At 70.7% G+C, this 230686-nt stretch carries 197 protein-coding genes and 11 pseudogenes (2 of these 208 cut by a window edge); 88 read left to right on the top strand and 120 right to left on the bottom strand.

Features of this window, described 5'->3' with window-relative positions; genetic code table 11:
* The 5 genes from OG622_RS24175 to OG622_RS24155 all read left to right on the top strand — a co-directional run.
* Positions 1-2744 carry the 3' portion of a hypothetical protein gene (locus OG622_RS24175; protein ID WP_371578723.1) on the top strand. The gene continues 1132 nt to the left of window position 1, outside the view, so the window shows 2744 of its 3876 coding nt (coding positions 1133-3876); its start codon lies off the left edge, out of view; the stop codon is at positions 2742-2744.
* Between the two features lie 125 nt (positions 2745-2869).
* A complete protein-coding gene (locus tag OG622_RS24170; RefSeq protein WP_371578722.1) occupies positions 2870-3424 on the top strand; it encodes a SigE family RNA polymerase sigma factor in 555 nt (184 codons plus the stop codon).
* Positions 3421-4794, top strand: a complete 1374-nt coding sequence (locus OG622_RS24165; RefSeq protein WP_371578721.1) for a PQQ-binding-like beta-propeller repeat protein — start codon at positions 3421-3423, stop codon at positions 4792-4794. Before OG622_RS24170 ends, OG622_RS24165 begins: the two co-directional genes overlap by 4 nt.
* A gap of 531 nt (positions 4795-5325) precedes the next feature.
* Positions 5326-5982: a Uma2 family endonuclease gene (locus OG622_RS24160; RefSeq protein ID WP_371578720.1), complete on the top strand. Its 657-nt coding sequence runs from the start codon at positions 5326-5328 to the stop codon at positions 5980-5982.
* Positions 5983-6343: 361 nt separating this feature from the next.
* Positions 6344-7696 (top strand): tetratricopeptide repeat protein, encoded by a 1353-nt coding sequence (locus OG622_RS24155; protein ID WP_371578719.1) that lies wholly within the window; start codon positions 6344-6346, stop codon positions 7694-7696.
* Between the two features lie 57 nt (positions 7697-7753).
* On the opposite strand, the gene OG622_RS24150 is transcribed toward OG622_RS24155, so the two are convergent.
* The 4 genes from OG622_RS24150 to OG622_RS24135 form a co-directional block, all read right to left on the bottom strand.
* Complete coding sequence (locus OG622_RS24150; protein ID WP_371578717.1) at positions 7754-8521, bottom strand: hypothetical protein; 768 nt, start codon at positions 8519-8521, stop codon at positions 7754-7756.
* A gap of 71 nt (positions 8522-8592) precedes the next feature.
* Positions 8593-9225: a SigE family RNA polymerase sigma factor gene (locus OG622_RS24145; protein WP_371578716.1), complete on the bottom strand. Its 633-nt coding sequence runs from the start codon at positions 9223-9225 to the stop codon at positions 8593-8595.
* Positions 9226-9368: 143 nt separating this feature from the next.
* Positions 9369-9938: a hypothetical protein gene (locus OG622_RS24140; RefSeq protein WP_371578715.1), complete on the bottom strand. Its 570-nt coding sequence runs from the start codon at positions 9936-9938 to the stop codon at positions 9369-9371.
* A gap of 174 nt (positions 9939-10112) precedes the next feature.
* Positions 10113-11153, bottom strand: coding sequence for an Ig-like domain-containing protein (locus OG622_RS24135; protein WP_371578714.1), 1041 nt, complete (start codon positions 11151-11153; stop codon positions 10113-10115).
* Between the two features lie 139 nt (positions 11154-11292).
* Here OG622_RS24135 and OG622_RS24130 point away from each other — a divergent pair, with 139 nt between their 5' ends.
* The 3 genes from OG622_RS24130 to OG622_RS24120 all read left to right on the top strand — a co-directional run bounded on the left by OG622_RS24130 (position 11293) and on the right by OG622_RS24120 (position 13731).
* Complete coding sequence (locus OG622_RS24130) at positions 11293-11796, top strand: SigE family RNA polymerase sigma factor (protein ID WP_371578713.1); 504 nt, start codon at positions 11293-11295, stop codon at positions 11794-11796.
* Complete coding sequence (locus OG622_RS24125; protein WP_371578712.1) at positions 11786-12694, top strand: L,D-transpeptidase; 909 nt, start codon at positions 11786-11788, stop codon at positions 12692-12694. The genes OG622_RS24130 and OG622_RS24125 overlap by 11 nt, the downstream gene beginning before the upstream one ends.
* Before the next feature lie 131 nt (positions 12695-12825).
* On the top strand, positions 12826-13731 hold the full coding sequence (locus tag OG622_RS24120; RefSeq protein ID WP_371578711.1) for a hypothetical protein: 906 nt from the start codon (positions 12826-12828) through the stop codon (positions 13729-13731).
* Positions 13732-14065: 334 nt separating this feature from the next.
* On the opposite strand, the gene OG622_RS24115 is transcribed toward OG622_RS24120, so the two are convergent.
* The 3 genes from OG622_RS24115 to OG622_RS24105 all read right to left on the bottom strand — a co-directional run bounded on the left by OG622_RS24115 (position 14066) and on the right by OG622_RS24105 (position 21897).
* Positions 14066-16732, bottom strand: coding sequence for an SdrD B-like domain-containing protein (locus OG622_RS24115; RefSeq protein ID WP_371578710.1), 2667 nt, complete (start codon positions 16730-16732; stop codon positions 14066-14068).
* Positions 16733-17053: 321 nt separating this feature from the next.
* Positions 17054-20395 carry a SpoIIE family protein phosphatase gene (locus OG622_RS24110; protein ID WP_371578709.1) on the bottom strand — a complete coding sequence of 1114 codons (3342 nt, stop codon included), beginning with the start codon at positions 20393-20395 and terminating at the stop codon, positions 17054-17056.
* Between the two features lie 506 nt (positions 20396-20901).
* Positions 20902-21897, bottom strand: coding sequence for an adenylyl-sulfate kinase (locus OG622_RS24105; protein ID WP_371578708.1), 996 nt, complete (start codon positions 21895-21897; stop codon positions 20902-20904).
* 496 nt (positions 21898-22393) lie between these two features.
* On the opposite strand from OG622_RS24105, the gene OG622_RS24100 reads away from it, so the two are divergent.
* The gene (locus OG622_RS24100) at positions 22394-23368 is read left to right on the top strand and encodes a hypothetical protein (protein ID WP_371578707.1); all 975 of its coding nucleotides are present in this window, start codon (positions 22394-22396) and stop codon (positions 23366-23368) included.
* A gap of 86 nt (positions 23369-23454) precedes the next feature.
* On the opposite strand, the gene OG622_RS24095 is transcribed toward OG622_RS24100, so the two are convergent.
* The 5 genes from OG622_RS24095 to OG622_RS24075 form a co-directional block, all read right to left on the bottom strand.
* Positions 23455-24204 (bottom strand): calcium-binding protein, encoded by a 750-nt coding sequence (locus OG622_RS24095; protein WP_371578706.1) that lies wholly within the window; start codon positions 24202-24204, stop codon positions 23455-23457.
* A gap of 132 nt (positions 24205-24336) precedes the next feature.
* On the bottom strand, positions 24337-24720 hold the full coding sequence (locus OG622_RS24090; protein WP_371578704.1) for a hypothetical protein: 384 nt from the start codon (positions 24718-24720) through the stop codon (positions 24337-24339).
* 74 nt (positions 24721-24794) lie between these two features.
* Positions 24795-25970: a hypothetical protein gene (locus tag OG622_RS24085; protein ID WP_371578703.1), complete on the bottom strand. Its 1176-nt coding sequence runs from the start codon at positions 25968-25970 to the stop codon at positions 24795-24797.
* A gap of 160 nt (positions 25971-26130) precedes the next feature.
* Complete coding sequence (locus tag OG622_RS24080) at positions 26131-26430, bottom strand: hypothetical protein (protein WP_371578702.1); 300 nt, start codon at positions 26428-26430, stop codon at positions 26131-26133.
* On the bottom strand, positions 26430-26744 hold the full coding sequence (locus OG622_RS24075; protein WP_371578701.1) for a hypothetical protein: 315 nt from the start codon (positions 26742-26744) through the stop codon (positions 26430-26432). The genes OG622_RS24080 and OG622_RS24075 overlap by 1 nt, the downstream gene beginning before the upstream one ends.
* Positions 26745-26909: 165 nt before the next feature.
* Between OG622_RS24075 and OG622_RS24070 the strand changes: the two genes are divergently transcribed.
* Complete coding sequence (locus OG622_RS24070; protein ID WP_371578700.1) at positions 26910-27167, top strand: GntR family transcriptional regulator; 258 nt, start codon at positions 26910-26912, stop codon at positions 27165-27167.
* A 68-nt stretch (positions 27168-27235) separates the two neighbouring features.
* Here OG622_RS24070 and OG622_RS24065 read toward each other — a convergent pair.
* The 4 genes and pseudogenes from OG622_RS24065 to OG622_RS24050 all read right to left on the bottom strand — a co-directional run.
* Positions 27236-27412 (bottom strand): annotated as a pseudogene (locus OG622_RS24065) (protein kinase); the annotation flags it as partial.
* 119 nt (positions 27413-27531) lie between these two features.
* Positions 27532-28065 carry an NUDIX hydrolase gene (locus tag OG622_RS24060; RefSeq protein WP_371578699.1) on the bottom strand — a complete coding sequence of 178 codons (534 nt, stop codon included), beginning with the start codon at positions 28063-28065 and terminating at the stop codon, positions 27532-27534.
* Positions 28066-28520: 455 nt separating this feature from the next.
* On the bottom strand, positions 28521-29027 hold the full coding sequence (locus OG622_RS24055; RefSeq protein WP_371578698.1) for a GNAT family N-acetyltransferase: 507 nt from the start codon (positions 29025-29027) through the stop codon (positions 28521-28523).
* 336 nt (positions 29028-29363) lie between these two features.
* Positions 29364-29885: an HNH endonuclease family protein gene (locus OG622_RS24050; RefSeq protein WP_371578697.1), complete on the bottom strand. Its 522-nt coding sequence runs from the start codon at positions 29883-29885 to the stop codon at positions 29364-29366.
* Between the two features lie 475 nt (positions 29886-30360).
* Between OG622_RS24050 and OG622_RS24045 the strand changes: the two genes are divergently transcribed.
* Positions 30361-30777, top strand: a complete 417-nt coding sequence (locus OG622_RS24045) for a hypothetical protein (protein ID WP_371578696.1) — start codon at positions 30361-30363, stop codon at positions 30775-30777.
* On the opposite strand, the gene OG622_RS24040 is transcribed toward OG622_RS24045, so the two are convergent.
* From OG622_RS24040 to OG622_RS24005, 8 genes are all read right to left on the bottom strand, one after another.
* A complete protein-coding gene (locus OG622_RS24040; protein ID WP_371578695.1) occupies positions 30759-31226 on the bottom strand; it encodes a DUF6174 domain-containing protein in 468 nt (155 codons plus the stop codon). The genes OG622_RS24045 and OG622_RS24040 overlap by 19 nt on opposite strands.
* A gap of 68 nt (positions 31227-31294) precedes the next feature.
* Positions 31295-32716, bottom strand: a complete 1422-nt coding sequence (locus tag OG622_RS24035) for an ATP-binding protein (RefSeq protein WP_371578694.1) — start codon at positions 32714-32716, stop codon at positions 31295-31297.
* Positions 32717-33062: 346 nt separating this feature from the next.
* Positions 33063-33677 carry a hypothetical protein gene (locus tag OG622_RS24030; protein WP_371578693.1) on the bottom strand — a complete coding sequence of 205 codons (615 nt, stop codon included), beginning with the start codon at positions 33675-33677 and terminating at the stop codon, positions 33063-33065.
* Positions 33678-34056: 379 nt separating this feature from the next.
* Positions 34057-34887 (bottom strand): hypothetical protein, encoded by an 831-nt coding sequence (locus tag OG622_RS24025; RefSeq protein WP_371578692.1) that lies wholly within the window; start codon positions 34885-34887, stop codon positions 34057-34059.
* A gap of 146 nt (positions 34888-35033) precedes the next feature.
* Positions 35034-36380, bottom strand: a complete 1347-nt coding sequence (locus OG622_RS24020; protein WP_371584195.1) for a glycoside hydrolase family 43 protein — start codon at positions 36378-36380, stop codon at positions 35034-35036.
* Between the two features lie 56 nt (positions 36381-36436).
* Positions 36437-38446 carry an RICIN domain-containing protein gene (locus tag OG622_RS24015; RefSeq protein WP_371578691.1) on the bottom strand — a complete coding sequence of 670 codons (2010 nt, stop codon included), beginning with the start codon at positions 38444-38446 and terminating at the stop codon, positions 36437-36439.
* A 327-nt stretch (positions 38447-38773) separates the two neighbouring features.
* Entirely contained in the window at positions 38774-40366 is a 1593-nt protein-coding gene (locus tag OG622_RS24010; RefSeq protein ID WP_371584194.1) for a subtype B tannase, read from the bottom strand.
* A 183-nt stretch (positions 40367-40549) separates the two neighbouring features.
* Positions 40550-40888 carry a winged helix-turn-helix transcriptional regulator gene (locus tag OG622_RS24005; protein WP_371578690.1) on the bottom strand — a complete coding sequence of 113 codons (339 nt, stop codon included), beginning with the start codon at positions 40886-40888 and terminating at the stop codon, positions 40550-40552.
* 96 nt (positions 40889-40984) lie between these two features.
* On the opposite strand from OG622_RS24005, the gene OG622_RS24000 reads away from it, so the two are divergent.
* Entirely contained in the window at positions 40985-41866 is an 882-nt protein-coding gene (locus OG622_RS24000; RefSeq protein ID WP_371578689.1) for an NAD(P)-dependent oxidoreductase, read from the top strand.
* 104 nt (positions 41867-41970) lie between these two features.
* Here OG622_RS24000 and OG622_RS23995 read toward each other — a convergent pair whose 3' ends face one another.
* The 3 genes from OG622_RS23995 to OG622_RS23985 are packed head-to-tail and all read right to left on the bottom strand — an operon-like array spanning position 41971 to position 42802.
* Positions 41971-42231, bottom strand: a complete 261-nt coding sequence (locus OG622_RS23995) for a hypothetical protein (protein WP_371578688.1) — start codon at positions 42229-42231, stop codon at positions 41971-41973.
* Positions 42228-42431 (bottom strand): hypothetical protein, encoded by a 204-nt coding sequence (locus tag OG622_RS23990; RefSeq protein ID WP_371578687.1) that lies wholly within the window; start codon positions 42429-42431, stop codon positions 42228-42230. The genes OG622_RS23995 and OG622_RS23990 overlap by 4 nt, the downstream gene beginning before the upstream one ends.
* A complete protein-coding gene (locus OG622_RS23985) occupies positions 42431-42802 on the bottom strand; it encodes a hypothetical protein (RefSeq protein WP_371578686.1) in 372 nt (123 codons plus the stop codon). The genes OG622_RS23990 and OG622_RS23985 overlap by 1 nt, the downstream gene beginning before the upstream one ends.
* 325 nt (positions 42803-43127) lie before the next feature.
* Between OG622_RS23985 and OG622_RS23980 the strand changes: the two genes are divergently transcribed.
* Both OG622_RS23980 and OG622_RS23975 read left to right on the top strand, forming a co-directional pair.
* Entirely contained in the window at positions 43128-44255 is a 1128-nt protein-coding gene (locus OG622_RS23980; RefSeq protein ID WP_371584193.1) for a helix-turn-helix domain-containing protein, read from the top strand.
* A 12-nt stretch (positions 44256-44267) separates the two neighbouring features.
* On the top strand, positions 44268-44849 hold the full coding sequence (locus tag OG622_RS23975) for an HD family hydrolase (protein WP_371578685.1): 582 nt from the start codon (positions 44268-44270) through the stop codon (positions 44847-44849).
* 105 nt (positions 44850-44954) lie between these two features.
* Here OG622_RS23975 and OG622_RS23970 read toward each other — a convergent pair whose 3' ends face one another.
* Positions 44955-48887, bottom strand: coding sequence for a glycoside hydrolase family 2 TIM barrel-domain containing protein (locus OG622_RS23970; RefSeq protein WP_371578684.1), 3933 nt, complete (start codon positions 48885-48887; stop codon positions 44955-44957).
* Positions 48888-49142: 255 nt separating this feature from the next.
* Between OG622_RS23970 and OG622_RS23965 the strand changes: the two genes are divergently transcribed.
* The 5 genes from OG622_RS23965 to OG622_RS23945 all read left to right on the top strand — a co-directional run bounded on the left by OG622_RS23965 (position 49143) and on the right by OG622_RS23945 (position 54341).
* Positions 49143-50075, top strand: coding sequence for a hypothetical protein (locus tag OG622_RS23965; RefSeq protein WP_371578683.1), 933 nt, complete (start codon positions 49143-49145; stop codon positions 50073-50075).
* Between the two features lie 28 nt (positions 50076-50103).
* A complete protein-coding gene (locus OG622_RS23960; RefSeq protein WP_371578682.1) occupies positions 50104-51042 on the top strand; it encodes a phosphotransferase in 939 nt (312 codons plus the stop codon).
* 130 nt (positions 51043-51172) lie between these two features.
* Positions 51173-52105: a hypothetical protein gene (locus OG622_RS23955; protein ID WP_371578681.1), complete on the top strand. Its 933-nt coding sequence runs from the start codon at positions 51173-51175 to the stop codon at positions 52103-52105.
* A gap of 176 nt (positions 52106-52281) precedes the next feature.
* A complete protein-coding gene (locus OG622_RS23950) occupies positions 52282-53655 on the top strand; it encodes a serine hydrolase domain-containing protein (protein WP_371578680.1) in 1374 nt (457 codons plus the stop codon).
* Between the two features lie 74 nt (positions 53656-53729).
* Positions 53730-54341, top strand: coding sequence for a 3'-5' exonuclease (locus tag OG622_RS23945; protein WP_371578679.1), 612 nt, complete (start codon positions 53730-53732; stop codon positions 54339-54341).
* Positions 54342-54423: 82 nt separating this feature from the next.
* Here the strand turns inward: OG622_RS23945 and OG622_RS23940 are convergent.
* Positions 54424-54891: pseudogene (locus OG622_RS23940) on the bottom strand (HIT family protein); the annotation flags it as partial.
* A 59-nt stretch (positions 54892-54950) separates the two neighbouring features.
* On the opposite strand from OG622_RS23940, the gene OG622_RS23935 reads away from it, so the two are divergent.
* Together OG622_RS23935 and argG are read left to right on the top strand one after the other, a co-directional pair.
* Entirely contained in the window at positions 54951-55370 is a 420-nt protein-coding gene (locus OG622_RS23935; RefSeq protein ID WP_371578678.1) for a VOC family protein, read from the top strand.
* A 164-nt stretch (positions 55371-55534) separates the two neighbouring features.
* Positions 55535-56986 carry an argininosuccinate synthase gene (gene argG, locus OG622_RS23930; protein ID WP_371578677.1) on the top strand — a complete coding sequence of 484 codons (1452 nt, stop codon included), beginning with the start codon at positions 55535-55537 and terminating at the stop codon, positions 56984-56986.
* Between the two features lie 391 nt (positions 56987-57377).
* On the opposite strand, the gene OG622_RS23925 is transcribed toward argG, so the two are convergent.
* Positions 57378-57572, bottom strand: coding sequence for a hypothetical protein (locus OG622_RS23925; RefSeq protein ID WP_371578676.1), 195 nt, complete (start codon positions 57570-57572; stop codon positions 57378-57380).
* The gene (locus OG622_RS23920) at positions 57569-57718 is read right to left on the bottom strand and encodes a hypothetical protein (RefSeq protein ID WP_371578675.1); all 150 of its coding nucleotides are present in this window, start codon (positions 57716-57718) and stop codon (positions 57569-57571) included. Before OG622_RS23920 ends, OG622_RS23925 begins: the two co-directional genes overlap by 4 nt.
* Before the next feature lie 146 nt (positions 57719-57864).
* Here OG622_RS23920 and OG622_RS23915 point away from each other — a divergent pair, with 146 nt between their 5' ends.
* A complete protein-coding gene (locus OG622_RS23915) occupies positions 57865-58464 on the top strand; it encodes a hypothetical protein (protein ID WP_371578674.1) in 600 nt (199 codons plus the stop codon).
* Between the two features lie 336 nt (positions 58465-58800).
* Here OG622_RS23915 and OG622_RS23910 read toward each other — a convergent pair whose 3' ends face one another.
* The 3 genes from OG622_RS23910 to OG622_RS23900 all read right to left on the bottom strand — a co-directional run bounded on the left by OG622_RS23910 (position 58801) and on the right by OG622_RS23900 (position 62833).
* A complete protein-coding gene (locus OG622_RS23910; protein ID WP_371578673.1) occupies positions 58801-60249 on the bottom strand; it encodes an alpha/beta hydrolase in 1449 nt (482 codons plus the stop codon).
* Positions 60250-60494: 245 nt separating this feature from the next.
* Positions 60495-61673 (bottom strand): cytochrome P450, encoded by a 1179-nt coding sequence (locus tag OG622_RS23905; RefSeq protein ID WP_371578672.1) that lies wholly within the window; start codon positions 61671-61673, stop codon positions 60495-60497.
* A gap of 161 nt (positions 61674-61834) precedes the next feature.
* Positions 61835-62833: a patatin-like phospholipase family protein gene (locus tag OG622_RS23900; RefSeq protein WP_371578671.1), complete on the bottom strand. Its 999-nt coding sequence runs from the start codon at positions 62831-62833 to the stop codon at positions 61835-61837.
* Between the two features lie 127 nt (positions 62834-62960).
* Here OG622_RS23900 and OG622_RS23895 point away from each other — a divergent pair, with 127 nt between their 5' ends.
* A complete protein-coding gene (locus OG622_RS23895; protein ID WP_371578670.1) occupies positions 62961-63656 on the top strand; it encodes a TetR/AcrR family transcriptional regulator in 696 nt (231 codons plus the stop codon).
* Between the two features lie 196 nt (positions 63657-63852).
* Here OG622_RS23895 and OG622_RS23890 read toward each other — a convergent pair whose 3' ends face one another.
* A complete protein-coding gene (locus tag OG622_RS23890) occupies positions 63853-64053 on the bottom strand; it encodes a ferredoxin (protein WP_371578669.1) in 201 nt (66 codons plus the stop codon).
* 99 nt (positions 64054-64152) lie between these two features.
* The gene (locus tag OG622_RS23885; RefSeq protein ID WP_371584192.1) at positions 64153-65352 is read right to left on the bottom strand and encodes a cytochrome P450; all 1200 of its coding nucleotides are present in this window, start codon (positions 65350-65352) and stop codon (positions 64153-64155) included.
* Between the two features lie 311 nt (positions 65353-65663).
* Between OG622_RS23885 and OG622_RS23880 the strand changes: the two genes are divergently transcribed.
* A complete protein-coding gene (locus tag OG622_RS23880) occupies positions 65664-66140 on the top strand; it encodes a MarR family winged helix-turn-helix transcriptional regulator (RefSeq protein WP_371578668.1) in 477 nt (158 codons plus the stop codon).
* A 149-nt stretch (positions 66141-66289) separates the two neighbouring features.
* Here the strand turns inward: OG622_RS23880 and OG622_RS23875 are convergent, their stop codons facing one another.
* Positions 66290-67351, bottom strand: a complete 1062-nt coding sequence (locus OG622_RS23875) for a hypothetical protein (RefSeq protein WP_371578667.1) — start codon at positions 67349-67351, stop codon at positions 66290-66292.
* Between the two features lie 431 nt (positions 67352-67782).
* Here OG622_RS23875 and OG622_RS23870 point away from each other — a divergent pair, with 431 nt between their 5' ends.
* A complete protein-coding gene (locus OG622_RS23870) occupies positions 67783-69609 on the top strand; it encodes a lysyl oxidase family protein (RefSeq protein ID WP_371578666.1) in 1827 nt (608 codons plus the stop codon).
* A 127-nt stretch (positions 69610-69736) separates the two neighbouring features.
* Here the strand turns inward: OG622_RS23870 and OG622_RS23865 are convergent, their stop codons facing one another.
* Entirely contained in the window at positions 69737-71254 is a 1518-nt protein-coding gene (locus OG622_RS23865; protein ID WP_371578665.1) for an MFS transporter, read from the bottom strand.
* 178 nt (positions 71255-71432) lie between these two features.
* Entirely contained in the window at positions 71433-72404 is a 972-nt protein-coding gene (locus tag OG622_RS23860; RefSeq protein ID WP_371578664.1) for a PhzF family phenazine biosynthesis isomerase, read from the bottom strand.
* Between the two features lie 92 nt (positions 72405-72496).
* Between OG622_RS23860 and OG622_RS23855 the strand changes: the two genes are divergently transcribed.
* Positions 72497-73387 carry a LysR family transcriptional regulator gene (locus OG622_RS23855; RefSeq protein ID WP_371578662.1) on the top strand — a complete coding sequence of 297 codons (891 nt, stop codon included), beginning with the start codon at positions 72497-72499 and terminating at the stop codon, positions 73385-73387.
* Between the two features lie 121 nt (positions 73388-73508).
* Here the strand turns inward: OG622_RS23855 and OG622_RS23850 are convergent, their stop codons facing one another.
* The gene (locus OG622_RS23850; RefSeq protein ID WP_371578661.1) at positions 73509-86312 is read right to left on the bottom strand and encodes an amino acid adenylation domain-containing protein; all 12804 of its coding nucleotides are present in this window, start codon (positions 86310-86312) and stop codon (positions 73509-73511) included.
* A gap of 171 nt (positions 86313-86483) precedes the next feature.
* On the opposite strand from OG622_RS23850, the gene OG622_RS23845 reads away from it, so the two are divergent.
* Complete coding sequence (locus OG622_RS23845; RefSeq protein ID WP_371578660.1) at positions 86484-87356, top strand: HEAT repeat domain-containing protein; 873 nt, start codon at positions 86484-86486, stop codon at positions 87354-87356.
* A gap of 94 nt (positions 87357-87450) precedes the next feature.
* On the opposite strand, the gene OG622_RS23840 is transcribed toward OG622_RS23845, so the two are convergent.
* Positions 87451-88023, bottom strand: a complete 573-nt coding sequence (locus tag OG622_RS23840) for a hypothetical protein (protein ID WP_371578659.1) — start codon at positions 88021-88023, stop codon at positions 87451-87453.
* A gap of 484 nt (positions 88024-88507) precedes the next feature.
* On the opposite strand from OG622_RS23840, the gene OG622_RS23835 reads away from it, so the two are divergent.
* Positions 88508-89311 (top strand): hypothetical protein, encoded by an 804-nt coding sequence (locus OG622_RS23835; RefSeq protein WP_371578658.1) that lies wholly within the window; start codon positions 88508-88510, stop codon positions 89309-89311.
* A 121-nt stretch (positions 89312-89432) separates the two neighbouring features.
* On the opposite strand, the gene OG622_RS23830 is transcribed toward OG622_RS23835, so the two are convergent.
* Complete coding sequence (locus OG622_RS23830; RefSeq protein WP_371578657.1) at positions 89433-90200, bottom strand: hypothetical protein; 768 nt, start codon at positions 90198-90200, stop codon at positions 89433-89435.
* A gap of 359 nt (positions 90201-90559) precedes the next feature.
* Between OG622_RS23830 and OG622_RS23825 the strand changes: the two genes are divergently transcribed.
* Positions 90560-93553 (top strand): SpoIIE family protein phosphatase, encoded by a 2994-nt coding sequence (locus OG622_RS23825; protein ID WP_371578656.1) that lies wholly within the window; start codon positions 90560-90562, stop codon positions 93551-93553.
* Between the two features lie 75 nt (positions 93554-93628).
* On the opposite strand, the gene OG622_RS23820 is transcribed toward OG622_RS23825, so the two are convergent.
* Positions 93629-95287, bottom strand: coding sequence for an alpha/beta hydrolase (locus tag OG622_RS23820; protein ID WP_371578655.1), 1659 nt, complete (start codon positions 95285-95287; stop codon positions 93629-93631).
* Between the two features lie 352 nt (positions 95288-95639).
* Here OG622_RS23820 and OG622_RS23815 point away from each other — a divergent pair, with 352 nt between their 5' ends.
* Together OG622_RS23815 and OG622_RS23810 are read left to right on the top strand one after the other, a co-directional pair.
* A complete protein-coding gene (locus tag OG622_RS23815) occupies positions 95640-96152 on the top strand; it encodes a signal peptide protein (protein ID WP_371584191.1) in 513 nt (170 codons plus the stop codon).
* 223 nt (positions 96153-96375) lie between these two features.
* Entirely contained in the window at positions 96376-96849 is a 474-nt protein-coding gene (locus tag OG622_RS23810; protein ID WP_371578654.1) for a carboxymuconolactone decarboxylase family protein, read from the top strand.
* Positions 96850-96929: 80 nt separating this feature from the next.
* Here the strand turns inward: OG622_RS23810 and OG622_RS23805 are convergent, their stop codons facing one another.
* The 7 genes from OG622_RS23805 to OG622_RS23775 form a co-directional block, all read right to left on the bottom strand.
* Entirely contained in the window at positions 96930-97280 is a 351-nt protein-coding gene (locus OG622_RS23805) for a hypothetical protein (protein ID WP_371578653.1), read from the bottom strand.
* 96 nt (positions 97281-97376) lie between these two features.
* Positions 97377-98471, bottom strand: coding sequence for a Rieske 2Fe-2S domain-containing protein (locus tag OG622_RS23800; RefSeq protein ID WP_371578652.1), 1095 nt, complete (start codon positions 98469-98471; stop codon positions 97377-97379).
* Between the two features lie 94 nt (positions 98472-98565).
* Positions 98566-99786, bottom strand: a complete 1221-nt coding sequence (locus OG622_RS23795; RefSeq protein WP_371578651.1) for a serine hydrolase domain-containing protein — start codon at positions 99784-99786, stop codon at positions 98566-98568.
* Between the two features lie 125 nt (positions 99787-99911).
* A complete protein-coding gene (locus tag OG622_RS23790; RefSeq protein ID WP_371578650.1) occupies positions 99912-100748 on the bottom strand; it encodes a response regulator in 837 nt (278 codons plus the stop codon).
* A complete protein-coding gene (locus tag OG622_RS23785; protein WP_371584190.1) occupies positions 100745-101974 on the bottom strand; it encodes a sensor histidine kinase in 1230 nt (409 codons plus the stop codon). The genes OG622_RS23790 and OG622_RS23785 overlap by 4 nt, the downstream gene beginning before the upstream one ends.
* A gap of 99 nt (positions 101975-102073) precedes the next feature.
* Entirely contained in the window at positions 102074-102850 is a 777-nt protein-coding gene (locus OG622_RS23780; RefSeq protein WP_371578649.1) for a hypothetical protein, read from the bottom strand.
* Positions 102851-102886: 36 nt separating this feature from the next.
* Positions 102887-103909 (bottom strand): LacI family DNA-binding transcriptional regulator, encoded by a 1023-nt coding sequence (locus tag OG622_RS23775; RefSeq protein ID WP_371578648.1) that lies wholly within the window; start codon positions 103907-103909, stop codon positions 102887-102889.
* A 494-nt stretch (positions 103910-104403) separates the two neighbouring features.
* Here OG622_RS23775 and OG622_RS23770 point away from each other — a divergent pair, with 494 nt between their 5' ends.
* On the top strand, positions 104404-106461 hold the full coding sequence (locus OG622_RS23770; RefSeq protein ID WP_371578647.1) for an RICIN domain-containing protein: 2058 nt from the start codon (positions 104404-104406) through the stop codon (positions 106459-106461).
* A gap of 427 nt (positions 106462-106888) precedes the next feature.
* Entirely contained in the window at positions 106889-107548 is a 660-nt protein-coding gene (locus tag OG622_RS23765) for a hypothetical protein (protein WP_371578646.1), read from the top strand.
* A gap of 143 nt (positions 107549-107691) precedes the next feature.
* Here OG622_RS23765 and OG622_RS23760 read toward each other — a convergent pair whose 3' ends face one another.
* Positions 107692-108126, bottom strand: coding sequence for a pentapeptide repeat-containing protein (locus tag OG622_RS23760; RefSeq protein ID WP_371578645.1), 435 nt, complete (start codon positions 108124-108126; stop codon positions 107692-107694).
* 187 nt (positions 108127-108313) lie between these two features.
* Here OG622_RS23760 and OG622_RS23755 point away from each other — a divergent pair, with 187 nt between their 5' ends.
* The gene (locus OG622_RS23755; RefSeq protein WP_371578644.1) at positions 108314-108775 is read left to right on the top strand and encodes a pyridoxamine 5'-phosphate oxidase family protein; all 462 of its coding nucleotides are present in this window, start codon (positions 108314-108316) and stop codon (positions 108773-108775) included.
* A 63-nt stretch (positions 108776-108838) separates the two neighbouring features.
* On the opposite strand, the gene OG622_RS23750 is transcribed toward OG622_RS23755, so the two are convergent.
* Entirely contained in the window at positions 108839-110332 is a 1494-nt protein-coding gene (locus tag OG622_RS23750; RefSeq protein WP_371578643.1) for a DHA2 family efflux MFS transporter permease subunit, read from the bottom strand.
* Between the two features lie 99 nt (positions 110333-110431).
* On the bottom strand, positions 110432-110917 hold the full coding sequence (locus OG622_RS23745) for a MarR family winged helix-turn-helix transcriptional regulator (protein ID WP_371578642.1): 486 nt from the start codon (positions 110915-110917) through the stop codon (positions 110432-110434).
* Positions 110918-111060: 143 nt separating this feature from the next.
* Between OG622_RS23745 and OG622_RS23740 the strand changes: the two genes are divergently transcribed.
* Positions 111061-111768, top strand: coding sequence for a hypothetical protein (locus OG622_RS23740; RefSeq protein WP_371578641.1), 708 nt, complete (start codon positions 111061-111063; stop codon positions 111766-111768).
* 106 nt (positions 111769-111874) lie between these two features.
* On the opposite strand, the gene gap is transcribed toward OG622_RS23740, so the two are convergent.
* Together gap and OG622_RS23730 are read right to left on the bottom strand one after the other, a co-directional pair.
* Complete coding sequence (gene gap / locus OG622_RS23735; RefSeq protein ID WP_371578640.1) at positions 111875-112873, bottom strand: type I glyceraldehyde-3-phosphate dehydrogenase; 999 nt, start codon at positions 112871-112873, stop codon at positions 111875-111877.
* A gap of 117 nt (positions 112874-112990) precedes the next feature.
* A complete protein-coding gene (locus OG622_RS23730) occupies positions 112991-113947 on the bottom strand; it encodes a GlxA family transcriptional regulator (protein WP_371578639.1) in 957 nt (318 codons plus the stop codon).
* Between the two features lie 134 nt (positions 113948-114081).
* Between OG622_RS23730 and OG622_RS23725 the strand changes: the two genes are divergently transcribed.
* The gene (locus OG622_RS23725) at positions 114082-114411 is read left to right on the top strand and encodes a hypothetical protein (protein ID WP_371578638.1); all 330 of its coding nucleotides are present in this window, start codon (positions 114082-114084) and stop codon (positions 114409-114411) included.
* 149 nt (positions 114412-114560) lie between these two features.
* On the opposite strand, the gene OG622_RS23720 is transcribed toward OG622_RS23725, so the two are convergent.
* Entirely contained in the window at positions 114561-114776 is a 216-nt protein-coding gene (locus OG622_RS23720) for a DUF6243 family protein (RefSeq protein WP_371578637.1), read from the bottom strand.
* A 58-nt stretch (positions 114777-114834) separates the two neighbouring features.
* Positions 114835-115230 (bottom strand): annotated as a pseudogene (locus tag OG622_RS23715) (zinc ribbon domain-containing protein); the annotation flags it as partial.
* A 1126-nt stretch (positions 115231-116356) separates the two neighbouring features.
* Here OG622_RS23715 and OG622_RS23710 point away from each other — a divergent pair.
* A complete protein-coding gene (locus OG622_RS23710) occupies positions 116357-116842 on the top strand; it encodes a hypothetical protein (protein WP_371578636.1) in 486 nt (161 codons plus the stop codon).
* A gap of 60 nt (positions 116843-116902) precedes the next feature.
* On the opposite strand, the gene OG622_RS23705 is transcribed toward OG622_RS23710, so the two are convergent.
* Positions 116903-117391, bottom strand: a complete 489-nt coding sequence (locus OG622_RS23705; protein ID WP_371578635.1) for a hypothetical protein — start codon at positions 117389-117391, stop codon at positions 116903-116905.
* Between the two features lie 54 nt (positions 117392-117445).
* Positions 117446-117922: a hypothetical protein gene (locus OG622_RS23700; RefSeq protein WP_371578634.1), complete on the bottom strand. Its 477-nt coding sequence runs from the start codon at positions 117920-117922 to the stop codon at positions 117446-117448.
* 206 nt (positions 117923-118128) lie between these two features.
* On the opposite strand from OG622_RS23700, the gene OG622_RS23695 reads away from it, so the two are divergent.
* Together OG622_RS23695 and OG622_RS23690 are read left to right on the top strand one after the other, a co-directional pair.
* Positions 118129-118620, top strand: coding sequence for a hypothetical protein (locus OG622_RS23695; RefSeq protein ID WP_371578633.1), 492 nt, complete (start codon positions 118129-118131; stop codon positions 118618-118620).
* Between the two features lie 150 nt (positions 118621-118770).
* Positions 118771-119031, top strand: coding sequence for a hypothetical protein (locus tag OG622_RS23690; protein WP_371578632.1), 261 nt, complete (start codon positions 118771-118773; stop codon positions 119029-119031).
* 128 nt (positions 119032-119159) lie between these two features.
* Here OG622_RS23690 and helR read toward each other — a convergent pair whose 3' ends face one another.
* Positions 119160-121478 carry an RNA polymerase recycling motor ATPase HelR gene (gene helR / locus OG622_RS23685; RefSeq protein ID WP_371578631.1) on the bottom strand — a complete coding sequence of 773 codons (2319 nt, stop codon included), beginning with the start codon at positions 121476-121478 and terminating at the stop codon, positions 119160-119162.
* A 367-nt stretch (positions 121479-121845) separates the two neighbouring features.
* Between helR and OG622_RS23680 the strand changes: the two genes are divergently transcribed.
* Entirely contained in the window at positions 121846-122106 is a 261-nt protein-coding gene (locus OG622_RS23680) for a hypothetical protein (protein ID WP_371578630.1), read from the top strand.
* A 207-nt stretch (positions 122107-122313) separates the two neighbouring features.
* Here the strand turns inward: OG622_RS23680 and OG622_RS23675 are convergent, their stop codons facing one another.
* Together OG622_RS23675 and OG622_RS23670 are read right to left on the bottom strand one after the other, a co-directional pair.
* A complete protein-coding gene (locus OG622_RS23675; protein WP_371578629.1) occupies positions 122314-122697 on the bottom strand; it encodes a hypothetical protein in 384 nt (127 codons plus the stop codon).
* The gene (locus tag OG622_RS23670; protein WP_371578628.1) at positions 122697-123053 is read right to left on the bottom strand and encodes a hypothetical protein; all 357 of its coding nucleotides are present in this window, start codon (positions 123051-123053) and stop codon (positions 122697-122699) included. The genes OG622_RS23675 and OG622_RS23670 overlap by 1 nt, the downstream gene beginning before the upstream one ends.
* Positions 123054-123209: 156 nt before the next feature.
* Here OG622_RS23670 and OG622_RS23665 point away from each other — a divergent pair, with 156 nt between their 5' ends.
* The 3 genes from OG622_RS23665 (at position 123210) to OG622_RS23655 (ending at position 125720) form a co-directional block, all read left to right on the top strand.
* A complete protein-coding gene (locus OG622_RS23665) occupies positions 123210-123506 on the top strand; it encodes a GntR family transcriptional regulator (RefSeq protein WP_371578627.1) in 297 nt (98 codons plus the stop codon).
* A gap of 147 nt (positions 123507-123653) precedes the next feature.
* Positions 123654-123887, top strand: coding sequence for a hypothetical protein (locus OG622_RS23660; RefSeq protein ID WP_371578626.1), 234 nt, complete (start codon positions 123654-123656; stop codon positions 123885-123887).
* Positions 123888-124142: 255 nt separating this feature from the next.
* Complete coding sequence (locus tag OG622_RS23655; protein WP_371578625.1) at positions 124143-125720, top strand: carbohydrate-binding protein; 1578 nt, start codon at positions 124143-124145, stop codon at positions 125718-125720.
* Between the two features lie 180 nt (positions 125721-125900).
* Here OG622_RS23655 and OG622_RS23650 read toward each other — a convergent pair whose 3' ends face one another.
* Positions 125901-126314, bottom strand: a complete 414-nt coding sequence (locus tag OG622_RS23650) for a VOC family protein (protein ID WP_371578624.1) — start codon at positions 126312-126314, stop codon at positions 125901-125903.
* Between the two features lie 199 nt (positions 126315-126513).
* Between OG622_RS23650 and dacB the strand changes: the two genes are divergently transcribed.
* Entirely contained in the window at positions 126514-127848 is a 1335-nt protein-coding gene (gene dacB, locus OG622_RS23645) for a D-alanyl-D-alanine carboxypeptidase/D-alanyl-D-alanine-endopeptidase (RefSeq protein ID WP_371578623.1), read from the top strand.
* Between the two features lie 99 nt (positions 127849-127947).
* On the opposite strand, the gene OG622_RS23640 is transcribed toward dacB, so the two are convergent.
* From OG622_RS23640 to OG622_RS23625, 4 genes are all read right to left on the bottom strand, one after another.
* The gene (locus OG622_RS23640; protein ID WP_371578622.1) at positions 127948-128532 is read right to left on the bottom strand and encodes a tellurite resistance TerB family protein; all 585 of its coding nucleotides are present in this window, start codon (positions 128530-128532) and stop codon (positions 127948-127950) included.
* Between the two features lie 16 nt (positions 128533-128548).
* Entirely contained in the window at positions 128549-128920 is a 372-nt protein-coding gene (locus OG622_RS23635) for a helix-turn-helix transcriptional regulator (protein ID WP_371578621.1), read from the bottom strand.
* A gap of 69 nt (positions 128921-128989) precedes the next feature.
* Positions 128990-129946: a hypothetical protein gene (locus tag OG622_RS23630; protein ID WP_371578620.1), complete on the bottom strand. Its 957-nt coding sequence runs from the start codon at positions 129944-129946 to the stop codon at positions 128990-128992.
* Between the two features lie 10 nt (positions 129947-129956).
* Positions 129957-130385, bottom strand: a complete 429-nt coding sequence (locus tag OG622_RS23625; protein ID WP_371578619.1) for a hypothetical protein — start codon at positions 130383-130385, stop codon at positions 129957-129959.
* 157 nt (positions 130386-130542) lie between these two features.
* Between OG622_RS23625 and OG622_RS23620 the strand changes: the two genes are divergently transcribed.
* The 4 genes from OG622_RS23620 (at position 130543) to OG622_RS23605 (ending at position 134702) form a co-directional block, all read left to right on the top strand.
* Positions 130543-131067, top strand: a complete 525-nt coding sequence (locus tag OG622_RS23620) for a hypothetical protein (protein WP_371578618.1) — start codon at positions 130543-130545, stop codon at positions 131065-131067.
* Positions 131068-131107: 40 nt separating this feature from the next.
* Positions 131108-132619, top strand: coding sequence for a peptidoglycan-binding protein (locus OG622_RS23615; RefSeq protein WP_371578617.1), 1512 nt, complete (start codon positions 131108-131110; stop codon positions 132617-132619).
* Positions 132620-132741: 122 nt separating this feature from the next.
* Positions 132742-133425 (top strand): ABC transporter ATP-binding protein, encoded by a 684-nt coding sequence (locus OG622_RS23610; RefSeq protein ID WP_371584189.1) that lies wholly within the window; start codon positions 132742-132744, stop codon positions 133423-133425.
* 20 nt (positions 133426-133445) lie between these two features.
* Complete coding sequence (locus OG622_RS23605; protein WP_371584188.1) at positions 133446-134702, top strand: ABC transporter permease; 1257 nt, start codon at positions 133446-133448, stop codon at positions 134700-134702.
* A gap of 24 nt (positions 134703-134726) precedes the next feature.
* On the opposite strand, the gene OG622_RS23600 is transcribed toward OG622_RS23605, so the two are convergent.
* The 3 genes from OG622_RS23600 to OG622_RS23590 form a co-directional block, all read right to left on the bottom strand.
* Positions 134727-136388: a DEAD/DEAH box helicase gene (locus OG622_RS23600; protein ID WP_371578616.1), complete on the bottom strand. Its 1662-nt coding sequence runs from the start codon at positions 136386-136388 to the stop codon at positions 134727-134729.
* A 93-nt stretch (positions 136389-136481) separates the two neighbouring features.
* Complete coding sequence (locus OG622_RS23595) at positions 136482-136685, bottom strand: cold-shock protein (RefSeq protein ID WP_005483357.1); 204 nt, start codon at positions 136683-136685, stop codon at positions 136482-136484.
* Between the two features lie 352 nt (positions 136686-137037).
* The gene (locus OG622_RS23590) at positions 137038-137871 is read right to left on the bottom strand and encodes a hypothetical protein (protein WP_371578615.1); all 834 of its coding nucleotides are present in this window, start codon (positions 137869-137871) and stop codon (positions 137038-137040) included.
* 164 nt (positions 137872-138035) lie between these two features.
* Between OG622_RS23590 and OG622_RS23585 the strand changes: the two genes are divergently transcribed.
* On the top strand, positions 138036-138983 hold the full coding sequence (locus tag OG622_RS23585) for a hypothetical protein (RefSeq protein ID WP_371578614.1): 948 nt from the start codon (positions 138036-138038) through the stop codon (positions 138981-138983).
* Between the two features lie 54 nt (positions 138984-139037).
* Here the strand turns inward: OG622_RS23585 and OG622_RS23580 are convergent, their stop codons facing one another.
* Positions 139038-140495: an APC family permease gene (locus OG622_RS23580; protein ID WP_371578613.1), complete on the bottom strand. Its 1458-nt coding sequence runs from the start codon at positions 140493-140495 to the stop codon at positions 139038-139040.
* Positions 140496-140688: 193 nt separating this feature from the next.
* Positions 140689-140937, bottom strand: a pseudogene (locus OG622_RS23575) (TetR family transcriptional regulator); the annotation flags it as partial.
* 195 nt (positions 140938-141132) lie between these two features.
* On the opposite strand from OG622_RS23575, the gene OG622_RS23570 reads away from it, so the two are divergent.
* Complete coding sequence (locus tag OG622_RS23570; protein ID WP_371578612.1) at positions 141133-143724, top strand: SpoIIE family protein phosphatase; 2592 nt, start codon at positions 141133-141135, stop codon at positions 143722-143724.
* A 47-nt stretch (positions 143725-143771) separates the two neighbouring features.
* On the opposite strand, the gene OG622_RS23565 is transcribed toward OG622_RS23570, so the two are convergent.
* Entirely contained in the window at positions 143772-144317 is a 546-nt protein-coding gene (locus tag OG622_RS23565; protein ID WP_371584187.1) for a DUF2637 domain-containing protein, read from the bottom strand.
* A 398-nt stretch (positions 144318-144715) separates the two neighbouring features.
* On the opposite strand from OG622_RS23565, the pseudogene OG622_RS23560 reads away from it, so the two are divergent.
* The 5 genes and pseudogenes from OG622_RS23560 to OG622_RS23540 all read left to right on the top strand — a co-directional run bounded on the left by OG622_RS23560 (position 144716) and on the right by OG622_RS23540 (position 149434).
* Positions 144716-145670: pseudogene (locus tag OG622_RS23560) on the top strand (serine hydrolase domain-containing protein).
* Between the two features lie 54 nt (positions 145671-145724).
* Positions 145725-146777 (top strand): YihY/virulence factor BrkB family protein, encoded by a 1053-nt coding sequence (locus OG622_RS23555; RefSeq protein WP_371584186.1) that lies wholly within the window; start codon positions 145725-145727, stop codon positions 146775-146777.
* A 48-nt stretch (positions 146778-146825) separates the two neighbouring features.
* Positions 146826-147092 (top strand): DUF4235 domain-containing protein, encoded by a 267-nt coding sequence (locus tag OG622_RS23550; RefSeq protein ID WP_371578611.1) that lies wholly within the window; start codon positions 146826-146828, stop codon positions 147090-147092.
* Positions 147093-147223: 131 nt separating this feature from the next.
* On the top strand, positions 147224-148285 hold the full coding sequence (locus tag OG622_RS23545) for a nitrous oxide reductase family maturation protein NosD (protein WP_371578610.1): 1062 nt from the start codon (positions 147224-147226) through the stop codon (positions 148283-148285).
* Between the two features lie 153 nt (positions 148286-148438).
* Positions 148439-149434, top strand: a complete 996-nt coding sequence (locus tag OG622_RS23540; protein ID WP_371584185.1) for a methyltransferase — start codon at positions 148439-148441, stop codon at positions 149432-149434.
* A gap of 58 nt (positions 149435-149492) precedes the next feature.
* Here the strand turns inward: OG622_RS23540 and OG622_RS23535 are convergent, their stop codons facing one another.
* The 9 genes from OG622_RS23535 to OG622_RS23495 form a co-directional block, all read right to left on the bottom strand.
* The gene (locus OG622_RS23535; RefSeq protein WP_371578609.1) at positions 149493-149825 is read right to left on the bottom strand and encodes a TcmI family type II polyketide cyclase; all 333 of its coding nucleotides are present in this window, start codon (positions 149823-149825) and stop codon (positions 149493-149495) included.
* A gap of 49 nt (positions 149826-149874) precedes the next feature.
* Positions 149875-150354, bottom strand: a complete 480-nt coding sequence (locus OG622_RS23530; RefSeq protein ID WP_371578608.1) for an SRPBCC family protein — start codon at positions 150352-150354, stop codon at positions 149875-149877.
* A gap of 1 nt (position 150355) precedes the next feature.
* A complete protein-coding gene (locus tag OG622_RS23525; RefSeq protein WP_371578607.1) occupies positions 150356-150613 on the bottom strand; it encodes a phosphopantetheine-binding protein in 258 nt (85 codons plus the stop codon).
* A 56-nt stretch (positions 150614-150669) separates the two neighbouring features.
* Positions 150670-151920: a beta-ketoacyl synthase N-terminal-like domain-containing protein gene (locus OG622_RS23520; RefSeq protein ID WP_371578606.1), complete on the bottom strand. Its 1251-nt coding sequence runs from the start codon at positions 151918-151920 to the stop codon at positions 150670-150672.
* Positions 151917-153185 carry a beta-ketoacyl synthase gene (locus OG622_RS23515; protein WP_371578605.1) on the bottom strand — a complete coding sequence of 423 codons (1269 nt, stop codon included), beginning with the start codon at positions 153183-153185 and terminating at the stop codon, positions 151917-151919. The genes OG622_RS23520 and OG622_RS23515 overlap by 4 nt, the downstream gene beginning before the upstream one ends.
* Complete coding sequence (locus OG622_RS23510; protein ID WP_371578604.1) at positions 153182-153643, bottom strand: cupin domain-containing protein; 462 nt, start codon at positions 153641-153643, stop codon at positions 153182-153184. The genes OG622_RS23515 and OG622_RS23510 overlap by 4 nt, the downstream gene beginning before the upstream one ends.
* Positions 153644-153752: 109 nt before the next feature.
* A complete protein-coding gene (locus OG622_RS23505; protein ID WP_371578603.1) occupies positions 153753-154907 on the bottom strand; it encodes a SchA/CurD-like domain-containing protein in 1155 nt (384 codons plus the stop codon).
* A gap of 207 nt (positions 154908-155114) precedes the next feature.
* Positions 155115-155555 carry a hypothetical protein gene (locus OG622_RS23500; RefSeq protein WP_371578602.1) on the bottom strand — a complete coding sequence of 147 codons (441 nt, stop codon included), beginning with the start codon at positions 155553-155555 and terminating at the stop codon, positions 155115-155117.
* A 311-nt stretch (positions 155556-155866) separates the two neighbouring features.
* Positions 155867-157624 carry an FAD-dependent oxidoreductase gene (locus OG622_RS23495; RefSeq protein ID WP_371578601.1) on the bottom strand — a complete coding sequence of 586 codons (1758 nt, stop codon included), beginning with the start codon at positions 157622-157624 and terminating at the stop codon, positions 155867-155869.
* A 191-nt stretch (positions 157625-157815) separates the two neighbouring features.
* On the opposite strand from OG622_RS23495, the gene OG622_RS23490 reads away from it, so the two are divergent.
* The gene (locus OG622_RS23490; protein ID WP_371578600.1) at positions 157816-158229 is read left to right on the top strand and encodes a hypothetical protein; all 414 of its coding nucleotides are present in this window, start codon (positions 157816-157818) and stop codon (positions 158227-158229) included.
* Here the strand turns inward: OG622_RS23490 and OG622_RS23485 are convergent.
* Together OG622_RS23485 and OG622_RS23480 are read right to left on the bottom strand one after the other, a co-directional pair.
* Positions 158202-159767: a flavin-containing monooxygenase gene (locus tag OG622_RS23485; RefSeq protein ID WP_371578599.1), complete on the bottom strand. Its 1566-nt coding sequence runs from the start codon at positions 159765-159767 to the stop codon at positions 158202-158204. The genes OG622_RS23490 and OG622_RS23485 overlap by 28 nt on opposite strands.
* 1 nt (position 159768) lies before the next feature.
* Positions 159769-160767, bottom strand: a complete 999-nt coding sequence (locus OG622_RS23480; RefSeq protein WP_371578598.1) for a patatin-like phospholipase family protein — start codon at positions 160765-160767, stop codon at positions 159769-159771.
* A gap of 164 nt (positions 160768-160931) precedes the next feature.
* Here OG622_RS23480 and OG622_RS23475 point away from each other — a divergent pair, with 164 nt between their 5' ends.
* On the top strand, positions 160932-161540 hold the full coding sequence (locus OG622_RS23475; RefSeq protein WP_371578597.1) for a TetR/AcrR family transcriptional regulator: 609 nt from the start codon (positions 160932-160934) through the stop codon (positions 161538-161540).
* 19 nt (positions 161541-161559) lie between these two features.
* Here OG622_RS23475 and OG622_RS23470 read toward each other — a convergent pair whose 3' ends face one another.
* The 4 genes from OG622_RS23470 to OG622_RS23455 form a co-directional block, all read right to left on the bottom strand.
* Positions 161560-162384, bottom strand: coding sequence for a DUF899 domain-containing protein (locus tag OG622_RS23470; protein ID WP_371578596.1), 825 nt, complete (start codon positions 162382-162384; stop codon positions 161560-161562).
* Positions 162385-162548: 164 nt separating this feature from the next.
* Complete coding sequence (locus tag OG622_RS23465; RefSeq protein ID WP_371578595.1) at positions 162549-163853, bottom strand: sugar ABC transporter permease; 1305 nt, start codon at positions 163851-163853, stop codon at positions 162549-162551.
* Entirely contained in the window at positions 163844-164620 is a 777-nt protein-coding gene (locus OG622_RS23460) for an ATP-binding cassette domain-containing protein (protein WP_371578594.1), read from the bottom strand. Before OG622_RS23460 ends, OG622_RS23465 begins: the two co-directional genes overlap by 10 nt.
* An 80-nt stretch (positions 164621-164700) precedes the next feature.
* Positions 164701-165843 carry a sugar ABC transporter substrate-binding protein gene (locus OG622_RS23455; protein ID WP_371578593.1) on the bottom strand — a complete coding sequence of 381 codons (1143 nt, stop codon included), beginning with the start codon at positions 165841-165843 and terminating at the stop codon, positions 164701-164703.
* Positions 165844-165977: 134 nt separating this feature from the next.
* On the opposite strand from OG622_RS23455, the gene OG622_RS23450 reads away from it, so the two are divergent.
* The 3 genes from OG622_RS23450 to OG622_RS23440 all read left to right on the top strand — a co-directional run bounded on the left by OG622_RS23450 (position 165978) and on the right by OG622_RS23440 (position 169470).
* Positions 165978-166163, top strand: a complete 186-nt coding sequence (locus OG622_RS23450; RefSeq protein ID WP_371578592.1) for a hypothetical protein — start codon at positions 165978-165980, stop codon at positions 166161-166163.
* A gap of 426 nt (positions 166164-166589) precedes the next feature.
* Complete coding sequence (locus tag OG622_RS23445) at positions 166590-168548, top strand: glycoside hydrolase family 5 protein (protein ID WP_371578591.1); 1959 nt, start codon at positions 166590-166592, stop codon at positions 168546-168548.
* Between the two features lie 205 nt (positions 168549-168753).
* Complete coding sequence (locus OG622_RS23440; protein WP_371578590.1) at positions 168754-169470, top strand: polysaccharide deacetylase family protein; 717 nt, start codon at positions 168754-168756, stop codon at positions 169468-169470.
* A gap of 3 nt (positions 169471-169473) precedes the next feature.
* Here OG622_RS23440 and OG622_RS23435 read toward each other — a convergent pair whose 3' ends face one another.
* From OG622_RS23435 to OG622_RS23420, 4 genes are all read right to left on the bottom strand, one after another.
* Positions 169474-169827 carry a MerR family transcriptional regulator gene (locus tag OG622_RS23435; RefSeq protein ID WP_371578589.1) on the bottom strand — a complete coding sequence of 118 codons (354 nt, stop codon included), beginning with the start codon at positions 169825-169827 and terminating at the stop codon, positions 169474-169476.
* 780 nt (positions 169828-170607) lie between these two features.
* Positions 170608-170811: a cold-shock protein gene (locus OG622_RS23430; protein WP_030600152.1), complete on the bottom strand. Its 204-nt coding sequence runs from the start codon at positions 170809-170811 to the stop codon at positions 170608-170610.
* A 267-nt stretch (positions 170812-171078) separates the two neighbouring features.
* Positions 171079-171555, bottom strand: coding sequence for a DUF5990 family protein (locus OG622_RS23425; RefSeq protein WP_371578588.1), 477 nt, complete (start codon positions 171553-171555; stop codon positions 171079-171081).
* A gap of 125 nt (positions 171556-171680) precedes the next feature.
* Positions 171681-172496: a hypothetical protein gene (locus tag OG622_RS23420; RefSeq protein ID WP_371578587.1), complete on the bottom strand. Its 816-nt coding sequence runs from the start codon at positions 172494-172496 to the stop codon at positions 171681-171683.
* Positions 172497-173374: 878 nt separating this feature from the next.
* Here OG622_RS23420 and chvE point away from each other — a divergent pair.
* From chvE to OG622_RS23405, 3 genes are all read left to right on the top strand, one after another.
* A complete protein-coding gene (chvE, locus tag OG622_RS23415) occupies positions 173375-174463 on the top strand; it encodes a multiple monosaccharide ABC transporter substrate-binding protein (RefSeq protein WP_371578586.1) in 1089 nt (362 codons plus the stop codon).
* A gap of 208 nt (positions 174464-174671) precedes the next feature.
* The gene (locus OG622_RS23410; RefSeq protein WP_371578585.1) at positions 174672-174884 is read left to right on the top strand and encodes a DUF4287 domain-containing protein; all 213 of its coding nucleotides are present in this window, start codon (positions 174672-174674) and stop codon (positions 174882-174884) included.
* Between the two features lie 176 nt (positions 174885-175060).
* A complete protein-coding gene (locus tag OG622_RS23405; RefSeq protein ID WP_371578584.1) occupies positions 175061-175537 on the top strand; it encodes an MSMEG_6728 family protein in 477 nt (158 codons plus the stop codon).
* 47 nt (positions 175538-175584) lie between these two features.
* On the opposite strand, the gene OG622_RS23400 is transcribed toward OG622_RS23405, so the two are convergent.
* Positions 175585-175809 carry a DUF2945 domain-containing protein gene (locus tag OG622_RS23400; protein ID WP_371578583.1) on the bottom strand — a complete coding sequence of 75 codons (225 nt, stop codon included), beginning with the start codon at positions 175807-175809 and terminating at the stop codon, positions 175585-175587.
* A 329-nt stretch (positions 175810-176138) separates the two neighbouring features.
* Between OG622_RS23400 and OG622_RS23395 the strand changes: the two genes are divergently transcribed.
* Positions 176139-177788, top strand: a complete 1650-nt coding sequence (locus OG622_RS23395) for a serine/threonine-protein kinase (protein ID WP_371578582.1) — start codon at positions 176139-176141, stop codon at positions 177786-177788.
* Positions 177785-178954 carry a hypothetical protein gene (locus OG622_RS23390; protein ID WP_371578581.1) on the top strand — a complete coding sequence of 390 codons (1170 nt, stop codon included), beginning with the start codon at positions 177785-177787 and terminating at the stop codon, positions 178952-178954. The genes OG622_RS23395 and OG622_RS23390 overlap by 4 nt, the downstream gene beginning before the upstream one ends.
* A 228-nt stretch (positions 178955-179182) precedes the next feature.
* Here the strand turns inward: OG622_RS23390 and OG622_RS23385 are convergent, their stop codons facing one another.
* Together OG622_RS23385 and OG622_RS23380 are read right to left on the bottom strand one after the other, a co-directional pair.
* Positions 179183-181009: a sensor histidine kinase gene (locus OG622_RS23385; RefSeq protein WP_371578580.1), complete on the bottom strand. Its 1827-nt coding sequence runs from the start codon at positions 181007-181009 to the stop codon at positions 179183-179185.
* The gene (locus tag OG622_RS23380; protein WP_371578579.1) at positions 181006-181695 is read right to left on the bottom strand and encodes a response regulator; all 690 of its coding nucleotides are present in this window, start codon (positions 181693-181695) and stop codon (positions 181006-181008) included. The genes OG622_RS23385 and OG622_RS23380 overlap by 4 nt, the downstream gene beginning before the upstream one ends.
* 416 nt (positions 181696-182111) lie before the next feature.
* Here OG622_RS23380 and OG622_RS23375 point away from each other — a divergent pair, with 416 nt between their 5' ends.
* Together OG622_RS23375 and OG622_RS23370 are read left to right on the top strand one after the other, a co-directional pair.
* Positions 182112-183014 (top strand): hypothetical protein, encoded by a 903-nt coding sequence (locus tag OG622_RS23375; RefSeq protein ID WP_371578578.1) that lies wholly within the window; start codon positions 182112-182114, stop codon positions 183012-183014.
* Positions 183015-183164: 150 nt separating this feature from the next.
* Positions 183165-185951, top strand: coding sequence for a hypothetical protein (locus OG622_RS23370; protein ID WP_371578577.1), 2787 nt, complete (start codon positions 183165-183167; stop codon positions 185949-185951).
* Positions 185952-186198: 247 nt separating this feature from the next.
* Here the strand turns inward: OG622_RS23370 and OG622_RS23365 are convergent, their stop codons facing one another.
* Complete coding sequence (locus tag OG622_RS23365; protein WP_371578576.1) at positions 186199-186804, bottom strand: DUF4232 domain-containing protein; 606 nt, start codon at positions 186802-186804, stop codon at positions 186199-186201.
* A gap of 909 nt (positions 186805-187713) precedes the next feature.
* Between OG622_RS23365 and OG622_RS23360 the strand changes: the two genes are divergently transcribed.
* Positions 187714-189147 carry a helix-turn-helix domain-containing protein gene (locus OG622_RS23360; protein WP_371578575.1) on the top strand — a complete coding sequence of 478 codons (1434 nt, stop codon included), beginning with the start codon at positions 187714-187716 and terminating at the stop codon, positions 189145-189147.
* 232 nt (positions 189148-189379) lie between these two features.
* On the opposite strand, the gene OG622_RS23355 is transcribed toward OG622_RS23360, so the two are convergent.
* Positions 189380-191731, bottom strand: a complete 2352-nt coding sequence (locus tag OG622_RS23355) for an arylsulfatase (protein ID WP_371578574.1) — start codon at positions 191729-191731, stop codon at positions 189380-189382.
* Positions 191732-192330: 599 nt separating this feature from the next.
* Between OG622_RS23355 and OG622_RS23350 the strand changes: the two genes are divergently transcribed.
* Positions 192331-192657, top strand: coding sequence for a hypothetical protein (locus tag OG622_RS23350; protein ID WP_371584474.1), 327 nt, complete (start codon positions 192331-192333; stop codon positions 192655-192657).
* Positions 192658-192721: 64 nt separating this feature from the next.
* Here the strand turns inward: OG622_RS23350 and OG622_RS23345 are convergent.
* The 4 genes and pseudogenes from OG622_RS23345 to OG622_RS23330 form a co-directional block, all read right to left on the bottom strand.
* A pseudogene (locus OG622_RS23345) lies at positions 192722-192811 on the bottom strand (TetR/AcrR family transcriptional regulator); the annotation flags it as partial.
* Positions 192812-192941: 130 nt separating this feature from the next.
* Complete coding sequence (locus OG622_RS23340; RefSeq protein ID WP_371578573.1) at positions 192942-194255, bottom strand: SNG1 family protein; 1314 nt, start codon at positions 194253-194255, stop codon at positions 192942-192944.
* On the bottom strand, positions 194252-195406 hold the full coding sequence (locus OG622_RS23335) for a 4Fe-4S binding protein (protein ID WP_371578572.1): 1155 nt from the start codon (positions 195404-195406) through the stop codon (positions 194252-194254). Before OG622_RS23335 ends, OG622_RS23340 begins: the two co-directional genes overlap by 4 nt.
* 322 nt (positions 195407-195728) lie before the next feature.
* Positions 195729-196373 (bottom strand): TetR/AcrR family transcriptional regulator, encoded by a 645-nt coding sequence (locus OG622_RS23330; protein WP_371578571.1) that lies wholly within the window; start codon positions 196371-196373, stop codon positions 195729-195731.
* A gap of 160 nt (positions 196374-196533) precedes the next feature.
* Between OG622_RS23330 and OG622_RS23325 the strand changes: the two genes are divergently transcribed.
* The 7 genes from OG622_RS23325 (at position 196534) to OG622_RS23295 (ending at position 204081) form a co-directional block, all read left to right on the top strand.
* A complete protein-coding gene (locus tag OG622_RS23325) occupies positions 196534-197481 on the top strand; it encodes an SDR family oxidoreductase (RefSeq protein WP_371578570.1) in 948 nt (315 codons plus the stop codon).
* A 4-nt stretch (positions 197482-197485) separates the two neighbouring features.
* Positions 197486-198649 carry a hypothetical protein gene (locus tag OG622_RS23320; protein WP_371578569.1) on the top strand — a complete coding sequence of 388 codons (1164 nt, stop codon included), beginning with the start codon at positions 197486-197488 and terminating at the stop codon, positions 198647-198649.
* Entirely contained in the window at positions 198646-199587 is a 942-nt protein-coding gene (locus tag OG622_RS23315; RefSeq protein WP_371578568.1) for an alpha/beta fold hydrolase, read from the top strand. The genes OG622_RS23320 and OG622_RS23315 overlap by 4 nt, the downstream gene beginning before the upstream one ends.
* 85 nt (positions 199588-199672) lie before the next feature.
* Positions 199673-200584, top strand: coding sequence for a metal-dependent hydrolase (locus OG622_RS23310; RefSeq protein ID WP_371578567.1), 912 nt, complete (start codon positions 199673-199675; stop codon positions 200582-200584).
* A gap of 23 nt (positions 200585-200607) precedes the next feature.
* Positions 200608-201711 carry a 2Fe-2S iron-sulfur cluster-binding protein gene (locus tag OG622_RS23305; protein WP_371578566.1) on the top strand — a complete coding sequence of 368 codons (1104 nt, stop codon included), beginning with the start codon at positions 200608-200610 and terminating at the stop codon, positions 201709-201711.
* 734 nt (positions 201712-202445) lie between these two features.
* The gene (locus tag OG622_RS23300) at positions 202446-203099 is read left to right on the top strand and encodes a hypothetical protein (protein WP_371578565.1); all 654 of its coding nucleotides are present in this window, start codon (positions 202446-202448) and stop codon (positions 203097-203099) included.
* A gap of 217 nt (positions 203100-203316) precedes the next feature.
* Entirely contained in the window at positions 203317-204081 is a 765-nt protein-coding gene (locus tag OG622_RS23295; protein ID WP_371578564.1) for an alpha/beta fold hydrolase, read from the top strand.
* 21 nt (positions 204082-204102) lie between these two features.
* Here OG622_RS23295 and OG622_RS23290 read toward each other — a convergent pair.
* Together OG622_RS23290 and OG622_RS23285 are read right to left on the bottom strand one after the other, a co-directional pair.
* A pseudogene (locus tag OG622_RS23290) lies at positions 204103-204473 on the bottom strand (transposase); the annotation flags it as partial.
* A 177-nt stretch (positions 204474-204650) separates the two neighbouring features.
* Positions 204651-205109: a hypothetical protein gene (locus OG622_RS23285; protein ID WP_371578563.1), complete on the bottom strand. Its 459-nt coding sequence runs from the start codon at positions 205107-205109 to the stop codon at positions 204651-204653.
* 603 nt (positions 205110-205712) lie between these two features.
* Here OG622_RS23285 and OG622_RS23280 point away from each other — a divergent pair.
* A complete protein-coding gene (locus OG622_RS23280) occupies positions 205713-206111 on the top strand; it encodes a PIN domain-containing protein (protein ID WP_371578562.1) in 399 nt (132 codons plus the stop codon).
* A 137-nt stretch (positions 206112-206248) separates the two neighbouring features.
* Here the strand turns inward: OG622_RS23280 and OG622_RS23275 are convergent, their stop codons facing one another.
* Genes OG622_RS23275 through OG622_RS23260 form a run of 4 tightly spaced genes read right to left on the bottom strand, consistent with a single transcriptional unit; the run spans position 206249 to position 207325 of the window.
* Complete coding sequence (locus OG622_RS23275; protein WP_371578561.1) at positions 206249-206509, bottom strand: hypothetical protein; 261 nt, start codon at positions 206507-206509, stop codon at positions 206249-206251.
* Positions 206506-206703, bottom strand: coding sequence for a hypothetical protein (locus OG622_RS23270; RefSeq protein ID WP_371578560.1), 198 nt, complete (start codon positions 206701-206703; stop codon positions 206506-206508). Before OG622_RS23270 ends, OG622_RS23275 begins: the two co-directional genes overlap by 4 nt.
* Positions 206703-207032, bottom strand: a complete 330-nt coding sequence (locus tag OG622_RS23265) for a hypothetical protein (RefSeq protein WP_371578559.1) — start codon at positions 207030-207032, stop codon at positions 206703-206705. Before OG622_RS23265 ends, OG622_RS23270 begins: the two co-directional genes overlap by 1 nt.
* Positions 207033-207073: 41 nt before the next feature.
* Positions 207074-207325 carry a hypothetical protein gene (locus OG622_RS23260; protein ID WP_371578558.1) on the bottom strand — a complete coding sequence of 84 codons (252 nt, stop codon included), beginning with the start codon at positions 207323-207325 and terminating at the stop codon, positions 207074-207076.
* Positions 207326-207458: 133 nt separating this feature from the next.
* On the opposite strand from OG622_RS23260, the gene OG622_RS23255 reads away from it, so the two are divergent.
* A complete protein-coding gene (locus OG622_RS23255; protein ID WP_371578557.1) occupies positions 207459-208211 on the top strand; it encodes a GntR family transcriptional regulator in 753 nt (250 codons plus the stop codon).
* Positions 208212-208370: 159 nt separating this feature from the next.
* Here the strand turns inward: OG622_RS23255 and OG622_RS23250 are convergent, their stop codons facing one another.
* Positions 208371-208913 (bottom strand): transposase, encoded by a 543-nt coding sequence (locus tag OG622_RS23250; protein ID WP_371578556.1) that lies wholly within the window; start codon positions 208911-208913, stop codon positions 208371-208373.
* A complete protein-coding gene (locus tag OG622_RS23245) occupies positions 208910-209449 on the bottom strand; it encodes a transposase (protein ID WP_371578555.1) in 540 nt (179 codons plus the stop codon). Before OG622_RS23245 ends, OG622_RS23250 begins: the two co-directional genes overlap by 4 nt.
* 965 nt (positions 209450-210414) lie before the next feature.
* On the opposite strand from OG622_RS23245, the gene OG622_RS23240 reads away from it, so the two are divergent.
* The gene (locus OG622_RS23240) at positions 210415-211290 is read left to right on the top strand and encodes a bile acid:sodium symporter family protein (protein ID WP_371578554.1); all 876 of its coding nucleotides are present in this window, start codon (positions 210415-210417) and stop codon (positions 211288-211290) included.
* A gap of 42 nt (positions 211291-211332) precedes the next feature.
* A pseudogene (locus OG622_RS23235) lies at positions 211333-211778 on the top strand (hypothetical protein).
* Positions 211779-212183: 405 nt separating this feature from the next.
* Here OG622_RS23235 and OG622_RS23230 read toward each other — a convergent pair.
* Together OG622_RS23230 and OG622_RS23225 are read right to left on the bottom strand one after the other, a co-directional pair.
* Positions 212184-213539 (bottom strand): diacylglycerol kinase family protein, encoded by a 1356-nt coding sequence (locus OG622_RS23230; protein ID WP_371578553.1) that lies wholly within the window; start codon positions 213537-213539, stop codon positions 212184-212186.
* An 89-nt stretch (positions 213540-213628) separates the two neighbouring features.
* Positions 213629-213724 (bottom strand): annotated as a pseudogene (locus OG622_RS23225) (SHOCT domain-containing protein); the annotation flags it as partial.
* Between the two features lie 114 nt (positions 213725-213838).
* Here OG622_RS23225 and OG622_RS23220 point away from each other — a divergent pair.
* Complete coding sequence (locus OG622_RS23220; protein WP_371578552.1) at positions 213839-215176, top strand: hypothetical protein; 1338 nt, start codon at positions 213839-213841, stop codon at positions 215174-215176.
* A gap of 368 nt (positions 215177-215544) precedes the next feature.
* Here OG622_RS23220 and OG622_RS23215 read toward each other — a convergent pair whose 3' ends face one another.
* The 5 genes from OG622_RS23215 to OG622_RS23195 all read right to left on the bottom strand — a co-directional run bounded on the left by OG622_RS23215 (position 215545) and on the right by OG622_RS23195 (position 218410).
* Positions 215545-216033, bottom strand: coding sequence for a hypothetical protein (locus OG622_RS23215; RefSeq protein ID WP_371578551.1), 489 nt, complete (start codon positions 216031-216033; stop codon positions 215545-215547).
* A 30-nt stretch (positions 216034-216063) separates the two neighbouring features.
* Entirely contained in the window at positions 216064-216531 is a 468-nt protein-coding gene (locus OG622_RS23210; protein WP_371578550.1) for an SHOCT domain-containing protein, read from the bottom strand.
* A gap of 158 nt (positions 216532-216689) precedes the next feature.
* Complete coding sequence (locus OG622_RS23205) at positions 216690-217490, bottom strand: YhjD/YihY/BrkB family envelope integrity protein (protein ID WP_371578549.1); 801 nt, start codon at positions 217488-217490, stop codon at positions 216690-216692.
* 51 nt (positions 217491-217541) lie between these two features.
* A complete protein-coding gene (locus tag OG622_RS23200; RefSeq protein ID WP_371578548.1) occupies positions 217542-218024 on the bottom strand; it encodes a hypothetical protein in 483 nt (160 codons plus the stop codon).
* A 188-nt stretch (positions 218025-218212) separates the two neighbouring features.
* Complete coding sequence (locus OG622_RS23195) at positions 218213-218410, bottom strand: hypothetical protein (protein WP_371584184.1); 198 nt, start codon at positions 218408-218410, stop codon at positions 218213-218215.
* A gap of 307 nt (positions 218411-218717) precedes the next feature.
* Between OG622_RS23195 and OG622_RS23190 the strand changes: the two genes are divergently transcribed.
* Positions 218718-219038 (top strand): carboxymuconolactone decarboxylase family protein, encoded by a 321-nt coding sequence (locus OG622_RS23190; RefSeq protein WP_371578547.1) that lies wholly within the window; start codon positions 218718-218720, stop codon positions 219036-219038.
* A gap of 199 nt (positions 219039-219237) precedes the next feature.
* Here OG622_RS23190 and OG622_RS23185 read toward each other — a convergent pair whose 3' ends face one another.
* Both OG622_RS23185 and OG622_RS23180 read right to left on the bottom strand, forming a co-directional pair.
* Complete coding sequence (locus OG622_RS23185; protein WP_371578546.1) at positions 219238-220032, bottom strand: calcium-binding protein; 795 nt, start codon at positions 220030-220032, stop codon at positions 219238-219240.
* Between the two features lie 263 nt (positions 220033-220295).
* Positions 220296-221741: an MFS transporter gene (locus tag OG622_RS23180; protein WP_371578545.1), complete on the bottom strand. Its 1446-nt coding sequence runs from the start codon at positions 221739-221741 to the stop codon at positions 220296-220298.
* Positions 221742-221982: 241 nt separating this feature from the next.
* Here OG622_RS23180 and OG622_RS23175 point away from each other — a divergent pair, with 241 nt between their 5' ends.
* The 3 genes from OG622_RS23175 to OG622_RS23165 all read left to right on the top strand — a co-directional run bounded on the left by OG622_RS23175 (position 221983) and on the right by OG622_RS23165 (position 225439).
* Positions 221983-222867 (top strand): helix-turn-helix transcriptional regulator, encoded by an 885-nt coding sequence (locus tag OG622_RS23175; protein ID WP_371584183.1) that lies wholly within the window; start codon positions 221983-221985, stop codon positions 222865-222867.
* A 1383-nt stretch (positions 222868-224250) separates the two neighbouring features.
* Positions 224251-224583 carry a helix-turn-helix domain-containing protein gene (locus OG622_RS23170; RefSeq protein WP_371578544.1) on the top strand — a complete coding sequence of 111 codons (333 nt, stop codon included), beginning with the start codon at positions 224251-224253 and terminating at the stop codon, positions 224581-224583.
* Between the two features lie 61 nt (positions 224584-224644).
* Positions 224645-225439, top strand: coding sequence for a hemolysin III family protein (locus OG622_RS23165; protein WP_371578543.1), 795 nt, complete (start codon positions 224645-224647; stop codon positions 225437-225439).
* A gap of 431 nt (positions 225440-225870) precedes the next feature.
* Here the strand turns inward: OG622_RS23165 and OG622_RS23160 are convergent, their stop codons facing one another.
* On the bottom strand, positions 225871-227112 hold the full coding sequence (locus tag OG622_RS23160; protein WP_371578542.1) for a PP2C family protein-serine/threonine phosphatase: 1242 nt from the start codon (positions 227110-227112) through the stop codon (positions 225871-225873).
* 928 nt (positions 227113-228040) lie between these two features.
* Between OG622_RS23160 and OG622_RS23155 the strand changes: the two are divergent.
* Positions 228041-228235 (top strand): annotated as a pseudogene (locus tag OG622_RS23155) (site-specific integrase); the annotation flags it as partial.
* Positions 228221-228467: pseudogene (locus OG622_RS23150) on the top strand (hypothetical protein); the annotation flags it as partial. The pseudogenes OG622_RS23155 and OG622_RS23150, both read left to right, overlap by 15 nt.
* 173 nt (positions 228468-228640) lie before the next feature.
* Here the strand turns inward: OG622_RS23150 and OG622_RS23145 are convergent.
* Positions 228641-230398 (bottom strand): SpoIIE family protein phosphatase, encoded by a 1758-nt coding sequence (locus OG622_RS23145; RefSeq protein WP_371578541.1) that lies wholly within the window; start codon positions 230396-230398, stop codon positions 228641-228643.
* A gap of 258 nt (positions 230399-230656) precedes the next feature.
* Here OG622_RS23145 and OG622_RS23140 point away from each other — a divergent pair, with 258 nt between their 5' ends.
* Positions 230657-230686 carry the 5' end (the start) of a hypothetical protein gene (locus tag OG622_RS23140; protein WP_371578540.1) on the top strand. The gene runs 351 nt beyond the window's last position, so only the first 30 of its 381 coding nucleotides appear in the window; its start codon is at positions 230657-230659; its stop codon lies beyond the right edge, outside the window.

The raw sequence follows: 230686 nt of genomic DNA, 5'->3' as shown, positions 1-230686 counted from the left end.
ACACCGGGCGTCCCCTGAGCCGGGACGAACTCCTGGAGTGCGTCCACCCCGACATTCCCGCGGTGGCGGAACGGCTCGCCCGCGCCCGGCTGCTGACCGTCGACGAGGAGGGCGTACGCCTCGCCCACGAGTCGCTGATCGGCTGCTGGCCCCGGCTGCACGGCTGGATCGACCGGAACCGCGAACGGCTGCGGCACCACCGGCAGCTCACCGAGGCCGCCCGCGCCTGGCTGGAGCACGACCGCGACCCCGGCACCCTCTACCGGGGTACCCGGCTGGCCCGTGCGGAGGAGATGTTCCCCGGCCACGGCTCCGACCTCGCGCTCTCCGAGGCGGAACGGGCCTTCCTCACCTCCGCGTTCGACGCCCGCGAGGCGGAGCGCCGGGCCGCCGCCGGCGCCACGCGCCGTGCTCGGACCCTGGTGGGCGCGCTCTCGGCGGTCCTGGCGGTGGCGCTCGTCGCGGGCATCGCGGCCTGGCGACAGCACGACGACAACCTGCTCCAGCAACAGCAGAACACCGCGCGCCGGGTCGCCGCCGTCGCCGACGGGCTGCGCACCACCGACCCCCGGGCCGCCCTCCTCCTCGGCGTCGCCGCCTGGCACATGGCCCCGCTCCCGGAGACCCGCCGCGCCCTCCTGGGCTCCCTCGCCCAGCCGGAGGTGGACGCCTTCTCCGACCCCGCGTCCGGCTACCGCTCCCAGCGCTTCCTCGCCGACTCCGGCCGCACCCTCCTCAGCGTCGACGACCGCACCTGGCAGACCTGGGACCTCGGCACCCGCAGCACCACCGCCTCCGGCCGCCTCCCCGAGGGCGAGGTCCTGGCCGCCGGCCCGGACGCCCGGGTCCTGGCGATCTCGGAGGCGGCCGGGGAGGGGAACGGGGGTGGCGACGGAGGAGTACGGCTGTGGGACGTGCGGGTCGGGCGCTGGACCGGGGGGCCGCCGTTGTCGGCGGGCGGGCAGGGCATCGCTTTCGGGGCGAGCGGGCGGAGCTTTGTGGTGGGGGACGCCGGTACCGGTGGCGCGGCAGGCGCCGGCCGCGTACAGCTCCGGTCCGTCGTGGACGGCTCGGTGTTGTTCGAGACACGGGGGGTCACGCCCGCGAACGTGGCGCCCGGTGCCGACGACCGGCGGGTGGCCGTGTGTCCCGCCGGGAAGGCGCCGCGGGTTCTGGAAGTCGACGGGCGACGGGTGCTGCGGGGCTCCTGGGAGCGGGAGCGGGGGGTGTGCGGCGCCGACTCGGCGGTGGTGTTCGGGGCGGACGGCCGGTTCGCCGTCCTGGCCCGCGGCATGGTGCGCGTGTGGGACATACGCACCGGTGGCCGGGTCGCCGACCTCCGAGACCCGGGGGTGCGGTACGCCTCGTTCAGCCGGGACGGCGGGTTCCTGGCGACGGCCGGTTCCGCCGACGAGATCCGCGTGTGGCGGCTGTCGGCCCCGGCCGCCCCCGTCCTGCGACACCCCCTCAACAACCAGCACCTGCGCGGCGGCCTCGCCTGGGACCCCGGCCCGCCCGTCCTGCGCTACCTGGAGGGCGGCACCGCCCACACCCTCGACCTGACGACCACCGTCACGGCCGCCTGGAGCGACCGCCCCACGCACGCGGTACTGCTCAGCCCCGACGGCCGCCTCTTCGCCACCGCCGAGCGCACGGGCCCCGGCCCCGGCAGCGACACCGGCTTCGGCTTCGGCTTCGAACTCCGCGCCACCGACAACGGCCGCTTGGTCCGCACGCTGCCGCCCCCGTCCCCGTCCCCTTCCCCAGCCCTGTCCGCGTCGCCGCCCCCGTACGCCTTGCCGCCCGTCGGCGGCGAGGCCCGTCACGACTCCGCCGCCGACGTGCCGCTCGCCCCGGACGTCGTACCCCAGATGGCGTTCAGCCCCGACGGCAGCAGGTTCGTCTACGGGGTCACCGCGCCCGGCAGGCCGGCCGCGCCCCAGCGGTTCACCGTCTGGGACCTGGCCCGGGACCGCGAACAGAGCGTGCTGGACCTGGGACGCACCCAGTCCGGTACGGAGGTGACGGCCCTGGCCCTGACCTCCGACGGCCGCACCCTCTTCACCACCCGGACCCCGGCCGACGGCGAACCGAGCAACGAGCGGTGGGACACCGTCACCCGCACCCGTACGGACTCCCGCACCGGGCCGGGCCTCGCGAGCGTCCGTCTGGTGCTCAGCCCCCGTGGCGAACTGGTCGTCGGCGACAACCGGGTCGCCCGCGACAGCACCGGGCGGAGTGCCGCGCTGGACCTCGTCCAGGGCGACCACGTCAGCGCGCTGGCGTTCAGCCCCGACGGGAGCCGCGTGGCGGCGGGCGACCGCACCGGCCGGGTCGCCCTGTGGGACGGGGACCTGCGCCGCCGGGCCGGAGTCCTGCGCAACGTCTTCCCGGCGCCGCTGGGCGAGACCCCGGAGGCGGTCAGCGCGCTCGCGCTCAGCCCCGACGGCCACACCCTCGCCGTCGGCGGCGACGCCGGCACCATCCAGCTCTGGGACACCACCACCCAACAGCCCCTCGGCGGCCCGCTCCCCTCCCCCGGCGAACGCATCGCGTCCCTCGCCTTCAGCCCCGACAACACCACCCTCTTCGCCGGCGGCACCCACGTCTCCCTGCACCACCACACCGTCGCCCCCACCCGCACCGTCAACCGCGTCTGCGCCCGCGCCGGGAACGAGGACCTGACCAGAGCCGAGTGGGACACGTACGTACCGGACGCGCCGTACCGCAGGGTGTGCGACTAGCGGCTCAGCGCCCGCGTACCTCTCTCCCCGGGGTGCCCCCGGGGCGGACGCACAATCTCACTCGATGAGGGATAGCCGTGCGCGGCTCATCACGTCGTGATGGTTGCCGAGAAGGGGGAGGGTTGATGAAGGCGTCGAGTCACGACGAGTTCCGGGAGTTCGTAGCGATGCGCTCCACCGCGCTGCTGCGGCTCGCGGTGCTGCTCACCGGCGGGGACCGCCACGGAGCGGAGGATCTGCTGCAGATCGCGTTGATGAAAGTCTATGGACGCTGGTCGAGCATCGAGCAGCCCGAGGCGTACGTACGTCAGGTCCTGTACCGCCAGCAGGTCAACCGCTGGCGGCTGCGCAGACACCGTGCGGAGACGACGGTGCCCGTACTGCCCGAGTCGGGCACCGACGCCGACGCCGGGGCGGAGTCCGAGCTGCGGATCGCGCTGTGGGCGGCGCTCGGCCGGCTGACGAAGCGCCAGCGGGCCGTGGTCGTCCTGCGCTACTTCGAGGACCTGCCGGAGGCCGAGGTCGCGGCGCTGCTGAGGTGTCCGGTCGGCACCGTGCGCAGCACGGCACACAGGTCGCTCGCCAAACTCCGGGTCCTCGTACCGGAACTGGGGCCCGCCGGGCTCGCGGAAGAACAGGCACGGCAGCTCAGTCTTACGCCGAAGGGGGCCCGGGGATGACGACGGAGCAGGTGGAACAGAAGGTCCGGGAGACTCTGCACGCCGTCGACCTGGACCGCGTACGGGCGCCCGGCGACCTGGTCGAGAAGGTGGTGCGGCGGCGCGCCCGACGCCGTTTCTCGCAGGTGGCGGGGACGGCGGCGGCTGTGGCCGCGATCACCGCGGGGGCGGTCCTCGGCTTCGGGGGCGGCGGCGTGACCGACCAGGACAGGCCGACGCGGACGGCGGCGTCGCCGGAGGGCTGGAAGCCGTGGCGGATCAGCGCCCCGGGCGCCACCGAGCGGGGCTGCCTGGTGGACGGCGCCGCGCTGTACTGCGCCGGGTACAAGTACGACGCCGCGAAGTTCGACGCGAACACCGGCGAGCGCCTGTGGACGGTCAAGGTCAACGGCGACGGCGACGGGCGCGACCATCCGTTCGCCGTGCGCGACGGCGTGCTCTACGGCTACCGCAACCACACCGCCGACAAGCAGCCGAACGGCGACTACGCGGGCGGCACCGACCTGATGGCGTTGAACACCGACACCGGCAAGGTGCTGTGGACGGTGGAGCTGGCGAGCGACAACCGCGACGACCAGGCCGCCCTGCTCATCGACGGCGCGGTACTGGCCAACGCCCCGACCGACCGGACGCTGTCGGCCGTCGATCCGCGGACCGGTGAGGTGAAGTGGCGCCACACCTGGGACAAGGGCATCTGGTGCGACCGGACGGTGTTGAACGGTGTCCCCTACCTCCTGTGCGCGCCGGACACCAAGAATCCGCCTGGCTACACCGACGTATTCCGTCTCGACCCTGTCACCGGACGGACCGAGAAGGTCACGGACCTCCCCGGAAGGCAGGGAATCATCGGGATCTCGGGGGACCGGATGGCCCTGGTCACGGTGCCGCCCATGGAAAGCAAGACCCTCACGGAGGAGGCCCGTAGAGCAAAGACCCTGGTGCTGACCCTCGTCGACAGCTCGGGGAAGCAGACCTCACGGTCCTATCGGGTCGAGGGGGGGACGGCCACCCAGCAACTCGTCGGTGATCGTCTGGTCTCCGTGTCCTTGGAGGGCAAGGCCTCCTCCTACTCGCTCACGACCGGAAAGACCCTGTGGACCGCCCCGGTCGGCGTCAAGATGCCCGAGGGGGAGGCGATCTGGGACGGCATCGCGTCTCCCGTGGTGGCGCCGAGCCAGAACGTCGTGTACTTCCTCGGCACGGCCGGCGATCTGTCCGGCCTCGATGTGCGCACGGGCGAGCAGCTCTGGCGCGGTCACGTCGACCTCGGCAAGTACGGGTACATGCCCCAGGTCCTGCTCTACGAGGACGTACTGATCGCCCGTTACGGCAGCAAGATGGTCTCCCTCCTGCCACGCGTGGGCGACTGACCAAAGGCCCCGGGCCGGGGCGGAAAGCCTCGTCCTGGCCCGGGGTGCTCAGATCTGGATTCCGGGCATGAGAGCGTCCGTGGTCGCTCGGTGGCGGTCGCTACCTGTCGCATGTGCGCCGACCGGACCCCGCGGCCTCCCCGTCGAACCGGTACGGCTGCGGGCGCGCCGCCGTATCCTCCGCCGAGCCTGGTGGTGCTCGACGAGGCGGTGCCGCACCGCCCGATCGCCAGGCCCCGAGGCCGTGCGGCGGCGACCGCCGCCCGCGGCACCCGCCCCCACCATGCGCGAGCTGCTGCTCGACCCGAAGATCCCCCCACGTACCTCCACCCCGAGGCCGACGGCCCGCTCAACGTCATGCTCGACAACCCGGAGGCCTTCGTGGTCCGCCGGCGGCGGCGTCGGCGGACTGACGGGCGCAGGCCCGCACAGAGACGTAACAGCACGCTCGTCCGAGTGAATGACTCCGGATTCGCAGGGCGCGCTTCAGGTCTACCCTGGGAGCGTCGCGCTGAGCGGAGGAGGTCTGTCATGCCGATGGCGGAGCCGATCATCAGGCCGGGGTACCAGGGTGAGTACATTTACGGCCCTTTCGATGACCCTGACGGCGACAGCGATGCGGACAGTGGCGTGCCTGACCACACAGGTGCGAGCGTCGAGCAGGTCTTCCAGCTCTTCAGTGCGACGGCTCCCAGGGGCTGGCGCGTGGAGCTGATCGAAGGGGAGATCTGCGTGAGGCCTCCGGCCAACGGGGAGCATGAGGAGATTGTGTCGGAGCTGACGGAGCAGGTCGTCGACCGCCGCCGAGACCGGTCCCTGCGCAATTACACCGGCATCGGGTTGAACGTCCCCGGCGCCTCCATGACAGGGCACGTCGTCCCTGACCTCGCCATCGCTCCCAAGGGCACCTTTGATGACAAGCAGGAGTGGCACGACCCCTCCGCCGTCCTTCTCGTAGCCGAAATCACCTCGACCAGCACCGGGGACCGTGACCGCGAAACGAAGATCCTCGGATACGCCCGCGCCGGTATCCCCCTCTACTTGCTGATCGACCGGGAGGAAGCCGAGGTCACGGTGTTCTCGGAGCCGTCCGGGGAGAGGTACGCAAAGGCGGCAAAGTGCAAGCTGGGCCTGGTCGTGCCGCTGCCCGCCCCTCTTGGCTTCGACCTGGACACCGCCGAGTTCTGAGCCGGAGCGGTCGACCGGGACCCGGTCAGCGAGGTACCGCGTTGGCCACCGTCATCAGGGCCGTGATCGCGAGGAGCGCGGCGGCGACGGAGCGGGCGTGGCGGGTGAGCAGGTCTCGGATCACGGGGACCTCCCGGCGGCGACGCCGAAGCGATGGCGATGTGACAACGACGATGATGCGGCAGCGGCAGCGACGGTGACGTGGCAGTGGGTGCGGCTGCGAACCGAGTGGTTGAGCAGGTGACGTAAGCGCGCTCAACGTGTCGTTCAACGTAAGGCTTTGGTCTGCCAACGGCAAGAGCGTGCTGGGGAGTTGGGGCAAAGCGGCCGGTGCGACCGGGGGTACTGGCATGCTTACGTCATGGCAGGTACGGCCGAGCGTGACGATCCCGAGGTCATCGGGCGCAGAGTGCAGCGACTGCGGACGGAACAGGGCCTCACACAGCGTCAGTTGGCGGAACCGGCATACACCCCGGCGTACATCTCGACCCTGGAGGCCGGCCGGGTCCGGGCCTCCGAACCGGCCCTGCGGCACATCGCCGAACGGCTCGGCGTGGGGTTCGAGGAACTGGCCACCGGCCGGCCCGCCGGGTTCGCCACCGAGCTGCGGCTGCGCCTGACCGGCGCCCAGCGCACCCTCGCCAACGGCGCCACGGAGGCCGCCACCGAGGGGTTCACGGTCGTCCTCGCGGAGGCGGAGGAGTACGGGCTGGTCGCCGAGCAGGCCGACGCGCTGCTCGGACTCGGTGAGTGCGCCCTGGAGACCGGCGACCTGGAGACAGCCCAGCAGCGGTTCGAACAGGCCGAGCAGCGGCTCGGCGACGCCCCGCTGCCGGCCCGCGTCCCCGCCCTGCGCGGCCGCGCGACCGCGCACTACCTCGCCGGTGAACTCCGCTACTCGTGCTACCTGTACGAGTCCACCCTCGACGAGCTGAACCGCAACGGGATGCACGACCCGGACGCGCTGCTCCTCCTCTACACCGGGGTCATCGCCCCCTACATGGACATGGGCGCCCACGCCCGCGCCGCCCAGGCCGCCGAGCTGGCCCTCGCGCTCGCCCCGCAGTCCGGCGACCCCGCCCTCGTCGCCCGTATGCACCGCTCGGTCGCCCGGACGATGATCGCCGAGGGGCGGATCGCCGAGGCCGACGCGTCGCTCGCCAAGGCCTCCGAGCTGTACCGGCAGCTCCAGATCCGCACCGAGCTGGCCAACTGCCACTGGATGCGCGGCTACCTCCACGCCCAGAACGGCGACTACGCCCGTGCCGAGGAGGAGCTGCGCGAGGCCCGGTGCATGCTCTCCGCCAAGCGGGCCGCCCTCTACACCAGCCAGGTCGCCGTCGAACTCGCCGACGTCCTGCACCGGCGCGGCAAGTCCGAGGAGGCCGCCGAACTGCTCCGCGAGGTCCTCAGCGACCTCAGCTCCGAACGCGGCGCCCTGCACTCCGCCGCCGCCCACCGCCTCCTCGGCATCATCGCCGAGGACGCCCGGGACGCGGACGCGGCCGAGGAGCACTATGTACGGGCGCTGAGCCTGCTGGAGCGGGCGGGCGCCGCCGGTGACCTGGCCGACCTGTGCCGGCTACTCGGGGACCTGTACCGCCGCACCGGCCGCGTCGAGGCCGCCCTCGACGCCTACCGCACCGGCCTCGGCCACCGCACCGCCCCCGGCACGACCACCCTCGGCCCGGCCCCCGCACAGCCCCCACTCTGACAAGAAACAGGTGAAGACCGAGGAGCAGCGGAGGAGTTGCGGTGATCCGCGCGGGACTCAGTCGGCGAACTCCCGCGACACGAGCACGGTGCCCTCCTTGTCGTACACCGTGACCTTGCGGGTGAGGCTCCGCAGACGCTCGTCGTGGGGGGCACCCTCCTTGCGGCTCGTGAGCACGTACCAGGCCCCCCACTCGTTGTTGCCGGACAGCCGCAGGATCGTGCCGTCGAGCGTGCGGCCGTCGCGGAGTTCGAGCCGTACTCCGGCCGCCAGGGTCCGGGTGCCGAAGTAGAGGCCGGAGAGGAGCGCGTAGTCGGTGCCCGACGCCGCCTCCTGCATCGCTGCGCCGGGGCGGCTGGTGTCGATGTCCTTGTCGAGCAGGTTCTGGAACTCGGTCAGGTCGGACATCACCGGCTCGTACGCGTGCTTGCCCTCCTTCGTCAGCCAGATCTGCGTGCCTTTGCCGACGTCCACGCGCTCGCCCGGCTCGACGACCCGCATCCGCCCCGCGAGCGGGCCGGAGATCCGGGTGGGTGTGGGCGAGGCGCTGGCGGTCGGGGCCGTAGGAGCCATGGGCTGGACGGTGGCGGGAGGGCCGCCGGGGCGGAGGGTCAGCACCGCGACGAGCGGGAGCAGCAGCAGTCCGCAGCCCGTGCTCAGCGCGGCGGCCCGGCGCCGCCGCCGATGACCGCGGCCGTCCCGTTCGATCGCCTGCAGCGGCACGGGCGGCGGTGTGACGTCGTACGCGGCATCGGCGAACGCCTCGCGCAGCATCCGCCCGGTGTCGGTGTCGGTGTCGTACTCGCCGTCCGCGACCGTACCCAAGTCGATTCCTCCTCCTCTTCCTGTGCGTCTTCCTGCGGTGGTCTCCGGGCCGGTCCCGGAAGTGGGGTGGTTCATGGGCGGGCTCCGGAAACGGGCGACGGGGACGCCGGGGCGAACGGGTGGGAGGAAGGGACGGAGGTGGCGGAGGTGGTGGAGGTGGCCGAGCCGTGGGCGCGGTGGGCCGTGTGGGCCGCATCGGCGAACTCGGGGTGGGCGCGCAGGGCCTGCAGGCCGCGTCGTACATGGGTCTTGACCGTGCCGAGCGAGCAGCCGAGCAGCTGGGCTATCTCGTTCTCGCTGAGGTCCTCCCAGAAGCGGAGCACCAGCACGGACCGCTGCCGGGCCGAAAGGGCCGCCAACGCCTGCGTGACGGCGGCCCGTTGGGCGATCGAGTCGGCGTGCCCGGCGTGCCGTTCGTGCACCCGTTCCGGCAGGAACGGCGTGAGCAGATGGGCCACGCGTCTCTTTCTCACGCGGCTGATGTTGTTGTTCACCAGCGAGCGCCGTACGTAGAAGTCGACGTCGTCGCGCGGTATGCGCCGCCAGCGGGCGTACACCTTCGCCAGGGTGGTCTGCACGAGATCCTCGGCCTCGTGGAAATCGCCGGTCAGCATGTGTGCGGTACGCACCAGACGGGGCCAGGCCGCGGTGGCGTACACGGCGAAGTCACCGGCCTCTGGTGATCCGGGTTTCTGTTGCGGCACGGACGACGGTCCTCGGGATCGGGAACGGGGGAGCATGCCGTGCGGGAGCGGAGCGGTCAAGTCCCGCTCCCGCACGGTCACTTCGGCACGGATGTGCCGGGGCGGGCCGGGGCGTCCCACGGGGAGGGCCACCCCGGACCGGGTCAGCTCAGGCGCAACCGGGAGTAGACGCCGCCCTTGGTGTCGAGGACGGTGACACGGCGCAGGAACTCCTGCCCGTCGTCCACCGGGGGCAGGTCCGCGATGGCGTACCAGACGCCCCATCCCGGCTTCCCGGGCAGCTCGATCAGCTTGCCGTGGACCGTGCCCGTGCTCGTGCCGACCTCCACGCGGGAGGCGGTCCCCGCGCCGCCGTAGTAGAGGCCCGAGAGGTAGTAGCGCCCCTCGAAGGCGGACGCCTGGATCCCCACGCCGGGCCGGGACAGGTCGAGGTTGCCGTCGACGACGCTCCGGAACTGCGGGTCGCCGGGCAGGTCCGGCTCCAGCCAGTGCTTGCCCTCCGCCGTCATCCAGAGCTCGAATCCCGGCGCGGCGACGACGTGTTCACCGGGCTGGACGATGCGCGGAGTCGGCGCCTTCCTGGCCGCCGCCTCCACCACCGCCACCGCCGTGCCGGCACCGTGCGCCGTCTCCCCCCGCGAGACGGCGTACGACGTCGTCGATGCCCCCGCCAGCAGCGTGGTCAGCGCTGCGACGGCGACGAATGTGTGCATCCGTGCCATGGTCATGAACGGACGACCCCCAAAGGTGTGTTGGTCCAGGTGCGTTGGTCTGACACTCCTGAAACCCGGGAGTCGTACGGGACGGATGACACCGGCGGAACATTTTTCCCAGCCCCTTCCAAGCCCCCTTCTCAGCCCCTTTCCCCGGCGCCGTCCACCGGGCGCTCAGCTCAGCTCGCTGCCGGCCTTCCACCGCTCCCAGCTCAGGTTCCAGTCGCCGTACCCGTTCCCGACGGCCACGGTCTCCTTCGAGCCGGTCACCTTCACCACGTCCCCGGGGATGACCTGGTCGTAGAACCGTTTCGCCGTCCCGTCGTCCGCGAGGCCCACGCAGCCGTGGGTGACGTTCTGCCGGCCTGCGTACGTGTTGGCCTTCGGGTTCTCGTGGAGGTAGGTGCCGGAGGCGGTGAGGTGGACCGCGTACCCGTACCAGCCGGCGTACGAGTCGCCGTAGCCGACCGAGCGGGAGTCCATGAACACCCGGCGCTGCTTGTCGGAGACGACCATCGTGCCGTTCCAGGTCTCCATGCCGGGCGCGCCCGCGGTGACCGGGATGCGCTGGGTCGAGCCGTCCTTCTCGACGGTCATGGTGTGGCGGAGTACGTCGACCGTGGCGATCAGTGAGCGGCCGATGGTGAAGTGCCGGGTGAGGTTCGCGCCGCCGATCCGGACGGTGACCTTCGTGCCGGGCTTCCAGTAGGTGCGGGGCCGGTAGTCGACGCGTTGCCCGTCGGCGAGGTCGCGGTCCTTGACCCAGCTCCAGGAGCCCTCGGTGGCGGTGTCCGTCTCGATCTTCAACTGCCGTTCCACGGCGGCGCGTTCGGACTCCGGGACCGGACTGTCGAAGGTGACGGATATCGGCATGCCGACCCCCACGGTCTGCCCGTCGGCGATGTTCACGCGCGCGCCGTCGAAGGCCTTCAGCGGGGTGGGACTCGGCTTCACGTTCACGGCCTCGGTGCCGGCCTCGCCCCCGCTGCCCGCCCCCGAGCCCGTCTCCGCGTCCGCCCGGGCATGGGCCTCCGGTATCGCGCTCGGCCCTTCGACCCGCACCCCCTCCCCGATCCCCGCACAGCCCGTGAGCGTCAGCGCGGCCGCGCACGCGGCCGTCGCGGCGAGCACGCGGACGAGGCGCCGGGCCCGCCCCGTCCTCGTGGTCCTGCCTCTCGTGGCACTCTTCCCCGAGGTGCTGCTCCTCGTGGTCATGGTGTTCCCCCCAGTTGTCTTTCGAGCGGTCTGTTTCCGTGATGTGTTTCGATGTGCGGCGTACGTACGGAACCTGTACGCACGACGGGGGCGACCGGGTTGCACGGCGACACAGGTGACTTCGGACAACGGCGGGGGCATGACCGAGGAAGAGTTCGACGCGTTCTACGCCACCGCGTTCCCCCGGCTGACCGGCCAGCTCTACGCCTTCACCGGGGACCACGGTGAGGCGCAGGACGTGGTGCAGGAGGCATTCGTACGGGCCTGGGACCGGCGGCGGGACTTCCTCGCGGAGGGGGCGCCCGAGGCGTGGATCCGCACCGTGGCGATGCGGCTCGCGGTGAGCCGGTGGCGGCGGGCGCGCCGCTGGCTGGAGCTGGTGGGCCGCAATCCGCCCCAGGAACACGCGCCGGGACCCGATCCCGAGCGCGCGGTACTGGTCGACGCGTTGCGCAGGATTCCGGAGGCACAGCGGATGGCGGTGGTTCTGCACCATCTGTGCGACTTGAGTGTCGAGCAGGTAGCCTCCGAGACCGGCGCCCCCGTGGGCACCGTCAAGGCCCGGCTGTCCCGCGGCCGGGCGGCGCTGGCGCGCGAACTGGCCCCCGGCGAGGGTGAGAAGGAGGACGGACGTGTCCGATGAACTCACCGTCCGGCTGCGCGAGCTGGCCGAGACCGCCGAGGCCCTGCCGCCCGGGTCCGGCGCCGAGGTCCGCGCCACCGCCGGCCGCCGTCGACGCCGCCGCCGTACGACCGCCGCCGTCGCGGGCGGCTGCGCGGCGGCGGGCCTCGCCGCCGTCCTCACCCTGAACGTCGCCTCCCACGGCACCGAACAGCGCCCGTCCACGGCCGCGGCCTCCCCGCCCAGTGCGTCGGTGGCTCCCCACGCCACCGTGGACCTCTCCCGCCGCGTCCTCACCTTCGCCGGCCGCGAACTGCCCATCTCCGCCGGCGCAACCAAGACCCCGACCCCGACCGGCCTGATGACCGTCACCGTCAAGAGGAGTGCCATGGTCGTCCATGGGCAGACGGTCGGCTACGGATCCGGGTACGACCTGAAGTTGACATGGGTCCTGGAACTGTCCCCGATCGAGGCGAGCGCCACGGGCAGTACCACGGGCGGTACACGCGTCCCCACCGAGGCGCCCGACGGGACCGAGGCAACCGCCCCCACCGAGGCGAGCGACACCGGCGACAGCGGCAACACAGGCGACTCCGGCGACTCCGGCGAAGGGGTCGACACGGACGGGAGGGCGAGTGGCGCGCCGACGCGGAGCCCTGCCCCGGGGGCGCTCTGGATCGCCGCCATCACCTACTACGAGAAGGCCCCCGGCAACCTCGACGTCACCACCGGCTGGCTCGGCCTGCGCACCACCGACGCGCGGTGGCTGTACGAACGGCTGTCCGAGGGCGCGATCGTGGAGATCCGGGACAAGGGCCCGACCACGACCACGACCCCGACCCCGGCCATCACCCTCCCCACGCCCGCCGACGACCCGGTCCCCCAGACCGCCCGGACGGAAAGCCCCGCGCCCGGCTGACCGCAGGGCGAGCGGTACGGGGGGAGCCGTACGGGGGGAGTCGTTCACCCACATGCCCTTGTGCGCTGGTGGACGGACCCGAGCGGTGTTGGCGTGGGAGCGGAAACGTCGTGCTCTTGGGAGGCTCCGCCATGCGTCGTCCGTACCGTGTTCTCGCCCGGGTCGTGGTCCTCGGGATGCTCGCGGGCGCGGCGGCCTGCGTCGCGGACGACCCGGGGTACCCGCGCGGCTTCCCCGAGGCCGCCGTCGTCGACGACACGGCCTCCCCCTCACCCTCCGCCCCGCCCGCCCCCGCCCTCACCGACGCCCGGGTCAGAAGCGCCCTGCTCCGCCAGGACGACCTCGGCGACGCCTGGGCCGGCACCCAGGGCGCGGCGACCTGGCGGGACGGCCTCCTCAAGGGCCGCACCGACCGCCCCGAGTGCCAGGAACTCCTCGACGCGGTGTACACCGAGGACGTCCTCGGCAAACCCAGGGGCGAGACGGCCGTCACGGGCTTCGACGACGACGAGTACGGTGCCCAGCTGCGCTACCAGGTGGGCGCGTACGACAGGGCCGACGTCGACACCCGCCTCGGCCACCTCCGCCAACTCGTGGACGAGTGCGGGGAGTTCACCATCACCGGCACCCAGGGGCGGGAGTACGGCGCCGAGGTCACCCCCGTCGAACTCCCCGGCGACCTGGGCGACGCCCGGCAGGGGCTGCGGCTGGTCGTCAGCGGTGACGTCGAGGGCGAGGACAGCGCCCTCACCCTCGACCTCGCCACGGTACGCGTCGGCGACACCGCCGCCCTCCTCACCCACGGCGGCCTCTACGGCATCGACGACACCGCCACCCGCGACGCCGCCCAGGCGGGAGCCAAACGCCTCCAGAAACTCCTGAAGAAGGAGCAACAGGAAAAGAAGGCGAAGAAGAAGCCGGAGAAGGGCGAGAAGAAGCCGAAGAAGGCACCGTCCGACGAGGGGTCCACCGAGGAGAGTGCCCCGGACGGGCAGTCCCCCGACGAGACGTCGTCCGACGAAGAGGACTCCTCCTAGATGGCGCTCCAGGTCCCACTGGTAGGGGCCGGTGCGCGCGGTGCACTCCGGCGCGGGCGCCGCCGCGGCGGCGGGGACCGCCGTCCAGCCCAGCAGGGCGCAGGACACCGCCGCGACCGTACGTATCCGGGTCTTCCGCGTCCTTCGTCGGGTCGTCAACGCGGCCTCCGGTACTTACTCACTCACACACTCATCGCCGAACCCCCTCCCAGAGATACGGCGTCCAGCGGACGCCGGAGACGTCCTGCTGGGCCGAACGGGAACCGGCGTCGGGCCGCCCACCGTTGTCTGCCGGTGGGCGGCCCGTCTCGTGTGACGCGTTCGGGTCAGGGCATCAGCACTTCTTGCCCTTGCACGGCTCTCCTCGCAGGTTGAAGAGCTTCACGGACAGCCCGCTGCCGTACGAGGCGTTCTTCGGGGTGAGGACGTACGGCCCGGTGACCGGCTGCTCCGGCTTGAGGTAGCCCTCAAAAACGTCGGTCTCCACCAGGTAGTACGTGCCCGGCAGGAGCGAGCCGAAGGAGCAGCGGCCGGTGCGGGAGCTGGCGCAGTCGTTGACGAACCTGTCCTTCCTCATGCCGTACCGCTGGAGGCCGCGGACGCCGTTGACGTCCTGCCACAGCTCGAACACCGCGCCGGCCAACGGCCTGTTGCTCTTCCTGTCGAGCTTCACGAGCGTCAGCCGCACCGAGGGGGTGAGGCCGGCGTCGACCGTGTGGTTCACATGGCCGGGGTCACCGACGCGGACGGTGGTCCGGCCGTACGGGGCGGCGTCGGAGTCGATCGCGCGGTTCGAACCGGCGTTCCTCACCGTCCATGTGAGGGAGGAGCGGCTCGGGTTGCCCGGCAGGGCGGACGTGTCGATGCCGCTGTAGTCGAACGAGACCCGGTAGGTGGTGTTCGGCTTGAGACCCTGCCCGCCGCCGACGTAGTACTCGCCGTTCGCGTCGGTGGACGTGGTGAGGTCGGGGCCGGACCGCGACATCGGGTCGAGCGTCACCTTCACGCCCTTGAGCGGCGGCTCGGACGGGTCCTGGACGCCGTTGCCGTTGGCGTCGTACCAGACGCGGTTGCCGACCTGGACGGGCGCCCGGTCGCAGACCAGCGCCAGGTCGGCGAGGCCGTTGCCCTTGCCGAAGAGCAGGGCGCGCTGCCTGGCGTCGCTGCTCCAGGTGTTCTGGATCGTGAGGTTGCCCTCCGTCTTGCCCTTGTCGGCGTTCCAGCGGCGTACGCCCTGTTCCCAGGGGTGGTTGTCGAACGGGTCGTAGACCGTGCTCCACAGCTTGTTCCGGAACGGCAGGAGGGCCGTGCCGCCCTGGGTGACCTGGTCCTCGTGGGCGTCCACCAGCCTGGTCGAGTCGTCGTAGAACTCGCCGTGGCCCGGACCCTCGTCGTTGTTGGGCTGTGCGCCGTAGAGCGCGTCGCACCGGGCGTTGTTCTCCGGCGTGTACGTCGTACCGGACTTGCACACGCGCAGCACGTCACCGGCGGCGACAGCTCTGACCAGGTTCTTCTTGTGGGCGTTGAAGGGGTATGTCGCCGTGCCCTGCATGTCGGCGAAGCGGTCGCGGAAGCCCAGGACCAGGTCGCCGTTGTCGGCGATCTCGATGTTGGACAGGATCGGCTGCGGCGCGGCGACGAAGGAGAGGTTCCGGGGCGTGGGTACGCGCTGGTTCCACGCCTCCCACATGGCGCTCAGCGGTTGGCCGACGGCGGAGGGCTTGGTGCAGCGGGGAGTGGTCGCGGGCAGTCCGGTGAACCGGTACACGCAGCCGCGCGGGTAGTTCATCGCCGTGTGGAACAGCGGTTGGAACGAGCCCTGGGAGAACTCGTAGACGTGCGAGGTGACCTGGGACGGGTCGCCCCACGGGGCGTTCCTGGTGACCGTGTTCTCCGCGCCGCACACCCCGCCGACGAGCACGCGCCCGCCGCGCACCCCGATGCCGTACGGGTGCCAGTGGCCGGCGCAGTCCTTCGGCCTGGGAATGACGTGCGACCGGTACCTGCCCGGGTAGACCCCGTCGCCGCTGCCGCGGATCGGCACGGCGTACAGCCGGGAGTCGTTGAGGCTGACCGCGTAGAGGGTCCTGCCGTCACCGGAGACGTCGACGTCACCGATGCCCTCCCGGCCGACCCTTCTGTAGACCGGGTCGTCACGGAGCCAGCCGTCGGACTCGTCGTGCTCGGTCAGCAGGCCCGGCAGGGTGACGAAGGTGCTCACCCCGGAGGCGCTGTTGCGTCGGTAGATCGTGTTGGTCGCGCCCGCCGGCCCGTACGCCGCGTGCCGCTTGACCAGCGTGCCCATGTACGTGTTGCCGATCCGGTCGTTGCCGATGCCGAAAACGGCCCCCTGCTGCTGGTTGTTGGTCAGCCGGCGGACCGTGCCGCCGGGGTGGGTGTCGGAGAAGTTCCCCGCGAACGACACCAGACCCTGGTGGGTGTCGGACGCGTCGCCCTTCGTCAGGTTGCAGGTCACCAGGTCGGGATTCTCCTGGCAGTAGACCCCGGGCTCCCAGAACCCGGTGGTGTACGTCGTGCTCCGGCCCCCGGAGACGTCCACGAAGCCGACGCCGCTGCGCATGACTTTCGGGCCGTCGCCGAGGCCCGCGATCGCAGGCTGGAGGGTGTGGGGGTCGGGGTTGTGGACCTGGACGCGGTACTTGCCGCCCTGCAGTGTGGTGGTCGCCGGCTGGAACCAGGCGACGCCCCAGGAGTTGGTGGTCAGGGCCACCACGGTCCCCTGGTCGTCGGTCAGCGTGACCCGCACACCGGCCCGGCCCTTCTCCATGCCGTGGTCGTACGCCCCGTCGGTGTCCACGTCGTTGACGACGCGTACGGTCACGTTGCCGTCGCCGGGTGCCCTGCCGTCCGCGATGCTTCCGGCGCCGGCGCCGGCGCCGGCGCCGGCGCCGGCGGGGACCGCCTCGCCGGCCAGTCCGACCACCAGCGCCGCCGAGAGGGCCAGGGCCAGACCCACGCCCCCCGGAGTTCTTCGCTTCACGCCACGTCCCTCTTCTCCTGATGTCCTGCCGAGGCGACGGAAACCGGTGCCCGAAGCCGACCCCTGCATTCATATGAGGTGCCAAGCGTCACTAATCAGGCCGAACGGGGCACGGGGCGCGGGAGGAGCGCGGGGCGAGGGCAGGGCGAGGGCGGGAGAGTGGGGCGCGATGCCGGAAATGCGGAGATCCGGGGGAGGTGGGGGACGCCGAAGAGTGGGGCCGGGTACTGGGGCCGGGGAGTGGGGCCGGCCCGACGAGTTCCACCCGGTCGGTCCAATGAGAGCGCCCTCGGATGGCGTACCGCGGTGACTGGCGGTAAGTCAGACCAGTGGATCCGCCGGTGGACCCGTCAGTGGATCGGCCGGTGGACCCGCCAATGGATCGGCCGGTGGACCCGCCAATGGATCGGGCAATGGATCCGCCAGTGACTGTTCCGCCCAGATCACCTTGCCCTCGGGCAGGAAGCGGGTGCCCCAGCGCTGGGTGAACTGGGAGATGAGGAAGAGGCCGCGGCCGCCCTCGTCGGTGGTGCGCGGGTGGCGCAGATGGGGCGCGGTGGCGCCGCCGTCGAACACCTCGCAGACCAGGGTGCGTTCGAGGATGAGCCGGAGTCGGATGGGCCCGGCGGCGTGCCGGATCGCGTTGGTGACCAGTTCGCTGACGACCAGTTCGGTGGTGAACGCCAGCTCCTCCAGCCCCCACGCACCGAGCTGTCGGGCGGTGGTCTTGCGGGCCTCCGCGACGAGCGCCGGGTCGGCCGGCAGTTCCCAGGAGGCGACCCGGTGGGCGGGCAGCCGCCGGGTGCGGGCCAGGAGGAGGGCGACGTCGTCGGTGGGGTGGGCCGGGGCGAGGGAGTCGAGGACGCGTTGGGCGTGCCGTTCGAGCAGGGGCTCGGGCCGGGCCAGCGCGCGGCACAGCGCCTCGCGGGAGGCCCCGGCGAGCAGTCCGTCGGTGTGCAGCGCGATGACGGTGCCCTCGGGGAGGTCCATCTCCAGCACCTCGAAGGGCCGCTGGTCGACGCCGAGCGCCGGCCCCTCGGGAAGCTCGGGGAAGGTGACCGTCCCGTCGGGGGCGACCAGGGCCGGGGCGAACGGCCCGGCGGAGGCCATCGCGCACGTCCCCGACACCGGGTCGTGGACGACGTACAGACAGCGTGCCCCGACCGTGTGGACGCTGCCCCCGCCCGGCTCGGATCCCTCCTGCCGCGCCGACTTGGCGACCATGTCGTCGAGGTGGGCGAGCACCTCGTCCGGCGGCAGATCGAGGTCGGCGAGGGTGCGTACGGCCGTACGGAGGCGGCCCATGGCGGCGGCGCCGTCGATGCCGTGGCCCGCGACCTCGCCGACGACGAGGGCGACGCGGGCTCCGGAGAGCGGGATGACGTCGTACCAGTCGCCGCCGAGGCCGGTCAGTTCGTCGGCGGGCCGGTAGCGGACGGCGACCTCGGCCGCGTCCTGCTCGGGCAGCCGGCGCGGCAGCAGGCTGCGCTGGAGGACGAGGGCGGCGTCCCGCTCGCGCGTGTACCGACGGGCGTTGTCGACGCAGATGGCGGCCCGGCCGACCAACTCCTCGGCGAGGCCCAGGTCGACCGCGTCGAAGGGGTCCTGCCGGTCGCGCCGGAAGAACTTGGTGATGCCGAGTGTGGTGCCCCGCGCCCGTACCGGCACGATCATCACGCTGTGCAGCCCGAGCGCCTCCACGCTCACCGTCCGGTCGCCGGGCACGGCCTCGGCCCACTCCGCCGACAGCGGGTCGAGCCTCGGCTCCGACCAGGACCGGCCGTCGACCAGCGCACGCACCGGGGGTGATCCGGCCGCGTACGAGACGATCGCGCCGACCTCCAGAACGGCCTCCGGCACCCCGGCGTGCACGGACTGCTGGGCGATCCGCCGCAGCGGGACGGACCCGTCCCCGAGGGGGCCCGGCTCGGCGCCCCGCAGCACCGAGTCCACCAGGTCGACTGTCACGAAGTCGGCGAGCGTCGGCACGACCACGTCCGCCAGCTCCTGCGCGGTCCGCCGTACGTCGAGGGTCCGGCCGATCTGCTCACCGGCCCGGTCCAGCAGCGCCAGCCGGATGCGGGCGCGGTGCTGCTCCGACACGTCGACCACCGTGTAGTACACGCCGATGGCCCGCCCGTGGTCGTCCTCCAGCCGTGTGAACGACATGGCGTGCGCGGTCTCGCGGTGCGGAGACGACCGGACCCGGCCCACGTGCTCGTAGTCGAGCACCGGCACGCCCGTCTCCAGCACCCGCCGCATCTGTGTCTCGATGCGCTCGGCGTCGAGCCCCGGCTGCACCTCCGCGAGCCGAAGCCCCACCCGCTCGTGCGCCCGCCCGCCTCCGAACCGCTCCAACGCCGCGTTGGACCACACGAACCGCAGCTCCGTGTCCACTATCGCGATCCCCACGGGCGACCACGCGGTCATCCGCTCCAGCACGGTCCGGCTCATGTCCCAGCCGGGAGCCTGGGTGGCGTCGGAGACGAGGGCCACCCAGTGGGCGGCCTTGAGGGGGTCGGGGGAGGGAGGGGGAGAGGAGGGCGACGGGGATGGAGAGGGGGATGGCGAGAGGGGTGGGGATGCGGACGGGTACGGGGACGGAGAGGGGGCTGAGGACAGGGATGGGGAGAAGGGCAGGCGTGCGGAGGGGGATTGGGGCGGCGGCGGAAAGTCGGGGGCGGGTGTGGCCTGCCGGACCGTGGGCCTGCTGGGGCCCTGGGCGGCCGGCCAGGCGCCGCGCTCTCGCGCCGACGCGTGCCCGGCCTCGGGCGCGGGCGGCCGTGGGGTTGCCTGCGTCGCTGGTGAGGCGGTCTGGGGTGAGGCGGTCTGGGGTGACGCGATCCGTGGTGGTGCGCTCTGTGGTGATGAGGTCTGGGATGACGCGGCCCATGGTGACGTGGCCCGTGGTGGGGCGGGCTTGGGAGGGGGCGGGCTCTGCCGGGCCGGGCTTCCGGTGTTTCCGGCGGCCGGCCAAGTACCCGCCTCCCGGGCAGGGGCGCGCCCGACCTCGGGCGAGGGCGACGCCGGGGTTGCGGACCGGGTCGGAGGCGGTGGCGGTGGTGGTGTGACGGACCGGGGCACGTCGGGGTAACCGGGACGCGGCGCGGGCCAGGCGCCGGGAACCGACGCCGAGGCCGCCATGTCGACGGGACCGGTGGAACCGGCCGAGGGGGCCGCACCGGGCGGGACGGCGGAACCGGACGGGAGGGCGGAGCCGGCGGAGGGGGCTGCACTGAGCGGGACGGCGGAACCGGGCGGGACGGCGGAACCGGGCGGGACGGCCGAACCGGCGGAATCAGCTGAGGGGATCACATCGGCCGAGGCAGCCGCCGCCGCGGTCGCCGCCGTCGCCTCCCGCGTCGGGACGACCCGGACCATCACCTTGACGCGGTGGCCGTCGCGGTGGCGGGCGGTGAGGATGCCGGACCAGCCGCCGAGGGCACGATGGGCCTCGGCCAGTGAACCGATGCGTTCGCCGTCCTCGTCGACCAGGAGCGTACGGACGCTGCGGCCCAGGATCTCGGCCGCCGGATACCCGAAGAGCCGCTCCGCGTCCCGGGTCCAGCTCGTCACGAACCCGTCCGCGTCGATCAGCAACGGCGCGGCATCGGCCACGTCGAAGCGCTGACGGGAAACGGCACTGTCCCTGTCGGTCCCCACGGCGGCCCTCTCTGTCGCTGAGACGCCCTCAGGCCCCATTATTCACCTTGTGTGATCGCAGGCAGGCCAACTTGTGACGGCGCAAATCACACGGCCGCACGCCGTGGCGCGCGGACCGGCACGCACCAAGTGCCCACGAGGCACGCGACCGCCGCGCATGAGCCCCACAGGACCGGGCGGGATCGGGCGTGATCGGGACGAAGCCCCCGCACGAACAGCCCGAAGCCCCACACACGGACGCCCTCGCCCCGGACCACCCATGCAGCTGTACGCCGGTAATGCGCCCCCGTGCGCCCCCTGAGCTCCGGCGTGTCGGACCGACCGCCCCCTCCACGGGAGGGGTGCGGAGGGGGCGGTCGGTGGCCGAATCAGGCCCATTGGGACTGGACCTGGACTGGACCCGGGCCTGGGTCTGGACCTGGGGCTGAGCCCTGGATTGGGTCTGGGATCGGGAACCGGGTCTGGGGTCGGGATGGGGAGTCATCCCTCTCGGCATACGCGAGCAGCTACGGGGAGACGTCGGGCGACACGGGCGTGGAGGCGGACTCGACGGCGGCCAGTGCCTCCGGGCCGTGGCGGAAGCCGGGGTCCACCTGGGCGGCCAGGTCGTGCCCGGTGGCGGCGTTGGCCCAGGCGGCGGCGTTGCGGAGGTGGAACTCGACGGCGTGGCGCTGGAAGGTGGCCCAGTCCTTCGTGCGGGCGTCCACGGCGGCCTTCAGTTGCGTCAGCGCGTGCACGTTGTGTGCCTCCAACTCGCCCTGCTCCCTCCCCTGTTCCTGCGCGCGGACGTACGACGACTGCACGCAGTACGCCAGCAGGTCCTCGCCGACGTGCTCCTTGAGGAAGAGCAGGTCGTCCTCGCCGGTGACCTTGTTGCCGACGACGGCGATCGGGATACCGAACTCGGCGGCGTGCTCCCGGTACTGCCGGTACACGGACACGCTCTTCCGCGTCGGCTCGACCACGAGGAAGGTCATGTCGAACCGGGTGAAGAGCCCGGAGGCGAAGGCGTCCGCGCCGGCGGTCATGTCGACGACGACGTACTCGCCCGGACCGTCGACGAGATGGTTGAGGTACAGCTCCACCGCGCCGAGCTTGGAGTGGTAGCAGGCCACGCCGAGGTCGCTCTCGTCGAAGGCGCCGGTGACCATGAGCGGAACGCCGTCCACGCGCTCGACGTGCCGGCCGTGGACGTCGTCGTCCCCGAGCAGTCGCAGCAGCCGCGAACCCCGGCCCGGCGGGGTCGTCTTCACCATGGCCTCGCGGGAGACGATCCGCGGGTTCGTGCCGCGCAGCAGGTCCTTGATCTCGGCGGTGCGCGAACTCAGCGGTGGTGCGCGGAAGTCGTCGTCCTCGTCGAGGCCGAGCGCGTGCGCGAGGTGCTGGTTGATGTCGCCGTCGATCGCCACGAGCGGCGCGCCCGAGCGAGCGAGGTGCCGGGCGAAGAGCGCGGAGAGCGTGGTCTTGCCGCTGCCGCCCTTGCCTACGAAGGCCACGCGCATGGACCGTCACCCCGCTCGCTCTCGGCGGCACCATTGACGCCGATAATGAAAATGGATGTCATGAACGTAGGTTCGGGAGCGAGGACCGGGATTGTCAAATCCGCCCCATATCAACTCACCTGCCCACAGTGGCGAGTTGGGGAATCCTTTGCGGTTGGGCGACCCGGCGTTGGGGCGCTCATGGACGGCTCATGAACGGCTCATGGGTCATCGGAGGAACTGATTCCCCTTGTGTCCCATATGTGCCGTGCGTGTGGCGCAGGCGTGCCCTACGGGCTGCCGAACTAGGGCATCGGACGGGCGTTTACCGAGGTTGACAGCCCCTACCGCTTGGTAAACGATGTGCAGACTCTGTGGCTCAAGTGACCCCTGAGCCCAGTGTTTTCTTCAACCACTCACACCCTGGCGCGGCCCGGACCGACGTGGCTTTGTGCTGCCGTCATGCCGTCGCGCCCCGGGTCTCGTACATTCTTCCGAGTTCGAGAATGGGATCTGCATGTCCATAGCGAGACGTGTCATCGTGAGCCGCCTGGTGGGGACGGGCATCGCCGCTCTCGCACTGAGCGCGGCCGTGTCCGGTCCGGCCTTCGCCACCGACACGCCCGGCGGTGACGGCTGGGGCAAGAAGAGCTACGCCCCCGGCCAGGGCGCGGGTACGCCCACCGAGACCGACCGCTGCGAGTTCTCGCTGGACGGCGTGAAGTTCGCCGACTGGGTCAAGCTCGACGACCAGAACCTCAAGCCCACCGAGGACGGCAAGGTCCACATCAAGGTCCGTGCCGCCTCCGACGCCACGACCTGCACGGTCTCCCTCGCGTCCTACCTCGCCCACGGCCCGACGTTCCGCACTTCCGGCGAGCAGGTCTTCGTCGACTTCGACACGGTGACGGTCAAGCAGGGCGGGACGGACTCTCTGGACATCGCGGTCCCCGACGCGGGCTGCTACGGCCAGGTGGACCTCTACCGGGGGAAGGTGAAGTTCGACGGCAAGCTCGACGCGAACGACGGCTTCGAACACGGCGACGTCCCCAAGGGCCCCGACCGCCCCGTCATCAAGGACAAGCTGATCGCGGCCTGGAACGGCGGTACGAAGGACTGCACGACGGAGCAGCCCCCGGCCGAGGAGAACCCCCCGGCGGAGGAGCAGCCGCCGGCCGACGACCAGCCGCCGGCTGAGGAGAAGCCGCCCGCCGAGGAGCAGCCGCCGGCGGAGGAGCAGCCCCCGGCGGACGAGAACCCGCCGGCCGACGAGAACCCCCCTGGCGACGACACTCCGAAGGCCGAGTCCCCCTCGCCCTCCGACTCGGCCCCGGCCGTCCCCACCCCCAACGGCGGCGAGCCCGGCGACCTCGCCGAGACGGGCGGCGGCAACGCCATCCCGATCGCCATCGGCGCGGCGGGCCTGGTCGCCGCGGGCGGCGTGATCTTCGTGGTGACGCGACGCAAGGGCGCGAACCGCACGGCTTCGTGACGCGACGCGAGAGCGCGTGAACGTCTGCGGCGCCCGGCCTCTTCCGAGGTCCGGGCGCCGCATCCGTGTGACCGTGTGACGGTGGCTCAGCGCACGTCGACGTAGTCCCCGGTGGCTTTGGCCGTCGAGGTGGTGCTGTTGCCGGCGAAGGTCCAGCGCCAGTAACCGTCGGCGGTGGCCTTGACCGTGGCCTTGAGCACGCCGCCGCTGCCGCTGGTGACCGTCTTCACGGTGCTGTACGTGGAGGTGCCCTTCTTACGGAACTGCAGCTTCACCGCCCGGCCCGAGTAGCCCGCGTTCTTGTGGGTGCTCCAGTCGGCGCGCGCCAGCTTGCCGGTCACGGTGAGCTTGGCGTCCTGCGTCACCGGCTCCGGGGCGGCGTTGACGGTCAGCTTGGCGAGCCGTCGCACGGTGAAGGTGTCGGCCGTCTCCGTGGAGAACCAGTCGCCGTCCTTGGCGTCCACCGAGGCGTTGATGTACCAGGGGTCGTCGGCCGGGCCGTTGCCGTAGAAATTCCTCGTGTCGACCGTCCAGGACCCGGTGCACGTCGAGGTCGTGGCGCTCTTCGCGGTGCAGGTGAGCCCCCGGTCCGACGCGTTGTACAGGTAACTCGGCAGCCTCACATGCAGTTCCATCGCATCGATACCCGAGTTGTCCTGCGCCGTGACGCTCACCTTGAAGGTCGTGGGCGCAATGGGCCCCAGAGCGAGTTGGGCCCCGCCGTTCACGACGACATCGGTGATCGTCGTGTCACCGGTGGCATGAGCGGCCGGGACGGCGAACGCCGAGAGAGCGAGGGCACCGGTCAACACGGCGGCCAGGGAACGCAAACGCACGCGACTACCTCCACAACGATCGCTGGTCATATGAACCCGGCCCATCCTCCCGGCCGCCGCCCAGGAAGTGATCAGTGAGATTACGGAATCGGCTACGTACCAGCGCGCTCAGCGCCCGGCCACCGGGTCCGGTTACCGGGCCGCCTCGCGAAAGCGGGCCAGGAGAGCCTGAGCCCGCTCGGCGTCCGCGTCGAAGAACTGCGTGGACAGGGCGGGCGGCACAGCGGTCCCCTGCATCCGCACCTCATGGCAGGTGAAGCAGAACGCCGCCTCGAACAACGCAAGGTCGAGCGCGTCGTCGTACGCCCGGACACCCCATCCCGGCGAGAAGCCGCAGCGATACTGCGCGCTGCCGGGCAGGGTCTCGATCAGGGCCAGTACGTCAGCGGCCTCGTCCCCGGCCCAGTGAGTGACCACCGCACCGGGGTAGGGGTCGCCCCGCCTCCTCGGCAGGCCGGAGATCCTGACGACCTCGATCAGAGCGGTGGCCGCGACGGCTGGTGCGGGGAGCTGCATGAACGCAGTCTGCCTGGGGTCGGTACCGGCCGCCGACCCCTTCTCACCGGCGCCCGAGGAGGCAGTCGCCTCGCCTACGCCGACACCAACTGCCCTGTGGACGTGACGGTGAAGGCGCGTCCCCGTACGGCGAAGTCCGACGTGCCGCCGTCGTCCGCCCAGGCGAGGAAGACGGATTCCGCTCCGTCGCCGAAGGCGGACGCGGCGCAGACCTGGAGGCGATCGCCGGCCGTAGCCGTACTGACCTGCACCTTGTCGCTGAGGGAGAGCGCGGTGTCGGAACACATCTTCGCCATGACGGTGGGGACGGTGTCGAAGGTGGCCGCGCTCTTCTCCACCCAGGCGAGAAGGAAGCGTCCACCCGGCAGCGGCGTGAGGGCCGGGCTGGAGCGGTTGAAGTCCCGCGGCTGGCCCGCGGTCACGCTGGTGACCTCGACGCCGCCTCCGCTGGGGTCGTAGATGCTGGCCTCCACGGTGGTCTGCGGGACACCGATGTCACTGGGACCGATGCCGTCGATGTGCGCGACGACGAACCGCCCGTTGTCGAGCAGCGTGATCGCGTTGTCCCCCCTGAATCCGGAGGCGTTGGGCTGGATCTCGCCGCCCTGCGGAATTCCCTCGAAGTCGAAGACCCTGAAGGTGAGCCGGCCTCCGCCGATCGACGAAGGGTCGGTGGTCCAGGCGATGGCGTAATTGCCGTCCGCCAGAACCGTCACGGCCGGGTTCACATGGAACCCCTCGGTGGTGTTGACCGTGAACTCCGGCCCGGCCTTGATGCCTTCGGAGGTGAACCGCTGGGCCCGGATCCGTTGGTCCGCACGGGAACCGGCCCAGGTGACGAGGCAGCCGCCGTCGATCATGTTCGTGACGGACGGTCGGGTCTTCGGGTCGATTTCGGAGCTGTTGACCTGGATCTCGGACCCCGACGGCTGCCCGTTGACGAATCGCCGCAGTTTCAGCTGCGGACCGGGCGGAGGATTGAAGGCCTCTTCCCGCCACACCGCGAACGAGGAGAACCCCGCGGACTCGATCGTGGGCCACTGCCGATTCGTGTTCGCGCCGGGCGGCGTCGCCGCGCTCACCTGGAACTCCGCACCGAGTTTGGCCCCGGTCACTCCCAGGTTCTGCCCCTTGATACCGGCATTGCTCTCGTCCGCCCACATGGCCACGTACTGCGTACCGAGGACCGAGTCGACGGACGGTTGGAACTGGGCACCGCTGGTGGTCGTACTGACCAGAATCTCGCCCATGGCCGTACTCCGTTTCGTCTCTTCATCGCAGATGACGGGTGCAACGGGTGCAAGGGAGGTCCAGGCGCGGCGCTACGGAAAGCGTGACACGTCCCTGACGCCCATGCATCCGCACGGTGGAGGCGTACGCGGTCATCGCCTCGCAAGTGACCCGGCGACGTCAGTCGAGCCGCAGCCGCCCCAGCCGCTGCCCCCGACTCTCGGCGACCCGAAGCGCGTCCGCGAGCGCCTCCCGCAACCTCTCGGCGAGAAACCGGACTTCACCACCCGGAGCAGCCTCCGCCAACATCTCCCCCGCGTGATCAAGCAGCTCACGCCCCATCCCGAGCTGAATGGCCTCCGTGGCATCAGCCACCCGCGACACCGGCCCACCCCCACCGTCGGTGACCAGATAGCAGGCCTTGCCCTCGCCCCCGGCCCAGGGCAACAACCGCACTTCACCAGGCGTTTCGTCCCGCATCAGGCGACCTCCACCCCGTGAATCCAGCACGACCCGGGCATGTCCAACCCGATAGCCGCCATCGCCAACTCCCGCCGCCGCAGCCGTTGCTCATGGGCGGCGAGGTAGGGGCGTACGGCGACGGTGGAGGCGCCGTCGAACACCTCGTCGAGCCCGTACGGGGACCGATGCGGGGGGAGGGGGGTCGGGGGAGTCTCTGCCCAGTCGGCGGGCGTGGGCACGACGACGAGGCGGATACCAGCCCGCCGCCTGCCCGTACCGGGCGTGAAGAGAAGCCGCAGCCACAGGGCGATGCGGCGGATAGGGTCGAGCACTGTCGACGCTCCTTAACCAGCGTTGGCCACGCCCCGGGAGGTCTAGCCACCTCGCCGGGGTCTTTCATCGCGCCTGACACTAGCCACGTCCGGTGCACCTGTCTACACCTAGGTGCACCGGCAGTGCTCTATGTTCGAATCTCGGTCGCTGTGTACGGTCCTGCTGTGATCGAGTTTGACCCCACCAGGCCCAAGTGGGTCCAGATCGCCGACGTGCTCCGTAAGCGGATCGCGAGCGGCCAGTACCCGCCCCAAACGATGATCTCCGAAGTGCGACTGGAGCAGGAGTTCGGCGTGGCGCGAACGACCGTTCGCAAGGTGACGGCCGCCCTGCGAGCGGACGGCCTGATCACCACGACCCCGGGCATGGGCTCCTTCGTCGCCGAAAGGCCCCCTGCCGCAGGTGACGCCCCCACGGGCTAACGTCGTTTCGGCTCAGGCCGCCCAGGCCTCCGATGCGGTCCGGCGCCCGTCCGGGCATGCTTCGCAACTCAGCCGAGTGCCTTACCCACCTCGTTGATGGTCGGCCGGTCCTCGGGAGCGTGGCTGAGCATGGCGTCGATCAGTTCGCCCAGCTCACCGGGCGCCTCTACGGGGCGGCGCCGACCGTTCGCCGCGGCTTCTCTCTGCACGGCGCGAGGAGTGTCGTCCGGGTACTCGACCGCCCGCCTGGCGTCCGAGCGGGTTTCTGGCCATCTCAGGGAGTTCTACGACCAGTTGGCCCCACGCAGGCAGGAGCCCGTGGCTCTGGCCTTCGAGGCACGGCTACTGGCAGTCCTCCCGCCGGTCAGCGGATCGCTTCATCCATGAGCAGGTAGAGGAGCCCGACGAGGGTCCCGCTGCTCACGATCTCGCGACGGTCGATCATCCCGCGCACCTCACTGAGCGGGATCCACTCGATGCGGTCCGACTCGTTCTTCTCGGCGGGCGGCCCGACGTGGGTCGCGCCGTCCGCGCGGAAGACGTGGTGCTGTGAGTCGGTGATCCCGTTGGCCGGCTCGGCGTAGATCAGAGGCTTGATGGGGCCAGGCCGCCAGCCCGTCTCCTCCAGCACCTCGCGTGCCGCAGCTTCCTCAGGCGACTCGCCCTCTTCGACCAGGCCCATGGGCAACTCCCAGGCCCACGAGTCCGTGATGAAGCGATGCCGCCACATCATCAGCACCTCTTGGCGGTCGTTGACCACGGCGGCCACGGCCAGGTGCCGGAGGCGAACGACGTGGTACTCCCACCTGCGCCCGTCAGGCTGCTGGACGTCGACCAGACACAGGTTCACCCACTTGTTCGTGTAGAGCTGCCGCTCACCGTGGGTCTTCCACTCCATGCCTTCGGCCCTTCTCGATCGGACTTCAGGATCTCAGACGCTCAGGAAGAGGGCGCCAGTTCGACGCTTTTCGCGTCACGTTGACGAGATGCCCCGTACGCCGGTTGGGGCGAAGAACTCTGGGCGGCTGTGCGGCTTTCGACACGCATTCGGCTGCGGCGCGAGGTGACGTCTTAGACAATGTGCCGCGCGGACTGGCTATCTCCCCTCTCAGGCCTCGTGGGAGCTATCGCAGGTGAGGCGGCTTCCTACCTCGGTACCCATCAGGCACAAATACGAGCGCTAAAAGATGCCCGCCAGGCTGAGGGACCCTGGCCGACTGCAGGGCATGAACGTGTGGCCTCATCCTTATCAGGTCGATCACCGGTTTTCGTGGCCACCGGCCAACCGGCCTCGACTCGGTGGTACGTCCTCTGGAGTCCGGCGTCGGCCGGTGCTGTTCGTGCTTATTGGTGTCAGCTGTTGATGTCAGGAGCCTGCTGCACGCTCTTACGCAGGGACATGGATTCCACGTCGTAGCCGTTGCGGCGATACAGGGCAATGGCCGCCTCATTGTCTCCGAAGACATTCAAACCGAGGGATGTCCAGCCCTCGCGGGCAACGAGTTCTTCGGCGGCGGAGAGGATGGCGGACCCGTGTCCGCGGCGCCGAAACGCGGGGAAGACGTTGATGTCGTACAGCCAAGCTGAGCTGGCAGTGTCCGCAGCCTGGCGCGGATCCGGGCCGATCCACGCGTTCCCCACGACTTCGCCTGATCCGTTCTCCGCGACCACGAGATGGTGACTAGTCGTGGCGAGCCCGTCGGGGAGGAACCGCGCTGTGCCCTGATGAGCCCGCACCCGCGCCAGCTCCTCGGGCATGAATTTGCCGAGTTCTCGGACGGTCTCGGCTTCGCGATGCTCAGTCGCCGCGTCGTACTCCGACGGCGTCATCTTCCGTAAGGTCACCTTCTGCGTGTCCATGCCTCCATCTTCGACCGGTCACTGGTGGCAGCGGTACCGCTTTAAGGAAGATCAGCCGGTGGCCGTTCGTCTATGCGGGCATCACCCTGAAGTCTGAGCAAACCCCCGGATCAGGTCGAACCCGTACACCATTTCCATGGACGCAGCCGAAAATCGTCGTGGCGCGAGTCGCCGTGGGTTCAAATCCCACACTCACCGCTCTGTGTGACGGCCCCTGACCAGATGATTCGGTCAGGGGCCGTGGTGTTGTTCGCTCCCTGCCCGCCACCGTCGTTCCGCCTGATTCCCCGCTCGATCGGGGACGGTTGGGGCACGGACGCGATGGCTGGTGAACCATCAGTGGCATGTGTCCAGAATGGAGATCAGCGCGTCCTTCTCCTTCTGGGTGACCGAGAGCCCATAGGTGAACTTCACATGGGTCCAGGCCCTGCCGTACACGCAGTGGAAGGCCGTGTTCGGGGGCACCCACTGGTCGGGCGACTGGTCGCCCTTCGCCCTGTTGGCCACGACCGAGACGGCGATGAGTTGCGTGGTGGACAGGTCGTTGGCGAACTTGCTGCGCCGGGCGGCGCTCCACTCGTCCGCCCCGGACCGCCATGCGTTGGCCAGTGGTACGACGTGATCCACGTGGACCTCCGACGGCATCGTGAGGATGCGGTCGTCGTAGGGGCTGTGCCAGTTCTTCGATGCGGTCTGGGCCTTTGACTGAACGCCGACGTGCTTGCCGTCACGGATCAGGACCACCTGGCGTGTTCGGGGCCAATGGTCCTCGATCCAGTGCTCGAACTTCTCCCTGCTGTACCCCTCCAGCGAGTGCGGAGTCTCCACGGCGAGGGTCGCGAGCTCTGTGCGAGCCACGTCGGCGGACGGCGCCTCGGGCACCATCGGCGCTGCGGCCGGGGGCGGAGGATGGGCCGATGCCGGGGCTGTTTTCTCGACCCGCTCCCAGCCGTTTGCCAGGACGGCGACGATGGCCGTCGGGACGGGAAGGAACGCTATGGCCGCGCAGATGACCGCAGACCGTCGATGCGAAAGGTCTATGCCAGGTGTGCTCATGCTGGATAGCTATCCGCACCATGTCGATTAGTATCACAAATCACCCATATGGCAGGCCGGTTCCATGCGTCAAGGGCCGACCGTGGAGGCAGGACGAGGCCTGCGGCGGTGCATCAGGGCATTGCCCCCGTGGGTCCTGAGAGCTTGCCGTGGAGCCATGCAAGGGGGTTGTGGTCGGGCGACGACATCACGTGTCGACGATTGAGCATCCGACGGCTTCCAAACGTACTTTTTGCCGAGTGCACTCGGTACGGAGAAGGCGAACGGAGATCAGGACATGGTGAGGAAGCTGTCGCGTGGTGTCGCGTTGGCTGCGAGCCTGGCTGTCCTGCCCCTGGTGGCGGCGTGCAGCGGTGGTGGCGAGGCGTCGGGCGAGTCGAGTCCGGTCGCCGCGCTGGTCGCGCCGGCCAAGGTCGAGGTGATCGCCGAGCTCACCGGGTGCGAGGTGAAGATCCGGACCGAGGCGAAGGAGTTGCGCGAGGGCGTGTGTCAGACCGCCGTGGGGGACTACCTCATCACCACCTTCCCCAAGGACGAACTGAAGGAAGTCTGGCTGGAGTCGGCCTCCATGTACGGCGGCAAGTACCTGGTCGGTCCGCAGTGGGCCATCTCCGCCAAGCCCGCCGTGCTCAAGAAGCTGAAGGCCAAGGTGGGCGGCACGATCCGGGACCTGAGTCAGCCGAGCGCCTCGTAGTCGCCGAGGGTGTACCCCTCCTCGTCGTCGATGGCGTTCTCGTCCCAGTCGATGGAGATGCTGGTCGGACGGCCGTCCTTCGCGTACTCGATGTCCACGACGTCGGCGCCCTCTTCCCGTGCCGTCTTCGCCTGCTTCAACAACCCGGCGATGGTGGGCACTTCGATCAGCTTCTGGTCCACCACCCGTCGGCCGCTCTCATCGAGCCCGACGGTCTTCACGGCCTTCCCGTCCCGGACCGTCACCTCGAACGTCCCGATCAGCGCCCGTTCACCCTCACCCGAATCCAGGGTGTAGCGGTACGCGGAGGGCTCCTTCCAAGCGGGCGCCGACCCCTTCGCTGTGGTCGACTCCTCCCCGCACGCGGAAAGCACCGACAGCAACGTCCCGGCCATCGCGGCGGCGGTCAGGGCACGGTGACGGACTCGTACGGTGGCGGGCGTCGGCATGGTGGTGGCCTCCTTATGGGACGGTCACCACTGAGACGCGGGGCAGGCCGGCAACGTTCGGGACCGACCTACCTCCGGCGCCAGGCGCCGAGCAGTGCCTCGGGGCCGTACGCCGCATCGAGGCCGGAGCAGCTGGTCCCGTTGCGGGAGACCGCCACCAGGGGGACGGGCTCGTCGGTGAGCGAGGCCCGGTGCTTCTGCAGTGCGGCCAGGTCGTGGGTGTCGAACGCGGAGTTCTCCAGCCATTTGACCGAGCCGAGGAAGAGCAGCTGCTTGGCCACCGGCTGCCGGTCGGCGCCCACCAGGTCGATCTCGACGTCGTTGCTGCGGGTCCAGTACGCGCCGATCGCCGGGGCGGCGGGCAGGTGCCCGTCCGGCAGGAGGCGGGCGAGGGATTCCCGGACCAGAGGCTCGATCGCGCGGCCACGCCAGCTCGTCCACCGCTCCTTGATCCGGCTCAGTGTGAGATCTCCCCGCATCCGCTCGATCTCCGCCATGTGCGGATCCAGAAACGCGAGCCAGAAGCGCAGGTAGGGGTCGGCCACTCGGTAGCGGCGTTCCTTCGACGGACGCGGGGAGAGGGGTAGCTCGGCCGCCACCACCCGCTTCTCGGTCAGGACGTCCGTGGCACGGGTGAGAGTGGTGTGGGAGATTCCGCCGGCGGCGCGCGCGATGTTGGTGAAGGTCCGCTCCCCGCTTCCGATGGCCCGCAGGACTTCCCTGCTCATGGCCTGCGGGGGAAACTCCGCGGCCAGTGAGCGCTCGGCGGAGACCAGCAGTGCCGAGATCGGGTTGTTCAGGGAGTCGCGGAGGAACTCCCAGACGTCCGCCCCGGCTCGCCACTCCGCGCAGATCAGCGGAAGACCGCCCGTGATCAGGGCGGCGTCGAAGGTGGCCGCCGGCGGAAGGCCGAGCATCTCGCCGATGTCGGCCGGGTTCAGCGGCCCCACCACCATTTCCCGGCCTCGCTGGTGGAAGGGGCGGTCGTAGCTGTTCAGTGCCTCCATCATCGACAGGTCGGATCCGACGAGGAGCAGGAGCACGGGTTTGCGGCTGAGGAGGCGGTCCCATGCCCGCTGGAGCATGCCCTCGAAGGCGTCGATGCGGTCCATGAGGTACGGAACCTCGTCGATGACGACCACGCTCGGGCTGTCGTCGGGCAGGATCTCGGCGAGCAGCCTGAACGCCGCGTTCCACTGTCCCGGGGTCTCCTCCGAGAACAGTTCTTTCTCCGGCAGGGTGGATCTCGCGACGGTGTCGAGCAGCTCTGTCAGTTCGTCCTCCGCCGTGCCGCCCGCCGCGGTGAAGAAGAGGTTCGGCGCCCCGGTGCGCCGGAGGAACTCCTCGACAAGGCTGGACTTGCCGACCCGTCGCCTGCCCCGCATGAGGATGCATTGACCTGGCTTCGCCGACCCGACGGCCTCGTGAACCGCTTGGAAGGCGTTGCGGAGCACGTTCAGCTCCGGGTCTCGCCCGATGAATCGTCGCATGATGGAGACTCCCGCGAGAGATAGTATCGAGAGAGATACTATCTCCGTCGATACCATTCGGCGGCGCAGGGCTCGGGGTGTGGCGACGGCTCTGGTGGATGGTGTCTGGTGGATGGTGGGGAGACTGTCGGTCTCGTGCAACGCAAGAGCCCCACTTCGCATGGAGCGAAGTGGGGCTCTTGTACTGGAGCGCCGGGCAGGCCTTGCACCTGCATTTCCCCGCAGGAAGCGGGGCGTCTTTCCTTGGACCACCAACGCATTGAGTACTACCGGGAGTTACTGTTCCGGTGAGCGGCTCGTGATCAACTATAGCGGATCCACGGGGGTGTTGCACCCCGGCTCCGGGTCACTGCAGGTATGCCTGGGGGGCGTACTCGACGCGGAGGTACTTGGCGTTCCGTTCGCCCAGGGCCTTGCGGAGGATCGGCTCGGCCGTGTCGGGGTCGTCCACGCCGATCACGACGTAGCCGGTGCCGTCCAGGCCGGCTTCGCGCATGTTGAACGTGCCGTCCCAGCGGCTCATGTCCTCGCTGACGCGGTCGAGCAGGGTGGTGAGGTCCTTCTCGTTGATGTCGCGGTCGTGGAGGTGGATGGTCACGCCCTTTTCGGCGGCGTCGCAGACGGCGGTGTCGAAGGGCTTGGAGGGGATGCGGTAGATGTCGATGGAGGCTTCGTCCTCGTCGAGGACCAGGCCGGTGTAGATGGCGGAGTAGCGGCCGGTGACCAGCTTGTCCACGTAGTCCAGGGTTCGGTACATGGGGGTGTCGTCCTCCGGGCCTCCGTCCCCGGCCTGACCGGTGCTGCCGCCCTTCGGCTGGGTGCCGTGGCAGGTTTTCGAAGGGGTCGATACGGCTTCCACGGTCTGGGCGCCGGCCGTCGAGCCCTGCAGTCCGCCGAGAGCCAGGACGGCGACCGCCACGGCCACGGTCATGCCGGGCCTGGCGGGGGTTCGCTTGGTCATGTGTCCCTCCGGTCCTTCGTCCCGCGTGCGGTCGCCCGGGAGGGCGGGACCGCGGTCGGTACTGAGACGCCGGAGAGGGGTGCGGCGTTCGGCTCGTGGCCCGGAGATTTTCTCGCCTCCGCAGCCCTCGCCCGTACCGTCCCTTCCCGTCCCTTTCCCTCCCAGCAGCTGTGGCCCTTCGACCCGCCTTGGGGCGCCGCCCCCAGGGCTGTCGCACCCTGCCCTGCGATGTCCGCGTGGCCTTCGGACCGCAGGGTGGTGCGTCGAAGCGCCGTGCGGTGCGGGCGATCTGGCAAGCCACCTGCCGCGTCGGAGTCCGGCGAGCGTCCCGCGCCTCCCCGCCCCGGTCCACGAACCCGCCCGCGTTCGTGGGGCGCGTCTAGCCGGGAGTCAGGCGCCAGTATCCGTACGGGTTGTGGAAGAAGTCGTCTTCCTCGAAGCGTTCGCACTCCATGCGGTTCATGATCCAGCGGGGGGCGTCCGGGGCGATGCGGAAGCCTTCGCCGTCCTGGACTCCGTGTTCCGGCTGCTCGGTCAGCAGGTAGTACGACGCGACCTCCATGGTGGTCACCCACTCACGCAACAGCTCTGGCTCGGGCTCCGCGGCGCTTCCGGGGGCGAGCTCCACGTCGGCCTCGCCCAGGAGATGCAGGCCGCAGCTGTAGTACACCTCCCCGTCGTGGATCACCGGCACGACCCATGCCTGGACAAGGGCGCCTACCAGGTCGTACGCGTTCTCGGCGGTCGCCGCCTCGTCCGCCAGGGCCAGCCACCGCTTGTGCCCGCAGGCCACCCCGCTGGATTCGTTCTTCACCGCGGTGGCCCCGTTGGCCAGCAGGGCGGCGGTGACGGCCAGCGCCCGCCGGGACACGTCAAGGGCACTGGCCTGGGAGATCGGCGGTGACAGGACATAGGCGACCGAGTCGTGTGCGTCCACCGCGGCCCAGTCGTCATCGCTGAACCCGTCGTCGTCGGTGGCCCGGCGGGCGCCCAACGCGGCGTCGAATGCCTCACGCATCCGGGGGTCCGGCTCCTGCTGCAACTCATCGACGGTGAAGCCCCCTTCGCCCGCCTCATCGACCACCCGGTTGAGCACGTCGAGATCCAGGCCCACTCCGACCGCGCACAGCACGTGCCTCGGCGTCACACCCGACCCGGGGACCACGAAGCGCGTGCCATCGATGACGTCTCCCTGCCACACCTTGCTCATCCGCTCAGCATCGCAGGTGGGCGTACGGCGTCGTGGTCTCCGTGGCACCAACACACCTTGTGACAGGGCCCGTTCGCGCGATTCCCCGCGCCCCCAGGAAACGGGGGCGCGGGGAACGGTCGGTCACACCGAGCGGGGCGGTCGTCTCAGTAGCCGACCCGGAACGTCGCGTCCGCCTTCTCCGTCGTCGTCGAGATCGGGTCGATGCGGAGCACGTAGTTGCTGTGGCGGATGTAGCGGGTCGGGTTGTTGTACGAGCGGAAGGAGGACCACGTCGAGTCCGCGAGGCCGGCGACGCGGGTGAACGTGGCGTCGGCGGCGAAGGTCGATGTGCCGTCGTTCACGTCGAGGCGGAGGTTGTAGCTGTAGTGGCGGAGGTAGCGGGTGGGGTGGCTGACCGACTGGAAGGAGACCCCGGAGGAGTCCGCCAGGCCCGGGACCAGTTTCCACTGGGAGTCCGTGAACGGGTCGAAGGGGTACTCGTCTATGCGGCCCACGTAGTCGCTGTGGCGGACGTAGCGGGACGGGTAGTTGTAGGACTTGAGGCGGTTCCACGCCGGCGCGCCCCACTTGGTCAGCAGGTTGTTGTACTCGCTCGACGTGATCGGGTGGATGCCGCAGTGCTTGGAGTTGAGCGGCTGGGTGTAGAGCTTCTGGTCCAGGGCCGTCCAGGTGCCGGAGGCGATGTCGCTGGACTGCCAGACGTAGAAGACGCCGTTGGGGGTGTAGGTGTCTCCCCAGAGGTACCAGGAGCTGGAGGACAGGGACTTCACCACCGTCGGGGCCTCCGTGCCGCCGTGGGAGGCCGCCGTGCTGAACGGGGTGAAGCTGCCCGGGTTGAGGGTCGTCGAGCGGGCGCCCACCAGGGTCTGGTTCCTCTTGTAGTAGAGGTAGTTGACGCCGTTGACACCGACCGTGAGGTTGCCGTCGATGATGTCGTAGCCGGGGTCGAAGAAGACCTGGGGGTTGGACGTCGTGACGAAGTCGGTCGTGTAGCTGACCATGATGACGTTGTGGCCGCTGCTGTTCACCGAGGAGTAGAGGATGCCGTACTGGCCGCGTGAGGCGTCCCAGTAGGCCTCGGGGGCCCAGCTGTGGGTGGTGGTCATGTCGTGCAGCTTCACGCGCCGGTAGCCGGTGAAGGTCCGCAGGTCGGTCGAGTCCCAGACGTGGATGTACGTGCTGGCGTAGTTCCAGTCGGTGCCATTGAGGTCCGTCGCCAGGACGACGAACGTACCGTCCTGCTTGCGCATCAGGAACGGGTCGCGCAGGCCGCCGGCGCCCTGGGTCGGGGTGACCAGGGGGGCGTTCTGGTTCAGCGGGGTCCAGTTCAGGCCGTCCTGGCTGACGGCCAGGTGGAGACCGTAGTTGGCCTCCAGCATGGTGTTGGACTCGGTGAAGTAGACCATCGCGTACGCCGAGTCGGCGGCGTGGGCGGTGCCGGCGCCGAGGGTCATGACGCCGGTCGCGGCCAGGGGGACGGTCGCGGCCATGCCGAGGAACGTGCGGCGGGAGGGCCCGCTCGCGTCAAAGGTTCCGTTCACAGGGGTCACGTCCGGCTCCACTTCTGGTTGTTCTGACCGTTGCAGGCCCACAGGACGAGCTTCGTGCCGTTGGCGGTGCCCGCGTTGTAGGCGTCCAGGCAGAGACCGGAGTTGACGTTGACGATCGTGCCGTCCGTGTTCACGTTCCACTGCTGGTTGGTGGCGCCGTGGCAGTCCCAGATGACGACGCGGGTGCCGTTGGAGGTGCCGCGGTCCCAGGCGTCCAGGCACTTGTTGCCGTAGACGACGAGTTCCTTGCGGGAGGTGTACGTGAAGGCCTGGTTCTGGCCGCCGGAGCAGGCCCACAGCTGGGCGTCGGTGCCGTTGGTGATGGTGTTGTCGTTGATGTCGGCGCAGCGGCCGGAGGCCGTGCCGGTGATCAGCGTGCCGTTGGTGCCCGGCAGCGGTCGTACGACGATGCCTTCGAGGGTCGGGGCGCCGGAGAACGTGATCGTGTTGGTGCTGCCCTTCGTCAGGGCCATGGCGACGGAGATGTTGCCGGGGGACGAGCCGGTCGGCGGGAAGGAGACCTTCGTCGACGTCTGGCCGTTGACGGTGAGGGTGCCGACGCGGGCCGTCGACGTGTTGTTGGTGTAGGAGACGTCGACCGTCTTCAGGCCGGTGTTCCCGGCGACCACACCGGAGAAGCTCGACGTGCCGGTGTACGAGCTCGCCGACTGCTCGGTGCCGCCCTTGACCGTGAGCATCATGGAGGAGCCCGCCGGAACGCTGGTGGTGTAACTCGTGCCGGGCGTACCGACGTTCGTCCGGCTCCACAGGTCACGGACGGTCGCGGAGGCGTTCGTCAGGCCCAGGTCGGACCAGCGGATCGTCATGTTCTGCGTGGTGGAGGTGCGGTTGAGGAGGACGACCGCGCGGTTGCCGGAGCCGGAGAGGACCTTGCCGTACACCTGGAGGCCGGTGGTGTCCTCGGCGACCTTGACGCCCTGGAGGCCGCGGGGGTCCTGGTCGACGGCGATGACCTCGGAGTTCTTGAGGGTGTTCACCGTCTCGGTGGTCATGGTGGTGAGGTCGTTGCCGGCGAGCAGCGGGGCGCCGGAGACCGCCCACAGGTTCATGTGGGTGCGGTCCTGGCCGGCGGTGAGCCCCATGCCGATCAGCAGCATGTCGGGGTCGTTGACGTAGCCGGTGTGCTGGGCCGTGGGGTGCACGTTCCGGTCGTAGTTCGTCAGCATGTTCGCGTACGTCAGGGACTGGCCGTGGTAGAAGATGTCCGTGTTCGTCCGCCACATCGGGCCCATGCCCGGTGCCCAGTTCCAGGGGTTGGAGTAGCCCCAGTTGCACAGGGAGAGGGCGAGCGGGCGGCCGGTGGTGGCGGTCGCGGTGGCCACGGCGTCGCTGATCGCCTGGTAGGTCGTCTTCGGGTCGAGGCCCTCGGCGTCACCGCCGCACCAGTCGACCTTCACGAAGTCGAAGCCCCACTTGGAGAACTGCGTCATGTCCTGGACGTAGTGGCCCTCGCTGCCACTGCCGGGCGCTGCCGGGCGGCCGGTGGGGAAGTAGTAGCCGCAGCCGTCCTTGCCGGCGTCGGTGTAGATGCCCGCCTTCAGGCCCTTGCTGTGGATGTAGTCGGCGATGGCCTTCATGCCGCCGGGCCACTCGGCCTCGTCGATGGTGATGTTGCCCGCGCTGTCGCGGGTGCCCTGCCACCAGCCCTCGTCGATGTTGATGTACTCGTAGCCGGCCTCGGGCAGCCCGGCCGCGACGAACGCGTCGACCTGCTGCTTGATCACGTTGTAGTCGACCTTCGCGGCGAAGGCGTTCCAGGAGGCCCAGCCCATCGGGGCTTCGGGGACCGGTATCTGGCGGTCCGTGACCGCCACGGGCGCGGCGTCGAGACGCGTCTCCGGGGCGGGCGTCGCGGTTGTCGCGTTCATCGGCTGGGCGAAGAGCAGGGCGGCCGTCGCGGCGGTCGCCAGGGTGACGGCGCGAATCGCCGCGTTTTTACAAAGCCGTTTGATACCACGGGAGTTGGCACGCGGAGGGGGGGTCATGCGGCTCCTTCAATGGATACCCGGAGGTCGATATCTCGAACGGGGATCGGCTTGCCGAACATGCTGGCTGGCCGAAAGTAGAGCCGGGAGAGAAGGAAGTCAACGGCTGTGACAGAGGTGGTTTTTGAACCGGTCACATTCTGACGGCGCTGAGCCGGAAAAGCGATGGCGCCGAGCCGGAAAAGCGACGGCTCCGAGTCGGGAAAGTGGCGACGCCGAGCCCGGAAGGGGCTCGGCGTCACGCTTCGGCGGCCGGGTTTCATGACGGGAACGCAGACACGCCGAGACTGGGGGAGGGCCGGTCGGCCCCGGTGGTGGTCGGCCTGGTCAGGCCTTGTGACCGGTCACCTTCGCGATCCACTTGATGAAGTCGGCCGCGTCCTCGTTCGCGCCGTGGCCGCCGTCCCAGTACATGGAGGCGTTGACGTCGTCGCCGAGGTTCTCCAGCTTCGCGGCGAGGTTGCCGACGACCGTGAGCGAGGTGTCGCTGTCCTTGGTGCCGACCCGGATCCACCAGTGCCTGGCGCGCCCGGGGTTGGCCTTCGCGAGGAACGGCATCGGATTCATCAGCTTCAGCGTCTCGGGCAGGTCGCCGGCGAGGCGCGCGCCGGCGCTGCCCTCGTGGCGGAGGCTGTAGAGCGTGAAGTGGCGGGCCTCGGTGGTGCCCTTGCCGAAGAGGTTGTTCTCACCGGAGGACAGGTCGAAGGCGTCGAAGGCGGGGGCGTCCTTCTTCCGGGCGCCCACGTGCGTGAGGAAGTCCGCCCAGGAGAACGTCGCCCTGCCGCCGGACCAGGTGATGAAGGTGTTGCTCGCCAGATACGTCGTCCGGTCCGCGTCCGACAGTGCGGCCAGGTACCTGGTGGCCGACGGCTCCAGGAACGTCCTGACCAGGTACTCGTCGAGGTTCCGTACGGTCAGTGTGCCGAGGCCCTTGGCCTTGAGCTTCAGCGAGGCCTGGTAGTCGGTGAACGCCGCCTTCAGCTCCTTCGACACCGTCCGGTCGACGAGCGAGCCCGAACCGAGCTTGTTGGCGCCCCAGTTCCACTCGTAGGCCATGTCCGCGTGCTCCAGATCGGTGATCGGGCACCAGTCGCCGCTGGCGAAGATCGCGTCGGAGGCGTCGGCCGCGCCGATCTCCTTCAGGTACGCGTCGTACAGCGGGCTGTCGCCGGACGCGCCGAGGAGCGCGGACAGCGCACCTCCCGCACTGGTGCCGGACGACACGATGCGGTCGGTGTTGCCGGGGATGCGGCCCTTGTTGGCGCGGACGTACCGTACGGCCGCCTTGAGGTCCACGATGGCGGCCGGTGCGACACCGTAGTAGGCCCCGTCCGCGTCGACGAGGGTACGGCCACGCGCCCCCGGCTCGACCACGACGTATCCGGCGGCGAGCGCGAGCTGCGCGTTGCTGACGGACTGCCCCCGCTGGTCGAGCTGGCCGTTGCCGCCGGACTCGACCTCACCCGAGCCGGTCCCCGTGGACGCGGAGGCGGACGCGCTGGGGGCGCCCCCACCGGGCATCCCGGTCATGCCCCCGCCGCCGACCCCCGTGGCCTCGGCCACCGAGGAGGGCATGTAGCCGCCCACCGAATTCGCGAACAGAATCGGCGCGTTCGTCGCGTCGACCGTCTTCCCGTCGATCTCCACGGGCACGCTGACGTTCAGCGACTGGTACGTCTCGTCGACCGGCTTCGTGACGTACGTGATCGCCTTGTGGAAGTGGTAGGTCACCTCCACATCACCGTCGTCGGTCGTGATCGTCGTCGTCAGCTCGGTGTAGTCGTCCTTGTCGAAGGCCAGGGCGCCCGAGGCGGTGGAACCGGAGGACCCCGAGGACTTCGCGGAGCCGCTGCCCGCCGCCCGGGCGCTGAGGGCGAAGCCGCCGACGGCCGCCGCGCCCGCGGTCGCGCCGAGCCCCATGATCACGTTCCTGCGCCTGACTGCCCTGTGCTTCACCGCGCCACTTCCTTCGCTCGCGTTCCCTGCTTGTTTCTGCTTGCGAACGTACGGGGGCGCTCGAAAAATCGTCAACAATTCTGTCTCATTCATCGTTGACACATAGCGGCTCACAGGGGAAGCACAGCGCGCGAGCGGCTGAAACCGCTATTCCGTCGCCCGCTCGCGTCCCCAGGCGGCCAGCGGCTGGAGCGCGTCGTTGAGGCGCGTCCCGTCCTCGGTCAGCGAGTACTCGACGCGGGGCGGCACCTCGTCGTAGGAGACGCGGTGCACGACGCCGTCCGCCTCCATCTCGCGCAGATGTGAGGCCAGCACCTTCTCGCTGACACCCGGCAGCAGCCGACGCAGCTCACCGAAGCGGCGGCAGGGGTGCTCGTGCAGCGCCCAGAGAATCAGCACCTTCCACTTGCCGCCGATCACCTCCATCGCGGTGTCGATCCCGCAGGCGTGTCCGTTCGGTGCGCCCGGCCGGTTCAGCGTCGTCATGCCCCACCCCTCCGACGTGCTCGCTCACCTCAGGGTAACCACCCACTCCGAAGTGCGTACTTGATCACTTCCGCGCCCGTGACCAGCCTGTTCGGCATGACACAGAACTTTGCCGAGAAGACCTCCGTCACCTTGCTGGGACTCGGCGCGATGGGCACCGCGCTGGCTCGTGCCTGGCTCGCCGCCGGCCATCCGCTCACCGTCTGGAACCGCAGCCCGGCCCGTGCCGCGGCGCTCGCCGCCGAGGGGGCGAGGGTCGCGGACAGCGCCGCCGAGGCGGTCGCGGCGAACACCCTGGTCGTCGTCTGCCTGTTGGACGACGCCTCTGTCGACGAGGCGCTGGCCGGCGCCGACCTGGCCGGCCGCGACCTGGTGAACCTCACCACCAGCACCCCCGCCCAGGCCCGCCGCCTCGCCGAACGGGCCCGTGAGCGAGGCGCCCGCTACCTGGACGGCGGCATCATGGCCGTCCCGCCGATGATCGGCGTCCCCGAGGCAGGCGGTTACGTCTTCTACAGCGGCGCGCGCGAGGTGTTCGAGCGGCACCAGGAGGCTTTGGGCGTCCCGGCCGGCACCACCTACGTGGGAGAGGACGCGGGCTTCGCGGCCCTGCACGACGTGGCCCTGCTCAGCGCCATGTACGGGATGTTCGCCGGGGCCGCGCACGCCTTCGCCCTGATCCGCAAGGAGGACATCGACCCCGCGTCCCTCGCCCCGTTGCTCGCCGACTGGCTCGTCGCGATGGCCCCGTCCGTCCACGAGACCGCCGACCGGCTGCGCAGCGGTCACTACACCGGGGGAGTCGTCTCCAACCTGGCCATGCAGGTGGCCGGCACGCCGACCTTCCTGGACACCGCCGAGCAGCAGGGCGTCAGCCCGGAACTGCTCAGCCCCTACTTCGAGCTGATGCGCCGCCGCCTGGCCGAGGGCGGCGGCGAGGAGGACCTGACGGGGGTGATCGACCTGCTGGTGCGCTGACTGGCGGAATGGTGGGTGGACGCCACACCTCGGCCCCGCCCCGCCGCCGCGCCTCGGGATGCGTCGGCGGCGGGCGTCGGTGTGGTGCCGTCCGTGCGTACCCGCTACACGTGGCCCACGATGTGGGCGGCACCGCGAGATGCCTGAACGGGCTGTCGGCAGTCCGGGGCGGCCGGTGGCGGGGGCTGGCCGTCGAGGGCTCGGCAGAGGGCGGCGTGGAGGTGTTCGGCTTCGGCAAGGGTGAGGGTCAGTTCGGTGTCGGTGGGGTGGCCGCCGGTGCGGGTCAGCCGTAGGGGGACGGCGAGACGATCGTCGTCGGTCCGGCGCACCGGTCGCCCTGGTGCGCGCTCGATGGTCCAGCTCATGACGCCGCCCCGCCCCTTCCGATCCTCGCGAGGCGGTACGCGCCCCACAGTTCTCGCCCGGCCTCGCACCCGTCCTGCGCCTTGGGGATGCCCTTGCAGCCGCCGTCGCACCTGCGGGTGTGCTCGAACCACAGCCGGTAGGCGCGGAGCATGGGCATCTCGGCGCGCTGGACGGCAGCCCCTACTCGTCCGCCGGTCATCAGTGCACCTCTGCGAACTGGCGTGTGCGAGCCGGTGCTGCCAAGCAGCTCGGTGTACGGCCACGTGCGCGGGTCTGGAAGGCGCACTCCCGCTTCCGCTCGACGGCGGCCGGGTAAGGCCGGACCATGGCGTTCGCAGCGACGGCGGCCAGGTAGGGCCGGACCATGGCGTTCGCAGCGCCGTCGAGAGGGGTGTGCAGTCCGTACGGGGAGCGGTGGGCCGGGAGCGAGGAGGTCGCCGCGAGAGGCGCCTCGGAGACCCGGTCGGGGGCGGATACCGGCGTGCGCTCGCCCGCTCGGCGTCTGCCGGTGCCGGGCGCCCATACGCCCAGTACCCGTTTCACCAATGTGTGGATAATGCTCACTGCCATCAGCTCCTCTGGGTTTGGCTGGTGGCCACGCCCCCGGACGGTTGCGCCCGTCGCGGGGGTCCTCACTTCGGCAGCGAGTCCGTGACCTGTGTCTGTGATCAAGGGCCTCGCCGCATGCCGCTCCTGGTGGCGCTGTGGTCCCACCGAGGCATCCATCGTGGTCATCGTCGCGTCCCTCCGGAGCACCCGCGTTCGGCGTGGTCCATCACCGGCCGTCGAGGCCGCCGTCCCACTAGGCTCGTCCGGTGATGCATACGAAGGTAGAAGTCCGTGATCACTGCTTGAAGTGACTGCGAGTACAAGTGCTTTGCTGCGCGCGCACGGGATGGGGCTGTTTATGCAGTCGAGTTCGCGACCAACCCTGACCAGCAGTCAGGGAACAGTCGCTCGCCCTCGCACGGGCGTCATTTCCGGCCATGTCTTCCGGGTCATACGAGAGCAGGCGGGGCTCACCCAGGACGAAGCGGCTGAGCGGCTGCGCGTGTCCGCGGACACGATCGCCGGGTGGGAGTCCGGCCGTCGCCCTCTGACCGCTGTACCGGTCGGGCAGATGCTCGTGCATCGTCACCGGCTCATGCAGATGGGCACCGTGCCTGCGCTCCTACGGTCCCTCGACCGTGCTTTGGAGGCAGACGTCCTCCTCACCGGGGCCCTTGACGACGCAGCAGGGATCGAGGACAGCCCGCTCGGGGCCTGCGTCATGCAACGTGATCTCGTCGAGGTGCTCGCGTGGCCTCTCAACCACGTGCCACCCGGACCCGTCCGTGACCTCCCTGCCGCGCCCCGCAGGCGCCGAGGACCCACGCCGGACGGGCCGGAACTGTCGGCGTCCGACCGGATCCGCTTCTTCACCCAGATGCGGCGTACCGCCGAGCAGGCCCGTGGCGAGGATCAGTTCCTCCTTCGCCGCCAGGCCCTGTACCTCGCTGGGTACGACGATCAGTCCGACACCTCGGAGTGGCTCGCCCACCAGCAGGCCACCGAGCGCCCTGGCGACTGGCTCACACGGTGGCTCAACTCCCGTTCCGTCGCAGCCGTCTCTGCCCGGCAAGGAGACCGGGACGGCATGAGTCACTTCATCGACACAGCCCTGATCGACGATGAGGCCGGTGAGGCAGCGAACCTGAACTACTGGGCGTACTGGATCGGCGAGACCGCCCATCTCGAATTGACCGACGGCTTCATCGCCACCCGCACTCCCGGGTCATGGTCGGGTGACAAGCTGCTCGCTCATCTTGCTCAGGGATTCGCCCCGCATCACGGCTACGTCGATCTCAACATCCATTCCGTGTGGTCCCTGCTCCAGATCCGGCCCCACCTGCTGCGATCCGGTACGGCTAGCCGGGCCCTGCGCGACCGGCTGCCCGTGATGTTGGATAGCCGGGAGCTGTCAGTGCGCGGGCGCCGGGAGCTGGAGAGCATCCGATACGCAATCCGCCTCGCCGAGGCGTGAGAGGAGTCCGACGTGGCTGAAGACCTGTCGGCCGTGGCGCGCTTCCTGTACGAGGCGGGGACGCTGAAGCAGACCAAGCGCACCGGCTGGTGGATGGCCGGCGTACGCGATCCGGAGTCGGTGGCGGAGCACTCGTGGCGTACCGCTCTGCTCGCCACGATCATCGCGAAGCTCGAAGGCGCAGATCCCGCACGCGCGGCCTACCTCGCGGTGTGGCACGACTCCCAGGAGACGCGGACCGGTGACGTGAACTACCTGGGCAAGAAGTACTCCACCGAAGCGGACCCTCAGGCGGTCACTGACGACCAGGTCGCCGGTATGCCCGAGATCCTGGCCTCGGCCGTGCGGGAACTCGTGGCCGAATACGAGGCGAAGGATTCCGCCGAGGCCATCTGTGCCCGGGACGCCGACAAGCTGGAATGCATGATCCAGGGCATCGAGTACAAGGCCCAGGGCTATGAGAACGCGCAGCGCTGGATCGACAACAGTCGCGGACGGCTCACCACGAAGTCGGCCAACGAACTCGCTGACGCGGTGCTGGCGACCGGGTCTCTGGACTGGTTGCGTACAGCGCTTGGTGAGAAGCGGAGTTGATGTCGGGCCGGTAGTCGGGGCATGCCCGGCAAGACGCTCGGCCGGGAGTGCCCGGCCGAGCGCTTGTCGTAGTCGTATGCCGCTACGCCGACTCAGTCATGCCAGCTACTTCGTCGCCGTCGGCCTCCTGGACGCCGCCGTCGCCCCGTCCACGTCCGTCAGCGGGCGCAGCCGGTACGTGTAGGAGTAGTCGCGGTTGGCGAAGAGCTTGTACTCGTCGTGGGTGTGGGCGCCCCAGCTGTTGTCGCCGCCGACTCCCATCTGTCGGTGGTTGACGCGCAGGACGACGGTGTCGCGGGGGGTGAGGTGGTAGTCGTGGCGGAGGCCCGTCGACAGGTCCTCCGGGGTGAAGTACGAGGCGTTGACCTCGATCAGGGAGTCGCCCGAGACCAGCAGGCCCACACCGTCGCGGTCGGTGACGGCGGCCCAGCGGATGTCGGTCTTGTTGCCGTTCTCCTGGGGGCGGATGTAGCCGGACCACTGGTCGGCGACCTCGCCGGAGTAGAGGCCCACGTCGGTGCCGTTGTTGCGGTCCCAGTGGTTCTCCTCGGGGCCGCGGCCGTAGTAGTGCAGGCGGTCGAGGCGGCGGTTGAGCAGGAGCAGGTTGCCGACCTCCGGGATGTAGGGAAGGGAGGCCGCACCCGGGTGCAGGGTGTTGTCGACCTTGATCTCGCCGTTGCCGAACACCGTGTAGGTGGTGGTGTACGTCGACTCGGTGGTCGTCGGGAGGGTGCCGGTGACCTTGATCTCCACGGCCCGGTCGCCGCCCAGGGGGCGGACGGTCACGGCCGTCACCTTGCGGTTCGTGCCCGCGTCCCGCCAGGTCTGGTTGCGGGTGTGCTGTCCGTTGCCGTGGTCGTTGTCGGTGGGGGCCCGCCAGAAGTTGGGCACGGGACCGGAGGTGATCAGCCGGGTGCCGCCCGCCTTGTACGACGTGATCGTGCCGCTCGCCCGGTCGATGGTGACGGAGAAGCGGCCCGGGTAGCCCTTGCCGGTGATGGTGACGGCCTCGTCGCTCTCCTCGTACTTGAGGACCGGGACGTCGGCCAGCGGTACGGGTGTCACCGCCGGGCTGCCCGCGTCGACGGACAGCTGCTGCCGGGCCACCTCGAAGCCGGATTCGGCCCACGGGGCGGCGTCCTGGGTGGTGAAGGAGAGTTCGAGGAAGTACTCGGTGCCGGGTGCGGGGGAGGCGGGGAGGCTGAAGGGGACGGTGATGTCCTTGGTGGAGAGGGGGCCGACGTCCAGCTGGTCGCGGGTGAGGCGGCCCTGCTGGATCTTCTTGCCGTCGGCCACCAGGGCCCAACTGCCGTCGAGTTCGCGGAGGTTGGTGAAGAGGTACTCGTTGGTGAGGGTGACCTTCGTCGAGGTCAGGGTGGTGCCGGTGGCCGGTTTCGCGTGGACGGCCTGGTAGATGCGCTTGACCTCGGCCGCCTTGCCGGTGTGGCCCCGGTCGGCCTTGATGATGCCGTCCGCGACGAAGGCCCCGTCGTTGGGGTTGTCGCCCCAGTCACCGCCGTACGCGAAGAACGAGCGTTCCTTCGCCCTGCTTTCCGCCACCTCGACCGTCGCCGCGTCGAACCAGAACCGCACCCCGTCGTCGCCGGGCCCACGGCTCCCGGAGGCCAGCTCGGTCCGGCTCAGGGCGCGCGCGTACACGCCGGCCCGCCGGATCGTGCCGCTGAACTCGCGCGTCGGGTTGTCCGTGTCGGTGCCGAGCGCGAGCGGAGCGACGTTCACGCTGGGCCGGCGGGTCGTGGTGCGGGTCGCCTTCACCTCGCCGTCGACGTAGAGCGTGAGGGACCCGGCCCCGGCGTCGAAGACACCGGCGACATGGTGTTCACGGCCGGTCCAGCCGTCGGCCGGGAGTCCCCAGCTGACGCTGACCCACTGGCCGCCGCCGTAGATGAAGAACTCGATGCTCCGGTCGCTCTGCTTCAGCGCGTACTGCGTGTCGCCCTTGGCGATGATCGGCTGGTGGCCGCCGAAGACGTGCGGGGTGACCCAGGCCTCCAGCGTCAGGGAGCCGGTGAGGTCGAGGGCCGGGTCGCGGGTGAAACCGGTGGCGCCGGACACGCCCTTGTCGCGGCTGAACGTTCCCGCCGCGGTGAGGAGTTGACCCTGCAGCCCGTTCGGGCCGGCATCGGTGAACACCTTCAGCCTCGGGATCGGCCAGGTCAGCGACTGGTCGACGAAGTCCCAGATCCAGCCGCCCTGCAGGACGGGGTAGCGCCGTACGAGATCCCAGTACTTCTTGAAGTTGCCCATCGAGTTCCCCATCGCGTGCGAGTACTCGATCATCACGTACGGCCGGGTGTCCGAGGTGTCCTTCGCCCGCTGCTCGACCCGCTGCGGACTGTCGTACATCTCCGAGCGGATCTGGCTGATCGTCGGCCGGTCGTCGCCCTCGTACTGGATGACTCGTGTCTTGTCGTACGACTCGATCCAGTCGCGCATGGCGACGAAGGAGGAGCCGCCGCCCGCCTCGTTGCCGAGGGACCAGATGACGACGGAGGCGTGGTTCTTGTCGCGGTGGACCATGTTCCGGGCGCGGGCCACGCAGGCCTTCGTCCACTCGGGGTCGTTTCCGGGAAAGCGGTCGCGGATGCCGTGCGTCTCCAGGTTCGTCTCGTCGACGAGGTAGAGGCCGTACTCGTCCGCCAGCTCGTACCAGAGCGGGTTGTTCGGGTAGTGCGAGGTGCGGACGCTGTTGATGTTGAGCCGCTTGATGATCCCCATGTCCTCGACCAGGTCGGCGCGGGTGAGCGCCATGCCCCGGTCGGGGTGCATCTCGTGCCGGTTGGTGCCCCGGAAGGAGACCGGCTTCCCGTTGATCCGCATCAGCCCGTCCTTGAGGGCGAACTCGCGCAGGCCGACGCGGTGGGAGAGGGTCTCGACGATCTGGCCGCGCGGGTCGCGCAGGTGGAGCACGGCCGTGTAGAGGTTCGGGTGCTCGGCGGACCACAGTTCGGGCGAGGGGACGGCCTTGGCGGCCTGGACGGTCACGTCCTCGCCGACGTCGGCGCCGACGGCGACGGACTGGACGAGGGGGCGCGGCCAGACGGCGTGGCCGCGGGCGTCGTAGAGCTGGGTCTCGACGGAGTACGCCCCCTCGTGCCCGGCCTCGTACGCGCGGACGCTCGCGGTGACGGACAGCTCGGCGGTCGTGTAGCCGTCGCCGAGCGGGGTGTCCAGCTTGAAGTCGCGCAGGTGCACGGCCGGGGTGGAGTACAGGTAGACCGAGCGGAAGATCCCGCTCAGCCGGATCATGTCCTGGTCCTCCAGCCAGTCGCCGTCCGAGTACCGGTACACCTCGACGGCGATCTGGTTCGACCCCGGCTTCAGGTGCTTGGTGATGTCGTACTCGGCCGGGTCGTACGAGTCCTCGTGGTAGCCGACGAGTTCGCCGTTGATCCACACGTAGTGGGCCGACTTGACGCCCTCGAAGTGCAGGAAGGTACGGCGGTCACCGGCCGTCCAGTCCTTGGGGAGCTGGAAGGTGCGCCGGTACTGGCCGACGGGGTTGTAGCGGGTCGGCGCGTTCGGCGGCTGCGCCTCCTCGCCGAGGCCGTTCGGGCCCCACCACGGGTAGGTGATGTTGACGTAGATGGGGAAGTCGTAGCCGTGCAGCTGCCAGTTGGACGGCACCGGGATGGTGTCCCAGTCCCTGTCGTCGACGTCCGTTTTGTAGAAGTCCTCGTCCCGGTCGCCCGGCCGGTCGACGTACGCGAACCGCCACTTGCCGTCGAGGCTCAGCCGGTACGGGGAGCGGGTGCGGTCGCCGGTGAGCGCCTGTCTGACGTCCTCGTACGGCATGAGGGTGGTATGGGGCGGTTCGGCGCCGACCTGGAAGAGCGCCATGTTGCCGGACCACTCAAGGGTGCCGTCGGCCTGCGTCCCACTGAGGGGGGCCGCGTAGGCGTCGCCGCCGGAGACGGCCAGGGCACCGAGGAGGGCGGCGCCGCCTTCCAGCAGACGGCGGCGGCTCATGACAGGGCGGGCTTCTGGGGTGCCTGTGTGCGGGTGCGGGTGGGTCATGTACCGGGGCCTTCCTCGACGACTTTGGAGAGTGCACGTGTTGAGGAGCGTTCGATGTGTCGGATGCGTCTGATGCTGTCCGAAGTTGTTGAAAAACCGGGCCCACCCTAGGACTTCGAACAGAACGGGAGCAATGAATCTGTCGCACTTTGTGCGGTCGTGAGGGTGAGAGAGGGGGGAGCGGGTGACGGCCACGTGGGTGCGGGCCCCGGTGTTGACCCGGCCGCGGCCCGTCCCGCCGCTTACGGTGCCCCCATGGTGGCGGGTGTGGCATGGGCGTCGTGCGCGGCGGTGTGCATGGGCACGGCGACCGTGCTGCAGGCGCTGGGCGCGCGGCGGGCGGCGGCGGAGGAGGGTGCCGGGGGTGCGCGCGGCCGGGGGCGGACCGTGGTGGAGGTGCTGCGCGGCTGGCCCTTCCTCGCCGGGGCGGGCCTGGACACTCTCGGCTTCGCGGCGCAGGTGGTGGCGTTGCGGCTGGTGCCGTTGTTCCTGGTGGAGGCGGCGGTCGCCGCGTCGCTGGCGGTCACGGCGGTGGGCGGCACGGTGGTGCTGGGGCTGCGGCTGCGGCGTGCCGAGTGGAGTGCCGTGGCCGTCGTGTGCCTGGGGCTGGCGACGCTCGCGGTGGCCGCCGGGCGCGCGGGCGACGGACACGGTGACACCGGGCTGCGGGTGGCGGTACTGGTCGCGTCGGTGCTGGTGGTGGCGGGCGGCTGGATGCTGGGCGACCGGCTGCGGCGGGGCCGGGCCGTCGTGCTGGGCGCGGCGGCGGGCCTGAGCTTCGGCCTCACCGCGATCGCCGTACGCCTGCTGCCGGACGCGACCGTCCCCGCCGTCCTGGCCCAGCCGTCCGCGTACGCCGTGGTCGTCTCCGGTCTCGGCGGCTATCTCCTCCTCGTCCAGGCCCTGCAGTCCGGCTCGGTGACGGCGGCCACGGCGGCGATGGTGGTCTGCGAGACCGTCTGGCCGGGCGTCTTCGGGGTGGCGTGGCTCGGCGACTCGACGCGGGCCGGGTACGGGTGGCTGGCGGTGATCGGGTTCGTGGGCTGTGTGGGCGGTGGGGTGGCGTTGGCGCGGTTCGGGGAGGCGGGGGAGGACACCGAAGAGACGGGGGAGGACGCCGGGACGGCCGGGCAGGGTGTCGGGGAGGCGGGGGAGGGTGGCGCCCGGGGTGGTAATTCAGTGCCGTGAGCCAGGCAGTTGAGGGAACATCGGAGGGGTGACCCCACCACACGACGCCCACCGCACCTCCGCCGCAGTCGACGCGGCTGTCGGAGCAGGACGCGATCTCGGACTCACCGTGGCTGATGCCAAGGTGCTCCACGACGTCTTCTCCGTCGTCGTCCACCTCGCGCCCTCACCGGTCGTGGTCCGGATCCCCACGGTCCTGCCACCCTCCGAAGACCTCGATTCCCTCGCGCGCCGCCAGCGGGCGGAACTGGACGTGGCACGATGGCTCGCCGACCAGGGAACCCCCGTGATCGCTCCCAGCCCGCTCGTGCCCCGGGAACCCGTTCAGCGCGACGGGCTCTCGATGACGTTCTGGCAGTTCGTCGAGGAGGACCGGGACAAGGAACCCGACTACGTGGCGAACTCCGAAAGCGTTGCCGACCTGCACGCCGCGATGCGCGCCTACCCGGGCCGTCTGCCGTTTCTGTCCGCGGCCGATCCGCGGTTCATCGCGGAGAGCCTCACCGCGCTCGACAAGTTCCCCGGCCTCATCGGCGCGCCCGAGCTGGACCGCGCACGACGCGAGTGGCAAGTCCTGGAACCGCTGGTGCGCTCACGCACGGTGTTCGAAGAAGCGTTCCCGGGGATCGACCTCCAGCCCATCCACGGTGACTCCCCGCCGGCGAACATCTTCTCCGGGGTGGACGGGGACCTCTACTCCGACTTCGAGCTGGTCACGCTGGGCCCCGTCGAGTGGGACCTGGCCGCTCTCGGGCCGGTTCACGAATCCGCGTACAACCGTGGCGCGGAGCGCAACGGCACGCGACTGCTGGACGAGCATGTCCTGAGGTTCGTGAACGCCGTGGGAATGCTGCGGATCATCGCTTCCCTCACGCTCGTGCCGCAACTGCCCGAGCTGGTGGAGTACCTCAAGCCGGCAGTCGACCAATGGGGGACGATGCCGTTCGCCGGGGGCATGGCCGGCTGACGCCGGGACGGCTGACATCGAGTGCCGAGAACATGCCGGGAAATCCGTCGGCAACCTCCGCACCGGTCGGCGGCGACCACAGGGTGAAGTGAAGGCACGTGGAATCCCGCCCCCACCAAGGGAGTTCACCATGCGCACCCGCATCGCAAGACTGCTCACCGTGCTCGCCGCCGTCCTGGCCGTGCTGCTCGCACCCGGCCTGACGACCCCGTCCGTCGCGCAGGCGGCGAACGACCGGTCCGCCCAGGCTCAGCAGACCGAAGCTCAGGCGCAGACCCAGGCCGAGGCGGCGGTCGCCGCCGCCGCGGCCGTCTGGAACCCACCCTCGAACCTGGTCCAGCCGCTCAACGAGGTCTGGAACCACGTCGAGTCCACGTACGGCAACCTGTACGGCTTCCGCAACTACGGCTGGGACCAGATCATGGCCAACCGCGGAAGCGTCAACTACTGCGTCCGCTGGGAGTCGGACCAGCCGGTCAGCACCGCCCTGCGCGACCAGATCCACGCCGCGCTGAAGAAGCAGTTCGGCAAGTGGATGGCGGCGATGGTCGACAACGGCCAGGGGCACAACGCCTGGCCGTACACCAACGTCCCCGTCAACATCGTCGGCTGGGCGGTGAAGAACCGCTCCACCCTCCAGTGGAGCGACAACTCCGTCGACATCTACACCAACATGCTGGACGACGGCGGAGCCCCGCAGTGCGCTCCCGACTGCGGCCGCTTCTTCCACCAGGACGGCAACTACTCCCGCTGTCCCGGCGGCGCCGCCCGCCACTACGACCAGTCCCTCTGGCTCACCGAGGGCTTCGGCGGCGGCGCCGGCGGTGACTGGGGGCAGCGGATGGGCCGCTCCTACTTCACCGGCGCCCTCAACCAGGAGAACATCCACATCTACCTGCACGAGGTCGGCCACACCTTCGGCCTCGACGACTTCTACGACTGGTCCCCCACCGGCCAGTGCTGCTTCCTGATGAAGGCCGGCAGCGCCACCCAGATCACCGAGTTCGACAAGTGGATGTTCCGTGACTTCTGGCGCCACATGAAGTCCCGGTACGGCCTCTGACACCCACCTTTCACCGACGTGGGCGGGGCCGTGACAGATGTCATGGCCCCGCTGTGAAGGCGGTCGTCCACGGGAGGGATGCGGGGCGCACCGGCTGTTCGTGACAATCGCCTGACAGGAACCGGGAGTTGACCGTCCGGGACCACCGGGAACGTCAGGATCGAGGGGGACACGCCGTGCGTATCAAACGTCTCGTCGGGACCGCGCTGGGCACCACACTTCTGCTCGTCACGGCGGCGCCGACGGTGTCGGCCGCGCCCGGGGCAAAGGGCCCGCCTCCGGCGCCCACCGGGCTGGACCGGGCCGAACTGCGCGACACGCTCGACGCGATACACGAGGCCGGGATGTACGGCACGTACTCGTCCGTGCGTGACGGCAGGGAGCGCTGGACCGGTGCGTCCGGGCTGGCCGACGTGGACACGGGCCGCAAGGTCACCCCGAACATGCGGCACCGTATCGGCAGCATCAGCAAGACGTTCACGTCGGTGGCGATCATGCAGCAGGTGGAGCGGGGCCGGATCAGTCTCGACGCCCCGGTCACCGACTACGTCCCCGAACTGTTCGACGGCACCGACGCCGACCGGGAGCGCGGCGACGCCATCACCGTACGCATGCTCCTCAACCACACGAGCCACATCGGCGACTACGTCATCGGCGCCTTCCCCTCCCTCGCGCAGAACTCCACCACCAGCCTCGACGAGGGGCGCTTCCGCTCGATCAGGCCCCGGGAACTGGTACGGCTGGGCCTGGCCGCCGACGCCACCGGCCGCCCCGGCGCGCAGCCCGGCTCGTACTCCAACACCAACTACGTCGTCGCCGGCCTGATCCTGGAGAAGGTCACCGGCCAGAAGGCGTCGACGTACATCACCCGCAACGTCATCGACCGCGCCGGGCTGGACAACACCTCGTACCCGCGCACCCCGTACATCAAGGGCCCGCACGCCAGGATGTACGAGTCCTTCTTCGGGCTCATCGACCCGCCCCGCGACTACAGCGTCTACGACATGTCCTGGGCCTACACCGCCGGCGCGATCGTCTCCACGACCGACGACCTCAACCGCTTCTACCGCAAGCTGCTCACCGGCGGCGGTCTCGTCAGCCGGGCCTCCCTCGCCGAGATGCAGCGCACGGTCCCGGTGGAGGTCGGGCCGGGCGCCGCCATCGACTACGGCCTCGGCATCTACACCCTCGACCTCCCCGGCTGCGGGCGTTTCTGGGGCCACGACGGCGGGGTCTTCGGCGCCGGCACGATCAGCCTCACCAGGGCGGACGGCAAGCGCCAGCTCTCCATGGGCCTGAACCTGATGAAGTACCAGCGCCTCAACGAGGACGGTACGGCCCTGGAGCCGAGCCCGATCGACGAGGCGATCAACACCCACCTCGTCGAGGGGCTGTGCCCGACAGCGGACACGGGTGAGGAGCCGGGCGCGGGCTCCGGGGCGGCGCTGAAGTCCGGGATCGCGGCGGCGGACGCCGGGCGGATCCTTCCGGACGGCCTGGCGGGTGTGGATCTGTCCACCGGGAGCCGACTGGTGGCCCCGAACCGGTAAACCCGTTCCTGCGTCACGGCCGCTGGTGGGTAGAACACTCTCGTAACCGCCCTCGCACCCCAGGGAGTAGTGTTTTGCCCACCTTCGTCATCTTCGACCTGGAGTTCACGACCTGGCCGGGGGCCATGGAACAGGACTGGTCGGCCCCCGGCCAGCTGCGGGAGATCGTGCAGATCGGCGCGCTGCGGGTGAGTGCGGGGCACGGGAAGTGCGGGGAGTACTCCGTCGTCGAGGAGTACGAGGCGCTGGTCCGGCCGGTGGTGAACCCGGTCCTCTCGCCGTTCTTCACCACCCTCACCGGTATCGGTCAGCGGGCCGTCGACCGCGACGGCCTCGCACCGGCCCGGGCCCTGAGCGACTTCCTCGCCTTCTGCCAGGGCCGGTCCGTCCTCTCCTACGGCAACGACATGCTCGTCCTCGGCGAGAACATCGGCTGGGCCCGCGCCCGGGGCGAGGAGATCAAGCACAACGCCCTGACCCCCGGCTTCCTCAACATCCGCCCCTGGCTGAACACCGTCGCCCCGACGACGACAGGCAGCAACTCGGGCCGTCTGTGGCAGGCCTTGGGCCTTCCCCGGCCCGCCCCGGGCGACGAACACTCGGCCCTCTTCGACTGCCACTCGATCGCGGCGGCGCTACGGCACTTGGCGGGCACGGGGGTCACATTGCCGAAGGGTCTCCTCTGAGAGGGCCGGTCGGCTCGTGAGGTGGTGCAGTGAGGGGGCCTGCTCGGTTCGCGAGGTGGTCCAGTGAGGGGTCCGGTCGGCTCGCGAGGCGGTCCAGCTCGTCGCCGATCGCCTCGCGCAGCTCGTCGTGGCGCGGCCCGAGCGCGTACCGCTCGTCGCTCCACCGCTCACGGGGATACAGCCACACCGGCTTGCCGACCAGCTCCGCCGGCTCCCACTCGTACCGCGGCCACACATGCGCGTGCAGAAACGGGTCCGTGTTCCCGAGGATCTCCAGGTTGACCCGCCGGAACGCCGGATCCAGCCGCCCGCAGGCCCGCTCGACGGCCTCGCCCAGCCGGTCCATGTCCGCGAGGAACGCCGTGCGCCGGTCCCTCGGCAGCTCCGACAGCCGCCCCACCGCCGGATCGTCCACGAGCAGTACGCAGTACCCGGGCAGGAACTGCGTGTCCCCGATCACCGCGAACCCGGCCGTGAGTCTCCGCAGCACCGTCGGGTTCGCGCCCCGAAGCGCGCTGCCGATCCGCTCGTTCCGCCAGTCCTCAGTCATGGCCGGTGACTTTACAATCACCGTCTCACGGTCCAACCCCCAAGTATCCAGGAGCTGTTGTGTCCGACGAACCCGCCGTCCGTGAACTCCGTCTGGTCGTCACGGCCGCCGACTACGACGCCGCGCTGCACTTCTACCGTGATGTGCTGGGTCTTCCCGAGCGGGCGGCGTTCTCGTCCGACGGCGGGCGGGTGTCGATCCTCGAAGCGGGCCGGGCGACGCTGGAGATCACCGATCCGAACCACGCGGCGTTCATCGACGACGTGGAGGTGGGCCGTCGCGTGGCCGGTCACATCCGGGTCGCCTTCCAGGTGGACGACTCGACCGCGACCACGGCGAAGCTGGCGGCGGCCGGAGCCGAGGTGATCGCCGAGCCGACCCGCACCCCCTGGAACTCCCTCAACGCCCGCCTCGAAGCCCCCGGCGCCCTCCAGCTGACCCTCTTCACGGAACTCGGGGATGAGGGCGAGGGGGAGTGACGGGGGCGGTGGGGAGTGACGGGGGCGGTGGGGAGTGACGGGGGCGGTGGGGAGTGACGGGGGCGGTGGGGAGTGACGGGGGCGGTGGCGGGCGCCGGTAGCGATGGGAGCTGAATCACCCGCATCGCTTTGCATGATCATGCGTTGGCATGCATAATATTTCTATGTCCAAGGTCCTCACCTCTCTTCCGGCCGGCGAGCGCGTCGGCATCGCCTTCTCGGGCGGGCTCGACACCTCGGTCGCCGTCGCGTGGATGCGCGACAAGGGTGCTGTCCCCTGCACCTACACGGCTGACATCGGCCAGTACGACGAGCCCGACATCGCCTCGGTGCCCGGCCGCGCGAAGACCTACGGTGCCGAGATCGCGCGCCTGGTCGACTGCCGGGCCGCGCTGGTCGAGGAGGGCCTGGCCGCGCTGACCTGCGGCGCGTTCCACATCCGCTCCGGCGGGCGGGCGTACTTCAACACGACCCCCCTCGGCCGTGCCGTCACCGGCACGCTGCTGGTCCGGGCGATGCTGGAGGACGACGTCCAGATCTGGGGCGACGGCTCGACCTTCAAGGGCAACGACATCGAGCGGTTCTACCGCTACGGCCTGCTCGCCAACCCGCACCTGCGCATCTACAAGCCCTGGCTGGACGCCGACTTCGTCACCGAGCTCGGTGGCCGCAAGGAGATGTCCGAGTGGCTGGTCGCCCACCAGCTGCCCTACCGGGACTCGACGGAGAAGGCGTACTCCACCGACGCCAACATCTGGGGCGCTACCCACGAGGCGAAGACGCTGGAGCACCTGGACACGAGCCTGGAGACCGTCGAGCCGATCATGGGCGTCCGGTTCTGGGACCCCGAGGTCGAGATCGTCACCGAGGACGTGACGATCGGCTTCGACCAGGGCCGCCCGGTCACCATCAACGGCAAGGAGTTCGCCTCCGCCGTCGACCTGGTGATGGAGGCCAACGCCATCGGCGGCCGCCACGGCCTCGGCATGTCCGACCAGATCGAGAACCGCATCATCGAGGCCAAGAGCCGCGGCATCTACGAGGCCCCCGGCATGGCCCTCCTGCACGCCGCGTACGAGCGCCTCCTCAACGCCATCCACAACGAGGACACCCTCGCGCAGTACTACTCCGAGGGCCGTCGCCTCGGTCGGCTGATGTACGAGGGCCGCTGGCTGGACCCGCAGGCCCTGATGATCCGGGAGGCCCTGCAGCGCTGGGTCGGCTCCGCGATCACCGGCGAGGTCACCCTGCGGCTGCGGCGCGGCGAGGACTACTCGATCCTCGACACCACCGGGCCCGCCTTCAGCTACCACCCCGACAAGCTCTCCATGGAGCGCACCGAGGACTCCGCGTTCGGCCCCGTCGACCGCATCGGCCAGCTGACCATGCGCAACCTCGACATCGCCGACTCCCGCGCCAAGCTGGAGCAGTACTCCGTGCTCGGTCTCCTCGGCTCCGGCAGCCCCGCGATCGGCGCGGCCCAGGCCGCCGCGACCGGTCTCATCGGCCAGCTCCCCGAGGGCGGCGCCGAGGCCATCGCCTCCCGCGGCGAGACCACCGGCTCCGACGCCGACGAACTGCTGGACCGCGCGGCGATGGAGTTCGGCACCGACTGACCGGCGGCGGACAGCAACGGACATCACAGGACATCGCACGAAGAGGCCGGCCCGACATCACCCTGTCGAGCCGGCCTCTTCGTATGCGCCGCCTGGCACCCGTCAGGGGCTCCCGTTCTTCTTCGGCTTCAGTGTGTCGAGTTCGGCTTCAGTGTGTTGAGGATTTGTCCTGCCGCGTACCGGATGGGACGGGAGGAGGGGGGCTGGGAGAGCGTGGTGAGTATGCCGAGCAGATCGACGCCGGGAGGTGCGGCGGGCAGTTCCTCGTGCCCGTCGACGTAGCGCGCGGCTCGTCCTCGGCAGGCCCGACGACTGGGCCAACACCATGTACGACTGCGTTCCGGCCGACGAACGGCGCGTGCGCCGAGCCCCGTCACGGGACGCCAGGGCTCTAGTCGTCCCCGTTGTTGCCGGTGCGGGACTTGGTGTTCGCCCGGAGCACCAGCTCACTCGCGACTTCGGTCGTCTTGGCCACGCCGCGTGCCCAGCGTGGGGCGTCGCCCCGGGCCGTCCAGTAGACGCAGGCGCAGCCGCCGATGGCGAGCAGGAGGACGACGGACAGTATGAGTACGAGCACGGTGGTCATTCGCTCTCTGAGGTGAGGGTCGACGCCGGGGCGTTCTGGGCGACGAAGGAGCCGAGGCCGGGTTCGGTGCAGGTCAGCCCTGCTTCGCGCAGCGACCTGAGGATCTTGTGTGCCGTCGCGTCGGCGATCCCGAACTCCTGGGTCAACACTCCTCGGTCAACTGCACAACAGAGGGGACGCGCGTACGCGGGGGATAGGTTCCATTCGGCGATCCGGCCGCGCATCACTGCCGCCCCGGGGGTGTAGCCGGCTACACCCCCGGGGCGGCAGTGATGCGCAGTACGTTCCGGCCATGGGCATCTATCTGGTGAGCGTCGACGCGGAGGAGTGGTTCGGTGAGGAGGAGGGCGGGTGGGGGCACGTCGCCTCGGCGCTGAACGAGGAACTGGGGCGGCGGGGGCTGCCGGCCTACGTGTCGGTGCCTGCGGCGACGGCCTTCGTCCGTGGCTCGGGGCTGGCCTTCGAGGAGAAGCTGAACCGGTCGATGGACGGGTTCGGCAGGTTGTGCGACGCCCATCTCACGCGCGAGGAGGCGGAGACCCTCTGCGGCTGGACGGTTCTCGTGCCGCTGTCCCTGGAGGAGGACATCTGGCTGGACATTGAGTCCGGCTACGACTCCGGCGACATCGAGTCGACCATGGTCGCCGGCGCCCCTCAGGTGCTGGCCCTCGCGGAGCGGCTGGCGGCGCTCGTCGAGCTGCCGTCCGAGACCCCGGAGATGTGCGACAACCTCGACCTGACCACGTGGTTCTGGGACGGCACGGCGGAGAGAGTGGCCGCGACCCGGCCGGGTCCCTGGGCCGACGACCTCGACACGGCCTTCCACGTCGCCCTGTACCTGCGTGCCGCCCAGCACTCGATCCGCCGCGGCTGCCCGATGATCTACTCCTGACGCGGGGCACAGGCCCGCGCATCCCTCTGATGCAGGACCCGCACATCCCTGCTGGCTGCCCCCCGCCCGTGCTTCCGGCTACTGCATGGGGGCGCGGGGCCGGCGCCGCGGACGGCAGGGACGACGTACCTGGAGCGGGTGGCCGAGGCGGCCGGGTTCCACGGGGCGTACCTCGCGACCGACACGCCGGACAGCCCCCAGGCGACGGAACGCCACTGGACGGCACCGCTGGACCTGCCGGCGGCGCAACCCGTGAACAGACGAGCGCACCTCTGAGCCGGGTGACCGCCTGCGGGGCCGTCCGCCACGGTCCCGCAGGCGGTCACTGGGCGCGTGTCACCGTCCGCCGATCCTCCCCAGGAACTCTGCCAGCGTGTGCGTGGCCGTGTTGTGGGGCGTGGCGGCGAAGAGGGGGTCGAGGTGGTTCATGCCCTCGTCGGACTCGTAGGCGGCGTACGGGACGTGGGACTCGGCGACGACGCGGCGGGCGCTCTCCACGACGGTGCCGTTGGAGTAGCTGGTCTGGAAGGCGTAGAGAGGTAGGTCGATGCCGGGGGCGTGGCGCAGGCGCAGCCCGAGGGAACGGGCGAGGTCGGTGTCGGCGTAGACGTCGCTCACGTCCAGGTCGACGGAGAGCCTGGCGGGCCAGTACCACTCCCACACGCCGGGCACGGGCCCCGCGTACGCCTCCGCGACGCGCCCGATCGGCGTGATCCCGTCGTCGACCCACCCCCGTACGCCACTGGCGTCGGCCTCGGCGGCGAGGTGTCCGGAGTGGACGCTGATGTCGTTCGGCCAGCCGAAGCCGGCGTCGACGAAGGAGCCGAGGAGCGCGGCGTTGGTCACCGGGAACGGCACCCGCAGCGCCTCGGGCACCCGGTCCTGCAGTACGGAACGCCCCTCGGGGTCGTGATGGGCGTACCACCCGGCGAGCTGGTACCAGATCTGCGTGCTCTCCGCCCGGCTGCCCAGTCCGACCCCGCTGAGCGTCATGTCGAAGACCCGGCCGCCGGCGATCGCCGCGAGCCGCTCCCGCACCTCCTCCGGCGAGTCCCGCACGGTCGCCCCCGTCCCCTCGAACGCCCCGCGCACGCCCCCGTCGAGGACCGCCAGCCCCACGAGGTCCCGGTACCCGGCCCGCCCGTCGAAGTCCCAGGCCGCGTACGCCAACGCGCTGGTCGCACCCCAGGAATGCCCCCCGAGCACGACCCGCCGCCGCCCGCCCGCGCGAGCGGCGAGCACGACGCACCGCAGGTCGTCGAGGGTCCGCGCCAGCCCCCACTGCCCGAAGTACCCGGCGGCTGCGGGCTCCAGCGCCCGATACCGCCCGTCGAGGTAGTACCCGACGAGATCCCCGTCCCCGTCCCTGGTCCCGTCTCCGTGCCCGTTGCCGTTTCCGCTCCCGAACCCGCTCCGGTCGGCGAGGTTCTCCTCGCGCCGGTCGACGGCCCACACCTGGATCCCGGGCACCGAGGCCACCAGATCCCGGGCCATCAGCCGGAAGTCGTTCGCCGCCCCGAACATCCCCGGCACCAGCACCACCACGGTCCCCGCGTCCCGCGGCCCGACCTTCAGCACATGCACCCGATCACTCCCGACGGGCCCGCCCCCGGCCCCGACCGCGATCGGCACGTACACCTCCCCGCCCCCACCGGCAGCCCCACGCCGCCGCTCCCCGTCCCCGGCCGCCCAGGCGCTTCCGCCCCCGGCCCCGATCCCGGCCAGGGCCAGCCCTCCACCCAGCCCACCACGCAACACCGCTCTACGCACCAGACGCTTCGTCATATGCGGTCGTCTCCTTGAAAGTTGGGGGGCAACGACACATGGCCAAGCTTCTCCCGGTGTTCGTACGGGCCGGCCACCGGGGGCTTCGGAACGGACGGTTCCATCAGCAGCGTCGACGACGCCGTACACCGGTTCTATGCCTCTGTCGTGATCCACCTCGCCCCCCGGCTCCTCGGCGGGCCCCGTCCGCGGAACGGGCCGTCACCACTGCCGGCTGACCCCGGCTCCCGGCCACGGTCCACGCGTCACCCCAGGCGGACCGGGAGTTCGGGCAGACCCCGGAGGAGGGTGCTGGTTCGCCAGGTGAGGTGGTCGGGAGTGGTGGCGAGGGTGAGGTGGGGGTGGTGCTGGATGAGGAGGCGGAGGGCGATGGTGGCTTCGGTGCGGGCGAGGGGGGCGCCGAGGCAGTGGTGGAGGCCGTGGCCGAAGGCGAGGTGGCCGTGGGGGCGGCGGGTGAGGTCGAAGCGGTCCGGGTCGGGGAAGTGCGCGGGGTCCCGGGAGGCGGCGGCCAGGGAGACCTGGACGGCGTCGCCGGGGGAGACCGGGGTGTCGGCGAGGACCAGTGGCTCGGCGGCGAAACGCAACACCGACCCGTGGACGGGAGAGTTGTAGCGGAGGGATTCCTCGACCGCCGCGCCGGTGAGGGTCAAGTCTGCCCGCAGGGCCGTCAGTTGGTCCGGTCGGGTGAGCAGGCTGTGGACGGTCGCCGAGATGAGGTTGACCGTCGTCTCGTGGCCCGCGACCAGGATCAGGAAAGCCATGCCCAGGAGTTCTTCGGGAGAGAGGGATTCGGCGTCCGTCGCCGCCAGTTCGCTCAGCAGGGTGTCGTCCGGCATCGCGCGCTTTCGGGCTATCAGGTGGGTGAGATAGTCCGTCAGCGCCGCTGCCGCGGCTGCCGCCGCCTCCGGTGACGTCGGCATCACCAGCTCCGTCGACCAGTCGTGGAAGACGTCCCGGTCCGTGTCGGGGACGCCCAGGATCTCGCAGATCACCGCCACGGGAAGCGGCAGCGCGTACCGGCTCACCAGGTCCGCCGTGCCCCCGGCGGGCAGTTCCGCCAGCAGGGCGGTCGCCAGGTCCTCGATCCGGGGGCGTAAGGCAGCCGTCCGGGCGGGCGTGAAGTGCGTGGCGACCGACTGGCGCAGGCGGGTGTGCTGCGGCGGGTCGCTCTGGAGCATGTTGACACCGATCGCGTTGCCGCCGTCCGTGTCCCAGGCGGAGTGGCGGATGTCGTTGCTCAGCCGGGGGTCCGTCAGCGCGGCTCGTGCGGCGTCCCTGCTCACCACCAGCCAGCAGTCACCCGTCTGCGGGAGGTGCACCCGGTGCACGGGGCCCTTCGCGCGCAGGGCCGCGTAGACGGGGTGGGGGTCGGCCGCGAAGTCGTGTCCGTCGGGGGCCAGTTCATTCAGGGTGGGTGCTCGCATGGCTGGTCGTCGCCTTTCGGTTCGCGTTCGCGGTTCGCTGGGTGGCGGGTGGCGGGTGGCGGGTGGTGCGTGGTGGGGGTGCGCTCCTGAACACCGGGTTCGAGGTGTGGGCCGTGGGTGGTGAGTCGCGGTTGCGGGTCCCGGCCGCGGGTGCTGGGCCGTCAACGGTCCTCGGGTTCCCCGGCCGCGCCAGGCCGTGCCCGGCCATGCCAGATTTCGGCTACGGGCCCTGCCGCCGCCGTCGCCTGCGCGTGACCGGCGCGGGCCGCGGCAGGGCGGCGGGAGTCGGCGGTCATGTCGCGGCCCATCGCCCGGCGGGAGGCGGAGTCCGGGGTGAGGAGGACCACGGCGGTGCCCCCGGCGGAGAGTTCGGCGGCCTGCTGCTGGGCGCTGGGGTGGGGGCCCACGGCCTTCGGGATCGGCGCGACGGCCAGGACACGTTCGTAACCGCTGACCAGGTCGAGGTTGGCGGTCGAGCGGCAGCCGCCGTCCAGCCAGCGACGGCCGGCCGCCGCGACGGGTGCTGAGACCACCGGTACGGCACAACTGGCGGCCACCGCTTCGAGCAGCGTGACCTGCGAGGTGGCGTCGAAGGCGGTCAATTCGCCGGTCAGGGCGTCGACCGCGGTGATGCGCAGGGCCCGTTCGGGCCAGCCGCCTGTCGTGTGGGCCGTGCGAGTCACACGCGGTGGGCGATCCTCCGTCTGCCCGGTATGCCCTGCCGTCGTCTCTCCCGTCTCTCCCGTCTCTGCTGTCTCTGCCGGTCCTCCGTTCTCCGCGCCGCGCAGGAGCGGTCGTAGGACGTCGAGGAAGCCGGGGTCGGGTTCGGGATGGGCTGCCAGGGCGGCACGGGCGAGGCGGCGTACGGAGCGGTCGGGATCGCGGGAACCGAGGGCTGCCCAGAGGAAGCGGAGGGTCTGGGAGAGGGTGACCTTCATGGCGATGCGGTCGGCGCCGACGAGCTGGCGTTCGTAGATCTCGCGCGGTGTCTCGCCGCTCACGAGCCGGGAGCCGTAGATCGCGCCCGCCGAGGTGCCGATGACGACGTCCGCCCGGTCGAGGTCGACACCGGCGTCCGTGAGTCCGGCGAGCACCCCGCTCATCCACGCCCAGCCGACCGGGCCTCCGCCGCCGAGTACCAGTGCCGTACCGCTGCCCACGCTGTACCTCCCGTGCCGCGTCCCGGAGGGGGACAGGAATATGGGGAGTACTCCCCGTTTTCTGCCTCGACGATAACATCGGGGCTTCGGCACCGGGGCGCAGTCCCCGTTTATCGCGGAGGCCAGGATGACCGTCGGTGCGGGCCGTGCGACACCGCCGTCACGGCGGCGGGACGCGCAGCGCAACTGGGAGCTGCTGGTGGCGGCGGCCCACGAGGTGTTCACCGAGCAGGGGCTCGAAGCGCCGCTGGATGTGATCGCCCGCCGGGCCGGGGTGGGGAACGCGACGCTCTACCGGCACTTCCCGAGCCGCGCCTCCCTCATCGAAGCCGTCTTCCACGACCAGCTCACGGGCACGATGGCCATCGGGGACCGGGTCCGGACCGCCCCGGACGCCTGGACCGGGCTGAACGACTACCTCAAGGCCGTCTTCGACACGCTCGCGGCCGACCGGGGCACGAACGACCTCATGACCACGCACGTACGCGGCGTCGACGTCCTTGCGGACGTGCACGAGCACAACCGGCGGACCGTGGACCACCTGCTGCGGCGCGGCCGTGACGAGGGCACCATCCGGGCCGACATCACCACCGAGGACGTCCTCTTCGCCCTCGCCGCCCTGGGCCGTGCCGTCCCCGCCCTCACCACCGCGACCGCACCCGACGCCTGGCGCCGCCCCCTGGCCCTCCTCCTCGACAGCCTCCGCCCGCTGGCAACCACGGCCACACCCCCGCCGCCCCTGCCCGAGCCCGCCCTCACCGCCGAGCAACTCGGGAACGTGCTGGCGGAGTTGGGGCCGCATCGGGCGGCGCCCAGGGCGTAGGGCAGACGGGCGGGGCGGGGCGGGGGCGGGGCCGGCGAGGCCCGGGAGCGTGGGCGGGAATCAGGGCCGCCGGGCGGAGAACCGGTGGCCGACGCGCCGCCTGCGGCTCAGACTCGGTCTCGGCCGGCTCACGCCCGGTCTCGGCTCGCCGCCCGTGCCGGCCGGCCTTCGGTCCTCGGCCGACCCGCCGCCCGGATCACTTCTCCTCGTCGAGGGTGATCGCCGCCGCCGGGCAGACCGCCGCCGCCTCGCGGACGGTCGGGTGGTGCGGCGGGGCGGGGGCCGGGTCGAGGAGTACGACGACGCCGTCCTCGTCGCGTTGGTCGAAGACCTCGGGGGCGATGAGGACGCACTGACCGGCGCCGCAGCATTTCGCCTCGTCGACGTGGACCTTCAAGAGTGATCCTCCTGCCCGGTAGGCGGTAGGCGGTAGGCGGTAGGCGGTAGGCGGTAGGCGGTAGGCGGTAGGCGGTTGTCGTGTCTGTTCGTTCGGGGATCACCAGTGCACGGGTACCTCGCACAGGCCCCCCACGAGGAGGCCCTCGACCTTCCGCAACTCGTTGGCGGGGACTGCGAGTTCGAGGGTGGGCAGTTTGCGGAGGAGGACTTCGAGGACGACCTGCAGCTCGGTGCGGGCGAGGGCCTGACCGAGGCAGGAGTGGGGGCCGGCGCCGAAGGTGAGGTGCGGGTTGGGGCTGCGGGTCAGGTCCATCTCGGCGGGGGAGGCGAACACGCGATCGTCCCGGTTGGCGGAGGACATGCCGCAGAACACGGTGGTGCCGCCGGGCAGCGACTCCCCGTCGAGGTCCACGTCCTCGCTCAGATAACGCCGCATCCCGAAAGCGCTGAGATTGGCGTCGAAGCGCAGTACCTCCTCCACCGCCGTACGGACGAGGGAGGGGTCGGCGAGCAGCTGCTCCCACCGGCCGCGGTCGGCCAGCAGCAGAGCGGCCATCTTGCCGATCATGTTCGCGGTGGTCTCGTGGCCGGCCACCAGCAACCCCATACCGGTGGCGAGGAGTTCGGCGTCGGTGAGCCGGTCCGCCTCCGGCAGCGCGGCCCCGTCCACGATGAGCATGCTGAGCAGGTCCTCGCCCGGCTCGGCCCGCTTCGCCGCGACGAGTTCGGCCATGTACCGCGCGAACTCCGTGAACGCCGCCCGCGTCTCCTCCTTCGAGAACCGGCTGACGTTCAGGAACGCGTCGGACCAGTGCGAGAAGCGGTCGCGGTCCTCGGCCGGCGCGCCGAGCAGGTCGCAGATGACGTACACCGGGAGCGGGAAGCCGAGGGCCGCCTTGAGGTCGGCGGGCTGCCCGCGCTCGATCATGTCGTCGAGCAGTGACTCGGCGATCCTCGCCATGCCGGGGCGCAGGGCCGCCATGCGTTTCGCGGTGAAGTACCGGCCGACCTGGCGCCGCCACCGTAGATGCGGCTCGCCGGTCTCCGGGATCGACAGCGCGTACTCGGGGGACGCGTCGGCCGCGACGCCGCCCGAGCCGTCGGCGGAGAGGCGGGCGCTGTCGTCCCCGGCGCGCGGGCGGGCGAAGCGGGGGTCGGAGAGGAGGGCGCGGACATCGTCGTACCGGCTCAAGAACTTCGCCCTGTCGCCGCTCGGCAACTCGACCGTGGCCACCGGGCACCGCTCGCGCAGCCGCTCCCATGCGGCGGGCGGGTCCAGGGGGCCGTCGCTGGTCATCGGCAGCCGGACCACCTCGTCGTCCGGGCCTGTGTCGGGGTGGGGCTGGTCGTTCCTGCTCGTCTGGTTCGTGTTCGTCTGGTTCGACTCAGTCGGCTGGGCCGGCGGGTTCCCGTTCATCTCGACCTGGCTCATCTCGGCATCTCCTGGTGGGGGGAAGGGGAGGGAGATGGAAATGCACGCTACACAGGTAGTGCATCGTGCATCAATGGTGCATCCTGCACTCTCCATGCATGGCGCAATCTCGACGTAGGGTGAGGGCCCATGAAGGCCGGACGGGCCGAACAGGCCAGACAGGCAGGAGGAGACCGGTGGATGCCCGAGAGGCGGGGAAGCGCATCGAGCGGGAGCTGCTGATCCTGACGCGGAACCGCGACACGTCGACTCCGCGTGGCGTTCGCGACGGCGGTGCCCTGGACCGCAGCGCCTATGTCCTGCTCAGCAGGCTGGAGGCCCAAGGGCCCATGTCCATCCCGGACTTCGTGGAGGCGTTCGGGTTCAACGCGTCCACGTTCACCCGGCAGACCTCGGCGCTCCTGCGGGAGGGCCTGGTGGAGCGGACCCTCGACCCCGAAGGGGGAGTGGCCCGCAAGTTCCGTGTCACCGACAGGGGAGCGGCGCGTCTCGCCGAGCAGCGCGAGGAGTTCGTCGACGGCCTCACCGGCGTCATCGCCGACTGGCCCGCCGAGCGCCTCCAGCGCTTCGTCGCCGACCTGGAGCGGTTCAACACCGACATCGAACGCGTCAGCGGACGTTCTTGGCCACGCCCGATGGCCGACGAACACTGACGGGCACTGACGGGCACTGACGGGCGCTGACGGGCGCGGGCGGACGGATGCCAGTAAGCCGGTAAGGATGTGGGGACGTCGGGACATGGGACTGGAGAGGGCTGACCGTCTGGCGGCGGTCAGCCCCTGCGCATCCGGTCGTTCGTACGTCAGCTCACGCAGACGATCCCGAGCAGGCACAGCCCCGAGGGTGACGTCGTAGCCGTGTCGGAGCCGGAACCGTCCGACGTGCCCGTGCCCGTGCCCGAGCCGGTGCCGCTTCCCGACTCCGCACCGGTGTCGGTCCCGGTGCCGGTGTCCGAGCCCGTGCTCGTCCCCGTGTCCGCCGAGGAACCGGAGCCGTCTGTGGCCGGGGGTGTGGTCGTCTCGTCCGTCAGGGTGGCGGTGTCGGTGGCCGTCCCGTCGGTGGAGGAGCCGGTCCGCGCCTGCTTGGCGGACGGCGTGGCCGACGCCGTGCGGGGCGAGTTGGGGTGGTTCGCGCGGGAGTCCGCCCTGTCCGCCGCGGAACGGTCGCGCGAGGTGTCGCCGGACGGGGACCACGTGGTGGCGGGGGTGTCCGAGGTGCGCCGCGCGTCGTCGGTCTCCGTCGTCGGCGTACGGCCGCGCTGCGAGCCCTGTTCCTCGACGGCGCCCAGGCTCTCGGCGTCCGGTGCCGTGGCCGCCTGGGTGCGGTCGGTGGACTGCCGGTCCATCCCCAGGACGGTCAGACCGCCGCCGACCAGCGCGACAGCGGTCGCGACCACGGCCCGGCGCTGGTTCTTCTTCCACCGCGCCACCTGACGCCGCCGCGCGGCCCGCCCCCGCGGCACCGCCGGGACACCCTCCACGTCCACGTCCACGCCCATGCCCATGCCGGTGATGGCGACCGCGTCGGCGTCGGCGTTGGCCTTCGCGTCCACTTCGACGTCCTTGCCGCCGAACGTCGGCCCGTCCGCCGTGAACCCGTCCCCCGCGAACCCGTCCGCCGTGAACCCGTCCCCCGCGAACCCCTCGGACGTGAACCCGTCCCCCGCGAACCCCTCGGTCGCCGTCCCGTCCGCCACCGTCCCGTCGAGCCAACTACCGTCCGTCGCCCCGTACCCCCAGGTCGCCGTCGGCAGCGGGACCATCACCGACCCGGTCGTCGTCCCGGTGGGCCGGGACGGGGCGACGCGGCTGTCGATCGTGGCCGGGGCTATGTCGGGCGCGTAGGCGCCGCAGCCGGGGCACACGAGGGCACCGTTGAGATGTCGGCGACATGAGGAGCAGTAGTCCATCGGGGTCTTTCTGTGGTGGCATGCCGTCGACCCGCCGGGCCGCGGCCCGGTCGCGTCACGTTCGCACGCGGGATCGAGCGGATCGAGCGGTCAGCAACGCTAACGAGGCATTCTCAGAGCTGTGTGCAGGCTGTGTGACGCTCCTGCGCGGATTCACCGGGGACTTGGAGCCGGTCCCGCAGGGATGCTCGGGCATGTGTCTGACGCGTGCTCACCGCGCGTTTCGTCGAATTCCGCCTCAACAGGCAACCCGCGCCCACCGTTTACCGGTCTCACAGATTGCTCACAGGGCGGACGGATCGAGTCCGGCCCGGCCCGAGGCGTATTGGGGTGCGCCTGTGCGGTCGGTAGTCGTCCGTGGGCTGTCCAGTCCGATGCCACTGACCATGGCACTCGCAGACGAGGAACCGATGACCAGCCAGATGACCAATCCATCCAGCCCGACTGGTGCGACCAGTGCGACGAGCTCGACCGGCTCGACCGGCGGTGAGGACCGCCGCAGTCGCCTGAAGCGCCCCGGCCTCGCCGCCCTGGCGTCGCTCACCGTGGTGGCCGCCGTGGCCGGTGCCGCCCCCGGCGCCGGTGCCGCGCCCGCCGCGACGCCCGGGAAGCCGCAGCTCAAGCTGATCGCCGCGTCGAACTCCGTGACGCTCACCCGGTACGAGTGGTCCGAGGGCGTCAGCCTGCAGCTCGGCACGTATGTCACGGTCGACAACGCGCCCCTGGAGTTCCAGGTGACGCGGAAGTCGTACAAGGACCCGATCGTCGCCAAGCAGATCCTCCGCAACGGCAAGACCGTGAAGACGAAGACCCTGCCCGCGGGGACGGTCGACGACTTCTCCGGGCTCACCGGCTTCCTGGAGATCTCGGTCAAGAACGCGGCCGGGACCGAGGTGGTGAAGACCAAGGGGAACTTCTGCCCGAGCAACGCCTCGGGCCGGATCCGCCCGGACGCCCCGGCCACCAACCACTATCCGCAGAGCTGCTCCGGCAACCCGTGGACGCTCGGCTCCGTGTGGGGCACCGAGAAGGGCTGGGCGACCAACACCACCAGCTGGGACTACGAAAGGGGCGGGGTGGACCTGCCGGTGGGCGAGTACACCGCCCAGGTGCGGGTGGCGAAGAAGTACCGCGACCTGTTCGGCATGCCCGACAACCGGCCGACCATCAAGGTGACGGTGCGGGAGGATCCCGACGCGGGCGAGGGCGGCGCGGGTCTGACCACGTCGAAGCCCTCGTCGTCCTCCGCCCACCACGGCGGCGGCCACGGTGGTGGCCACGGCGGCGACCACTCCACGCAGTCGGCCCCGGCCGGACAGCCGGCCCCGGACAGCCACCACTACGGCCCGCGCGGCGCCGACGCTCCCACCCCGCCCGAGCTGCCCTACGCCCTCGTCGACCGGGGTCGCGCCAAGCACCTGGGCGACGGCGCCGGCCACACCGACGGCTCCCGCATCGCCTCCGCGCTGAAGGCCAACGCCAAGCGGCCCACCGGCAAGGCGAGCGTCCCGAAGAACGTCCCCAAGCCGGACCTGCGGTCGTTGCCCGCCTGGGACATCGCCATCACCGACGGCGAGGACGGCGACGTAGCCGGCAAGGACTACCTCGCCTTCAGCGCGAACGTCTGGAACGCGGGCCCCGCGCCCCTCGTCGTCGACGGCTTCCGCAAGCCCGGCGCCGACCTGATGGACGCGTACCAGTACTTCTACGACGCCAAGGGCAAGCAGATCGGCTACACCCCCACCGGCACCATGGAGTGGGACCCGCGCGAGGGCCACGAGCACTGGCACTTCACGGACTTCGCCAGCTACCGCCTGCTCAGCGCGGACAAGACCAAGCAGGTCCGCTCCGGCAAGGAGGCGTTCTGCCTGGCCAACACCGACGCCATCGACTACACGGTGAAGAACGCCAACTGGGACCCGCAGAACACCGACCTGTCCACCGCGTGCGGTTCGCAGGACGCCATCTCGGTGCGTGAGGTCCTCGACGTCGGCTCCGGTGACACGTACACCCAGTACCGTCCCGGCCAGTCCTTCGAGATCACCGACCTGCCGAACGGCACGTACTACATCCAGGTCATCGCCAACCCGGAGAACCGTCTCCAGGAGACCAACCACAAGAACAACATCGCTCTCCGCAAGGTGGTCCTGGGCGGCACCCCGGGTGCCCGCACGGTCCAGGTACCGCCGCACCACCTGGTCAACGCGCCGTGACACACGCGTCGTAGCGTCGTAGCTTCGCCGTCGGCGATCTTCGGCAACAACGGAACCCCCAGGCCCTGGCCTGGGGGTTCCGCTGCGTGAGGGCTGCGTGAGGGCTGTGTGGAGGCCGTGCGGGGCGCTATGCCTTGGTCGACCCCGCGACCTCCGCGCGCTCCCCGGCCGGGCCGGCGGCTGCCGGGTTGGCGGCGGCCGGGGCCTGGGCGGCCGGGTCCTGGGCGGCCGGGCGGCGCTTCGGGATGAAGGAGGTGAGGAGGAAGGCGAGGAGGGCGGCGCCGGCGCCGATGGCCATGACGACCTTGAAGCCGTTCTCGGAAGGGAGGGCGTAGCCGCCGAAGTCGGTGGTCATCTGGGCGAGGATGACGCCGGCGAGGGCGCTGGCGAACGAGGTGCCGAGGGAGCGCATCAGTGTGTTGAGGCTGTTGGCGGCGGCCGTCTCGGACTCCGGCACCGCGCCCATGATCAGGGCGGGCATCGCGCCGTAGGTGAAGCCGACACCGCCGCCGATGACGCAGGAGACCAGGATGAGGTGCCAGACCTCGCTCATCAGGACGATGTTCAGGCCGTAACCAGTGGCGACGATCAGCGCGCCGACCATCAGGGTGACCTTCGGCCCCTTGGCCTTGGTGAGCGCGGCGGACACCGCGGACATGGCCATCATCACCAGCCCCTGCGGGGCCAGCACCAGACCGACGCTCATCATGGACCTGCCGAGGCCGTAGCCGGTCTGTTCGGGCAGCTGGAGCAGTTGCGGCAGGACCAGGGACATCGCGAACATCGAGAAGCCGAGCGCGATCGAGGCCAGGTTGGTGAACAGCACCTGCGGCCGGGCGGTGGTCCGCAGATCGACCAGGGGCTGCCCGGCCCGCAGCTCGTAGAGGCCCCACGAGGCGAGGATCGCGACGGCGGCGGCGAACAGCCCCAGCGTCGTCCCGCTGGTCCAGCCCCAGTCGGCGCCCTTGGAGACGGCGAGCAGCAGTGAGACCAGTCCTGCGGAAAGCCCGAGCGACCCGACCAGGTCGAAACGGCCGCCGGTGCGCACCTTCGACTCCGGTACGACCACCAGGACCAGGAGGAAGGACAGGGCGCCCAGGGCGGCGGAGGTCCAGAAGAGGAGGTGCCAGTCCCAGTTGTCCGCGATGAACGCGGCGGCGGGCAGACCGAGGGCGCCGCCGACACCGAGGGAGGCGCTCATGAGCGCGGTGGACCCGGCGAGGCGTTCGGCGGGCAGGACGTCCCGCATGACGCTGATGCCGAGCGGGATGACGGCGGCGGCCAGCCCCTGCAGACCCCGGCCGATGATCATCGGGACGAGCGAGTCGGCCAGTGCGCAGACCACCGAGCCGGACACCAGCAGCACGATGCTGAGCAGCAGCATGCGCCGCTTCCCGAACATGTCGCCGAGGCGCCCGACGACCGGCGTCGCCACGGCCGCGGCGAGCAGGGTGGCGGTCACCGCCCACGCGGTGTCCGAGGCCGGCGCGTCCAGCAGCTTCGGCAGCTCCGGGACGATCGGGATGACCAGCGTCTGCATCAGCGCGACGACGATCCCGGCCAGCGCCAGCACCGCCACCACGGCGTTGGGCCGCGATGGGGCGCCGGCCCCCGCGTCGGCGGGTCGGGCAAGGGTGTGGGACATGGCGGGGCCTCCGTCGAAAGAGAGCGGGGGAGGGAAGAGGGGGCGTCAGGCGGGTGCTCCGATGCGCCTACCTTGCTTGACTTACTCAACATAAGTCGATTGCTTGACTTACGCAAGTTACTTCTCTCCCGGTGGCCACGTAAGTACGTCCGGTGTGCGCCCGCGGTAGGTGCCGGAGTCAGCCGATGGGGACCGCCTGGCCGGTGACCCGGGTGCGGGGGTCCTCGGGAGACACGTCGATCCGCAGGTCGCTGGGGCGGCCCATGTCCTCGCCCTGGCGGATCGTGACGGTGGCCGGGGCGGTGACCAGGCCGAGGGTGCGGAGGTATCCGCCGAAGGCTGCTGCCGCCGCGCCCGTCGCCGGGTCCTCCACGACACCGCCCACGGGGAACGGGTCCCGGGCGTGGAAGTGTTCCGGGGACTCACGCCACACCAGGTGGACGGTCGTCCAGTCGTGCCGCCGCATCACCTCGGCGAGACCGTCGAAGTCGTAGTCCAGGTCCGCGAGGCGCTCGCGGGAGCCGGCGGCCAGGATCAGGTGGTCGACGCCGCCGAAGGCCACGTGCGGCGGGAGCGCCGGGTCGAGGTCGTCGGGGGACCAGCCGAGGGCCTTCAGGGCCGCGTCCAGTTCAGGGCCCGTGGCGGGGCGGGAGCGGGTCGGCGCGCTGGTCAGGGTGGCGTGGAACGTACCGTCGGCGCTGTCGACCGTGGTGGCGACGGGGATCTCGCCCGCGAGGGTGTCGAGGAGGATCCCGCCGGGGCCCAGCCGCTCGGCGAGCGCCACGGCCAGGGCGACGGTCGCGTGTCCGCAGAAGGCCACCTCGGCGAGAGGGCTGAAGTACCGCACCCGGAACCGGCGCGCGGTCTCGTCGGCGGCGGTGACGAAGGCCGTCTCGGAGTAGCCCACCTCGGCGGCGATCGCGAGCATCGTCGCGTCGTCGAGCCCGGAGGCGTCGAGCACCACCCCGGCAGGGTTGCCGCCCGCCGGGTCATGGGTGAAGGAGGAGAAGCGCAGCGTCTCGGGGCGCGCCGCCCCGGCCGACGACTCGGGGCGGTGCACGGGACTCGTTCCGCCTGCGCTGCCTGTGCTGCCTGCGCCGTTCGGGTCGTTCGGGTTCGTGTCGTTCGTGTCGTTCGTGTCGTTGGGCATGGCTCCACGCTGTCACCGCGCGGAGATCGAGTCCAACGATTGGTTTCGATCCGGCCCATCGGAAAAGTCGATGGGCGGCCTAGGCTGACGCCGTGGACACCCGACTGCTGCACACCTTCACCACCCTCGCCCGGACCGGTGGCTTCACCACCGCTGCCGCCGAGCTGCACCTCGCCCAGTCCACGGTCACCGTGCACATCCGCACCCTGGAACGGGAGTTGGGCACCCGGCTCTTCGACCGGCTGCCCACCGGCACGCTGCTCACCGAGTCGGGCCGGCGTCTGCTGGAAGGCGCGGAGGAGGTCCTCGACGCCGTGGCGCGGCTGCGGGCCGGTGGCGGCGCGGGTGACGGTGTCGTACGGGGGCGGGTGCGGGTCGGCACCCCGGAGTCCCTGTGCGCGACCAGACTGCCGGGCGTGATCGCGGCCCTGCGCACCCACCACCCCGAGGTGGACGTCGACCTGCACGCGGCCGGTACGGCGGAGTGCGTGGCGGGGCTGCGGGCCGGGCGGCTGGATCTGGCGCTGCTGTTGGAAAGCGAGGCCGACTTCCCTGAGGTGACGGCCGAGCCGGTCGCGTGCGAGCCGCTCGCCCTCGTGTGCGCTCCCCGTCATCCGTTCGCGGCGCGTACGCACAAGGCCACCTGGGCGCAGTTGGCGGCGGAGAGCTTCTTCCTGCTGGAGCAAGGGTGCTCGTACAGCGACGAGTTGGAGCGGCGGCTGCTCGCCGTGCCCGGGTCCGGGCCCCGGCTGACCCGGTTCGGCAGCGTGGACGCGGCACGGTCCTGCGCCGCCGCCGGACTGGGGCTGACGCTGTTGCCGCTGACGACGGTGGAGGAGTACCTGGGTCAGGGGCGGCTGACGAAAGTCCGAGGGCCGCGCTTCGCCGATGTCCCCGTACGGCTGGCCCGGCACCGCCGACGCTGGACGGCACCGGCGACGGAGGCGTTCGCGCGGGAACTGGTACGGCAGTTGGGCGCCTGAACGGAGACCGGGTACGGCGGTCGGGCGCCTGAACGGGGACCGGTGCGGCGGTCGGGTCGGGCCCTGTGGCGGAACTCCCCGGTCGGGGAACTCTCCGGCCGGGCGTTCCGCGTGCGGGTGTTCAGCGCGACCGCTGTGGTGGGGGCAGGGCGCTCAGGGCCTCCGGAGGGATGGTGTGGTCAAGGAGGTGGAGGGGGGCCGGGCGGACTCCGGCGGCTTCGGCGGCGTCCCAGTGGGCGAGGGCGCGGGGGAGGTCGACCAGGCCGTGGATCAGGGGCAGTTCCGTACCGGAGTCCGGGGCGGTGAGGTGGGCGTGGAGGAGGGACTCCAGACGGCACGAGGCGAGGGTGCCGGGGAGGTGGAGCGCGAGGTGCTGCTGGGTGCGGGCGGTGGCGTGGCCGGTGAGGGCGGCGGCCGGGAGGTCCGGTGACAGGTGGGTCTCGGTGGGGTCCAGGGCCAGCAGGCCACCCCCGACGATCAGTACGTCCTGCTCGTGCCGCATCCGGTCCAGGGCCCGCCCGGTGTCGAAACAGTGCGGGAAGGAGTCGTCCACGACGATCGTGCCGGGCCGCAGCCGGTCGACGTCCAGCAGGGTCGGGCCGCCGCTGACCGCCGTGACGATGACGTCGGCCGTGGCGTAGACCTCGGCGGGGAGGCTTCGAGGGTCGGCCGACTCGACGATCTGTACGGCCATGGTGGGGTGGTCGGCCGTCAGTTCGGCGGCCGGCTGCTGGAGGCGGGGGGCGCTGCCGGGCACATCGCAGAGCAGGAGCCGGGCCGGTGGGTGGGGGCTGAGGGCGAGGAGCAGGCGCAGGGACGATGTGCCGATGGAACCGCAGCCGACGACGGCGAGGGTGAGTTCGCCGAGGTCGCGGCCGGTCGCCTCAAGGGCGGTGCGGACGGTCTTGACCACGGCGACGGTCGTGGTCGCGTGCCCGGTGGTGAGGGTGGTGGTCGCGTGCCTGGTGGCGGGCGTCGTGGTCGTCGCCGCGGTCTCCCGGAGGACGTCGTAGCCGTAGCCGGTGAGGGACGGGATCATGCCGGCCAGGGAGACACAGCGGGCGCCGAGGGACGCGGCGTGGTCCACGGCGCGCGCGGTCAGGGTGGCCAGGGTGGTCACAGGGGCCGGGGCTCCGACGGGGAGCGGGCCGGTCAGCTCGTCGGCGAAGAGCGGGAGTGAGACGAAGCCGGATCTGCCGAGGGGGGTGGTGATGCTCTCCAGGAGTCTGGCCCCGCCGTCCGGGAAGAGGAGGGCGCGGATCTGCTCGCGGCTGGGGGCCGCGTGCGGGGGGAGACCGGCGAAGGCAGCCAGGTGGTGCGGGGCCGGGAGGTAGCCGATGAGGGCCGCGTCGAGGGAAGCGGCGGACGGGATGGATGGAGTGGACGAGATGGATGGAGTGGATGAGGCGGACGAGATGGATGGAGCGGCCGGGGTGGGCGAGGCGGACTGAGTGGGGGCGGGGATGTCGTCGCGGCGGGCGGCTTGCTCCAGCTGCGCCCTCAACTCTCCTGCGAAAGCGTCGAGTTCATCGGATGTGAGCGCGGTTGCCGGCGCGCGGGCCGTGACGCGGAGGCCTTCGCCGTTCGGGGAGGGGCGTGCGGCCAGGAAGACATCGGTGCCCACCGGTGGCGGGGCCAGCTCCGTCCCGGTGTCGTCGGCCCGGAGGGTCAGGGTGGTGTCGGGGGGCGTGCCCAGGGCGCTGAAGTCGAGGAACGTGAAGAAGAACTGGGCGGTACGGGGCAGGCCTTGGGGTGTTCGGAGGTCCAGGGGGCCGGCGGTGCGGGCCGCGATCGACTCAGTGGCGATACGGCGGAGGTCCTCGACGAAGTCGGGGGCCGCGCGTTCGCCGTCGGACGGGAGCGCCGGGCGGAGTGCCACCGCCTCGGCGAACGGGCCGAAGACGCGATGTGCGTCCCGCGTGGTCTCGTCCCTGCCGGTGACGGCCAGCCCGAGGACCAGGTCGCGTCGGCCGGTGAGGGTGGTGAGGGCGCGGTGGTACGCCGTGAGGACCGGGGCGTGGAGCGTGGTGCCGGTGCTCTGGGCGAGGTGGCGCAGGGCGTGGGTGCGGTCGGCGTCGAGGGTGAAGGTGGTGGTGTGGAAGGCGGGGGCGGTGCCGTCGGGGCGGGGTGCTCGCAGGACGGGTGGGGTGTAGGGGGTGAGGTGGCGGGCGCGGTACGCCTCGGTCTCCGGGGTCGTGGGCCGGCGGGGTGCGGTCCGGTGGAGTGCGTGTGCATGGAAGGTGGAGTGCAGTGGCTCCAGGCCGTGGGGGAGGCCGTCTTCGAAACGGCCGTACACGGTGAGGAGTTCGCGGGTGAGGAGAGCCGCGCTGTAGCCGTCGCCGATGAGGTGGTGGGCGTGGACGAGGAGTACGTGTTCGTCCGGCGCGACGGTGAAGAGGCGCAGGCGCAGCAGGGGCCAGGCCCAGGGTTCGAAGCGGCGGTTCGCCTCCTCGGCGGCCCGTTCCTCCAGGAGGCCGGGGTGGGCCAGGGCCTCCGTCTCCACGGGGAGCCGTAGCGAGGCCGGGAGTTCCTGCTGCACGGGTGGGCGGGCGCCCGCCGGGAAGACCGTGCGGAGCATGGGGTGCCGGGCCATGAGGACGTCGACGGAGCGCTGGAACAGGTCCGGGTCCAGGGGGCCGTGGATACGGAAGCGGGCCAGCCAGGCGGGGTTGGCGCCGGGGCTACCGGGGCTACCGGGTGTGGTGGGTGTGCTGGTGGCGAGGGCGTCGGCGAGGAGGAAGCCCTGTTGGGAGGGGGTGAGGGGGTAGGGCGTGGGGGCGTGTTCGGTCTGCTGGCTCTCGGGTGGAGTGGGCGCGGTGGCGGTGACGGTGGTGGAGTCGATGCTCGCCGCCAGGGCGGCCAGGGTGCGGTGCGTGTAGACGGCGGTCGGGCGTGGCAGGGCGGGGCGTTCGGGGCGTAGGCGGGAGAACAGTTCCAGCACCGTGATGGAGTCGCCGCCGAGTGCGAAGAAGTCGTCCTGGCGGCTGATCTCGGACTCCGGTACGTCCAGCAGTTCGGACCAGATGCGCGCCAGCAGGTGTTCGGTGGGGGCCGCGGGAGGCGTGCGCGGGGGCTCAGCGGGCGTGCACGGCATGCCGGTCGGCGTGCTCGGGGCGGCTTCGGCGCGGGGAGCGAGGCGGTTGCGGTCGATCTTGCCCGTGCCGGTCAGAGGGAGGGCCGGGAGGGAGTGGACGCGGGCGGGGAGCATGTACGGGGGGAGGGTGCGGGAGAGGAAGGCGCGCACCTCGCGGGGGTCGAGCCGACGGGGGTCGACGTCGTGGGGCGCGAGGGTGTGGGGCGCGAGGGTGTGCGTGCCGGTCCTCGGCTCGACGTACGCCTCCAGCCGCCCGTCACGCAGCAGTACGGCCGCGCGGGCCACGCCCGGATGGGTGAGCAGGGCGGCCTCGACCTCACCGAGTTCCACGCGGTGGCCGCGGACCTTGACCTGGTCGTCGAGTCGGCCCAGGAACTCCAGTACCCCGTCGGCCGTACGGCGGACGCGGTCGCCGCTGCGGTACCAGCGGCGGCCGTCCCGTTCGGTGAAGGCGGCGGCGGTGAGGTCGGGATCGCCCAGGTAGCCGGGGGTGAGACCGGTTCCGGCGATGAGGAGTTCGCCGGGTTCACCGGGGGCGCGTTCGCGTCCGTCCTCGCCGATCACGGTCAGTTCGGTGCCGGCGACGGGGCGGCCGATGGGGAGGTGGCGTATGTCGTCGGCGGGGCGGGTGTCGATGATGTGGCAGGTGGCGTTGACGGTGGCTTCGGTGGGGCCGTAGAGGTTGGCGATCCGGTGGGGGTGCGGGGTGTGCCGGGGGCGCGGACTGTCGCCGACGGGGGTGGTGAGGAGGTCGAACCAGCGGCGTACGTGGGCCGCGGGCAGGGCCTCGCCGCCCACGTGGACCCAGCGCAGGGCGGAGAGGTCGGGGGGCGTGCCGTGCTGCCGGGTGCGTTCCTCGGCGGCGGTCAGCAGCCGTTCCCACAGCGTCGGGACCGAGCTCCACACCGTGATCCGGTCCGCCACGACGCGGTCGAGCAGGGCCTCGGGGTCGCGCAGCAGGTCGCGGGAGAGGGTGTGCACCGTGGCGCCGACCAGCAGCGGGGCCAGCAACTGCCGTACCGAGGCGTCGAAACAGGCCGACGCGGTCTGCGCGAGCCGGTCGCCGGGGCCGTAGCCGAACGTGGCCAGGGACCAGTCGAGGTAGTTCGTCATCGACCGGTGGGTGATGGGGACGGCCTTGGGGCGGCCCGTCGAGCCGGAGGTGAAGATGACGTAGGCGATGGCTTCGGGGTCGGGGGCGTCGCTCTCCAAGACGGCCGGCGGTGTGGTGTCGGACGGCTCGGACACCGGGACCGGTGTGACGCCGTCCAGGCCGGTGGCCGCCTCGTGGGTCGTCGGGTCGCAGACCAGTACGCGCACTCCCGTACGGGACAACTGGTCCCGGTGCCGGGCGGTGGGGTGGGTGGCGTCCAGCGGTACCCAGCCGGCGCCCGCCCGCAGGATGCCGACGACTCCGGTGACCGTGTCCGTGCCGCCCGGTTCGGTGAGGAGTCCGACCAGGTCGCCGGGGCGTACGCCGTGGGCGCGCAGTCGGGCGGCGAGGGCGGCGGAGGCGGTGTCGAGGGCGGCGTAGGTGAGCGGCGGCGTGCCCGGGGCGCCGGTGTCGACGGCGATGGACCCGGGTGTGGCCCGGAACTGTGCGCACAGGCGCTCCACGATGCCGCCGCCGACCGGTCCGGCCGGAGTGGCTGAGGGCCCCGCGACGGCGGCGCGCAGTTCGGTGACGTACTCGTCGGCGAGGCGGCGTACGGTCTCGGGGCGGAAGAGCCGGGCCGGGTGGTTCCACGACAGGCACAGGGCGGAGTCGGCCTCCCAGCAGAGGAGCCCGAGCCGGGTGGCGGCGGAGGCGGTGGCCGCGGCCGTCGGGGTGACGGTGACCGGCCAGTCGGAGCCGTGGACGACTGGGAAGCGGGCGAAACTGAACCCCGCCCCGGCGGCCGTGCGCGGGGCCGGGCCCGTGGCGGGCCGGAGTCCGGACAGCAGCCGGGCGAAGTCGGTGCTGCTCAGGGTCGCGTGGGCCTCGGCCTCACCCCAGATGCGGCGCAGCCGGTCGGCGAGCGCGGTGGCCGGCTCGTCGGGGTCGACGTCCACGAACACCGGCAGGGTGTCGGCCAGCGGCCCCACCAGACGGTCGATGCCGGCGATCGGCAACTCCCTTCGGGACCGCGCCACATTGACCGCGACGGACCGCCGTCCGCTCCACCGCGCCAGACAACGGCCGTACACCGCCAGCAGCAGGTGGAACAACGAGACTCCGTGCCGCGCGGCCGTCTCGCGGAGTGCGGCGGTCAGCGCCTCGTCGATGCCGGTGCGGTGGTGGGTGAGGGGCGGGGCGGGGGGTGCTTCGGGGTCGCCGTCGTACGGCAGGGAGAGGGAGGAAGCGGTGCCGTCGGCCAGGCGGTCGGCCAGGCGGTCGCGCCAGTACCGCTGATCCTCCGCGTACGCCGGGGACTGGCGTTCGGCGGTCATGGCGGCTGTGTAGTCGGCGAACTCGGCTCCTGGCTGCGGGAGTTGGGGAAGTGTCTCCCCGCGCACCAGGGCCGTGTAGAGCGACCAGAGTTCCTCGGCGAGGAGCTTGAGGCTGAAGCCGTCGGCGGCGGCGTGGTGGACGACCAGGAGCAGGTGGGCGAGGTGTGCGTCGTCACGGTCGTGGACGAGGACGGCTCGTACCGGGTCTTCCGTCGTCAGGTCGAACGGGCGGTTGCACAGCTCCTGTTCCAGTTGTCGAAGGTCGTGCGGTTCCCGTACCTCGTACCAGCGGGGTGCCGTGTCCACGGGTCCGGCGGGGGCGGCGTACTGGCGTGGGCGCGCGCCGGCCTCGCCGGTGAACCGCATACGCAGCATGGGGTGGCGGGCGGCGAGGCGGGCGAGTGCCCGGCCGAGGAGGGCGGTGTCGAGGGGACCGCTGATGCTCTGGCGTACGTAGCCGTAGGCGGTGATGCCCTCGTGAAGGGTTTCGGTGGTGTGGAAGGCGAGTTGGAGGGGGGTGAGGGGGTGCGAGGTGACGCCGGGCGTCGAACTTGACGTCGGCGTCGGGCTCGGTGTCGGGCTCGGCGTCTCTGTCGGTGGGGTGGTGGCCAGGTGGGTGGCCAGTTCGCCGAGCGTGCGGTGTTCGAAGAGGAGGGTGGCTGGGAGGGGGCGGCCGAGTTCGCGTTCCAGGCGGCGGGCGAGGTCGATGGCGGTCAGGGAGTCCAGGCCCAGGGTGAGGAACTGTTCGTCGTCGCCGATGTCCTGCGGGGAGCGGTGCAGGGCGTCGGCGAGGAGGCGACGAATGAGGGCGGTGACCTGGGAGGAAGCGGGGGTGCCGGTGCTCGTGGGCGCCTGATGGCTCGGGAGGGGCTGTCCGGTGGCGGCTGCGGGTCCGTCGTGGCTGGTCGCGCGGTTCGTTGCGGCACCTGTGCCCGTCACCTGTATGTGTGCCGCGTCCAGGCCGACGGCCGCGTGGAGACCCGCGAGGGCGGCCCGTACGGTCATGGGCGCGAGGCCGTGGTGTCGGAGCCGGGTGTGCGGGGTCGTCCCGCTCGCCAGGCCCGTGTCGGTGACGGGGCCGAAGGCGATCGTCTGCCAGGGGCGGCCGGCGGCGCGTTCGGCGGTGGCGAAGGCGTCGAGGAAGGAGTTGGCGGCGGCGTAGTCGCCGAGGGCGCCGGCGAGGCCGGGCAGTACGGCGGACACGGACGAGAAGGCGACGCACACGGCGTCCTCCTGGCCGTGCCGGCGCAGCGCTTCGGCGAGGAGGGTCGTGCCGCGCACCTTCGCCGCGAGTACGGCCTCGATCTCGTCGTCGGGCTTGCCGCGCAGGCTGCCGGGGCGGGCCGTGCCCGCCGCGTGGAACACGGCGTCCAACGGCGGCAGTCCGGCGACGAGTTCGTCGATGTCGGTCGCGTCGGTGATGTCGGCCGCCTGGTAGCGGGCGCGGGCGCCGAGGGCGCGTAGGTCGGTGAGCAGGGCGCGGGGCGGGGTGGCCGTGCGGCCGGTGAGGACAAGGGTGGGAGTGCCGCGTTCCGCGAGGTCACGGGCGAGCGCGGAACCGAGGCCGCCCGCGCCGCCGGTGATCAGGTAGGTGCCGTTCGGGGGGAGTGGCGTGGGGGAGCCCGGGGTGGTGGTGGCTACGGCTGTACGAGCGAGTCGGCGACCCGTCCGCCAGGCCACGGTTCCGCCCGCGCCGGGTGCCGCGGGATGGGCGACGCTCAACTCGCGTTCCAACGAGCTGAGTTGAGTGTCGAGCGGGTCCTGGGAAGACAGGTCGATGCTCAGGGAGGAGAGTCCCGGGTGTTCCTCGGGGAGGGCCAGGGCGAAGCCGTGCAGGAGGGCCTGGGCGGGACGGGACCGGGGGCCGGTGGCGAGGTCTCCACCGCTGCTTCCGTTGGTGCTGTTGGTGTCGCCGGTGCTGTACGCGTTCTCCGTGATCAGCAGCAGGCGGGTGGGGGTCGTGCCGAGCGAGGGCAGCACCTCGCGCAGGGCGGAGACGGCGGTGCTGGTCTCCGCCTCCGGGCCCGTGGCGTCACCGGCGAACCAGAGCACAACCTCCGGGGCGGCCGCCGCCTCTGCGACTTCCACCGGGGCTTCGGACCGGTTCGGCGTCATCGTCGGCGCCGACCCCGATTCCGACCCTGACCGCAGCACCGTCACTCCGCGCCCGGTGAGCCGGTCGGCGAGGGCCCGGCGGAGCGGGGTGTCGGCGCCGGTCAGACGTACGACGCGGGGGTCGGGGGCGGCGGTCAGCGGGGCGTCGCGCCAGAGGAGGGGCCGCGCGATGGGAAGGTCGTCGGGTGAGTCAAGTGTCGTACGCGGTCCGGGTGTTGCCCTGGGCTCGGGCGTCGTACGCGGCCCGGGTGTCGTACGCGGCGCAGGTGCCGTACCGGGCTCGGGCATCGTGTCGAGGCGCTGCGGCCAGTGGTGGCCGCGCTGGAACGGGTACGTGGGGACGGGCACCCGTCGCCGTGCCATGGCCGGAGAGGCCGGAGCTGTGGGGGCCAGCAGGGCCCCACGGGACCAGAGCCGACCGACGGTTTCGAGCAACGCCCCTGCCCCGGCACCGGCTTCCGGGCCGTCCGTGGTGGCGGGCAGTGCGGGCAGTGCGGGCAGGACGGTCACGTCGGAGGGTGTGACGCCGGGATGTGCGGTGGCCGTGGCGAGGATGGGGGTGGAGAGGGTGGCGCCGGGGCCGAGTTCGACGAACGTGTCGTAGCCCTCGTCGAGGAGTCGGGCGACGGCGCCGGCGAAGCGGACGGGGCGGATCGCGTGGTCGCGCCAGTAGCCGGAACCGGGGGTCAGGTCGGGGCCCCACCGGCCGGTGACCGTGCTCAGCATCGGAACGGTGGCCGGGTGCACGGTCAGGGCCTTCGCCGCGCTGTGGAGGGGGTCGAGTACGGGGTTCAGCATCGGGGAGTGGAAGGCGTGCGAGACGCGGAGGCGGCGGGCGGCCACTCCCCGGGCGGCGAGGGCCGTGACCGCCCGGTCGACGGCCTCCGCCTCGCCCGCCAGCACCACCTGCGAGGGTGAGTTGACGGCGGCCACGCAGAGCGTGCCGTCGGACTCGGCGACCACGGCGGCGACGGTGTCCTCGTCACCCCGTACGGCCGCCATGGCACCCGGCGCGGCGAGCCCGCCCACCAGGCGTCCGCGTTCGGCGGCGAACCCGACCGCCTCGGCCAGGGGCAGCGCCCCGGCGACGCACGCGGCGGTGATCTCGCCGACGCTGTGCCCCACGACCGCGTCCGGCGCCACCCCCCAGGCGGCCAGCTGCCCTGCCAACGCCACCCCGAACGCGACCAGCAGCGGCTGCGTCACCTCCGTCCGGGCCAGGTCGGCGGGGTCGGCGTCCTCGTCCAGACACCACGCGGCCAGGGTGCGGCCGAGCACCGGCCCGGTGAGGGACGAGGCCTCGTCCAGGACGTCACGGAACACGGGCGCAGAACCGTACAACTCCCGGCCCAGCCCGGGGCGTTGGGCGCCCTGGCCGGGAAGGACGAACACCGTGCGGGGCCGAGCCCGTACGGGTCCCATCGTCGCGAAGCTCGCGGAATCCCGCTTCCCCACCGCTTCGAGCCGCTCCGCGAGGTCGCCGTCCGCGACCACGGCGATCCGGTACGGCCTCTCGTCCCGGGCGGTGTTGACGCCGGCGCACACGTCACCCTCGTCCAGTTCGGGGTGGGCCCGCAGATGCGCGGCCAACTCGGCGACGGCGACGCGCAGTGCACCGGCGGTGCGGGCGGAAAGGGTCAGAAGGTGCGGACCGCCGGTGGCCCGGGGATCAGCGCCGGCTCCGGCGCCCGTCACACCCACGGCCCCACCCGTCGCACCCACGGCCCCACCCGTCACACCCACAGCCCCGCTCGTCACACCCACAGCCCCGCTCGTCGTTCCTACGGCCCCGCTCATCGCCCCTGCCAACCCCCTCGGCGCCTCCTCCAGAACCGCGTGCGCGTTGGTGCCGCCGAAGCCGAAGGAGTTCACGCCGGCGGTCAGCGGGCGGCCCTCCGTGCCGGTCCATTCCGCGTGCTCGGTGACCAGACGGAAGCCGGGGGCGGTGTGTGCGAGGAAGGGCGCGGGTGAGGTGGCGTGGAGGGAGGGCGGGAGACGGCGGTGGGAGAGGGCGAGGGCGACCTTGACGAGGGCGGGCATGCCGGCCGAGTTGAGGAGGTGCCCGACGTTCGCCTTGACCGAGCCGAGCCGGCGCGGGACCCCGTCGGCGCGGGGCGGGAACGCCTGGCCGAGCGACCGCGCCTCGACCGGGTCACCGATCGGCGTACCCGTGCCGTGCGCCTCGACGTACGACACGTCGGCCGGATCGACACCGCACTCCTCGTACGCCCGGCCGATCACCTCACGCTGCCCGCGCGGGGCGGGGGCGAGGAGGCCGAGGGAACGGCCGTCGTTGTTCACCGCCGTACCGCGTACGAGGGCGAGGACCGGGTCGCCGGCGGCGCGGGCGTCGTCGAGACGGGCGAGGACGAGAGTGGCGCCGCCCTCTCCCGGTACGAAACCGTCCGCGTCGGCGGCGAACGCGCGGCACCGGCCGGTCGGCGACAGCGCGCCCGTCGCTTCGAGGAGGCGGTGGCCGGTCGGGGTCAGGCCCAGGTTGACTCCGCCGACCACCGCGAGGTCGCACTCGCCGGACAGCAGGCTGCGCCGGGCCAGATGCAGGGCGACGAGGGCGGAGGAGCAGGCCGTGTCGACGGCCAGGGCGGGGCCGTGCAGGTCCAGTACCTGGGAGACGCGGGCGGCGATCAGGTTGGGGAGGTTGCCGGTGAGGGCGGCCGGGTGGCGGGCGAGGTCACCGCCGGCGGCCTCGGCCAGGATCTCGCGGTACCCGCTGTCACCGGCCGCCGCGAAGACCCCGACGCGGCGTCCGGCCCGGCGGGGCCCCGCGTACCCGGCACGCTCCAGCGCCTCATGGGCCAGCTCCAGAAAGATCCGCGCCTGCGGGTCGGTGGCCCGTGCCTCCGCGTCGTCCATACCGAAGAACCCGGCGTCGAAGGCCGCGGGATCGGCAAGGAAGGAACCCGGCCGGGGCCCGTCCTCCCACCGGCCCTCGGGCAGGCCCCCGACCGTGTCACCCCCGGCGGCCAGCAACTCCCAGAACCCTTCGGGTGTCTCGACCCCCGGGAACCGACAGGCCGCCGAGAGGATGGCGACAGCTCCGACGGAACCACCGGAACCACCGGAACCGCGATGGTGGCCGGGCCCGGGATCGGCGTCGGCATGGTGAGCGGCAGCGGAACCGGCCTCGACATCACCCCCGGTCACCTGCGGCTCCGCCGCGTGGGCGCGATCAGCCACGAGGACGGACCCGTGGCCGCCCCCGGACAGCTCCCCCCGACCCATGAGGCGCCCATCCACCCCCGGGCCCCGCTCCCCCAACAACCCCAGCACATACCCGGCCAACCCCACCACCGTGTCGTGGTCCCGCAGCGCACGCGGCTCCACCGTCACCGCGAACACGTCCTCCAGCCCGGCAAGCACAGCCATCGCCTTGAGCGAGGACCCCCCGAGGTCGAAGAACCGCTCCCGAAGCCCCACGTCGGACACGGGCACCTCCAGAACACGCGCCCACACCCCCCGTACCGACTCCTGAACCTCCCGCAGTGAACGGGGGACGACCCCTCCCACCCCGGCCGCGCGGCCCACCACCGCGACCGTCGCGTCGGCCCAACGCGCCTCGACAGCCGCGTACGCCCCACCCTCGAAGCGCGCCCGCAGCACCCCCCGGCGCAGTTTCCCGCTGGTGGTACGGGCGAACGCCCCCGGTGGCAACGGCAGTACCCGGACGTCGTCGTGGCCGAGAACCTCCCGCAGCCGGCCGGCTGCGGCGCGGAGCACCGGGGCGGCGGCCGAGGGGGCCGGGCGCACCCACTGCACGAAGGCGGCGACCCGTTCGCCCCCGCCGTCCGGATCGGTGGACCCCACGACGGCCACGGCCCCCGGCGGCAGCCCCGGCGTCGCGGCGACCGTCTCCTCCAGGTCCGACGCGTGGAACGTACGGCCGTTGACGAACACCACGTCCTTGTGGCGCCCGGTGACGCACAGCCGTCCGTTCCGCAGGAAGCCGAGGTCACCGGTACGCAGCCAGCCGTCACCGCCGAACGTCTCCGCGCCGGCCTCGGGCGCCCGGTGGTACCCGCGCCCCAACTGCGGCCCTCGTACCTCCACATGCCCGACCCGCAGCTCACCCGACGGCCCGCCGGAGCCACCGGTGATCCGTACCTGGCACCCCTCGACCGGCCGCCCCAGGTCCATCAACTCCACTGCGTGCGGCCCCGGTTCGGTCTCGGCCACCCGCCCCCGGCTGAGCGCGGCCCGGTCCAGCACCAACGGTGTCGCGGTCTCGCCCAGCGGCGGTACGGTCACCGCGAGGGTCGCCTCGGCCAGCCCGTACACCGGCAGCGGGGCGCGCGGGTCCAGCCCCGCCGGAGCCGTCCGGGCCGTGAACTCCCGCCAGACGCGCGGCGCGATGGGCTCGGCACCGACGAGCAGCAGGCGTACGCAGCTGAGGTCGAGGGCGGTGAGCGCGGTGGCCGGGACACGGCGGACCGCGAGGGCGAGGGCGAAGTTCGCGGCCGAGAGAAGGGTCGCGCGGTGACGGGCGACGGCCTCGAACCACAGGACGGGCCGCTTCGCGAAGGACAGCGGTTCGATCCGTATCTGCTTCAGACGCGCGGCCATGGGGACGAGATGCGTGCCGATGAGACCCATGTCGTGGAAGTACGGCATCCAGGTCGCGAGCACGTCGTCGGCGCTGATCGCCATCGCGGCGCGGATCTGCCGAAGATTGGCGAGGACCCCGGCGTGGGTCAGCTCCACCCCCTTGGGGGCGCCGGTGCTGCCGGAGGAGAACTGGAGGAAGGCGACCTCGTGGGGGGCGGGGTGGGGGAGGCGCTGCGGCGGACGACCACGACGGAGGTCGGCCAGCTTCAACACCCGTATCGCGGACGCGGGTTGTCGGTCCTGACCGTCGCGTATGTCGTGCATGTCGTGCATGTCGCGCATATCGCTCATGTCGCGCATGTCGGTGACGACGGTGAGCGTGCCCTCGTCCACCACGACGGGGGGCCTGCCGAGGAGTTCCCACACCGGGCCGATCCGGCGCGGCTCCGGGGCGAGGGGGACGGGTACGGCCCCTGCCGCCAGCGCGCCCCAGAACATCGGCTGGAAGGCGTCACCCCGGTCGGCGACCAGCGGCAGCGCGGTGCCCGGCGTCACGCCCGCCGCTATCAGTCCGCCCGCCACGCGCAGTGCGTCGTCGCGGAGTTCGGCGAAGGTGACCGTGTGCTCGACGCCGTCTCCCCGGACGTGCACGATGGTCTGGCCGGGGGCCTCCCGCGCCGCCGTCAGCAGCACGTCCAGCAGCGTCGACGCGTCTCCGCTCAAACCTTCATTCGATCTCTCCACCGTGCGGAGATTACAAGTAGGGCTGCACGGGACACCGTCGCCGCCGAACGCCCGCGTGTCCGAGCCGCCGTACGACCGGCTCCGCCCGGCAGGGGCGACTGCTCGGCCGGGGCGACCGCCCGGCAGGCCGACCACCTAGCATGCCGACCCATGGCGATGTTCGTGCACCTCACCTCGGCGGCCGACGCTCCGCGCATCCGGCGGTCCGGAGTCCGCGCGGTCAGTCATGGGCAGGGCGGGACGCGCGGGGTGTACTGCTTCCCGGTGCTGCCGTCGTACACCCTCACCCACCAATGGCTGCGCGAACTGGGCCGGTTCGGCAGCAGGGGCGGACTGGTGGCCGTCCATGTGCGGCTGGCCGACGCCGAGGAGGTGCTGGTCGGACGGTACTCGGACCGCGCGCGGGGCGGGCAGGCCACCGTCACCGCGGCCGAGGCGGTGCGGCGGATCTCAGGTCTCGCGGATCCGCGGGGGTGGGAGGTCTTCGTGCCCCGGGCGATCCGGCCGCGTGAGGTGCACCGGGTGCGGACGGCGCCCCAGGTGGTGGGGTGGCGGTACTTCCCCGACGCGCACGGCACCCGGCCCTGCACCTGCTTCGGCTGCCGGGTGCGCGGCGGCTACGGGGCCCGCCGCCTGCGCGAACGCCTCCCGCACCCCCTGGACGGCCCGCCGCCGCCCACCCGCGTGCTCCTTGCCCGGATCGAGGCGGCCGGTGCCGTCGGCACTCCCGGCGACGCCGGTACTCCCAGCGACGCCGGTACTTCCAGCAATGCCGACGGTCCCGGCAATCCCGGTGACCCGGTCGCGCTGCGGGAGGCCCTGCACTGGTTCGGCATGCGCCGCCGGGGCCCGCTCGTCCGACTGGCCCGGCTCTCCGCCCACCCCGACCCCGGCGTACGCGAGGACCTGGTGTGGGCGGTCTCCGGCTGGTCCACGCCCGGCGTCGCCGAACTCCTCGACCGCCTCGCCGACGATCCGCATCCGGACGTCCGCGAGGCCGTCGAGGCAGTACGGGAGGGGTAGGCGAGGCGGTACGGGAGGGGCGGCCGTTCGCCCCCTTCCAGAGCCTCCAGCCTTCTGGCCCTCCAGCCATCTGGCCCTTTGGCCCTTTGGCCCTCTAGGTCCAGCTGTGCGCCACGTCCACGATCAGGCGGCCGGGGAGTTGGAGGACCCGGAAGGGCAGGCGGGCGCGGACGCCCAGGCCGATCTGGGTCTCGCCCTCGAAGCTGCCGGCGAAGCGGGTGTCACGGAAGGTGCGGTAGCCGGAGATGTTCACGCCGGGCAGGGGCTCGGCCACGTGTCCCGGGTAGGCGACCCCGCCGGTCTCGGGGTCGTAGCTCGGCGCGGCGACCCGGATCTCCAGGATGGCCCCGCCGCTCACCGGGATGAGGTCGCCGGAGGCGGACTGGTGGAGCCGGTCGACGTACTGGACCCAGTAGCCGAGGTGGTCGCCGCCGTCGGGGACGTCGAACACGATGCGGTCGAAACAGTCGTGGCGGCCGGTCCTGATGTCCGCCAGCGGCACGGCGCCGCTGTCGGGGCTGCCCTTGACCCCACTGCCCCAGCCCGTCGGGCAGGCGGCGGCGGCACGCGCGGCACCTCCGGGCGCGGCACTCGCGGTGGCCGCCGCCGTCCCTATCACGGTCCCCGCGAGCGCGAATGCCATGACCATGGCTCCGATTCGTCGCATGTTGTCCCCCTTGGTGACGCAACGCTGAGGTGGCGTTGTTATCGGGTGAGACGACCTGTTATGGCGGAAGGTTGTACTCCGCGCGCTGTGGAAGTGTCCCAGGAATGTAACAGCGGGCCCGGTCCCCACCGGGAGACGCCCGAATTTCCCCGGTTCGGGTGTCCGGTTGTGCCGCTTTGTTTCCCGTTCCTCCTGGGAGTTTGACAGTTGAAGCATCGGAAATCGATAGTACTTACCGGCGGGTAAGAACGCGTTCCGGAATCCCCGAACGCTCGAACCACCGCATGCCAGGATCCCCGCATTCCTGCATATCCGTGTGCCTGAATCCCCGTATGCCTGAATCCCCGCATCCCCGAAAAGAGCGAGTACTTCAGTGACGGAAAACACAGCTCGTCCCCGTTCCGGTTCCCTTTCCCTGACCCGTCTCCGGTCCCGTTTGCGGGTGCGGCGGGTCGCGGCGGTCGGTGCGGCTCTGCTCGGTGCCATGGCGAGCGTTCTCGCGACGCAGCCCGCGCACGCGGCCGGCCCGAACGGTGCCGTGAACATCCGGGGCCAGGAGACCTGGGACACCGACGAGATGATGGCCCGGGTCTGCGGGACCGACGGCGGCACCGGCTACCAGGACTGGTACGTCAACGTCACGACCGGCGAGCTGCGCGACCACTCCGCGTGGCGCGAGGCCCCCGTGTGGCACAAGGACGACGGCAAGTGGACGCTCCAGCCCGGCTGGGAGCGTTTCGAGGGCCGCTGCGAGTACCCCGTCGCCTCCAGCTGGACCTACCGCGCCGCCTGGCGCCCCATCAGCGAGACCCGCACCAACTGCACCGACAGCGGCTACAGCCTGGAGCTCGCCCGCGAGTACGCCACCTCCACGTCGTATTCCCACACCGTCGGCGGCTCCACCAGCGTCGAGGCCTCCATCGGTAGCTGGTTCGGAGTTTCCGCCGAGGCCTCCTACAGCTACTCCTGGGCCATCGAGAACTCCGTCGCCGTCACCAACAACGACGTGATCGATATCGGCCCCGAGAAAACCGCCTGGATCGAGGCGAGCCCCACCAAGCGCGTCGTCCGGGTGAATCCGGTGTTCAAGGTCGAGTCGTACACCTGGAATCCGACCGGAAAGCGTGAGGACGTCGTGGACGTCACTTCCTGGCGTGATCGCGGATACGACCGCATTTACTCCTACGGCAATTACATCGACGGCGTCGCCGACGAACTCAAGAACGACGGAAGCCCGCTGATGACGTTCCGCAAGAAGGACCGCCCGGCCGCGACCGAGTGCGCCTGACCTCCACCGCCATCACCTGGTGCATGCCGTCACCGTCCCCGCCACCCATACGCGGCCGACGGCGGCGGCCGGCCTGCGCCGCCGCCGCGAGACCCCCCGCCCCCGACAGCCCCCGAGCCGCCTACTTCTGAGCCACGGGGGCCGGAGAGCCGCTGCGCTCCGGGTGGCGGCGGCGGGCCGTCGGGGTGGGGGAGGGGACCTTGTGGAGGAGGGGAGCGGTGGTGGGGCGGCCGGTGCCGGGTGGGCGGTTCACGTACTGGCTGTGCAGACTGTCGTCGATCCGCCAGAGGATGCCCGTGGTGCGGCCCGTGGGGGCCGCCTGGTCGAGTTTGGCCGTGAAGGAGGCCAGCCGGTCGTAGAGGGTCCTGGCGCGGGCTCCGGTGGCGGTGAGGTCCGAGGCCGTGGCCTCGCGAAGGGCGTCGAGGACGAGAACGAGGTTGTGGCCGGAGAGCTGGACGTCCTGCATGCCGCCGTCCGCCTTGGTGATGCGGCCCGGCGGCAGGTTCGGTTCGGCGGTGAAGTGGGCCGCCCTGGCCGCGGTCGGGCCGACCCGGTCGTACGGGTCGCGCGTGCTCTGGGTCCAGCCGGGCTCCCAGACGCCGAACGCCGTGCGGGCCAGAAAGGCCCAGGTGTCCTCGTGGCAGCGCAGGGTGAGGTACGAGACGCCGGCCGCGCGCTGGAGCGTGCCGTTGTGCTGTTCGAGGGCGACCCGGTTCGCGGCGAGGGCGGCCTGGAGGATCTCACGGTCCTCCTCCCGCCAGCGCCGCTCCTGCTCACCGCGCTGAGCCTTCAGATCGCGTTTGAGCTGCTGGTTCTTCGTGTACTGCTCGACGAACGTCCTGAACAACGTCCCGAACGACGTCTTGAATGCCTTCAACGTCTTGAACATGGCGCCTGCTGAGGTCGGGCCGGACATCCTGGTGTTGCGACAACCTGGTGTCGCAGCGGCCCAACGACGCTCGACAGATCTTGGTCACGCCGACCGTCGTATTTGTGTATCGCCGACCGTCCTATTGATGTATCAACGGGCCCGGCCCGCCTCCCCTCGGCCGATCAGGGCCGAACACGGACGCCAAAGTCGCGATGCCCGCCCGGAAGTCACCACGGGCCGGTCAACTCACCCTGGAACAAGTGCCGTTGAAGCGCGGGTCGGTCAAATGGGCATGCTGGGGGACGGCGTGGGGGAGTCACTGTGGAATTACTGTGGCGGACTGCCTTACGTGTGAGTAGAACGTTAGGGTCTGTCGTATGAACGCACGGCTGGCCCTGCTCAGCACGGTGGATCCCGGCGTCGCGGAGAGCGAGGTCTTCCGGCTGGCGCTCCAGCACGCGGTCGGGGAACTCGGCGCTCTCGGGGGCATGATCCATCTGCGGGGCCCCATGTCCGCCCTGCGGCTGGTGTCGGTCACCGGCCTGCCGACCGCCCTCACCCGCCCGTGGGAGATCATCGACCAGGAGGGCCCGCTGCCCCCGGCCCGCGCCCTGCACCAGGGCAGCGGAGTGTGGTCGCCGCTGGGCTCCCTGTCCATCGCCTGGCCCGGCACCGGTCTCGCCGCGTTACCCGTCTCCGGCTGCGCCCGCACGATAGGCGCACTCACCGTCCTCACCGGCGACCGGGGAGAACCCACCGGCCTGGAATGGGACTTCCTGCGGGCGGTCGTCGACTGGACCGAGGACCGCATGGCGCAGGCGCCCCCGCCGTCGGGACCCGCGCAGACCGAGTCGAGTGGCGAACGGCTGCGGCAGGCGCTGAAGGAGGTCAGCCTCGGCTCCTGGGACTGGGACATCCGCACCGGCGACCTGATCTGGGACGAGGCGGCTCTGGACCTCTACGGCACCACACCCGCCGAGTTCACCGGCAAGGTCGAGAACTGGATGCGGGTCGTCCACCCCGACGACCTCCCGCCCACCCTGGCCGCGGTGGAGCGGGCGATCCGCGACCACAGCGTGTTCGAGGCGGAGTACCGCGTACGGCGGTTCGACGGCACCTGGGGCTGGACGAGGGCCCGCGCCCGGGCGACCTACGACGAGCACGGCGCCCCCCGTCGGATGATCGGCGTCGGCTGGGAGAGCGACGAGTCGCGGTCCGCGCGGGACGCGCTCAGCCGGGCCCTGCGGCACATGAGCGACGGCTTCCTCGCCGTCGACGACGACTGGCGGATCACCTTCGCCAACCTGGAGGCGGAACGCACCCTCGGGCTCTCCGAGGAGGAACTGTTCGGGCGGCTGCTGTGGGACCTGCCCTCCGTGCGCGGGACCCCCTGCCTGGAGAGCCGCTGCCGGGCTGCCGCCGCCGAGGAGAGACCCGCCGGGTTCGACGTCCACATGCCGGAGCACGACCGCGTCTACCATCTGCGGCTGGTCCCGGGCCCCGACGGCCGCACCCTCTACTTCACCGACGTCACCGAGAGCCGACGCCACGAGGAGGAGCGTCGCGACGCCGAACGCGCGGCCTCCGAACGGGCCGACCGCATCGCCGAGTTGACCGCCGCGCTCGCCAAGGCGACCACCTCGCAGGACGTCGTCGACGCGGTCGCCCTGCGGGTGCTGGCGCCGTTCGCCGCCACCGGCCTCCTCGTCCAGGCCGTCGAGAACGGCCGCCTCCACAACGTCGGCGCCGTCGGGTACTCGGACGAGTTCATCGACCTCGTCAACCACCGCCACCGAACGCCCTACGGCCCGGTCTGGCACGCCATCGACACCGGCACCCCGGTCTTCATCTCCTCGCCGCAGGAGTACGTCGACCACGCCTCCCGGGACGCCGGCCTGCTCGCCCGTGCCGGCAAACAGGCCTGGGCGTTCCTGCCGCTGACCGCGTCCGACCACACTTTCGGCGTGTGCGTCGTCTCCTTCGACCGGCCGCGCCGTCTCACCGACGAGGAACGCACCCTCCTCATCGCGATAAGCGCCCTCCTCGCCCAGTCCCTGGAACGGGCCCGGCTCTACGACCTCGAACACACCCGCTCCCGCGAACTCCAGCGCGCGCTGCTCCCCCAGGACCTGCCCGCCCTCGCCGCCTGCGAGTCCGCCGCCCGCTACCTCCCGGCCGGGCAGGGCATGGACGTCGGCGGCGACTGGTACGACGTCATCCCGCTCTCCAGTGGCCAGGTCGCCCTCGTCGTCGGCGACGTCATGGGCCACGGTCTGTCCGAGGCCGCCACCATGGGCCGCCTCCGCACGGCCGTCCACACCCTCGCCGACCTCGAACTGCCCCCCGACGAGATCATGAGCCACCTCAACGACATCGTCGCCAGCATGGGCGAGGACTCGTACGTCACCTGTCTGTACGCCCTCTACGACTCCACCACCCAGGTCTGTTCCATAGCCCGCGCCGGGCACCCGCCACCGGCCCTGGTGGGCCCCGACGGGACCGTGAGCTTCCCGGAGTGGACCGCCGACCCACCGCTCGGCGCGGCCGAACCCCCGTTCGAGACGGTGGAGCTGAGTGTGCCCGAGGGCAGCCTGCTCGTGCTCTACACCGACGGCCTGGTGGAATCGGCGAAACGCGGCATGGACGAGGGCCTGGCCGACCTGGCCCGCCTTCTGCGCACCGCCCACGAGGACGGCACCGCCGCCGACCTGGAACGCCTCTGCGACACCCTCACGCACGGCCTGCTCCCCGCCGAACACGCGGCGGCGGACGACGCGGCCTTCCTCGTCGCCCGCCTGCACGCCCTGACCGACGAACGGATGGCCTCCTGGTCCCTCCTCGACGACCCGAAGGCCGCCGGACAGGCCCGCCGGCACGTCCGCGACCAGCTCGCCGCCTGGGAACTGGACGACCTCGCCCCGACCACCGAACTCCTCGCCAGCGAACTCGTCGGCAACGTCGTACGCCACGCCAAGGGCCCCGTGCGTCTGCGCCTGCTGCACGGCTCCGCACTGGTCTGCGAGGTCTTCGACGGCAGCCTCACGATGCCCCGCATACGCCGGGCCACGGACACCGACGAGGGTGGCCGGGGCCTTCAGCTGATCACCGCGCTCTCCCAGCGCTGGGGCACGCGCTACACCGCCACCGGCAAGTGCATCTGGACCGAACAGTCCCTCACCGGCCCCGACCCGCACCGCGCCCCGCCGACCGACCCGCTGGAGCACCTGCTCCTGGTCCCGGAGGACTTCGACGGCGACCTGGACGCACTGTCCTTCGGCGACCTGGACATCGACTCGGACATCGACTCGGACATCGCCTCAAGCTCCGCCTCGGGCACCGATCCGGACCGGGAGCGGGACCGGGACCGGTAGCGGATGTGCGGAACCCCGGGGTGCCCGCCGTGGAGGGGCGGGCACCCCGGGGTTCGTCACGTCGGAGCAGGGTCGTCAGCTCACGGTGCCGAGGCGGTCGACGCGCTCGTTGACGCCGTTGCGGAGTTCGCTGAGCGTCGTGCCGGGCGGGGCCGTCTTCGGGGTGGAGGACGGCGGCTGGGTCTCGTCCGCGCAGGTGGTGCCGGCGGCCGGGACGGTCAGGTCGACGAGGTAGTCGATGACCGCTTCCGTCGCGCAGGCGCTGCGGCCGAAGGCGGTGTGGCCCTCCGCGTCGAACGTCACCAGCGCGGCGTTGTCGAGCTGCCGGGACAGCGCGACGGCGTCCCGGTACGGGGTGTCCGGGTCACCGGTGGTACCGAGGACCAGGATGGGCGCCGAGCCCCTGGCCCGGAAGGAGCCGTCGTAGCGGCTGACCTTCTCGGCGGGCCACTGGACGCACGCGGTGGCGTGCTGGTGGTCGTAGGTCGGCGGACCGAACGCCATGGCAGGGCCGAGCAGCGGCGCGGCCGCCGCGTTGGACCTGACGTTCCACTCCAGCTTGCGCAGGCTCTTCGGGTAGTCCTTGTCGACGCACTCGACGACCACGTTCGGGCCGAGGAAGTCGAAGCTGGCCGGGGACGGCGGACGCAGCAGGAACGAGGTGTTGTCCCGCAGCTGGGCCTTGCGCAGGGCCGCGCCGAGCGAGGGCCAGATGACCTTGCCCTCGTTGATGTTGAACATCAGCCGGTAGACCAGGGTGTAGCCGTTGGCCTTCCCGCCGCTCGCGGTCGTCACGGGGTTCGCGTCGAGGTCCTTCTTCAGCTGCTCGAACGCCCCGCGCGGGTCCCCGTCGCCGAAGCCGCAGATCGGCTGGTCGGCGGCGCACCAGTCGAGGAAGCGGCTCATCGCGCCGTCCAGCGCCAGATACTGCGTACGGTCGTACGCGTACGGGCGGTTGGCGTAGTGGTCGGGGTCGTACGCCCCGTCGAGCGTCAGCGCCCGCACCCGGTCCGGGAACATCGCGGCGTAGACGGTACCGATGTACGAGCCGAACGACCGGCCGTAGTACGTCAGTTGCTCCTCGCCGAGGGCCTGGCGCAGCAGGTCGATGTCACGGGCGACGTACTCCGTGCCGACGTACGGCAGCAGCGAGCCCGCGTTGGTCTGGCAGGCCTGGTCGAACTCGGCGGCCTCGCTCAGCGCCGGACCGAAGGCGTCCGGGCCCGGGACGCCCTTGGCGTCGGTGACGGCCTTGGTGTAGCGGGCGTCGTCGAAGCAGGTGAGCGCCGAACTGCGGCCGACGCCACGGACGTCGTAGCCGAAGACGTCGAAGGAGTCGCGCAGCGCGGCCGGGAGGCCCGCGTAGTTGTTGCGGACGTAGTCCACCCCGGAGTTGCCCGGCCCGCCGGGCTGCATGAAGAGCGTGCCCTTGCGCTTCGTCTGGTCGACGGCCTTCTTGCGGACCACCGCGAGGGTGATCTTGGTGCCCTGAGGCGCCCGGTAGTCCAGCGGCACGTCGGCGTTCGCGCACTCGAAGCCGCCCTGGCAGTCGGACCAGGTGAGGGTCGGCACGGGCGGCGGCGGCGTCTTCGACGACTGGGCCTTCTGCGTCGTGCTCTGCGCGGCCATCGCCTGGGTCGCCGTCCCCGTCGCGGCGAGGACCAGCGCGGTCAGCGCGGCCCCGACGAGTCTGAGACGCGAGAAGCGTCTCGGCGCGTGCTGATGGGTCGTCATGAGTGTTGCCCCCCTGGGCTGTTGAGTCCCCTGGATCCCACTGGTCGAGGTGGGTCCGCAGCATGTTTAGCTCAAGAGAGGGGAAATTGGCCAGACGGGTGCCCCTGTGGCCGACATTCCACAGTATCTCTCCACTACCCGGCGGTAGTTACCGTCTTCGGGTGTCCCTTCGTAATCTTGGGAACGCCCCTGGCCCGGTGTCCAGTGATGGGCCCGGCCGGCCCCCCACGAACACGAAGGATCCGCGCACGTGTCATCCAAGTACAGCCGTCCGAACCTCCCGAACCTCCCGAACCTCCCGAACCTCCCGAACCTTCCGAACCCTGCGAACCGGCGGAGCCGTCCGAGCGGTCTGAGGGTCGCCTTCCTCGCCGTGGCCGTGGCAGCCGCCGGTCTCGCTCTGGCGGGACCCGCCGCGGCGGGTCCCGCCAGAGCGAGACCCGCCGCGGCGGCCACGCCGCAGGCCGCCACCACCGTGTCCACGGCGTCGCAGGCGTCCGCCATACCCGTCGACTTCGTCGACCTCGCCACCGGCCCGCTCGCCGCGGACGGCGAGAGCCACAAGGTCACCCTCACCTACCGCAACGACTCGGCGGCGGACCGGACCGTCGCCCCGCAGCTCCTGGTGGAGTCGCCGGACGCCGGCCCGTTCCTCGACCCGTCGGACGTCAAGGTCGAGCGCCGTACCGCCGGCGGCTGCTGGAAGGCCGTCGGCCTCGGCAGCCAGACCGGCACCCTCTTCACCGACCTGACCACCGCGCGTCGCACGCTGCCGGCCGGCGACACCCTCACCGAGGTCTACCGCGTCACCGTCACCGACCCGGCGGCCCAGGGCACGGTCCACCCGAGGATCGCCCTCTACTGAGACCGACCACTCACCGCACCACCCACCACCGGGCCGGGCCCGGCTCTCCGGAGCCGGGCCCGGCCTTTCCGCTGTCCATCTCCATGTCATCGGCCCACCTCCGCGTCAGCTGCCCATCGACACCTGGCGTGAGTGACCGGGGTCACATTCGTGCGTGTCACATCCGACCCGGCGGCGTCCGTCCCTGTGTTGTCACCGCATACGACAGCAGAAGGAGCCCGTCATGGAAGCGCGTCTGAACCTCCTCGCCAGCCCGGTCGCCGGGAAGCTCGTCAAGCACCTCGTCGGAGCCAGTAAGGCAGTCGATGAGACGGGACTGTCGGTCACCACCCAGGAGTTGGTGCGGATTCGCGCCAGCCAGATCAACGGCTGCGGGTACTGCCTCGACATGCACACCAAGGAGGCCGCGCACGCCGGGGAGACGGCCCAGCGGCTCCACCTGGTCGCCACCTGGCGGGAGGCCAAGGTCTTCACCGAGGCCGAGCGTGCCGCGCTGGAGCTGGCCGAGCAGGGCACCCGGATCGCCGACGCGGCCGGCGGTGTCCCCGACGAGGTCTGGGAGAACGCGGCCAAGCACTACGACGAGGACCAGCTCCTCGGCCTGGTGGCACTCATCGCCCTCATCAACACCTTCAACCGGCTGAACGTCATGCTGCAGCAGCCGGCGGGCGACTACCAGGTCGGCATGTTCGGCTGACCCGGTCAACGTCCGGCTGAGCGGAACCTCGACGACGAACCCCCGGGCCGTGGAAGGGCCCGGGGGTCTCTCGTGTCTCCCTACGTCCCGTCCCGCTGAGCGAACTGCAGGGAGAGGGACCGCAGGACGTCGGTCGTCGTCGTGTCGGTCCGCCCCTCGTCGTGCACCTCGGCAAGGTGGACGAACGCGTAGGAGAAGCAGTTGGCCAGGGCCACGATCGCCGGTCCCAGGGCATCCGCGATGATGCCCGTGGCTTCCCGGGCGCTCGTGTCGGCGGGCAGACTGATCTGGGGCAGGGTCTCCGCGAGCAGCGCGGAGACAGCCCCCGTCAACGCCACTTCGACGTCCGGGTTCTCACGAACCTGCCGCCGTATCTCGATCGCTTCGGTGAGGATGCCGACGACTCGCTGCATGATCTCGGATTGCTCCATAGGTGGAGCCTAGGAGCGGTCGCGTCGATAAGCGCGGTGAACCCGCTGGTCCGCCCGCACAGGAAACCGGTTCTCCCGCGCCCGGCCACCTGGTTCTCAGTGAGCCCGGCCCACTTCCTCGAACCGTGTCGTCCCTGCCGCACCCTCCGCCGGCTGAACCGACCGGACCGGCATCGGACCGTCGCCCGTGCTCCCCGCCGGATAGAACTGCGCGTACCACCGCCGCAGCGCCCTGATCCCCTTCTCGTGCGGAAGCAGCACGGGCCGGGCCTGGTGGATCTTGTGGTCCCAGATCCGGACCTCCTCGCGCACCTCACCGAGCGCCTCGGCCCGGAAGACGAGCTTGAACAAGGGGGTGAGGAAGGGGAGCCAGGCCGGTTTGCGGAGGTAGTACAGCATCCGCAGCTCGCTCGTGCGGTCGTCGACGGGCGTGCTGAGCGCGACGGCGGTCACCGACAGCACCGGCCCGTGGGCCCGGACGACCATCACCCCCGGCCCGTACATGTACGCGTCGAACGTGTTGTGGATGTCCCAGCCGAACACCCGCCGGCTGATCGTCCCCCGCGCCTCGGCGAACGGCCCGTCCTCCCGCCACTGCTGGACCGGCGGCTCGCTCTGCCCGTGGATGAAGTGGAAGTGGGACTCGTCGACGATGTTCTCGCGCATCTCCTGGATGTGGATCCGCGCCCGGCAGACGTCGTCGATCGGCGAGGCGAAGTCACGGGACCCCGTCTCCTCGATCTCCGGCACCTCCCACGAGGGTTCGCCCGGCCCGGCGTACACGAGGACGAGCCCGCTGTGCTCACGCACCGGGAGCCCGCCGATCGACACCTTGGGCGTCCGAGCGGCGAACGGGGCCTCCACGCACCGCCCGTCCGTCCCGAACCGCCACCCGTGGAACGGGCACTGGACCGTCCCGTCCACGACCTTCCCGCCGACGCCCAGATGCGCGCCGTAGTGCGGACAGTGCGCGTCCCGCACGGCCGCCCGCCCGTCCGCCCCGCGGAACGCGATCAGCGCCCGCCCGAAGTAGTGCAGGCTGACGACCTTCCCCGCCCGCAACTCCCCGCTCCGCAGGACCGCGTACCACCCGTACGGCACGCTCGGCATCGGATACTCGTCGGCGCGTGGATCGCGGGGAAGGGCCGTCGGATCAAGGCTCTTGCTGTCATGGCGCCGACGAATTCGCATGAGATCGATGCTAACGAAGGTCGTGATCTGCGACCCCCGACATGCATCGCACGAGCGGCAGTTGAGGTGTATGAGGCGTATGAGGAACCCTCCGCTACGACGGCATGCCGTAGGCCGCCACCATCACATCGAGGGCCACCTTGCTCACGTCCCTGCCCTTGGCGTCCGTGGAGTTGATGCTGTAGACGAGGGTGCGGGAGCCGTCGCGGGTGGAGGCGATGACCGCGTTGTAGCCCCAGCGGCCACCCGTCTTGCCCCACACCTCACGCCCGCCGAGCATCTTCCTCGCGAGCCCGGCGGCGAACTCGGCCGGCTTGCCGCTCGAGAAGTCCGCCACCTTCGGCACCGTGAACATCTCCTCCAGCACCGGCCCGCGCGGCACGATCCGCCCCCGGAACAGTGCGTTCGTGAACCGCTCCAGATCCGCCGTGGTCGAGACGATGTCACCGGCCGCCCAGCCGTCCGTCACCCCCCACACGGTCACGTCCCGCAGCCCGGTCGTCCCGTCGTCCAGCGTCATCCGCTGGTAGCCGTGGTTGTGCGGGCCCACGATCCGCGGATCGGTCCCCGGGAAGTACGTGTCCCGCAGCCCGAGCGGCTTCAACACCCGCCGGGCGACCTGGTCCTCGTACGAGTCCCCGGTCACCCGCTCCACCAGCAGCCCGGCGATCGTGTACCCGATGTTGAGGTAGTGCTGCCGCTCACCCGGCCCGAACTCCGGCTCCTTCGCCGTCGCCGACCGCACCATCTCCTCCGGGTCGTGGATCCGGAAACGGTTCGCGTACCACTCCTCGACCGTCGTCCCCGGCATGTCGGCCGCCGGGATGCCGTGCGTGTGATTGAGCAACTGCCGGACGGTGACACCCCCGTACGACGCCGGAATCAGCTCGGGCAGATACGAACGGGCGCTGCGGTCGAGGTCGACCTGCCCCTCGGCGGCCAGCTGCAGCACCACGGCCGCCGTGAACACCTTGGTCACGGACCCGGCCCGGAAGCGGGCCTTCGGATCGGCCGCCCGGCCGGTCGTCAGGTCGTGCACCCCCGAACTGCCCCGCCACCGCCCGTCGGTACCCCCGACGCGCACGAGCGCGGCCGTGGCCTCGGCGGAGGGGAGTCCGGCGATGGCGGTCTCCATGGCGGCGGCCAGTTCGGGATCCGTCCGCGACCGCGCGGAGACGGCGGTGGTGGTGGAAATGGACGCGGAGGTGGAGGCTCTGCCGGTGGCGGACGATGCCGTGGCGGGCAGAGCCGCCGGTCCCGTCACCACCCCCAGGACGAGGGCGGCGGCGAGCAGCGTGCGCGTGGTGTTCGTCATGGTCAACTCCGAGGACATGAGCCGGTGTTCGCGACCGGTCGTGGTCGCTCTCGATGGCTCCATCCTTCTGACCGGCGGCGTTTCGCGGATCGCCCGCACAGGCGGTCTTCGGGAGGCGGGTTCGGTCACTCCCTCGCCGACGCGGGGGAGGAACCGGCCCGGGCAGCTCCCCCGGGCGGGGGAACCACGGCCCCTGGGGACGCGTCCCCCGCCGCGATCAGCCCCGTCTCGTACGCGCAGATCACCGCCTGGATACGGTCCCGCAACCCGAGCTTGGAGAGCACGTTGCCGACATGCGTCTTGACCGTGTGATCGCTGACGACCAGCTCGGCGGCGATCTCGGCGTTCGACAGCCCGCGCGCCAGCAGCAACAGCGTCTCCCGTTCCCTCCCGGTCAGCGCGTCGAGCCGGGGGTCGGGCCGCCTGGCCCGGGCGGCGGCCGGCCGGGTGTACTGCTCCACCAGCCGCCGCGCCACCGACGGCGCGAGCAGCGAGTCACCCCGCGCCACGACCCGTACGGCATGCACGAGGTCGTCCCGCCGGACATCCTTCAGCAGAAACCCGCTCGCACCCGCGTGCAGCGCCTCGTACACGTACTCGTCGGAGTCGAAGGTGGTCAGCATCACGACCCGACAGCCGCGGGCCGCAAGGCCCAGGTGGCCCGCGCCGTCCGAACGGTCGGCGTGGTCCAAGCGGTCGGCGCTGCCCGCGCCGCCCGTGCCCTCCACCGCGCGGCGCACGCTGTCCGCACTGATCGCCCGGCACGCCTCGATCCCGTCCATCCGAGGCATCCGGATGTCGAGCAGTGCCACGTCGGCGCGGTGCCGCCGTACCGCCTCGACCGCCTCCGCCCCGTCACCCACCTCGGCGACCACCTCGATGTCCGGCTGGACGTCGAGGATCAGGGCGAACCCACTGCGCACCAGCTCCTGGTCATCGGCCACGACCACCCGGATCGTCAACGTCCCGCCTCCGCCACCGACGCGGTGCCCACCGGGGACACCACGGGTATCCGCACCCGGACCTCGAACCCGCGCCCACCGGGCCCCGCCCCGACCTCCGCCGTACCCCCGTGCGCGGCCGCCCGCTCCCGCACCCCGACGAGCCCATGTCCACCGCCGCCGTACCCGGCCTGGGGGCCCCGCCCGTCATCCGTCACCCGTACAGCCAAGTCATCTTCTCCGTAAGTGAGTTGAACGGTGGCGGTACGGGCGGCCGCATGCCTGACGGTGTTCGTCAACGCCTCCTGGACGATCCGGAAGACGGACGCCCCGACCGCGCCCGGCAGTGCCCGCTCCCGCCCCACCACCTCGTACCCGACCTCAACTCCACTGCCCCGCACCCGGTCGAGCAGCGCGAGCAGATCCCCGACCCCCGGCTGCGGCTCACGAGGCGCAAGCCCGGGTTCGTACCCGCTGTTCCTCTCGTACCCCGCGGCCCTCTCGCGGCCGTCGTCCCCCTCCCGCAGCACCCCCAGCATCCGTCGCAGCTGGACCATGGCATCCCGCCCGGTCTCGGAGATGGCGTCGAAGGCGGCCTCGGCCCGCTCCGGAGCGGTACGCACCGCCACCGGCCCGGCCTCCGCCTGCACGATCATCAGGCTCACGGCGTGGGACAGGATGTCGTGCATCTCGCGGGCGATCCGGGCCCGTTCACGCGCGGCGGCCTGCTCGGCCTCGACGCGGTGGGCGCGCCGACGGGTATCGGTGAGCCGTCCGAAGACGTAGGCCGCCGCGAACACGAAGGCGGAGAAGGTCAGTTCACGCGCCGACCGGCTGTTGAGACCCACCCCCACCGGCACCGCGACCAGCACCAGCAGCCCGGTGACCGCCCGCTTCCACGGCGACGACAGGGCGGCGATCGTGTAGACGATCACGAGCCCGTTGTACGGCAACGGCTGCCCCGGCCCGTCCAGCGCCAGCTGGTACACCATGCTGGTCACCAGGATCGCCAGCAGCACGGCGAGCGGCGCCCGCCGCCGCCACACCAGCGGCACCACGGTCAGTGTCGTCAGCACGTACGCCGCCCAGGTCGCGGGCGGCAGCCCGGCCGCCCGCGGCACCACGAACGGCATCGTTATCGCCCCCTGCACCAGCAGCGCGACCCCGACGTCCACCACCCGCGGACGGGCGTCCCCGAACGCCCGTCCCCGCTCCCACCACCCGCGCGCCCCGCGCACACCCCGTATGTCCCTCACGGTTCCTCACCGTAACGGCGCGGCGGAACCGCTGCCGGGACTTGCCCGACCGGAGCCGCCCACCCACGTCAGCCCGGGGCCCTGCCCACGTCAGCCCGAGGCCCCGCCCGCCGCCGCCCCGTACAATCCGACCCGCACCCGCTCGGCGGCCCGCGCGGCGAGCAGGATGCCGGTGTCGCTGTCGCCTCCGGACGTCACGACGGCGAGGACGCCTCCGACGCGGACGTGGACGACGTAGGTCGGATCACCGTCGTACTCGTCGCCCCCGGTCCGCCGAGTCGACTCCGACAGGGCCTCGTCGCCGAGGGCGTGGAGCTCGCGGGCCTCGTGATGTTCCTCGACCGGGGCGGCCTCCGTATCGACGGTCACGTCCGGACACGTTTCGTTGAGCAGACGCCTGATCCGCAGATACCGCTCGGCACGACCGCCGGGCAACGACACCAACTGCACGGTGACGACAGGGCCGTCCTCCGAAGCCCCGCCGAGTCGTACGGTCCGCTGGGCGCTGTCTCCCTCGAAGCCCCGCATCTCCGCGCGCAGGTCGTCACCGGCCGCACACGAGCTCCAGTCACCTCCGCCGTACCGACCGAACAGCCCCAGGTCCGTCGCGGTCACCCTCGCGCCCCTGCCGAACGCCTCGCCGGGCAGCAGCGCGGCCTTCAACTCGCGCTCGGTGAAGACCCGTTCAGGATCAACCTCACCGTCGACGCCGGCCGCCGTGGACGGTGACGGACCGTCCGACGGCCCCCGCGTCACAGCGGACCGCCCCACACCGGGCGCAGACCCCTCCGCACCACCGCACCCGCCGAGAAGGACGGCCAGCAGGACGACGGGCCCCACCACGCCCGCCCGCACGACGGCTCGCACGGCACCTCCCCCGCTTCGGCGGACGTCCGCCCGCCCCTAGACGCCCCGCGCACCCTTCGGAGCCGGCCCGGTGCTCCGCCGCCGTACGAGCCGCGTGGGCACCAGCGTCGTCCCGTGCTCCTCGCCCGTGTCCGCCTCTTCCCCGCTCTCCCGCATCTTGCTGAGCACCCCCGCCACACACAGTCGCCCCACCTCGGCGAAGTCCTGGTGGACGGTGGTGAGGGGCGGCAGGAAGGACGCGGCCTCGGGGATGTCGTCGAAGCCGACGACGCTGACGTCCTCGGGGACCCGGCGCCCGCGCTCGTTCAGGGCCCGCAGCAACCCGAGGGCCATCTGGTCGTTCGCGACGAACACGGCCGTACAGTCCGCCTGTTCGGCGATCCGCAGCCCGGCCCGGTACCCCGACTCGGCGGACCAGTCGCCGCGCACGAGGGGCGGCACCTCCCTGACGCCCGCCTCGTCGAGCGTGGCGCGCCACGCGTTCGCCCGCCGCTGCGCCGCGAAGGAGTCCTCGGGCCCGGCCAGATGCCACACCGTCCCGTGCCCGAGCTCCAGCAGATGCCGTACGGCGTCCCGCGCGCCGCCCGCCTGGTCGGTGTCGACGACGGTGTACCGGTCGCCGGCGTCCGAGTCGGCCACCACGACCTGCACACCGGGCGGCACCGACACGGTCGCCGCGTCGAGCAGATGGACCTCCATGATCACGATGACGGCGTCCACGGCCAGCTCCCCGAGCCGCGAGAACGCCCCTTTCACCTCGTCCTGCGTCGGCACGGCGACGGGCAGCAGCGTGACTGCGTACCCCTCCCGCGCGGCGGACGTGGCGATCGCGTCGAGCGTGCGGATGTTCCCGAGGGTGGAGAGGGAGAAGGTGATCACGCCGAGCGTCCGGAACTCCCCGCGCCGCAGCGCCCGCGCGGCACTGTTGGGCCGGTACCCCAGCTCCCGCATCGCGGCGAGCACCTGCTGCCGGGTGTCCTCGTTGACCCCGGCGAAGCCGGTGGACACCCGGGAGACGGTCTGGGACGAGACCCCGGCGAGCCGAGCGACGTCACCCATGGAGGGCCCTTGCCGGGGCCGGGCGGAGCGTCTCCTCGTACTACGACCGTCGGTCGCGTCCACCTGGTTCTCCCGACTCTTCCGGTTTGTGTGGCTCATAGGGCTAGTGCGACTCAAAGGGCTCGTGCGACTCGTACGGCTCGTGCGACTCTTGCGACCCGTCCGGCTGTTCTGGCTGCTCCGGCCCTTGCGGCGCTGCCGACACTTCCGGAACGACTTGTTGATCTCTTACGAATCCTTGACCGCCGCGATTCGGGCAGTGTAGACATCCGCCTCAGTGAATGTTTACGTAAACATTCACTGAGACAGACCATACGAGAGCGCGCCGAACCACCTCGAAGCACAGTAAACCGCTTCGCACCGAACCGCAGTAAAGACGCTTGGCGCCGAACCGCAGTAAAGACGCGTCGTACCGAACCGCACCACGGCTGAACGCCGGCCCCGATCTCCGTGTCTCGCAGGGACGCGCCACACGGAAGAGTTGGAGTACTCGAATGGCACACCGCACCCGTACGAGACGGCTCTTCGGGGCCATCGGCGTCACGGCCCTGGCCACCGGAACCGTCATGGCCACGACCTCCCTGCCGATGGCGCACGCCGACACGGCCGCCGTCGCCGCGGTGACGGTCCGCCCCGACCCCTCCTACAAGGGGGACAGCTTCGAGGGCTGGGGCACCAGCCTGGTGTGGTTCGCCAACGCCACCGGCGACTACCCCCCGGCGGTGCGCGAGAAGCTGGCCGACCTCCTCTTCGGCAAGGACGGCCTCGACCTCAACATCGCCCGCTACAACATCGGCGGCGGCAACGCCCCCGACGTCAAGGACTACCTGCGGCCCGGCGGCGCGGTCGAGGGCTGGTGGAACGCCCCGGCGGGCACCACCCGCACGGACGTCGACTGGTGGAGCGCCGACGACAAGAACGACTGGAACAAGGACGCCGACGCCACCCAGCGCTGGTGGGTCGACCGCATCAAGAACGACATCGACCACTGGGAGACCTTCAGCAACTCCCCGCCGTGGTTCATGACGGAGAGCGGCTACGTCTCCGGCGGCTTCGACTCCTCGAAGGACCAGCTGAAGGCCGACTCGGTCGAGGACTTCGCCAAGTACCTGGTCGGCGCCACCGAGCGCCTGGAGAAGGCGCACCACATCAAGGTCGACACCCTCGACCCCTTCAACGAGCCCAACACCACCTACTGGGGCACCAAGCTCGGCGCCGACGGCCAGCCCACCGGCGGCCGTCAGGAGGGCGCCCACATCGGCCCCGAGCTCCAGCAGAAGGTCCTCAAGGCGCTCGCCCCGGTCCTGAAGAAGTCCCGCTCGGACGCGGAGATCTCCGCGATGGACGAGACCAACCCGAGCATCTTCGCCACGAACTGGAACTCCTACCCCCAGGAGGTCCGCGACCTCGTCGGCCAGATGAACGTCCACACCTACGGCACCGGCCAGCGCACCATGGTCCGTGACCTCGCCAAGGCCGCCGACAAGCCGCTGTGGATGAGCGAGGTCGAGGGCGACTGGGGCGACGGCCAGAGCTTCACCGACATGCGTCCCGGCCTGGGCCTCGCCCAGCAGATGGTCAACGACCTCCGTGAACTGGAGCCCGAGGCCTGGGTGTTCTGGCAGCCGGTCGAGGACTACGACAACATGAAGCCGGGCGGCGAGTCCGCGAAGGGCGGCAACTGGGGTTCCATCCAGATGTCGTTCGCCTGCAAGTCGACGGACACGCTGAAGTCGTGCCCGATCTACACGAACACCAAGTTCGACACGGCCCGTAACTTCACGCACTTCATCCAGCCGGGCGACCGCCTCATCAAGACCGACGACACGTCGAGCACGGCCGCGGTCGCGAAGAAGGGCAAGAAGGCGACGGTCGTCCACGTCAACAGCACGACGGCACCGCGCGCGGTGACCCTCGACCTGTCCCGGTTCGGCGACGTCGGCAAGCACGCGAGGGTCACCCCGGTGGTGACGGACGCCGCCGGCAAGCTGATCCGCCAGAAGGCCGTGAAGGTCAAGGGCAAGAAGGCCACGATCACGGTCCCGGCCCAGTCGGTGACGTCGTTCCTGATCAGTAACGTCTCGGGCGTGGCCGCCTCCGCCGCCGAGCTGCAGGACGACCACACCTACACCCTGACGGGCGTCCAGAGCAGCAAGAACCTCTCCGTCGCCGCCGACGGCAAGAGCCTGGTCATCAAGACCCCGAACGCGACCAACCCGGCCGGCCAGCGGTGGACCCTGGACCGTATCGGCACCGGCCCGACGGACAACCGCACCCGCTACGTCCTGACGGAGGCCGCCTCGCACAAGCGCCTGGCGATCCGCAACGGCTCCCTGGTGGCCGAGGCCGACACGGGCACCCGCGACACCGCCACCCAGTGGATCATGTCCACCACGGGCGACTCCACCTGGACCCTGGTCAACGCGGCCACCGGCCAACTCACCGACGTCGGCGGCCAGTCCACGAACGACGGCGCCGGCGTGGGCCTCTGGATCCCCAACTCGGGCTCCAACCAGCGCTGGAAGCTGACGGACGTGACACCGGCCGGCTGACAGTACGGCCGGGCCCTACGGCCGACAAGGAAGCCCCAGGCACTGACCTGGGGCTTCTTCGTGCCGGGCGACCCGTGCGACCGAGCCGCCCGTACTCGTACGACCACTCGGCCCGGCAACTCCCCCACACGCGATCCGTCGTCGTCGCCCGAACCACCGTACGGCGGCCGGCCTTCGGGGCGGGATGCGGTTTCCTACGCTCGAAGAGGCGGTGAGGGCCGGATAGTGCCCTGTTCTCGTGGAGGGCCTGGGGCAGTTGGAAGAAGGCATCCCGCCCCCGGCCCCGCGAATTGCCGTATCGCTGAACCGCACCAGAGACCTCGGCGGCGACGGTGACCCTGCTGCAGGACACCGTCCTTGGCCACAGAGAAGGAAGCTGAAACGGGCAGCGGGACGGATCGGCTTCATCAGCTCGGCAAGAAGGCACATGTCGGAGCCGCGCAGCAGGATACGCGTACGCGTGGAGGAGAGGATCGCTGTGGGAATCGGCTACAAGACGTCCTGGCTGGCCGTGCCCGGCGGTGACAGCGGGCAGGTCGCCGACGCGCTCGGGTTGCTCACGCGAGTGACAATGGACTGGGAGGCGGGGACACAAGCGGCGTACCGGCGAGGCGTCTTCGTAGCCTCTCCCGTGGACGGCTGGACGCTGGCTCACGGCCGGATCCACCTCCCCGTCGGACTTGAGGACAGCGGTCCGTCCCTCCTGTCCTGGCTTCGGTCACTCGGCCGGCACCTGGGCGACCTGCAGTACTTCCGCACCGATCGCATCGGCGAGTGCCACGCCTGGGCGAGAGTGGAGGCCGGCCGAGTCGTCCGGGCCTACTGCTACGACAGCTCGGCCGGTGACGGACCCCTGCGACTCGGTGAGCCAACCGAGATCGAGCGCCGACTCGGTGTCGGCATCAGGGGGGCGGAAGAGGGGATGGCATCCTGGAACGAATCCGACTGGGACGACTGGTATGCCGACATGCCTTCCGAGAGGCACGTCATGGCCATCGCCAGGCAGTGGGGAATCTGTCCCCTCGACATCCCGGACGCGCCACCGGCGGGCGACGGCATCTATGGCTTTCCGCCCGGAGCCGAATGACTTCCGTTCGGAGTGAGGTGCGGGCGGCGTGCTGTGCAGCGTTCGGCCGGCTCTCGCTGGGTGCCGCTGAGCACTTCGGTGGGCGAGGGCTCGTGCTCGACCTCAGCTGTACCGGGTTGTGATCGGCGCGCCGCCAGGCAGGCCTACGCGCTCCCGCTGAGCCCGGGTGACCACCCGATGACGCCTTCCGCTTGGACGTTGCGCAAGGACGCTCCCTCGAACCGGGCACCGGTGACGTCGGTCAGCCCGAGCGGGGGCACACCCGTGTTCACGCTTCCGAACCTGGCGTCGGTCAGATCGGTGTCGCGCAGGTCAGCACCCCGTAGATCGCATCCGGCCAGGCTGACCCCGCGCAGTGAAGCCCCGCGCAGGTCCGCGTCGCTGAAGTCACAGAACTTGAACCAACACCCGTCCAGGGTGGCGTGGCGCAGATCGGCCCCGATGAACGAGCAGCCGGTGAACCGCAGCCGCGACGTGCGGGCCGAAGCAAGGTTCTGGCCGGTGAAGTCCTCACCGTTCACGGCCGCATGGCTGTGGAGCGCGGCGAGTCGTTGTCTCGCGGTCAGTGGTGTGGTCATGTGCGCCAGCGTGTCAGCCGGATCGGTGGCCGTCGCCCGGATTCCTGGGCCCGCTGGTTCACACTCGCGACGCCGGCCATGCCTTCCTCGCCCGGCCCACCGGTTCAACTGGTCCGCCTCATCGGTCGTTGGGAGTAGGTCCTGCGCCTCAGGCGTGCTTCGCGCCTGCTGGCTAGGGTCGGTCCTCATGGAGACCACGGGAATCGTTCGACGCCGGACGGCGGAGCGTAGGCGCGACGCTCTGGAGCGGCTCGTCACCGAGCGGGACGTATGGGTGTCGACGGCTCACCCTGATCACGGGCCGCACCAGGTGCCGCTTTGGTTCCTGTGGGACGGGCGAGCAGTGTGGATGTGCACCGGCGCCACTTCCGTGACCGCGCGGAACGTCCGCGAAGAGCCGCGCGTGCGCCTGGCGCTACCGGACACCTTCGACGTGGTGCTCCTCCAGGGTGAGGCGGAGTGCTTCCCGGACCAGGAGGTGCCCCAAGGCGCGGCGGAGGCGTTCGCCGACAAGTTCGGGTGGGATCCGCGCGTGGAAGAGGGTTCTTTTCTGTATGTACGCGTGGTCCCGAGGACTGTGCGCGCTTGGCGAGGCGAGCCGGAACTACGCGGGAGAGTCATCATGCGCGACGGGATGTGGCTGGAATAGCGGCAGTCCCTCGCCGACGCGCCTCTCCCGGATCACGATCCCAGCCGGGTACCGACTCGGCAGTCAGAGGGCTGCGGCGTGGGTGGGAGCCGGTGTGTCGGCGGCCGGCTCCTGGGCGGTCTGCCGCTCGGGGCGGCGCAGCATCGTGAAGGCGACGGCGAAGGCGATGACCAGGAGCCCCGCGCCCGCCGCGAAGGCGAGCCGGTAGCCGCCGGTCAGTGCCTCGGCCGCCGTCCGGCCCTCCGCCGCGAGGCTCTCGGTGCGGGAGGCGGCCAGGGTGGACAAGGCCGCGACGCCCAGGGCCATGCCGATCTGCTGGGTGGTGTTGAACAGGCCGGACGCGAGGCCGGCGTCCTCCTCGTTCGCGCCGGACATGCCGAGTGTGGTCAGCGCGGGCAGCGCGAGGCCGAAGCCCGCGGCGAGCAGCATGACCGGAAGGAGGTCGACGGCGTAACCGGCCTGCACGGGGACGCGGGCGAGGAGACCGAGGACGCCGATGAGGAGCACGATGCCCGCCAGCAGGACGTTGCGCTCACCGAAGCGGCCGTTGAGGCGGGCGGAGACGCCCAGGGAGACGGCACCGATGACGACGGCTGCCGGGAGCATCGCGAGGCCGGTCTCGGCGGCGCCGTATCCGAGCACCTTCTGGAGGTACAGGGCGACGAGGATCTGGAAGGAGAAGAGCGCGGCGACCATCAGGAGCTGGACCAGGTTGGCGGCGGAGACGCTGCGCGAGCGGAAGATCCGCAGCGGCATCAGCGGGTTCTTCGCGGTGGCCTGACGGACGAGGAACGCGGCGAGCAGTACGACGGCGAGGGCACCGAAGCCGAGAGTGCGGCCCGAGGTCCAGCCGTACTCCTCGACCTTGACGACGGTGTGGATGCCGAGCATCAGACCGCCGGTGACCAGAACCGCGCCGAAGACGTCCGCACCCGCCTTGAGGCCCAGACCGACGTCACGGGGCAGGACACGGACGGCGATCGCGAGGGCGGCGATACCGATCGGCAGGTTGATGAAGAAGATCCAGTGCCAGTTGAGCGCGTCGGTGAGTACGCCGCCGAGGACCTGGCCGATGGACGCGCCCGCCGCGCCGGTGAAACTGAAGACGGCGATGGCCCTGGCGCGCTCCCTGGGCTCGGTGAACAGCGTCACGAGGATGCCCAGGCTGACAGCGGCGGCCATCGCGCTGCCGATGCCCTGGAGGAAGCGGGCGACGATCAGTACGGCGGGCGAGGTGGCCACGCCGGCCAGCAGCGAGGCGGCGGTGAAGGCGGCGGTGCCGGCCAGGAACATGCGCCTGCGGCCGATCAGGTCGCCGAGCCGGCCGGCCAGCAGGAGCAGGCTGCCGAACGCGATGAGGTAGGCGTTGACGACCCAGCTGAGGCCGGCGGGGGTGAACCCCAGGTCGTTCTGGATGGCCGGCATCGCCACGGTCACGATGGAGCCGTCGAGGATGATCATCAGCATCCCGGTGGCGATGACTCCGAGGGCGAGCCGACGTGAGCGCGGGGCGGCGGGAGAAGCGGGTGATGGCGCGAAGCCGGATGCGGCAGGCATGCGGTCTCTCCTGTCAGTCGGGGCGACAGGAGAGACCGTAGCAGATGGTTTTGTTGCAAACTATTTCTTTCGGTCTTACTTTTGGCCTCACTCCTCCGCCTACCTGGCCTGGCGCGCCCGCCGGGCGGTGCGCGGGGCCTCGACGGGATTGGCCAGACCATCGCCGACCAGGCGCTTCAGGGTTCGCAGGAGGGCTTCCCTGTCCTCCTCGGGAAGGGTGGCCAGGGCGTCGCGATGCACGCGGTCGACGATCTTCTGACTCTGCCCGGCGATGCGTGCGCCCTCGTCGGTGACGGCGATGATCCGGGCCCGCCGGTCCGTACTGGAGGGGCGGCGCTCGGCCAGACCCGCCTTCTCCAGGGCATCCACCGTCACCACCATCGTGGTCTTGTCCATGTCGCCGATCTCGGCGAGCTGGATCTGGGTGCGCTCCTCCTCCAGGGCGTGGACGAGCACACAGTGCATGCGGGCGGTCAGGCCGATCTCGGCGAGGGCGGCGGACATCTGGCTCCGCAGGACGTGACTGGTGTGGTCGAGGAGGAACGACAGGTCCGGTTCGGTGCGCGCGGGCGTCATGGCGGTCATGTCTGCCAGCGTAGAGCAGATCGATCCGAGGCGGATTATCCGGAAGAGTCCTTAACGGGGCTCAAGCAGAGTGAGTGAGCACCCCTGCGCACTTGAGTACGCGTGCTCAGGTGGAGGCGCCGGCCTGCGCGGAGACTCGGCGCATGAGAAGAAACCCTGCCCCGGCCGGCACAGCTGCCCGCTCCCCGCGCCGCCCGTGGCCCACGCTCGCAGCAGCGGCTCTCGCGGCTCTGGCGCTCGCCGCCTGCGGTACCGAGAAGACAGACGCCGGCGGACCGCAAAGCAACCCCGCTGACACCGCCGGGGCCCGGCCCGACGCGGCCTTCACGAAGATGCTGAGCGAGATCGCGCAGCAGTGTCCCCCGAGCGGTCCGGCGGAGTCGCCCCCGAGCGGTCCGGCGGAGGTACCCCCGACCGGTCCGCCGGAGTCGTTGCCGTCGAGTCCACCGAAGTCGTTGCCGTCCGGTTCGGCGGAGTCGTTGCCGCCGGGAGAGACACCGCCGAGCGACGCGATCGAGCCGATCGCCCCCACGACGGGGCCGGAGGTGGAGTTGAACGCTCGCGACTGGTGCGCGGGCAACCACCATGAACTGCGCATCACCCAAGCGCTCTGGGATCTGGCGGATCCCACCCCCACCAAGGTCCGGACGGTCCTGAACGACCTCGGCTACATCGACGAGCGCATCCACGGCCTCAAGCAGTCCGGTACGACCACGCGGTTCTCTCTCGACCTGCGCGACCAAGGCGGACGGCTCTGCTTGGACGGCTCGGTGGCCGGCGAGGAGACCGTCGTCGACAAGTGCGTAGCCCCCGCGACAGGCCCGTTCACGCCTGGAGAACGGAAAGAGTGACCGCCGGCTTCCGTCTCCTGGGCGACGATGACAGAGACGTCGATGCTGTCGCTTCTCGTGAAGGCCGACGCGGTCGCCGGAGGCGGGGTACCGCCCCGGCGTCCGGTCAGCGGGTGGCGAGGAACTCGAGCGTGTCGATCACGCGGTTCGAGAAGCCCCACTCGTTGTCGTACCAGGCGACCACCTTGACGTGGCGGCCCTCGACGCGGGTGAGAGCCGAGTCGAAGATCGACGAGGCGGGATTGCCCACGATGTCGGAGGAGACGAGCGGGTCCTCCGAGTATTCGAGGACACCGGTGAGCGGCCCCTCCGCCGCGGCGCGGTACGCCGCCAGCACGTCCTCGCGCGTCACGTCGCGGGCGACGGTCGTGTTGAGTTCCACGATCGAACCCACCGGCACCGGTACGCGGATCGAGTCGCCCGACAGCTTGCCGGCGAGGTTCGGCAGCACCAGGCCGATCGCCTTGGCGGCGCCGGTCGTGGTCGGCACGATGTTGACGCCGGCGGCCCGGGCGCGACGGGCGTCGCGGTGCGGACCGTCCTGCAGGTTCTGCTCCTGCGTGTAGGCGTGCACCGTCGTCATGAACCCGTGCTCGATACCGGCGAGTTCGTCGAGGACCGCGGCCAGCGGCGCGAGCGCGTTGGTGGTGCAGGAGGCGTTCGAGACGATCGTGTGCACGGCCGGGTCGTAGGCGTCGTTGTTGACCCCGAACGCGAGCGTGACGTCGGCGCCGTCCGACGGCGCGCTGACGAGTACCTTCCTCGCGCCCGCGTCGAGGTGGGCCCCGGCGGCCTTGGCCGAGGTGAAGCGGCCGGTGGCTTCCAGGACGATGTCGACGCCGAGTTCGGCCCACGGCAGCTGCGCCGGTTCGCGCTCGGCCAGCACCGTGATCCGGCGGCCGTCGACGACGAGGGCGTCCCCGTCGACGGTCACCGGGCGCCCGAGCCGGCCGGCCGTGCTGTCGTAGGCGAGCAGCCGGGCGAGAGTGGCGGGCTCCGTCAGGTCGTTGACGGCGACGATGTCGAGGGCGCTGTCGCGCTCCAGCAGTGCGCGCAGCACATTGCGCCCGATGCGGCCGAATCCGTTGATGGCGATGCGAGTCATGAGTGAGGTCCCTTCCCTTCCACACCAGGCTCGCGCGCGGCCGACGCCGCTGACAGTGGCGGGATCGCCATGGTTCAAAAGGATCCCGCCACACCCGTACATGCGGCGTTGGGCGGGTTACTCGCCCCGCGTGAAGGTGCGCCGGTACTCGCTCGGTGTGGTGCCGAGGATGCGCTGGAAGTGCAGGCGCAGGTTCGCGCCGGTGCCGAGCCCGATGTCGGCGGCGATCTGTTCGACGCCGCGCTGCGAGCGCTCGAGCAGTTCGCGGGCCAGGTCGATGCGGGCGCGCATCACCCACTGCATCGGCGTGCAGCCGGTCTCCTCGACGAAGCGCCGGGAGAACGTGCGCGGCGAGACCCCCGCCTGCCGCGCCAGTATGTCGAGCGTGAGGGGCTCGCCGAGCCGGTGCAGCGCCCACTCGCGGGTGGCGGCGAACCGTTCGCCGAGCGGTTCGGGGACGCTGCGCGGCACGTACTGCGCCTGGCCGCCGCTGCGGTAGGGGGCCGCGACCAGACGCCGGGCCGCGTGGTTGGACGCGGCCACGCCGAGGTCACCGCGCAGGATGTGCAGGCACAGGTCGATGCCGGAGGCGGCGCCGGCCGAGGTGAGCACGCTGCCCTCGTCGACGAACAGCACGTTCTCGTCGACCCGGACGAGCGGATGCCTGGCCACGAGGGCCCGCGTGTAGTGCCAGTGCGTCGTGGCGCGCCTGCCGTCGAGCAGGCCCGTGGCGGCGAGCGCGAAGGCGCCCGTCGAGATGGCGGCGAGCCGCGCACCCCGGTCGTGGGCGGCGATCAGTGCCTCGACGACGGCCTGCGGCGGGTCGTCGCGGTCCGGGAACCGGTAGCCGGGGACGAAGACGATGTCGGCCCACGCAAGTGCGTCGAGGCCGTGGGCGACGTAGTACGCGAGGCCGTCGCCGCCGGTCACGAGACCGGGTGTCGCCCCGCACACCCGCACCTCGTACGGCATGCTCGCGCGGGTCGTGAATACCTGCGCGGGAATTCCGACGTCGAGCGGCTTCGCACCCTCGAGCACAAGGACGGCTACGCGATGCGGGCGGGGTGCGGGCACGTGAAGAGGCTACGTGGGGCTGACGTCGACACGCCCCCTGCGCGGACCGGGCGGACGACACCCCGGCCGGGCCGTCTTCCACGAGCGAGAGTCAAAACCTCGTGATCAGTCCCCCGTGGCGTCATGAGAGCACGATGGCAGGCGCCGTCAGCACCGTCCAGACTGCCTTGAACTGCCCCGTGCACCTCTGCGCTGAGCTTCAGAAGTACCTACTCGCGCAGGGGCTTCGTAGTTCGGAAAAGGGCGTGCGGCCTCACCGAGATCCTTGCCGCCAAGTCCGTGACCGCAGCCGCGAGGTCGAAGTCGACCACCTGCACGTCCATCTGCCGCGCGTGCCCAAGACGCCCGCCGGTATCCGCACCACCGACCCCGAGCAGGAGACCGCACGATGGCATGGGGAACGTGCTGAGCTGCTGGTGCAGGTCGGGGTGGTGGCGGCGACGGGGCTGGCGAAACCGCGGTGACCCCGGGTGGTCGGTTGAGACGCGGGTGGTCGGCCGAGAGCTGAGCGCGACCGGCGGCACCCGGTACGGCAGCAGGGCCCGGACCGCGCGTCGCGGTCCGGGCCCTGACCCGTGCCGCCCCGCGGCGGCGGTACATCAGCGGCGGTACGTCAGCTCTGTGCGGTGTCGTCGCCCGCCTGCCCGGTGCCCTCAGCCGCGCCTGTCTTCTCGCGCATCTTGCGCACCAGCTCCGCCTTCTGGTCGGCTGCGCCCTGGCGGTCGAGGTTGCGGTGCGGACCGTTGTTCTGCCGTTCGGCGCGCGACAGCTTCTTGCGCTGGCCACCGCCCATGCCCACGGGGTTGTTGATGTTCTTGCTCACGGTCACGGGTTCTCCCGGTAATGATTTGAATCCTCCCCTCCCTGAAGGGAAGGGGATTCCTGGCTCAGGCCGCCTCCTGGAGCAGCGCTCCAGGAGGTCTTCCGCCATCAGCGCCAGCCGGGTTGAGACCAGCCCGGACGAGCATGACGCGGGCGGAGTTCTTGTCCCGAGGGGACACATTTTCGCACGCGGTGCAGGTGTAGGTGCGCTCACCCAGCGGCAGGCGATGCTTGGCTCTCGCATCGCAGTGCGCGCAGTCCATCGTGGTGTGCGCGGGGTGGACGAGGCGGATGTCCCGCCCGTGCTTGCGGCCCATCTCGATCAGAGCCGACTTGGTCGCGCCGATCGCGGCGTCAGCGGCCTTGCGGGCCATGGTGGTCCTGGCGAGGAACTTCGGGCGGAAGTCCTCGACCGCGATGGCGTCGTGGTCGCGGACCGCCTTCTTGGCCCACTTGCGACCGGCCCTGACCAGCGACCACAGGCACACGCGTTCACATCACCCCGGCGATGCCGACAGCGGCACGGGCACTCCGCGCCCCGAACCAGACGCGGCGACGCTCCGCGTCGCGACACCCGGATGCGATTCCTCCCCGGCGTGAACGCCAGGGCCTCCTCGCAAGAAACAGGTGAAGTGATCTACGGATTCATCGGTGGGGGACGGGCGGCGACATCGAAGGACGTCAGCAGGGGCCCATCACGCTCTCACTCGCAAATCGGTGTCTGGAAGAACATGACAAAGACGTTAAGCCGGTTCCGTCGGCCCCGCACACCAACCTGTTCGCCGCCCCGGCGTCGGCCGGGCCTTCGGCGAGCGCCCGAGGTCAGCCGTTTCCTTCCGGGAAGCTCAGCACCGCTGGCACCAGCGCCCACGAACACATCGAGGCCCTCCGGGCCGCGCCGACACTCCGGCATGAGCAGAGTCGCGCAGGGCCGGAACGGTCGCTCGACCGTGGTGCGCGAAGCGGATCATCCTGATGGCCCAGCCGGTTCGGTCTCTCGGGCCGGACGGGCGCTGTCGCGGGTGACGGGCCCACTCGCGCCGTCCTCTTCACCGGAATGTCGCTGACGAGAGGCCTGATGATCGGGACCGGCTTACCGTTGAGCCCATGTGTCAGGTCCAGTGCCCGACAGCACAGTCGGGTACGCACTCGTGAAGGGCGGCACGACCGGATGGACGACTATCTTCGACGGATCGCAGAGTGCAAAGTCGATACGCGTGAAATCAAGCACAGCCTTGAGTGCGGTCCGAAGATCACCCTCACTGGCCTCGACGGAGCTACCGAGACGTCGAAGACGGAGACGGCGCTACAGTATTCGGCCGTCCGGCGCGCGTCGTTGTACGACGCGATACGGGAGATGCATGCGTACGAATCGGCGATCGGAGAGAGAAAGCGGCGGATTGATGGTGACGGTCTCTTGCACACCCCGCGAGAAGGGTGAAGGCGACCCGGGGCGGGGTCGTGGAGACCCGGCTCGATGAGAGTGGCTGCTGTTGAGTGGGGATGGCTGTGATCAACACGGAGATGGGGGACCCCGACCCGTGTCCCGCGGAGCCCGGGGGACGGACCCTGGGGGACAAATACTTCATGGAGTTCGCGAGGCTGGTGCATGTGAGCCTGAGGAGCTTTTGGTGGGGGGAGCCACTGGGTGCCCTCCTGGGTGCCATGGGCGGCGCCTGGCTCGGCCATGACGACGACCTGCCGATGGAGCCGGTGCTCGGAGTCGCCGCGTCCATGATCGGTGTCATAATCGGGGCTGTGTTCGCCGTACTGGCGATGATCACAAGGGCCTGTGACACCGCTTTCCTGAAGAAGGCGAAAAAGGCGCGCATCCTCCCCATGACCGACTACCTGTGGCCTTTCTTCACCATCGTCGCCATGGGAATTCTTGCCACGGCTTCGCTGCTGCTGCTGGCCGGAGTTTCCGAGGAAGCCCCGGACGAAATGCGCATGGTCGCAGGGGCGCTGGCCGGATTCTTCGTTCTCTGGACGCTGGCCAGCCTCCCTCCCGCCCTGGGAGTTCTCGTTGTATTCACGCGCCTCATCGAGAAAACCGCGAACATCAGCGATTGAGGCCCGTGAAGGGGCCCCCGGTGCGGCACCGCGAACGGTGGCCGCACCGGGAGCTGTGCCTCATTCGTCGACGTTCAGTTCCAGGTGGGTGAGAGGGCCGTGCAGGGTGATGTAGCCGTCACCGTAGGCGGACCGGTAGTGGCCGGTGCCGCCGATGATGCCGGTCTTGGCGGTCACCGGCTCGTGCGGCCTGTAGGTGATCATGTCGCTGAGGGTCAGCGTCCCGTTCTTCAGCCGCAGCACGCGCGTGCACTGTGTGGTCACTTCGCCGTCGACCACGTGTACCGCGCCGCACTCCGACTCGCCGTCACCGGCGTACGTGGCCTTCCCCTTTTTCTTCGCCGTGTACAGCTTCAGATGGGTCACCCAGCTGTCGCCGGTGCGGATGTGTTCGGGTGTCGTGTCCACCACGTTGACGCCGGTCAGCACGACCTTCTCGATGTCGTTGCCCTTGTCGGACTGCTCGGCCTGTGCGGCCGCGGCAGGAAGAAGGGCCAATGCGGTGGTGAGGGCGGCGACGACGGCGCCACGGGCAGCTGAATTGCTCACGCGATCTCCTGGGGAACGACCGGCCTGCGAGGGGGCGAGGGAGCGCACGCGACGTCAGTCATCGACGTGGAGGTCGAAGTGGACCCGGTCGCGCTCCAGAGTGATGTAGCCCTCCCCCTCGGCGTCGTTGTAGATGCCGGTGCCTCCCGCGATGGCCGTCTTGGCGGTGATGGGCGAGTGGTCCACGCGGGTGATCACGTCGTGGAGGGTGATCTCCCCCTTCTTCAGGCGCAGCACGCGCGTGCACTGGGTGGTCAACCGCTGGTGCGTCGCCTCGACGGCGCTGCACCGCGCGCTGGCGTCCCCGGCGAAGCGCTTCTTCGTGTCGTACAGCTTCAGGTAGGTGACCCAGCTGTTGCCGGTCTCGACGACCCAGGGATCCGTGCCGCCCGAGGCGATCCCTGTGAGCCGGACCCGCACGATGTCCTTGTCCCCGACGTCCGCCGAAGCCTGCGCGGACACGGACGGAAGGGTGAAGACGGCGGTCAGCGCGGCGGCGGTCACAGCGCGACGGACATGGGCAGCGGGCATGGATCCTCCAGGGGGAGAGGCATGTGCCCCGGTTTCCGGAGCACAGACGGCTCATTCCACGCACCGGAATCCCGTTGATCAACGCACCTCGCGCGTCCGGAACCCACCTACACTCGGGCAGGTCAACGAGTCGCCACCCATAAGGGTGGTGGAACACGACAGCCGCTCCACGCCGTCCGCTGTCGACGCACAGGGGGGAGCACGCCGTGACGACCATCGCGGTGACCGGGCACCTGGATCTGACCGAGGGCACCGTTCCTCTGGTGCGGGCGGCCCTGGACGCGCTGCTCGGGCCGTATGCCGCCGACGGGCGGCTCGTCGGGGTCTCCTGTGTCGCCAAGGGGGCCGACACCCTGTTCGCCGAGGCCGTTCTCGCCCTCGGCGGGCGGCTGGTCGTCGTCACCCCGTCCCGCGACTACCGCCGGAACACGGTCGAGGCCGAACACGGCGCCTCCTACGACCGGCTCGTGGAGGCCGCCGGGGAGGTCGTCGTTCTTCCCTACGAGACGGCCGGCCGGCAGGCGTACGAGGCCGCCAACGCGGTACTCGTCGAGCGGGCCGATCGTCTCGTCGCCGTTTGGGACGGCGCTCCGCCCACCGGCAGGGGCGGCGGCACCGCCGATGCCGTCGTCGCCGCACGGGCAGCCCGCATACCCGTGGACGTCGTCTGGCCGGGCGGGGCCGCTCGGCGAGGGTGAGGGGTGCGGGGGACAGCGGGATCCCCGGGGTGCGGCCGGCTCCATTCCCGGTTCGGTGGGGGACCGCATGGCTTCGGGGACTCGGAAGCGGGACTGTTGGAGTAAGGCGGGTCCCGGAAGCGCTGGGTTCCCGGACGGAGGGAGACTCCCATGAAGTCGACGCGGCCTTCAGAGACGAGTGCCACCGAGCGGCAGGACGAGGGCGGGTTCGGTCCGCTGCTCGTCGCGTGGGATCTGACGCACCCCGCCCCCGTCGCCGACCCCGACTGGAGGCACCTGCTGGACGAGATGGTTCACCCCGGTACGACTCGGGCGTTCCACCGGCTGGCCGAGGCCGAGGCCGCGGCCCAGACCGGGGTTCAGACCGGGACCCAGGCCGGGACCCAGGCCGGGGCCGGGGCCTCGGCTTGAGGTCGCGTTCGTACGGGGATCGGGACTGACCGCGGTGACCCCAATTGCTGGCGGTGTCGTGCCACATCGGACTTGGGGCCCCGACTCGGTCAAGCGGCTGCCGGGGCCCGTCGCGTACGCCGTCCGTCTCAGGCGGTCGTCAGGATGACCAGTCGCTGCGTCGCCCGCGTCATCGCCACGTAGTGGTCCACGGCTCCCTCGATGCCCTCGCCGAAGTCCTCCGGGTCGATGAGGACCACCAGATCGAATTCGAGGCCCTTCGACAGCTCGGGGGTCAGGGAGCGGACCCGGGGCGTCGTACGGAGCGGCGTGCGGGAATTCGTACGGAGCGGCGCGCGGGATGTCGTACCGGATTCGGGGGCCGCGATGACACAGGCGATGCCGTCGGCGTTGGCGGCCAGCCAGGTGTCCAGGGTGTTGTCCAGGTCCGAAGCCGGGCCGTGTACGACCGGGACGCCGCCGCTGCGGATCGAGGTCGGGACGTTCGCGTCCGGGAGGGCGGCCCGGATCACCGGTTCGGCCTCCGCCATGATCTCCTCCGGCGTCCGGTAGTTGATGGTCAGGGAGGCCAGGTTGACGCGGTCGAGGCCCACGCGCTTCAGGCGTTCCTGCCAGGACTCCGTGAAGCCGTGCCGGGCCTGGGCGCGGTCGCCGACGATCGTGAAGCTCCGGGAGGGGCAGCGCTGCAACAGCATCTGCCACTCCGCGTCCGTCAGCTCCTGCGCCTCGTCCACGACGATGTGGGCGAACGGCCCGGCGAGCAGGTCGGGGTCGGCGGTGGGGAGTTCGGAGTTGTCCACCAGGCTGACCTGGGCGTCCTCGCCGCGGAGCATGTTCACCAGGCCGATGTCGTCGTCCCCGTCGGCGCCGGAGTTGGCCACGGCCTCGATCAGGTTGTCGACGACCTGGGTCATGCGCTCGCGCTGGGCGGCGAGGGTGGCCGCGTGCCGGCGCTTGCGGCGGGCCGTCTCCGGGTCGCCGAGGCGTTGGCGGGCCGCGTCCAGGAGGGGGAGGTCGGAGGTCGTCCAGGCCTGGGGCTCGTCGCGCTGGAGGCGTCGCACCTCCTCGCGGTCCAGCCAGGGCGCGCACATGCGCAGGTACGCCGGTACCGACCACAGGTCTCCGACCACATCCGTCGCTTCGAGGAGGGGCCAGGCACGGTTGAAGGTCGTGACCAGGTCCCTGTTCTGGAGGAGGGACCTGCGCAGGAGAGCGGGGGAGGGGGAGGCGGCGGTCTCCGGATCGGGGTCGGGGTCGGCTTCGGCGTCGTGCTTGTCCGTCAGGATGGTGAGCAGTTCCTCCCAGACCTGGTGCCGGGCCTCGTTGTGCGGGGTGCCCGGTTCCGCCGCCTCGAAGGCCGCGGTCCAGTCGGCGGGGCCCAGCCAGATGTCGGACCAGGGGGTGGTGACCGTCATGCCCTTGGTGGGGGGCTCCTCGTAGAAGCGGACGGCCTTCTCGATCGAGCCCACCAGAGCCGCCGACGACTTCAGGCGCGCCACCTCCGCATCGCTCTCCGAACCGGCCGCCGCCCCCTCCGTGACCAGGTCGCGCAGGATGCACGTCTGCACACCCTCCTCACCGAGGCTCGGGAGGACGTCGGCGACGTAGGAGAGGTACGGGCGGTGCGGGCCCACGAAGAGGACACCGCCCCGGCGGTGCCCCAGACGGGGGTCGGAGTGGAGGAGGTAGGCGGAGCGGTGGAGGGCCACGACGGTCTTGCCGGTGCCGGGGCCGCCGTCCACGACCAGGGCACCACGGGAACCGGCGCGGATGATGGCGTCCTGGTCGGCCTGGATGGTGCCGAGGACGTCCCGCATGCGTTCCGACCTGTTGGTGCCCAGGCTGGCGATGAACGCGGACTGGTCGTCGAGCGCGGCGGCATGGTGGTCGGTGAGCCCGTCCAGTTCGTCCCGGGAGAAGATCTCGTCCCAGTAGTCGCCGATACGGCCGTTGGTCCAGCGGTAGCGGCGGCGGCTCGTCAGGCCCATCGGGTTGGCGTGGGTCGCGCCGAAGAACGGCTCGGCAGCCGGGGAGCGCCAGTCGATCAGCAGCCTGCGCCCTGTAGCGCTGTCCGTGAGGCCCAGGCGGCCGATGTACACGGGGTCGGGGTCGTCCGTGCTCACCATGTGGCCGAGGCACAGGTCCAGACCGAAGCGGCGCAGGGTGCGCAGGCGGGCGGTCAGGCGGTGGATCTCCGTGTCCCGGTCCATCGCGTGCCGGCCCAGGCCGCCGGGGGCCCTGCGCGCGGTGTCGAGCTGGGCGGACACCTCGGCGATCGACTGTTCGAGGCACGCGGCGAGCGCCGCGAAGTACCGCTCGTCGGCGGCGATCAGGGCCGGGTCGGCCTTGGCGGAGAGGCGGTCGGGGAGGTCGAACGCGCTGGGAATGGTCGGGGGGGTCACTTCATCTGCTCCGAACGCTCCGAATGTGAGGTCGCTTACGACCATGGTCCTGCTGGGTGGTCCTGTTCGATGTCCCTCGATGTCCTGCTCGATGTCTGCTGGGTGGTCCGCTCGACGGGTCTGCGACCCCTAGGCCGGAGATTCTGCGCCACGACGGGGGCCTTGCCGCAAGCCCCCCGGTGCGCTATACGTTGAAAGTGGCAAGGAGAGTGTGTTTTCTCCTTGCCTTTGTTTTTGGCCGGTCGCGGCGGAGTTGCGACGGCGGGGCTGGGGAAGCGCACAAGGCATGCCGGACGACACACCGGAAGACATGCAGCAAGACATGGCCGACCACGTCCTTCGAGAAGTCGTGGCGGAGATCCGCAGGTGGTCGTCGGAATGTCACGAGCACAGCCCCAGGAACATCAGAGTGGTGTCGACCACGCGTGACGCCGCACATGCCTTGTTGTATCCGGGCAGCGGATCCAGCGACCAGCCGGTGTTCTTCGCCTCCGCCGAGGGCGACTTCCACCTGATCGGCCCGGGGCCCACGCGCACCGGGGTGTGGGCCGGGTTGTTCGTCACCTATCCCCCTGCGCGCGTCACCACGTTCACGCTGAGGCCGCAGGCGTACGTCCCCCGGTTGGAGCTTGGTCAGCTGGGCCGGGTGTACACGGCGGACCGCAGCAGGTGAGTGCGCCGGTCACGACGCTGCGTCGTGTCGGCGCGGCGCCGTGCACCCCCATCACGACGGCCCGGCTGAGAGCCAGCCGCTGCTCTGTCGACCGCTGACCTGCGGCCCGCACGCTCGCCGGTCAGCCTGCGGAGTCCGTCCGCTGCCGGTGTGCCGGAGTGTCGGGCCGCTGGTCCGTCTGCGGGGGCGGCCCCAGGAGCGCGTCTGTCACTGACCGGGTTCGTGCTGCTCGTCCTCCACGGTTTCCGCGTCGACGGTTTCGTCCTCGTCCTCGATGTCGGGTGCGGGCAGGCGCAGCCCCCGGGACTCGGCGACGCGCAGGGTGTCCGTCAGGCACTCGGCGAGACGGATGCCCGCGTAGCGGACCTCTGTGTACGGCGAGGTGGGGTCGTCCAGCACCGTGCGGGCGAGGTCGAGTACGTCGGTGCCGGTGGCGAGCTGGGTGGCTTCCAGGTCGTCGGCGAGGCGGGAGAGGTGGCCGCCTTTGTGGTCGGTCACCAGGTAGGAGGGTTTGCCCTCGGGGGACGGCCAGGGCAGGAGCCGGAGCGCGCGTCCGCGACCGGGTACGGGCGTGCCGTTGAGGTGTTCCATCAGGCGGCTGCCTTCCGCATGCCGACCAGGTGCTGGTCGAGGTCGATCCCGAAGTCGGCGGCGAGGACGAGCGCGAGACGGCGGCGCTGCTGAAGCACGGCCTCCTCTTCATGCGCGGCGAGGTAGGGGCGCACGAGGGCGGAGGCGGAGCCGTCGATGGGGCCGTGGAGGCCGTACGGGGAGCGGTGGCGGGGGAGGCTGGAGGACGCGGGGGTCGGCGCGGGGGCGGAGAGGTGGCGTACGGCGGTGACGTGCAGGCAGAGGTAGGGGCGGTGACGTGGGAGGCGCCGTTTGCCGGTGCCCGAGGAGAAGAGGAGGCGCAGCCATTGGAGGGCGCGGGGGATAAGGTCGGTCATGTCGACGCTCCTTGTAAGCGTGGGCCGTGCCCCGGGAGGTTGCCCCCTCGCCGGGGTCTTTCTGTCTTCGACGCTACACCTGTACGCAGCCCTCTGCATACAAGTGAAGAGGGATCCACACGATTGTGCAGGTCGCTGCCGCTCTACGTTGGACGTATGAGCGATACGGAACAGCCGAAGGCAACGCTGGACCCGATGAGCGCGAGACCGCTCTACGTGCAGCTGGCCGACGTCATCGCGGGAAAAATCGCGTCGGGCGAACTGGCGCCGGACCGGCCCATCCCTTCCGAGAACCACCTCGCCGAGGAGTACGGCGTTGCGCGACTCACCGCGCGGCGCACCGCACAGGAACTCCGCGAGCGCGGCCTGATCGTCACCGTGCGCGGCAAGGGCTCCTTCGTCGTCGAGCAGCCAGTCGGCCAAGCGCCCGCAGAGGGCGAACCGACCACCTGAACGGCCGCGCGTTGCCGTCACCCCCCTTGCGCGCGTCACCACGTTCACGCTGAGGCCGCAGGTGTACGTCCCCCGGTTGGAGCCCGGTCGGCTGGGGCGCGTGTACGCGGCGGATCCCACAGGTGCGGACTCGTAGGTTCCGGGGCCTTGTCAACGGCCCTGACGTCCTCTGACGCGGACGCCGAGAACGCCCTCCTCGCCATGCTGAGTGAACCTGCCCGCACGTGGTGGACGGGCGTCTGCCGGTGTGGGTTCGGTACCCGGCCCAGCGGCTGGTGCTCCCTGGTGCTCCTGCGGCGGCCGGACGAGCCCGCGTTGATGCGGGTGGCCACCTTCGTTCACAACATCGGACGGGTATCTGCCCGCAAGGTGGGCGCCTGATGCCTCCGTGGCCTTGCGTCAGGTCGAGATCCGTCAACTGCATGTGTTCCGATCAGTGGTGATGTTCCAGATCGGCTCCTGCTGGACGTCGCGCGCACACCGCCATGCATCGCCACGCGTAGTTCATCCATGTGAACAGAAACCACGTACCGATCTATTGACGTGTTCAGGCCATCCTCCGACACTCATCAGGGGAAAGCGCTTTCTGATCGAGTGAACCTGAATGAATCGGCCAACCCGTCCAGGAGATCAACGATGCAAAAGACGCACGTGAGACCCGTCATCGCGACGGTGAGCGCAGGTCTGGTGGCAGGCCTGCTGGTCGCGTTGTCCGGTACGGCGGCGCAGGCAGCGACCACGCGGTACGAGGCCGAGACGTCACCGGCCGTCTGCACCGGCACGATCGACTCCGACTGGACCGGATACTCGGGCAGCGGATTCTGCAACGGCACCAACGCCGCAAACGCGTACGCGCAGTTCACCGTGACCGCACCCGCATCGGGCACGGCGACACTGTCGGTACGGTTCGCCAACGGCACCACCGCAGCGCGGGCCGCGAGCGTCACGGTGAACGGCGCCGCCGCCGCGACCACGTCCTTCGAGTCCACCGGCACGTGGACGGGATGGACCACCAAGACGCTGACCGTGCCCGTGACGTCGGGCAGCAACGTCATCCGGATCAACCCCACCGTCGCCACCGGGCTGCCCAACATCGACTACCTCGACGCCAACGTGCCCGACGGCGGCACCACCCCGCCGCCGGCCGGCTCCGCGCTGTACGTCTCGCCGAGCGGGACGGACTCCGCGGCCGGTACGATCTCCGCCCCCACCACCCTCACCTCGGCGATCAGCAGGATCACCGCCGGCGGGACCATCTACCTGCGCGGCGGGACCTACGCCCAAGCGTCGACCGTCACCATCCCGGCCGGCAACTCGGGGACCGCCGCCGCCCGTACGAAGCTGTCGGCCTACCAGGGTGAGACGCCGGTCCTCAACTTCTCCGCGCAGAGCGAGAGTTCCTCGAACCGCGGACTTCAGATCAACGGTTCCTACTGGCATGTCCAGGGGCTGGTCGTCGAGCGCGCCGGGGACAACGGGATCTACGTCGGCGGCAGCGACAACGTCATCGAGCGGACCGTGACGCGGTACAACCGGGACACGGGGCTGCAGTTGGGGCGGATGGCCTCCAGTACCCCCACCGCCGACTGGCCCTCGGACAACCTGATCCTGAGCGCCGAGTCGCATGACAACGCCGACTCCGACGGGGAGGACGCGGACGGGTTCGCCGCGAAGCTCACCACCGGGACCGGGAACGTCTTCCGGTACGCCGTGGCCCACAACAACATCGACGACGGCTGGGACCTCTACACCAAGCCGGACACCGGGCCCATCGGACCGGTGACCATCGAGGACTCGCTCGCCTACGAGAACGGCACGCTCAGCGACGGCTCGCAGGCCGGCAACGGCGACCGCAACGGCTACAAGCTCGGCGGCGACGACATCTCCGTGAACCACATCGTCCGGCGCAGCATCGCCTACGACAACGGCAAGCACGGTTTCACGTGGAACAGCAACCCGGGCACCATGGCGGTCTCCGGGAACGTGAGCATCGACAACACCGAGCGGAACTTCAACTTCGACGGCGGTACGTCGGTGTTCCGCGACAACACGTCATGCCGCAGCGGCAGCGGTACGAACGACCGGATCGTCGGCAGCTCCGACAGCTCCAACCAGTTCTGGTCCGGGACGAACGGCTCCCGCTGCTCTGCGTACTCCGGCGGCCTGCACTGGTCCTTCGGCGGCGACGGCAGCCTCGACGTCACCTTCGGGTGACATCGGGAATGGCATCGGGGTGACATGGCGCCCCCGCCCGCGACGGTTCGCCGTTGCGGGCGGGGGCGTTCTGCGGGCCGGGCCGTGTGGTCGCCCCAGGAGCCGTGCCGCGCACCAGGACCAGCGGGTCACCAGACCCGGCCGACGGCGACCCCTCCGGCACTGTGGCTCCGCCGGTGCTCAGCCCTGCGGTTCGGAGATGTTGACCATCCACGGGGTGCCGAAGCGGTCCGTGCACATGCCGAAGACGTCGCCCCACATCTGTTTGTCGAGAGGGACGGAGACCGTGCCGTCGGCGGAGAGCTTCTCCCACCAGCCGCGCAGTTCGGTGTCGTCCTCCCCGCTGAGGCTGACGGAGAAGTTGGTGCCGGGGGTGTACTCCATGCCGGGCGGGGTGTCGGCGCCCATGAGGGTGAAGCCGCTCGGGGTTTCCAGCATGCCGTGCATGATCTTGTCGGCCTCCGGGGTGTCGGGCCGGCCGAAGTCGCCGAAGGTGTGCAGCTTCAGGTCGCCGCCGAAGACCTCCTTGTAGAACTCCAGCGCCTGCCGGGCGTCGCCGTCGAAGCTGAGGTACGGGTTGAGTCGCGAGACCACGAGAACCTCCTGAAAGCGGATCAAACAGAGCGAACGGTCAGTTGTCCGGAGACTAGCCCCAGCCACTGACAACGGCATGCCGTGGTCTCCGTCACAAACGGCTGTCGGCGCGTCAGTCTTCACAACGTACCCATCGGTAGCGGGAGTCCCGACTGTTACTTTCGCTTTCAAGATTCCCTCACCCCCACCGAGGCCTCCCATGCCCACCCCCTCCTCCGTCGTCCGCGCGAGCGGTCGGCACCGTAAGGCCAAGGCCCCGAACCCGGCGCTGCGACGTGCGGCCGTGATCGCCGTGGTCGCCCCCGTCGCCGGGACGATCCTGGCCGGGACATCCGCCTTCGCCGCCGACAAGGCGACCGTGAAGGCCGGTGCCACCGAACTCGACGCCGCCGAGCAGAAGATCGCGGACAACCTGAACACACGCAGCCAGGACACGCGCCTCGGCAGCAAGCTCGGCGGTGTCGTCATCGACGCCGGGTCCGACAAGGTGGTGTGGGGTCACGACGCGGACACCGCGCTGATGGCCGCGTCGAACACGAAGCTCGCGACCTCCACCGCCGCGCTGACCGTGCTCGGCCCGGACCACCGGATCACCACGAAGGTCGTGTACGGCGACGGCACGCTGACCCTCGTCGGCGGCGGCGACCGCACCCTGACGACCGACGACCTCGACGCGCTCGCCAAGACCGCCGTCGCCGGGCTGAACAACGCCGGCCTCACCTCGGTGAAGGTCCGTATCGACGACAGCCTCTTCCCCGAGCCGACCCTCGCCAACGGCTGGAACACGGGCTACTACCCCGATTCCGTCGCACCCGTACGCGCGCTGGTCGTCGACTCCCACAACGTCGACGACACCTCCCTCGACGCGGGCGGGGTCTTCGCCAAGCTCCTCTCCGCGCGGGGCGTGACGGTCGACGGCGGGGTGACCCGTGGGGTCGTCGGCAAGGGAGACGTGCCCGTCGCCTCGCACACGTCCGACAAGCTGTCCACGGTCGTCAAGCAGATGCTCAAGGTCAGCGACAACGACATCGCCGAGTCGCTGCTGCGGCTCACCGCGCTCGGCGCGGGCCGCTCCGCCACCTTCGAGGACGGCACGGCCGTCGTCCGCGACGTCCTCACCCGGTACGGCATCTCGCTCGACAACTTCGAGATGTACGACGGCAGCGGGCTGTCCCGCGCGACCCGTATCCCGGCGCGGACCATGGCCGACATCGTCGACCTGGCCGCCGACCCCCAGCACGCCCAGACGCTGAAGTACATCATCGACGGGCTGCCCGTCTCGGGTGAGGCGGGCGCCACGCTGGGCCCGGAGTTCGGCCGCTTCGACACCGCCGACTCCAAGTGCGCCGTCGGCCAGGTCAAGGCCAAGACCGGTACCCTCACCGGCGCCGTCGCCCTGAGCGGTCTGACCAAGGCCCAGGACGGCGAGTGGAAGGTCTTCTCCTTCATCGAGAACGACTCCACCGCCGGGCCGTCCGACATCAAGGACGCCCTGGACGGCCTCGCGGCCACGGTCAACGGCTGCTGGGTGTAGCGCGCACCCTGAAGACTCACGGACGCCGGCTGTGGGGACGGCCGGCGTCCGTGGGGTACGGCGACGACGTACGCGTGTGTCGTGCAGAGGCGCCCGGTCTCAGAGGCCGAACTCCTGCGGGGACAGGCCGAGGGTCGCGCAGGCCTCGCGCAGGACCTGCTCCTCGGACTGGGCGATGTACCCGTCCGCGCCCGCCACCACGAAACCGGTCTGTACGACCGCCCGCGCCTCCGTCGGCTTCTTCGCGGCCTTGGCGATCTCCTGCAGGGCCTCGGCCTTGCCCTGCTGGAAGTTGAACGACAGCTGGTCGACGTGCTTGTTGAAGCGCTGCCGCAGCTGGTCGGCCGGGAAGTTCTGCAGGACGTCGTTGTTCAGGATCAGCGACTCCACGTGCTGCCGCTCGTGCTGGTCCACGTTCCCGTCGGCGGCGGCGACCAGGGCGCACATGGCCATGCTGGCGTCCCGGTAGGCCCCGCTCTTCAACTCCGTCTTGAGCGAGGTGAGCTGGGACTTGAGCGCGCTCACCAGCTGGGCCTTCGAGCCGCCGGAGGACCGACCGGAGCCGGAGGACCCGGTGGAGCCCATGGGCCCCGCGCCGGGCCGCCCGTGTCCGGTGCCGCCCCGCGCCCCCTGTGCCTGCTGCAGACCCTTGGCCTGGTCCTTGATCCGATCCCACATCGCCATGCGTGCCACCTCGGCTTCAGCCCGTGTCGTGCCGGTCGTTCCGGTCGTCCGCGTGCGCTCCGCACGTCTCCCGGTCAACGGCTGTCGGCCCCTCCAGAGTTCCGCATCGAGTGCACCCCCGTACGTGCGTCAGGTCGAGAACGGCGACCAGGCACAGCTGCAGCCTGGTCAGCCCGCCCAGTTTGGTCCGCAGGTTGGTGACATGGAACTTGACCGTGCGTTCGGATATCCCCAGCGCCCGCGCGAGTTCGCCGTACTGCGGGGAGCCGACGAGCTGTCCGAGGATCTGGCGCTCCCTGCCGGTGAGGCTGTGCAGACGGGAGAGGGCCGTACCCAGGGTGCCGCGCAGGGGCTCGGGCAGTCGGCACAGCCCGCATGTGTTCGTCATCAGATGGGTTCCGATGGATTCGGATTTGCTCAGCGCGGCTCGGGTCGCTTCCCGTCCGCTCGGTGTCGCTCAGGTCAGTGTGGCCGCCAGCCGCAGTCGGCTCTCCAACTGCTCCTTGGCCAGCGCCAGGGTCTCCGCGTTCTCCTCGATGAGCCGCTGCTGGTAGGCGCCGGCCACCGCGTAGCGCACGCCCACGAAGTTGACCCGCTCCTTGCAGCGGACGTCGGCCTTGGCGGCCGTGACCGCGTCGGGTCCGGACAACTTCGCTTCGGCGAATCCTAGTTGGACCGCCGCCTTGAGGGGGTCGGTGACCTGGTAGCCGGCCTTCGCCATACACGTCGACCAGCTCTTGTCGACCGCGCGGACCCGGGAGTCCTCGCGCGTCTTCGAGTCGGCCTCGGCCTTGAGGTTGAACACGAAGAGGAAGTCGACCTCGTTCGCCTTGCGGGCGTACAGCTGGAGGAAGGACTCCCGGACGCAGCCGCCGACGGGCACCCGCCGCCCGTTGAGCCGCACATCGCTGCCGCCGGACTTCTCGGCCTCCTCCAGGGTCGCGGGAACGTCCTTCGGGTCGAGGCCGTCCTCACCGTTGAGGGCGAGCCGCTCGGCCTGCGTCAGCCGCTGCCCGCCGTCGGGCGCCCGCGAAGTGCCTTGCCCCTCGGCGGCGTTCGCCATTCCGGGGTTCAGATAGCCGTAGCGGGCGGCCGTGTCCGGGTCCACCAGGCCGAAGACGCGGGCGTTCGACGCGCCGGTGGAGGGGATGCGCTGTTCGGGAGGCCGGTACGTGAATCCCAGGCGGGACATGCACCGGCCGGTCAGGACACCCTGGGCCCGGCCGAGCGTGTTCTGCTGCTCGGGGGTGGCCTCGTAGGCGTCCAGCGGAAAACTCACACCCGCGGTTCTGAGCATCGCGGGCGTGGTGGTCACCTGTGGTTCGGCGCCACCGCCGGAGCCGTCCTGTCCACCGGCGGAGCAGCCCGCCAGGGCGAGGACGGCACCGACGGCCGCCGCGCGATATCGGTTCACGCGATATCGGTCAGAAGATCACGTACGAGGCCGACGAGATCTCGTTCTTGAACGTCGAGGTCGCGTCGCCGATGTACCCGGCGGGCAGCGTGCCGCGCGTGCCCTCCTGGTAGGAGTCGGTCCAGACGTACCAGTTGTAGCTCGCGCGGTTCCAGTACGACGCCGAGTTGTCGTTCACCGTCTGCCCCTCGCCGGGGCAGTTGCGGTAGGTCGGGCGGTCCAAGTACTTGTTGTCGGAGAAGGTGACGTCATAGGCGCCGAGGTCGAGGACGCAGCCGCCCCGGCCGGAGTTGTAGTAGAGGCCGAATTCCGTGGCTTCCTGGATGCCGTCTTCGTGGTCGGCCGAGGCCGGTCCCGCTGTGGCCAGCGTGAATCCGCCGATCGCGATCGCCGTCAGCGCGAGTGCCGAGGCGCGTTTCACCACTCTGTTGCCCTTCAACTTTCCCCCTTCGTACGGTTGAACCGTCAAGGTCCCGAGAGACCAGGGATGAGTGAATCAAGGCTCAAAGTGATCGTCTACTGTCCTCAAGGACAGGTAGACGATCAGCTCCGAACGCCCCTACGCTCAGCTATTCCATGATCAACGGGGGTTCGTCATGCACGCTCGCCCGGCCGTGCCCAGGTTCGCGGCGGCGGCACTTCTCACGTCCCTTCTCGTCTCCCTCGCCGGAACCGGCTGTTCCGTATCCGGTGCCGGTCCCGGTGCCGGTGCCGGCCTGACGGAGGAGAAGTCCCCCGCCCCGAGCGAACAGGAGCGGGCCTACTACGACTGTCTCGCCGAGAACGGCGTCGTCCTGGAGAACCGAGACGACGGGCTGCTCCGCGTGGACAAGGACCACAACGCCGACGCCGCCCTGGTCGGCGCCCAGGGCGAGTGCGTCGCCCTCCTGCCTGACGAGGCACCGCCCTCACCGGCTCCCGCCGCGCTCCTGGCGAAGGCGAAGAGGTTCAGCGCCTGTGTGCGCGAGAACGGCTTCCCCGAGTATCCCGACCCCGATCCGACCACGGGCGAGGCCGAGCCGGCCGACGACCGCGCGGGGCCCTACCGGACAACCGAGTTCGTCACGACCGCCGAGAAGTGCTCCTCCGGCGACGTGGGCGACGACATTGCCGGCGGCTGAAACCCGCACGCCGGAGTGACGACGAAGGACAGCGATAGCGATGACGCAGGTGACAGGCGTCGAGGCGGACGCGACGGTAGCCGAGGAGGAAGCCGCGGGTGCCGTGGTGGCGACGCGGGCCGGGGGCGTGGCCCGGCGGCGGCGGTGGGCCGCCGCGGTGGCTGCCGGGGCCGTGCTGGCGACGCTCGGGGGGCTCGGGGCGGCGCTGCTGGTGAAGTCGCCGGGGCAGGTCGCGGCGGAGGCGGGGGCGCCCGCGCCGGATGTGCTGACCGCGCCCGTGGAGCACCGGGTGCTCACGTCGTCGGTGATCACCCGCGGCCAGGTGGTGGCGGGCCAGACCGTCGAGGTGATCCCCCAGGTGACCGCGGGGGAGGGCACGGCGCGGCCGGTGATCACCAAGATCCCGGTACGTGCCGGCGACACCGTACGGGCCGGGCAGGTGCTGATGGAGGTCTCCGGGCGGCCCGTGTTCGCGCTGAGGGGCAGCCTCCCCGTCTACCGCGACCTGCGCCCCGGCGCCGAGGGCGACGACGTACGGCAGCTCCAGCGCGCGCTGGCCGCCCTGGGTCACGGCACCGCTCCCGACACCGAGGGCACCTTCGGCGCCGGTACGAAGTCCGCGCTCGCCGCCTTCTACGCGGCCGTGGGCTACGAACCCGTGTCCGCCGACGACGGCGACGGCGACCCGGTCGGGGACGCCCGCGACCAGGTCACCTCCGCCCGACGCGCTCTGGAGGACGCCGAGGACGCGCTGAGGGAGGCCACCGCCGCACCGGCGACGACCGGCGGTGGAACGAGCGAGGCGGCAGGGACCACCGACACCGCGGGCCTGCGCAAGGCCGTGCGCCGGGCCGAGGAGGACCTGTCCGACGCCCGTACGGAACTCACCGCCGCCGAGGCCGAGGCCGGGCCGATGCTGCCCGCCGCCGAGGTGGTGTTCGTGCGGAGCTTCCCGGCCCGCGTGGACACGCTCTCGGCCCGCGTCGGGGGTGAGGCGACCGGCACCGCGATGACGCTGTCCGCGGGGCGGCTCGTCGTGCGGGCGTACCTGCCCGAGTACCAGAAGGACCTCATCCGCGCCGGCCGGCGGGCCGAGATCTACTCCGAGGTGAGCGGTACGTCCGCCCGCGGCGAGGTCACGTCCGTCTCCGACTCGCCCGTGGCGCCGGAAGCGCAGGGCGGCGACCAGGACGCGCAGGCCCAGGAGCCCGCCGGGTGGCTCGCGGAGATCACCCCGGACAAGCCACTGGACGCCGACCTCACCGGACAGGACGTACGGGTCACCGTCGTCGCCGCGTCGACCGACGGAAAAGCGCTGGTCGTCCCCATCACCGCGATCAGCGCCGGCGCGGACGGCCGCACCACCGTGACCGTCCTCGAACCCGACGGCGGCAGACGCCGCGTCGAGGTCCGCACCAGCACCTCGGGCGACGGCTACGTGGCCATCACCCCGGCCGTCGGCACCGGCTCCCTGGCCGAGGGCGACAAGGTGGTCACCGGCGTACCCCGCACGTCCACCGGCGAGACCACGTCCACTGGAGGAACCCCGTGAGACCGCCGCCCACCCCACTCCTCACCACGCCACCACCCGGACCGGCCACCGAACCGTCGTTCGGGCCGGCCCCCGTCACCTCGCCCACCCCGGCCGCCACCCCCTCGTGCGCCACCCCCGTCATAGAGTTCCGTGGCGTAGGCCTGACCTACCCCGGGCCGCCTCCTGTCGTCGCGCTCAGGGCGTGTGAACTGACCGTCGGGCAAGGGGAGTTCGTGGCGGTGGTGGGGCCGTCCGGGTCGGGGAAGTCGACGTTTCTGAATATCGCCGGGCTGCTGGACGGGGCGACCAGCGGGACGTATCTGCTGGACGGGATCGACACGGGCGCCCTGGCGGACGCGGACCGCACCGCGCTGCGCGGGCGGCGCATCGGGTTCGTCTTCCAGTCGTTCCATCTGCTGCCCCAGCGCAGCGCGTTGGAGAACGTCACACTCGCCATGGTCTACAACGGCACCCCCCGCCGGGACCGCACCACCAGGGCCCGCCACGCGCTGGAACGGGTCGGCCTCGGCCACCGGATCGACGCCCTGCCCACCCGCCTCTCCGGAGGTGAACGCCAACGCGTCGCCATCGCCCGTGCGTTGGTGGCCCGCCCCTCCCTCCTGCTGTGCGACGAACCGACCGGCAACCTCGACACCGCGAACGCCGACTCCGTACTGGCCCTCCTGGAGGAACTCCACGCCGACGGCATGACCGTCCTGGTGATCACCCACGACCCGCTGGTCGCCGCCCGCGCCGAGCGCACGGTGGCGATCCGGGACGGCGTCCTCAGCGCGACGGCACCCGCGGCCGGGGCGGGCGCGTGAGGACGGCGAAGACCGTGCGGCTGATCCGCGCCGCACGCCCCCGGATCCGACGCCCCGTCCCGCTCTCCGTGTTCGGATGGCGGGACCTCCTGTCCGAGTCCCTCGCGGGCATCCTGCAACGCCCCGCCCGCTCCGTGCTGACCGCACTCGGCACAGTGCTCGGCGTGGCCACCTTCGTGGCGATCCTCGGCCTGACCGCCACGGCGTCGTCACAGATCGACACCCGGTTCAACGCGCTGAGCGCGACCGAGGTGACCGTCGAGGACGTCGCCCACGAGGAGAACGAGTTCGCTGGCCCCGCCTTCCCGGCGGACGCCGACGCCCGCATCGGCCGCCTGCACGGCGTCGAACACGCGGGCGTGTACTGGCCGGTGCGCCTCGGCCCGGACACCCCCGTGCGGTCCTCGCCCGTCGGCGACGCCGGCACCCAGGGCACGACCGGCACGGTCGACGTCGTCGCCGCCTCGCCCGGTGTGTTCGACGCGGCCGGTACCCGGCTGGCCGAGGGCAGGGTCTTCGACGCCTACGCCTCCGACGCGGCGGCGCCCGTGGCCGTCATCGGCGCGGGCGTCGCCGAACGGCTCGGCATCACCACGCTGGAGACCCGGCCGGCGATCTTCATCGGCGGTCGGCCGTTCACCGTCACCGGCATCGTCGACGGCACCGAACGCAAGGCCGACCTGCTGCTCTCGGTCGTCGTACCGCGTACCACGGCGGAACGGATCTGGGGCCCGGCGGAGGACGGCGGCGCGAAGATGCTTGTCTCGACCCGGCTCGGCGCCGCCACGCAGATCGCCCACGAGGCCGCGACGGCGCTGCGCCCCGACCACCCCGAGTACTTCAAGGTGCTGGCGCCGCCCGACCCCAGATCCCTGCGCGGCCAGGTCGGCGACGACCTCAGCCGGCTCTTCCTGCTGCTCGCCGCGATCTGCCTGGTCATCGGTGCCGTGGGCATCGCCAACACCACGCTGGTCGCCGTCCTGGAACGCACCGGAGAGATCGGTCTGCGCCGGGCGTTGGGGGCGCGCGGGCGCCACATCACGGTGCAGTTCCTGGCGGAGTCGGGCGTGCTGGGCACGCTGGGCGGCCTGGTCGGCACCTCCCTGGGCGTGCTGACCGTGGTGGCGGTCGCCGTCGTCCGCGACTGGACACCGGTGATCCACCCCGCCACGGTCGCGGCGGCCCCGGCCATCGGCCTGGCCACCGGCCTCATCGCCGGCCTCTATCCCGCCTGGCGCGCATCCCGCGTTCAGCCGGCGGAGGCGCTACGACGCTGAGCGCCGAGGCCTACGCACCTGCTGTCAGCGGCCGTTCCCCTTCGAGGGGGCGCGGCGGCGGCTCTGGGACGGGCGGCTGCGGCGGCCGCGCTGTGACGCGGCCGAACGGGTGGCCGGCTGTTCGGTGACCGGGGGCGCGAGGACGACCGGGACGCCCGAGGGGGCCTGGGCACCGGTGATGCGGTTCAGGTCGGCGCCGCCGGAGCGGACCCGCGTGGTCGTCGGGGTGATACCGGCGACGGCCATCAGCTGGGTCACCTCGCGGCGCTGGTGCGGCAGGACGAGCGTGACGACCGTGCCGGACTCACCGGCGCGGGCCGTACGGCCGCCCCGGTGCAGATAGTCCTTGTGGTCGCCGGGCGGGTCGACGTTGACGACGAGGTCGAGGTCGTCGACGTGGATGCCGCGCGCCGCGACGTTCGTGGCCACCAGGGCCGTCACGTCACCGTCCTTGAACTGGCTCAGGGCCCGGTTGCGCTGGGACTGCGACTTGCCGCCGTGCAGGGCGGCGGCGCGCACGCCGACCGCCAGCAGCTTCTTGACCAGCCGGTCCGTCGCGTGCTTGCTGTCCAGGAACATGATCACCCGTCCCTCACGGGCGGCGATCTCGGTCGTGGTGGCGTGCTTGTCGTCGTCCTCGACGTGCAGTACGTGGTGGTCCATCGTCGTGATGGTGCCCGCGGACGGGTCGACCGAGTGGACGACGGGGTCGTGCAGGTAGTCGCGGACCAGCCGGTCGACGTTGCGGTCGAGGGTGGCCGAGAACAGCAGTCGCTGGCCGTCGGGACGCACCTGGTCGAGGAGCGCGGTCACCTGCGGCATGAAGCCCATGTCGGCCATCTGGTCGGCCTCGTCCAGCACGGTGATCGCGACCCGGTCGAGCCGGCAGTCGTCGCGGTCTATGAGGTCCTTGAGGCGTCCGGGCGTCGCGACGACCACTTCGGCGCCGCCGCGCAGGGCGCTCGCCTGACGGCCGATGGACATGCCGCCGACCACTGTGGCGAGCCGCAGACGCAGCGCGCGGGCGTAGGGGGTGAGGGCGTCGGTGACCTGCTGGGCCAGTTCCCGGGTGGGTACGAGGACGAGGGCCAGCGGCTGCCGGGGCTCGGCCCGCTGTCCCGACGTACGGGCCAGCATCGCGAGACCGAAGGCGAGCGTCTTGCCCGAGCCGGTGCGTCCCCGGCCCAGAACATCCCGGCCGGCGAGCGAGTTCGGCAGCGTCGCGGCCTGGATGGGGAAGGGGGAGATCACCCCTTCGGCGCGGAGGGTCTCCAACAGCTGTGCGGGAAGTTCCAGTTCGTCGAACGCCTCGACCGCAGGCAGTGCGGGTGTGACCGTCACCGGCAGCGCGAACTCTCCACCGGTGGCCGCGGCGGGGCGACCGCCGCGCCGGCTCCGGCCGTTCTGGGCAGAGCCGTTCTTGGCCGCGCCGTTCCTTGCCGAACCGTTCTTGGCCGAACCGTTTTTCGGCGAGCCGTTCTTGGCCGCGCCGTTCCTTGCCGCACGAGAAGGAGCGCCCGGGTTGCCCGTCCCCGTCCCCGTCCCTGCTCCCGTCCCCTGCGAGCGGCTCCGGTTGCCACGCGGCGCTCCCGCACCGGTGGAACCCTTGTCCGTGCGGGTGGCAGAGCCCTGCTCCGTACGGGGGCGGGAGGAGCTGCTGCTGTTCGTACGAGCCGTGCGGTTCATGGGGACCTTCCTCGATGCGGCGACGCCGGTCACACACGAGCCGGGGCCCGCGCCTTTCGGGCGCGGGCCCCGGCTCATGCGTACGCGTCAGAGTCAGGCGGGAACGATGTTCTCGGCCTGGGGGCCCTTCTGGCCCTGAGTGACGTCGAACGTCACCTTCTGGCCTTCCTGCAGCTCACGGAAGCCGGAGGTGGCGATGTTCGAGTAGTGGGCGAAGACGTCCGGGCCGCCACCCTCCTGCTCGATGAAGCCGAAGCCCTTTTCCGAGTTGAACCACTTCACGGTGCCGGATGCCATGCTGAAACTCCCTTGATGCCAAGCCCGGGGCCCGCACTTTGCGGACCCGGTGTCGCAGCAACGGTTCGACCCGACGGGAAGATCTGACCCGGAAAGTCCCGGAAACAACAAAGAGTGCTCGTCGACGGAAGGTCGAAGAGCACTCAGAAGCCTCTGGTAACCAAAACTGCCACTTCAGGTCAAGATAGCACAGCCCCGGGAGGTCCGGTGTGAGACGCAGGACACTCCCGGGCGAAAGTCTCCTGAGCTCCGGATTTCCGCCGCCGCGGCCCGCGCGTCCGAACGCCTACCCGGGAGGGGAGGGCGCATGCGTCGGCCCTGGAGCGCGGACGGCGGGGCGCGTCGCCGGGACTCAGCCGGCCGGCGGTGCGGGCGGGGGTGGCTGGTGCGGTGCCGGAGGCTGGGCGGACGGGTACGGCTGGGCGGGCGGGTACGGCTGGGCGCCGGGGGCGGCCTGCCAGGGCTGTGCGGGCCCCGGCGGCTGTGCGGCCGGGAACGCGGGCCGGGCGGGCCCGGGGAAGGCGCCGGTGGGGCGGCGGGTGGCGAGGACGGTGGTCACGGTCGCGCCGAGTGCCAGCAGAGAGGCGACGGTCAGCAGATAGAAGCCGGGGCCGAAGGTCGTGGTCCGGCCGTCCCCGTCCCACTGGGTGTCGTTGACCGCGTCCGTCAGCACCGTGAGCGTCGTGCCGAGAAGCAGCACCGCGCTCGCGACGCCGAGCGCGGGCCCCAGCGGGAGCCGGCGGCCGGTCAGGAGGAGTACGGCCGCGACGACGGCCAGCAGTCCGCCGAGGAGCAGCGGGACGCCGGAGAACTGCGTGACCTCGGTCGCCTTCCCGCCCACTTCCCAACTGGAGTAGGACCACGCTTTCGCGACGTTCTCGTAGACCGACTGCTTCTTGTCTCCCTCGCTGAGGTATTGCACCGACTTGTCCAGCGTGGTGAACGAGCCGCCGACGGCGAGGAGGGCTCCGAGGAGCAGCAGCGTGCCGGACACGCGGTCGGAGGCCGCCGCCGGGTCTCCCGGCGGGGCGGGCGCTCTGCCGTGACCGGCGGGCGGCGTGGTCGCGTAGGGATAGGGGCCCCCTTGCTGCGGGGGCGGAGCCGACCAGCCGGGCGCGGGCGCCGTCGGCTGGGGCGGAGGGGCGGGCTGACCCGCGTACGGGCCGGACTGTGTCGGTTCCGTCATTTTCCGATCATAGGGAGCGGAGATCGTGTGCATAAGGTGAAGTGCCCCTCAATGTGGGGGAGTTGGGCCTAAAGTGCTGGTCCACGCTCTCCGGTCCGGATATCGGATCGACGTACGTCATCTCGAAGCATCACTGTGCGACCAAAATTCGTTACTCTCCGGGCATGGCTCTCCTCGGTCGCCGGCGAAGTACGACCAGACTCGCTCCCGAACTCGACGACACCGACCTCGGGAAGGTGCGCAAGCGCCTTGTGGAGAGGGGGAGTTCGGGTGGTCGCAGTCTCGCGGTGGCCATGATCGAGCAGGTGCTGCGCGACTCCGGCCGGGACTGGGACCGCCGGGCCCACCGGTTGAGCGTGCTCGCGGAGTCTGCGTCACCGGCCCTGCAGCGCTCCTGGGCCGAGGAACAGCCGCAGGACGCGGACGCGCAACTGCTGTTCGCCTGGGGCGTCCTGCTGCGGGCGCGGTACGAGGAACAGCCGGTCCCGGGGGAGACCCGGGAAGCGCTCGACGCCTGCGAACAGGCCGCGCGGCTGCGGCCGGAGGACCCCACCCCCTGGGTGGTGCGTCTCGGTCTGCTGCGGTTGTGGCGCCGGCCGGGCGCGGAGGTCTTCCCGCTCTGGGACGAGATCGTCCGACGCGATCCCTGGCACCGCGAGGCCCACTTCCAGATGCTGGGCTATCTGTCGCCGTGGGAGTGCGGCTCGCACGCGCAGACCGTCGACTTCCTCGACCGGGTACGCGCGGGTGCGGCGCCCACGGCCCCGACGGCGGGCCTGGAGATGGCGGCCCTCATCGACCTCTACCAGGGCACCCTCGACCAGGGCGGCCTCGAAGCCCTCACCGCCGTCCACCTGTGGAGCCGCCCGAACGCGGTGGCGGCCCTGGGCCGCGCGCTGGAGGACTGGCCCCGCTCCGGGTATCTGACCCACGCGGCGGCCGTCGCCGACCTCAACCTGCTGGCGTACTCGCTGGTGCAGGCGAAGCGGGCCGGGGAGGCGGGCGAAGTGTTCCGCGCGATCGGCGGTCTGGTCACGGCGTACCCGTGGGCCCTGGAGAGCGGCGACCCCCTGCGGTCCTTCGGCGGCTGGCAGCAGCGCGCGACGAACTGACGGCCGGGACACCCGTGCGGGGGTGTTCCCGGCCGTAACTGTGTGCGGTGCTCCCTACCGCCTGCGGGGCGGACGGGCCAGCAGGGGCATCACCATGCCCGCCAGCAGCGCGCCCGGCACGACCAGCCCGAGCCAGACGGCCGTGGTGGTGTCCCCGCCGATGAGGGTGGTGAAGTTGGAGATGATCAGCCAGATGGCACCGGCGATGCCGCCGGCGCCCAGGGCCGGGGCGATCAGGGTGTTCCAGAGGCGGGTGTCGCCGGACCGCTCGTGGCGGAAGTACACGATGACCGACACGGAGGTCAACAAGTACAACAGCATGATCGCCAGTACGGCGAGACCGCTGAGCCAGGAGAAGAGGGTGAGGACGGGATCCTTGCCGGCCAGCGCGAAGGGGAAGACCAGCAGCGCGGCGACCCCGGTCTGCACGAGACCCGCGAGCCACGGCGACTGGCGGCCGTTGAGCGTGCTCAGCGCGCGCGGCAGCAGGCCCTCCCGGCCCAGGGAGAACAGATAGCGGTTGGCGGAGTTGTGGAAGGCCAGGATGCTGGCGAAGAGCGAGGTGGCCAGCAGGATCGGCAGCGCGTCCCCCGCCCACGCGCCCAGCTCCGCGGAGACCGGCGCGGCGACGAAGCCCGCCCCGTCCCCGGCCTCCAGAGCCTTGCCGGCGGCGGCCACGCTGGAGGACGGGCCGTGCGCCGAGATCAGCATCCAGGACGTGAAGGCGAAGAACACGGTGACGAGGACGACCGCGAGATAGGTGGCCCGGGGGACCGTCCTGTGCGGCTCGCGCGCCTCCTCGCCGTAGATCGCGGTCGCCTCGAAGCCGAACATCGACGCCACCGCGAACATCAGCGCCACACCGGGCGCGCCGTCCAGCGCCGCCGACAGGGAGAAGGAGGAGCCCATGGCCAGTCCTTCGGGGCCGCCGCCCTTGAGGAGCATCACCACGCCGAAGACCAGCAGCAGGCTGATCTCGGCCAGCACGAACACCGCGAGCACCTTGGCGCCCACGTCGACGCCGGTCGCGCCGAGCCCCTGCACGATCACCATCGTGCCGAGCGCGAACAGCCACCAGGGCACGTCCGTCTCCAGGTACTGCAGCGCCAGCCCGTTCATCACGGCGCCGAACAGGCCGTACACCGCCGCCTGGATGGCGTGGTAGGCGAGCAGCGCCACGCCCGCGCTGCCCGCGGCGGCCGTACCGCCGAGGCCCTTGCCGACGTACGAGTAGAAGGCGCCCGCGTCGACCACATGGCGGCCCATCGCGACGTAGCCGACGGAGAAGAGCAGGACGACCACTCCGGCCACGACGTACATCGCGGGGACGCCCGGGCCGTTGCCGATGGCTATGGCCACCGGCGCCGCTCCGGCTATGCCGGTGAGCGGTGCCTGCGCGGAGAGCACGAAGAAGAGGATGCCCAGGACGCCGAGCGCGTTCTGTTTGAGGGAGCCGGTGGACGCGTAACCGTCGCCGGCCGCGTGCCGCAATCTGGACGCACTTGTAGACATGCCTCACCTGTCGGGCGGAAGGGTAGATGTGGTTTCGGCTCAAACGAGCTGCCTCATGTTTGCCCCAACGCGCTTGCCTGGCAAGGGAGTGACACGTGTAGGGCCACACATTGTTTGGGTGCTTACGACGTTCCGTGTGCGCCCGGCCGACGCGCGAGGCCACCGCCGGGCCGCCGGGCCGCAGGGTCGGCCGTCAGTGCGGTCGGCGCAGGCCCGCGATGAGAAGGCCGGCCGGTCGGCGGGCGTCGTAGCGAGGGTCGTGCTCGGCGCCGATGCACAGGTTCCCGACGCCGCGCATCAGCTCGTAGGCCGTCAGGTCGGCGCGGATCTCGCCGGACTCGGCGGCGGCGTCCAGCAGGTCGGTGCAGACGGGCAGGAGCCGGTCCAGGAAGGAGGAGTGCAGGGCCTCGAAACCGGTGCTGTCGGACTGGCACTGCGCCGCCGCTGACCGCCGTCAGGGCGCCGGGGATCTGCCGGGTCGGCGCGTAGGGGAGGGGGCGGGTCGGGCGAGTTGGTGGCGGTGATGCCCGCATGGCGGTCGCGAAATAGAGTGAAGAGGGATGTAACCGGACATATTCAAGGTAGCGATGAGATTCTTGGTGGGTCGAGGGCTCGGGCGAGAGTGAGATGAGTGGTTATGGAGCGGCATGTCGTCGACGGACCGGGAACGGGTCCGGGCCCGGACGCGGACGCGGTCGGTGCGGCGATCACCGCGCGGGCCACCGTCGACGAACACGGCATCGTGACCGGCTGGAGCGCCGGCGCCGAACGCCTGCTCGGGTACACGCCGACACAGATCCTGACCCGGCCCGCTGCCTCACTGCTCGCCGAGGAACCCCCCGCGAGCAGCCTCCCGTCCTTCTCCGGTCTGCCGAGGTGGCACGGCACGCTCGTCCTCCGGCACCGGGACGGCCGCCGTCTGGAGGTCAAGGTCCTGGCGCATCACCGCACGTCGTACTGCGGGACCCGCGACTGGGTCCTGGTCTCGGCCCTGACGGGGACGCGGCCCCGGCCCGGCGACGACGCGCTCGCGCTGCACGGATTCCTCGACTCCCCGAGCTGCGCGACCTCGGTGCACGACACCGACCTGCGCTGGCGTCGGTCCAACCGGGCCTCCCTGGGCGCCGTGGGGCTGGGCGACGACGACCTGCGCGGGCTGCGGATGTCGGAGGCGGTCGACGACCCGGCCATGGAGGAGATCGAGCGGCTGATGCGGCGGACCCTGGACTCGGGCGAGCCGCAGTACATCGAGAACCACGCGCGGGCCCCCGGCGAGATCCGCGAGCACGCCTGGTCGGTCCACCTCTACCGGCTGGAGGACGAGAACGGCCGCGTCCTCGGTGTGGCCACCACCGGGCACGACATGACGGAGCAGTACTGGGCCCGCAAACGCCTCCAGCTGATCGCCGAGGCCGGCCGGCGTATCGGCAGCAGCCTCGACGTGACGCGGACGGCGCAGGAACTGGCGGACATCGCGGTCCCGGACCTCGCCGACTTCATCAGCGTGGACCTCCTGGCGTCCCTCGACGACCTGCACGGACCGTCCCCGCAGGCCCCGCCGGCCGGCCGTGCCCTCCCGCTGCGGCGCATCGCCCACCAGTCCGTGCTGCCGGGGAGCCCGGAGGCGGTCGTCGCGCCGGGCGAGGTGGACGAGTACCCGGACGGCTCGCCGCCGGTGGAGAGTCTGCGCTCGGGACGCGCCGTGCTGTACCAGGTGACCGAGCCCGCGATCGCCGACTGGGTGTCCCAGGACCCGCTGCGGACCTCCCGTATCCGCGATTTCGGGTTCCACTCGGCGATGACGGTTCCCCTGTCGGCACGCGGAACGACCCTGGGCGTCGCCGTCTTCGCCCGTCACCGGCATCCCGATCCCTTCCAGCAGGACGACCTCGTCCTCGCCGAGGAGCTGTCGGCCCGGGCGGCGGTCAGCATCGACAACGCCCTGCGCTACACGCGCGAACGCGGTACGGCCGTCACCCTGCAGCGCAGCCTGCTGCCGCAGAGCCTGCCCGAGCAGGCCGCGGTCGAGGTCGCCTCCCGCTACCTCCCGGCCGGCGCCGGCGCCGGGGTGGGCGGCGACTGGTTCGATGTGATCCCGCTGTCCGGGGCCAGGGTGGCGCTGGTCGTCGGCGACGTCGTCGGCCACGGCATCCACGCCTCCGCGACCATGGGCCGGCTGCGGACCGCCGTACGCACTCTCGCCGACATCGACCTGCCGCCGGACGAACTGCTCACCCACCTCGACGATCTCGTGGCCCGCCTGGCCACCGAGGCGGAGGCCGGCGCGGAGCCGGACGCCGGGGAAGGGATCGGTGCGGGAGGGACGGGTGCGGGGGGCCTGCCCGCGGGGGACGCGACCGCGGGGTTCGTCGGGGCGACGTGCCTGTACGCCGTGTACGACCCCGTCTCGCGCCGGTGCACGCTCGCCCGGGCGGGGCATCCGCTGCCGGTCGTGGTGAGCGCGGACGGCAGCGCCGAACTGCTCGACCTTCCGGCGGGCCCACCGCTGGGCCTGGGCGGACTGCCCTTCGAGTCACTGGAGACCGAACTGCCGGAGGGCGCCCTGCTCGCCCTCTACACCGACGGCCTGATCGAATCCCGGCACCACCGGACGGACGACGGGACGGACGACGGGGCCGACAGCGGCAGGGGCACCAGTACCGGCGGCGACCTCGGCAAGGGTGTCACCCCCGACATCGACGACGGCGTCACCCGGCTGCGTCAGGCCCTCGCCGCTCCCGCCACCTCCCTGGACGCGCTGTGCGACCGGGTCCTGGGCGCCGTACTGCCCGCACGGCCCACCGACGACGTGGCACTGCTCATCGCGCGCCCCCGCGCACTCGACCCCGACCGGGTCGCCACCTGGGACGTGACCCCCGCCCCCTCCGCCGTCGCCGAGGCCCGCAAGAACGCCCTCAGCCGACTGGAGAGCTGGGGTCTCAGCGACGCGGGCTTCGTCACCGAGCTGGTCGTCAGCGAACTGGTCACCAACGCCATCCGGCACGCCGATCCGCCCGTCCAGCTGCGGCTGATCCATGACACGAGCCTCATCTGCGAGGTCTCGGACGCCAGCAGCACGGCACCCCACATGCGCCGCGCCCGCACCTACGACGAAGGGGGCCGGGGTCTGCTCCTGGTCGCCCAGCTGACCGAGCGCTGGGGCACCCGCCCCACCCCCACGGGCAAGACGATCTGGACGGAACAGACCCTCGGACGACCCCTCGGATGATCCCTCGGACGACCCTTCGGCCGACCACCCGGTGGCCCTCGGGCTGCCTACGGCCTGTCCTGCTTCGGCCCGCTGAGGGTGTCGGCGGCATGCCGGGGGCCCTGCCCGGACGAGAACTGGCCGACGAGTTCACGGAAACAGACGAGGGCGGTGATCGGCGGAATCCCGACGATCGCCATGGCCAGCAGAGAACCCGGGGACTGGCCGATGCACAGGGCCACCGCCGTGCCGGAGCAGAGCAGCATGACCGCCCAGGACCGCCGGGCGGTGCGCTGCTGCACGGACGCCCGCAGGATGGACAGCCCCGCCAGGAGCCACGGCCCGTACACGGTCAGCGGCCACCAGCGCGCCAAATGCTCCGCCACGACCAGCAGTGCGATGCCGCGAAGCTGACCGTATGAATAAGAGACGGACCAATAAAGCATCGTCAGTGCGCACACGGCGATTGTCGTAATTAAGAAAACGACAGGGACGATCCTAGGGTTTTTGGAAAAGATGTGGGCGCCCGGACGTGGCCGTCGGCGGTCGACCGGGCGGCGCGGGCGGTCCCGGGCGTCCAGCAGGGGAGGGGCGGGGTCCGCGCTGTGCGTCATGTACGGCATGTGGATCAGCTCGTCGTTGGGGTCCCACACGCCGGACGAGGCCCTCGGGCCGGGGAGCCAGATGGGCTGCGTCTCGAGCGGGTGAGCCTCGCCAAAGTGTTGATCTACCGAATCATAATCGGTTCTCATTCTGAATCCTGTCCATTCGGGATCCGCTTTTCCGACCGGCTCGAGAGGAGTCGACACTTGATTTTGGGCATTGGGGAGAATAGCGATCGGTGGAGGTTTTCGCGAGTTTCGCAGCGCGGTGGATGGCCGGTGAAATGGTGAGGGTCGGCTAGGCGCCGAACGAGTGGGCTCGCCTCGACGCCTCCCGGGCGGGGCCCTCGGTCCGGGGCCCGAATGGTGACGTTGGCCCCCTGCTCCCTGCTCGGAAGAGGCGCCCCGACATGCGACGTGCCGCCTACCGCCGTCTGTTCGCGGCCGCACTGCTGGTGGCGTCCGTACTGGTCCCGATGGCGGTGACACCCGCCGCGGCCGTCGACACCGCGGCCGTCGACACCGCGCCCGTCCACACCGCAGCCGTCGACCGCTATGACAAGGCCGACCCGCACGACAAGGGGGAGTGCGCGCCTGGCGGGCTCGGCCGTCCGCTGACCGCCCGGCTGGACAGGGCCGTCGCGGACGTCCGCCGGGAGGCCGGCATCCCCGGCGTCGCCGTCGGGCTGTGGATGCCGGGCAAGGGTTGCTACGTCCGCGCGACCGGGGTCGCCGACACCGCCACCCGCAGGCGGATGACCACCGACCAGTTCATGCGGATCGGCAGCGAGACCAAGACCTTCACGGTCACCGCGCTGCTCGAACTCGTCGACGACCGCCGGATCCGGCTGGACGACCCGATCTCCCGCCACGTCCGCGGTGTGCCGAACGGTGACCGGATCACGCTGCGCCATCTCGCGGAGATGCGCAGCGGCCTGTTCCCCTACAGCGCCGACCCGGACTTCGTGCGGGCCCTGTCGAGCGACCCGAGCCGTTCGTTCGCCCCGCGGGAACTGCTCGCGTATGCCTTCCGGCACCCGAACGCATTTGCGCCGGGTGAGGAGTTCCAGTACTCCAACACCAACCTCGTCCTGCTCGGCCTGGGGGCCGGGGCGATCGTCTCGGACCTGCACGGCCTGCGCCGCTGGGCCAGGATCGTCGCCACCGGGACGCTGCTCAGCCCGCAGACCCGGCGCGAGCGGCTCAGGATGCTGCCGACCGGCTTCCCCGGCACCGGCTACTGGTGCTGCTGCTCAACACCGACGTCACCCACGACGGCCAGGAGCCGTCCTCGCTCCTCGCCCGCGCGATCACGGAGATCGTCACCCCAACAACGTCTACGACCGCCCGGCACCCCCGTGCTGACCGATATGTCGCGAATGGGTGCATGGGTCGATGCCGGTCGGATACCCGCTCGGCATGATGCGGACGTTGAAGCGACATGACAAGCGGCCGGAAGCCGGGCCGGACGCGGGGCCCAGCGCGGGGCCGGACGCAGGGCCGGACGAGCAGGTGGAGCGGAGGGCACCGGACAGTCCCACGGACCTGTCCGGGGGCGCCTGGCGATCGGTGCTGAAAGGCACCCTGAAGGAGTTCAAGAAGGACGAGCTGACCGACCGGGCGGCGGCGCTGACCTACTACGGGATCCTGGCCCTGTTCCCGGCGCTGCTGGCGCTCGTGTCCCTGCTGGGGATCGTCGGAAAGTCGGCGACGCAGGAGGTGCTGGACAACATCCAGAAACTCGCCCCCGGCGCCGCCCGGGACGTGTTGACCAACGCCGTCCAGCAGATGCAGGGCAACGCGGGGCTCGGCTCGGTCATGGCGATCGTGGCTCTGGCGCTCGCGGTGTGGTCGGCCTCCGGCTATGTCGCGGCGTTCATCAGGAGCGCGAACGCGGTGTACGACGTCCCCGAGGGGCGCCCGGTGTGGAAGGTGCTGCCGGTCCGGGTGGGCGTGACGGTGGCGCTGATGGTCATGGCCGTGATCAGCGCGCTGATCGTGGTGTTCACCGGCGGCCTCGCGCGGCAGGTGGGCACCGCGCTCGGGGTCGGCGACACGGCGCTCACCGTGTGGTCGATCGCGAAGTGGCCGGTGCTGGTGCTCCTGGTCACGATCATGATCGCGGTCCTCTACTGGGCCACCCCGAACGCGAAGGTCCGCGGCTTCCGCTGGATCACGCCGGGTAGTTTCCTCGCCCTGCTGATCTGGGTGATCGCCTCGGCCGGGTTCGCGTTCTACGTGGCGAACTTCGGCTCGTACAACAAGACGTACGGTGCCCTCGCCGGCGTGATCATCTTCCTGATCTGGCTGTGGATCACGAATCTCGCGATCCTCCTCGGCCTGGAGTTCGACGCGGAGCTCGCCCGTCGGCGGGCCGTCGAGGGCGGTCATCCCCCGCACGAGGAGCCGTACGTGCAACCGCGCGACACCCGGAAGTGGGACGAGGAGGACCGCCGCCGTCTCGGATCCTGAGGCGGCGGGGAGGGGGCGGGGGCAGACTTCGGCAGCGAGGAGACGCTGATGAAGGCCTCGAAGATCGCCTACAAGCCGGTCGGGCTGGCGCTGGGTGCCGTCAGCGGCGCGCTGGCCGGCGGGGTGTTCAAGCAGGTGTGGAAGAAGCTCGGGCATGACAAGGACGCCCCCGACGCCACCGACGAGGACCGCACCTGGCGCGAGGTCGTGTCGGCGGCCGTCCTGCAGGGCGCGATATTCGCCGGCGTCAAGGCCGTCGTCGACCGCGGCGGCGCCGTCGCGACCCGCCGCCTGGCCGGCACCTGGCCCGGCTGACCCGCCGCGAACGCCCTGCCCCGCCTCGGCGGAGGTCGGCGGGTGGTGGGTGGTGGGTGGTGGGTGGCGGGACACGCCGTCGGATGGGCTATCGGGCCGTTCGCGACATATCTAGTCATATCTTGCGGAATATGAAGAAATCGCATATTGCCTACATGGCGTGTATCGCGGCGCTCATCGGGGTGGGGCTCGGGGCCGCCCCGCCGGCTGTCGCCGACCATCGGACCCATGTGGTCTTTCCGGGCGAGTCGATCCAGAAGGCGGTGGACGCCGCGGCGGCGGGGGACCACGTGCTCGTGGCCTCCGGCACGTACCGCGAGAGCGTCAGGGTCAGCACACCCCGGCTCACCCTGCGCGGCATGGGCCCCCGCACGGTCATCGCACCGGCCGCGACGAAGGCCGCCGACGGCTGTGCCGACGGCAACGGCATCTGTGTGCTCGGGACCAAGGACCGCAAGGTCGAGGGCGTCACCGTCGCCGAACTGACCGTGACCGGCTTCACCGGGTCCGGGGTGTTCGCCGCGGACACCGACAGGCTGACCGTGCGGCACGTGACAGCCGAGAAGAACGGCGTGTGGGGCATCGCCCAGGAGCGTTCGGTGCGCGGAGCGTTCCGGAAGAACACCGCCCGCGCCAACGGTGACGCCGGCCTGTTCCTCGCGAACACCGTCAAGGCCGAGCAGGGCGCCACGGACAGCGGCGGCACCGTCGTCGCCCACAACCACCTGGAGGGCAACAGGATCGGCCTCACCGTCCGGCGCCTGCGGAACCTCACCGTCGCGGACAACCACCTCACCGGCAACTGCGTGGGCGCCTTCGTCGTGGGCGACGAGAACATGCCGAGGGCGGGCGCGCTGACCGTGCGCGACAACCTCATCGACCGGAACAACAAGTCCTGCCCGAAGACCGCGCGGCTGGACGCGCTGCAGGGCACCGGCATCGTGCTGACCGGCGCCGAGGACACCCTGGTGACCCGGAACCAGATCAGGGAGAACGTCGGCGCCTCCCCGCTGTCGGGCGGCATCGTCGTGTGGAAGAGCTTCGTGGGCACCACCAGCGAGCGGAACCGGATCACCGACAACGTGCTGGAGGGCAACGCCCCGGCGGACATCGTCAACACGGACACCGCGGGCAAGGGCAACACCTTCACGGGCAACACCTGCCGGGCGTCCAAGCCCGCGGGACTGTGCTGACCGGCCCTGGTCGCTCATGAACTCGAAGAAGAAAGGCGTCACATGACGACCGCTCAGACCCGACAGGCGGCATCCGCCGCCGCGACCCCGAAGGGTCAGGCCGCGCACGCGGCGCAGGGCACCCAGGCGTCCCCGCCACCCCCGCCACCCCCCATGCGGTTCAGGGAGCTCGTGTTCGGCGCGGCCTGTGCCGCCGCCCTCCGCGCGGCAGCCCGGCTGGGTGTCGCCGACGCCCTCGACGACACCCCGCTGGCCGCGGAGGACCTCGCGGCGGCGGTGAAGGCCGAACCGAAGCCGCTGCGACGGCTGTTGCGGGCCCTGTCCTGCTACGGCGTCTTCACCGAACGGCCGGACGGGACGTTCGCGCACACCGACATGTCCCGGCTGCTGCGCGAGGACGACCCGCACAGCCTGCGCGCCATCGCCCTGTGGTGCACCGAGCCGTGGACCTGGGACGCCTGGCCGAAGCTGGACGAGGCCGTGCGGTCCGGTCACAACGTGGTCGAGGACCTGTACGGCAAGGAGTTCTTCGTCTACCTCAACGAGGACGCCCCGGAGTCGGCCGACGTCTTCAACCGCGCCATGACGACGTCGAGTGTGCAGTCCGCGCGGGACGTCGCCGAGTTCCTCGACCTGTCGGGGAGTTCGTCCGTCGCCGACATCGGCGGCGGTCAGGGGCATGTGGTGGCGAGCCTCATGGAGAAGCACCCGTCGCTGCGAGGCACCCTGCTCGACCTGCCGCGCGTGGTCGAGAACGCCGACCCGCGACTGCTGCCGGGCGGCGCGCTCGCGGACCGCGTGCGCGTCGTCCCCGGCGACTGCCGCGAGGCCGTCCCGGTCCGAGCCGACGCGTACGTCATCAAGAACATCCTGGAGTGGGACGACGACAGCACGGCCCGGCTGCTGCGCAACGTCATCGGGGCCGGCGGCCCCGGGACACGGGTCGTGGTCATCGAGAACCTCGTCGACGACACGCCCTCGATGCGGTTCAGCACCGCCATGGACCTGCTGCTGCTCCTCAACGTCGGAGGGGCCAAGCACACCACCGAGAGCATGACCCGCAGGCTGACGGACGCGGGGCTGGTCATCGACGACGTACGCCCGGTCAACGCCTACCTGCACGCGTTCGACTGCCACGTGCCCGGGTGATCGCACGGGCCGCCGGGCACGCGCTCCGCACGTGCCCGGCGGCCCGACGACGGTGGGTTCAGGAGCGGCCGTCCCGCTCCCAGCGGTAGAAGCAGTTCGCCATCGCGTCCTTCGGCGAACGCCAGGTCGCCGGGTCGTACGCGGTGACGTACGCCGACAGCCGTTCGCTGATGTCCCGGAACTCGGGGTGCCCGGCCATCTTCGCGATGGCGGGTCCGGGGTCCCGCTCGGACTCGATGAGGTGGATGTACACGTCGTCGAACTGGAAGAGGCTGCGCCGGGCCACCCCCACGAGCTGGGGCAGCTCGCCCCGGTCCGACTCCTCGAACACCTTGGCGATGTCCAGGGCCGACTCCGGGGCCATGCGGGCGACGATCAGGGATTGGTGCATGGGGTGTCGTTCTCCGTCCGCTTCTCTGTGCCGCTCGGTCGGTCGGCGCTCAGTCGGTCAGGTCCGGCGCGGCACCACGCTCGGCGGCGGCCTTCTCGATGCGGTCCCGGATCAGGGCCATCTGGACCTTGGAGTTCCGGTTGATGTTGGCCGTCATCCAGTCGTCGTCGACCGGCGCGTCCGGCTTCATCGCGAAGTCCTGCGTCCACATCATCCGGGTGCCGCCGGGTACCTTCTCGTACTCCCACAGGATGTTCATGTAGGCGAAGGGCCCGGTCTCGACGCGGCGGGCCTCCACGCTGAGCGTGTCGCGGTCCGTCTCCCGTTCCGAGACCCAGCTCCACACCTTGCCGTTCTCGTCGGGGTGCATGGTCAGCCGGAACGTGACCCTGTTTCCCTCCTCGGAGAGGATCTCGGCGGTGGCGTACTCGCTGAACAGCCGGGGCCAGTTCGCGACGTCGTTGGTCATGTCCCAGACCAGGTCGACCGGAGCGCTGATGGTGATCTCGTTCTGCGTGTGCCCGGCCATCTCAGGCACCTGCCAGAAGCGCGCTGTTGACCTGTTCGAGGAAGTCCCGGGGGCTCCTGCTCTTCTCCGCGTCCGGCGGCATCGGTGTGCCGTACCGGTTCTCCAGCTCGCCGACGATGCCGAGCAGGCCGAGCGAGTCGATGCCGATGACGTCGAAGCCGGACTCGATGCGCTGTCGGAGCTCCTCCGGGGTGACGGTGACCCCGGCGGCCTTCTTCATGAGCTCGGACAGCTCTTCCACGGTGATGCGGTCACTCATGCGGGTTCTCTCCTCGGTGCGTAGACGGTGCGTAGACGGTGCTTCGTGCGGGATGGTCAGGAGGGGTCGCCGGTGCCGAGGCGGAGCACCAGCGCCGAGTTCGAGCCCATGAGTCCTCGGCTGAGAACCAGCGCCGTGCGCGGCTCGGCGGCACGGGCGACGGCGGTGACGACGTCGAGGTCGTGGCAGACGTCGAAGACGTTGGGGGTGGGCGGGATCACGCCGTGCTCCATCGCGAGCACGGCCGCCGCGACGTCCAGCACGGCCGCCGCGCCGTTGCCCCGGCCGATGGCGGTCTTCGGCGCCGTGACGGGGACGCGGGTGCCGTGCGCGCCGAGGGCGTCCGCGATCGCCAGCGCCTCGGCACGGTCCGCCGCCGGGACGCCGAGGGCGTCGGCGAAGACCACGTCGATCTCCTCGGGGGCGCAGCCGGCCTCGTCGAGGGCGATCCGGATCGCCTCGGCGAGTCCCGCCCGGGACTCCTCCCAGCGGGAGGCACCGGTGAACGTCGCCCCGTGTCCGGCCAGGACGGCCCGCACGGGCGCGCCCCGTTCCCGGGCCGTGCCCTCGGCCTCCACGACGAGCATGGCGCCGCCCTCGGCGGGCACGAAACCGCAGGCCGCGGTGGTGAACGGGCGGTAGGCGCGGTCCGGGTCGTCGATGGTGCTCAGCTCCTCGTAGCCGAGCTGGCAGACCACCGAGTAGGGGGCGAGCGGCGCCTCGGTCGCGCCGGCCACCATCACGTCGGTGCCGCGCCGCACGGCCCGCGCCGCGTGCGCCAGGGCGTCCAGGCCGCCGGCCTCGTCGGAGGCTATGACCCCGCAGGGGCCCTTGAAGCCGCGGCGGATGGAGATCTGGCCGGTGGTCGCGGCGTAGAACCAGGCGATGGACTGGTACGGCCCGACGAAGCGGCTGCCCTTGGACCACAGTTGCTGCAGTTCCCGCTGCCCGAACTCGCCGCCGCCGGAGCCGGCCGCGGTGACCACGCCCACGGAGAACGGCGCGGCGTCGGTCTCGGGCCGGTCGAGGCGCGCGTCGTCGAGTGCCTGGTCGGCGGCGGCCATCGCGAAGTGGGTGAACCGGTCGGTCTGGACGAGGTACCGCTCCTCGACCGCCGACGGCGGGTCGAAGTTGCGGACCTCGCCGGCCACCCGCAGCGGCAGGTGCTCGCAGCCCTCGCGGGTGACCCGGTCCAGGACGCTGATGCCCTCCCTGGTGGACTTCCAGAACGTCTCGGTGCTCGTTCCGTTGGGCGCGACCACGCCGATTCCGGTGACGGCCGCGCGCCGAGAACGCCGTTCGCTCATCGTGTCTTCTCCCTCGGCAGGCTCATGACCACCGCGGACTGGAACCCGCCGAACCCGCTGCCCACGGAGAGCACGTTGGTCAGCCGCCGCTCGCGGGCGACGCGCGGGACGTAGTCCAGGTCGCACTCGGGGTCCGGGGTCTCGTAGTTCGCGGTGGGCGGGACGACCTGGTGGGCCAGGGCCAGCGCACAGGCCACGACCTCGATCGCGCCGATCGCGCCCAGGGAGTGGCCCACCATGGACTTGATGGAGCTCATGGGCGTGTCGTAGGCGTGCGCGCCGAGCGTCCGTTTGACGGCGGCCGTCTCGTGCCGGTCGTTCTGCTTGGTGCCCGAGCCGTGCGCGTTGACGTAGTCGACGGCCGTGCGGTCGAGCCGGGCGTGGTCGAGGGCGTCCTCGATGGCCCGCGCCATCTCCAGGCCCTCGGTGGTCAGACCGGTCATGTGGTAGGCGTTTCCGAAGGTGGCGTAGCCGCCGATCTCGCAGTACACGTGCGCGCCGCGGGCCCGTGCGTGTCCCAGCTCCTCCAGCACGAGTACGGCACCGCCCTCGCCCATGACGAACCCGTTGCGGTCGGCGTCGAAGGGGCGGGAGGCGTGGGCCGGGTCGTCGTTGTCGGGGGAGGTGGCCTTGATCGCGTCGAAGCAGGCCATGGTGATCGGGGAGATCGGCGAGTCCGAGGCACCGGCTATGCAGATGTCGGCCCGGCCCTCCTCGATCGTGTGGAAGGCGTACCCGACGGCGTCGAGCCCGGAGGTGCAGCCGGTGGAGACGGTCTGCACCGGCCCGCGGGCCTCGAAGCGTTCCGCGATCGTCGAGGCGAGGGTGCTGGGCGCGAACGCCCGGTGCAGATGCGGACCGGCCTCCCGGTGGTCCACGTCCCAGCGCTGCCCGCGGTGGCTGACCAGGACGTAGTCGTGCTCCAGCCGGGTGGTGCCGCCGACCGCCGTACCCAGGGAGACCCCGATCCGCCAGGGGTTCTCCGAGGCGAGGTCGAGACCGGAGTCCCGTACCGCCTCCTCACCGGCCACCAGGGCGAACTGGATGTACCGGTCGCAGCGGGCGACCTGCTCCGCGTCCAGTCCGTGGGCCGCCGGGTCGAAGTCGCACTCGGCGGCGATCCGCGAACGCAGCCCGGACGGGTCGAAGAAGGTGATGCCGCGTGTCGCCGTGCGACCGTCGGCCAGCAGGTCCCAGAACGCCGGGACTCCGATGCCGCCCGGAGCGACGATGCCTATGCCGGTGACCGCCACGCGCCTGGTCATGAGCGGACCTGAGGTCGCCCGGCCGCTGGTCCCGCACCCGCGTGCGCCACCTCTGCCGGGATCGGTACGCCGTTCGCGTCCTCGGTGTCGACGTGGCCGAGCGGCGGGCTCGGGGCCAGCGGGCCGAGGTGGAAGACCATGCGGGCCTCCACCTTGCCGACGTTGCGGAAGCGGTGCCGCATGTGGGCGGGGATCAGGAGCCCCTGCTCGGGCCGCAACTCGTGCGGCTCGCCGTCCAGGTCGACCTCCAGCTGGCCGCAGACGACGTAGATGAACTCCTCGGAGTACGGGTGGTAGTGCTCGGCGATGCGGTCGCCGGGCGGCACGATGGCGACGCCCATGAAACCGCTGGTGGAGCCGACTGTGGTGGGCGTGAGCATGGCGCGCAGGTCGCCGCCGCGCCGGGTGTTGGGCTCGACCTCGCTGACATCCACGATTCCGGGATGGCGATTGATCACGACGTTCCTCCGAACATGAGCTGCGTCGAAGACGGGTGGGGGCGTCGAACAGGTGCCGCGTCGACGTGAGGACATGAGGTGTGGCCGTCACGGCCCGGTGCTGAGCGGATCAGGCGTCGGGTGCCCGGCGGTCGGTGACGAGTTCCATGCGGGCGACCGTGAGCAGCCGGGCGGGGGCGCCGTCCTTCGGCGAACTGTCCGCACCGAGCGCGCCGCTGTCGAGGAGCGCCGTCAGTTCGGCCGCGCGGGCGCGGTCCGTGAGACCGAGCACGGGACCGGGGTCGTTGTCGATGCCGCCGCGTACGTCGACCAGCCGCACCACGACGTCGTCGCGCTGGAAGATCGTGCTGCGCAGCACCGGTCCCTGCGTGTCGTCCGCCGCCGCCTCGTCCTGCCGGGCGAGCAGCTCGGCCAGCTGCAGACCGCAGCCCTCACGGGCCGGGTAGTACAGCGCGTGCCGCACGGCGTCCGGGCTCTCCTGGCCGGCCGTCACATGGTGGACGGCGGGCAGCGCCGCGCGGGTGAAGAAGACCCGGGCGGAGTCGGGGTCGTCGAGGTCCCGGTCCTGCTCCAGATAGGGGTTGAGGGCCTCCTCGACGGCCCGCACCTCGGGCTGCCGGGCGACGTGCCGCAGCGCGGCGAGCAGGTCGCCCCGTACCTCGACGGCCCGGACCACCCGGTTGCCGTGCATGAACAGGGAGGTGCGGCACAGCCGGGTGGTGTCGTCGACCTTCGGTTCCGGTGCGGCGTAGTCGGCGAGGATTCTGGCGACCTTCTCCTCGCTGCCCGGCTTGACCGTGAAGGTGAGCGCGTGCCGGATCAGGCCGTCGCCGATCCGGGGCGAGGTCTGGAGCCGGCGCTTCCCGGACTCGGCGTGCACGGCCGGGCCGCCGGTCTCGCGGACGATGTGGAAGCGCAGCGAGCGGGTGTCCCGGACACAGTTGTGCAGCGGCTTCACCATCTCCACGTGTTCCTCGCTGTTCACCCAGGTGAGGAACGGCGGGGCGCTCTCCCACTCGCTGGTGATGAGCCATTGGGAGGGGTTCTCGATGGACTGGCACAGCTGGTCGCTGACATGCCCGGGGACGGACGCGACCTGGTTGCACAGCTGCTCGTACGCCTCCAGGAACTGCTGCTGGGCGCCGTCGTAGACGTCCACGAGGAGGACGACACGGAGCCGGGAGCCGTCGAAGACGGACTGGGAGACCCGCTGCGACACCTGTCGCTTCAGCGTCTCCGTAAGACGTTCGGACGTGGTGGTCATCCTGCGCACATCTCCTCGGTGGGGGGCGGGGACGGACGGGTGGACGTCGGCCGGACCGGCGTGACGTCGGCGTGCCTCGATCCTGAGGCCGACCCTTCCGGCGCGCGACTCGTATGCACTGCGCGGGTGACCGGTGCGCCGCCCGGGTGACCGGCCGGGCCGCCGCACGGCGCGGCCGGTCACGGTGGCTATCGCGCCGGGCACGGGTCAGGCCACGCTTCCGGCCGTCTTCTTGCGGCGCGCCGCGAACAGACCGGTCGCGGCGACCGCGAGGACGGCCAGCCCACCGGCGGTCACGGCCGGCGCGGCCAGCCCGCCGCCACCGGTGTGCACCCCACCGCTGGGCTTCTCGTGCGTGCCGCCCCAGGACCCCTCGTCCTGCTTCCCGCTCCAGGAGCCGCCGTCCTGCTTGCCGCTCCAGGAGCCGCTGTCCTGCTTGTCGCTCCAGGAGTTCTCGTCCTGCTTCGCGGTGCCGGAGCTCTCGTCCGGCTTCGCGGTGTTGTCCTGCCCCTTGTCGTGCTCCTTGCTGTAGGAGGAGTCCGTGGTGTCCGTGGTGTCCCAGCCCCCGGACGCGTACGCGCCGGGCGCGCCGAGCGCGAGGACGGCCGAAGCCGCCGCAGTGGCCATGAGCATGCGAGCAGAGCGCATCTGACGATCCTTCCGTCGACGGGGCGAGCAGCCGACGCTCCGTCAGCTGAGGTGACCCGCCCCCGATGTGATCCACCGTCAGTCAGCCGTCTCCGCGTCACCACTCAAGACGATCACTCGGGTGAACCCGTCCGGCCCGGCGGCCGAGTTCACGGCGGACGCGACGCGCACGGCATGACGCGCAGGGCATGACGCGCACGGCATGACGCGGTCGGCCGGCCCAGGAGTGTCCCGGGGCCGGCCGACCGCGTGTTCGGAGGGGCGGTGTCGCGTGTGCTCGGAGGGGCGGAGTGTGGCGCGTGCTCGGAGGATCAGACCGTCGCCAGCAGCGTGGTCAGGACGTCGCGCAGTACCGCCCCGGGGTCCGGGACCGCCCCCGGCGACCGCCACGCCACGAACCCGTCGGGCCGGACGAGTACGGCGCCCGAGGGTGTCGTGCCGTGGACGGCAGCCCAGTCCGCGTCGCCCTCGGGGATCAGCTCGGCGTCGGGTCCCGTGCCGAACCGGTACGAGGTCAGGGGGACGGACATCGTCTCGGCGAGGCGGAGGGCGGCCTCGTGCCAGCCGCCCGGTTCGCCGCCGGGGCCTGGACTCGCGCCGGGGCCCGAGTCCGCGCCGGAGCCTGAGTCCGCGCCGGAGCCTGAGTCCGCGCCGGTGTCGCTGAGCAGGACGAGAGAGCGTTCGTAGAGGTCCAGGGTGGAGAAGCTTTCGCCCCGGTGCCGTACCGCCAGGTGGGGTGCCCTGCTGCCGGGTTCGCCGGACAGGTCGAGGCGTTCCGGGACGACGGGGGCCGCGGGGTCGGTGCCGAGGACGGCGCCCTGCGGATAGCGGTAGCCGAGGGCGACGTTGAGGATGCCGCGCTGCGGGCCGCCGCCTCCACCGCCGACGCCGGGCGCCGGGGCGAAGCCGGGGTGGCTGTGCTCCACCGACCGGGCGGCGGCGCGGGCGCTGGTCGCCTCCGCCACCGGGCGGCGCTCGGCGTCGTACGAGTCCAGCAGGCCCTCGCCGGCCCAGCCGCCGAGCACCGCCGCCAGTTTCCAGGCGAGGTTGTGCGCGTCCTGGATACCGGTGTTGGAGCCGAAGGCCCCCGTGGGGGACATCTCGTGGGCCGAGTCGCCGGCCAGGAAGACCCGCCCCGACCGGTAGCTGCGGGCGACGCGCTGGGCGGCGTGCCAGGGGGCCTTGCCGGTGACCTGGACGTCGAGGTCGGCGACCCCGACCGCGCGGCGGATGTGCTCGACGCACCGCTCCTCGGTGAACTCCTCCAGGGTTTCGCCGTGTTCGGGGTGCCAGGGGGCGTGGAAGACCCAGTTCTCCCCGTTGTCCACGGGCAGCAGTGCCCCGTCGGCGTCCGGGTTCGTCAGGTAGCAGACGATGAAGCGGCGGTCGCCCACGACCTCGGCGAGGCCTCGGGAGCGGAAGGTGACGCTGACGTTGTGGAACAGGTCGCCGGGGCCGCTGTGGCCGATGCCGAGCTGTTCGCGGACGGGGCTGCGGGGGCCGTCGGCGGCGACGAGGTAGTCCGCGCGGATGGTGGTGTGCTCGCCCGTCTCCCGGCTCTTGACGATCACGGTGACGCCGGAGGGATCGCTGTCGAACGACATCATCTCGGTGGAGTACCGCAGATCGCCGCCGAGCCGCTCGGCGTGCTCGACCAGCACCGGCTCCAGGTCGTTCTGGCTGCACAGGCACCATGAGCTGGGGCTGAACCGGGCCAGGCCGCCGCCCGCGTCGATCTCCTTGAAGAGCCACTCGCCCGCGTCGCCGACCAGGGTGGGTGTCTGCAGGATGCCGTGGTTGCCGGCCAGCGTGGCGGCGGCCCGCCGGATGCCCTGCTCGACGCCGGCCGCCCGGAACACCTCCATCGTGCGGACGTTGTTGCCCCGGCCGCGCGGGTGGATGGAGGTGCCGGCGTGCCGCTCCACCAGCATGTGCGGCACCCCCAGTCGGCCCAGGAACACCGAGGTCGACAGGCCGACGAGGGAACCCCCGACGACGAGGACCGGGACATGGTGGGTCGTGGTGCCGGTGGGATCGGTCCGGTCAGGGCTCTGTTTCATCGCATTCATCGCTCAACTCCAGCGCGTCGTGTCCGCCGACTCGGCCGGATAGGGCCGGGGGCTTCATCCATGCCCCGCGCCATGAGCCGGAGCCCAGGCTTCACCCGCTTAGGGGGCAGGTCCCCGATCGCTCATGTACTCGGGTGGAGCTGAGTACTTGCGCCCTGGTCGGCGGAGGGGCGCGCCGGGAGGCTGGGGTCATGAACCGACGACTCCTCAGATCCGTTTCCCAACTGCTGCCGACCCTCGTGACGGCCGTGGCCGCCCTGACGATGTGGGCCGCCTGGCTGGGCTGGGACCAGCGGTACGACGTACACCCCGACGGTTCGTCGACCGGCCCGTACGAGGCGTGGCAGGTGCTCGGCCTGGTACTGACCCTGCTGATTCCGGTGGTCTGGGCGGCGTCCCGGCACCACATCACGGGTGCCGTCGTCGGCACCACGGTCGGCCTGACCGTCGCCTCCTTCTACGACTGGTCGGACGACTCCAGCGGCCTCTTCGTCGTCGGCGTCACGATGGTCATGCTGGGGACCGCCGCCGTGACCACGGGCCTCTCCTTCCTGATCGCGGCCATCGGGCGGCGGCCTCAGCCGGCGGCACCCGTCACGACATAGGCCTCGGGGTCGAACCGCGCCAGCCGCCGGCGCATCCGGCCCGTCGACCAGGGCCAGCTGAAGCTGTTGACGCCGTTGTCGTCGAGGTAGTAGCTGGAGCAGCCGCCCGCGTTGTAGACGGTGGACGGCAGCGCCTGCTGGACCTCGGCGTGGAAGGCGGCCTGTACCTCGGGGCGTACGTCCATGCTGGTCCAGCCCGCCGAGCGGAAGTGCCGCACCGCGCCCGCCACGTAGTCCAGTTGGGCTTCGAGGACCGTGAAAGCGGAGGAGTGGCCGGTGCCGAGATGCGGGCCGAGGAGGACGAACGCGTTGGGGAAGCCGCTGACGGTGGTGCCGAGGTAGGCGTCCGGGCTGCCCTTCCAGTGGTCGTCGAGGCCGGCCCCGCCGGCGTCGAACACGCGCCGGGCGATGGGCATGTCGAGGATGTGGAAGCCGGTGCCCAGGATGATCGTGTCGACGTCCGCGCGGCTGCCGTCGGCGCCGATGACGCGGCTGCCCTCGACGGCCTTCACCGCCGTGGCGTGCACGGTGACGTTGGGCCGGGTCAGGGCGGGATAGTAGGTGTTGGAGAGCAGGAGCCGTTTGCAGCCCAGGGTGTAGTCGGGGGTCAGCGCCCGCCGCAGGACCGGGTCCTTGACGGTGGCTCGGAGGTGGAGCGTGCCCACCTTCTGCACCGCCCGCAGGAGGGCCGGGTGGCGGAAGCCGACACCGAGGGCCTCCAGCGCCGCGTACTCCGCGCCCCGCAGCGCCCGTTGGGCTCCGGGCAGGTTCCGCAGCAGCCGGCGTTCGGCGCGCGGCACCGGGTGGTCGGGCTTGGGCAGTACCCACTGGGCGGTGCGCTGGAACAGGTGCAGCCGGCCGACACGGGGCTGGACGGCGGGCACGAACTGCACGGCCGAGGCGCCGCTGCCGACGACGGCCACACGGGCGCCGGTGAGTTCGTGGTCGTGGCGCCAGCGCGAGGAGTGGAAGACCTCGCCGGGGAAGTCGGCGAGGCCCGGTATGTCGGGGAGCAGCGGTTCGTGCCAGGGTCCCGCCGCGGCTATCAGGAACCGGGCCGTGTAGTGGTCGCGGCTGGTCTCGACGTGCCAGCGGGCGTCGGCGGGGTTCCACTGCGCCCGGGTGACCTCGGTGCCGTAGCGGATGAGCGGGGTGATGCCGTACGCGGCCGCCGTGTCGCGGAGGTAGGCGCGGATCTCGGGCTGGCCGGCGAAGGCCCGTGTCCACTCCGGGTTGGGTGCGAAGGAGTACGAGTACAGGGCGGAGGGCACGTCGCAGGCGCAGCCCGGGTAGGTGTTGTCGCGCCAGGTGCCGCCCAGGTCGTCCGCCTTCTCGACGAGGACCAGGTCGCGCACCCCCGCCTCGCGCAACTTGACGGCCGCTCCGATGCCGGAGAGACCGCTGCCGATGATCAGCGCCTCGACGTGGCGGGTCTCGCGGGTGACGGCTCCGGCCGGGCTGCCGGGGGCGGCGGGGTTCTCTGTTCCGGCCGGGTTGTCGGGGCTGTCAGGGCTTGCGGGGTTTTCGGGCCGGGGCATCTCAGGCTCCTGTCCGGGCGTCGGCGGCGGCGGCGGCGCATACGGCCTCGCGGACGAGGGCTCGGGTGGTGCGCAGGGACGTCTCCAGGACCGTCAGGCGGCGCCGGGGGTCCATGAAGTTGCCGCCCATCACCTCCAGGTCGGCGGCGGTGGGCTCGATCCGGACGACCCGGGTGCCCGCCGCCCGCAGCGCGGCGCACTCCGCGTCGAGCGTGCGGGTCATGACGCGGCGCAGCAGCGCCTCCGCCCGGCCGAGCCCCCGGCGCGGTCCGGGGGAGCGGGAGCTCATCGGCGCGATGACGTACACCTCGTCGAGCCTCCTCGGGACCAGGAGGTCGGCGGAGGCGGTGGAGAGGATGCCGCCGTCGGCGTAGCGCCGGCCTCCGACGCGTACGGGCGGGAACCAGCCCGGCACGGCCCAGGACGCCCGCAGCGCGTCCCGCAGGGCTACCGGCGAGGTGTCGGGGTGCCCGAAGACGGTACGGCGGCCCGTGTCGAAGTCGGTGGCCACCAGCCAGGTCGCCGGATGCCGGACCCACTGTCCGGGAGGCGTCAGGGAATCAGCGAGGGCCGTCAACCAGCGGGCGTCGCCGCGGCCCTGGGGCAGCAGACCGGACAGCCCGGCCAGCGCGGGAGCGGTGCGGCCCAGCGCGTGGCGGGCGAGCCTGGGCGATCCCAGGAAGGCCGCGGGCCGGGGCGGAAGCGCGCGGGGCGGGGCGGCGAAGTGCCGGAGGAGTTCCGGGCGGGCGTCCTGCCGGCCCAGCTGCGCGGCCAGCAGCTCCTCCACGCCGACACCGGCACCGAGCATCGCCGCCACCTCGGCCCCGGCGGAGGTGCCCACCAGGACCTCCGCGTCGCGCGGGTCCCAGCGCGTGGCCTGCCGGAGCGAGTGCAGGGCGCCGGTCGTCCAGGCCGCGCCGAGCGTTCCGCCGCAGCCCAGTACCAGTCCCCGGGAGGGGGTCGTGCGGGAAGGGGTCGTTCGTGTGCTCGTCGCGGTCACTGAGGTCTCTCTCCGCCCATTCGGGATACCGGCGAGATCCGGATACTAGCGGTATCCGAAAGCGGTGGACAGACCTGCCGGAGTTAGGATCCGGGGGCTGGGAGAGTGCGGAACCGCGGGAGGTTCCCTGAGAACGCCGCGCAGGACGGGAGAGGGAGCGAGACATGGCCCGCCTCAGCCGCGTCGAGAGTCAGGAACGCACGCGTGAGCGGCTCGTCGCCACCGCGCGGCAGCTGTTCCTCTCCCACGGGTACGCCGCCACCTCGCTCAGCGACGTCGCGGAGACGGCCGGCTACTCCAAGGGCGCCGTCTACTCCAACTTCCGCAGCAAGGACCACCTGTGCCTCGCCGCGCTCGACGACATCCGGGCCGAACAGCTGGCGCTGCTCACGGACGCCGTGATGGGCGAGGCCGCCCTCGACGACCGCCTGGCGGCCTTCGCCGCCTGGGCCGAGGGACATATCGGCGACGAGGCCTGGACCACGCTGGAGGTCGAGTTCCTCACCAGCGCGCGTCACGACGCCGAGCTGCGGCAGGAGATCACCGCGCGCGTCGCCGTGATCCGCGAGGCCCTGGCCCAGCTGCTCGACGCGCTCGCCCAGGAGCTGGGCGTCCCCCCGGCCATGCCCGCCGACCGGGCCGCGATGGCCCTCCTCAGCCTGGGCATCGGCCTCGGCGTCCAGCGCGTCGCCGACCCCTCCGTCCCCACCGCCGTCCTGACCGACACCCTGCGGCTCGTCCTGCGGATGAGCGACCCGGGGACCCGGGCGTGACTCCGTCGAGGAAGGTGCGTCAGTGGTGGTGGCCGCTTCGGCCGAGGGTCTCCACGGGGGTCGCGCCGGGGCGGGTCCACTGCGGTACGGGGCGGCTGGTCGGGCCCCAGGTGGGGTTGCCGTCCACGTCCGAGCGCCAGGACCAGCACGGGCCGCGCCCCTCGGGCCAACCCTCGGGGTTGTCCTCCCACGCCTCGCCACGGCCGTAGGGCGTCAGGTCGAGCAGGCCGAGGGACCCGTTCACCCGCTCGTTGCCGCGGCCCGTCGTGGAGTAGGTGAGGAACACGCGGTCGCCGTCGCGCAGGAAGCAGGTGAGGTACCCCATGTCGCCGCCGACCGGCGCGGCCACGTCGCGCACCGAGTACCAGGGCTGGGTGTAGCCCATGAACTCGGTGTACGCGGCCACCTCGTCCCAAGGGCCCGTGGTCAGGACGGCGAACGAGACGCCGCGGGCGTTGAGGTAGACGGCGTCCTTCAGGTGCCAGGCCGTGGTGGTGCAGCCCTCGCACTGCCCCTGGTGCGGCGCGCCGTCGTACCACATGTGCTGGTACACCACGAGCTCGTCGCGGCCCTCGAACAGGTCGAGGAACGGGACCGGGCCCTCGGGGCCGACGACCTCGACCGTCCCGTCGAACTCCACCATCGGCAGCCGGCGGCGGGCCGCCGCGAGGGCGTCGCCCTCGCGGGTGTGGGCCTTCTCGCGGACCAGCAACTCGTCGCGCGCGGCCTGCCAGGTGGCCAGGTCGACGACGGGCGGGCGGCCGGGCAGCGCGGTGGCCGGGTCGTTCGGTGCGATGGCCGAGTCTTTCGGTGTGGTCGTCGGATCGTTCGGTGCGGTCGTCATGGGTTCTCCGTGTGTCTCGTGCCGGACGGTGGAGGGCGGTGCCGGACGGTGCCGGGCGGTCTACTACGGCGGCGTCCTACGGGGTATCTACAGCGGTCACCGGAACAGGTTCCTGACACCAGGCTCCTGATACAGACTCCTGATCCAGCCGGAACTCATCGCCGTCAGGCCCGGCCGCGGGACTCCGCCGCGCGGCGGGCCAGGGAGTCGAAGACCACCGCGACCAGCAGCACCCCGCCGGTGATCATGAACTGGACCGCGGGCTGGACCCCCAGCAGTGCCATGCCGGAGGCGATCGACTGGATGATGAGCACGCCCAGCAGCGCGGACCAGGTGGAGCCGCGGCCGCCGAACAGGCTGGTGCCCCCGATGACGGCGGCGGCGATCGCGTTGATCAGCAGCATGCCGGAGCCCGGGACCTGGGTCGCCGAGGTGAGCCGCGACGCGACGAACAGACCGCCGACCGCGGCCATGGTCCCCGACACCAGGAACACCGCGATGCGTACGCGCGACACGTCGACGCCGGACCGCCGGGCCGCCTCCACACCGCTGCCCAGCGCGAGGACCTGCCGGCCGTACACCGTGCGGCGCAGCAGGAGGTCCGAGGCGACGATGACGCCGAGGAAGATCAGCAGCGCCAGCGGCAGGCCCTCGAACCGGTCCAGTACATAGACCGTGGTGAACGCGACCACCGCGAGCAGCGCCGTACGCACCCAGATACCGGCCCTCGCCCGGTAGGGCATCCCGGCGGCGGCCCGGCGCCCGCGGTCGCGGTGGCAGAGGAGGAGATACGCGGCCGGGCCGAGCGCGGCCAGGCCGTAGGTGACGGCGGGTGAGCCGAAGGAGCGGCGGGTCAGCTCGGCGACCAGCCCGTCGCTGCTGAAACTGATGGAGCTCTCCGGCCCCAGCAGATAGAGCATCAGGCCGTTCCAGGCCAGCAGACCCGCGAGGGTGACGACGAACGCGGGCACGCCGATCCTGGTGAAGACGAACCCGTGGAGGGCCCCGGCCGCCGCGCCGCAGGCCACCGCGACGAGTACGGCGAGCCCTTCCGGCATGCCGTGGTTCACGTTCAGCGCCGCGAACATGGCGCCCGACAGCCCGGCCAGCGAGCCCACCGACAGGTCGATCTCGCCGATCAGCAGCACGAAGACGACGCCGACGGCGACCATGCCGGTGCCGACGATCTCCACGCTGAGGACGGACAGGTTGCGTGGTGAGAGGAAGTTCTCGTTGAGGCTCTGGAAGACGATCCAGGTCACGGCGAGAGCGAGCAGGGCCGGCGCCGGGCCCAGCTCACCTTCGTGCAGGTGGTGGCGGACGGCACGGGCGTACGCGCGGGGACGCTCGCCGTACCACCGCTGTCCGCCTTCCCGCGGGCTTCCCGTTCCCGTCCCCGTTCCCGTTTCCTTCGCCGTCCCCTTCTCCGTCCTCTTCCCCTGCCCTCTCCCTCTCCACCTCACGGCCACGTCTCCTCCGGGTCGGTGGGACGGTGCTGGGCGGTGTTGTCCACCGCGCCGGTGATGGAGGAGATGATCTGCTCCTGCGAGGTGGTGCTCACGTTGAAGAGGCCGTTGTTGCGGCCGAGGCGCAGGACGGCGATCCGGTCGGCGACGGCTTTGATGTCCCCCATGTTGTGGCTGATGAGGAGCACCCCGGTGCCCTGGTCGCGCAGTTCCTCGATGAGGTCGAGGAGCTGGTTGGTCTGTTCGAGGCCCAGGGAGGCGGTGGGTTCGTCGAGCAGGAGCAGCCTGGGCGCGCTGACGAACGAGCGGGTGATCGCGACGACCTGGCGCTGCCCGCCGGACAGGGTGGCGAGCGGCACGCGCACGTCGGGGATGCGGATGGAGAGGGTGCGCAGCAGCTCGCGGGTCCGCCGCTCCATCTCCACCTCGTCGAGGACGCCGAACCGGTGGATCTCCCGGCCGAGGAAGAGGTTGCCGACGACATCGAGGTTGCCGCACATCGCGAGGTCCTGGTAGACGGCCGCGATCCCGAGGAGCTGGGCGTCCTGGGGCCGCCGGATCTGGACGGTGGTGCCCTCCCACTCGATGACCCCCTTGTCGGCGGGACCGACCCCCGAGATCACCTTGACCAGGGTGGACTTCCCGGCCGCGTTGTCGCCCACCAGGGCGACCACCTCCCCGGCCCTGATCTCCAGTTCGACGTCCACCAGCGCCTGGACGGCGGCGAAGCGTTTGGACACGCCGCGCAGCGCCAGCAGGGGCTGAACCACGGGGCCACCTCCTGGATGAGGCTGATGAGGCTCATGCGGATCACGGCGATCACGGCGATCACGGGGTGTTCATGGGGTGATCATGGGGTGAGTCCGGCCTTGTCGCAGGCGGGCCGGAGCTTCGGGGTGCAGATCTGGGCGATGGTGTACATACCGTCCTTGACCAGAGTGTCCTCGATGTTGCCGACCGTCACCGGGACCGACGGGAGCAGGACCGCCGGGATGTCCTTGTCGGTGGGGCTGTCGACGGTGCCGGTGGCGATGGAGTCGACGCTCTCGTCGCGCCCCAGGGCGACCGCCATCTCGACGGCGGCGTCGGCCGCGGGCTTGAACGGCTTGTAGATGGTCATGTACTGGTCGCCCTTGACGATGCGCTGCGTGGCCGCGAGATCGGCGTCCTGGCCGGTGACCGGGGGCGGCGGGCTGACCCCGCTGGCGCCGAAGGCGGAGACCACGGCGCCGGCGAGGCTGTCGTTGGCGGCCAGGACGCCGTCGATGTTGTTCGCTCCCAGGGCGGAGATGGCGCCGCTCATGTTGACGTAGGCGTTCTCCGGCCGCCATCCGACGGTGTCGTACGACTTGCCGATCCGTACCTTGCCCTCCAGGACGGAGAGCGCGCCGCGCTTGTACCAGCCGGCGTTGGGGTCGGTCGTGGCGCCGTTCATCATGACGATCTGGCCGCCGTCCGCCTTGTCGCCCATGGCCTTCAGGAGCGCCTCGCCCTGGAGCCTGCCGACGACCTCTCCGTCGAAGGTGACGTATCCCGAGATGGGTCCCTGGGCGAGCCGGTCATAGGCGACGACGGGGATACCGGCCCGGTCCGCGGCCTCCACCGAAGAGCGCAGCGCCTTGGCGTCGACGGCGGCGACGATCAGCACGTCCACACCCCGGGTGATCATGGCGTCGAGCTGCTGGCGCTGGACCGCTGGCTCGGCCGTGGCGGCGACGGTCGCCGCCGGGCAGTCCGGGCACAGCTCTTTCAGCTTCTTCTCGATCAGGGGCCGGTCGAACTGCCCGAAGCGAGAGGCTCCGCCACCCGGGAGCAGCACGCCGACGGTGAGGCTGTCACCCCCGCTCCCGCCCCCGCCCCCACCCCCGCTCCCGCTGCCCCCGCCTTCGCCACACGCCCCGGTCAGGACCAGGCCGACGGCTACCACGGCCGCCGCACCCGCCCGGCTGAGGGACCTTCGCTTCACGGCCGACAGGCCGACACCGAGACCCATTTTCGATTCCTTAGGGTTTCTTAGGAAAATTGCCCAATCTTGCCCCGCTATGAATGCCTTCCGTCCAGCGTAGTCAAGCGGCTGACGCGGGCCAGTGCGATTCGGGAGCGAGCGGGGAGCGAGGGCGTGCCCTGATGGTGGGCGGCGTCGTTGGGGCCGACAGCAACTTCGGTTCCGGAGCGAACGCCGCGAACAACTGGAACTTCAGCGCGGCCGCCGTCTGCTTCCAGGAGCTCGCAGTGGTCCCGGTGGGTGGCGCCTGGACCGGCGACACGACCAACCACTGCGCGAACGGCAACCTGCTGAACCACGCCGGCTGACCCGGAACCCGAGCCGAGGTACCCCGCCACGAACGGCGGCAGACGAAACGGCGACAGACGGACCCCAGGCCGGCGACGGCCTGGGGTCTCGTCGTGGAGCGAGCGGTGAGTGAGCGGACGGGCGGACGGGCGGGCGGGCGTGAGGCCGCCGTGCGGCTCGGCCCGCCGTGGGGAACGGGTAGTCGTAGTTCGACGGCCGCCCGGGGCGGGTGAACCGTCAGGGAAGCCGGTGCTCGACGAGGGCGTTGCACCCCGGCCCGTCAGGTCCTCGGCGATCGCCGCACCTCCGTGGGGACTGCTCTCGAACGCGGGGATCAGGGCGAGGAGCAGCCGCGCCCGGCGGCCGCCGCCGGCCAGGGCCGTCCGCACAGGAAGCCGCGCACAGGCCTGGACCAATCCCACGCCGCCCGCCATGATGACGCTGCCATGACAAAATCCTCGTGGGTGGTGACCGTGCGCGGATCCTTCGTCGGGGCCACTCTGGCCGCCGTGTTCCTCCTGCTGCCCCTGGTGCCCGCCCCCGCGGCCGCACAGGAGACCGCCCCCGGCGCCGCCGCTCCGCCCGGTACCGCCGTGACCGTGGCGGACGACTGGACGGCACCGCTCAGCACGCGGGGGCGCTGGATCGTCGACGCGGACGGTGACCGCTTCAAGCTGCGGTCGGGCAACTGGCATGGCGCGAGCGGTACTTGGGGCGGTTCAGGGAGCGCGGACCAGGACGCGAACCACCACGCGGGCGAGAACTCCGGCCGGATACCACTCGGTCTGGACCGCGCCCCCATGGCCGAGATCATCGCCGGTTTCCGGGAGATCGGGATCAACAGCGTTCGGCTGCCCTTCTCCAACGAGATGATCCACGACAGCGTCCCCGTCACGGACGACGCCGTCGCCGCCAACCCCTCCCTGCGCGGCAGGACGCCCCTCCAGGTGTACGACGCCGTCGTCCGCGCACTCACCGCCGCCGACCTCGCCGTGATTCTCAACAACCACACCAACACCACCCGTTGGTGCTGCGGAGTCGACGGCAACGAACGCTGGAACACGAGCCGGTCCACCGAGACCTGGGAGAACGACTGGCTCTTCATGGCCCGCCGCTACCAGGACAACAAGCGCGTCGTCGGCGCGGACCTCTACAACGAGGTGCGCCGCGACATCTGGGACGACCCCAACTGGGGCCTCGGCGACGACCACGACTGGTTCGCCGCCTCGCAGCGCGTGGGCGACCGCATCCTGACGGAGGCCAACCCCGATCTGCTGATCATCGTCGAGGGCATCAACTGGACCGGCATCCCCGTCGACGGCCTGCCGCACGAACGCCCCACCCTGGAACCCGTACGCCGCCTCTCGCACACGCTCGTCGACTCCGACAAACTCGTGTACTCCGCCCACTTCTACGACTACACCGGCCCCCACCACAGCGGTGCCACCGGAACGGGTGAGACCACCGACGCCCGCTACCGCGATCTGACCCCCGCCGAACTCATCGACGTACTGAACCGTCAGGCGTTCTTCGTCACCGGCGAACAGGACCGGCACTTCACCGCCCCCGTCTGGATCAGCGAGTTCGGCGTCGGGGGCCGCGAGGAGACCGGCGCCCGGCAGCGCGCCTGGTTCGCGAACTTCGTCGACCAGTTGATCCGCGCCGACGCCGACTTCGCGTACTGGCCGCTCGTCGGCTGGCACGAGAACCGCACCGGCAACGGCTGGGCCCTTCTCCACTGGGACGCGGCGGGCAACCGCATGGGCCTGTACGACGGGGACGACTGGCGTGCCACGGCCTGGACCCGGCTCGTCGGGGCCCAGGGCCGCACCGGCCGCGTCGCCCCGGTGGCGGACTGGGTGATGCTCAGCCCCGACCACGGCGACTTCGTCGCATCGCGGCGGATGCGCGCCCTGCCCGACTGGGACCCCGGCGCCCGTAAGGCCGTCTGCCCCGACGGCCAGCGCCTGATCGGCCTGAGCCACACCGGCAACCGGGGCCTGTGCTCGAACGTGTCCGCCGGCCCCGTATGGGACCCGACCGCCGGGCCCAAGGTGGTCGCCGACGAGCGGTACGTCACACCGGGCCGGGACTGGGCGAGCGGCTACACCAAACTCCAGTGCCCCGAGGGCCACTTCCTGACCGGCTACAGCGTCCGCGGCGCCGCCGTCTCCGCCGCCCTGTGTGTGCCCGCACCGCCCGGCTCGATCGTCGGCACGAGTGGCCGCACGGTCTGGTTCGACCGCGGTGACAACAGGGGCGCCACCCCCAAGGGCGGCGACTTCGCACAGGGCCACTACAAGGGCCAGTGCGCGGACCACGAGTACGCCGCCGGGATCGCCTACACGGCTCGCGTGGGCTCCTCACGCACCCCCGACGCCCTGTACTGCCGACAGACGAACTGATTTGAGCCGCTCCGATCCGCTCCGATCAGAGCCCGTCACTCCGATCAGCTCCCATCACACTGATCAGCTCCCATCACACTGATTCGCGCCCGTTCCCGCCGATTTGCTCCGCTCCGGTTCCGGCGTACATCCAAGCCCGCGTCGAGTGCGTCTAACCACGAAGTCACCCGCACGCAAGGGATGTTCACCGCCACCGGAGGATTCGATGCAACGACGCCTCGTCATCTCGGCCATCACCGCAGCGCTTTGCGGCACCACGCTGGCCGGCACCACCACGTCCGCCTCCGCCGCACCCCAGGCCGTCGACTGCCGCAAGGTGAAGTGTGTCGCTCTCACCTTCGACGACGGGCCGGTCACCGACACCCAGCGGCTGCTGCGCCTGCTGAACGAACGGGACGTCAGAGCGACCTTCTACGCCGTCGGCACGAACGTCCAGAAGAACCCGTCGACGGTGAAGACCGCAGCGAAGGCCGGTCACCAGATAGGCAACCACAGCTGGGACCACGCCGATCTGACCAAGCTCAGCGCCGCGAAGATCAAGTCACAGTTCTCCCGCACGGACACGGTGATCAAGCAGGCGACGGGAACGAAGCCCACCACCGTCCGGGCCCCCTACGGCGCCCACAACGCGGCGGTCCGCTCGGCCGCCGGACGGCCGCTGGTCCACTGGAGCGTCGACACCCTCGACTGGAAGTACCGCGACTCGGCCCGGCTCATCAAGTACGTCAACGCGGAGACCAGGCCCGGCGACATCGTCCTCATGCACGACATCCACAAGACGACGGTCGACGCGGTGCCGGGCATCATCAAGGCCCTCAAGGCCCGCGGCTTCTCTTTCGTGACCGTCGACCAGCTCTTCGCCCCGGCCAAGCTCCCCACCGGAAAGGTCACCTACCACAACCGTGCCGCCTACCGACCGTGACCTTCAGCCAGAACCGGGAGCGGAGCTGTCGGGCGCGTCGCGCCCGTCGCGGCGGCGGTACTCGGCGTTGATGCGCTGAGCTTCTTCAAGCTGGTCCTCAAGGATGACGATGCGGCAGGCGGCATCGATCGGGGTGCCCCTGTCGACGAGCTCGCGGGCGCGCGCGGCGATCCGCAGTTGGTAGCGGGAGTACCGGCGGTGTCCGCCCTCCGAGCGCAGCGGAGTGATCAGACGAGCCTCACCGATGGCTCGGAGGAAGGCCGGGGTGGCGCCGAGCATCTCGGCGGCCCGCCCCATCGTGTATGCGGGGTAGTCGTCGTCGTCCAGACGATTACTGAGGGGGATCTCTGCTGTCATGTCACCTCGTTGTGCAACGCGTCGAGGGGCCCTGGTGCCGTACGGCACCAAGGCCCCGAAGGAAATTCAACACCATCCGTCGGCTCTTGTGCTCAGCCGACCTGCTTCTTCCGCTACCAGCCCTGCAGAAGGGGGGTGCGGGGATCGTGGCTGCGTGACCGGGGACCACCTTCCAATCCGGGGTCTTGCGGTACCCGGGCCGAGTGCCTCTCGGGCCGGGCGAGCCTGATGGCGTCTGCTCCTCCGTTCTTGTGTCGTGTTTGTCTCGACGAGCCAAAGACTAACCACACTGGCGTCCAATGTCTACTCTGGCAAAAGTAGATTTCAGTCGCCTGGGGGCGCAGATAGCCTGTGACCAGTGGCAACGGGCGATCCGAGCCGTCGATTCGTCGAGTCCGTTGAGTCCATCGAGTCCGTTGAGGTCCAGTCCGTCAGGGCCGCCGGGTCCGTCGGGTCCGTCAGGTCTTGGGTGGCGGTCCGGTCGCCTACGACCCGACCGCGGCCGGCGGGCTTCCGACGCCGGGCCGCCCTGGCGCCGGACTCGTCGACGCGACGGGGAGGGCGGGGCAGCCGCGCGGCCACATGGGCGGAATTTTCCGCAGCAGGAATGACGGCGCAGACAATCGGCAGAGAATCGAGAGAGCAGAAGGGTCCGTAGATGATCGGCGCCGGCTCCGATTGACACAATTAATGAGATTGACGCGTCCTGAAATGCCAAAAAGCCGGGGCCCGCACCTCAAGGTGCGGGCCCCAGCTGTCAAGTATGCGTTGGCGCGAGCGTCAGGCGGGAACGATGTTCTCGGCCGTCGGGCCCTTCTGGCCCTGCGCGATGTCGAAGGACACCTTCTGGCCTTCCTGCAGCTCGCGGAAGCCCTGGGTGGCGATGTTCGAGTAGTGGGCGAAGACGTCGGGGCCGCCGCCGTCCTGCTCGATGAAGCCGAAGCCCTTTTCAGCGTTGAACCACTTCACGGTGCCAGTAGCCATGTTATTTCTCCTTCGGAGACGAGGTGCGGAATTCGCCGTGTGCGGACTCCGCGTCGCCGTGCTGATTAACCCGTCGGAAAAATGAACCTTCTGGCAACCACACCTGCAACTGACATCGACATTAGCACGACGCGATCGGCCCTGAGTGATCAATAATTCCGTTCCGGTCGGCGGTCGAGGAATACTCGACGCGCTCCCCACCTATTTCTCACTTCACGGATGCAGATATTGATCCACGTGGATGTGGCGGTCCCTGAGCCACCTGAGCTACCTGAGCCAACCGACGCGCTCGGCGGTCCAGGTGATGTGCGGGGGCTCGACTCGCGCGCACAGGGGCCCGCCCTCCGTGTCGGTCAGGCCGAGGCGTCCGACCAGCAGCCCGTCGCGAGCGGCGGCGGCGAGCACGTCGGCGGGGATGACGTCGAGCATGAGCTTGGCGCGGCGGAACATCGTGAAGGTGCCCGACTCGTCGACCGTGCCCCACGACAGGTAGACGAACCGCCGGCCCAGACGGTCCTGCACGTAGGGGCCCCTGACCTCGGTGCCGGTCGCCGAGGTGCTCGTGGTGCACTCCAAGGTCCAGGTGGCGGACGGCGCGTCGCCGGGCTGTGGTGCGAGGAGTTCGGCCGGACGGTCGCGGCGTTGCACGGCGACGTGGAGGTTGCCGTACGCGGGGACTCTGCCGTCGGCGGAGGCGGGACGGGTGAGGCCGGGCAGGTCGACGGCGTCGATGCGGATGCGCATGACGACCATCATCCCGCCGACGGCGTCCCCGTCACCCCGTCACCCCGCCACCCCGTCACCCCGTCACCCCGCATTCCGTCCGGCCCGCGGCTCAGTGGTTGTCGCGACCCAGTGATCGTCGCGGCTCAGTGGTCGTCGCGGATGGTGGTCGCGATGCCGTTGCTGATCACGACCTCGGCGCTGAAGCCCTTCTTGGCGGCCGCCTCCAGTTCGGCCTCGGTGCACTCGATGCCGCCCTCGCCGACCGGACCCGTGTTCACGGCATCGCAGATGTCGTCGTAACCCCAGATCTCGGTGTCCTCGGCGACGAGGAACTGCTGCTCGGTGCCCTTCATGTCGGAGACCGTGTACTTGCCCGGCGCCAGGTAGGAGACGTTGCCGAACCAGGTTCCGTTGACGCCCTTGCCCTCGTTGATGCCCTCGACGACGGTCTCGCGGGAGTCGGAGTCGGAGTCGGGCCCGTTGCTGGCGTCGGACTCGGGTTCGGAGCCGCTGTCCTGCTGGGCGGCACGCCGCTCGGTCACCAGGGTCGCGACGCCCTTCTTCATCTCCACGTCGGCGTTCACGGCCCCCTTCTTGACGGCCGCCTCCAACTGGTCCAGCGTGCACGGCGCGTCGACCTTGGACCCCGCCTCGCCGCATATCGTGCCGACGCCGTAGACCTCGGTGTCGTCGGCGACCCAGAACTGCTGGTCGTCCTTGCCCGGCGCGGACACGATGTACTTGCCCGGGGCGAGGTAGGTGACCTTGCCGTTCTCGAACGTGCCGCTGACGCCCTTGGACTTCTTGGCGTCCGACGCCTTCTCCGCGACCGCCGTCGTATCCGTCCCGGCCTTGCTGGACGAGCTGTCGTCGGTGCCGTTCTGGCACGCCGTCATCAGCAGTCCTGCGGTGAGTGCGGCGGTGAGGACGACGGCCTTGCGGAGGTGGCGGTTGATCACGGGAGGTTCCTTCCGGGGGCGGGGCGGCGGGGGGTCCGACGGCGTTCCCGCCGGTCTCCCGCTCTGTGCTGACTATGAGGAGCCCCGAAGCCCCCAGGTCACGCCCGTCCTCCCTTCGGTACACCGCTGTGACACAACAACACATCGGCTGCGAACGGCAGTTCGCCGACGCGCCGCCTTGCGTCACGCGGACATGCGGGAAGTCGTCCAGCGGCAAGGTGTAGGTCATCCGCAGCGCGCCGAGCCGCAGGTCCTGTTCACCTGCTCTCCGTCATCGGCCGTCAGCGGCTCACACCCTGACCGGCGGGGCTCCCGACGGCCGAGATCTCGAACAGGCCCGGACAACGGAAGTCGGGAGAGGGGCAATTGTCGACAGCTTTCTGGATCCGTTTGTGTGCGTTCCGTTGACACCCTGCACATCCGCTCCTAATGTCTCGCCAATCTCGCCCATCTTCCGACCGTGTGACGAGATTTCGAACGACGGGAAAGGCGAGTGCCCTGCGTATCACCGGAATCAGCACATACCTGGCCGGAACGCCGTGGCGCAGCCTTACCCATGTCCAGGTGAACACCGGCAGAGGGATGCCGGCAGTCGGCGGGACCGGGGACGCCGAGGCGTCCGGCCGCCGGCTCCGGCGATGTGCCGGGCGACCTGTGTCGCGATGACTCCAGCGAGGTCCGTCGGCCGCTCCTCACCGCCGCGACGGGTGCACCAAGCCCGCCGAGGACCTTGGCGAACCACGTGCGGATCCACGAGGTCGCCGAGCGGAGCCACGAGGCCGTCGAGCGAATTCACCAGGTCGCCGAGCGGATTTTCCGCGCCCCCCACCGCACGCCTGACGTTCGGTCCATCTCGACGAGAACAGGGAACGATCACCATGCCCAACCGCAGAGCCGCCCTTGCCGCCCTAGCCGGAGCGGTCTCCCTCGCCCTCACCGTGTCCGCCTGCGGCGGCCAGACCAGCCAGAGCACCTCCGAGCGCGGCACCATCGGCATCGCCATGCCGACCCGGGCCTCCGAGCGCTGGCTCACCGACGGCAAGAGCGTCGTCGAGGACCTGCAGAGCAAGGGGTACAAGACCGAGCTGCTCTACGGCGAGGACAACCCGAAGACCCAGGCCTCGCAGATCGAGAAACTGGTCAAGCAGGGCGTGGACGCGCTGATCGTCGCGGCCATCGACAACAAGTCGCTGAACGGCGCGCTCGAACAGGCCGCCGCCGAGGACATTCCCGTGATCTCCTACGACCGCCTCATCCTCGGCACCAAGAACGTCGACTACTACGTCTCCTTCGACAACGAGCAGGTCGGCCGGCTCCAGGCCCGCCACATCATCGAGAAGCTCGGCCTGGAGGACGGCAAGGGCCCGTTCAACATAGAACTGTTCGCCGGCTCTCCCGACGACAACAACACCAAGTTCTTCTTCGACGGCGCGATGCACCTGCTGCAGCCGTATCTGGACAACAAGCAGTTGGTCGTCCCGTCCGGCCAGACCGCGATGGACGAGATCACCACCCTGCGCTGGGACGGGCCCACCGCGCAGAAGCGCATGACCGAGGTCCTCGGAAAGTCGTACGGGAGCAAGCAGGTCGACGCGGTCCTGTCGCCGTACGACGGCATCTCCATCGGCGTCCTGACCGCGCTGAAGGCGGCCGGCTACGGCACCGCGAGCAAGCCCCTCCCGGTCATCACCGGCCAGGACGCCGAACTGGCCTCGGTGAAGTCGATCATCGCGGGTGAGCAGTCGCAGACCGTCTTCAAGGACCTCCGCCAACTCGCCGAGGTCGCCGCGAACATGGCCGACGACATCCTCAACGGCGAGACGCCGCAGCTGAACAACAGGCGGGCGTACAAGAACGGCGTCAAGGCCGTACCCGCCTACCTGCTGCAGCCGATCAGCGTCGACAAGAGCAACTACGAGTACGTCCTGGCCGCGAGCGACCGCTACACCGACGCCGAGCTCAAGTAACCGCACGACCGCGCGGGAGCCCCTCGCCTCTCAGCAGGCGCCGTGGGCCGCAGAGGTGAGCGAGTGACCCGGATCACTTCTGTAGAGCGATGGCATCGGCTGCCTCCACCGGTCATCACCGACAGCACACGCCGAACGCCGCACGTCACACGCCGACGTGCGTCGTTCGGCGGGCTGTTCGGCGACCGAAGGAAAGGACGCGACCGACATGACCGCACCTGTGAAGGGCCCCGCGAGTTACTTCCCCGCGATCGAGAAGAAGTACGGCCGTCCGGTAGCGGAGTGGAAGGACCTGATCCGGGCCTCGCCCCTCACCAAGCACAGGGAACTCGTCTCCTGGCTCAAGACCGAACACGGCCTCGGTCACGGCCACGCCAACGCGCTCGTGGCGCACACACTCGCCGAACAGAACGGCAAGTAGAACCGGCCACGGTCGCTGTGGTCTCCCTCTGCGCGGCAGCCATCCTGTGGCTGACCCACCGCCGCGGCCTCCGCGTCGGTTCTTGACGCGTGACACACCCCGGTATGCCGTCTTCGTGCCCTCACACACGGGTACCCGCCTCGTGTGTACCGACCGCGGTCGAGAGAGGGGCACGCATGCAGACCTTCTTGCCCTATCCCGATTTCAGGGCCTCGGCGCAGGTCCTGGACCGGCGTCGGCTCGGTAAGCAGCGGGTCGAGGCGTTGCAGGTCCTTCGCGGCCTCATCGTGCCGGGCTACGGGTGGCGCCGGCACCCGGCCGTGCGTATGTGGGCGGGATACGAGGAGGCGCTGGTCCGGTACGGCCTGGAGGTCTGCGGGGTCTGGTGCGAGCAGGGCCATCAGGACAGCTGCGCGGCCACACTGGTCACCGATTACGAGGCGTTCCGGCCCGCCTCGCCGACACGGGACCAGCCGCGACTGGCCGCCGCCGGGGAGCTGCCCCCTTGGCTCGGCGACGACGCCTTTCACCTCAGCCACCGGTCCGCGCTGATACGCAAGGACCCGGCCACCTACGCCCCGTCCTTCCCCGGTGTGCCGGACGATCTGCCGTACGTCTGGCCGACGTCCGACCGGGAACGCGTCTCACCCTGAACAGCGCCACCAGCGCCTGATCCGCGAACCGTCAGCCCTTCTTTCTGCTAGGAAGTCTTCCTGCCGCGAAGCGCCTGCGGCTTGTGCACGGCACTGCGCCCGGACTTCTCGCTGCGGACCTGGTACTGCGGGTCCTGGGCAGAGGCCTCGACGGTACGACCGGCCGCCTCGGTCCTCTCGGTGATCTTCTTCTCGACCTTGCCCGTGGTTTCGATCCCGTGACTCTTCCACGACACCCGGTCACCCTTGCGCGGCTGCGGCTTCCCGGACACGACAACACCTCCCGTCACTCCCCTCGCGAGTGCCCGGGGAAAGTGTGCGGAAACGAACCGCCCACGCCGATCCACAGCGGCCTTATCATCTGCCGGGAGGTACGCACCGTCGCCGTCACCGGCCGAGCCCCGGGGACCCGGAGCGCGGCACGACGGCGAGATTCTTTTCCTTCGCGCTGAGTACGGCGGCGAAGGCACGGCCGTGCGCACTCCGCCTGCCGTCTGTCCGCACTGCAACCGCGGTGGCTGAAAAGTGTGTCTCTTGGTGCGTGGTCCGAAGCTACGGGGCGCGTGAGGTTCCGGCAGGACTGCAGCCTTGGGGGGCTGGAATGAACACATGGGCGGTGCCCGGATACACCGAGTCCACGGAGCTTGGATCAGGGGCGAGTGGGCGGGTCGTCCTCGCCGTGCACCAGGAGACCGGCGTCCCGGTCGCGATGAAGTACCTCAGCGAGTCACTCCGTACCCGGCCCGGCTTCGTACGCGACTTCAGGGCGGAGGCGCGCCTGCTGGGCGGCCTGGAGAGCCCGTACGTCGCCGGTCTCTACGAGTACGTCGAGAGTCCGGACGGCGCCGCCATCGTGATGGAGCTGGTGGACGGTGTCTCGTTGCGGGCCCTGCTGAACAGTCGGGGCCCGCTCGATCCCGAGGCCGCTCTCGTGCTTCTGAAGGGCTCGTTGCTCGGTCTGGCCGACGCGCACCGGATCGGCGTCGTCCACCGCGACTACAAGCCGGCGAACGTCCTCGTCATGCCGGACGGAGCGTCCAAGCTCGTCGACTTCGGGATCGCGGCGGACGTCGGCACCAGCGCCGGAGCGGCGGGAACCCCCTCCTACATGGCCCCGGAGCAGTGGACCGGCGCGCCCGCCTCCCCCGCCGCCGACGTGTACGCGGCGACGGCCACCTTCTTCGAGTGCCTCACGGGCCACAAGCCGTACCCGGGCGACAATCTCGCCGCACTCGCGCTGCAGCACGCCGACGCGCCCGTCCCCGCCGAGGAGGTCCCCGAGGCGGTGCGGGACCTGGTGCGGCGCGGGCTGGCCAAGGACCCGCGGGAACGGCCCACGCACGCCGAGGCGTTCGTCACGGACCTGGAGACGGCCGCCGGCGCCGCCTACGGGCCCGACTGGGAGGAACGCGGCCGCGGCCGGCTCGCCGCGCTGGTGGCCCTGCTGCCGCTGCTGCTGCCTTCGGCCCGCAGCACCCCACGGACCACCACGGACACCGCACGCACGGTACTGAGCCAGGAGCCGGGCCACGGCTGGGCGCGGTCGTGGCGGCCCGGTCGGCCGGGGATGCTCACGTCCGGTGCGGCCGTGCTGCTGGGCGTGATCCTGACCTACGGCATCCAGCACGTACCCGGGGCGGCTCCGCAGCAGGCGGCGCAGGCCCTGGCCACCACCAGTGCGCAGCCCGGTGTGGAGTCGGGAGGGCCCACCGCTCCGACGGCGACCACCGACTCGTCCCCGACGCCCTCGCCGTCCCCGACATCCTCCGCGTCGTCCAGCCCGTCGGCGTCGGACCCGGGGGCCACCGACACCGGCGAGCCCTCGGCACCGCCCACCACGGCTCCGGCCCCGGAGACGACGACGCCCGGCGGGGCGACCCCCGAAGCGACCCCTACGACGACTTCCCCCAGCCCGCCGACCGCCCCCGCCGTCAAGGACGTCACGGTGTCGGGCTTCCGGCAGACGGGTCCGACGACCGCCACGACGACGATCGACATCACCACGGACGGCACCGGCCCGCTCTCCCTCACCGTCTCGTGGTTCACGGGCGACACCGGCGGACAGCTCGGCACCGCGGACGGAGCGGCCCAGACGTTCGAGCGCGGCGGCGCCACCCAGTACACGCTCACTGTCGACCACACCTTCCAGAACAACGGCTGCTACTGGGCGGTGCGCGCCACGACGACTCCGTCCTCCGCCGACGGCGGCGCCTCGCAGCAACTTCTGACCAGGGGGTGCGACATCAGATGACCACACAGGACGATCGCACTCCCGCGTCCACCGGGGGCGGGGAGCCCACGCGGGCGCTTGGTTCCACCGGGGACGGGGAGCTGACGCGGGTGCTCGGCGCCGATGGGGGCGAGGAGCCGACCCTGATGCTTGGCTCCGCCGGGGGCGGGGAGCCGACCCTGATGCTTGGCTCCGCTGGGGGCGGGGAGTCCACCCAGGTGCTCGACCCCGCCGGGGACAATGAGCCGACCCGGGTGTTCGATCCCGCGGAGGGCCATGAGTCCACCCTGGTGCTTGGCTCCGCTGGGGGCGGGGAGCTGACGCGGGTGCTCGGCCCCGCCGGGGGCCATGAGCCCACGCGGGTGCTTGGCTCCGCTGGGGGCCATGAGCCCACGCGGGTGCTTGGCTCCGCTGGGGGCGGGGAGTCCACCCAGGTGCTCGACCCCGCCGACGAACACGCCCCGAGCGGCGAACACACCCGAAACGACGACCGCGCCCCGAGCGGCGAACACACCCCGAATGACGACCGCGCCCCGAGCGGCGAGCCCGCCCCAAGCACCGAACCCGGCTCCGCCGACGCCGAATACAGCGCCACCGTGCTGGGCAGCCACTGGATCCAGAGACCCGAGCCGGACGCCACCCTCCTCGGGCCGTTCTCCACGGAGACCCCGCCGACGCCGCCGGATCGTGCCGAAGGCACCATGCTGCGTTTCGGCCCGGGGGTGACGGCCGCCCTCGCGCACCGTACCCACAGGACGCTGCCCGCGGTGGCGCCGCCCCTCGCGCCCCCACGCCGCCGACGTCTGCGCCGACACGCTCTGCCCGCACTGGTACTGATCTCCGTCATGGCATTCCTCGCCTGGCAGCGTTTTGGCCCTTCCGTCGCGGTGAACACGGCGGCGGTCACGGCCCGGCCGACAGTTCTGGGATGTGGTGACACAGCGGAGATAGTCGGCCGCGTCACCACGAACGGCCGGCCGGGCACGCTCTCCTACCGCTGGATCCGAAGCGACGGCACCACCTCGGGCACGCTGCGCGAAGTCATGGTCCAGGGCCAGAGACAGGCACGCCTGCACCTGCGGTGGACCTTCCAGGGCAAGGGCCGTTACGCGGCACAGGTAGAACTACGCATCCTTTCCCCCACCCCCCGCACGGTCACCACCCACCTCACCTACCGATGCACGTAGCCGAGAGGCGCCCAAACGCGGTGCCCGCGCCCCAACAGGCGCCGGAACGAGCAGAGTTGGTGCCCTATACCGCTGCCTCGTCACCTGTCGTCACCTGTCGTCAGAAGAGGTCACCTGCGTCACCTGTGCCATCTGTGTCAGATGAGCCAGACAAGCCATCGTCGGCAGGTCCGTCGTGAGCGCATGCGTCGCGAGCGCATCCGTCGACCGTGCCTCACGCTGCGCACCTCATGGGGTTCGTCGGTCCGGGTGTTGGGCCCGGTGGAGCCTGATGGTGAACACGCAACCCTTGCCGGGCTCACTGCTGACGGTGACGGTTCCCTCGTGTGCCTCGACGAACTGGCGGACGATGGACAGGCCCAGGCCACTGCCGCCGGTGCGTCGGCTACGGGACTTCTCGGCCCGCCAGAAGCGCTCGAAAACGTGGGGGAGGTCATCGGCGGCGATGCCGCTGCCCGTGTCCTCGACGGTGAGGACGGCCAGGTCGCCGGCCTGACGGGCGGTGAGTGTGACAGTGCCGCCCGCCGGGGTGTGCCGGAGTGCGTTGGAGGTCAGGTTGCCCAGCACCTGCCGCATCCGCACCGGGTCGGCGTCCAGGACGAGGTCGGGGTCGGTGTGGGTGCACAGGCGGATGTCCGAGGACTCCGCCCGGGTGCGATGGGCCGACACCGTCTGGGCGACGAGGTCGTCCGCGCGTACGGGTTCACGGTGGAGTGTCAGGGCGCCGGCGTCGGCGGCGGCGAGGTCCTGCAGATCGTCGATGATGTGCTGCAGGAGGAGTGCCTCGTCGTGCAGGGAGGCGATGAGATCCGGGTCCGGCTCGACCAGCCCGTCGCGGGTGGCCTCCAGCCAGCCGCGGATATTGGTCAGCGGGGTCCGCAACTCGTGGGCGATGTCGCTGACCATGGCCTTGCGTTGTGTCTCCAGCTGTTGGCGGCGTGCGGTGAGGTCGTTGAAGGCGGCGGCCAGATAGCCGGTCTCGTCCTTGGTGGTGACCGCGACGCGTGTGTGCTGCTGCGGTGGCTGCTGGGCCGCTGCCGTCAGGGCTCGCAGGGGACGGACGAGGCGGACGGCGACCACGGTGGTCATGGCGACGGTGACCACGAGGACCAGCCCCGCGACGCCGACGATCTTGGCCTTGTTGGCGGGGGAGAGGTCGAAGCCCACGGGCTGTTGGCCGAGGGCGCCCAGATAGAGCCGCGCTCTGGGGGCGACGTACGAGTGGAGCTGGGTGCGGCGCGCGTCCTCGACACAGTCCTGTGTCCGCCGACTGCCACCGAGCAGGCGGCCGGGGTCCTGGGCCGCGGCGGTGAAGCCGGGTGTGACCTCGACTCCGATGCCGACCGGGGGGCTGGCCGCCTGCACCTTCCCACCGTCGGGGCCGAGGCACGGAGCGGCCAGAGCAATGAGTTCGTCCAGTGCCTTCTGTTCGGTGGGGGTGGGGGTGTTGAGCGCTCCGACCGCGCACTGCCGGGGCACGGATGCCTCTCCGCCGTCGGCGATGACCATGGCGCGGCCGCTGGGAAGCTCCCGAACACGGCCGTCACCCAGGTGCGCACGCACGCACGCCAGGCGCTTCTCGGCGAGCGCCCTCACCCGTCCCCGTTCTGCCGCCGGGAGCAGATACGGCCCCACCGCCCGCGGGTCGATCCCGGCGAGCTGGGCCCCCGGTTCGGTGGAGGTGTCGGTGTTCAGCGGGTCGACGGTGGCCGAGGCGCGGGCGGGCAGAGCGGTGCCGGGGGCGGCGGAGTCGGCGATGGTGCGCCCGGCTTCTGTCGTCAGGGCGATGCGCCGTCCCATGGTGAGGGAGAGATCGCGCACCGACGCCCGCACGCCGTCCCAGTCGGCATGGGTCGCGGCGAAGCCGCTGAGCTGCCGCAGGATGTCGCTGTCGTCGGAGAGCACCTGACCGTGCTCTTCCTGGATGGCCCGCGTGGTGGTCTGCACGGCCAGCCAGGCGGTGGCACCCACGGAGACCACGGCGATGGCGACGGACGTGAGAAGCAGCCGCACCAGCAGGCTCTTGCGCCAGGGAATGCGGGGGCCGGGCGTCACGAGGGCTGCCCGGTGAGCTTGTAGCCGACGCCGAAGACGGTCAGCAGCCGGACGGGTCTGCGCGGGTCGGTCTCGATCTTCTTGCGCAGGTTCATGATGTGTACGTCGATGGCGCGCTCGGTGGAGGCACGGTCGAGTCCCCGGGTGTGCTGCAACAGTTGACGGCGCGAGAAGACCCGTTCGGGTTCCGCGGCCATCGCGTGGAGGATGGCGAACTCGCCGGGGGTGCACGGGACGGGGACGCCGTCGCGGGTGACCTCGTGCCGTGCGGGGTCGACGGTGATGCCGCCTGCGCGCAGCACGGGGGAGTCGTCGGCGGGGCGGAGGGTGCGGCGCAGCACGGTGCGGATACGCGCGAGCAGTTCCCGTGGGCTGTACGGCTTGGTCATGTAGTCGTCCGCGCCGAGCTCCAGGCCGAGCAGGATGTCGTCCTCGGCGGAGCGCGCGGTGAGCATGAGGACGGGTATGTCCCCGTCCCGCCGCAGCACCCGGCACACGCCGAGACCGTCGACGACGGGCAGCATCAGGTCCAGGACGACCAGATCGGGTCTGCGGCTCCTGGCCTCGTCGATCGCGGCCCGTCCGTCGGCGACCACCACGGGGGTGTGGCCCTCCTGAAGCAGCAGCCGTCGTATGAGTTCGGCCTGCAGGGGGTCGTCTTCCGCGACCAGAATATGTGCGCACACGCCGTTGACTGTAGGCGCGTGTGATCCCTCCTCAGGGCTGTGTGAGGGCCTTCCCACACCCTGACAACTTCCTGATATCCGGACGCCAGGCTGGGCTCCCGGCCTCGGTCCCGTCGGGCACCGGCACGCCACCGGCACACCCCCCAGTACGGCACCGGCACGGCACAGGCACGCCACCGGTACGGCACAGGCATGCCGGACGGCGCCGACGCCCCGCCGCGTGAACCCGGGTCCGCCCGCACCGACTTGGTGGCACAGGCCACTCGACGCGAACGACGCAGACACATGCACCGCACCCGCCCCGCCCTCGCTACGAGCCGTCGTCGCGTGGCACATGGCTCGGTCCGACGTCGTGCGTCGTGCGTCGTGCGTCGGAGCTGATCAGTTCCTCACATGTCTCGTCCAGGCTGACGGTCATGGCTTCATCAGACCCCCGTACGTCCCAACTGCGGTGCTCACGCACCCCGTTCAGGAACCGAGCGGCCGCCGGCCCCGGCTCGTACCGTCCGGTGATATCGGCCGCCGTCCTGGCCCTGTCCGTCACACTCGCCGGATGCGCGGGTTCGGCGACCGGCGTCGGGCCCGCCGACGCCGCCCGGCCGGCGGCGGGTGGTACGAGCGCCGCATCGGCCTCCGCATCGGCCGCTCCCGGCACGACACAAGCCAGGCCCCCTCAGACATCCGCCGATTCCCGGGCGTCCGCCGACCCCGGAGCGGCCACCGCGCCCGCCCCCGCGCGGCTACCGGGCCTGGGACCGCGGACGCTGGCGAAGATCCCGGCCGACGCGCGCCAGGCCGTCCTGGTCGCCGGCCGGGGCAAGGACTCGTCGGCATCACAGGTGGTCCTGTACCGGCGCACCGGCGCGGGCTGGGAACCGGGAGCGACCTGGCCGGCACACAACGCTCTCAAGGGCTGGACGGACGACCACCGCGCCGGCGATCTCCGCTCGCCCATCGGCGTGTTCACCCTCACCGACGCGGGCGGACTGCTCGCCGACCCCGGCACGAAACTGCCGTACGACCAGGGGCCGGCCTTCACCATCGGCGGCACCGGCTTCGAGGGCGAGCCCCTCACGGGCTCCTTCGACTACGTCGTCGCGATCGACTACAACCGCAGGCCCGGAACCTCCCCCCTCGACTGGACCCGCCCGCTCGGCGCGAACAGGGGCGGCGGCATCTGGCTGCACGTCGACCACGGCGGGCCCACGCAGGGCTGCGTGAGCCTGACGCGGAAGCACATGAAGGAACTCCTGCTCGCACTCGATCCCGCCCGGCATCCGGTGATCGTCATGGGGGACGCCGAATCCCTCAAACGCTGACCCGAACGGTGTGAGACGACAGCGGCGCCGAGCTCCCGGCGAACGCCGGTGTGCTCGGCCAAGAACCAAGCAAGAACTCAAGCCGGAACCAAGCAAGAAGCAAGCAAGAAGCAAGCAAGCAGCAATCAAGTACCAAGCAAGGATGGGACGTTGATGCGTTTCAGGCGCATATGGGTAGCCGCTGCGGCGGTACTCACGACAGTGGTGGGACCACCGGTACAGGCTGCCGCCCAGCAGGCAGCCGAACCCGCGCCCACCGCGCCGAGGGTCGGTCCCGACGGCCAACTCCCCTCCGGCTGGCGGATCACCGGCGGGGCCTCGGGCAGGCAACTGGTCTGGCACTCCGCCGACCCGGTGCCCCTGACCGACTCCGGCGTCGAGTTCTACTCGGGAGACCGGTTCCTCGGCCGGCCGGTGGCCACGAAGGACCAGCGCACCTTCCGGCTCGACCTGCCCGCCGCACGCCTCGGACGGGCTGCGGACCTGCAGGTGCGGACGGGGGGACGCCGACTGGACGCGGCAGGCGTCACGGTGCGCCCGGACGAGCGGCGCACCGCGCCGGCGGCGAAGCTGCCTGCCGTGCTGCCGGCCAACCCTGTCGACCCCGGCAAGCCGGGCCCGTACGGGACGACGACCGGCGAATACACCTTGCCCGCGGTGCGGTTGCCCGGACTGGACACACCCGTGGAGATGCGCGCCGTGGTGGTGGCACCGACCGGGGCCTCGGGCCGCCGGCCGCTGGCGCTGTTCCTGCACGGCCGCCACGACACCTGCTTCACGGCCGACGGCTACGGGTCCGTCGAATGGCCCTGCCCGTCCGGTTCCAAGTCCGTGCCGAGCTACCGGGGTTACCTGCGCGATCAGAGACTGCTGGCCTCACAGGGCTACGTGACGGTGTCCGTATCCGCCAACGGCGTCAACGCGCAGGACTCGGTGGAGGACGGCGGGGCCCAGGCCCGTTCCTCCCTGGTGCGCCTGCACCTTGCCCGGTGGGCCGACTGGGCGGGCTCCGGCCGCTCCTCGGCTCCGGCGGTCGTACGGAGCGCACCGCCGGGCGACCTGTCCCGGGTGCTGCTGGTCGGCCACTCGCGGGGCGGCGAGGGAGTGAACAGGGCCGCCATGGACAGCCTCTCCCGCCCGCCCGCCGACCAGGACGGACACCGGGGGCCGGTGCTCTGGCGCATCCGCGGCACCGTCCTCGTCGGGCCCACCGCCTTCGGGCAGAACCCCGTCCCCGACGTGCCGTCGATGACGATCCTGCCGGGCTGCGACGGCGACGTCACCGACCTGCAGGGCGAGACCTACGTGGACGGCACGCGCGGAGTCAGCCGGGGTGCCGCCCTGCACAGCGCGGTCTACATGGTGGGCGCCAACCACAACTTCTTCAACAGCGAGTGGACGCCGGGGCAGGCGACGGCTCCGGCGGTGGACGACGCCGCGGAACCGGACCCCGTGTGCGCGCCGGGCAGCGCCACACGACTGACGGCCGGTCAGCAACAGGCCGCGGGCGGCACGTATGTCGCCGCGGCGGCCCGGCTGTTCGTCGCGGGCGACGACCGGGTGCGTCCGCTGCTGGACGGCTCGAACCGGCGGGCGCCGTCGGCGGACCCCGCGCGGGTGCTCACGCACGCCGTGGGCGCGCGCCGGACAGCCGCGTTCCTGCCGAACGCCCCGGTCACCGTGGACGGCGGCCGGCTGTGCTCGGCGGTGGTGGACCCCGATCCGGCGACCGCCTGCCTGGCTTCCGACGGGACGGGCCGCTCACCGCACTTCGCCGAGTGGGAGACGGCGCCCGAACCGGGCCGTCGCGCGGTGGCACTGCGCTGGTCCGCACCGGGTTCTCCCGTTCGGGTGCGTTCCGCCGAGTCGGCCTCCCTCTCAGGCGCCGAGGCCCTCGCCCTACGGGTGATCGTGCCGCCCGACACCACGGGAACGCGGTTGGACGTGTCCCTCACCGACGCCTCCGGTCGCCGGGCCACCCTCGGCCGGGTCCGTGTGGACGGACTGCCGGGGAGTGACCGGACCGCCTCCTACTGGGGGCAGGAGATACGCGTGCCGCTGACCGCCGCGATCCGGGCCGGGCTGGACCTGGGCCGGGTGACGACACTGGAGATGACCCCGCGCAACCGCTCCGGACGGGCCTGGCTGATGGACGCCTGGGGCTGGCGCCCCGGCACACCGGCCGTGCGTCCGGTCGCGCTGCCCCGCGTGGACATCGGCCGGCTGAAGGTCGACGAAGGGGACGAAGAAGGGGACTCCGGCACCCGGACCTACCAGGTCCCGGTGCGCGTCTCCGGCCAGGGCGACGGCCAGGGCGACGGCCAGGTCAGGCTGTTCGTCTCCGACCCCGTCACCGGCCGGACCACGGCCCGTTCGGTGCGTATACGGCCCGGTGATTCCAGCGTGGATGTGCCGGTGAAGGTCGAGGGCAACACCCGCTATGCCGACGACATGTCGTATCACGTGTTCGTGAAAGCGGTTCACGGCGCGGTGGTCGGCTCGCACCTCGGCGGCCTGACCGTGCGGAACGACGACCCGATGCCCGAGGTCACCGTGACACCTCTCGCGGACCGGGTCACCGAGGGACAGAGCCTCACCTGGCGGGTCACCCTGTCCACGGTCGCCGACATCGAAGTCCCCGTCCCGTTCAGCTTCCTGGCGGCGGGCGGCGCGGAGTTGTCCACCATGGACGTGGACCCGCGCTGGCTGGAGGAGAAGCACGGCGAGTCACCGCTCCCCGAACGCCCCCTGTCCGAGGTGGCGGGCATGTCCCTGCTGTCCGTCGTCCCCGCCGGTCAGCTGAGCACCGAGGTGGCCATACCCACGATCGCGGACGAGGCGGCCGAACCGGAAGAGACCGTGCGGATCCAGCTGTTCGGTTTCGAAGAGCCGCCGGTCGGCCCGATCTTCACCGGCAGGATCGAGGACGGCTCCTAAGGATTCCATCGCCCCCACAACAAAGAACCCCCAGGTCGTCGGCCTGGGGGTTTCGCATGGCGTGCTGTACCCCCACCCGCCTCACCCTCGCGTCCTGGGCGCTCGATGACAGGGTGCCCCGTGGGCGGGTGTGTGGTGGGTGGGGGTGTCGTGGTGCTGCCGTGCCATCGGCCGACTTCAGCCGGTGTTCAGTAGGCCCTGTGAGCATTCCGGTCAGCCACTGGGAAGCGGTTTTGATCGAGGTCCGTCACTTCGACATGATGAAGTCCAGGGCGTAACCGGGAGCGGTCGTCCAGTAGGTGACACGCTGAAAGTCGTTGGCGTACAACGTCTTGACGGGCATGGGGACATTGATCGGCTTGCTCGCGCTGCCACCGGGCTTACGGCTCTGGAGGCTGAGGGTGATGCTCTTCGCCTTGTACTCGTCCATGGGGCCGTTGACGAGCAGAGCGGCATACGCCTTCTTCCCCGGGGCGAGGGTGACGGGCACCCCCGGGTGCGGGTCGCTCTTCTTGATCACGCGGGCCGTGTTCTTACCGTTGCCGAGCCGCACGAGGGGGTAGCGGTAGAGGTTGCACTTCTTGCCGCCGGTGTTCTTGACGGTGAGGAGGAGGTGCCTGGCGTCCTTGCTGTCCGCGGGCTCCTTCGTGGCGGACACCCCGAGGACCTTCTGGGAGCAGGCGGCGATGGTGGCCTTGGCGCCACTGACGACCGAGCGGTGCGTCATCGCGTCTTGGGCCTTCCCGCTGACCGTCCGGGGCCCGGTGGCGGAGGCCTGTGCCGACAGGCCACACCCGAGAGCCAGGGCGAGACCCGCGGCCACGGCCACACGGTGGGTCGCAAGAGGCTTCATGTTCATATGCGTGTTCCTTTTCTGATCGGTATGAGGTCGCGTGCTGGGCTGTCGCCGCCACACGCCCCCGCCGCCGCCTCGGAGTGCGGTGGCGGGGCGGGGACGAAGGCGGTCGGGCGCTCCCCCGGAGCGTCCGCGCCCTGCACCCGGGTGCCCAAGGAGACGGATGTCCCAGTGGACGGGTGAGTCGGGGTGTCGTGGTGCTGCTGTGCGGTAGGCCGCTTCAGCCGGTGCGACAGGCATAGCGTCGGATGCCTCATGGGCCTGGGACAACGGCTGCCCCCCACCCGCAACGGTGGGACGATCCCACCCCCGACAACCTGCGGAGACAAGGAAGCCTGGGATGCCGGTCTGGGACGGGAAGCCCCCTGAGGCCGGCGTCCGGACACCCGGTGCACTCGACCCGCGCCCGCCGCCTCGGCCGGCGACGGCGCGAACTGCCCTGTCCCAGAGCCCCCGCTGACGGGTGCGGACCCTGCGGGGAACGCTGCTTCGGGTGAACGGGGCAGCCCGGCCCGCGCAGCGGTGGTGACCCCGGAGGGCGGAGGTGATCGGGCAGGGGGTGATCGTCCGCCGCCAAGTCGTGTGCGTCGACGTCCCCGACCCACAACTCCAGGCAACTCCAGGCGGCGTAGCTCACCGGCGTGAAGCGCCGGTGATCCGACGCGCTGCGCGGACCAAGGCCGGCAGCGGTGCGGAAGGCGCCGCCCCGGCGCCGCGGGTGAGGGCTGGTCTCGAGGAGAGGGATGGCGGATGGCGGGTGGGGGACGGCGGGTGGGGGATGGCGGATGGCGCAACGCTGCAACCATCCCAGCCGTATTGACGTGCACGTATGGGGAGTGCCTCGTATGCCGTCCCGGATCAGGACAAGACGGCACAGGCCGACAGATGGATGCGAGTACGGACCACATGGATGCAATCCACGATGACGTGGCGGAGTTCGCGCTACTGCTGATGCGTCTGAAGGAGCGCACAGACCGCAGCTACGCGGCGCTGGCCCGCCGTCTGGACATGAATGCCTCCACGCTGCACCGCTACTGCGCCGGTGAGGCGGTTCCCATGGACTTCACCAAAATCGAGCGGTTCGGCGCACTCTGCGGAGCCTCCCCCGAGGAACGCGTGGAGCTGCACCGCCGGTGGATCCTGGCAGCCGCGGCACGGCAACGACCACGCCCATCCGATGCCCGGCGGGCACCGACGCCCCACGACACCACGAGCACCACGAGCACCGCGGCCTCGGCCGCATCCGCGAGCCACAGCGGCCCGGCGGACGGGTCACCCGATCCGACCTCACCGTCCGACCCGGGCCCGGGGCCGACTTCACCGGCCGACCCACGCCCGGGGCCGACCTCCCCGGCCGGCCGGCCGGCCCATGCCGGGCGGTTCCGACGACGGTCCGTCCGATCGACAGCACTGGCTGCCTCGCTCGCCATCGCGCTTGCCGGCCTCACCACATCCGCTGCCGGACCCCTCTCCGGTGGCGGTGGGTCGTCGGCCTCCGCCCGCATCACACCGGAACCCTCGGCGTCGGCCACGCACAGCGGCGGCGGCCGGCAATCCGCTGCCGGGCCCCCCTCCGATGGCGGTGAGTCGTCGGCCTCCGCCCGCCCCACATCGAAACCCTCGGCGTCGGCCACGCACAGCGACGACAGCTCGCAGAAGAACCCGGCGAGCGCCGGCACGGTCCCGCCGTCGGTCCCGCTCACCTGGACGGCCGACTCCCAGCTCTGGCAGCTCGACTGCGCCCACGACTACGTCATCGCCAAGTCACCGCAGCAGGTCCCACCACCGCCGATCCCGGCGGACGCCGCGGTGTGGGCCGAGACCCAGGGGGCGGTGCACGGGCAGACCACCAATCTGCGGATCTCGGTGCAGGGACGCGGCTCCGCCGCCGTCGTCCTGGAGGCACTGCATGTGCGCGTGGCCGGCCGCACCACCCCCGCCGCCCGCCCGGACATCGCCTACTCCATGTATGAAGGCTGCGGCGCCATCCTCGTCCCCCGCTACTTCTCCGTGGACCTCGACGCGAACCGACCCCTGGCCCGTTCGATGCCCGGCAACGACCCGGACAGACCGGCCCCCGCGATCGGCTTCCCCTACGAGGTGTCCCTGCGGGAGCCGGAGGTCCTGATGCTCGCAGCGCGCACCGAGTCCTGCACCTGCGACTGGTACCTCGAGCTCGACTGGTCCTCACAGGGTCGAACAGGCACGGTACGCATCGACGACCACGGCCGCCCGTTCCGGACCACCAGCATCGAGGGACTACCGCACTACTGGTACCGCAACCCCCAGGGCTGGGTCCCCATGACCGCCGCCCCCGACGAGGCGGAAACCGGCGACTGACGAAGCAACAGGCCACACAGCCCGTTGTCATTGTCGTCTTCATCGTCTTCATCGTCTTCATCGACGAAGGCGAGTCGTCCCTGATCCAGGTCACCTTCCCCGAGAGCGGGGTGACCGACGGGCTGGCGGTCGGAAGAACTCCAGCTCGGTGACGGGTCAGGTGCCGATCACAGACAGCCCCCGTTTGTCGCCGAGGCGGTCCGCCGAGCACGGATGGGCGGACGACCACGGTTCACTGCCTGGCCAGGTGCATCCGCATCTCGCTGTCCGCATCCGTGATGAGTTCGCCCGACAGGTCGACGGTCACACTGTGGAGTGTGCCGGTGAACCGGAACGGTGCCCGGTAGTCGGCTGTGACCGGTTGCCCGGGGTTGGCGCCGCAGGTCAGACCGCCTGGGTTGAACATGATGGGGGTGGTCACCGGGAGGTCGGTCTCCGCCACGAGGCGGCGGTCGATGTAGAGCTGGGCGCGCCCCGGTGTGCCCTTGCCGGCCGCGAGGTCGGGCTTGTCCGTCGGTTCGAACTCGAAGCGCAGCTCGTGGCGGCCCGCGGGCACCGGGTCGGGCGATGTCACCGTGTAGAAGGCCCGCGAAACGTAGTTGTGAACGTACGTCAGCTTGCGGTCCTTGATGTACAGGCTCCAGCCGCCGGCACCTGAACCCTGGCTCATCAGTACGCCTTCGGCGCCGTCGGCGGGGATCTCCACTTCGGCGGTGACGCTGTGCGGGCGGTTGAGGACCCGGGGGGCGACGGAGGAGGGCAGTGTCTGGGTGCCGGGATGGAAGGTGTAGCTGGTCCGCGCCGTGGTGAGCTGCGGGCGTTCCACGGATATCCGTGCGAGGACACTGCCGTCGATGGGTAGCACGCCGTACCTGCCGGCTTCCACGTACCACAGGGAGATCATCTCGATGACCTTGTCGCGGTGGTCCCCGGCGACGTCACGGGTTTCCGCGAAGTCCTCGTCGACGTGGTAGAGCTCCCAGGAGTTGGCGTCCAGTTCGGCGAGCGTCCCGGAGGTGATGGGTGTGCCGAAGGGCTGTTGGGCCTCGGCGAAGGAAGGACCGGGCCAGGGGCAAATGGCGCGCCATCCGTTGTGGTCGATGGCGCGGTGCCCGAGCATCTCGAAGTACTGGGTGTGGTGGCGCGTCGGCGCGTTCGGGTTGTCGAAGGTGTGGGCGAAGCTGCTGCCGTGCAGCGGGGACTGGGTGACGCCCTTGATGGTGTCGGGCGGCTCGATCCCGAGGACGTCGAGCACGGTGGGGACCATGTCCACGATGTGTGCGTACTGGGTGCGCACCTCTCCTCGCGCCGTGATGCCGCGCGGCCAGTGGACGAGGAACGGGTCGCTGGCGCCGCCGCGGTACGTCTCCCGCTTCCAGCGCCGGAACGGGGTGTTGCCTGCCCAGGTCCAGCCCCAGGGGTAGTGGTTGAACATGGCAGGGCCGCCGAGGTCGTCGATCCTCTTGAGGCTGTCCTCGATGGGTTCGGGGGCGTTGTTGAAGAACTGCGCCTCGTTCGTGGTCCCGGTGACTCCGCCCTCCGCGCTGGCCCCGTTGTCGGAGACGACCATGACCAGGGTGTTGTCGAACTCACCGGTGTCCTTCAGGAAGTCCAGCAGCCGTCCGATCTGGTGGTCGGTGTGGGACAGGAATCCCGCGTAGACCTCCATCATGCGTGCGGCGAGGCGCCGGGCCTCCGGGGTCAGTGAGCCCCAGTCCGGGACGTCGGGGTCGTGACGGGAGAGTTGGGCGTCGGGCGGGACGACGCCCAGTCTCTTCTGGTTGGCGAACGTCACCTCGCGGTAGGCGTCCCAGCCGTCGTCGAACTGCCCTCGGTAGCGGTCAGCCCACTCCCGCGGTACGTGGTGCGGTGCGTGCGTGGCCCCGGTGGAGAAGTTGAGGAAGAACGGCTTGTCGGGGCTGACCTGTTTGGCGTCGGAGATGAAGAGCATCGCCTTGTCCGCCAGGTCCGCGGTGAGGTGGTAGCCCTGTTCCGGTGAGGCGGGAGGCTCGACCTGGTGGTTGTCGTACACGAGGTCCGGATACCACTGGTTGGTGTCGCCGCCGAGGAAGCCGTAGAACCGCTCGAAGCCGCGGCCGAGCGGCCAGCGGGTGTACGGGCCGGCGGGGGACTCCTGCTCCGAGGGCATCAGGTGCCATTTGCCGAGCATGTAGGTGTTGTAGCCGTGCTGCAGCAGCATCTCGGACAGGAACCCGTTCTCGAACGGGATGTTGCCGTTGTAGCCGGGATATCCGGTGGCCATCTCGGTGATCGCCGCCATGCCGTTGGCGTGATGATTGCGGCCGGTGATGATGCAGGAACGCGACGGCGAACACAGCGCGGTGGTGTGCATGTTGTTGTAGAGCAGCCCGCCGGCGGCCAGAGCGTCGAGACGGGGCGTCTGCAGCGGGCTGCCGTAGCAGCCGAACTGTCCAAAGCCCGTGTCGTCGAGCACGATCATCAGCACGTTCGGTGAACCCGGTACCGCCCGTGTCGGCTCCGGCCATGCCGGGCGGGACTCCTCGGTGGTCCGCCCGATCACTCCGGGGAAGGCGCTGCCTTGCTTGTACTCGTTCACTGGCATCGCGGCTGTCCTCCTTTCCCGCCGAGATGCCGGGCAACTCGGACGGGTGGGCCTGCGTGGGCGGTACAACCGGACGACCGGGCGCCTCTACGAGCCCGCGCAGCCCGCGCCAACAGCCAACAGCCACCGGCTCACGGGAGGGGGGCGCGCGGCCTGCTCCGCGAAGTGAAATCGCTCAATCGGAGTCGCGGGCCGGCAGGTCGGAAATTCCGGGGGAACGCAACCGCGACGGCACGCGATTTTGAGTTACGGCCCATTCCGAATGTCGGTCTGATTCCGGGCCGCCGCGCCTGCCGCACGCAATTTATGCTAGATCCTCGCCAGAATGGCGGCCACCTGGGGCAGCCATGGTTCGCTCTGCCGACGGCCCGATCCAATTCCCGCTCTACGGCGGCCCGGAATCGGCAGTGGCCTTCGTTCGGCGTTCTCGGCGCTTCTCTGTGAATGCGGACACAGAGACCGGCCCGGCCCACGCTCCACGCGTACGATATGCGCGCAAATAGCGCTCAGCGACTTGAGGAGCTTGGGCGGCCCAGGCCCATTGGGGGGCTTGGCAGTCGACGGGGAGCATCCCCGGATACGCGCGGAGGGCTCTTCGGATGGTGCTGCGACTCGCTTCCTTGGACGACGCGCGCGTGCACGCTGTCAGCGCGGCGTTGAGCCCGTACGTGTGGCGAAGGCTCACACCCGAAATGGTCAGCCGTCGCGCACTCGCCGCGATCGATGGACACGGGGCCACCGGCGCGCCGGTGGCCCGCCATGATGAGCGGATCGGAATACTCGTCGAACACCTTGCCGGCTGCCGGTGGCGCTCACTGACGGCCGACACCCTGAGCCGACAGCTGGTGACCGCCCTTGACGCGTGGCATCACGAGAGCCAGTGGCTTGAGATCGAGCTGCGCTGGTCGCTGGACGGCGGTGGCTGAGCCACGCTGATTCCGCACACAGTGCCTTGACGCCGACGCCGACGCCGACGCCGACGCCGACGCCGATGCCGATGCCGACACCGTCTCGGTAGGTGAGCGTGGCCGCAGCCTCCAGCAGTCGCTCCCTGGGGCTTGGTTTCATTTCGGTGGTCATAGCGCGAGATTGAAAGAGCGTCGCCGACCCATGATGGTGTGCGCGCCTGTCGTCCCCGGCAGGGCGACACACACCGGGTCCATTCCGGGTGTTGGCCCGTCCTGGGTGACCTGCCGTTACGCCGGGGCCGTCACACCGGGGCGGTCACGCCGGGGCCGGCGGTCTTCTCGGGCTTCGTCTCCGCCGGGATGCGGTGCAGTCCCTTGCGGTCGTACCACCCCAGTACGCCGAAGCCGAACAGTCCGGCCGCCACGAGGCCGACGGCCATCATGGCCCAGCCCCGGGTCAGGCCGGCGTCGGCCTGGGCGTCGTAGTAGAGGATCGAGCGGATACCTCCGGTGATCTGCCGCAGGGGCTCGAACTCCGAGAGGAAGCGGTAGAAGCCGGGCAGTGCCTCGATGGGGGTGGTGGCGCCGGCCGTGGGCACCGCCATCCCGATGAAGACCAGTGTGACCACCAGCATGCCGGGCGTGCCGAAGACCGCGAGGAGGGTGAGCGCGCCGATCCCGGTGACGGCGATGGCGCACACCGAGTACAGCCACAGCAGCGGCAGGTGGGAGGCGTCCATGCCCATGATGCCGACCGCGCCGGCCATGACCAGGGTGCCCATCAGCAGGGACAGGCCGGTCATGTGGGTGGCGCTGATGGTGAGGGTCTGCACCCGGGTCGCCCGGATCAGTGGGCGGTGCAGGCGCAGGGGGCCCATGTCGTTGTGGGTGTAGCCGAGGGCGTGGTCGACCTGGCCGCTGATGACGTTGGCGGAGAGCATGCCGACGACCACGAGGGTGAGCGCGTAGTAGAACGCTGTCATGCCCAGGCCGCTGTGTGAGTCGAGGGGGTGGCCGTCCTCGACCGTGACGGCGGCCGGGTCGGTGAGCAGGACGCGTGCCGCGGCGGGCAGCTTCGCCTGCGCGGTCCCGATCTGGGCGGCCAGCTCCCTGCCCACCTGGAGCGAGGCGTTCTCGGCCGCCTGGGTCGTCGCCGTCCGGGCCAGGCCGGAGCCCAGGCTGCCGGCGGACTGGTTGGTCAGCACCGTCAGTGTCGGGCGGGCCGGGGTCCCGGTGGGCGCGGTGCCGGTCAGTGCGGTGGTGGAGGAGGTGAAGTCGGCGGGCACGACGAGCGCGCCGAACAGCTTGCCCTCGCCGAGCGCGTCCTTCATCTCCTTCTCGTCCATCACCTTCCAGTCGATCTTGTCCCCGCTCGCGGTCGACTTCTTGATCGACTCGGTGATCTGCGCCCCGAGGTTGACCCGCTTGCCGCCGACAGCGGCTCCCTTGTCGGCGTTGACCAGGCCGACGGGCAGTTTGGTCAGGTGATCGGCCGGATCGATGTTCGCGCCGACGTAGAACACGGCGAACAGCAGCGCGAGTACGCCCGTGATGACGCCGTTCGCGATCCACAGAGGTTTGGCGCGCAGGACGCGGAAGGGATGAATGCCACTCATGACGTGCGTGTCTCTCGGTCTCGGTCTCGGTCTCGATCTCGGTCGGTGGACGCGGGGCGTTTCGCCGGGGGCTGCCAGCCGCCGGTGACTTCCTTGACGGGCTTGTGGGGGAAGCGGCGCCGGGCGTACTCCTGCGCGTGGGAGTCCGGCAGGACGTACAAGGTTTCCTTCTTGTCCTGGAGGGGTCGCAGGACGGTGTTCATGAAGTTCTTGCGGTCGTCCAGGTAGGGGCCCAGGACGTCCTCGCCGGCGGGGCAGACGGCGAGGCAGTAGCCGGACTTGTAGCCGGGAGGCGAGGACAGGCTCTGCCACATGGAGGCGCTCTCGGAGTCGGTGACCCGGGAGCGGTAGTCGGCGGCGTCCTCGCTGTCGGCCACGGTCTGCGCCCAGTCGGTGAACCCGCTCATGAACTCGCGGTAGTTGTGCGTGGTGCAGGCCAGCGCGTCGAACGCGCCGTCCTTGGCGATGGCGCCGACCGGACAGGCGGCGACGCACAACTTGCAGTCGATGCAGGGGCTGTAGTCCAGCGCCTGCCCGTACTCGCTCACCTCCGCGTCCACCAGGACGGTGGCCAGCAGAACGAAGCTGCCGAACTTCGGGTGGATGACGTTGCGGTGCAGGCCCATCACGCCGAGCCCGGCGGCCACCGCGACCGTCTTGTGCGCCACGACCCAGATCCGCTCACTGGGGAAGCGGTCCATCTCCTGAGGGAAGCCGACGGACGGATTGAGTGCGCGGTATCCGGCGTCCTGGAGGGCCTGGGTGACGCCGCGGGCGGCGTGGTTGGCCTGTTCGTCGGTCTGGTGGAACTCCTGGTTGGCCACGCTGCGGGCCGGGGAGCGGCAGTTGTCGCGGTTCATCCGGACCGCCATCGCGACCAGGGTGCGGGTGCCGGGCAGCGCGGACTGTGCGTGCTCGCGCTCGTCGGCCAGGTCGGGGTGGTCCAGGCTGACCGCGGCGGCGTCGTCCGCACCGGCCGCCAGGCACAGCTCGCGCAGCCATTCCGCATCGATCACCGCCGGCGGGCTGACCTCGTCACCGGTCCTGCGCCGGGCGAGCACGGCCTGTACCGACGGGTGGGCGGCCAGCTTCGCCGGAAGCCTGGGAGCCGGGGCCGTCGGTTGCCCCTCGGCGTCGGGCGCGGCAGTCATCCGTACTCCTGGGGATTCGGGTTCGAGACTCGCCCTCACAGCGAGAAACCGATCAGTTTCGCCACTGTAAACCGATCGGTTTCCGCGCGCAAGCCCGAGCCGAGGGGTCCAGGCGGTGACGAGTTGGCCGGATGACGGCTCCGTTATTCCGAGCTCGAAGATCGCTTGCGACAGGAGTTCGCATGAGTGCCGGTGGGCACCAGGGGTGCGAGCCGCGTGCGGACGTGCGACCAGCAGGGCGACAGGCCCCGTCCACCTGGTCCACGGCGAGAAGGGCTGGTCCGGTGCGGAAAGCTCCTGAAGGAATCCAGGCCCCGTGTGCTCAGGGCTGATCGCTGATGGCTCGGTAGGCCGCGATGTAGAGGGTGTGGCACAGGTCGACCAGTTCATCGACGGTGGCGTTCTGGTGGCCGAGTGTCCAGTCCACGAGGAGTTCGTTGACTCCGCCGACGAGGCTCATCGCGGTCATGCTGAGCCGGCTGGAGGGGGTTTCCGGGCCGCCAGGGAGCGGTCCGACGACGGCGGCGACCATCGCGGCGAATTCGTGCAGGACCTCACGGCGGCGTACTTCGAGGCGAGGGCTGGCGCCCACGACCTCGATGAGCACCAGGCGGGCCATGCGGGCGTCGCCGGCCAGTGTGCGGATGAACACCTCCAGGCCGGCGCGCAGTTGGGCGTCGACATCGGGTGCGGCGGCGGCTGCGGCCTGCGCGGTTTCGGCGCTGATCGTCGCGATCAGCTCGTTGTAGACCCCGGCGAGAAGGTCTTCGCGGTCGCGGAACGACTCGTAGAAGTAGCGCTCGGTCAGTCCGGCGTGCGAGCACACCTGCTTGACGGAGGCCGAGGCGTATCCGGCCGTGCCGAACAGGTCGAGGCCCGCCTGGATGAGGCGGGTGCGGCGCTCCTGCTGTCGTTGCGCCGCGTCGCGTCCGCCGTAGCGCCGCCCGGCGGTCTGTGTGCCGGTCATTTTTTCCCCTTCGCAGAGGTGTTGACACCGGTGTGCTCCGAACTGACACTCTAGCTTGTCAGTTCATCTGACATGGCTTCGTGTCAGACATGCGTGGGCGCCGCTTGCCGCTTGCCGCTCGGCGTTCCGCTCATGCTCAGGGCAAGGAAGGGGCTCGACCGTGGCAGCACCGCGCAGGTACCCGTATTCGTTCAGCCGAAGAGACCGCGACAGGCTTCCCCGCACACGACCGCTGACCGGCCGAGTGATCGCGGTCACCGGGGCGGGCCGCGGAATCGGGCGGGCGGTCGCGGCCCGGCTCGCCGCGGCCGGAGCCGCCGTGGCGATCGGCGATCTCGACGCGGAGCTCGCCATGGCGACGGCTGGTGCCATCGACGCGGAGCTCGCCACGGAGACGGCCGGCGCCATCGGCGCGCAGCCCGGTGGCCGACTGATCGGGCTGGCTCTCGACGCCACCGACACACCTTCCTTCGAAGACTTCCTGCGCACCGTCGAGACCGAGCTGGGGCCGATCGACGTACTGATCAACAACGCCGGAATCATGTGGGTGGGCCCCTTCGCGGAGGAACCGGAGGAAGCCGCCCTGCGCCAGTTCGACGTCAACGTCCACGGCGTCCTGCGCGGGATGAAACTGGTGATCCCGGGGATGCGGAAACGCGGTCGCGGCCACGTGGTGAACATCGCCTCCGCCGCCAGCAAGGTCGCCCCACCCGGCGAGGCGACCTACGCGGCGACGAAGCACGCCGTCCACGGCTACAGCACAGCCGTCCGCGCCGAACTGCGCGGCACCGGCGTGCACGTGTCCCTGGTGATGCCCGGCGTCGTGGACACCGAGCTGGCCGTGGGCACCGCGACCGGCCCCACCCGACGCCTGACGACGGATCAGGTGGCCGACGCGGTGCTCGACGTCGTACTGCGCCCGCGGTTCGAGGTTTTCATCCCACGCCAGGTGGCCGCCCTGACCCGGTTGGCCGCGCTGCTGCCGGGCCGTGCCCGCGACGCCCTCCACCACCTGCTTGTCCCCGACCAGCTCGCCGCCCTGTCCGACCGGTCGGTCCGCGCGGCCTACGAGCAGCGCACCCGCACCGCCCGCCTGCCCGAAGGATGAGCCCGTGACCACCACGCCCAAGCCGGCGCCCAGCGCGAAGAAGGCCAAGGAGGCCAAGGAGGCCAAGGAGGCCCAGGACGCCGCCGCTCCGCGTCCCATCCCCGAATTCGAGGGTGTCCACGACGTATGGCCCCGCGGCGACCGGCTGCGCGCCGTGCGCAGCGCCGCGGCCACCTACCGTGAGCGGTTCGTGCAGCAGGGCCGCATCCACGCCGTCCGCAGTTTCGACATCGCCGCCGCCCCGTACCCGACCCGGTTCGGCTTCCACGGCGCCGCGCTCGCGGTCAACCCGTTCGTGAGCATCGTCAACCGGATGCTCGTCGTGCAGTTCGACGGCTTCGACGGTGAGCCGAAAACACTGGTGTGGGAGCCGACCGTCGCCGCCGGAACGGCCCAAGCGCCGTTCTACGCCCAGCTCAAGCGGCTGGCGGGGGACTTTCTCACCGAGCACGTCTTCGCCCGCTACTACCACGACCCGAACACCGTCCTGCCCTCCTGCGGTCTGCGGCCCGAGGACGTGGACTTCGTCAGCTTCGACCATCTGCACGTCCAGGACGTGCGCATGATCATGGGCAGTACCGGCACCATTCCCGGCGAACGGGCGCCCCGCGAAGCGATGTTCCCGCGCGCCCGGCTGCTGGTGCACCGCAGGGAGCTGGGCACCTTCGAATCGATGCATCCGATGCAGTGGGCCTGGTACGTCGACGGAGGCATGGACGGGGTACCGGACGAGCGCGTCACCGCCTTCGACGGCGATGTCGAACTCGGTGTCGGCGTCAGCCTGTTGTGGACTCCCGGCCATACGGACGGCAACCACTCCCTGGTGCTGAACACCCCCGACGGGGTGTGGGTCTCCTCCGAGAACGGCATCTCGGCCGACAGCTGGCAGCCCGAGCTCTCCCGCATCCCCGGGGTGCGCCGCCACGCCGCGTTCTACGGCCATGAGGTGGTGCCCAACGCCAACACCCTGGAGGACTCTCTCGACCAGTACGACTCCATGGTCAAGGAGAAGACCCTCGCCGACCCCAGCCGGCGCGATCCGCGCTGGCTGCAGATCCTGCCCTCATCCGAGCTGGCCCCCTTCAAGCGGCAGTGGCCGGTGCTGCCCAGCTTCTTCCACGGCGGTCTGAACTACGGCGAGTTGACCCCTGCCAGTGGTGGCCGATGACCGGCCCGGCCGCCCGCCGGATCGCCGTGGACGGCGTGGACGGCGTGGACGGCGTGGAGTTGGCCGCCTACCAATGGGGAGCGTCCACGGCTCCTCCGGTGGTGCTGGTCCACGGCTATCCGGACACCAGCGCCGTGTGGCACCCGGTCGCCGAGCGCCTGGCCGACCGCTTCCACGTCACCGCCTTCGACGTACGGGGAGCCGGTGCCTCCCACCGGCCCAGGGGTCTGCGCGCCTACCGGATGTCCCGCCTGGAAGCCGACCTGGAGGCGGTTCTCGACGCCGTGAGCCCCGACCGCCCGGTGCACCTGGTCGGACACGACTGGGGATCGATCCACTCCTGGGAGTCGGTCACCGGCACCCGCCTGGCCGGGCGGATCGCCTCGTTCACCTCCATCTCCGGACCCTGCCTGGACCACGTCGGCCACCTGATCCGGGCCCGCCTTCGGCCGCGGCATCCGGATCTGCCGAAGATGCTGCGGCAGGCCGCACGGTCCTGGTACATCGCCTACTTCCATTTCCCGCTCCTGCCCGCCCTGACCTGGCGAGCACTGGGCCACCGCTGGCGCGCCTTCCTCACCGGCTCCCAAGGTGTGTCCGGGCACACCCCCTACCCCGCGCCGACGCTGGCCCGCGACGCCGTGTCCGGCATCGCGCTGTATCGCGCCAACATGCTGCCCCGCCTGCTGCGTCCCCGGGACCGGCCGACCACCGTTCCGATCCAACTCGTCATCCCCACCCGCGACTTCTGCGTCACCCCGGTGCTGTCGTACGGAGTGGAGCACTGGACGCGCCAGATTCAACGGCGCCCGATCGACGCCGGGCACTGGGTACAGCTCAGCCACCCCGAGGAGGTCGCGTCCCGGATCGCGGAATTCGCCAACCGCGTCGAGGACGGCTCCCGCCGCGATCCGGACCACACCGCGCACCCGATCTGACAACCCGACAAATCGGCAGTAGTGGACGACGACCGCCTGACCGCCCCTTCTCACACACCGATCGCCGACGGAGGAGGAACCTGTCATGTTCCGAGCCGCACATGCCCATCCGCACCGCCCGTCCGAGCCCATCGACCACCACGACCTGGTGCTGCAACCCCGTGACGTCACCTTCGACTGGGGCGCCACCCCGCTGCACTGGGTTCCGGGTGAGCCCTTCGTGACCCACACCTTCGATGTGCTCCACCTCATGCTCCCCGAGCTCGAACGCTGGTTCGTGCGCACCTTCGAGCAGGCACTGCCACTGATCACCGACGACCGGCTGCGCGAGGACGTACGCGGCTTCATCGGCCAGGAAGCGATGCACGCCGAGGCGCACCAGGAGGTTCTGGAGCACCTGCTCGCCAAGGGGCTGGACCCGGCGCCGTACACCCTGCAGTCCGAATGGATCTTCCGAAGGGTGCTCGGGGACCGGCCGGAGCTGACGCCGGCCGCCACACACGCGTACCTCCTCCAACGGCTCGCCCTCATAGCGGCGTTCGAGCACTTCACCGCGTACATGGGTCACTGGATTCTCAGCAACGGGCACGTGGACCAGGCCGGCGTGGACCCCGCGATGCTCGATCTGTTCCGCTGGCACGGCGCGGAGGAGGTCGAACACCGTTCAGTCGCGTTCGACCTGCTGGTGCACCTCGATCCCCGGTACCGGCGCCGAGTGGTCGGCATGCTCGTCACCGCTCCGGTGCTGACCCGGCTGTGGATCCGCGGAGTCCGCTTCCTGATGAGCGCCGACCCCGAACTCGACGACCGGGTCGAGGTCCGCTTCCGCGACTACCTGGCCGCGGCCCGCAAGGACCTGTTGCCCCGGCCGGGCTCGTTCGCCCGCTCGGTGCTGCGCTACTTCCGCCCCGGCTACCACCCCACCCAGGAGGGCTCGACCCAGCAGGCGGTCGCCTACCTGGCGGTGTCACCCGCTGCCCGGGCGGCTGCCCGATGACCCGGCAACCAGCGAGGCATCCCATGGACATCGGCACACCCCTCACTCGCCCGCCGGACCTGTACGGCAGAGCGCGCAGCGACTCCTTCATGCAGAAGCTGGCGGCTTTCAGCGACAACGCGGTCACGCGCCTCGCGCGGCACAGCACTCCTCCCAGGCGCCCGCCGGTCACCGATTTGCCCGTGATCCGGGAACTGGTGGTCGCCGCCAAGCGCCAAGAGGCCGACGATGTCGTCTCCCTGCGGCTGGCAGCACCCGACGGGGGAGTACTTCCGCCCTGGCAGCCCGGCGCCCACATCGAACTGCGCCTGCCCTCCGGCCGCAAGCGGCAGTACTCGCTGTGCGGCGACCCTGCCGACCGGCACGGGTACCGAATCGCGGTGCGCCGCATCGCCAACGGCGGGGGCGGTTCGGCCGAGGTGCACGACACTCTCGGAGACAGTGTCCGGGTTGCCGTCACCGGGCGGCCCCGGAACGCCTTCCCCTTCGCCGCCGAAGCATCCGTCCTGCTCATCGCGGGTGGCATCGGAATCACCCCGATCCTGCCGATGGCTCGGGAAGCCGCCCGACGCGGGCTGGACTGGAGGCTCGTGCACACCGGCCGCAGCCGCGGTTCGATGCCCTTCGCGGCGGAGCTGGCCGAACTCGCGGCCGCAGCCCCTGGCCGGGTCTCCATCCGTCCTGACGACGAGTCCGGCGTGCCCGAAGCAGCCGATCTGTTGAGCTCGATCCCGGCGACGGGTGCGGTGTACTGCTGCGGGCCCGCGCCCATGATCGACGGCGTACGGCGCGCGTTCGGTGGTAGCAGCGCGTCAGCCCTGCACTTCGAGCGTTTCGCCCCGGCCCCGATCACGGACGGCCGTCCCTTCGAACTTCAGCTGGGCGACACCGGACGGGTTCTGCCGGTGCCCTACGACCGCTCCGCCCTGGATGTTCTCCACGAGGCCCTGCCGGACATGCCGTTCTCCTGCCGCCAGGGGTTCTGCGGCACCTGCCGGGTACGGGTGGCCCATGGCCATGTCGACCACCGTGACCGCCGGCTCACCGCCACCGAACGTGCGGCAGGCGCCATGCTGCCCTGCGTCTCGCGTGCACCGGAAGGAGAGCGGTTGGTGCTGGATGTGTGAGCGATGGCCGAGCGCCTGAAGAGCGCGGACGTCGCCGCGAGGAACGTCAACGGCAGGGTGGTTGCCACCCGACTCATGGCGCGACGCACTGCCTGGACGGTGAGACGGTCCGTCCGGGACACCGGCCAGATCCGGCGGCAAGGCGCCTCGAGAGCCACAAGGTCGGCCACCGGGCGCAGCGCGAACGGTTGACGGGACATCACTTGGCTGATCTTCACCCCGATCTCCGACGCTTCCCGCGCCGGTGTCGCGGATCAGCCGGCGTGGCCGGCCGCTGCTTCGCCCGGGTCGGCGGGCAGGGTGACGACCTGCTCGGCGGCGGTGAGGCCGGTACGGGACTTCAGATGCGGCTCGGCAGACAAAGAACCCCCGGGCTCTGACCTGGGGGTTTCGCATGGAGCGGGTGACGAGAACCGAACTCGGGCTCTCAGCTTGGGATGCGGCGGTCATCGACGGGCTGGGGCCGCATCTCAAATCGGGCCAGGCGAAGGGCACTTCGCCAGTTCCCGCTAGGCTCCTGTGAACTTCAGCCTTGGCACTTGCCGGGGCTTCTTGTGTGAGTGCTCCCAGTCGGGGCACCGGGGGGTGGGCGAATGATGAATGCTTCTGCGGTCGGAAGACGGGTCGTTGCGGCGGCGGGTGTCGTGTCGGTGCTGGCACTGACGGGCGCGTGCGGTGCGGACAGCGGGGACGATGCTGGGGGACGTAAGAAGCCTGCGACCGCCGGGTCCGCCTTGCCTGCGAGCTCGACGCCGCAGCATGCATCGGGATCGTCCGCCTCCGCGGCCGGGAAGGGGCTCGACCAGAAGGGCCTCGACCGCCTGGCGCTGACCGCGCACGACGTCCCCGGCTATACCGTCAACACCGTCACGGGCCAGGGCCGCCCGGTGGACCACGACATCCTCACGACCTACCGCGCCGTCACACCCGCACCTTGCCGACCCGTCTACGCGGCCGCACAGCTGGGCAGCCTGCACGACTTCACGGCCCAGGTCAGCCAGGACGTGGTGTCCGCCTCCGACGCCGACGGGCACCACGCGAGTGTCGGCCTGACGTCCTACACCCCTGCCGACGCCCGCACGGTGATGACCGAACTGCGCGCAGCGCTTCCGAAGTGTGCCACCGCCGAGATGCGCCCGTCCGCTGCCTACCCCGGCGCCGGGCTGGGATATTCCGGTACCCAGTCCCGGCCCGTTTCCGGTTACGGCGACGAGACACTCGCTTTCGATGCCACGCGGGTCTTCGACGGCAAGGGACCCAGCATCCCCGTCACCGTCCTGGTCGTCCGACAGGGCTCCACCATCGCCGCCTTCCTGTCCCTCAACCCCTTCCAGCCCCCGACCATCCCCCAGGACATCGTCGACGCGCAGCTGAAGAAGCTCGCCTGATCTCGTCCGGCGGGGGATGACGGACGTACCGCGGTTCACAGCACACCTTCGGCTAGAGGATCCGGCCTCTACGCAGCTGTAGTGGTACGGGGTCGGACCTGCGGCGTCGCTGGCCGAGCCGGTGCTGTGACCGGCATGGTTCGCCGGGCTGATGGGCGGGGCGGTGGCGGTACTAATCGAGAGGCGTTCTGAGCAGCCGCTGAGTAGCGTCTGCCGGATGACGCTCTCTCATGATGTGGCCGGAGACGGTCCTGTGCTGGTGCTGTTGCATTCCGGGGTGTGTGACCGGCGGATGTGGGATGCCCAGTGGCCGGCCTTGATCGACGCCGGTTACCGGCTGATGCGCTGTGATCTTCGGGGCTTCGGTGAGACTCCGGCGCCAGACCGGCCTCACAGCGACGCCGAGGATGTGCTGGCCCTCCTGAACAGTCTGGGCATCGCGCAGGCGACACTGGTGGGCTCCTCGTACGGCGGGCACGTCGCGTTGGAGATCGCCGCGCAGTGGCCAGACCGGGTGGACGCCCTTGCGTTGCTCTGCTCAGCCCTTCCCGGGCATGAACCTTCTGCCGAACTGAACGCACTCGGCGAGCGCGAGGAAGCGCTGCTCGAGGCGGGCGACATCGCTGGCGCGACGGAGCTCATGGTCGACACCTGGCTGGGCCCGGACGCCGACGAGACCGCCCGCGAGGCGGTTCGCCAGATGCAACGTCACGCCTTCGAGCTGCAGATGGCCGCTGCTGAGGAGTTCGAGCCGATAGAAGCCAAGATTGATCTGGCAGCCATTCAGGCTCCCTGCCTTGCCGCGTCGGGGGCGCATGACCTGGTGGACTTCCGACAGATCGCAGCCCGACTGCCGGATCTGCTCGCGAATGCCGAGCATGTCGAACTGTCCTGGGCAGGTCATCTACCCAGCCTGGAGCGGCCATCGGCTGTCACCGATCTGCTGATCGGATTTCTCAAGGAGAGAGTCCCTGTTGGTTGATCCTGCTTGCGGCCTGTCCTGTCATGCGGCGTTGAGGAGGGGGCGTCCGCCCCAGCGGATGCCTTTCTCGCTGCGGATGCGGGCACGCTCCTTGCGCTGGGCCGCCAGCACGCCGGCACGTCCGGATGGCGGGTGTTGGCGTTGCGCCAGCGTAAGTAGGCCTGCAGCGCACGGGTCTGGACGGTGTGGTGCGGATGGTTGGAGTTGGCCAGGGTGAACTGCCGCAGCGGGCCGAAGTGCGCCTCGGTCGGGTTGGCCCAGGAGGCATTGGTCGGGGTGAAGCACAGCTCGACCTTGTTCTTCCGAGCCCATTGGCGGATCTTGCTGCCCTTGTGAGCGGAGAGGCTGTCCAGGATCACGTGGATCGGGGCGCCGTCCGGTCGCGCAGTCCGTCCTTGACCGTGGTTGACCGCCCTGCCGGAACGGCTGGGGATCGCGGCCTCTTCGTCCCGAAGCAACTTGGGCGGGGGCAGCGCCTTGGGGTGGTGTGGCTCTCCTCTGCGCCGATGGTCCGCAGACGTCCGCGCTCGTTCACCGGTGTTCGTCGGCGTTGTCACGCAGTTGGACCGTCAGTCGGTGCGGCTCTTCCTGCCTCGTATCTCCGAAGCGGACAGCAAGGCGTCCAAAGCCGCTCGGGCCTCGGCGATTCGGTGGCGCCACTCCTCGCCTCGCAGAGCCGCAGTGTCCCACTCGACCATCGGTTCGGCGCCGGTCGCGCAGTAGCCGTAGACCTGGTGGGCCACCTGGTCGGTGAGGAGTTCGTCATAGTGGAACGTCCCCTCGAAAGCCGCCCAGGCCACTGCCCGCGTGTCTGCGCAGACACGCCGAAGCACTGCTCGCGTGTACTCGCGCAGATCGAGCGAGTCGTCATCGAAGTCGAGGTCATAAGACACCAGACCGAGCCGCTCGATGGCTTCGGGTTGCTCCAGCAAAGGGTACGGCAGGAACGCGTCAGGAACCATCCCGGCGAGTTGGAAAGCCTCCTTCGGCAACGGGGTGTTGCCAGAGCCGATGACGAACACGTTCACCGAGGCCGGACCTCGCCAGCACAGCCAGTCATGTATCTCACCCGTCATCGTTCTTCCTTCTCTCCTCTGACCGCTTCCGAGGTGTGCACTGTCGTCGTACCACACGAGTCACCAGCGGTGTTGCCCGGACTCGACGCCATCATGACCAGCGTGATCACTGCCGACCACCGCTTTGGACGTCGTTGTAATTGATCAGCCCCACTGCCGTTGCCCCAGCAGATGGGCCTGTTCCTTCTTCAGCGCGGAGAATCCCTGGCGCGCGTAGGCGGCGAGATTCTCGCTGGGAAACGACACCACCGAAAGGTGCTGGTCGTGGTTTCCCTGCGCCCACCGGGCAGCTGTGATCTGGGGCGGGGTCTCGTGAGCGAACGGTGACGTTCCGCCGGGGCGAGCGTGACGTTCCACGACGCACCGAAGGTGCGGCTGCTGGTTTCCGTGAGGACGAACAGGGCCTGGAGAGGGCGGCGCAACGGCAGATCGAGCGGGATGGCCTCGATGAGCTGATCACGGGCTTCGAAGAGGTGCATGGGCCTGCTCACCCGGAGGCGGGGGCGGCGAAGCGGGCGCGGCTCACCGGGGAGGCGTCCGGGGCGGGGCCGCTGCGTGAGTGGTGCGCTGGTTCTGGGCAGTGAAGGGCTGGCGAAGGCCGTGCAGCGGGATCGGGAGGTGCACGAGTGGCTGGTGGCAGCCCGGGATGCCGATCTTCCCGTCGTCACCTCGGCTGCCGTGCTCGTCGAAGTGATGCACCCGCGGATCAACGACGGCGCACTGCGGTGGACGCTGTCGCGGCTGCGCGTGGAGCCGGTGACCCAGGCTCTGGCTCGGTCGGCTGCCGCGTTGCTTCGCGGCGCGGGGCTGCACGGTCACAAGTACGCCATCGACGCCATGCTGTGCGCGACCGCTCTGCAGCAGCCGGGCCGGGTGACGATCGTGACCTCCGATGTCGAGGAGGTTGGTCTGCTGACGGCCGAGCATTCGCGGGTGGTGGCGGAGAAGGTCTGATCGCGTTGCGCCGACGGGCTGTTGAAGGGCCTGCGTGACCTTCCGCTCTGCTCATCGACCTGAGCCTTGCCCCCGGTAGGTCCAATGAGGGGCCTGCCGGGGGAGGCGGTCAGATGCCTGCCCTTAGCTGGGGCGTCCTACGCGCGCCCCACGATGTGCGCCATTCCGGGTGAGGCCTGAACCGGCCGACGGCAGTCCGGCGCGGCCGGCGGTGTCGGCTCGCCGTCGAGTGCGCGGCACAGCGCGGCGTGCAGGTGCTCGGCTTCGGCGAGGGTGAGGGCCAGCTCGGTGTCCGTGGCGTGGCCGTCGGTGAGGGACAGGCGGAGCGGTACGGCGAGGCGGTTGTCGTGGGTGCGGCGTACGGGGCGGCCCGGCGGGCGCTCGATGGTCCAGGTCATGGCGTCGCCTTTCCGATTCGTGCGAGGCGGTACGTGCCCCAGAGTTGGCGTCCGTCCTCGCAGCCGTCCTGGGCCTTGGGGGCGCCTTTGCAGCCGTCGGTGCACTTGCGGGTGTGCTCGAACCACAGCCGGTAGGCGCGGAGCATGGGCATCTCCGTGCGCGGCGAGGCTGCGATGTTCTGTCCGTTGGTCATCAGCTCGCCTCCGCGAACTGTTGGGCCTGGCGGATGCGTTGGTGCGCCTCGGGCGGTAGGAGATAGGCACCCACGAGGGTGCTGTTGATGTCGTCGGCGGTGATGACGGGCAGTTCTGTGCGGGAACGCGGAGTCGAGGTTCCGCGACGACGCGCGCTCGGGAGGAACGCGGCGCACATCTCCGGTGAGGGGCAGCGTGCCGGGAGGCTCGGGGTGGCCTCCATATAGGTGCCGTTGCGCAGGTCAGGAGGTGGGCGGCGGTCGTCGGTCTCGGGCAGCCCGAAGAGCACTGCCCTGGTCCAGGCAAGTGCCCGTGATACAAGGTGCATTGTCGATCTCCTGGTTGGGTCGGCCATGCCTCGGGGCCGTGTCAGCGGTCGCCGGGGCTTTGTTCGGCCTGGTTGGTGACGAGTGCCCAGAGGCAGTCGCCTTCGCCGGTGCGCCCATGCCCATAGGCGTCGGCGTCCGCGATGGCGGCCAGGACGGCTCTGCGTTTGGTCTCGCTCAGGTCCCGGGGCAGGTCCACTTCCAGTCGGACGCCGCCCGGGACTTCCTCGCGGCGCACATCGGCCCCTGCGGCGTCGGCCAGTCGTGCGGCAATGCTCTCGGCCTTCGGACGCACGGGTCTCCCAAGTGAGCATGCGGTCACATAGCGTACTTCTACTCCAGTAGCTTCTACCTGATGCAGTAGCTTGTCAATGTCGTCGTCAACCGCACCACCGGCCCTGCGCGTTCAGGGCAGCACGGAGAGCCGTATGCCGCGAGAGGCCCCGTACCTCGATGTCGCGGACGACCTGCGCCGCCGGGTAAGGGCGGGCGAGTGGGCCGTCGGCGAACGCCTGCCGTCGCGAGCACAGCTCGCCGAGGAGTACGGGGTGGGCCGCAATGTCACGCAACGTGCCATGGAGCGGCTGATCATCGAGGGCGTCCTGGAAGGTAGAGCCGGATCAGGTACCTACGTCCGTGCGCCGCGCGAGCGGTTGCGCATGATCCGGTCCCGGCACCGTGAGCACCGGGGCGGCTCGCCGTTCCGTGCCGACATGAAGGAGCAGGGGCGGCGCGGCACTTGGGAGTCGCACAGCCAGGCTCGCGTCCCCGCGCCGGACCACATCGCCGAGCGCCTTGCCGTCGATCCGGGCGACCCCTGCGTCGTAACCCGGTACGAGTTCCTCGCCGATGGTCAGTCGGTTCAGTTGTCCGAGTCGTGGGAGCCGATGGCCATCACCGACGGCACCCCGATCGTCCTCCCCGAGATGGGACCGCTCGCCGGCACGGGTGTCGTGGAGAGAATGCGTTCCGTCGGGGTCGTCATCGAGACCGCCGTAGAGGTTCCGCGTCCGGGCCGGGCCACTCAGGAAGAGGCCAATCTGCTGGGCGCCAGTGTCGGTGAGCTGCTGACCCGCATCGAGCGCACCTACTACGACAGCGACGGACGTCCCGTGGAGACGGCGGACATCACCGTGCCGGACGTGCGTTGGGAGATCGCCTACGAGATCCCGATCGAGTAGCCCGCGCTATGACCGGGTAGGGCGGGCGTACCTGCTGACGCTCAACGCACTGGGCATTCCCGTGGACATGGTGGCGGGAAAGCAGCAGGCGGGCCGTGCTGGACCCGTAGAGTCCGGGACATGCATCCGGTCCACCGTGTGAGTACTGACTTCGGCGTATTAGGGTCCGTCCCGTCTATCGAGAGCGAGCCCCGTCCCGGCAAGGAATCCGCCGAGGATGCCATGCCGGTACTGCAGTGCCTTGAGCCGTCTGCGGAGCAGGGTCTCCAGTTCGCTGAGGGTGCGGGCGGCCAGGTTGGCCAGGCTCCGCTTGATGTGCGCCCACAGGCCCTCGACCGGGTTGAGGTCGGGCGCATACCCGGGCAGCAGGACCACTGTCAGCCAGTCCCGCTCGGCAACGAGTGCCTTCATGGTCTTGGAGATGTGGGTGCTCAGCCGGTCCCACACCACGATCAGCGGGGCCTTCAGCAGTTGATGGGCGCCGTCCATTAGGCGGACGTAGTCCGTCTCGCCCAGAGAGCGACGCTCGCCCTTGCGGCCGGTATGCCGACGCAGCCGGTAGCACAAACGGGCGGGCAGGCCCGGCCGGAAGCACAGCAGCCCGGCCACCGAGAGCCGTCCCCGGCTGCGGCCGGAGACCTTGACTCTCGGTGTGATGCCACGTCGGCCCCAGGTGCGGCCCTTGGGCGGACGGCCGGTCACGCCCGCTTCGTCCTCGAAGCAGATGAACGCGCCGGTCGCCGCCCGGAGGGTTTTACCTCCTGCCAGGTCGCCTCCCGCCAGGCGGTGATCGCGTCCTCGTCGCGTTCGGCGGCGGGCCGGGCAGGCATCTGCACGCTGAAGCCCATCCGGTGCAGCAGCCGGGTCACCCCGGAGACGCTGTAGGAGAGGTGGAACTTCCGCCCGATCAGCGTGCGCACCCGTGCGGCGGTCCACACCTGGTCGTCCACCCAGCCGTGCGCGGCCGGCCCCTCGTCGAGCCATGTCGCGAGCTTGGCCTGCAGGTGAGGGCCGAGCCGACAGCCGCAGCCGCAGGGGCCTCTGGAACGCAGCGCCTCGCGTCCGCCCGTTCTCCAGGTACGCCGCCACTGGTAAACCGACTTCTCGCTCACCCGTAACTCCCGAGCGATGCACGGGACTTCCACGCCATCCTCGAAGAGGTCAACGGCCCGCATCCGTACCTCTTCGCGGCGCCTGCGCTGCTGGGCGGTCAGCCCGCCCCCGTCCGGATACCGCATGCCTCCGGCGTACCAGCCCGGACGGACCGCGTCACCTGTCCCGACACAGATCCAGACCCCGAAACGCCGAAGTCAGTAAGCGTCTGGAAGCACGCGAACTGCGGTCCGACGACACTGACGCCGTGTTCGCCATCTACGGCAGCGAGCAGGCGACCGAGCACCTGTCCTTCGAGCCGCGCACGCACGACCACTTCTGTATCTGATCTCCTGCCCTGCACCGCCGGTCCGGTCCATCGCCACCGGTACGGCACGTCCGGCGCCACGAAATCCTCCGAACCAGACGACGAGACGGCACGAGGCGGCGGTGGCCGTATGCCCGTAGCGTCGTTGGCGATCAGCTACTACACCGGTGAACGGCTGACGGAGATCCGGGGGACCCTCCTGGACGTGTACGCCGACGTGTACGCGGAGGACATCGCCACCAATCCGTTCTTCTCCATGGAGCGTTTCGAGGAGCGGTTGGAGGGTCATGTCGCGGCTGGCGGCTGGGGGTGCGTTGTCGGCGAGGTCGGTGGTGAAGTGGCTGGCTTCACCTACGGGTCACGGCCCGCGACGAAGCGACGACGTTCAAGCTGTGCGAGAACATGTTGCGCGAGAAGTGGCGTAAGCGTGGGATCTCGCGGGTCATGCATGACGAGTTGGTGAGTCAACGGCAGGAAGAGCGCGCTGAGTTGCTGGTACGTCGGGAGCGGCCGAGGTTGCGGGCCATGTACGAGGGCTGGGGGTACGGGCACGCGGGGGAGAAGCTTCCGTTCCTGATGCCCCGCTGTACGACGTCATGGTCCTCGCCCTGCGCTGAAGCCCCGAACATCACGCAATACGCGCTGCACAGAGCCCAGATCACACATCACGCTGGACCAGCTCAAACCTTGTAACAGGGGCTCAGCACTGCTTCACTGTGGCGACCTACGGGCCAGGCGGCAGCTGTCACAGTCTCCGCTGCCGTCATCCAGGAAGCGTGAGGCATGAACGATTCAGCGCTGATCACGACCGGCTTGCCCGTCGCGCTCGTCATCATCATGTTCGGCCTCGGGCTCTCGCTCACCACGGCCGACTTCAAACGCGTGGCCCGTTCCCCGAAAGCGGTCGTCTTCGCCCTGACCGTGCAGATAGTGGTGCTACCGCTGCTCGCCTTCGGTCTGGTCAACGTCTTCGACGTGGACCCGCTGCTCGCAGTGGGCGTGATGCTGCTGGCCGCGTCCCCGGGCGGCACCACCGCCAATCTCTTCAGCCACCTGTTCCGCGGGGATGTGGCGTTCAACATCACCCTCACCGCGATCAATTCCGTGCTGGCAGCCGTCACCATTCCCCTCATCACCAACCTGGCCATCAACTACTTCGATGCCGAGGGTGACCTGGGACTGCAGTTCGGCAAAGTGCTGCAAGTGATCGCCATCGTGCTCATCCCGGTCGGGCTCGGCATGCTCGTCCGGAAACGCTCCGCGGACTTCGCCGCCCGGGCGGACCGTCCGGTCCGTGTGTTCTCCATCGCCATCCTGGTCGCGGTGTCCCTGGGGGCGCTGCTGGGAGAGCGGGAGAACCTCGCGGACTACCTTCGCCAGGTCGGCCTGGTCACCGGCATCTTCTGTCTGGCGAGCCTCAGTATCGGCTACGGCGGTGCCAGGGCCCTTCGCCTGAGTGAACCGCAGGCTGTCGCCAGCGCCATGGAGGTGGGGATTCACAACACCACGGTGGCCCTCACCATCGCCCTGAGCATCCTCGACAGCACCGAGGTGGCAGTTCCCAGCGCTGTCTACTCGATTCTCATGTACGTCTTGGCGACGGCTTTCGGCTACGCCATCACCCGGACTCGCTCAGGGAAGCCCGCGACGGCGGGCTGATCCCGTGAGAGTGACAGAAGCGACGGAGGGGGAGAGTCGGCCTTGGCGATCATCGCGGTGACCGGGCACCTGGATCTGACCGAGGGCACTGTTCCTCTGGTTCGTCGCGCCCTGGATGAGTTGCTCAGGCCGTACGCCGGGGGCGGGCGGCTCGTCGGGGTCTCCTGTATCGCCAAGGGGCCGACACCCTCTTCGCTGAAGTCGTTCTCGCCCTCGGCGGGCGGCTAATCGTCGTCACCCCGTCGCGGGACTATCGCCGGAACACGGTCGAGCCCGAGCACGGAGCCTCCTACGAGACGGCCGGTCGGCAGGCGTACGAGGCTGCCAACGCCGTGCTCGTCGAGCAGGCCGATCGTCTCGTCGCCGTGTGGAACGGGGCACCGCCCACCGGTAAGGGCGGGGGTACCGCGGATGCCGTCCTCGAAGCGCGTGCGGCCGGTGTCCCCGTGGACCTGGTGTGGCCGGAGGGGGCCGCTCGGCAAGGCTGAGGTGTGAGGGAGAGCGGGCCCGCCGGGGTGCAGCTAGCTCCACCCCGGTTCGGCAGGGGACCGCATGGTGTGGGTGACCCGCCACGGGGGTCACCCACATGGCGGCGGCACCGTCGATGTCACCTGGTCGGCCCGCCCGGTGTTCGAGCCCGCGAATCCGGGACCACCGGGCGGCGCCCGGAGGAGGGGCCGGCCCTACGCATCGACGCCGTGGGCAAGCCCGTGAACAGCGGTCAGGCACGCATGGTCCATGTGCTTCTCCACGGACCCCCTCCCCCACCCAAACCTGCCTGCGGCTGCGGAAGCCGCTGCCCCGATCCGCCGGACGGGCAGGGGCGGAGGGAACACGAAGCCGCTGTGCGCTCTTGTTCATGCACGTGTGGGCACACTCTCCCGCCCGGTGCGTCACTGGGGGTGATGCCCCGCCGCGGTCCGTCCCATCGTCCGTGCCAGCTGTCCCACCCGGCGCCAGTTCATGGGGGGCCTGCCACGGGGGACACCAGGACGGCGGCGGGGCACGCGCACGCGAAGGGCGCGCGGCTCGATCCGGCAGTGCACCGGGGTCGGCAGGACGAGGGCCTCGCCGTCGACGCCCACGGGAACGCTGGGGGCGTCGGCGTCCACGACGACATCCTGGGCGGTGAGCGAGGCGAGGCCGGGTGAGCGCCTGCCGCGGAGCATCCCCGCTGCCTGTGCCGCGTTGTCGACCTTGATGCCGAGCACCCCGAGGACGCCGGAGTCCAGCCGCTCGCGACGGCCCAGACCCGCCGGGTCGTCCGTCCGATAGGGGTTGTTGCTCACCAGGACGGCCTGCGGTGCCTCGACGGCCGCCTCACCGTCCGTGCCCTGCGCGCGGACGGTGAGGCGCGGGCCGCTGTGATGGGCCAGCAGGTCAGGGAGGAGGTGAAGGGCGGTACGTGCCTTGTCGTCGCGGTACGCGGGACTCTGGACGACGGTCGCGTAGGCGCCGAAGGAGGCGTTGTTCACGAAGATACGGTCTCCGATGCGGCCCAGGTCGACGCGTAGTTCGACGCCGTCGGTGAGCGCGTCCAGGCACAGCGAGGGATCGTCCCTGTCCAGGCCGAGGTCCAGGGCGAAGTGGTTGCGGGTGCCGGCGGCGATCACCATGAACGGTAGACCGCGCTCGGCCGCCACTCCCGCGACCAGGGCCTGGGTGCCGTCGCCTCCGGCGACGCCGAGCAGGTCGGCGCCCTCGTCGGCGGCCTGCCGGGCGAGCGCGGCCACGTCCTGGCGATGGTCCGGGTCCAGGACGGCGACCTGCGCGCCGAGGGCCTTCGCTTTCTCATCCAGGTGGAACGTCCCGACCTTTCCGCCGCCCGAGCGCGGGTTCATGATGAGGAACGGGCGCCGGGGGGCGGTGACCGCGTGTTCCCGAACACCAGCCGGTCCACCGTCGGAGGCCAGCGCGGTTCGGCCGCAGAGGACGGCCAGCACCCAGAGCGCGAGCGAGACGAGCGCGACCCACAGCAGTCCGGCCACCGCGTAGAGCACCACTACGGTGACAGGTGCGGCGCAGGCCAGCACGGCGGCCAGTGCCCTGGCCGGGCCGGTGCGCGCCAGCGCCCACCACACGCCCGCGGCCGCGATCACGAGCCCGGCCAGTCCCACTCCCACGAGCAGGAGGCTCTGGAACCCGGCGAACAGCAGCAGGACCACCGCCGCCGTGGTTCCCGCAGCCAGGGCCAGACGCGCGGTCCAGCGCGGAGCCAGGCGTTTCCTCGTGTGCGCTGCCGTCTGCATGCGACCTCCTGCGTGTGGACGTGCCTGCCCCATCACATCGGAGCCCGCGTGAACAGGAATCACCCGGGGAGGGCGATTCCTGTGGACTCGGAGCGGAGGGGAGGCGCCGGTTGCGGTGCGGGCGCCTGGTACTCCTGCTGGGCCGCCCATCGCCCCTGTTGTCGGCGGGATACACGGTTCGACACGGCGGTCGCCGTTCCGGCGCATCACCGCACCGGGGCGGCCGCACGTCCTGCGCGGTTCACCCGTCGGACGCACACGGGTCGCGTGTTCGGCATCGCAGGGATCTTCTGGTGTCCATGGCCCACACAGGCGACGAGCCGCTCTCGAACCGGGAACGCGGCGAACTGGATGAACTGCGGCACCGAGTGGGTGCGCTGGAGAGTGGCGCGCGCCCGCGGGCGGCACGGCATCACCCCTTCCGGTCCACGGGCTCCGTCCTGCTGATCCTCCTCGCGGCCCTGCTGTCGCTGCTGTCCGTCGTCGCGGTCTGGGCGAACAGCATCGTGCGGGACACGGACCGCTACGTCGCCACGGTGGGGCCGCTGGCGTCCGATCCGGATGTGCAGAAGGCGGTCACCAACAGGGTCACCAACGTGGTGCTGGCGCAGATCGATGTGGACGCGCTGGTCAAACAGTTGCAGGACGCCGTGTCGGAGCAGGGCGTCCCGCCGAAGGCGGCCCAGCTGGTCGGTAACCTGGACGGGCCGATCACGAGCGGCCTGAAGCAGCTGATCAGCGGCACCGTGGAGCGGGTGGTCACCAGCAGTGCCTTCGAGACGGTCTGGGTGGAGGGTAACCGCAAGGTGCACTCGGCCGTCGACAAGGCCCTGACGGGCGAAGCCGACAGCGCGGTCTCGCTGGAGAACGACCAGGTGGCCATCGACGTGGCACCGATCGTGGCCGACGTCAAGAAGCGGTTGGTCAGCGCCGGCCTCGGAGTGGCCGCGAACATCCCGGATGTCCACACCGACTTCGTGGTGGTCCAGTCGAAGGACATCGGCAAGATCAAGACCTATATGAGGGTCCTGGAGATCATGGGCAGCTGGCTGCCCGTCATCGCCCTGCTGGTGGCCGCCGCGGGGGTGTACACCGCGTTCAACCGCCGGCACGCGTTGATCGGGGCCGCGTCGGCGGTGTTCGTGGCCATGCTGTTCCTCGGGATCACCCTCACCGTCTTCCGTGACGTCTACCTCGACCACCTTCCCTCCGGCGCGTCCCCGGCCGCCGCCGGAGCGGTGTACGACGCGCTGATCAAGTTCCTGCGCGCCGGTGTACGGGCGCTCGGTGCCGTCGCCCTCATCACCGCCGTCGGCGCTTTCCTCAGTGGCCCGTCCCGGATCGCCGTCTACGTCCGCAAGGGCTGCGGCAGGAGCATCGGCGCCCTGCGCGACGTCGCGGTCTCCGGAGGGCTTCGGCTCGGGGCGGTCGGGCGGTTCGTGCACCGCTTCAAGCGCTGGATCGGGTCCGCGATCCTGGTGGTCGCCGCGATCATCCTGTTCACCTGGAACTACCCGACCACGATGGTCGTGGTGTGGACCACGGTCATCGTGCTGGTGGGCTTCGCGATCCGCGAATTCCTGGACACCGGATCCGCCCCGGCCGCCACCGAATCCCGGGCCACCACCGCTCCCTGAGGTATCGCCACGCGCCGTCGCGACGGCCAGGACCCCCAGGGCTGGGCGGCCAGGACCCCCAGGGCTGGGCGGCCAGGACCCCCAGGGCTGGGCCAGACATCCCGCCCACAGGATGCCGGAGGCCGCGTACAGGGCGAGGACGGCCGGCGGCGCGATCAGCGGCGGACCCCCCACCCCGAGGGCACGACCCCCCCCGAACCCCTGCGGTGTGCCCCACGGCCCACCACACCCGGACGGCGGTGAGCGCCAGGCCGGCGATGCCGACCGGCGCCCACAGCACGCTCCGCGGACCGGCGGTGATGAGCGGCACCCTTCCGCCTCTCACCCTGAACACCTCTCTTCCGCCGCGCACCCTGACCGCTGTGCGCTCATGCGGGCCCGCGCGGATACGAGACCCTTTGCGGCGGGTGCTCCTCGGACACCGGACGTTCCTCGGACAGGTCGAAGAGGTTGTCGCGCCGGACCACGCACAGGGCCCAGATGATGAAGCCCGAGATCGTGATCATCACGACCGACCACATCGGGTAGTACGGCAGGGAGAGGAAGTTGGCGATGATGACGAGTCCGGCGATGGCCACGCCGACGACGCGCGCCCACACCGAGACCTTGAGCAGCCCGATGCCGGCGATCACGGCGACCGCGCCCAGCGCGAGGTGGATCCACCCCCAGCCGGTCAGGTCGAACTCGAACACGTACTGGCGCGTCGTGACGAAGATGTCGTCCTCGGCGATGGCCATGATGCCCCGGAAGATGTCGAGCAGGCCGACGAGGAAGAGCATCACTGCCGCGAAGGCGGTCAGGCCGGTCGCCCATTCCTGCTTCGCCGTGTGGGCCGGCTCGGTGTGTGTCGCGGTCATCTCGCGCCTCGATTCGTGTTGTCCGGATGCTCAGAGACCTGGGGTGCGGGCGGTGGAGCCGACGTGCTCCGCCGGGCCGTGGCCGGTCAGGACCAGTTCCTTGGCCCTGCGGAACTCCTCGTCCGTGATGTCGCCGCGGGCGCGGATCTCGGACAGCTCGGCGAGCTCGTCGATGCTGCTGGGCCGGCCCGTGGCGCCCGCGGCCTCCCTGATGCGGGCATCGAAGGCTTCCTGCTGTGCTCGGGCCTGGGATATTTCCCGACGGCCCATGTTCTTGCCGCGGGCGACCACGTAGACGAAGACGCCCAGGAAGGGCAGCAGGACGGTGAACGCCAGCCAGCCGGCCTTCGCCCAGCCGCTCAGGTCGTCGTCACGGAAGATGTCGACGACGACGCGGAAGAGCAGGACGAACCACATGATCCACAGGAAGAACAAGAGCATGCTCCAGAAGACGCTCAGCAGGGGATAGTCGTACGCGAGGTACGTCTGCGCGCTCATGTCTCTCCTCCGTCCCGGGCGCTCGCCCGGCCGCCGTTGCGTGCGGTCTTCAGCGTGGGTACGGCCGGGGCCGCAGGGCCTCACCCGGCGCGGGTGAGCGTGCGGGCGGCCCGGTACCCGTCGGACGCGCTGCGCGGCAGGATCAGGATTCGGCCCGCTCACGGCGGAGGCGCGGAGGCTGTCCGGTACCAGTGGGAGGAGGCGACGTACTCGCCGAGGGCGAGGCCCGAGACCGCCACCAGGAACACGGCGATCAACCAGGACAGGAACGTGAAGACGGGCCCCAGCGGTCCGAACTCCTGGAGGCTGCGCTCCATGGCCGTGGGCACGAAAAGACCGGCGGCCCAGCTCAGTACGACCGTGCCCGTGCCCGCCAGCAGCGCTCCCGGGAGCAGGTTGCGCCAGCCGATCCTGCCGCCCAGCAGCAGATGCTGGGTCCACCACCACAGCAGCGTCGAGGACAGGAGTGACAGAACCCATCCGGTCACCGCGCCGACTCCCAGTCCGCTGCGCAGCGGTGCCTGGACCAGGAGGACGCCCAGCCAGACGAGCAGCCAGAGCAGCCAGCGCCAGACAGCGGCCCGCACCGGTGTGCGGGGCAGGTGCCAGCACCGCTCGCAGACCGCCTGGAGCGCCCGGCTGAACGCCGTGGCGGACACCAGGGTCACCACCACGCCCACAGCTCCGGCGGCGTCCCGGGGGGTGCCGGTGGCGGTGAAGGTACGGCGTACCTCGTCGAGCGTGTCGCCCCGCACCCCCAGAACCGCACGGATGGAGTCGGCCAGCAGCTCCTGCACACCTTCGGGGGCGAACGCCGCGACGGTCATCAGCAGCGGGAGAGCGGTGATGAAGGCCTGCGCGGCCAGCCTCACGGAGCCTTCCACGACGTTGAGTGCCGACAGGCGGGGAAGCAGCCGGGCCACCGGACCGGACCGCAGGCGTGCGAGGACCCGCTCCACCGCAGTGTGCCTGTGGGACGCGCGGGCGGTACTGGGTTTCCTGGCCATGGCTCACGGGGCCGCCGCCCGCTCCTCACGCCCGGCCGCCGGACGCGCGGTGGTCGCGAGGACCGCCACCAGGAGCAGGACGACACAGAGGACGAGCGCGTCAGCCCCCACCGAGGGAGGGTTCCGGAGCACCGGCGCCAGGGCTCCCGCCGCTATGACACCAGTGGTCGTCCACTTCCGATGGCCGTACGGCCACCGCCCCGTGGCGCCGGTGCGCACCCCCACGCGATCAAGCGCCCAACCGGTGGTCGTCGTGCCCCGTTCCGCTGTCGTGCGGGCGGCGCGCGCGGGATTTCCGGGACCGTGCGGATACGCGACCACTGCGGTGATCACCGAGACGACCAGCAGGGTGCGCGTGCTGTCGCGCAGGGACCGGACGAACGTGTCGTGGATCGCCGCGGCCGCGTCGGTGGGCAGCGCCGTGGGCGGGACCGAGTCCAGACAGACCCGTCGGACCATGACCAGCACGACGTCGGCCGGGTTCATGGGTGCTCCTTTCCGTGGGTGCGCCGCCCGGCTGCACCGTTCGCCGCCCGGGTCGGCCGGGGACGGAGGCGACCGCCCGGGTCGGCCGGGGACGGAGGCGACCGCACGGGTCCGGGTGCGCCCGCAGGAGTGGCGGGTGCGGTGTCAGACCGTCCCGGCGGGGGCCCGCGGCCACCCGGTGCGCCCCGTCACTCCGGCAGCTGCCGCATCTCCACGACACTCAGTCCCAGTGACTGGCAGCGTGCCAGCAGCCCGTACAGGTGCGCCTCGTCGACGACGGGGCCGAACAGGACGGTCTGGCCGGACATCACCACGTGGCCCAGCTCCGGGAAGGCTTTGGCCAGCGTCTCCGACAGGTGTCCCTCGACTCGGATCTCGTAGCGCACGAGCTGTCCTCCCACGGACTCCCTGGGACAGGCGGACGGCACCATTCCCTGCGATCGTCCGCCTGCGTGCCGCTTCGGGCCTCACCCGGTACAGGTGACCCGCGGCCCGGCGACGGGCCCCTCGGAGCAAAGCGTTTTCAGTGGGTGGGCTCGGTCGAGGCGACTTGGCTCCCCGCGCGTCCTGCCCGGAACGCCTCTACGGTTGAGGCAGAGCGTGGCGCCCGCGGATCGCCCGCGGATGCCTGTTCCGTCCGTCTCCGCCGCACCCCATCTCGGCGCTGTCAGCGCCTCAAGGAGGCAATTCCGCATGTCCACTGCATCCGACACCCCTGTCCTGGACACCCTCGCCGCCATGACCGCCGACTCTCTTGAGCGCTGCGGTCTGCCCCCGGACACCCTCATCCTCACTCGCATTGCCGCGCTCGCGGCCTCGGACGCGCCCCCCATCTCCTACGTTGCCCACATCGACCCCGCCCTCCGAGCCAACCTGACCGCCGCCCAGCTGCAGGATGTCCTGGTCGCCATCGCCCCCATCGTGGGCACAGCACGTGTGATGACGGCGGCGGGCAACATCGCCGAGGCGCTGGGCATCGCGATCGCGGTCGCCGACGCCGAGGCCCGGGGCTGAGAAGAGACACTCGCTTGTTCTGGACGCCGCGCTCCAGCACGTAGCAGGCCGTGGCGGAACAGGAGCAGACAGAGCGGGAGGGTCGTCCCCAGGGCTTCCATGGCTCGCAGCTCGGGCCGTGTGGACAGGGGCGAAGGCGTCGAGGGACGGTTATTGGCGCCGGCACATCCACCACCACACCCGCCACCGCGTCGGGCGACTACGTCGACGTCCGCCGACTTGTGTCGACGTAGTCGCCGACGGCCTTGATGGAGGCGGTTGTCGTGGTGCCCGTGAAGGCATAGCGCCAGTAGCCGTCGGCGGAAGCGGTGACCGTGGTCCTCAGGGTGCCGGTGCGGCTGGTGCTGATGGTCTTGACCGTGGTGTAGGTGCTGGTGCCCGCTTTGCGGAACTGCAGCTTCACCGCCTGGCCGGCGTAGCCGTGATAAGCGTTGTCGTCCCAGTTGGCTCGGCTGAGCTTGCCGGTGACGGTGAGGGTTCTGCCCTTGGCAATCGGTTCGGGCGAGGCATCGGTCGTGAGCTTGGCGTATCGCCTGACGTAGAACTTGTCCTTGTTGTTCCGCGTCACGACGTCGTGGTCCTTGGAGCTGACCTCCAGGTACGTGTTCCAGGCCCCTGCCTGAGCGTTTTCCAGCCCGACGCGGCCCGCTGCGGACCCTGGGTCCATGACGAAGCTCAGCGAGCAGATGGCGGTCGTGGCGTTGACGGGCTTGCAGCCCAGGTTCTTGTGGTAGCCGAAACCCGTGGCAGTGGCTGTGCTCCAGATGTCGGCGTAGGCCGCGTTGAGGCCGGAGCTGTCCTTGGCGGTGACCGCCACGACGACAGTCTTCGTCTGCGTGGTGCCGACCACTACGGACTTGCCGCCGTTGACCGACACGTTCGTGATCTTCAGATCCCCGTCCCCGTCCCCGGGCGCGGCCCCGGCGACCGGAGCGGTCAGAGCCGAGAGCACCACTGCACACGGCACCAGGACGCCGACGGCGAACTTGCGCATGAAACCCCCACAGGTCAGACCCCGCACCAGCTCAGGACAGCGGGGTGAACGGGGGTGCGGATTGTAGACGTAGGCGGGGACCGGGGCGCATCCGAGGGGCAACCACCCCGCGGCCGTTGCCGAGCAGTGCCGCAGCACACTTCGCCGAGACCACAACAACCCCCAGCCGGCCTCCTCGCGCCGCCGTTCGTCGAGGCGTACGGCGGTGGCGTACGGCGGTGGCGTGCGGCCTGCCGACGCCCGGCGGCTCGTACCGCCCGCCGTTACCGCGTACTCGACCGGGTGCGCACGAACAGAACACTGGTGAGGGTGCCGAGGAGCACGATGGCGGCGTTCACCGCGATCGCGACCTTCAGACCGCCGAGGACGGCCGGGGATCCGGCACCGGTCATGGCGGCGGTGACGACGGCGCTCATGAGCGGCGTGCCCATGGTGATGCCGACCTGCTGGGTCATGGTGGCGAGGCCGGTGGCCAGACCCTGTTCGTGATCGGCGAGGCCCGAGGTGGCGGTGACCATGAAGCCCACGATGACGAGCATGTTGCCTACCCCGCCGACGAAGGTGCCGATCAGCAGCAGCCACATCCATGAGCGGTCGTCGCCGAGGCCGAGCAGCGCGGCCGTGAAGACGGTCTGCAGAATGCCGCCGGTGATCAGCGTCGACCTGCTGCCGATCCGCCCGATGACCTTCGGGGCGATCGTGCCGCCGACGACCGTGCCGACGCCCAGCACGCCGAAGGACAGGCCGGCGGCGAGCGGCGAGAAGCCGAGCACTTCCTGGAGGTAGAGGGTCAGCAGGAAGACCAGGGAGGTCTCGGTGAGGAACGCGATCAGTCCGGCGATGTTTCCCCAGGCCACCGACCGTTTGCCGAGCACTCCGAGCGGTACGAGCGGCGCGGACACCTTGCGCTCGACGGCGTAGAACACCAGCAACAGGGCCGCACCCACGGTCAGCGACAACAGGGCCTCGGCCGAGCCCCACCCCTTCTCGCCCGCCTGGGTGAGCCCGAAGACGATGGCCAGCAGACCGAGCGTGACGCTGACGGCGCCGGGCAGGTCCAGCTTGGGGCGCTCGTCGGGGCGGGACTCCTTGATGACCGTCGGGGCGATGACGAGCACGGCGAGGGCGACGGGCACATTGATGAAGAACGCCCAGCGCCACGACAGCAGGTCGGTCAGCAGGCCGCCGAGGACGGCGCCGGTGGTGAAGCCGGCCGACATCAGCGCCCCGTTGAGGCCGAGCGCCTTCTCGCGCAGCGGGCCCTCCGGGAACGAGGTCGTCAGGAGCGACAGTCCGGCGGGGGTGACGGCGGCGGTGGCCAGGCCCTGGAGGACGCGGGCCGCGATCAGTACCTCGGGGTTCTGCGCCAGGCCGCCCACGAGCGAGGCCGCGCCCAGGACGAGGAGGCCGCCGAGGAACAGCCGGCGGCGGCCGAACAGGTCTGCGACGCGGCCGAACAGCAGGGTGAAGCCCGCGGCGCACAGCGCGAACGATGTGGCGATCCACTGCAGATGTGACAGCGAGAAGCCCAGTCCCTCACCGATCACCGGCAGCGCCACGTTCAGGATGGAGAAGTCCACGGCCAGCATGAACTGGGCCGCGAGCAACAGCACCAGCATCAAGCGGAGCCGGGGGGTGAGCGCCGCCGGGGCCGTGCCGGCGGCGGTGCCGGAGACGGTGCGGGCCGCCTCCGAATCAGTGACAGACATGACGTCGAGTCCCTTTCCTCACGTTTCCTGACATCCGGCGCGCGCTCGGTCGCGTCACGCGCGGTTACGGAAGAAGAGGCTCGTCGACACCCGGAATCCCAGCCAGCACCCTGTCTCGCACAGTCGGTGTGAGGGTAGTCAGCACATGACCACCCTTACCGCCTCCGGCCTTCGGGGCGGGCGGGCATCATGGGAAGTCGGTGGCCACGGCCTGTCGCACACCGCCGACCTGGAGGCATGGATGGACGCCCGGTCCGAGCTGGGAGACTTCCTCAAGTCGCGTCGCGCCGCACTGCGCCCCGAGGACGTCGGCATCACCCCGCACCCGACCCGCCGCCGCGTCAGCGGTTTGCGCCGTGAGGAGTTGGCGGTGCTGGCCGGGGTCAGCATCACCCACTACACCCGTCTCGAACAGAGCCGTGCCACCAACGCCTCCGACGGTGTGCTGGAGGCGATAGCGCGTACGCTGCGCCTCTCCGACGACGAGACGGCCCATCTGAAGGACCTCGCCCGCCCCGCTGCCGCTTCGTCCCGGCCGACTCCGCCCCGGGTGGCCCACGCCGGCGCCTCGGCCCGGCAGTTGCTGGCGGCCATGAGCGACGTGCCGGCCCTGGTCCTGAACCGGCACAACGACGTCCTCGCCTGGAACCGTATGGGGCACGCGCTGCTCGCCGGACATCTGGCGCCCGAGAGCCCCGACACCCCGGCCACCCGCCCCAACCTGACCCGGATGCTCTTTCTGGACGAGCAGTACCGGGAGCTGTTCACGAACTGGAACGAGGAGGCCCAACTCGGCGTGGCCTCCCTGCGCCTGGTCGCCGGCCGCTACCACCATGACCGCGCCCTCGCCGAGCTCGTCGGCCAACTCGCTCTGAACAGCGCAGAGTTCGCCTCTTGCTGGGCCCGCCACCCGGTGCGCACCTGCACCTCCGGGGTGAAGCACCTGCGTCATCCGCTGGTCGGGGCGATGGACCTCAGCTTCGAGAACCTCGTCATACCCGGCGCCTCTGGCCAGCGCCTCATCGCCTACACGGCCGAGCCCGACTCGCCGTCGGATGCCGCTCTGCGGCTCCTCGGCAGCGTGACGGCCCCGGTGGCACAGGACCCGACGGCGGTACGGCGCTGACGTTTACGCATACCAGCGCACGTGCGCGGTTCCAGCCCCACCGGCGCTGAGTCGATCCTGCCGTAGTGGTGGAACGGGTAGGCGGGTGTCGCCTTGTGGGGAAGGCCCTCGCGGTCGCCCGGTTCGGCGCCTACGCCTGGCGATACCGGGCGAGGAGGGTTCTACGGTCTTGCCACCGACCGCGTGGGGGGTCACGGCGGTGGCGCAGGCGAGGCGGTTGACCACAGGCCGGCCCGAAGCCGCCGGTGCCGCCGTTCAGGTCAGGGATGCGCATGCGTGGCGCCTGCGGGTTGCAGTCGTGCACGGGGCCACCTTGATGCTGCCCGGGTGCGCGGTCAGGTCCAGGGTGCAGGTGCGCCGCCACCGTCATGCAGGGCGTTGGCGACGAGCTCCGAACGATCAGGACCCCACGGTGTCGGCCGCCTCGACCGCAGTCGCCGGTACGAGACCTTCGAGGAAGTGCCGAGCGCTGCCGCGCCCGCCCGCGACGGATGTAGCGGAGAGCGGGCGGTTGTGACGTTGCCGCTCATCGTGTCCATCAGGTCACCCTGGTCTCTCTCGTCGTCCGCGCCCAGTCCTCCATCGCCGTTCGAGGGGGGATTACCTCACCGTCGAACGCGCGAAAATCTATGGTGGCTGAAGTAGACATTGGATGGTCCCATGGTTATGGTTTCTCTCGTAGCCCAGAGAGACAGAAGGGCCCGGCAGACACGAACTGCCGGGCAGTAGTGCGCAGTTGCAGTTCGCAGGACGGTGCGGTGGTGGAGTTCCGAAGCCAGGGTTGTCGCAGGACGGCGACGGGGCTGACGACCGGACCGGGTGGCCCGCAGTGATCAGGGGCCGCCATGAGCAGTACCGCAGTGGCAGTACCCGTAAGTGAAGGTTCGCAGTACCCAGCAGTGAAATCAGTGGGCAGTACCTCGGTGAAGGCGTCGGCTGCGGGCGCGCGCACCGGGAGGTTCGGCAGTGGGGTTCCAAGCCAGAGCGGACGCAGGACGGGCGACGGGGCTGGCTGCCGAAGAGTGGCGCTTCGCGAGGCCACCAGCAGTGCGCAGTACCAGCAGTGCAAGCAGTACGCAGTTCCCCTAGCAGTACGCAGTTCCCGTTTGGCAAGTGATTGGTTCAGAGGGAAGAACGGAGGAGCCGAGCGCCATCAGGATCGCCCGGGCGGACGTCTTGAGCCCGGGTACCGCAGGACATCGATAGTGAGGTGGTCTCCGGTCGAGCAACCGCGATCCCCGCGCCCCCGACAGCGTCTCGGTCGGGTCGGCGGGCACATAAGGCCGGCGCAGCACTGGGGCCGGCAGATGGTGTAGCAGTTCCTTCGGGGCCCGGGTGCCGTACGGCACCCGGGCCCCTCGACGCGTTCCACAGAGAGGTGAGATGACAGCAGACGATTCCTTCGGCCGTCTCGACGACGACGATTACCCCGCCTACACCATGGGTCGAGCTGCCGAGATGCTCGGCACCACCCCCAGCTTCCTCCGCGCCCTCGGCGAAGCCCGCCTCATCGCCCCGCTCCGCTCCGAGGGCGGACATCGCCGCTACTCCCGCTACCAGTTGCGGATCGCCGCACGCGCCCGGGAACTCGTCGACCACGGGACCCCCATCGAGGCCGCCTGCCGCATCATCATCCTCGAAGACCAGCTCGAAGAAGCCCAGCGCATCAACGCCGAATACCGTCGCGCCGCCTCCCGGCACACGGCCGGCATCTGACCCGCAGCCCGCAGCGACGGGCCAGGCCGTACCTGATCCGCCGATTTCAGAATACGAGCGCATGATCGCCGAAGACACTCAGCCGCCGGAACACGGGCGCGATCCCCAGCCCCACCCCGGCACCACTCCCGACGCCCTGCGCACCCCCGCGTTCGATGCGCCTGTCGGCCCAACCGGCCGGCTGGCTGCCGCCGTCGGCCTGGAAGGCGGGGTGGAGCGCGCGGCGGCTGCGCTGAAGCCGAGGATGCGCGGCTGGCTGCACGCCGGCGTGTTCCCCCTGTCTCTGGTCGGAGGCATCGTCCTGATCGCCGTCTCGCGTTCGGCGGCGGCAGTGGCGGCCTGCTCGGTGTACGCGCTGTCGGCCTGTCTGCTGTTCGGCACCAGCGGGGTCTACCACCGCGGAACGTGGGGTCCGCGCGGGGAGGCGGTCCTGCGGCGGCTGGACCACGCGAACATCTTCCTGATCATCGCCGGCACCTACACCCCGCTGGCGGTACTGCTGCTGCCCGCGGGGCAGCAGCGGGTGCTGCTGGCCGTGATGTGGGCGGGTGCCCTGGCCGGCATCGCCTTCCGCATCCTGTGGATCGGGGCTCCCCGGTGGCTGTACACCCCGTGCTACCTCGCGCTGGGCTGGGTCGCCGTCTTCAACCTGCCCGACTTCGCACGCGCCGGCGGCACCGCGGTCGTCGTACTCGTCATCGCCGGCGGTCTGCTCTACACCGCGGGCGCCGTCGTCTACGGACTCAAGCGCCCCGACCCCTCACCGGCCTGGTTCGGCTTCCACGAGGTCTTCCACGCCCTCACCATCGCCGCCTTCACCGCGCACTACACGGCCATCCTCCTGGCAGCCACATGACCGTGTGCGGAGGCAGGCCCAAGTCTCCGTCACAGACCCACGGGCCCGACCCGTTCCTCACGTCACTGGCGGACCTCGAACGGTTCGACGACCATGAAGTCCTGCCCGGCCACGGCTACCGACCGCGGCCTGACGGCCAGGCCAGGGCATGTCTCATCCGCCGCCACCGCCTTTTCCGCACCCAGGAGATCGCCGCGCGTCTGTCCGCTTGACCGCCATCACATCGGGTTCCCGCCGCCTCGGTTCGGTGCGTCGTGACGGCCTCGCCCCCGATTCCGCCATCGGCTCGGCGCCACGAGGGAGCGCTTCCCGGGCTGGAGGCGCGGCCCGCTCGACCGGGCGAGGGCTGCCGCCCGCGGTATTTGCGACCTTGGGCGCGAAACCCCAGGTCGGCGGCAGGCTTCAGCGAGGGAGCCGGTGCATCGTCGCGCTCAGTCGAGGGTGGCGAGGTGATCGGCGTCGCCGCCTCGCCACTCGACGAGGAAGATGGTCGCGTCGTCGGTCGTGGTGCCGCCGCGTTCGTGTTTCAGGGCGTGGGAGAGCGCTCGCACCACCGCCCGTACCTCCGTGCGGTCGCGGAGGATCCGGTTGGTCCATTCGACGAGCTGTTCCTCTCCGAACTGTTCCCCGCCGGTGTGGTGCTCCTCGATGAGGCCGTCGGTGAAGCACAGCAACCGGTCGCCGCGTCGCAGCATCCGCTCGCTGACCACCGGCTCCTCACCGCCGAGGCCGACCGGCAACGTGGTCGGGCTCTCCAGCCGGTCCACCACGGCGCGGTCCCGGATCAGGAACGGGGCCGGATGCCCGGCGTTGACCCACTGCAGTCGGCCCGTGGCGATATCGAGGATCATCATCTGCGCGGTGACGAAGTGGTCGGGGCCGAACTGCTCGTTGATGGCCCTGTCCATGAACGCGTACACCTGGGACAGATCGGTATGGGCCCGTCGCGTGTGGCGATAGGCGCCGATGGCCACCGTTGCCATGGTCGCCGCGTCGAGCCCATGGCCCATCGCGTCGATCATGGCCATGTGCAGGATGTCGCCGTTGAGGGCGTAGTCGAAGCTGTCGCCGGCCACGTCGTAGGCGGGCTCCAGGATCCCGGCCACCTCGACCTGCGGAATCGTCATCGACAGTGGGGGCAGCAACGACCACTGGATCTCCGCGGCCACGCTCATCGGGGCGCTGCGGCGGGCCTGGAAGAACTGGTCGGTGTAGGCGTCCTTGGTGACGATCATGTCCGCGACCAGACCGCCGAGTCTGCGGAGCAGCCGCCGGTCGTCGTCATCGACGCGGTCCAGGGTGACGGCCATCACCCCGATCTGGTCGCTTCCGTCCAGCAGCGGCAGGTACATCCGCACACTGCCGTCCCTCGGCACCTCCACCGTTCTGCGGCCAAGGAACGCCTCGCCGGCGGGGGAGCCGTCGACCGGCTCGGGGCCGCCGACCTTCAGCCGTCGGCCCGGCAGCGGCACCAGCAGCACCTGCTCGTAGTCCTGCAGGAGGATGGAGACCTCCCGCCCCCCGACCCTGGCCACCTCTTCCGCGACGAGCGGGGCGATCAACTCGGGCGGCATCTCGTGGGCGCGGTCCAGCAGCACACCCAGCAGCCGTTCGCCGAATCCCTCCGACCGGTCCACCCCGACCCTGTCCGGCCTACGCCCACGGTCCGTCATCGCTGTCTGCGTCCCTTCGTCCCCTGGCATGGGGAACCCATCGGGGTGGCTTCGTCCACGCGGTGTTCGCCAGGCGGCCCGGTGCCCAGGCCTCGTCCCACCGCAGCCGGTGCGGTGCGGTGCCGGGAACGGCGCCGACACCGGCGCCGTTCCCGGCACACCGACCACGTATCCGGATGCGGTGTCCGACGCGACGCACACCCCCGTCCCTCTCGGACCCACCAGCAGACAACTGCGATCAGCGTGGGGCGACGCACTCGACCGCCACAGGCTCGCACCGCCGACCGGTCCCACGAGCCGATTACGCCATGGGCAGCATGTCGCCCCCAAATGCCGTTTCGCACAGGGGAGATTGGGGCGACGGGAGACAGGGGGAGGCCGGGCCGGTCAGCGGGCCGGGTCGGGCTACCGGTCTTGATCCAAGGGGCCGACGGTGGCCATCACCGGCTGGTCGGTAGCGGTGTGGGTAGACCGCTACCGGAGTGCCGATCCTGGGCCCCTTCGGCTCCACGACGTCGTGGTCGCGCCACTCCGGACATCGGTGGAACGATCACGCCGTGCTATGGGCCGGCCGCGTCCGCCGTGCTTCAACGACCCCGGCGTATACACACCGGGGTCGCCCTTCCGGGCCGGTCGCACATGAGAGTGTGCCGACCCGCTTTCATGCTATGCCTGGTGCACGTTTCGGGCATCCGGTGTTTCGCGGTTCTCGCGGCACACTGAACACATCACGGTCTCCACCACGGCCGTTCCTGGACGGCCGTGCGAGGATTCCTGCTTCGCTCGTCCATGCCGCCGGAGCGCGCCCGCGGTGGATTCCCCTTGGCGCGGGCGGCGCGCCGTGACGGCCTTGCCCGGACGGGAGCAGTCGCCGCTCGGTGACGGAGGCACACCGTCCGCCGTGGACGCGTTACGCCTGCGTCGGCCGGACCGCGGCATGCCGGACAACTTCCGCTTCTACGACCTCCGGCACACCGGCAACACCTTGGCCGCCGACACCGGCGCCAAGCTGAAGGACCTGATGGTCCGCGCCGGCCAGTTCTCGGAGCGGGCCCAGCTGATCTATCAGCACTCGACGGCGAAACACCAGCGGAGGCTGGCGCAGGGGATCGACGCTGAGGTACTGATGACGGTCGGCTCGTCTTCATCGACAAAGACGAGCCGTCCCTGATCCAGGTCACCATCCCCGAGAGCGGGGTGACCGACGGGCTGACGGTCGGTGCTCCCGTCTCGCTGCCGGGCCGGGGCTGATCGCCCGGCCGTGGGAGAGCGTGTGCAACGGCCATCCGCGGCACGGCATCGCCTACCGGGTCACCGTCGTGGCTCCGGGTGCCTGCGCGAAGGCACAGGCGGGCGATCGCCGTGACCGACCTGGTGAACGGGAGACCGCCGCCGGGCTCGATGACCTGGGCGGGCCGAGCGTGCGAAGCACCACGAATGGAGCGGGTGACGAGAATCGAACTCGCACTCTCAGCTTGGGAAGCGACGGCGCTTGGGCGGTCAGAGGTCTCTTCCCTTGCGTCTCGTGTCAAGACGTTCGCATGCGGGCGGCGAGCAGGGTGACGTCGTCCTCGGCGGGTCCGTGGACCAGGCGCGCGAGGAGGGTGTCGAGCATGCCTTCCAGCGGGCCGTCCACGCTGAGGTTGAGGCTGGTCAGGCGCCGCAGCGAGGCGTCGATGTCCATCCGGCGCTGCTCGATCAGACCGTCGGTGTACAGCAGGAGTACGTCTCCGGGTGGCAGGGGCACGGTCAACGCCTCATGCCCTCCCAGATCGGTCCCCAAGGGCGGGCCCGCCGGGACCGGTATCAGATCGGTACGGCCCTGTCGGCGCAACAGCACCGGCGGAGGGTGGCCCGCACTGGAGATCGTGCACATGCCGGAGCCGGGATCGACGAGAGCCAGCAGACAGGTGGCGACCCGGTCGACGCCGATGTTCGCCACCCGGTGGTCGGCCTCCTCCAGGATTCGCGAGACCGGGGCGCCGGAGACGGCGAGGGTGCGCAACAGCGAGCGGTAGTGGCTCATGGCGACGGCCGCTGTGAAGCCGTGGCCCATCACATCACCCATGACCTGGAGGGTGTGCCCCGACGGCAGGGCGATCGAGTCGCACCAGTCCCCGCCGACGAGTGCGTGCCGCCCCGCAGGCAGGTACCGGCAGGCGACCTCGATGTTCGGATGAGGGCTGCCGGGTTCCGACAGCAGTGCGCGCTGCAACTCCAGGGCCATTGCGTGCTCGAAGGAGTACTGCCGGGCGTTGTCGATGGCGACGGCGGCCCGGGCGGCGAGATCCTGCGCCACGATCACATCCTCGTCCGTGAACGGTGCCGAGTCCCCGGCCCTGGACAGGTAGAGGACGCCGACCGGATGCCCCTTGGTCGGCAGCGGCACCATGAGAAGGGAGTGGATCTCCGCGGCGCGGATCCCTTCCACGTTGGACTGGGTCCGCACCATCCTCAGCAACACGTCGTCCGTGACGAGGTTCCCCACCCACGGGCGACCGGTGTCCAGGCACTTCCGAGTCCGTGAGTCACGGGGGACGTCGAAGTAGTCCCCAGCCCTGCCCATCAGCCCGAGGCGGTGTACGACGCCCGGGCCTCCCGCAGAGGCGGTGATGCGCAGTCGTACGACACCCGGAGCCGGGGGCGGGGCGTCCAGGGACTCCTCCTCCAGCGTGCACACGCACGCCGTGTCGGCCAGGCTCGGCACGACGAAATCAGCCAACTCGGTACAGGTCTCCTCGACACAGAGCGTGGTGCCGATCCGTGTGGCAGCCGTGTCCAGCAGCGCCAGTCGCTGATGAGCCTGCTCCAGATCGTCCATGTACTGGCGCAGCCCGCTCACCTCCACCGCGACGCCGCACAGGCCGAGCACTTGCCCGTCGTCCTCCAGTCGGTGGTAGACCGCGCTCCACTGTCTGTGCCGGAACGGCGAACTGACCAGTGTCATCCCCGTGACGGACAGCTCGCGGGGCCGTCCGTCGTCCAGGACCATGTGCAGGATCTCCTCTGAGCGGTGGATGCCCGGCAGCACTTCGGCCATGGTCCGGCCGTGGAACGCCGAGGGAGGCACCCCGCTCATCCGTGCCATGGCGGCGTTGACGTACCGGTAGCGCAGTTGGTTGTCCAGAACCGCCACCGCGGCAGGCGTACCGTCCAGGACGTTGCGCATGATCCGGTACTCGCGGGCCTGTTCCACCACATCACCGGGCGCATCTGCCACGGCGGACAGCAGCACGTCCTCAGGGCCTGCGAAGAGCCACTTGAGCGGAAGCCGGTCGAAGCCCACGCCGGACCCTCCTCACGTGCCCCTGACGAGGTCATGCCTTGCTTCAGTTTCGCTCAGGCGACCATGCGCCGCATCCGCAGGCCGGCTCACCGAGGGATGTCGGTCTGGGGAAGACTTCTGTGTCGGGGAGGCCGGGGAGCTGGACAGCGGGGTGGTGTCCGAGCATCGGGGCCCGCATGGTTGCCGGCCGTTTCGTGGCCGGCCGCAGTTCGTTCTTTCTGCAGTCGGGTCAGTCCTACGGTGCAGAAGGGCACGCACATGCGGATCGAGATCGGTGTTCCGGCGGAC

Source organism: Streptomyces sp. NBC_01314, from assembly GCF_041435215.1.
Lineage (GTDB): Bacteria > Actinomycetota > Actinomycetes > Streptomycetales > Streptomycetaceae > Streptomyces.
Note: the sequence above shows the minus strand (reverse complement) of the source record. Positions and strands in the feature narration are given on the sequence as shown.

Excerpts from the sequence above, each read along its gene's own strand:
- OG622_RS24170 (WP_371578722.1), top strand. The coding sequence starts at position 2,870 with ATGAAGGCGTCGAGTCACGACGAGTTCCGGGAGTTCGTAGCGATGCGC.
- OG622_RS24165 (WP_371578721.1), top strand. The coding sequence starts at position 3,421 with ATGACGACGGAGCAGGTGGAACAGAAGGTCCGGGAGACTCTGCACGCC.
- OG622_RS24160 (WP_371578720.1), top strand. The coding sequence starts at position 5,326 with ATGCCGATGGCGGAGCCGATCATCAGGCCGGGGTACCAGGGTGAGTAC.
- OG622_RS24155 (WP_371578719.1), top strand. The coding sequence starts at position 6,344 with ATGGCAGGTACGGCCGAGCGTGACGATCCCGAGGTCATCGGGCGCAGA.
- OG622_RS24140 (WP_371578715.1), bottom strand. The coding sequence starts at position 9,938 with ATGCACACATTCGTCGCCGTCGCAGCGCTGACCACGCTGCTGGCGGGG.
- OG622_RS24135 (WP_371578714.1), bottom strand. The coding sequence starts at position 11,153 with ATGACCACGAGGAGCAGCACCTCGGGGAAGAGTGCCACGAGAGGCAGG.
- OG622_RS24130 (WP_371578713.1), top strand. The coding sequence starts at position 11,293 with ATGACCGAGGAAGAGTTCGACGCGTTCTACGCCACCGCGTTCCCCCGG.
- OG622_RS24120 (WP_371578711.1), top strand. The coding sequence starts at position 12,826 with ATGCGTCGTCCGTACCGTGTTCTCGCCCGGGTCGTGGTCCTCGGGATG.
- OG622_RS24105 (WP_371578708.1), bottom strand. The coding sequence starts at position 21,897 with ATGCGCGTGGCCTTCGTAGGCAAGGGCGGCAGCGGCAAGACCACGCTC.
- OG622_RS24100 (WP_371578707.1), top strand. The coding sequence starts at position 22,394 with ATGTCCATAGCGAGACGTGTCATCGTGAGCCGCCTGGTGGGGACGGGC.
- OG622_RS24090 (WP_371578704.1), bottom strand. The coding sequence starts at position 24,720 with ATGCAGCTCCCCGCACCAGCCGTCGCGGCCACCGCTCTGATCGAGGTC.
- OG622_RS24085 (WP_371578703.1), bottom strand. The coding sequence starts at position 25,970 with ATGGGCGAGATTCTGGTCAGTACGACCACCAGCGGTGCCCAGTTCCAA.
- OG622_RS24080 (WP_371578702.1), bottom strand. The coding sequence starts at position 26,430 with ATGCGGGACGAAACGCCTGGTGAAGTGCGGTTGTTGCCCTGGGCCGGG.
- OG622_RS24060 (WP_371578699.1), bottom strand. The coding sequence starts at position 28,065 with ATGGAGTGGAAGACCCACGGTGAGCGGCAGCTCTACACGAACAAGTGG.
- OG622_RS24055 (WP_371578698.1), bottom strand. The coding sequence starts at position 29,027 with ATGGACACGCAGAAGGTGACCTTACGGAAGATGACGCCGTCGGAGTAC.
- OG622_RS24045 (WP_371578696.1), top strand. The coding sequence starts at position 30,361 with ATGGTGAGGAAGCTGTCGCGTGGTGTCGCGTTGGCTGCGAGCCTGGCT.
- OG622_RS24040 (WP_371578695.1), bottom strand. The coding sequence starts at position 31,226 with ATGCCGACGCCCGCCACCGTACGAGTCCGTCACCGTGCCCTGACCGCC.
- OG622_RS24035 (WP_371578694.1), bottom strand. The coding sequence starts at position 32,716 with ATGCGACGATTCATCGGGCGAGACCCGGAGCTGAACGTGCTCCGCAAC.
- OG622_RS24030 (WP_371578693.1), bottom strand. The coding sequence starts at position 33,677 with ATGACCAAGCGAACCCCCGCCAGGCCCGGCATGACCGTGGCCGTGGCG.
- OG622_RS24025 (WP_371578692.1), bottom strand. The coding sequence starts at position 34,887 with ATGAGCAAGGTGTGGCAGGGAGACGTCATCGATGGCACGCGCTTCGTG.
- OG622_RS24020 (WP_371584195.1), bottom strand. The coding sequence starts at position 36,380 with ATGGCCGCGACCGTCCCCCTGGCCGCGACCGGCGTCATGACCCTCGGC.
- OG622_RS24015 (WP_371578691.1), bottom strand. The coding sequence starts at position 38,446 with ATGACCCCCCCTCCGCGTGCCAACTCCCGTGGTATCAAACGGCTTTGT.
- OG622_RS24010 (WP_371584194.1), bottom strand. The coding sequence starts at position 40,366 with ATGGGGCTCGGCGCGACCGCGGGCGCGGCGGCCGTCGGCGGCTTCGCC.
- OG622_RS24005 (WP_371578690.1), bottom strand. The coding sequence starts at position 40,888 with ATGACGACGCTGAACCGGCCGGGCGCACCGAACGGACACGCCTGCGGG.
- OG622_RS24000 (WP_371578689.1), top strand. The coding sequence starts at position 40,985 with ATGACACAGAACTTTGCCGAGAAGACCTCCGTCACCTTGCTGGGACTC.
- OG622_RS23995 (WP_371578688.1), bottom strand. The coding sequence starts at position 42,231 with ATGAGCTGGACCATCGAGCGCGCACCAGGGCGACCGGTGCGCCGGACC.
- OG622_RS23990 (WP_371578687.1), bottom strand. The coding sequence starts at position 42,431 with ATGACCGGCGGACGAGTAGGGGCTGCCGTCCAGCGCGCCGAGATGCCC.
- OG622_RS23985 (WP_371578686.1), bottom strand. The coding sequence starts at position 42,802 with ATGGCAGTGAGCATTATCCACACATTGGTGAAACGGGTACTGGGCGTA.
- OG622_RS23980 (WP_371584193.1), top strand. The coding sequence starts at position 43,128 with ATGGGGCTGTTTATGCAGTCGAGTTCGCGACCAACCCTGACCAGCAGT.
- OG622_RS23970 (WP_371578684.1), bottom strand. The coding sequence starts at position 48,887 with ATGACCCACCCGCACCCGCACACAGGCACCCCAGAAGCCCGCCCTGTC.
- OG622_RS23965 (WP_371578683.1), top strand. The coding sequence starts at position 49,143 with ATGGTGGCGGGTGTGGCATGGGCGTCGTGCGCGGCGGTGTGCATGGGC.
- OG622_RS23955 (WP_371578681.1), top strand. The coding sequence starts at position 51,173 with ATGCGCACCCGCATCGCAAGACTGCTCACCGTGCTCGCCGCCGTCCTG.
- argG (WP_371578677.1), top strand. The coding sequence starts at position 55,535 with ATGTCCAAGGTCCTCACCTCTCTTCCGGCCGGCGAGCGCGTCGGCATC.
- OG622_RS23925 (WP_371578676.1), bottom strand. The coding sequence starts at position 57,572 with ATGACCACCGTGCTCGTACTCATACTGTCCGTCGTCCTCCTGCTCGCC.
- OG622_RS23915 (WP_371578674.1), top strand. The coding sequence starts at position 57,865 with ATGGGCATCTATCTGGTGAGCGTCGACGCGGAGGAGTGGTTCGGTGAG.
- OG622_RS23910 (WP_371578673.1), bottom strand. The coding sequence starts at position 60,249 with ATGACGAAGCGTCTGGTGCGTAGAGCGGTGTTGCGTGGTGGGCTGGGT.
- OG622_RS23905 (WP_371578672.1), bottom strand. The coding sequence starts at position 61,673 with ATGCGAGCACCCACCCTGAATGAACTGGCCCCCGACGGACACGACTTC.
- OG622_RS23895 (WP_371578670.1), top strand. The coding sequence starts at position 62,961 with ATGACCGTCGGTGCGGGCCGTGCGACACCGCCGTCACGGCGGCGGGAC.
- OG622_RS23885 (WP_371584192.1), bottom strand. The coding sequence starts at position 65,352 with ATGACCAGCGACGGCCCCCTGGACCCGCCCGCCGCATGGGAGCGGCTG.
- OG622_RS23870 (WP_371578666.1), top strand. The coding sequence starts at position 67,783 with ATGGCACTCGCAGACGAGGAACCGATGACCAGCCAGATGACCAATCCA.
- OG622_RS23865 (WP_371578665.1), bottom strand. The coding sequence starts at position 71,254 with ATGTCCCACACCCTTGCCCGACCCGCCGACGCGGGGGCCGGCGCCCCA.
- OG622_RS23860 (WP_371578664.1), bottom strand. The coding sequence starts at position 72,404 with ATGCCCAACGACACGAACGACACGAACGACACGAACCCGAACGACCCG.
- OG622_RS23845 (WP_371578660.1), top strand. The coding sequence starts at position 86,484 with ATGGCGATGTTCGTGCACCTCACCTCGGCGGCCGACGCTCCGCGCATC.
- OG622_RS23840 (WP_371578659.1), bottom strand. The coding sequence starts at position 88,023 with ATGCGACGAATCGGAGCCATGGTCATGGCATTCGCGCTCGCGGGGACC.
- OG622_RS23835 (WP_371578658.1), top strand. The coding sequence starts at position 88,508 with ATGGCGAGCGTTCTCGCGACGCAGCCCGCGCACGCGGCCGGCCCGAAC.
- OG622_RS23830 (WP_371578657.1), bottom strand. The coding sequence starts at position 90,200 with ATGTTCAAGACGTTGAAGGCATTCAAGACGTCGTTCGGGACGTTGTTC.
- OG622_RS23825 (WP_371578656.1), top strand. The coding sequence starts at position 90,560 with ATGAACGCACGGCTGGCCCTGCTCAGCACGGTGGATCCCGGCGTCGCG.
- OG622_RS23820 (WP_371578655.1), bottom strand. The coding sequence starts at position 95,287 with ATGACGACCCATCAGCACGCGCCGAGACGCTTCTCGCGTCTCAGACTC.
- OG622_RS23810 (WP_371578654.1), top strand. The coding sequence starts at position 96,376 with ATGGAAGCGCGTCTGAACCTCCTCGCCAGCCCGGTCGCCGGGAAGCTC.
- OG622_RS23805 (WP_371578653.1), bottom strand. The coding sequence starts at position 97,280 with ATGGAGCAATCCGAGATCATGCAGCGAGTCGTCGGCATCCTCACCGAA.
- OG622_RS23800 (WP_371578652.1), bottom strand. The coding sequence starts at position 98,471 with ATGCGAATTCGTCGGCGCCATGACAGCAAGAGCCTTGATCCGACGGCC.
- OG622_RS23795 (WP_371578651.1), bottom strand. The coding sequence starts at position 99,786 with ATGACGAACACCACGCGCACGCTGCTCGCCGCCGCCCTCGTCCTGGGG.
- OG622_RS23775 (WP_371578648.1), bottom strand. The coding sequence starts at position 103,909 with ATGGGTGACGTCGCTCGGCTCGCCGGGGTCTCGTCCCAGACCGTCTCC.
- OG622_RS23770 (WP_371578647.1), top strand. The coding sequence starts at position 104,404 with ATGGCACACCGCACCCGTACGAGACGGCTCTTCGGGGCCATCGGCGTC.
- OG622_RS23765 (WP_371578646.1), top strand. The coding sequence starts at position 106,889 with ATGTCGGAGCCGCGCAGCAGGATACGCGTACGCGTGGAGGAGAGGATC.
- OG622_RS23760 (WP_371578645.1), bottom strand. The coding sequence starts at position 108,126 with ATGACCACACCACTGACCGCGAGACAACGACTCGCCGCGCTCCACAGC.
- OG622_RS23755 (WP_371578644.1), top strand. The coding sequence starts at position 108,314 with ATGGAGACCACGGGAATCGTTCGACGCCGGACGGCGGAGCGTAGGCGC.
- OG622_RS23750 (WP_371578643.1), bottom strand. The coding sequence starts at position 110,332 with ATGCCTGCCGCATCCGGCTTCGCGCCATCACCCGCTTCTCCCGCCGCC.
- OG622_RS23745 (WP_371578642.1), bottom strand. The coding sequence starts at position 110,917 with ATGACCGCCATGACGCCCGCGCGCACCGAACCGGACCTGTCGTTCCTC.
- OG622_RS23740 (WP_371578641.1), top strand. The coding sequence starts at position 111,061 with ATGAGAAGAAACCCTGCCCCGGCCGGCACAGCTGCCCGCTCCCCGCGC.
- gap (WP_371578640.1), bottom strand. The coding sequence starts at position 112,873 with ATGACTCGCATCGCCATCAACGGATTCGGCCGCATCGGGCGCAATGTG.
- OG622_RS23725 (WP_371578638.1), top strand. The coding sequence starts at position 114,082 with ATGGCAGGCGCCGTCAGCACCGTCCAGACTGCCTTGAACTGCCCCGTG.
- OG622_RS23710 (WP_371578636.1), top strand. The coding sequence starts at position 116,357 with ATGGAGTTCGCGAGGCTGGTGCATGTGAGCCTGAGGAGCTTTTGGTGG.
- OG622_RS23700 (WP_371578634.1), bottom strand. The coding sequence starts at position 117,922 with ATGCCCGCTGCCCATGTCCGTCGCGCTGTGACCGCCGCCGCGCTGACC.
- OG622_RS23690 (WP_371578632.1), top strand. The coding sequence starts at position 118,771 with ATGAAGTCGACGCGGCCTTCAGAGACGAGTGCCACCGAGCGGCAGGAC.
- helR (WP_371578631.1), bottom strand. The coding sequence starts at position 121,478 with ATGGTCGTAAGCGACCTCACATTCGGAGCGTTCGGAGCAGATGAAGTG.
- OG622_RS23675 (WP_371578629.1), bottom strand. The coding sequence starts at position 122,697 with ATGGAACACCTCAACGGCACGCCCGTACCCGGTCGCGGACGCGCGCTC.
- OG622_RS23670 (WP_371578628.1), bottom strand. The coding sequence starts at position 123,053 with ATGACCGACCTTATCCCCCGCGCCCTCCAATGGCTGCGCCTCCTCTTC.
- OG622_RS23665 (WP_371578627.1), top strand. The coding sequence starts at position 123,210 with ATGAGCGATACGGAACAGCCGAAGGCAACGCTGGACCCGATGAGCGCG.
- OG622_RS23655 (WP_371578625.1), top strand. The coding sequence starts at position 124,143 with ATGCAAAAGACGCACGTGAGACCCGTCATCGCGACGGTGAGCGCAGGT.
- dacB (WP_371578623.1), top strand. The coding sequence starts at position 126,514 with ATGCCCACCCCCTCCTCCGTCGTCCGCGCGAGCGGTCGGCACCGTAAG.
- OG622_RS23640 (WP_371578622.1), bottom strand. The coding sequence starts at position 128,532 with ATGGCGATGTGGGATCGGATCAAGGACCAGGCCAAGGGTCTGCAGCAG.
- OG622_RS23635 (WP_371578621.1), bottom strand. The coding sequence starts at position 128,920 with ATGACGAACACATGCGGGCTGTGCCGACTGCCCGAGCCCCTGCGCGGC.
- OG622_RS23620 (WP_371578618.1), top strand. The coding sequence starts at position 130,543 with ATGCACGCTCGCCCGGCCGTGCCCAGGTTCGCGGCGGCGGCACTTCTC.
- OG622_RS23615 (WP_371578617.1), top strand. The coding sequence starts at position 131,108 with ATGACGCAGGTGACAGGCGTCGAGGCGGACGCGACGGTAGCCGAGGAG.
- OG622_RS23600 (WP_371578616.1), bottom strand. The coding sequence starts at position 136,388 with ATGAACCGCACGGCTCGTACGAACAGCAGCAGCTCCTCCCGCCCCCGT.
- OG622_RS23595 (WP_005483357.1), bottom strand. The coding sequence starts at position 136,685 with ATGGCATCCGGCACCGTGAAGTGGTTCAACTCGGAAAAGGGCTTCGGC.
- OG622_RS23590 (WP_371578615.1), bottom strand. The coding sequence starts at position 137,871 with ATGACGGAACCGACACAGTCCGGCCCGTACGCGGGTCAGCCCGCCCCT.
- OG622_RS23585 (WP_371578614.1), top strand. The coding sequence starts at position 138,036 with ATGGCTCTCCTCGGTCGCCGGCGAAGTACGACCAGACTCGCTCCCGAA.
- OG622_RS23580 (WP_371578613.1), bottom strand. The coding sequence starts at position 140,495 with ATGTCTACAAGTGCGTCCAGATTGCGGCACGCGGCCGGCGACGGTTAC.
- OG622_RS23570 (WP_371578612.1), top strand. The coding sequence starts at position 141,133 with ATGGAGCGGCATGTCGTCGACGGACCGGGAACGGGTCCGGGCCCGGAC.
- OG622_RS23565 (WP_371584187.1), bottom strand. The coding sequence starts at position 144,317 with ATGACGCACAGCGCGGACCCCGCCCCTCCCCTGCTGGACGCCCGGGAC.
- OG622_RS23555 (WP_371584186.1), top strand. The coding sequence starts at position 145,725 with ATGATGCGGACGTTGAAGCGACATGACAAGCGGCCGGAAGCCGGGCCG.
- OG622_RS23550 (WP_371578611.1), top strand. The coding sequence starts at position 146,826 with ATGAAGGCCTCGAAGATCGCCTACAAGCCGGTCGGGCTGGCGCTGGGT.
- OG622_RS23545 (WP_371578610.1), top strand. The coding sequence starts at position 147,224 with ATGAAGAAATCGCATATTGCCTACATGGCGTGTATCGCGGCGCTCATC.
- OG622_RS23540 (WP_371584185.1), top strand. The coding sequence starts at position 148,439 with ATGCGGTTCAGGGAGCTCGTGTTCGGCGCGGCCTGTGCCGCCGCCCTC.
- OG622_RS23535 (WP_371578609.1), bottom strand. The coding sequence starts at position 149,825 with ATGCACCAATCCCTGATCGTCGCCCGCATGGCCCCGGAGTCGGCCCTG.
- OG622_RS23530 (WP_371578608.1), bottom strand. The coding sequence starts at position 150,354 with ATGGCCGGGCACACGCAGAACGAGATCACCATCAGCGCTCCGGTCGAC.
- OG622_RS23525 (WP_371578607.1), bottom strand. The coding sequence starts at position 150,613 with ATGAGTGACCGCATCACCGTGGAAGAGCTGTCCGAGCTCATGAAGAAG.
- OG622_RS23520 (WP_371578606.1), bottom strand. The coding sequence starts at position 151,920 with ATGAGCGAACGGCGTTCTCGGCGCGCGGCCGTCACCGGAATCGGCGTG.
- OG622_RS23515 (WP_371578605.1), bottom strand. The coding sequence starts at position 153,185 with ATGACCAGGCGCGTGGCGGTCACCGGCATAGGCATCGTCGCTCCGGGC.
- OG622_RS23505 (WP_371578603.1), bottom strand. The coding sequence starts at position 154,907 with ATGACCACCACGTCCGAACGTCTTACGGAGACGCTGAAGCGACAGGTG.
- OG622_RS23500 (WP_371578602.1), bottom strand. The coding sequence starts at position 155,555 with ATGCGCTCTGCTCGCATGCTCATGGCCACTGCGGCGGCTTCGGCCGTC.
- OG622_RS23495 (WP_371578601.1), bottom strand. The coding sequence starts at position 157,624 with ATGAATGCGATGAAACAGAGCCCTGACCGGACCGATCCCACCGGCACC.
- OG622_RS23490 (WP_371578600.1), top strand. The coding sequence starts at position 157,816 with ATGAACCGACGACTCCTCAGATCCGTTTCCCAACTGCTGCCGACCCTC.
- OG622_RS23485 (WP_371578599.1), bottom strand. The coding sequence starts at position 159,767 with ATGCCCCGGCCCGAAAACCCCGCAAGCCCTGACAGCCCCGACAACCCG.
- OG622_RS23475 (WP_371578597.1), top strand. The coding sequence starts at position 160,932 with ATGGCCCGCCTCAGCCGCGTCGAGAGTCAGGAACGCACGCGTGAGCGG.
- OG622_RS23470 (WP_371578596.1), bottom strand. The coding sequence starts at position 162,384 with ATGACGACCGCACCGAACGATCCGACGACCACACCGAAAGACTCGGCC.
- OG622_RS23455 (WP_371578593.1), bottom strand. The coding sequence starts at position 165,843 with ATGGGTCTCGGTGTCGGCCTGTCGGCCGTGAAGCGAAGGTCCCTCAGC.
- OG622_RS23450 (WP_371578592.1), top strand. The coding sequence starts at position 165,978 with ATGGTGGGCGGCGTCGTTGGGGCCGACAGCAACTTCGGTTCCGGAGCG.
- OG622_RS23445 (WP_371578591.1), top strand. The coding sequence starts at position 166,590 with ATGACAAAATCCTCGTGGGTGGTGACCGTGCGCGGATCCTTCGTCGGG.
- OG622_RS23440 (WP_371578590.1), top strand. The coding sequence starts at position 168,754 with ATGCAACGACGCCTCGTCATCTCGGCCATCACCGCAGCGCTTTGCGGC.
- OG622_RS23435 (WP_371578589.1), bottom strand. The coding sequence starts at position 169,827 with ATGACAGCAGAGATCCCCCTCAGTAATCGTCTGGACGACGACGACTAC.
- OG622_RS23430 (WP_030600152.1), bottom strand. The coding sequence starts at position 170,811 with ATGGCTACTGGCACCGTGAAGTGGTTCAACGCTGAAAAGGGCTTCGGC.
- OG622_RS23425 (WP_371578588.1), bottom strand. The coding sequence starts at position 171,555 with ATGCGCATCCGCATCGACGCCGTCGACCTGCCCGGCCTCACCCGTCCC.
- chvE (WP_371578586.1), top strand. The coding sequence starts at position 173,375 with ATGCCCAACCGCAGAGCCGCCCTTGCCGCCCTAGCCGGAGCGGTCTCC.
- OG622_RS23410 (WP_371578585.1), top strand. The coding sequence starts at position 174,672 with ATGACCGCACCTGTGAAGGGCCCCGCGAGTTACTTCCCCGCGATCGAG.
- OG622_RS23405 (WP_371578584.1), top strand. The coding sequence starts at position 175,061 with ATGCAGACCTTCTTGCCCTATCCCGATTTCAGGGCCTCGGCGCAGGTC.
- OG622_RS23395 (WP_371578582.1), top strand. The coding sequence starts at position 176,139 with ATGAACACATGGGCGGTGCCCGGATACACCGAGTCCACGGAGCTTGGA.
- OG622_RS23390 (WP_371578581.1), top strand. The coding sequence starts at position 177,785 with ATGACCACACAGGACGATCGCACTCCCGCGTCCACCGGGGGCGGGGAG.
- OG622_RS23375 (WP_371578578.1), top strand. The coding sequence starts at position 182,112 with ATGGCTTCATCAGACCCCCGTACGTCCCAACTGCGGTGCTCACGCACC.
- OG622_RS23365 (WP_371578576.1), bottom strand. The coding sequence starts at position 186,804 with ATGAAGCCTCTTGCGACCCACCGTGTGGCCGTGGCCGCGGGTCTCGCC.
- OG622_RS23360 (WP_371578575.1), top strand. The coding sequence starts at position 187,714 with ATGGATGCAATCCACGATGACGTGGCGGAGTTCGCGCTACTGCTGATG.
- OG622_RS23355 (WP_371578574.1), bottom strand. The coding sequence starts at position 191,731 with ATGCCAGTGAACGAGTACAAGCAAGGCAGCGCCTTCCCCGGAGTGATC.
- OG622_RS23350 (WP_371584474.1), top strand. The coding sequence starts at position 192,331 with ATGGTGCTGCGACTCGCTTCCTTGGACGACGCGCGCGTGCACGCTGTC.
- OG622_RS23340 (WP_371578573.1), bottom strand. The coding sequence starts at position 194,255 with ATGAGTGGCATTCATCCCTTCCGCGTCCTGCGCGCCAAACCTCTGTGG.
- OG622_RS23335 (WP_371578572.1), bottom strand. The coding sequence starts at position 195,406 with ATGACTGCCGCGCCCGACGCCGAGGGGCAACCGACGGCCCCGGCTCCC.
- OG622_RS23330 (WP_371578571.1), bottom strand. The coding sequence starts at position 196,373 with ATGACCGGCACACAGACCGCCGGGCGGCGCTACGGCGGACGCGACGCG.
- OG622_RS23315 (WP_371578568.1), top strand. The coding sequence starts at position 198,646 with ATGACCGGCCCGGCCGCCCGCCGGATCGCCGTGGACGGCGTGGACGGC.
- OG622_RS23310 (WP_371578567.1), top strand. The coding sequence starts at position 199,673 with ATGTTCCGAGCCGCACATGCCCATCCGCACCGCCCGTCCGAGCCCATC.
- OG622_RS23305 (WP_371578566.1), top strand. The coding sequence starts at position 200,608 with ATGGACATCGGCACACCCCTCACTCGCCCGCCGGACCTGTACGGCAGA.
- OG622_RS23295 (WP_371578564.1), top strand. The coding sequence starts at position 203,317 with ATGACGCTCTCTCATGATGTGGCCGGAGACGGTCCTGTGCTGGTGCTG.
- OG622_RS23275 (WP_371578561.1), bottom strand. The coding sequence starts at position 206,509 with ATGACCTGGACCATCGAGCGCCCGCCGGGCCGCCCCGTACGCCGCACC.
- OG622_RS23270 (WP_371578560.1), bottom strand. The coding sequence starts at position 206,703 with ATGACCAACGGACAGAACATCGCAGCCTCGCCGCGCACGGAGATGCCC.
- OG622_RS23265 (WP_371578559.1), bottom strand. The coding sequence starts at position 207,032 with ATGCACCTTGTATCACGGGCACTTGCCTGGACCAGGGCAGTGCTCTTC.
- OG622_RS23255 (WP_371578557.1), top strand. The coding sequence starts at position 207,459 with ATGCCGCGAGAGGCCCCGTACCTCGATGTCGCGGACGACCTGCGCCGC.
- OG622_RS23245 (WP_371578555.1), bottom strand. The coding sequence starts at position 209,449 with ATGCGGTATCCGGACGGGGGCGGGCTGACCGCCCAGCAGCGCAGGCGC.
- OG622_RS23240 (WP_371578554.1), top strand. The coding sequence starts at position 210,415 with ATGAACGATTCAGCGCTGATCACGACCGGCTTGCCCGTCGCGCTCGTC.
- OG622_RS23230 (WP_371578553.1), bottom strand. The coding sequence starts at position 213,539 with ATGCAGACGGCAGCGCACACGAGGAAACGCCTGGCTCCGCGCTGGACC.
- OG622_RS23220 (WP_371578552.1), top strand. The coding sequence starts at position 213,839 with ATGGCCCACACAGGCGACGAGCCGCTCTCGAACCGGGAACGCGGCGAA.
- OG622_RS23215 (WP_371578551.1), bottom strand. The coding sequence starts at position 216,033 with ATGACCGCGACACACACCGAGCCGGCCCACACGGCGAAGCAGGAATGG.
- OG622_RS23210 (WP_371578550.1), bottom strand. The coding sequence starts at position 216,531 with ATGAGCGCGCAGACGTACCTCGCGTACGACTATCCCCTGCTGAGCGTC.
- OG622_RS23200 (WP_371578548.1), bottom strand. The coding sequence starts at position 218,024 with ATGAACCCGGCCGACGTCGTGCTGGTCATGGTCCGACGGGTCTGTCTG.
- OG622_RS23190 (WP_371578547.1), top strand. The coding sequence starts at position 218,718 with ATGTCCACTGCATCCGACACCCCTGTCCTGGACACCCTCGCCGCCATG.
- OG622_RS23185 (WP_371578546.1), bottom strand. The coding sequence starts at position 220,032 with ATGCGCAAGTTCGCCGTCGGCGTCCTGGTGCCGTGTGCAGTGGTGCTC.
- OG622_RS23180 (WP_371578545.1), bottom strand. The coding sequence starts at position 221,741 with ATGTCTGTCACTGATTCGGAGGCGGCCCGCACCGTCTCCGGCACCGCC.
- OG622_RS23175 (WP_371584183.1), top strand. The coding sequence starts at position 221,983 with ATGGACGCCCGGTCCGAGCTGGGAGACTTCCTCAAGTCGCGTCGCGCC.
- OG622_RS23170 (WP_371578544.1), top strand. The coding sequence starts at position 224,251 with ATGACAGCAGACGATTCCTTCGGCCGTCTCGACGACGACGATTACCCC.
- OG622_RS23165 (WP_371578543.1), top strand. The coding sequence starts at position 224,645 with ATGATCGCCGAAGACACTCAGCCGCCGGAACACGGGCGCGATCCCCAG.
- OG622_RS23160 (WP_371578542.1), bottom strand. The coding sequence starts at position 227,112 with ATGACGGACCGTGGGCGTAGGCCGGACAGGGTCGGGGTGGACCGGTCG.